This window comes from Desulfovibrio faecalis, assembly GCF_053570625.1.
Genome location: NZ_JBRBQR010000001.1, coordinates 57,672 through 286,340, shown reverse-complemented (window position 1 = coordinate 286,340; position 228,669 = coordinate 57,672). Strand labels below are relative to the sequence as shown.

The window sequence follows — 228,669 nt, the reverse complement described above, 5'->3', positions numbered from 1 at the left end:
CGCGTGGAAAAAGCTGACGGGCGCTGTAAAAAGGTTCATCCGTGTGCATTGGGGCTTCCTGCGCCGGAAAAAGGGCCGCCGGCAGAACATTGTTTCTGACGGCGGCCCGCAAGTATGTGTCAGGATGCTGCGAATGCGGTTAGCCCCCCCCCGGTGCTTGGGGCGACAGGCCTCTTACAGCAAGTCCCCTTCCCAGTTGAACAGGCTCTTGCGCCGCATTTCGGGCACGGAGGCTGGCGGATTTTCCTGCATGTGCGCAAAGAAACCGTATCCCGCCGAGAGCAGTTCCTGCCTTTTGGCGGTGATATCCAGCGGCCAGCCGGGATAAATCCAGATGTTGCCGCCGTACTGCCGCGCCCAGAAGGGTTCGCCCATGGGGCTGAGGAATGGCTCGTTGGGTTTGACGCCCAGCATGCCGAAACGGCTGATGCCAACGGGCCAGTAGCCGGAAAGCACCACGCCAAGCGGCAGGGGGCTTTGCGCGGGCAGGGCCAGCATGTCCTCCTGCGCCAGTTCAGGGCTTACAAACGCGCCCGAAAATCCCATATTGGCAAGTATGCCAAGGGCCGAGGCATTGGCCGCGTTGCAGAAAGGCCCGGCCAGCAGGTCGGCGTTTTCTTCAAGCTGCTCAGGGAACAATCCGCGTTGCCACGGAGCATTGCACACAAAATGCCGCGCGCCGTCACGCCACAGCCGCCCGATGGAGCGGCGGACGGTTTCTTCCTCATCTGGCCAGATAACCGGCGGGAGCCACCAGCACATGCGCGGGGCAACAGTGCGCGATAGTTCGGCGCTGCGCGCCGAAAGCCAGAGGGCCTGCAACTGGCTTCGGCCTGTGCGGGTCTCCTTGCCGTGGGGCACGCTTGAGCGCACATACATGTCGGGCCGGGTTTTGGCCTTGATGGGCCTGGGCAGACGCGGGTCGCTTTCCACAGCCTTGCTGGGGCGGGAGGGCATGGCCTCAAGGCGCGCCTGCCAGCTTTTGATGATGCGCATAAGTTCAGGTTCGCGCCGATCAATAAGAAAGACTGGCGTTCCGGCCTTGGGCGTCTTGTGCTTGGGCAGGCGCAGGGTAAGGCTGCCGCCCTTGGGAATGCGCCTGGTTACGGGCATGGTGGCATGCCAGCGCTCGTCTTCAACACCAACACGCAGGTAATCCTGTGGCAGCAGTTCAAAGAAGGGCTTGAGCGTCACGCCGCCTTCAGGCTCGATGCGAATCTTGCCCGCCAGCAGGCCGGAACTGGTCTGACCGTCCGGGGTGGTGGGGATGGTGTGGTCCTTCTGCGGCAAAAAGCGCGCGCGTGTGGAGGGCCGCCCCAGCGACATTTGCAAAATTTCTTCCGCCGCCTTGCGGGCCTGGGCATCGCCGGGGTTGTCGCGCAGCATGCGATAGGCCGTAACCACGTGGTACACGTAGTGCGGGCCTTTTTTGCGGCCTTCGATCTTCCACGACACAAGGTGGGGGATGTTCAGCAGGGTTTTTGCCAGCACGTCCAGCGAAAGGTCGAGGCAGGAGAACCAGCGTCCGTTGTGTTCCTTGCCGCGTATCTGTCCGCGCGAGGCGGGGCGGCGCGGCGCGTCAAAAGATTCGTTGCGGCGGTCGTCCGGCCTGCCGCGTCCGGCCCGTGGGTCACGCCCATCGCGTCCGGTGCGGTTTTTGCGGGCAATATCCATGCGGGACTGTTCCTGGCGCATGCGATCCTGTTCCTCGCGTTCCGCATTGCGCACAAGGGCAATGGCAGCGGGGCCGCCCTGACGGTACACGCGGCGGCAGGGCTGCACGCAGCGGCCCCGCAGGCCGCTTTTGCCGCCCATGTAGCTCGACCAGTAGCAACGGCCAGACACGCAGTAGCACAGCGCGCCGTGCACAAAACATTCAAGGTCAAGGCCTTCGGGGCAGGCCTCACCCATGGTGCGGATTTCATCAATGGAAAGCTCGCGCGGCAGGATAACGCGGTTGGCGCCGAGTTTTTTTGCCTGCAACAGGCTTTCCGGATGGGTGAGGTTGGCAAGGGTGGAAAGAAAAAGCCCGCCCTCAAAACCTGCCTGACGCGCCAGATCCAGCATTGCCAGATCCTGAACGATAAGCCCGTCCGGCCTGACCTGACGGGCAAGGCGCGCCGCCAGCCGGTATGCCTGAGCCGGTTCGTTGGGCTTGACCAGGGTATTCATGGCCACGTAAACGCGGGCGTTTTCCGCATGGGCAAGGTCTGTCAGGCGCGAAAGTTCCGTCAGGCCAAAGTTTTCTGCCTGCATGCGGGCAGAAAAATGTTTGAGGCCCAGATAGATGGCGTCTGCCCCGGCGGCAAGAGCGGCCAGGAATGAAGGCGCGTCGCCCGCCGGAGCCAGAATTTCCGGCCGGGCGGGCGTGGGGGCGGATATGTTCAGATGATCCGCAGAAGTGGAGAAAGTGTCGTTCATATTTTATAATACTCTTTGTACCAGGCCACAAAGCGGGCTATACCCTCGCTGAGAGGCGTGGAAGGGGCAAAGCCGGTGGCGGCGGTGAGGTCGTCAATATTGGCCCAGGTGGATTCAACATCGCCCGGTTGCATGGGCAGAAGCTCCTTGCGGGCTTTCATGCCAAGGGCGTCTTCAAGGGTGCTGATGAAATCGTTGAGTTCCACCGTATTGTTGTTGCCTATGTTGTAGATGCGCCAGGGCGCGGAGCTGCTGGCGGGGTTGGGATTTGCGGTGTCAAAGTCCGGGTCGGGCTGCGGGGCCAGGGGCAGCAGACGCACCACGCCTTCAATGATGTCGTCGATATAGGTAAAATCGCGGCGCATGCGTCCTTCGTTGAACACCTTGATGGGTTCGCCGCGCACAATGGCGGTGGTGAACAGGTGCAGGGCCATATCTGGTCTGCCCCATGGGCCGTATACGGTAAAAAAGCGTAGACCCGTGCAGGGCATGCGGAACAGATGGCTGTAGGAATGGGCCATCAGTTCGTTGCTTTTCTTGGTGGCGGCGTACAGGCTGACCGGGTGGTCAACATTATGGTGCACACTGTAGGGTCGTGCCGTGTTCATGCCATACACGGAAGAAGACGAGGCAAAAAGCAGATGCCCCACCTTGTTCTGGCGGCAGCCTTCAAGAATATGCCCAAAGCCCAGCAGGTTGGCATTGAGGTACGATTCCGGGTTCTGGAGGCTGTAGCGTACGCCAGCCTGCGCCGCAAGGTTGACCACATGGGTAAAGCCTTCGCGGGCAAACAGGGCGGCCATTGCAGGGCCATCGGCCATGTCCAGCAGTTCAAAGCGGAAGCGCTGCGCCTCCGGCATGGCGGCAAGTTGGGCCAGACGGTCTTTTTTTAGTTGCACATCGTAATAGTCGTTGCAATTATCAACGCCCACCACGCTGTGCCCATCGGCCAGAAGGCGTTGGGAAAGATGGTATCCAATAAAGCCCGCTGCGCCTGTTACCAGAACATGCATGAGAACCTCCCAGTGTGCATGCAGGCAAAGTATGCCAGATGCGCGTTCTGGGCAAGAGCGGCGCGCAACGGTGAAATCCTTGTTTCGGGGTATGGGGGCTTGCGGGAAAAAGCGCCGCAACGTATGTTTTGAGAACCGAGGTAACGAATGCAGAAAGCAGAGAATAAAGGATCCGAAACGCAAGGCAAGTCCGCATCTTCTGCGGATAAAGGCCGCCGTCAGGATCGCGCAGCCTGGTACGCTGGTCCGTACAAGGACGCGCTTATATATCTTATGGTCGCCATCTTTTTTGTAGAGATGATTGTTGGCGGCATTTCTTTTTTTTACGGCGTCATGCATGCAGCGCCGGATGTCCCCGGCGGCCCGCCGTTGGCGCGCTTTCCCTGGCTTGGCTGGGCCGTTGCCGCAGTGCTTGCCCCTGTGGGGCTGATGCTCATTGTACACCTTTCCGGCACCTGGGTTTCGCGCTATCTGGGGCGCGAGGACAGCATGCAGGGCGGGCAGGGAGCAGGGCCAGCGGCTGACGATGAGCAGGTTCCTGAACGGCTGCGCCGTTTCTATGCCATAATCCGCAACGCGCCCACGGTTGTTTTGCTGCTGGGCATCATGCTGCTGGGTGCCGGACTGTTTTTTGTGGACGGGGCATTTTCTGCCCTGATGCGCCTGGGCGGTGCGCTGGCAGAATATATCCCCTGGATTGCGGGCAGTCTGGCCGCTCTTATTGCCGTGTGCTATCTGGTGCACCGCTGGTTTGTGTACCGGCACCACCGCATGCAGCAGGAATATGAATACCGACGCGAAGTGCTGGAACGCACGGGCATTGTGCTGGTGGACAAGGGCTGCATACCCCTGCCGCAGAATGAGGTGCAGCGTCTGGCTCTTGGTGGGCATGTGGTGGAGGCGCAGGCCTTGCCCCCGGCCCTTGATGCCGAAGCTGCGTCGGGTGATGCCGCTGCTAACGGGAATGGAACGGCGGGGCATGATGACGATGTGACCGATGCGGAAATTATCAGCCCCGCCACGGCAAATCCGTCTGAAGATACGGCTGGCGCGACCCCTGCGGACAGCGCTGCCAGGCCCGCTGATGCGTCAAAGCCCGTGGATGCTTCCGCAGCCGATGAGGCTGAAAAGCCCCACAAGCAAGGTTAACTGCTGATATGGCACCATCATGAGCATACCCACACCAGGTAAACCTGTTCGAGGTTCGCGTAGCGGCGTGCCGCTCATGGCGCTGTTTGATCTGTTGGGCAAGCGGTGGGCCATGGGCGTCATCTGGCAACTGCGCAAGGGCCCGGCCACGTTCCGCGCCTTGCAGGATGCCTGCGAATCCATATCCCCGGCGGTGCTCAACAGCCGTTTGAAAGAACTGCGCGAGGCAAAGCTCGTGTGCACCACCAATGATGGCTATGCTCTGACAGACATGGGTGTGGAGTTGAGCCTTCTTCTGGAGCCATTTGGAGCCTGGGCCATTACCTGGGCTATGGAAGTGGCCCCGGAGGAAGCCGAACGCTGGAACGAACTGCTCAGCAAAAGGCTCACGTAGCCTCCTCCGGGGATTCCTGCGCAATCGGACCGCGACTATTGCTGCGCAGCCTTGATCGCCTTGAGCGTCCGGCCTCCCAGACCGATGGCATCGGTTGCATATTCCTCAACAAATACCACAAATTTTTCCTGCGGAACGGACGTTGCCGCCACTGCGGCTGCGGTCAGGCCTTCAATCAGGTTTTTCTTCACTTCTTCCGTTGTGCTGTGCATGGCTATGGTGATGACGGGCATGGTTTGCTCCTTGTCGTTTGATCTTGCTGCTTGCGCTCCGCATATTTTGCGAAGCTGCAAGCAAGGGTGGTGTTCTTGCGCGCGCTATGGAATGAATAGCGCGCTATGAAAAAAATAGCAAGAGATGCCCAAGGTCAAGTTTCAAAGACAGCAGGGTGTGCCCGCATGACTGATTTTTCAAGGTTTAGCCGCCAAAAGCTGATGGGCATTCCCTGAACGTGTTCATGTTCAGGGAATGCCCATTTTCAATAACCAGCCAGTATCAGGCTTTTACTGAAAAAAACTGCTACCTTGTGCCGTATCTAAAGAGCCGCAACCTGCGTGAGGCCGCGCCGCGCAAGGGCTATGTCAGCCAGTGCGTTGATGCAGGCCGCCGCCACAGCGGAGCCGCCCTTGCGGCCCAGCAAGGTAAAGTGGGGCCAGGGACTTTGCCGCAGAAGTTCCTTTGACTGCGCTGCGTTCACAAAGCCCACAGGCATGCCCACTATGAGGGCGGGTGGCTGCGCGCCTTGCGCAAGCACGTCCAGAAGCCCCAGCAGGGCAGTGGGTGCATTGCCGATGACCACAATGTTGCCGCCCATGTTCCGCGCAATGCTCTCAAGCCCGGCGCGGGAGCGCGTGGTGCCCCGGCTGGCGGCAAGCTCCGCAAGACCGGGCAGGGCCATGAGCGGGGTCACTGATACCCCTAGCGGTTCAAGGCGGCGCATGGGCAGGCCAGCGGCAGCCATGCGGGTGTCGGTATACACCGTGCAGCCCGCGAGCAGGGCGCTCACTCCAGCTTCAAGGCCCTGGGCGCTCAGCCGCAGGTCGCCCACGATATCCGTATCGCCGAGGGTGTGGACACAGCGGCGGGCCACTTGCCAGAGCGGGCCGCTAAAGGTTCGCGGCTCGGGAATTTCCGCATCTATGATGGCGAAAGAGCGGTTTTCTATGTCGGCTGGGGTGCAGGCCGGGTCAAGATCAACACTGATTTTGTCTGTGGGGTTGTAAACCATAAAATCCTCAGTGGCATGTGTCTGAAAGGTAGGCGGCGCAGGTGCGCAGCCATGCGCGCCAGAAGCGGCGGGAGCCTTCTGGATAGCAGTGCAGCCATGATCCGGCGACATGTCCGAGGCGGCAGCCTTCATCCCGCAAAAAACGGCCCTGACTGTCGTAAAGCTTCCACAGGGGACGGCATGGGGTGGGCAGGGGTATTTCTTCTTCCTGCGCATAATGAAATTCGTGCCCGCGCACCCACAAGGGGGGGGCGGCAGGCCGTTTAAGCGTGGGACATGTGGGCGCGGGCCAGTCAGGCGCGGCCTGCGCGCCCCGGTAGCCCAAAGCAGCCTTGCTTGCGCCAAGTACGCAGTTGCGCGGCAGGAGGCCGCTCATGGCGTGCCCTTGCCCTGCAATCTGCACGGACTGCATGAGATAGATATAGCCCCCGCACTCGCCGTACATGGGCATGCCCTGTGCAGCCAGCCTGTGCAGGGCATCGCGCATGTACGTGTTGGCGGCAAGGCTTGGGGCATGCAGTTCCGGGTAGCCGCCGGGAAAGTACAGGCCAGAACATTCGGCTGGCGGCGCGGCGTCCCGTAATGGGGAAAAGGTGACAATGTGCGCCCCAAGTTCGTGCAACACGGCGGGCAGATCCGCATAGCAAAAGCTGAAAGCCTCGTCCCAGGCCAGACCCACAACCGGCCTGCGCTTGCGGTGGGGATGAGGTGGGTGCTGCGTTTGTGCGTCTGAAAGGGGAAAGAATCTGTCTGACGGCGGTTCATGTGCCTCGGATAACCGTGCTTGCCGGGCAACTTCCGGCATTGACGCCCCGGACTTGTCTGCATCGATTGCCCTTCGTGGGGTCTGCACTCCCGCCAGTTTGAGCATGCGGTTTAGGTCGCAGTGCTGCTCAACCCATTGGGTCAGGGCTTGCCTGTCCACCGCTGGCAGGGCCTCGCGCGCTTCCACAAGCCCCAGATGGCGGGAGGGAAGTTCCGGCGCGCCATGGCGGGGCAGCAAGCCCAAGAGGGGCACGCCAGCGCTTTTTGCCAAGGGCGTCAATGACTGGCGCAGCAGGTCGGCGTGGCGGGTGCTGCCCACATGGGTGCACACCATGCCAAGAAAGCGAACAGGCAGGCCGCCAGCCCATGCGGGACGGTGATGCAGAAAGCCCTCTGCCAGAGCGGCAATGGACTGCCCCATACCGCCTGCGTTGAGTATCAGCAGCACGGGCAGACCCAGCAGGGAGGCCAGATGCGCAGTGCAGCCAGCTCCACGGTGCCCGCCGTCATAGAGGCCCATGGCCCCTTCCACCACCAGCAGGTCTGGCCTGGCGGAAGGACTTGTTACGGCCTTTGCGCCGTCCGCGTCCCCATGCTGGGAACAACCTGCTGACATGCGTTCAAAAAAGCGGCTCAACCCTTTGGGGATGCGCCCTGCGGGCAGTGGGCGTTCGGCAGGGGACGGCGCGGCTTCCCGGCACATCCAGGTATCCAGATTGGCTGCGGGCTGGCCTGTCAGCGCCGCATGAAAGGCTGCATCAATATAATCCGGCCCGGTCTTGGCCGCGCGGGCCATGAGCCCGCGAGCGTGCAGGGCGCAGAGCAGGGACAGGGTAAAGGTCGTTTTGCCCGCATTGCTGCCCGTGCCGCCTATGACAAGGCCGGGTATGCTCGGCTGCGGCTTGGGCATGCTTGCGCTCCGTAGGGTGTCGGCTGGGATTGCCTTGCGGCAGACGCTGTCAGCGTTGTCGCAGGGCCTCGGCAATGATGGCCGCGTCTGCCTCTGGCCGGGCTTTGAGCTGCAGCTCGGGGTTGCCGCCGGAGCAGGCAAAACCTTCTGCCCCCAGTTCCACAAAACCGGCGGAAACAACGCGGCTGTAGGGCAGCTGTTCGCGCATGTCGCTGTGGTCTACACGGCGCGGAAAGATGAAAGGCACTTCCTGACCAGAAAAGTCTTCAACGATGAGGTACTTCACAGGGGCCTCCTCAGCGCGCGTCGGGCGCGGCGGGCTTGGCATTGCGGCGGTTTTGCAGATACTGCCGCACGGCCTTGTTGTGGTCATTGAGGTTGGTGGAAAAAACATGCTCGCCACCATCGAATTTCGCCACAAAGTACAGATAGTTGTGCGCCTCAGGGCGGACAGCTGCGGCAAGGGCCGCAGCGCCGAACGAGCAGATGGGGCCTGGCGTCAGGCCGGGGCGCTGATACGTGTTGTAAAGATTGTTGGGATCGTCCAGATCGCGGCGGCGCAGGTTGCCGTCAAACTTGGGGCCAAGGCCGTAAATCACTGTGGGGTCGGCCTGGAGCAGCATGCCCTTGTTGATGCGGTTCTGGTAGACCCCGGCCACGCGGGCGCGTTCTGCGTCAATGCCTGTTTCCCTTTCCACAATGGAAGCAAGGATAACCCATGTTTTGAGCTGTTCTGTCTGGCTCGGCCCCGGTTTTTTGCCATCGGGCCACACGTTGGCGGTCTTGCGCCAGAAGTTGTCCACCATGCGTCCGGCAACGGCCTTTGCCTGCGCCAGATCGACAACGTCATTCTTTTTGAGCAGATATGTATCCGGCATCAAAAAGCCCTCAGCCGTGGCAAAGGGGATGCCGTAATGACGCAGAAAGTCCGGGTCGGTCACGACCTTGCGAAAGTCGTCAAAAACCACAAGTCCGGCCTCTTCAAGCACCTTGCCCGTCTGCCACCACGTGAGGCCTTCCGGCACGGTGACGCGGTACAGCACGGGGTGCCCGTTGACCAGCTCGTCCAGCACTTTTTCCGGCAGCCAGCCCGTATTGAGGGCGAATCTGCCAGCCTGGAGGCGGTTTTCCCATTTTTTATAGCGGGCCAGCAGGTCAAGCTTGCGGGCATCGGTAACAACACCCTGCTTGACCAGCCCTGCGCTTATCTGCGCCAGACGCGCCCCGGCTGGTACGTCAAAAAAGACATCGCGGCCTGGGGTTTCCGGTGCGGTGGTGAGGAATGTGTGAGCCTCATAAGCCACCCATCCTCCGCCTGCGAGGGCCAGCAAAAGCAGCAGGCCCAGCGCGCGCAACAGTGTTTTCATGCGGGTCTCCGGTCTTGGGGCGCAAGCGAAAGAAAGGAAGAAAGAATGCGCACGGCGGCCTGCTGGTCAAGCACGGCCTTGCGTTTGCGCATTTTCAGACCGGCCTCGCGCAGGTCGGCCCAGGCTTCCTCGGAACTCAGCGCCTCAATCATAAAGAAAAAAGGCAGCGGCACCCGGCGTTTGAGCCGCTCGGTCACGTTGCGTATCTGGCGGGTGGTCATGGTTTCTTCCCCATCAAGGGTCAGGGGCAAACCTACCACCACCGCTTCTGCCCCGGCCTCGGCAATGCGCTCGGCAAGGGCGGCCAGAAAGGCCTTGCGGTCGGTAAAATCCTCAAGCCGCAAGGTAGCCAGCGGAAAGGCCAGCCGTCCTTCAGGGTCGGATGCGGCAAGGCCCGTGCGGGCCAGACCGTAATCAACGGCAACGAATTTCACTGCAAGCCTCGTTGTGCGTGGCGCGTTTGCCAGCGGGTGCGGCCATACCTAAGAAAATGCATTCTCAAAGGCAAGGTTGCCTAAATGATGCCCAGCAGCGACAGCAGGCCAAGGGCGCTGCCGCTGACCAGCGGCCCAAGCACAAGCCCAAGCGCCCCGGTGAACAGCAACAACAAAAGAATGACAAATCCGTAACGCTCCACACTCAGGTAACGATATGCGGTGGTTGGAGGCAGAAAATAGGCCACAACCTTGCTGCCGTCCAGCGGAGGAATGGGCATCAGATTGAGCCAGCCCAGCCCGAAATTAATGATTACGCCAGTCTGGATGGTCTTGAGCGCAAAGACGTAACTTGTGCTGTCCATCCATTGTTGCGGCGGAAAAACATGCAGCACGGCCCACAGCAGAAGGCCAAAAAGCCCTGCCAGCAAAAAGTTTGTGAGCGGCCCGGCAAGGGCTACCAACATCATGTCTTTTGCGGGATTGCGGAAGTAACGGGGATTGATTGGCACTGGCTTGGCCCAGCCGAACACAAAGGCTCCAGAAAGGCTTGTCAGCACAAAGGCCAATAGGCCCATGGGGTCAATATGCGGCAGGGGGTTCAGGGTCAGCCGCCCCATAAATTTTGCGGTAGGGTCGCCGCAGCGAAAGGCCACCCATCCGTGGGCCACTTCGTGCAGAATGATGCCCAGGAGAGCGGGTACAGCGGCTACAGCCAGGGTGCTCAGCACCTGGGAAAGGTCTAGGTTCAGCATATGTTGCGGGTACCATTTTCCTCTTGGCGCGGCAAGGTCGGGCCTAGCCCGAGGAGGCTACCTTGCGCACCAGCAGATCGTCGTCAGGCCAGATGTGGCGGTCAGGCGTAAGCAGCTGGCCGTTGCGGGCCACAAGGGCGGTTTCTTCAGCAAGGCCAAGGGCTGCAAGCAGCTGGCGCGAGGTCTTGGGCCGGGGCAGGGAAAGGTATTTTTCTTCCGGCTGCACCAGTACGGTCACGCGTGCGCCCGTGTGTTCCGGCTTGACCACCTGAACATGTGCGGCGTGCACGGCGGGGGCGGCTGCGGCCTCGGTTGCCTGGGTATCGGTAGCCGGGGTGGCGGTGTCAGTCATGCAATACTCCTACAGATATTTTTCGAGCAGCGCGCAGGTATGGCAAACCAGCGGCGCACAGGTTTTGATAAAAAGGTTGTTCTGTTTAACCGCTGCCATGCCCTCGGGCGTGGTAAGGTCATGCCCCAGAACCCCCCGGCACTGCAAGCTGCCGTGAGCCTTGGCAAAAGCCTCGGTAAAGGCATCGCGCCGGGCGTAGAAAGCCTCTTTTTGCGGGCGCGGGCATGGGCCGTTGGGGCCGTGCATCATGCCTATGACCATGAGCGAGCCGGAAACGCAACCGCACACTTCGGCCTTGCCCATGCCGGAGCCGAAGGCCGAGGCTATGCGCAGGGCTGTGTCTTCCGTCAGGCCAAGCCTGTCTGCAAAGTGGGCCAATACCTGCTGCGCGCAGATAATGCCCATATTGAAGTCTTCTTGCACTTCTTCAAGCTCAGGAGGGGTTCTCATGCTTTGTCCTTATGTGCAGAAGTAGTAAACAAGGGTCACAACGGTCATACTGGCTGCGCGCAGCCCCTGATTGGCGAGGATAAGCCGTAGGGCCAGCGCCGGGCGGAAAAAGCCCGCATAGGATGGCAGCTGGTGCCGTATGGCCCGCATGGGTGTGGAAAGGATATTGCCCACCATGAGGGCCAGCACCACATCGCGCGGCGAAAGCCCGCCCGTTTGCAGCACGCTGCCCGCTGCGCCAAGTGCCGCGCCAAGCTCCGCCGCTAGGTGCAGCACAATGATACCCATGGCCTGCGGCTTCAAAAATGAGAGCCAGCCCATGTGATCGGCCAGCCATGCTTCTGCCAGCGCAAAATAGCCGTAGCGCTGCATGCAGAACATAAGCACGTAAATGGGCGCCGTGAAGTATACCAGCTTGGGAAGACGCCGCAAAAAGCGCCGCCAGGCCTTGTTCAGGGCTTCGCGCCAGGAGGTGCCCGCCTGCTTGATGTTCTGGCAGGCAATACAGCCCGGCGGTGGCGGCGGCAGCAGCCAGCGTGAAAGCACAACGGTAAAGCCCGTGCGCCCTGCGGCGGCAATAAATGTAAGCCCCACGTACACCAGGGCAGGAGTGCCCAGCACCGGCCATGTGAGCAGAAAAATGGTGGGCGTGTGCACAAGATAGGCTGGCAGGCTGTTGAAAAGGTTTGCCAGCATAAGCTCGTTGCTCGAAAGCTCGCCCAGGTTATGGCTGTCAGAAAGCAGGCCGTTGGCGGCGGCGGGGGACACAAAGGCCAGCGAAAAACTCGCGCCCGCAACTTCGCGCAGATGGGCGGCCTGGGCCAGAGGCGCGGCAAGCCGGGCAAGATGGCGCGTCCAGCGCAGGGCCTCCAGCAGGTTTGCCACAAGCAGGCCCACCGCCAGCCCCAGCAGCAGACGCAGCAAGGGCCAGCCCAGGGAATGCCAGAGGCTTGCGAGTGTGAGTGCGGTATCTGGGGAAGTTGCTGTCATGCTGATGGGCTTGGCGCTGCCGGAAGCTGAAATGCGGAACAGTCAAAGATTGGTGCGCCCCTGCGGTTACATCCGCAAGGGCAAAAACAGGGGTTCATCGTGGCTAGGGATTATAGCCCGTGTCTGGGGGCAGATCCCTGCGGCCAGCTTCTGCGCGGGCCAGAACGTCGCAACGTTCGTTTTCAGGGTGCCCGGCATGGCCTTTCAGCCAGCGCATGCGCACCTTGTGGGTGGAAAGCAGGGGAAGCAGGCGCTTCCACAGATCCACATTGAGGGCGGGTTTTTTGTCGCTCTTGATCCAGCCCTTTTTCTGCCAGCCCCAGACCCAACGCTTTTCAATGCTGTCGCACACGTATTTTGAGTCGGAGTAGAGCTCGACTTCGCAGGGGCTTTGCAACTGGCTCAGGGCTTCCACTACCGCCAGGATTTCCATGCGGTTGTTGGTGGTCAGCTTGTAGCCTCCGGCAAATTCCTTGCGGTAGTCCTGATCGTCAAGTTTGAGTACGGCGGCCCAGCCGCCGGGGCCGGGATTGCCCAGACATGAGCCGTCAGTATGAATGGTCACTTTCTGCATTGTAGTCCTTTACGCGGGTTCCTGCCGAAGTTGTTCGGCGAGCGGCAAGCATACACGGCAAAGTCTTGCTGGGCAATGCGCCTCTTGGGGCAGGGGGAGGTCGTTTCCATCCTGGCAGAAATATCCCTGGATGGCTTGCGGCAGAAATGAAAATGCGAGGGCGCAGGGGAGGAGAAAGACCCCTCCCCCGTAAAATTTTGTGGATTGAAATTGCCTTAGCCGGGCTCGTTGCCCGTGCGCATCAGGCAGTGCAGCAGCACGTCCGCGCCTGCTGCGCAGTCTTCCCATGAGGTATTTTCTACTTCGGCATGGCTGCGGCCCCCCATGCTGGGCACAAATATCATGGCTCCCGGCGCAACCTGGGCAATATAGATCATGTCGTGCGATGCTCCGGAGACCATGTCCAGGCATGGGAGGTTAAGGCTGGTCGCGGCCTCGCGCACCATCCCGCGCAGGCGCTGGTCAAAGGGCACGCGCGAAACCTGCCAGATGCGTTCTGGCGTTACCTGACACCCCGCCTGTTGGGCTGCCTCTGTCAGCGCGGCCTCAATGCGCTGGCACACGTCATCCGTGGCGGCTTCGTCCCAGCCGCGCACGTCGATGGTGAACTGCACATCCCCGGCAATGACGTTGCGTGAATTGGGGGAAGCATGCACTTCGCCCACTGTGGCCACCACCTGACCGGAGTCTCGGGCAATCTCGAAAATGCGCGCCGCCATGAGCGAAAAGGCGTATATGGCATCGTGCCTGCTGGTCATGGGCGTTGGCCCGGCATGGTTGGGCACGCCCTGCACGCGCACATTGTACCAGCGCAGGCACACAATGCCCTGTGGTATGCCGATGGGGATGCTTTTCTCTTCCAGCACAGGCCCTTGCTCTATGTGCAGTTCAAAGGCCGCATGCACAGGTCGGGGGAAGTAACTGGAATCACCCCGGAAGCCGATGCGTGTAAGCTCCCCGCCAAGGGTAAGGCCTTGCTGGTCTTTGAGGGCATACATATCTTTCTGCGCCAGCTTGTCAGCCCATACGCCGGAGCCAGAGCAGCCGGGGGTGAAGCGGGAACCTTCCTCATTTGTCCAGTCGGCTACCACCAGATCGCGCAGCAGGGTTACGCCCGCATCGCGCAGGGCGTTCACAACCTCCACGCCAGCCACAACGCCCAGCATGCCGTCAAAGCGTCCGCCGAGCGGCTGGGAATCGCCGTGAGAGCCTGTCATCACCGGGGGCAGGGTTCTGTCCTTGCCCGGCAGTACGGCAAAGATGTTGCCCATGCCGTCCACATGGATCTCACAGCCCAGCTCCTGCAGCCATGCGCTGAGTTGCTGCCGGGCATCTTTGTCTGCATCGGACAGGGCAAGCCGGGTGACGCCGCCGCCCTCAGTTGCCCCGAATGCAGATATTGCTTCCATGCGGTTTTGCAGCCGCGCTTTGTCTACACGCACAGAGTTCATGCCTTCTCCCTTGGTTCAGGCTCTATTCATTCGGCGGGGGCACGGGCCGTCATGCCGTGGCCCCAAGATACCCCCGCCAGCGGCGGATACCTATGACATGCCGAATTTGTCGCGGAACAGTTTACCGGTGCGCTCCATGTCCGACTCGGCCCAGGTGCGGCGCATGCGGTTGAGGGTGGGCATGCCCAGATTGAATTCGTTCAGCCAGTTGCGGGCAAAGATGCCTTTTTCCGTTTCTTCAAAAATCTGCTGGATGGCGTCTTCGTTGATGACGCGCGGGCCGGATGTGCGCACGGCAAATTCGCAGGTGCGGCTGGCCCGGCGCGTGAGGTATTCTTCCACGCCCACCTCATCAATATCGTCAATGATGGAACGGATGGAGCGCACAGCCTTGGCATAGGCGAAGGAAGCCGGATAGCCGTTATCGGTCATGACCTTGTAGATGGAGCGCATGAGCTGGATGGCACCGCCGTAAAGCACCTGTTCTTCAAAATTGTCGCCCTCGGTTTCGTGCTGGAACGAGAGCTTGATCGTGCCCACGCGGGTACTGCCCACGCCCTTGGCAATGGCAAGGGCCGTGGCGGCGGCATGACCGCTGGCGTCCTGATCAACTGCCACAGCGCCGTAGATGCCCGAGCCTTCCTTGAACTTGCGGCGCACCACCGGGCCGGGGCCGTTGGGTACAAACAGGATGACATCCACATCCTTGGGCGGTTTGATGGTGCCGTAGAGTATGGCAAAGCCGTGCGCAAAGCTGAGGGTCTGGCCGGGGCGCAGGTGGGCGTGGATGGAAGAATAGTACACGGCGGGCTGGGCCGGGTCTTGCAGCAGGATATGGACGATATCCGCCTTTTTTACGGCCTCCTCGATGTCGTACACGGCAAAGCCGTCGGCCTCGGCGTCCTTCCAGCTGTTGTGCACGGTTCTGTCGCCTACGCCCACAATCACGTTGATGCCGCTGTCGCGCAGGCTTTTGCCTTGTGCCTTGCCCTGGCTGCCGTAACCGATGATGGCAATGGTCTTGCCGTGCAGCACAGAAATATCAACGTCTTCGTCCCTGTAAATTTCGCCAAACTGTGACATGGTATATCCTTGTTGAAAAAGCGGGAGGCTAGAGGGCCACATCGCGGTTGCAGTCTTTGGAGTAGATGTACGTGAGCCGTCCCCTGCCAGTGGCGTATACGGCCTGTGGGGTATAGGGGCCAAAGAAAATGAAATCTTCCTTCTGCACCTGAATCCACTCGGCCCCCAGCAGATAGATGCCCTCGCCCTCCAGCAGATAGGCCCCGTGCTCCTGCACGTGGGTTTCCACAAAGGGATGGCAGCCTGCTGGGTCAAAACTGAGGGTGTGCATGTTCATGTCAAAACCAAGATGGGTGGGCAGCAGATCGCGGATAAACACGTTGGCCATGTCTTCGTAGATGCGCTCTTCCATTGTTGCGGTATTGCCGAATACTACTTCGGCCTCGTGGCCCGGCAGGGCGATGTAACGCTGCTTGTAGAGCAGAAAGCGCACCGGGGCATTGGTGGTGTTGGTAAATTCAAGGCTTTTGCCAGCGGGTGCAAACACGTAGCCGCCGGGGGCCAAGGTGTGCTTTTGCCCGCAGGTGGCTGCGGTCAGCGCGCCTTCGCCGTCCATGACATACAAAAAGGCCTCCACGCCCGGCTCTTGCGCAAAGGGGGCAACGGTACCCCCGCCGGGCAGGGCGGTTCCTACATACTGCACAAAACTCGCGCCCAGTTTGGGGGAGGCAATGATGGACATGTAGCATCCTTCAATGCCGGGTATGACGTTGCGCACCCGACCTTCCGGCGGAATGACCGCATATTCGCCGGGCCGGATGACCGCCCGTGTTTTCAGCAAACCCTCTGGATAAGCCATGTTTCCTCCTTGAGCAGATTTAGTTTTGTTTGCCCAGACCGGGCACAGCGCGCCGGTCTCCGCAACGGGCGTTCGCATGGGCGGACGCCGGAGCAATTTTTGATAAATTGCCCATAATGCTTAGTTCACCGTCTGGATGAACGAAGCCAGTTCTGGAGTGCCGGGCTTGGCAAAAAGCGCCTTGGGGGCCCCGGCCTCATGAACCTTACCCTGGTGCATGAATACCAGTTTATTGCCTACTTCACGGGCAAAGCGCATTTCGTGAGTGACCATGATCAGGGTCATGCCTTCTGCCGCAAGCTTGCGCACAACCTCAAGCACTTCGCCCACCAGCTCGGGATCAAGGGCGGAGGTTATTTCATCGCACAGCAACATCTTGGGGCGCATGGCAAGCGCCCGGGCAATGGCCACCCGCTGCTGCTGCCCGCCAGACAACTGATCGGGAAAGGCGTTGAATTTGTCGGCAAGGCCCACCCGCGCAAGCATTTCTGCGGCAAGCTTCCGCACTTCGGCTTCGGGCTCTTTTTTGACAATACGCGGGGCCAGCATGACGTTTTCCCCCGCTGTAAGGTGAGGAAAGAGGTTGAACTGCTGAAAGACCATGCCCACCTTGAGCCGCAGGGGGCGCAAGTCGTTTTCAAGCCCATGGACACGATCGCCGTCAATTTTCACAAAACCCGCATCAAAGGTTTCCAGCCCGTTGAGAATACGTAGAAACGTGCTCTTGCCAGATCCGCTACGGCCAATGACGGCCACAACGTCGCCTTCTTCCACCGTGAGGTTGACCCCACGCAGCACCTTGGTTTCACCGAACTGCTTGTGCAGTTCATCAACGACGACCAGCGACATGGAGCCTCCTTTCGATGCAGCGGGCAAAGGCCGAAAGCGGGTAGCACATGAGAAAATACCCCGCAGCCACAAGGCCGTAGACCAGCAGCGGCCTGAATGTTGCGTTGGCGATCATGGTTCCGGTTTTGGTTATTTCCACAAGGCCGATGATCGAGGCCACGGCAGTTCCTTTGACGACCTGTACTGAAAAGCCCACAGTCGGGGGGATGGCTATGCGCAAGGCCTGGGGCAGAATGACGTGACGCAGCTGCTCGTAACGGTTCATGGCAAGGCACGCCGATGCCTCCCACTGACCCTTGGGCAGCGCCTCAACGCATCCGCGCCAGATTTCAGCAAGGTACGCGCTGGTAAAGAACGTAAGGCCCAGCGTTGCGGCGGCCAGGGGCGAAATATCCACCCCAAACAGTGCCAGCCCGAAAAAGATGAGAAAAAACTGCATAAGCAGCGGCGTATCCTGAAAAAACTCAATATACGTCATGGCCAGAGCGCGCAGCTGGGCCTTGGGCGAAATGCGCACAAAAAGCACAATAAGGCCCATGACTCCGCCAAGAGCGAAAGCGATGGCAGACAGGGCAATTGTCCAGCCAGCGCCCGTAAGCAGATGGCGCAGCATGTCCCAGATAGAGAAGCTGATCATGCGCGCCCCCTGCGGATGCAGTGTTTGCCAAAGGCATGCAGGCTCTTGCGCACGGCGATGGCCAGAGCAAGATACATGAGCGTGCTGGCGAGGTAGACCTCAAAGGCGCGGAACGTGCGGCTCTGGATGAGGTTGGCCTCAAAGGTCAGCTCCTCGGCGGCTATCTGCGAACATACCGAAGACCCCAGCATGACAATGACAATCTGGCTGCACAGGGCGGGCCACACAGTTTTGAGCGCCGGGCGCAGAATCACGTGGAGCAGGCATTGCCAGCGGCTCATTGCCAGGGAGTCTGCGGCTTCAATCAGGCCCTTGGGCACAGCCGCCACGCCAGCCCGGATGATTTCTGTCGAATATGCGCCAAGGTTGACGACCATTGCCAGCACGGAGGCTTCCCATCCGTTCAGCCGTACCCCAAGGGCGGGCAGGCCGAAGTATATGAAGTACAATTGCACAATAAAGGGCGTGTTGCGGACGCATTCCACATAGGCGGTAAAAAACGGGTGCAAAAAGGGCAACCGCCACTCGCGTGAAACCGCTCCCAAAATGCCCACGGCAAGGCCCACCGTGGCGCTGACCGCCGTGAGGGCCAGCGTCAGGGCTGCCCCCTGAACCAGCAATGGCCAGTTTGCCGCAATGGGCTCAAAGGTAAACTGATAGGCCATGGCTGTTCCCCTAACGGGAGGTCGCTCTATGGGCGCCTCCTCCATACGTCCTGGCTGCTGCGGCAAAGTCGCTGTTTTGCAGCTTTGCGAGGTTGCCGCCGCCAAATCATGCCGTTATAACCTTGCGGTCTTACCGGTAAAGATTTGGCAACAATGTGTTCCTCGCGGTCCTTTTTTTGCAAGTCGCAGAAATTTTTAAAAATCCTGCGGCAGGGAGGTGTGCAGCCATGTTTGCGCAATGGCTTCAAGCTGCCCGTCCTTCTTTGCCTGGGTGATGATGTCGTCCACAGCCTTTTGCAGTTCCGGCTCGTTTTTGTTCAGCCCGATGTAGCAGGGCGAATTTTTGATGAGGAATTTGACTTCCAGATGCTTGGATGGATTTTGTCCGTTGATGGAGGCAGCCACAACGTTGCCCGTGGCAACCATCTGCACCTGGCCGGAAAGATAGGCGGCGATGGTTGAACTGTTGTCCTCAAAACGGCGAATTTCTGTGGATGCGGGCGCAATCTTGGTCAGTTCCATGTCCTCAACCGCACCACGGGTCACCGCGATTGTCTTGCCTGTCAGGTCTTCAGCTGTGGCGACCTTGAGATCGGCGGGGCCAAATACGCCGTTAAAAAAAGGCGCGTAGGCCACTGAAAAGTCGATGGCTTTTTCGCGCTCGGCATTTTTGCCCAGTGAAGAAATGACCAGATCAACCTTGCCTGTGGTAAGGTAGGGGATGCGGTTTGTGCTGGTTACCGGCACAAGCTTCACCTTGACGCCAAGGCTTTTTGCAATAAGCCGGGCAGTATCGATATCGTAACCCACAGGCTGCATGTCTGCGCCCACAGAACCAAAGGGGGGGAAGTCCTGCGGAACAGCAATGGAGATAACGCCTGACTTTTTTATTGATTCAAGCGTGTTGCCCGTTTGTTGGGCGTAAAGGGATTGCGGCAGGGCTGCGGTCAGCAGCATGACGGTCAGGATGAAACCAAGGCGGCTGAGAAAAAATTGCATGACGTCCCCCGAAGAAAATGTTTGAGTGAGTCCGGAATTATCCACGTTTTGGTCAATTTCTGGTAAGACCGGTAAAAAATGATTGCGCGTATTCTACAAATTTGTCAACATGGGTAAACGAAAAATATTACTTCTACAATTTGGTGGAAACTATGTGCCCTAAATTACAGGAAAAGTTTGAAGAAGCTACAAAAATGTGGAAGTCTAGCTCGGAAGAAGCCGCTGAAAGCATTTTGTCAATGATTTTAGATAATAACTGGCAAGAAGGGCATAAACTGCCCCCACAGCGCGCACTTGCGGAAACTCTGGGAGTCAGCCGTCCCACGGTACGCGAAGCTCTGGTTATTTTGGAGACCATGGGCAAGGTGAGCATTCAGCCCGGCAAGGGCGTGTTTCTGGTGACGCGTGCGCAGGAGAGCCTGCCTGGGGCGCCTGTCACGTGGTTTGACCGGTCATTTATTGCGGGTAAAGAAACGCAGATTTTTCAGTTCAGGCATGCCATAGAACCGGCCATTGCCGCCCTTGTGGCCCTGAACGCCACGCAGGCCCAAATTGACGACATGGCAGCCATGCTGGACGACATGAAGCAGGCCAGTGTGCGCGGTGACGTGCAGCTTTTTGCCCAACTGGATTTCGCCTTTCACACCCAGATGATTGAAGCGGCTAACAACCCCTTTTTCATTGAGGCCATGCGCCCGTTTTTTGATCTGTTTTCTGAAAGCCAGCGTTTGCCTTTTTCTAATCAGGAAGGGCTGGTGGAGACCATGCGCGAACATGCGGCACTGCTGGAGCATCTGCGGACACGGAACTCGCACGGGGCGCGTTTGGCCATGGAAGAGCACGTTGTCGCCACAGCCGCCAGAGCTGGGGTGCGTATTTCCTCTTGGTGAGGGAGGGCGAGCCTGGGCGGCGTAAACGGGGGTTGGGAAAATAGCGGGGTGCGACAGGGCCCAAAAAAGGCGGCCCTGCGTCTGCAAGGCCGCCCCGAGACTGCGTACAGCCAGAGTTAGGAATTCTTGAGCTGTGTTATGATGCGGGACAGGTTCTGGGCCTGCGCCGCCAGCTCGGAAACAGCCTTGCTGGCCTCGCCCATCGCCTGTGATGTTTCAGACGCAATGGTATTGACGTGCTCCACCGAGCGGGCGATCTCTTCAGAAGAAGCGGACTGCTCCTCGCTGGCGGTGGCGATGCTGCGCACCTGATCAGCGGTCTGCTCCGCAAGGCTGAGAATTTCCGCAAGCGCGGCACCGCATTTTTCCGCAAGATCGGCAGCAAGGTTTACCTTGCCCACGGCCTGATCCATGCGCCTCACGCCTTCATTGGAGCTTTCCTGAATGGCCTGAATGGCCTTGCCCACATCCTGGGTGGAGGACATGGTCTTTTCCGCCAGTTTGCGCACTTCGTCTGCCACAACGGCAAAACCACGGCCTGCCTCGCCAGCGCGCGCTGCTTCAATGGCTGCGTTGAGCGCCAGCAGGTTTGTCTGGTCGGCGATGTCCGAGATAACAGTCATAATTTCGTTAATGGCCTGTGCGTGGACAGAAAGAGTGTCCATGTTGGTTTTAAGGCCTATTGTTTCGGCCTGAACCTCGTCCATGGCTCGCCGACACTTTGTGGTTACATCATCGCCCTCCTTGGCCTTGCTTTGTGTGGAAGCGGACAGGTTTGCTCCGGCTCCGGCGTTCTTGGCAACTTCAATGACCGTGGCGTTCATTTCTTCCACTGCCGTGGCAGTGTCCGCAATGCGGTGTGCCTGTTGCTCTGCGCCGTGTGAAGACTGCTCGATCTGGGCGGAAAGTTCTTCAGAGGCTGATGCGATGACGTTGACCACGCCTTCAAGCTGGGTGGCGGCGTCAAGCAGGCCTTCCTTGCGGGCTGTTTCTGCGCGCGCAGTGGCTTCTTCGGCCACAATCTGGGCCTTGCGGGCCTGTTCCGCTGCTTCCTGAGCCTTGCGGGATTCTTCCTTGGCGTGGTCAATATGGTTCTTGAGTGCCGCAACCATGGCTACAATGGATTCGTATACGCCAGCCTTTGGGCTGCCATCGTCAATGTTGTAGTCGCCATCCACAACCCGCTGGGCGATAGTGTTCAGTTCGCCGGGGTCTTTACCGAGCTGTTTGTGGGTGCCACGCAGGATGACAACCGCAGTGGCGGTTCCCGCGAGAACAGAGGCCACCAGCAGGCAGATGACCAAAAGTTTGGACGAGGAATACAAGTCATCACAGCCTTTGCTGGCGGCCAGGCTGCCTTCCGTGTTTATGCGGACAAGATCTTCCAGGTATGCGGTGGATTTTTCAAAAATGGCCCGCGTTTTGCCACGTGTGAGGTCACGCGCTTCTTCCAGTTGCCCCTTGTTGGCAAGCATTACCACATCTTTGGAAATATCCATGTAGCTCTGCCACTCGTGCAGGAAGCCCTCGTATGCCTTCTTCTCTTGGGCTGAAGCAATGAGCGGGGCGTACTGCGACTTATTCTTCTCAATGTCTTTGAGTGTAGCTTCCATTCTGGCCTGATAGCGAGCCCTGTCTTGTGCTTCTGGACTGCTGGCAAGCTGCACCTGGGCAAGACGAAAATCTGATGTATTTACGTTGAGATTCAAGACATATCTGGTGGAGGGGAGCCAGTTCTGATTAATGTCTGCTGTGCCGTCATTGATCTTTGACATTTGCACAAGGCTAAAAAGCCCAAGGGCAATTGTCAGAGCCATTAAAAAACCTGCCATCAAGGATAACTTGACACTCAACTTCATGATGCTTCTCCACTGTGATAAGATCTGTTTAGGCGTTTCGCTCAATCTTTTGTTAAAATTTTAATTAAATGGAACGCAGGGTTGATTTTGTATAAATTTTCCTGCTACCATTTTAGTTTATCGGCTTAGTATCATTTTTACATAGGTATAGATTACTTAAGTGTAAAAATGTATAAATACATAAAAATAACATTGAATTAAATTATAAAATTAAATTACAAAATATTATAATAATAAAAAGAACCTAAGTTCTATTTTGTGTAAAATAATAAAGTAATAATTTTTTTTTGGTCAACATTATCTACAAAATAAAACAGCTACTATGAGAAGTAGTTAGGCTGTCTGTAAAGTAATTGCTTCCGTAGATAATAATTCAAGCCCCTATTTTGGGGGGTTATGAAACTAAAATTGAATTGCAGTAAAGAAATAATGTAGAGGGATTATGTGACCAAAAAGCACGAAACAGCACGGATACTTGCCCCTGATATAGATGGTAATATACTCCCATGTCTAGTCAAGAAAATTCCGTTATAGTAATAGGATGGAAAAATATCCTTATTTAAATGAAGCAGTTGCAAATATTCTGAAGGGCAGACGTGAAGCTCTTGGCATGAGCAAGCGTAAGTTGTCTGAGCTTGCGATGATAGAAAGGGCTTACATTACCGGATTGGAAAATGGTAAGTGGAATGTGTCATTGAATGTTTTGTTCTTTTTAAGTGAGGCGCTTGAAATAAAACCTGATGCGTTTATCCGGTTAGTTATAGATGAAGCTGAAAGCATTAAAAAAAGTAAGGATTTATGATGGTGATCTTCCCCTTTTCAGGACAGTACAACAAGAAAAAGCCGGAGCTTTGCTCCGGCTTTTTCTTTCTGGAATGTTCGCCTTGCTGGTCTAGTAGCGGTAATGGCTGGGCTTGTAGGGCCCTTCAACCTTCACGCCGATGTACTCGGCCTGCTCGGGGGTAAGCGTGGTAAGCTTGACGCCAAGGCGGGCAAGGTGCAGACGGGCCACTTCTTCGTCCAGTTCCTTGGGAAGAGTGTAAACCTTGTTTTCCAGCGGTTCGGAGGCGAGCTTGAGCTGGGCAAGGGTCTGGTTGGTGAAGCTGTTGGACATGACAAAGCTGGCGTGCCCGGTGGCGCAGCCAAGGTTAACCAGACGGCCCTCGGCCAGCACAATGATGCTGCGGCCGGACTTGAGCGTCCACTTGTCCACCTGCGGCTTGATGTTCAGGCAGGTAATGCCGGGAGTGTTTTCCAGGTAGGACATTTCAATTTCGCTGTCGAAGTGGCCGATGTTGCACACGATGGCCTCGTCCTTCATGGCTTCCATGTGGGCGCGGGTGATGACGTGGTAGTTGCCGGTGCAGGTCACATAGATATCGCCCTGGGGAAGGGCGTTTTCAACCGTGGTGACTTCAAAGCCTTCCATGGCAGCCTGAAGGGCGCAGATGGGGTCGATTTCCGTCACCAGAACGCGAGCGCCAAAACCGCGCATGGATTGGGCGCAGCCCTTGCCCACATCGCCGTAGCCCACGACCACAACAACCTTGCCTGCCACCATGATGTCGGTGGCGCGCTTGATGCCGTCAGCCAGGGATTCGCGGCAGCCGTACAGGTTGTCGAACTTGGACTTGGTGACCGAGTCGTTGACGTTGATGGCCGGGAACAGCAGGGTTCCGGCGGCTTCCAGCTGGTAGAGGCGGTGAACGCCGGTGGTGGTTTCTTCCGAAACGCCCTTAACCTTGGCGGCAACCTTGTGCCAGTGCTGGGGGGATTCCTTGAGTCGCAGCTTGAGTCGGTCAAGAATGCACTGAAATTCCTTGTTGTCGGTCTTCTGGTCAAGGATGGAGGGGTCGTTTTCCGCTTCATATCCCTTGTGGATCAGCAGGGTGGCGTCGCCGCCGTCGTCCACGATAAGGTCGGGGCCGCTGCCGTCAGGCCAGGTGAGGGCCATTTCCGTGCACCACCAGTAGTCTTCAAGGGTTTCGCCCTTCCATGCAAAGACCTTGGCCATGCCGCTTTCCGCAATGGCGGCGGCGGCGTGATCCTGGGTGGAAAAAATGTTGCACGAAGCCCAGCGGATGTCTGCGCCAAGGGCGTGCAGGGTCTTGATGAGCATGGCAGTCTGAATGGTCATGTGCAGGGAGCCGGTGACCTTGAGGCCCTTGAGGGGCTGGGTGGGGCCGTACTTCTTGATGCATTCCATGAGGCCGGGCGTTTCGCGCTCGGAAAGCTGCATTTCCTTTTTGCCAAAGTCTGCCAGGGAAATGTCGGCCACTTTGTAGTCAAGGGTAAGGTCAAGGGGCTTAATCATTGTTTTCTCCTATCCGCAATTTTGTTGTTGTCGGTAAAATCATGGGAAATATGAGCGCGCTGCGCCAGGTTATCAGCGGGCTTCGGCGCTGAGCAGAAGCATGGTCATGTTTCTGTTCACCTGCATGTGCTTGCAGTGCAAAACCGCAAAGCCAGCCGCAGCCAGATCAAGGCCAAGCTGCTGCTCGTCAAAGCCAAGCCAGCGGTCACCGTAGCGGGAGCGCATGGTTTCATCGGCATGGCGTTGAAAATCGGCCACAAAGAACCTGCCGCCCACCGCCATGATGCGCCGGATCTCGCGCAGGCCTTCAGCCGGGTCTGAAAGATGGTGCAGTACAAGGTTGATGCAGGCAAAGTCCGCCTCGTGGTCGCGCAGCGGCAGGTGGCTCAGTTCGCCGATGCGCAGTGAAACTCGGCCCTCGGCCAGATCCTCCGGTGTAAAGCGGCGGCGGCAGATTTCAAGCATGCGGGCGGAGCCGTCCACACCGATGACCCCTTGGGCCTTGGGCAGCATGCGCGCAAGCACCGCGCCCGTGCCGCAGCCGAGGTCTACAGCGGTGCCGCAGCCGTCAGGCATGGCATCGCAAACGGCCTCGGCCAGATCAAAGCTGCCAAGAACCTCGCGGTTCAGCTCGTCCCAGTCTTCCGCAATGGCGTTAAAGAACTGGCGGGTTTTAAGCGCGCGTTCTTCAAGAATCTGGGCGGCCATATTAAGGTCTGCCCGCATGGCTGCGTCCGGGTGGACAAAGGGTGTGATGGCGCGCAAAAAATCAAGTTCTTCGCCCGCGCGCGGCGTGGCATAAAAAACCCACAGGCCATCGCGGCGCGAGGTGAGCAGCCCTGCCTCGGTAAGAATCTTGAGGTGACGCGAAACACGCGATTGCCCCATATCAAGGATACTGACCAGCTCGTTGACCGAGAGTTCGTAATGCAGCAGAATATGAACCAGCCGCAGGCGGGTTTCATCCGACAGCGCTTTGAAAAATAAAAGTGCCATTATCTGTCCAGTTTCAGTAAATCAAATTTGATTGATGTAAGTATCAATATATCAGCATATAGTCAATATGTTCACAGCAGGCATAGGCAGTAGCTCGCGTCCAGCAACACCAAAATCCCGGCTAGGATCAGGGCCGCTGTCTGTTTTTAAGGAACGATAATGGCCGTATTCCGCAAACGACAGAAAGATTCGCAACCCGTACACGCCATGGAGGTCATGGCCTCTGTAATGGCGGGGCTTGGCGCTGCCCCCGGCCAGGGGGAAACGCGGGCGCGTTTGCAGCAGCTCTGGCTCAACTGGGGCATGGTCATGGGGCCTGATCTTGCGCCTCTGGCGCGGCCTATGGGGCATCATCGGGATGTTCTGCTTATAGGGGCAGAGGATGCCATGCTGGCGCAGGAGCTGCACCTTATGGCGGCCGAAATGCTGGAGAGGGTCAATGCCTTTATGGAACAGCCCTTTTTCAGCGCCATAAAGGTCAGCCTGCTCATGGGCAAGGCTGGGCTGGACAAGGCCGCAACGCGGAAAACGGCAAGTGCGCATAAGCCAGCCCCCCGGGCACGAGCACCAGAACCCCTGTGCGCTGATGGCGTGTATCTGGAGGCAATGGATCCTGCATCTCCGGTGGCGAGAGCCTATGCGCGCTTTATCCGGCGGCGCGCCCGCTAAGCTCAGGCGGTCAGGCCCGGCGAGGAGCCGCAACCGCAATGCGTGTTGAGAACAACGGGCGCTCCAGACAGAAAAAACAGCCTGTGAGCACCCTTGCCTTCCCCCTCCGGTTTTATTCATGTCAGGTACGGCTTTCCATTTTCTTTAGGGTAAACCGCAAAAGAAAACATATCTTTTTTAGATATATATATCGATATGTTATAAATTTTAAGTGCACTTTGCGCATGCGATTTTGTTGTTCGCTTGCTGCGCTTTATTGACAACGCTTCTGGTGCGGTGCTAGTTTTCCCCAACGTTAACTGGGGATTTTTGTGGCCATTGTTTGATGGTCTGAGCCTGCGGAGGGAATGAATGGACGTGCAGAAAACCATGGAAGACATTTGCCTGAAACAGGACAACGGCTGCGACTTTGCTTTTTGCGGTCGTCTTTTTTCGGAATGTTCCTGGTATGACGAATCGCTTGGCACACTTACCCGCCAAAAGCTGTATGTGACTGAAAGCAATGAACAGATCTATTACATTGTTCGTTCCAGCGGGCAGGAGCGCAGCCGTCATGCCTACAAGCTGTTCATGCGCGGCGATGTGTGCGTGATCCACAACGGCGTGACCGAAATGGCCCTCCAGTTTGACATGCTCATGTTGGCAGTGCGCGGCTTGTGCGGCCTTGATTCTGGCGCGACGCCTTCGCTCTCCATGGTTGAAGAGATGCTCAAGGCAGCCAATGCCTGATTTTTCCATATAGCCGCAGTCACCGCGTACGCGTTGGCGGCAGCAACCTCCACATGAAACGGCCCTCTTTGCGAGGGCTTTTTCATTTTCTGCTTTCCAGATGTCTTGGCCCACTCCCTAACCGTATGTTGCGGGAGGCTTGGCAATGACTTGCCCGGTCTTTGGGGGGGGCTGAAGCCTGGCTCCGCATTGGTGCCCGACCCCAAATCACGGATGGGCCGGGCACCGTGTTTCATCAATACAGGCCCAGCAGCTTGGGCATAAAGGTTGAGAGTTCCGGGAATGCGGTTATGACAGCCAGGGCAAGCAGGGCAGCGCCAATGAGCGGCAGGGCAGCCTTGCTGATCTGCTCCATGGTCAGGCCGCTGATCTTGGCCCCTACGTACAGATTAACCGCAACAGGCGGCGTAACCTGCCCCACGGCAAGGTTGGTTGTCATCATGATGCCAAACCATACAGGGTCCCACTGAAAATGCGTCATAATGGGCAGCATGAAGGGCAGAAAAACATAGTAGATGGAAATGGCGTCCAGCAGCATGCCCGCAAGCAGCAGGATGATGTTGATCATGAACAGGACAACCCAGGGATTTTCTGAAACGCCCAGCAGAACGCCAGAACATTTTTCTACAAGCCCCACGGTTGATCCCACCCAGGAGTACAGACCCGCGCATGTAACCACAATCATGACAACAGCTGTTGCCTTGACGGTTTCGGTGAGTATTTCGACCAGCATCGCAAGGCTGTTGATGGTGCGGTAAATGAAGACGCCCACAAAGAGGCCGTAGAAGATGGCAACCGCAGCGGCTTCGGTGGGGGTAAACACGCCGCCGTAAATGCCGCCCAGAATAACCACCGGGGTCATGATGCCCCAAAAAGCCTCGCGCAAGGCCTTGCTGACAGGCTGTTGCCGCTCCTTGCCCTTGTATCCGTGCTTGCGGGATATGAGCAGCACAGCGCCCATAATGAATATGGCAACCACAACGCCGGGGATAAAGCCCGCCGCAAAGAGTGCAGGCACAGAAACATCCGCAACACCGCCATAAACGATAAAGGCAATACTTGGCGGAATGACAATGGCAAGCCCGGATGTAACGGAAACCGTTGCGGTGGCAAAGGCTTTGTCATAGCCGGCTTTGGCCATGCCGGGAATAAGAATAAGGCCCAGCGCAGCAACCGTAGCAGGGCCGGAGCCGCTCACCGCGCCCCAGAAGGTGGCAACCGCAACCGTGGCGACTGCCAGCCCGCCTGTCATGGAGCCGACCAGCGCTTCCATGAGCGCCACAATGCGGGCGGCAATGCCTGCACGCTCCATTATGTAGCCCGCCAGAATAAAGAAGGGGATGGCCAGCAGGGGGAACTTGGCTATTCCTGCAAAAAAATTGTAGGAAAGCATGTTAAGCCCCATATCCCACTTCCACACCACAGCGAGGGCGGAAAAGCCCAGCGCCAGAGCAATGGGCACCCGCAACAACAGGGGGATGATAAAAAGCGCCAGCAGCCAGAATGCGGGATCGTGTAACAGGGAGTCCATAGTCCCGCCTCCTAAAAGTTGTTGGCGCGCTGGTCCTCAACGGCCCTTTGCGCAATGCGGAAAATGATCAGCAGGGAAAACGCGGGCGTGGCGATGGTGTACCACCACACCGGAATCCCCAATGCTTCGGAAGTAGCCTCAAGGTCGATTTCGTCCAGAACTTCGGTGAGTCCTGTCCAGAACAGAGCGCCAAAAAAGCATACCGCCAGCAGCACGGATCCCCAGTAGCAAACGCGGCGAAAACGCCGGGGCAGGGCATCGTACAGGGCGGTCATGCCGAGGTGTCCGCCTTCGCGGAATGCCCGGGCTGTTCCCAGCATGGTTATCCAGACAAAAAAATTGATGGTCAGTTCTTCTGTCCAGGCAAAAGAAAAAGAGGTGCAGTAACGCACTACCACGTTGATAAAAGCAATGGCCGCCATTGCAGCCAGCATGAACGATCCCAGGTAGTCCTCAAACCGTCTGTCCAGCAAACTCCACATGTTCTTGCCCATCCCTGAAAAAGCCCCCTCCTGAGCCTTAGGCTGCAAAAGGGGGCTGTTTAATGCTATTTCGCAGCAGCCATGTCCTGCTCTGCCGCTTTGACAAGATCGGGGCCGATCTTGGCTGTCCAGTCATCGCGCACGGCCTGTGTGGCCTTGAAAAACTGCGCGGTCTGCTCCGGGCTAAGACGTGTTACCGTCATGCCATGCTGCTCAAGGCAGGCATAAGGATCGGTAATTTCCGGGAGCTTGCCGATTTTTTCAAGGTAGGCCTTGGACTGCCCGTCATCCATGCCCAGGCGGGAGAGCGCCTTGCCGTACAGCTCCATTTCCTTGGCGCAAGCCAGCAGAATCTGCTGATCTTCAGGCGAAAAGCTCTTCCACACGCCGGGATTCGCGCCCAGCATCAGGGGGTCAATGACGTAGTGCCAATCGCAGAGGAATTTGTGATAGTCCCATATTTTCAGGGGAATGTTGATGCCGTTGGTGGGATTTTCCTGCCCGTCCACAACGCCCTGCTGAAAACCCGTGGTGGCTTCGGCCCAGTTCATGTTGACCGGGTTTGCGCCCATGGCACGAAACGTATCGATAAAGATCGGGCTGCCCACCACGCGAATTTTCAGGCCCTGCATATCTTCAGGTTGGGTGATGGGGCCTTTGCTGGTGGTCATTTCGCGGTAGCCGTTTTCGCCCCATCCGAGGATTTTGACGCCCTTGCTTTCAACGGCGGCGATCAGCATTGCACCAGACTTGCCGGAGGTAACGGCGTCTATGGCTTTGTAGCGGTCGGGCTGTACAGCCATGAGAAAGGGCAGGGCTGTGAGGTTCAGTTCCTTGATCTGCGGCGACCAGTTGATCGGGGACGCCAGAGCAAAGTCAATGGCGCCATTGCGCAGCATGAGAAATTCGGAAGTCTGCTTGCCTGCCAGCAACTGGCTGGAGGGGTAGACCTTGATATTGATGCGCCCGTTGGTGCGCTCGTGCACCAGTTCCGCAAAGCGGGCTGCCGTGAGACCCCACCCGGATGTTGCGCCGGGTACCACGCTGAGTTTGTATTCCGCCTTGTAGGCCGCCGCAGCTGCCTGTTGCGGCAATGCGGTCAACACGCCGCCCGCCAGCAGGCAGACGAACACAACGCCCCATGTCCAACGCAAAAAGCGCTTCATAAAACGGACTCCTCAAAAAAAGGTGAACGAAAAGGCCTTGCTCGCAAAGAGTTACGCGCAAAGAACAAGAAAGCCGCGCCGGTTGGAGCGCGGCAGCTTTGTCCTGAAAACGAGATCCTTAAGGCAGCCTTGTGGGCCGATGGACGCCGGCAGGTGTTGCAGTGGGGCTTGTGGCCGGGCGTTGCCGCTGCAATGTACCCTCGGTAAAAAAAGATCACGTGCAAGGTTTTGGTAATGATGCCAGAGTTATGCTTGGGGGTCGAGATTTTTTTAAGCGGCAGCATCATGCTCAATGGGCATATTCAGGGCGCGGGGCAATCGTGTTGAAAGAGGGCAGCAAGTCATCTATCATCCAATAAGAATAAAAATACGCATGGTAGTTGCCGTGAGCGCAACCCATGCGCAATGTTAAAAGCCAGCGAGGCAGGCATGAGCAATACTATTACGCCCGGCATGAACGGTACGGCAGAAACCACGGTTACCGAGGCCATGCTGGCAAGTACTGTGGGCAGCGGCAAAGTAAGTGTTTTTTCCACCGCCATGATGGTGGCCTGGATGGAAGGCACAGCCGTGGATGTGGTGCAGCCGCACCTCGAAGAAGGGCAAACGACCGTAGGAACCGGCATCAACGTCAGCCATGTGGCAGCGACGCCGCAGGGTATGAAGGTGCGTTTTACTGCGGAAGTAACCGCAGTTTCCTCCAACGGCAAAGGTCTGGGTTTCAAGGTTGCTGCCTATGACGAGACAGGGCTGATCGGCGAGGGTACGCACGAGCGCGTGGTTGTGAACAAAGATAAATTTGAGAGCAGAACCAGGGACAAGGCAAAAGCCTGATGAAGAATCTTCCGTGCGGAATTTCGGCGGCAAGGCATATGGGCTTTTGCGTAAAAACACAGTAAACTACTCGTGTCTATGCAACCCTTAAGGAGTAGTTATGGGCAACCTTACCTTTGTTGGCATATCGGGCAGTCTGCGCAAGGCTTCGCGCAATACCGGGCTTTTGCGGTGCTGCGCAGCGCATCTTCCTCAGAACGTACGCCTTGAAATTGCAGATATTTCCGCTTTGCCGTTCTACAACGCGGATATTGAAAAACCCGCAGTGGCGCAACGCCTCATTGATCAGGTGAGCGCAGCGGACGGGCTGGTTCTGGCCTGCCCCGAATACAATTATTCTCTTGCTCCCGCGCTGAAAAATGCGCTGGACTGGCTCTCGCGCGAAACCGACCTCGCCCCCCTTACAGGCAAAACCGCCTGCATCGTGGGTGCTGGCGGCGGCATGGGCACATCGCGGGCGCAGTACCATCTGCGTCAGGTATGCGTGTACCTGAACCTGCACGTACTGAACAAGCCAGAGCTTTTTTCCAACGCTTTCACTCCTGCCTTTGCCGATAACGGCGATGTGCAGGATGAAGCCCTTGCGAGTCAGGCAACGGCCCTCATGCAGGCCATGACCGATTGGACGTTGCGGCTGAAGTAGCCCCCTATCTGCCAGCCCCGTGGACAGACCGCTGCTTCGGCAGTGGTTTTCTGCGGGGCTGCACGTTGGCAAGGAGTGGGAAATGGCTGCCAGTCCGGGAAAAGACGCTCAGCGCTTCAGGTACAACAACCGCAGGTTTGAGCGCATGCCGGGCATGAGTCTGCTGCTGGACGCGTATGCCCTGGTGGATTGCGACGTAGCGGAATCCATCGCGCTCCAGAAGCAGCCGCCAGCCTGCGGGCCGGGGTGCTGTCAATGCTGTATCCAGCCCATCCCTGCAACCCCACTGGAAATTCTGGCCTTGCGCCTTTTTGCGGAGCTGGAGCTTCTCCCCTCCAGGCGGAACGCTCTCAAAGCAGCCTTTGTGCTGTTCCACGGGGCGCGGACAACTCTTGGGGGTGCCTGCCCTTTCCTGTTGGAGAGGAGCTGCGGCGCTTATCCTGTGCGTCCGATTGCGTGTAGGCGCTATGTAGTTTTCGGCCAGCCATGTAAAGCGGGCGAGGATGCCACTCAGACCCGGCCTGTTGATGTGCTGCATCCTCGTCAGGATGCCATGCAGGCAGCCTTGCGGCTCACATTGCCCTGGTACAGGGAGCGCTACTGCCTGCCGGAACACATTACAGCGGAGGAAACACAGGCTTTCTTTCGCGGCGTCACCACGGTTTTGCAGGCCGTGCCTTGGGCAAACTACGCCTGATCAAGCTGACCGCCAAACCACGCCAGCCTACCCCGGCCACCAGCTCAGGCCAGTTAGACCAGCCTTGATCGGCTCCTGCGCCTGCGTGCGTTTGCACCGTCCGGCTGGTCAGGGTTTTGACAATTCAAGCCGGAGCATGGGACCGTTGTCCAGGCTCACAAAAAGGCCCAGCGGCACATTGACAGCCGGACTCACCGGCACTGCCAGATACTCACCGACCTTCCAGCCTTCAGCCATGAAGTGGATTTGTTCACCTGCCAGCGCGTCCAGTATTTGCTGATAGGCGGAGCCTCCGGCGGCGCTGTCTGCAAGCATCTGCCGCTCCAGGAGATGTGATGCAGCAAGCCGTTGCAGGAATACGGGCATAAGCCTGCGCCAATCCGTTTTGTTGAGCCGCAAAACCGCAATGCGTTCAATCTTTGAAATATCCTGTCCGTGAAGCACCAGCCACAGATCGCTGAACGTGGTGGTAGTCGCTGTGAGGTGCGCGTTTGGCGGCGCGCCATTGGCGCGCACCAGCCATGCTGCGTCAATTCCCGCATCATGCAGGCCTTGCGGCAAGCCCAGCGTTACTGGCTTTTGCGCGGCCATGTCCGCAGGTGCCTCCAGCGCCGCCACGGCTGCGGCGGCCACGGGCGGTGCGCTGTATACGCCGCCGAGGCCAAACATCCAGGCTGCCCAGAGGTTGGGCCATGTTTCAGGCTGCGCGGGCAAGGCCTCATCCATTTGCACAGGAAAGACTGTCGCCGGAATACTGCGCTGCACCACAGGCAGGGGCAAATTCTTGTCTATGGCTCGCTTGCGTGCGCCGGGTCGGTAGATTTCGCCAAGCAGGCCGAAGCGCGGCGGCGCATCTTTTGGCTGGGCGGCATTGCCCACGGCCTGCAACGTGTCGTAGCGTTCCTGCAATTGCAGCCCAAGGTGGAGCATGCTGCCGTTGGCGGCATTGGTCATGGTGTTGCGCCAGTTGGAGCTGCTGGCAAGCAGAGCCAGCAGGGGAATAAGCAGCGCAGCCATGAGCGCCCGATGGGGCAGCCGCGCCAAGGCGCGTTCCACAGAAGGGGACGCGTTCAGCAAACCCCACAGGGCAAAGCCGCCGGCATAGGCTGAAAAAATGGTCAGACCTGCGGGCAGCTTGCCAGTGGAGCTGATGGTCACATCACTGAAGGCATGCACCACGGTGAGCAGGGCTGAAAGTCCCAGATACGCTGCCACGGCCAGAATCGCCATCAGCAGGCCGGAACGCGCAGTCCCCTTGCTCACGATGGGGCATTGCCCGCGCATGCCGCGCAGCACAAGCACCAGCAGCAGAACAGCCCACGGCCATAGCCCGTCAAAAAACCAAAAGGCCACCTGCCGCCATTCGTCAACAGCTGCGGCAAGCTGGCGTAGCTGTACGTCTGTGCCGATATGGCGGGCAGCCCTGCGTACCTGATTGCCCGGAGCAAGAAAGGAAAACAGCAAAGCCCCGAAAACCCATAACCACAGAACGCTTAAATGGCGCAGCCGGGTGCGGGCGTTTTGCGTGGCATCTGGTTCCGTTTCCCGTCTTGCAAAACGATCCGCAAGGGCAAGCAGAACTGCAACCGTACATGCCGCCAAAGACGCCAGCGCCGAATGCTCAAACACACCAACCGTCAGTAGGCCCACAATGATGGCCTGACGCCGCGCCTTGCGGGCCTCGGCTGCCGGGGCGGCCCACAGGCGGCAGAGCATCCACAGAAAGACAAGAGTCATGGCCTGCAAAAGGCCCATGGTGAGGGCATCTGTCAGCAGGTAGAAGTTGGGCAGGCTCTGGTGACCGGCAAACACCACAAGCACGCCCAGCAATCCACAAAAAGCAGCAGGGCCACGCCGTATGTGTACCACCCGCGCGAGGCCGAACAGGCCAAGGCCGAACAGCGACGCCACGCCCGCGCACACAAGCCCGTAAAGGGGGCGGATTTCCCCTGCCTTGCCCAGAAAAACCGCCAGGAAGTGGTAGGTGTAGCGCCCGCTCCAGGTCAGCCATTCGCGGGCAACTTCATACAGCCCGCCGGGCAGATCAAAGGGGAACATGGCCCTGGTGACTTCATCAAAGTCATCCCCGCGCGGAAACAGAAAGCCAAAGGCATAGGCAAAGGGAAGCAGCAAAGCCACAACCGCCACCCACCAGCCCCAACCGGGGGCAGGCAACGTAAAAGTATCCGCCTTAAATTCGGGGGCCGGGGATTTACCGCTGTGCGCGGGGCAGGAATCGGCAGGGTGCGCCATATGCTGACAGACCTTGTGTTTGCGCGGGAGGCCCCGGAACCGGAACCCCCCGCGCTGTATTTTGGGAATAATGCTGGCCTTGCCAGAGAAACAGGAGGTCGAGCCTGCATGCGCAGGCCGCCTGATAATAAGGCTGTTATTTTACGTCAATAATGCGCACTTCGCCGCGCATTTCGTTGACCTTTTTGCGGAAGGTCTGGCGGCGGTCCTCACCATCCACCTGACCTGCCAGCCATTCAACCACGTGCATGACAGGGCGTTTGTCGCGCATGTTGATGAGGCAGCGGCCAATACCAATCTTGCACGAGGGGCAGCCCACAATCACGGGGCCGTCGTTGCCCTGCTCAAATGCCTCGCCAAGGCGGATCTGTTTGCGTGAACGCAGCAGGTTGTAGATGTCGGGCGAGGTCATGGCGCCCATGCCCGATTCGCCGCAGCAGCCGGGGTTGAGCGTGATTTTGGCGCCGCTGAAGTCGCCCAGCGCCTTGATGATCTGCTTTTGTCCCTTGATCTTGTGTACATCGGCCCATTCGCAGTGGCACGCTCCGTGGTACAGAACCTTTGAGCCTTCCGGCAGGGGAGCCTTGAGCTTGTCCTTGTCCAGCAGGGGCAGGGTAAGCTGCCCCACATCGCGCAGGGTCAACTGCGGGAACTGCGTTTCCATGTGCAGGCGTTCAAGACCGTCACGGCACGAGCCGCAGGCTGTGACCATATGCTTGCAGTCAAAGCCCAGCTTGGCAAGATTGCGCAACATGGAGGCCAGATATTGTCGATTTTGGGCCATGTTGTCTTCAAAGGCCGTATCCATGCCCGCTGCCAGCAAGGGGAAGCCGCAGCACATGTGCCGGGGCGGCACGGCTACGGCAAAGCCGGCCTTGAGCAGAAGCATGACGGACGAAACGCCGATGCGGTCATAGAACAGCGCGCCGCCGCAACCGGGGAAGTACAAGACGCAGGGCATGCCCGGCGTTGGCTCGGCAGGCGCAAAAATGGAACCCCTGTGCAGCTTGAGGGCCTCATACAGATTAGTGTAGCCCATCTTGGGGCCGCGACCAGAAAAGAGCGGGCTTTTAAGGCGGCGTTTCCACATGTCTGGCACGAAACCGAGAAACTTGTTCTGCATTTTTTGTCCAAGGGAGGCCATTTTGGCCGCCTTGGGCACACGGTGCTGGATGTCGCGCGAGAGCCACTCAAGGGCGTGTCCCTTGATGGGGTGGCCGCCAGCGCCTTCGTGTTCCAGCAGGGCGCGCAGGGTAAGGGCCACCTCGCCCGAGGGAATCTTGACCGGACAGTTGGCCATGCAGCGCCCACAGGCGGTGCAGTGTTCCACAATATCGCGCAGGGCCTTGTGCAGGCTTTCCTCGATGCGGCCCTTGTTGACCTGACTGTAATACACGGCCTCCAGCAGCATGCCCAGCACCATGTTCTTGTTGCGGGGGTGGTACTGCATGGAGCGCTCGGGATAGCACATGGAGCAGACCTGCTTGCACTTGCCGCAGCGTGTGCAAACCTGAATGGAGGTGAGCAGGCTGATGAGTTTTTCCTTGTCGGGCAGGCCGCTTTCGCGAATATCACGGATCAGGCGGTTGAACGAGAAGGTAAAGGGGCGCACCGGCAGTTCGCGGAAAACGAGCTTGGCCGGGTTCATCACATCGCGGGGATCCACGCGCTCCTTGAAAGCGCGCAGGGCGTCCATCTTGTCTTTGCCGAAAAAGGCGATCTTGGTGATGCCGATGCCGTGCTCGCCCGAAACCTCGCCGCCCATTTCCTGGCATTCAGCCATGATGCGGGCTGCGGTTTCTTCCGCTTCTTCAAGCATGTGGGCATCGTTGGAGTTCACAGGGATGTTCACATGGCAGTTGCCGTCACCCGCGTGCATGTGACTGGCAACCACAATGCGGCTGGCATCCATGTATTCCCTGATCTTGTCGATCTTTTTGGCAAGATGGGGGTATTTTTCCTTGAGCTTGGCAAGAAAGTCTTCTGCGCGGGCGGCCAGTTCCATATCCGAAATTTCGGTGGCGGCAACATCGCCCGAGGCAGCCTTGGAGGCCTGCGAAAACTCGCGGTTAAAGTCCTTGTCTTCCATGGGGAAGCCCGGCAGACGCCCCACTTCCTGCAAGGCGTAACGGTAGGAGGCCGCCGTGCATTCCAGATTGATCTGCTCGAGGAATAGCGCAAAGTCGGGGATGCGGTCCATGGGGATGACCACGTCCTCGTTCATTTTAAAGCCGGAGGTGCGTTTGGCGATGGCCGAGAGCCTGTGGCGGTCTTCCCAGAAGCGTTCGCCTTCCTTGTCATCAGCGGCAACGATGATGTCCACGTTGTCCTGCTGTTCCACAACACTCACGATGTCGCCCACGCACTTGTCGAGCAGGTAGGGATCGTCGCCGTCCACCTGCAGGATGATGACCGAAATGGGCGAGCCTTCGTATTTCTCGGACTTGCGCTTGTATTCGATGGCCTGCACGTACTTGGCGTTGAATTCCTCCATGGCCGACAGGTGGGCGTAGTCGCCTTCCTGCCGGATGCGGTTGCGCAGGGCCACCAGCTCGCGCACGACGATGGCGGCGGGGTGCATGGAGCGGCCGAAGAATTCAAGCACCATGACGCGGCTGTACTTGGGCTTGGGGTGAACGATAAAGCAGGCTTCGGTAATGATGCCGTCCACGCCTTCTTTCTGCATGCCCGGCAGGCCGCCCAAAACTTTGTTGGTCACGTCCTTGCCAAGGCCCGGCAGGCGGATTTCATCGCCGCGCAGGTGTACCACGTTGCGTACGCCGCCGCTCACGTCCTTGACCACAAAGACGGCGGTTTCGTCAGGCAGAATCTTGTGGCGAGGGTGGTTTTCACGCTCAACGGTAATGATTTCACCCGTGGGCGTGACCATGCGCCACCACAGCAGGTTATCCAGCGTGGTGCCGTATTCAAAGGCGCTGGGTCCGCCTGCATTTTCAGAGATGTTGCCGCCGATGGTCGAGGCCTGCTTGGAAGCAGGGTCAACGGAAAACAGCGCGCCCTCGGTGTCCACCGCGTTGATGACGGCCTGGGTGATGGCCCCGGCCTGACAGGTGACTGTCATGGCTTCAAGGTCAACGGGCCCGATGCGCGTCAGCCGGGTGAGGCTGACAATAACCGTTCGCTTGCGCGCGGGGACTGCACCGCCGGTCATGCCGGAGCCGCCGCCGCGCGGAATGAGCGCAAACTTCATGTCGTTGGCAAGCTTCACAAGCTCGGCCACCTGCTCGGTATTGTCCGGCTCAACCACCAACAAGGGCAGTTCCATACGCAAGTCGGTGGCGTCTGTTGCCGATTCCACCATGGCTGCGGGATTGGTTAGAATGCATTCATCGGGCAAAACGCCGTGCAGGGCGTCCACCAGTTTGGCGCGGAAGGCGGTTTCGGCCTCATGGGCCGACCAGAACATGGTGAGGCCTTCGCTGATGGCCGTGGCGTAATAGTGCGCCAGGGAGACCGATTCTTTGTCATAGCTTTCGCGCACGCTGGTGCGCACGGTTTCCGCATTGATAAAGGGGTTGTAGGCCACCAGAAAAAGTTCTTCGGCTATGGCGATGGCCAGGTTGCGCACAGATTCGGGCCATTCTGCAAAGTCATCAATGTTGATGCGCAGAATTCTGTTCACCACATAGTCGGGAGAAATGGAGATATGCGGACCCTTGTGGGGCATGACGTTCTACCTCGTAAAGCTCGATGAAGCTCTTGCGGCGTTGCCGCCGGTCAAATCCGTGAAGACAGGCGGGGCATGCTCAATCCACCCCCTGTTTTCCCGCGCATCTGCGAGCAGCCCAATAGCCGACCATGCCGAACCGATGCCCGTAGTGATGCGGGGTCGGGCGGCATGGCAGTTTGGAAAAAACTCGCGCTCTCGGCAGGCCGCAGGCCGCCGACACTGTTCAAACCCATCGGACAAGCCGAAGGTCTGCAACGCGGGGGAAGCCTTTTCTCTACGTTCTATATTGATGGATGGCAAGTGCGCAGGCATTGGCCCAAGCCCGCCATACACCATCCTGTCTGCCATAACAGGATTAGTAGTCTTTGACATTTGGCAAGCTGTAGATATTCTTCTGCCAGACGGGGTGCCCTGGGCCTCCGGGTATTCATCTATGGAGCTATTTACATGCTTATCTTAAGTTTACAGCCAATTACGGATGTTTTTGACTGGCTTCACTCAGCCTGGGAGCGTGCCGCTACCCAGCGCCGCGTGGCCCTGTGCATCCTCTGGGTATATCTGCTCGCCCTGCTTGGGGTGGAACTCAAGCGCATGGGCATTCTGCCCCCGTGGCTGGCAGCGATCACGCCGTACAGCCATTTTTACGCCATCCATCTGGCCTTTACCCTGATTCTGGGGCTTGAGGTCATGAGCCTGATTCTGGTGATCCCAAGTTCCCTTTCGCAATCCATGGGCAAGCAGTTTGAGATACTTACCCTCATTTTGCTGCGCAATGCCTTTAAGGAACTGTCGCATCTGCCGGAACCAGTCAGCGTGGTTGACGACCTGCTGCCGGTTATCAGTATCGCGGTTTCCGGCGCTGGCGCTCTTGCCGTGTATCTGTGCCTTGGTCTGTACAAGCGCATAGCACGGCAGCATCTGCATTTTATCGCCACAGCTGATCTACGCATGCGCTATGTCATGAGCAAAAAAATGCTGGCCTTGGCCTTGTTTATCATTTTTTTGTTCATAGGCTCTCACGATTTCATGCATTTTGTGAAAACCGGCGAAGATCTCAAATTTTTTGAAACACTCTACACCGTGCTGATTTTTGCAGATATCGCCATGGTGCTCATTGCACAGCGCTATATGCCCGCCTTTCACGCGGTGTTCCGAAATTCGGGTTTTGTCATAGGCACCTTGCTCATGCGGCTGGCCCTTTCCGCAAGCCCCTTGTGGACCCCTGCCATTGGCCTTTTCGCAGCGCTCTTTGTGCTGGCCGTGACCTGGGGCACCAACTACTTCACGCCGCTGCGGCATCAGGGCTACTGCGTGCGTGAGGTGGAATCCACCGATTAACCAGTTGCCAGAAGCTTTTTTGTTCCAAAGGCGATTATCTCGCTCAGTAGTGGGAACGGAGTGATTATAAAGAAAGTGTTTGTGACAGGTATCAACAAAAAGTCCCGCGCTGTAGGCCAGCACGGGACTTTTTTAATTATTTATGGACAAGGCTAGTAGGCGTGTTCGTCCTTGAGGTCATCGTGCGTCACAGGGGCAGAGAACAGCCTGTACATCCAGAACTGGTACGCAAGCACGATGGGCACCATGACCAGGGCCACGCCCAGCATGATCTTGAGCGTCAGCTGGCTGGAAGCGCCGTTAAAGGCCGTGACCGTGGCGGCAGGATCAATGGAAGATATGATCATGCCGGGGAACATGCCCGCCACGCCAAAGAAGGTAACGCCAAGAATGAACACGGCGCTGCACGCCCAGGCCAGCCACAGCTTGCCCGCACCCAGCATGACGCGCGCGCCCACAAGGCCCGCCAGCGCCAGCAAGGGCAGAACAAACAGAACAGGCATGGCCAGAAAGTTTGCATACAGCTTGGTGTACATGGCAGTGAGAACCAGAAAGACCACCAGCAGCAACAGCATGACAGGCCACAGGAAGGTGGCCGATGCCACTGCGCGGGTTTGCAGGCTGCCTGTGCTCTTGATGGCCAGCCACAGGGAGCCGTGCAGCAGGAACATGCACAAAAAGAACACGCCGCCCGCAAGGCCGTAAATGTTCAGCAGACCAAGCAGGTTGCCGTGGTACACGCCCTTGACGTCAATGGGAATGCCCATGAACAGGTTGGCGAAAGCCACGCCAAGCAGCACGCAGGGGATCAGGTTGGCAAGAAAGTGCACACCGTCCCACAGGGCGCGCCAGCTGTCGTGTTCCACCTTGTTGCGGAACTCGAAGGAAACAGCCCTGAAAATAAGGGCGAAGAGCAGCAGAAGCAGCGGGGCGTACAATGCGCTGAACATGACCGCATAGGCCTTGGGAAAAGCCGCAAAGGTCACGCCGCCAGCGGAAATAAGCCACACTTCGTTGCCGTCCCAGAAGGGCCCGGCAGCGTTGTACATGATGCGGCGCTCAGATTCGTTTTTGCCCAAAAAGGGCAGCAACGCGCCAAGGCCCAGATCAAAACCGTCCAGAATAAAGTACACGGCCCACAACAATGCCCACAGCACAAACCAGATGGTTTCCAACATGGCTATACCTCCTGGGCGTCAGGGCCCTTGATGGCGTATTTACGCAGCAAGTAAATGTCCAGAAGGCCAAGCAGGGAATACACCACTATGAACGCACCCAGCGAAATGGCGACATTCTCGGCTGGAACTGGCGAAACCGCGTCGGAAGTGCGCATGAGACCATAAACGATCCAGGGCTGGCGGCCAATTTCGGCCACTGCCCAACCCAGCATGATGGCAACGTAGGGCAGGGGGATGTTCCATACCAGCGCCTTGAGCAGCAGGGGGCAGGGTTCGTCCTTTTTGCGTTGCAAAAAAGCGCCCACGGCCAGCAGCACAAACAGGCCAGCCATGGCGATCATGCCACGGAAGCTCAGGAAGGTAGGCATGACCGGGGGGCGGTCTTCCTTGGCAAAGTCCTTGAGACCCTTCACTTCGGCGTTGGCGTCACCATAGGCAATCCAGCTCAGCAGGCCGGGAATGCCAATGGCCTGAACCTTGTTGCCTTCATTGGCTTCGTCAGGCCATGCCAGCAGGTAGAAGGGCACGTTGCGCCCGGTTTCCCAGTGGGATTCCAGCGCGGCCAGCTTGGCAGGCTGCACCTGGGCCACCGTCTTGCCCTGCTGATCGCCAGAAAGGCCCAGCAGCAAAACAAGAATCAGGGTGAAAGGCGCGGCCATCTTGAAGGAGGCCCTGAAAAAGTCCACCTGGCTCTTGCGCAGCAAATGCCAGGCCGAAACGCCCAGCACAAAAAAGCCGCCCAGCGCCCACGATGCCAGCACCGTATGCGCGTACATGCCCCAGGCGTAGCCATTGGTCACTACCTGCCAGAAGTTGGCAAGCTCAGCGCGCCCGATGGTCTCATTGATGGTGTAGCCCACCGGGTGCTGCATAAAACCGTTGGCAAGAATGATCCACAGGGCGGAAAGGTTGCCCGCAAATGCCACAATGTAAATTGAGGCAAGATGCATTTTTTTGCCAACGCGGTTCCAGCCGAAGTGCCACACTGCAAGGAACGTGGATTCCAGAAAAAAGGCCACCGTGGCTTCAATAGCCAGCAGGGAGCCGAAAATATCGCCCACGTATTCCGAGTAGCGGGACCAGTTGGTGCCGAACTGGAACTCAAGCGTGATGCCCGTCACCACGCCCAGGGTAAAGTTGATGAGAAAAAGTTTTCCCCAAAATTTGGCTTGTTTTTTCCAGAATTCGTCTCCGGTGCGCACATAGCGGGTTTCCATCCAGGCGAGAATGACGGAAAGACCGAGCGTAAGCGGTACGAATATGAAATGGAAAAAAACGGCCACAGCGAATTGCAAACGCGAAAGCATTACAACGTCCATGTAGGCCCTCCTTGAATATCCTTCAGGCGAGATAGCTTTTTTCCCATCAAATGGCAAGTAGTTACGAATATCATTTTGCCCGTATGAGTATGAATCCTGCGGGCTTGATGTTTTATCCCCCTTTTAGATGAAATATTGGATTGGAATGTCCGTGCGTGCCTGTCTGCCTGATTTACAGGGTGCCGGACGCGCGGCTTTCCCTGCGTTGCCACCAGCCGCGCGGAAAAATGCCGTAAAATTTGGCAAATCCCCCTTGAAAATTCAGTGGGGGATATTATTTTCAACTATATCTTTTTTCAGGAGGTTTGTCATGGCAGAGGCTGGTAAGAATTCCCGCCAATTCCGCGCTGAGGTGCGCAAAGTCCTGCATATCCTCACCAATTCGCTCTATACAAATCGCGAAATTTTTTTGAGGGAACTTGTTTCCAACGCCTCGGACGCGTTGGATAAATTGCGCTATCGCATGAACAGGGGCGAAAGCCCGCGTCTTGCTGATATTCCCCTTGAAATCCGCATCAGCCTGGACAAGGACGCCAAGGTTCTGACCATTGCAGATACCGGCGTGGGTATGACCGCAGATGAACTGGCTGAAAACCTTGGCACCATTGCCAGATCTGGCTCCGAGCAGTTTTTGGCCGATATTGCGGCTGAAAATGCAGCCAGCGGCAGCGATGCGGCAAAGCCCGAAGTCGGGGAGGAGGGCGAAACCTCCGCTCCTGCGGATGCCGCCAATATTATCGGCCGTTTTGGCGTGGGCTTTTATTCCGTCTTTATGGTGGCCAGCAAGGTGGAAGTTACCTCGCGCCCGGCTTTTGGCGATGGTGCCGAAGCCAGCGTGTGGGTTAGCGACGGGCTTGGCACCTTTACCATTGAGCCCGCAACCGGGGACGAACCGGCGCGCGGTACGGTCATCAAGGCATGGCTCAAGGACGATGCCGCCGAATTTGCGGAGAAGTTCCGCGTTGAGTCGGTTATCCGCAAGCATTCGGCCTTTGTTCCCTTCCCTGTCCTGGTGGACGGCGAGCGGGTCAACACCCAGCCTGCGCTGTGGCGCGAGCCCAAGTTTTCGGTCACCAAGGAGCAGTACGATTCCTTTTACAAAGCCCTGACCTATGACGCCAAGGAGCCGCTGGACACCCTGCATCTTTCTGTGGATGCGCCCGTACAGTTTAATGCCCTCTTGTTCACGCCCGATTCGGCGCAGGATTTTTTTGGTGCCGACCGCGAATTCTGGGGGCTCGATCTCTATGCCCGCCGCGTACTTATCCAGCACCGCAACAAAGAGCTGGTGCCTGAATATCTGGCCTTCCTCAAAGGCGTGGTCGATACGGAAGATCTGCCCCTGAACATCTCGCGCGAGACGCTTCAGGAAAACGTGGTGCTGCGCAAGATCAATCAGGTGCTGGTCAAACAGGCCCTGGGCCACCTTGAAAAGCTGGCAAAGGACGATGCGGAAAAATACAGCCGCTTCTGGAAGCTGCACGGCAAGGTTTTCAAGCTGGGGTACCACGACTACGCCAACCGTGAACGCATCAGCGCCTTGCTGCGCTTCAATTCTTCGTCCCTCGCTGATGCGGAGGCGCTCACCAGCCTTGATGAATACATGGCCCGCGCTCCTGAGGGGCAAAAGACCATCTGGTATGTGGCTGCGCCCAGCCGGGAGGCTGCCCGCCTCAATCCGCACATGGAGCGCTTCCGCCGCAAGGGCATTGAAGTACTGTGGCTGTATGAGCCTGTGGACGAATTTGTCATGGACGGCCTTGCCAAGTACAAGGACTGGGAATTCAAATCGGTGGAAACAGCGGCGGACGATGCCCTGAAAGACTTTGCCGACAAGGAGCAGCCGGAACACGAGGCCGCCGCGCCACTTTCTGACGATGATTCGGCTAGCTTTGATGCCCTGCTTGCCAAGATGAAGGAAATCCTGGGCGACAAAGTAACGGAAGTGCGCGTTTCTCACCGTCTGGCTGACAGCCCCGCAGTGCTGGTTTCGCCCGATGGCGGATTGTCATCCTCCATGGAAAAGCTGCTCAAGGTCATGCAGAAGGATGACTCCATCCCTGTGAAGGTGCTGGAGGTCAACCGCGATCATCCCCTGCTGCGCAGCATGTTGCGCATGTTCAAGGCTGACGCGGACGACAGGATTCTGACCGACATGACGGGCTGCCTGTTTGACGCCAGCCTGCTGCTGGACGGCTACATCAAGGATCCTCAGGCCTTGGCGGCCCGCACGGGCAAGCTGCTTGAAGAGGCTGCCGCCTGGTACACGGAAGTACGTAAGATATAACTCTGGTCAGGATGCCGAAAGGCATCTATATGTCAGTGAAAAAAAGAAGCGGCCCTTGTGGATTGTCACAGGGGCCGCTTCTTTTACAATTTACTGGCAGAAAGGCGGGCTAGTAAACCACGCTGTACGACATGACCTCTGGCCGATGGAAGAAAAATTCCACCCGTCGGTTCATGGCGCGGCTCTGTTCGTCAATGCCCGGCTTGAGGGGGCGCGTATCGCCGTAGCTCACAGCGCGCATGCGTGTGGGTTTGATGCCCTTTTCAGCAAGAAAGTGCACCATAGCCGAGGCGCGCGCGCCGGAAAGCTCCCACGCGGAGGCAAACGGCGGCCTTGCCTCGGTGGAGTCAGCGTGCCCGCGCACCACAAGGTAAAGATTGTATTCGTTCATGAGTTTCAGCACCGCTTCCAGCACCTTGGTGCCTTCGGGCAGCAGGTCAACGCTGCCGGGGCGGAACATGACGTCCGAATTGACGCGCAACTGCACGCCCACGTCATCCGCGCTGATGCCCGAGGAATTTTGCGGCATGGCGTCTGCCATGAGCATCTGTTTGATTTTTTGCGCAATGGCGTAGTGCGACTTTTCGACCTCGTTGATTTTAAGGTCGCGCGCATCGATTTTATCCGTGTTTTGAATGAACGGATTGTTTGAAATGGGGGATGTGGAGCTGGAGTCAAAATTGCGCTCGCCGCTGAAGTACGCGGCAAGCCCCGCCTTGGTGTCGGGCGGCACCATGCTGAGGATCCACAGCAGAAGGAAGAAGGCCATCATGGCCGTAACAAAGTCGGCATACGCCACTTTCCATGCGCCGCCGCCCATAGGCTTTCTCCTTCGTAGTATTCTGCGCCGGGCTTCGCGCTCTTGCTGGCGGCATAAAAATCAGCCGCCAGCACCCTTGATGCACAAACCATAGCAGGTTTTTACAGAAGGGCAAAATATCTGCGCCTGCACCCCCCAGATTAGGGGGGCAGTCAGCCCGTTTGCCCTGGCTTAGCCGCTCTTGAGCCGTTCTTCCATTTCGGCAAACGAGGGACGGAAGGGGTAGGGTATGGCCCTGCGCCCATATTCCACGGCGATCAGCGGAGTTGATCCGCGAATGGCGGCAGCCACGGCTTCCTTGATAGCGTTAAAATAAAAATGTTCTTCGGCCACGTAGTTTTCAAGCTTTGCTCCCATGGGGCCAAAGAGGCCATAGCAGGCAAGAATACCAAAAAACGTGCCGACAAGTGCTGCCGCGATGTAGTGGCCAAGAACTTCCGGTGGCTCATTGATCTTGCCCATGGCCAAAACCACGCCCAGAACGCAGGCCACAATACCCATGCCCGGCAGTGATTCGGCCATGTGCGACACGGCGTGGGCGGGCAAAATACCTTCTTCGCGCATGGTTTCGATATCCACGTCCATGAGGCTGTCAATATCTGCGGGGTCGCCGGTGGTCAGGTATACTCGCAGCGTGTCGCCCACAAAGTTCACCAGCACGGTATCTTTGGAAATATTGGGATATTTGCTGAAAATTGGGCTGGATTCGGGTTTTTCAACGTCGCTTTCAATACTGATCACGCCCTCGCGGTGCATTTTGGAAAAGAGCGCGTACAGCAGGGCAAGGGTCTCAAGGTAATGATTTTTGCTGGAACCCGGGTCGGCAAACAGGTGTTTGAGACTTTTGACAACCAGGCCAAAGGTGTACTTGGTCTGCGAACCAAAAAACGCCCCAAGGCCGCAACCCAAAATAATGATGAACTCGGCGGGCTGAAAAAGGATGCCCCAGTCGCCGCGGGCCATGGTGTAGCCTGTGCCGACTGAAGCCGCAACAATGACCAGTCCTATAAGTAAGTACATACTGCCGCCTGTTCGCTCTATGCCTTACCGGGCAAAAAACCCGTAAAGCTCGTGTGTTGCCTGGCTGGCGGAATTTTGACCACTCCGCTCACCACTCGCGCCTTTAAAGCGCGTTCAGGCCTTCTTTAATGCTTAACGCCCGTGATGCTAATAGCTTTAGCCCATGACGCCGAAAAGGCAAGCCCCGGGAAAATACCTTTACCAGTGAACCGGGGCTGTTTGCCTTGCCCTTTGGCCCTGGCAAGTATTTTTGTCAGGCCGCAGCCATGCCTGTTAACGGCCCAGAATGCCGCGAACCAGCCCTTCAGCGCCCTTTGCCGCATCCTTGGTGGTGCTCCCGGCTTCCTTGCCGGTTTTCAGCAATGCGCCCGGCAAATTTTTTGCCATATCAAGGGCAAAACGCGGGTCAACACCATACGAAATGTCACTCAAAGGCCCCTTGGCCGTCACAGGAATTGTCAGCCCCATGGTTTTGATGTCCAGAGCCGCATCCATGTACTGTTTGGGCAGGCTGATGCGCGCCTTTCCCGTAGCGTTGAGGGTGGCGGAGGTGACAGTGATGGGGCTTGCGTTGATTTCGCCATCGCGGGCAGTAAAGGGCGCACGGGCCAGATCAAAGCGGTCGGGCAGCGGCCCCCCCTTGCCGGTGAGCGAGGGGATGCTCTTGGAAAGCTCTGCCATGGCCGGAACATGCAGGCGGCGTATTTCCAGCAGCCCGCGTCCGCCAAGGCTTTGGCGAATATCATTGGCGTCCGCGCACTTCATGGTCACATCCGCATCCAGCGAGGCTTGCCCATCGGCCAGCTGTCCCTTGCCAAGGGCAACCAGCAGCGGACCAACCTCCACATCGGCGGCCTGCGCCTTGAGAGCGCAAGTTTCAGTCGCCATATCCATGGTGCCGGTGGACTTGATAAGCCCGCCGCTGCCAAGGCTGGCGGTTAAGGATGTCAGGGCGTAGCGTCCTTTTTCTCCCTTGATGGCCAGCGCAATGTCTTTTACCTGTAACCCGTCCTTGGTAATGCCAGCCACTTTGGCGCGGATGTCCAGCCCCGGCATGCGCCGTGCGGCTTCCGCATCCGGCTTGGCGCGTTTGCCGCTGATTGCTGTGCCGTCGCGGCCCGCAGGCTTGGTTTCCGCCACATTTTTGCCGGATTCTGCCTGGGGCAGATAGGGATCAAGATTGAGCATGCCGGTCTGCACGTCAGCAGTCACAAGCATGGGAGCGTTTTCGGGCAGGTCAAGGCGCAGACCGCCGCGCATGGAAAGATCGTCGAGTTGCAGCAGCATCTGGCTGAGGTTCAGGGCATTGGCGGCATAGCGCACCATTGTTCTGAAGCGCAGATCGTCCTTGGCTGAGGGCGTCGCCAGTTTGTGACCTGCCAGCGCGGCAAGTTTGTGGGGCGAGCCTTCCATCTCAAGAGCGCCGTTGAACGCCAGAGGGGACAGCCCACCTTCGCCGGATGCGCTCACCCGCGCCTGGGGCGTATTGAGCAAGGCCTTGCTCAACTGGAGGTGCAGATCGCTCAGCCGTAACGACCCTTCACAGGTAAACTGCAACGGCCCAGCTTCCTTGGGCAGCGCTCCGGTGAGCGGGGTGACTGTCAGCGCGGTCTGCCGGAAAAGCAACTGAGGGGGCGCGTAGCGCAGGCGGGAAGAAAATGCCAGCGTCCCCGAGATGCTGCTTGCCCCAGTCTTGGCGGCGGGGGCAGATGGTTCGGCGGTGCTTTCACCAAAAACAAAGGCAAAATCGCACTGCACCACGGCTTCCTGTCCGGTGCGCAGATTCTCTACAGACAAGTTTACATCATCAACGCGCAGTGTTTTACCATTTGCGCTTGCGTAGGTCACAACACCCTGACGCAGTACAAGGCGTTTTAGCTCAATGGGAAGGGCTGGCGGAGTCGAAGCGGCGGGCTTGGCTTCAGCTGCGGGTTTTTCCGCGTCCGGCTTGGCAGCGGCAACGGCTTTGCCTTCGCGGACTTCAATCATGGGGCTGTTCAGCCGTACTTCACGCACGATAACATTGCCCGTAAGCAGGGGGCTCAACTCCAGTTGGGCCATACCGCTTTTGACGGAGATGACCACTCCCTGCCCATCGCTGGCGCTGCCCCAGTGCGCCTGTCCAAAATTGACGCCGGGGGGGAAAAAGGAAATTCCGGGCGGGCTGTCAAACGTTAATGGCTGCCCAGTGGCTTTGGCCGTGGCATCGGCGATCTGCCGCACCACAAAGCCAGCGTCGACCCTGCTGAGCAGAACAGCCGCCGCCACTGCCAGAACAGTGGCGCCACCCAGAATCCATAAAAGTACACGCTTCATTGAAACTCCGCAGGTATTTGCGGCCCTGGCGGCCGCGTAAACCGCCGTGCCCTTCAGGGCTGCGGCGGGTATTTGTATGACCACCATTTCTTTTATACGAAAAGCTGGCAAGCAGTGCAAGGCGAAGAACGCCCAGCGCAGCAGGTCAGCTTTGCACTTTGGCGGACTGCACAGGCGCATCGGTTGCGGTAGCTTCCCTCAATCCATATATTGCCGGAAAGATATCATAAAAGACACAGCACTGAACGGGCATTGCCGCAAGTGCAGGGAGGACTACCGCGATGGCGGCCAGACCGGTTCACACGGCACAATCGAAGCCGGGGCTTTTTTTGCCTCCGGCTCTCATGATTCAGGGAACATGCTCAAACGCGGGCAAAAGCCTGATTACGGCGGCTGTGTGCCGCTTGCTGGCGCGCAGGGGGCTGCGGGTTGCGCCCTTCAAGGCGCAGAACATGGCGCTTAATTCCTTTGTAACCAGCGACGGCAAGGAAATGGGCCGCGCTCAGGTCTTGCAGGCCGCCGCCTGCGGCCTTGCGTCAGACGTGCGCATGAACCCGGTGCTGCTCAAGCCCACGTCCAACGTGGGTTCCCAGATCATTGTACTGGGCGAAGCCGTGGGGCACATGCGCGTGGGCGAGTATCTCGCCTATAAGCCAGAAGCCTGGAAGGCAGTGCGCCGTGCCTACCGCAGTCTGGCCGCAGATATGGATGTTATGGTGCTTGAAGGGGCGGGCAGCCCGGCTGAGATCAACCTCAAGGCACATGATATTGTAAACATGCGCATGGCCCGTTATGCCGAGGCGCACGTGGCTCTGGTGGCGGATATTGACCGTGGCGGGGCCTTTGCGGCCCTGGCGGGCACCATGGCCCTGCTCACCCGCTCCGAAAGGGGGCGTGTAGGGGGCTTTATTCTCAATAAGTTCCGGGGCGACGCTAGTCTGCTGGATCCCGCCCTGTCCATGATCCAGAAGCGCACGGGTAAACCCTTTTGGGGTGTGGTGCCCATGCTGGAAAACCTGCGCCTGCCCGAAGAGGACTCCGTAAACTTCAAGGAAGGTCTGACCCCTGGCCTGCGCCTGGGGCAAACCTCTGGTGCCCCCGGCTTGCTGGATATCGTGGTGCCCGATCTGCCGCATTTGAGCAATGCCACGGATCTTGACGCCCTGCGGGACGAACCGGGGGTGCAGTTGCGTATTGTGCGCCAGGCGGATCAGTGGGGTGCGCCGCATGTTGTCATTCTGCCAGGCAGCCGCAATACCGTGGGGGATCTACGCTTTTTGCGGCGCACCGGACTGGCCGGGCTGGTTCAGGAATTTGCCCGTCAGTGCCTGACGCGCGGTACTGGGGCGCTGGTAGGCATCTGCGGGGGATTGCAGATGCTTGGAGTTGAAATAGTCGACCCTCTGCAGATTGAAGAAGGCGGATGCGAGCCGGGGCTTGGCCTGCTGCCACTCAGTACAAGGCTGCTGGCAGCCAAGCGCCTGTGTCGTGCCGCCGGATGGGCGGATGCCTGTGTGACCGGGGCAGAACGCCAGGCCGTGACAGGCTATGAGATCCATCACGGCGAGACCTCCTCCTTGCACGGAGAATTGTCGGATATAGCTGGTGAACCCGCTGCGGGCGATGCCGCGTCTGCCGTCATGCGGGTTGTGATGACCGACTCCGGGGGCCGCCCCGTGGGCTGGGGACGGTGCGATGCTCGCGGCTGTGCCCGTGTGTGGGGCAGTTATCTGCACGGTCTTTTTGACGAGGACGCCTTTCGCCATGCATTTTTGCGTCGTCTGCGGCATGAGGCGGGTTTGCCGTCAGCGCCGGAAACAGCCTACAGCCTCGGTCCTGAGCTGGACAGGCTGGCCGATGCTGTAGAAGCCGCGTTGGATATGCCGGCCATACTCAACGTGCTGCAACTGCCTTGAGCAGAAAAATCATACTGTCGGTTTTTGGGCCAGGGCGTTGCGGCTTATTCCGCGCCATTGGCTCAGCAGTACGCCAAGCACTATAAGCAAGGCTCCTCCATATTGGGCGGGCGGGAGCTTCTCGCCCAACAGGGCGACGCCGAAGAGCAGGGCAAAAACAGGTATGAGATTGGTGTAGGCGGCGGCGCGACCAGCAGAAAGGCGCTTTACGCCAAAATTATACAGACCGTAACCTGCAAAGGTCACAATGCCGCCCAGATAGAACACGCAGGCCCAGGGAACCCATGCGGGAAAATCCCTGCCAAGGCTGATGAGCGTGTCTGATTCCGGCACCACAAGCGCCAGCAGACAAAAAAAGATCATGCCCACAAAGGCCTGAACAGCCGTGATGCACAGGGCGCTGTATACGGTTGAAAGGTGGCGGGCCAGCACGGTATATCCGGCGGCGCAGCACATGGCGATACCCTCAAGAATATTGCCCAGCAGGGGATTGGCGGCTTTTTCGTCCGGCACAGCGGCAAGGGTGAGCCACGTGACGCCGCAAACAGCCAACAAAAAGCCAAGCCACATGCGCAGGCCCGCGTGTTCGCGCAGGGCGACAAAGGCTACTGCCGCCACCAACAGGGGCAGCAGGGATGTTATCATGCCCGCCTGCGAGGCCGTGGTCAGGCGCAGCGCGTGGGTTTCAAAGAGAAAAAAGAGGCAGGGCTCGCACAGTGCCATGAGCGTCAGCGTCCCCAGATTGCCGTGTTCCTTGAGTTCGCGCCAGAGGCGCGACCACAGGGGCAAAAAAACAATACAGGCCACCAGCATGCGCCCGGCCATGGTTTGCAGGGGGGTCAGGGCGGTCAGGGCGATGCGCAGCACAACAAAGGTGGAACCCCAAAAGGCCATGGCTGTCAGTAAGGCCGCGTGGGGCAATAAATTCCGGGCGGTGGGGGACATGGGGATTTTCAGTTTCTCCAGAATGGTCGCGGGTGATTTTTGCGGCAGCCTATGGTAAGAATGCCAATACTTCAAGGTATGAGGCCATCCGTCAGTCGTGCGGGGGTGTCTGCCTGTCCGGTTCAAGCTTGACGAAGGGCACTGTCCGCTGCCTGCGGGAGCAAGAAGCATGAGCATCAGAACCATTATCAAAACTTCCAACCTCGCGCAGTTGCTGCTTCTTCTGCTGCTTGGGCTTTGCCTTGTATCTCTGGGGCGCGGCCTGAATGAGGGCCGCAGGGTACTCGAAAACTACTACAGGCTTGATTCCCTCCTGGTGGATGTGGAAACCAATACCCGCCAGAGTTACGAAGAAGCCCACGCCTTTATTTTTACGGGCAATCCAGAGCGTTATGCCAAGTGGCAGATGCTGAATCAGGATCGCGTCCACGAGATGCAGGACGCCGCCGGTCACGAGGGAACCTTTGAACATATTGCCCGCACTCTCAATGTGACGGGAGGTCTGCAAGGGCAGGTTCAGGCGCTTCTTGCCCAGCGCAGGCACCTCGACAATCTGCTTGATACCGCCGTGAACATGGCTGTGGGCAATAGCGGGCCGCCCCTGTGGGACAGGGACGGGCTTGACCTGAAAGGCGCGCAGATCTGGGTAGACAGGGTCAATCTGGACAGTGAAGCGCAGCAGGTTCTTTTCAGCGCGCAGGCCCTGCGAGAAGTGCAGTACCGCAGCTTTCTGGAACAGGTGAGCAAACAGGAGTCGCCGCTTGCCCAGATGGTCTGGGCCATGTTTTTTGCCTTGTTGGCCCTGGGAGCAAGCGCGGTTGCCAATATTTATATCTTTCAGAAGAGGGTCGCCAAGCCGCTGGGCGAGGTCAGTCAATACGCTGAAGGCGTGGCGGCGGGCGAGGATCCCGAACCATTGAAGCTCAAGTACCGGGATGAGCTGGCTGTCATGTTCGCTTCCTTGCAACGCATGAAGGGAACGCTGTTTTCCCGTATCCGCGAATTGAAAGAGGCCGAAAGGCGTGCCCGCAAAAGCAAGCAGCAGGCCGTGCTTGCCCGTGCGCAGGCCTTGTCGTCACTGGAACTCGCCCAAAGGGCCTCACACGTGCAGGAAGATTTTTTGCGCCGTATGAGCCATGAAATCCGCACGCCCCTCAATGCCATCATCGGCATGAGCTATCTGAGCCTGCAAGCTGGCCTCAGCGGTGTGCAGCGCGACTATCTTTCCCAGATCAACAAATCCGGCAGCCTGCTGTTGGACATGGTCAACAGGATTCTTGATTTTTCAAGCATCAACGAGGGCTTGCTGCGCCGGGAAAACCGGGCATTTCAGGTGCCCCGCCTGCTGGAGCTGTTGCGACAGAGCGTGGCGGGCAGCGCCCTTGAAAAACAGTTGGAGCTGATTTTTACACTGGATCCGGCTGTGCCAGCAGTTGTGGAAGGTGATGAACGGCATCTGGAAGAAGTGTTGCGCATCCTGCTGGACAATGCGGTCAAGTACACCCGCACGGGCTCAGTGGAATGCAGTGTGCAGCTTGCCCACGGCGACCTGGAAGATGGCGGATGCCGTCTGCTTTTTGTGGTGGCCGACAGCGGCCCCGGCATGGATGCTGTTCTTAAGGACAAGCTTTTTGAACCCTTTGCCCTGGGTGATGAGTCGTTGACGCGATCAAACAGCGGCCTCGGCCTTGGGCTTGCGCTGGCGCGGCAACTGGTCAACCTCATGGGCGGGGAGCTTTCTGTGGCAAGCGCACCCGGCAAGGGAAGCCGTTTTTTCTTTGAACTGTCCTTCGGTTGGGTGCAACAGGGCGAAGCCATTACGGAGGCTACCTCCGCTCAGGAAGAAGCCGCCGCTGTTGTGGACAGTGCCCTTGGCGTTGCGACCACGGTGCACCGCACTGTACTTGTGGTGGAAGATAACGATATCAACGCCCAGATCGCCAGCGAGTTGCTGACCCAGGCCGGGCTTGACGTGCGTGTGGCCTCCAACGGTCTTGCGGCGGTTGAAGAGGTTCGCGGCGGCGGCGTTGACCTTGTGCTCATGGATGTGCAGATGCCTGTAATGGATGGCCTTCAGGCCACCATGCGCATCCGCGCGCTGGGTTTTTCACCTGCGGATCTGCCCATTCTTGCCATGACTGCCCATGCCGATGCCGCTTCCCGTCTGGAAGGCAAGAACGTGGGCATGAACGACTATCTCACCAAACCGGTTGATCCTGCCGCCCTATATGCCGCCCTTGAAACATGGCTTCCGGGCGGATTACAGTCCAATCCGCTGACCGCAGATGTTGCCCCGGATGTTTTTTCTGCCGCCGCAGACGCCGAAATCCGTGTTCAGGAGGGCGAGGAACGGCATTCTCTGGACGTTATGCGCGACCCGGCCACAGCCTCTTCAGTACCGGAGGGGCAGGCGGTCAATGTGGAGGCTGGCCTTGCAACCGTAGGCGGCAACCGCGAACTGTACAGGGAACTGCTGCTGCGTTTTGTGGATCACTACGGCGAGAGCGCCAGAGAGCTGCGCGGCCTGCTTGCCTGCGGTGATCTGCGTGGTGCGGCCCGTTTGGCGCATACGGTAAAGGGCGTTGCCGCCAACCTTGGCGTGGAGCGGGTATGCCGCCTCACGCGGCACATGGAAAACTCTTTGCCCCTTATTCCGCCGAGCGAAGAACTGATGGACGAGTTTGAAGCGTGCATGAACGAAGTGCTGCTGCGCGTACGCTGTCTTGAAGGCGATGGAAGCATGGTCACAGCCGGTACCATGCACCTTGAAGGCGAGCACCGGGACAACCTGCTGGCTCTGCTTGCCGAACTGCCCGAATTGATGGAAACGGACTGGGGAAATGCGGAAAGTGCCCTTGAGCGGTTTATGCCTCTTGTGAACGGCACCCCCTATGCAGAAGACCTGACCGCCATTCTTGCCTCGGTGAAGGACTTTGACAATGCGGCCCTGCAGGGGCAGGCGGCAGCCCTGCAAAGACGTCTGCGCGGAGAAAGCCTGTGAAGACCGTTTTTTGCCTTGACGACAAGATCAAGTACCTGACCCTGCTCAAGGTGGCGGTGCGGTCATTGCGTGCAGTGCAGGGCAAGGATGCCCCCTGCCTCTGCATCTATGCCGGAAGCGATGCGGCCTTGCTGGCAGAACTCGCTGCGGAAAATATTCCTGTTGCGCGCTATACGCCGCGCCTTGACCCAAGCGGTTTCACGCCTCTGGGGCAGTCCTGCGCCGGATGCTTTCTCAAACTTGAGCTGGCTCTTGTGCCCGAGCTTGCCCAGGACGACCGTGTGCTTTACTGCGATACGGATGTGCTTTTTTATCGCCCGCTGGACGAACTTTTTGCACAACATCCGGCTTACGTGGGTATGGCAAGGGAATACACAGCTCCATTTTATCATCAGCATCAGCAGCTTTTTTATGAATACAGGGGCGAACAATACACCGTTCCCATGCCTTTTCCCATCTGGACATATTCCAGCGGAGTGGCGCTGTTTAATCTTGAGCGGCTGCGCAAGCGCGATCTGATAGGGCATTTCATGGCTTTTTGCCAGGAAAATGAATCGCGCATCGGCAATCTTGATCAGTCGCTGGTGAATTATTTTTTTGGCAAGCGCATAACGCGGCTGGATGACTGCTGGAACAGCCCCCCCTATAGAGAGGAATGCAGGGATGAAGCACGGATAGTGCATTTTCACGGTCCCAAGCCCTGGGCATATAAACAAACCGACCTGCCTGAACTGTGCATCAATCACTATGACTACATGCGGGGAATCTGGATGGAATACCTGAATCCCCAGGAACGCGCGCTTGTGGAAAGCTGGGCGTAACCCGGCCCGAAAGGATTGTTTTTGTCACCCACTCTGAAGTATTCTCCGCTCTGTCCGATAAGGTTGAAACCGGGGCCTGAACGCTCCAGTTAGCGGGATCGATCCCGGCGCAGATTGCAGCGGATTGCATATGACGAATTGCCGCAAAAGCGGCGATTCATGGGCGGAAAACGCCCGCTTATACCATGGAGGCCATCCCATGACGGATACAATGGACGCGGCGCAAGCGACTGGGCAGGACATGCTGCAAGGTTCCGGACAGGAACATGAAGGCGATCTGCTCCAGCTGGTGACATTCCGCATTGGCGAAGAAGAGTTCGGGGTGGACATCCTTTCCGTTCAGGAAATCATCCGTCTCATGCAGATTACCATGGTGCCCCATGCCGCAGCATTTATTGAAGGCGTAATCAATCTGCGCGGCAAGGTTATTCCGGTCGTCAACATGCGTACGCGCTTCAGCATGCCCGCCCTGGAGCACGATGGCAACACGCGTATTGTCGTGATGGAATTTAACCAGAAAATAGTGGGTTTTCTGGTGGACGGAGTGTCCGAAGTGCTGCGCATTCCCGCCTCCACAGTGGAGCCTGCGCCACCGGTGGTTTGCGGCATTGGCTCCGAGTATATCCGGGGCGTGGGCAAGCTTGAAGACCGCCTGCTCATTCTGCTTGACCTCGACACGTTATTGAGCGACATGAACGCCGATGCGGGTTAGCATGGCGGCCAGGCGCGCACTACTGATTCCGTGCGGACGGCGGACTTTTTAAAGCCCGGCGTCCTGCGGTGTTTTGAGTGAACGACGCGCAGCCTGAAGCCTTCGCCAGCCGTAGCGGCACAGCCGCTAGGGTTATGCCGCCGCAGCAGGAGGCCTTATGTCCATGCGTCTTTCCCGCTCCATTGTGGGTGAAGCTGAAGCCCGCGCCGTAAGCCGTGTTATTACTGAAGACGGCTACCTCGGCATGGGCAACGAAGTGCGTCTTTTTGAAGAAGAAGTCGCCCGCTACCTCGGCGTCAAACCTAGTCAGGTTATTTCTGTAAATACAGGTACTGCGGCCCTGCATCTGGCTGTGGATGCCGTTGCCGCCCAGTGCCGCGTAGACGGAAAGCCGGAAGTTCTGGTACCTTCCCTTACTTTTGTGGCGTCTTTTCAGGCCATTACCGCCGCAGGCTGCCAGCCTGTGGCCTGCGATGTGCTGCCTGAAACCGGCACCATTGACCTTGCCGATGCCGAACGCCGTCTGACCCCCCGCACCATTGCCATCATGCCCGTGCACTATGCCAGTAATCCCTGGCATATTGACGCCATATATGATTTTGCCCGTGCAAAGGGCTTGCGCGTGGTGGAAGACGCCGCCCACGCCTTTGGCTGCAAAAGCAAGGGACGCATGATCGGCAGCTTTGGCGACATGGTCTGCTTCAGCTTTGACGGAATCAAAAATATTACCTGCGGTGAAGGCGGCTGCCTGGTGGCTTTTGATGAGGCCGCCGGAAATCTGGCTTCTGACGCCCGGCTGCTTTCTGTAGCCAACGATGCAAAGCAGCGTTTTGCCGGGGCGCGCTCGTGGGATCCCGATGTGACCCGTCAGGGCTGGCGCTATCACATGAGCAATATCATGGCCGCCATCGGGCGGGTGCAGCTTGGGCGGCTTGAATCGGAATTTATTCCCGCACGCCGCATGCTTACAGCCATTTATGAACAGCGCCTCGCCAATGTGGAGGGCCTTGCCCTGCTGGCCACTGACCCGCAGGACTTTGTGGTGCGCCATATCATGCCCGTGCGTGTCCTGGGTGGCCGCAAAGATGCCGTTAAGGAATTTATGGCGGCACGTGATATCCCCACCGGAGTGCATTACAAACCCAACCACCTGCTTAGCTGCTTTGGCGGGGGCGCGGAGTCGCTGCCCGTGACGGAACAGCTCTATGGTGAGCTTGTGACCCTGCCCCTGCACCCCGGCCTCAGCGCCGAAGATGTGGAGAGCGTGTGCGACGCGCTTGTTGCCGCACTCAAGTAGCGCTCGCCGGTGCGCAGGAGATTTGCCGTGGTTAGCGGCTGGCAGGCTGTGCCGGGTTTCAGATGGCTGGCGGATCTGGTGCGCGGGCTTTTGGCCCGGCGCTGGGTGCGCTTTGGCATTGTGGGCGGCGCGGCTTCCGTAAGCTATTTTCTACTGGGGCTGTTGTTCGTCAACATGGCAGGTTTGCCCACGCTTGTGGGCAACGCCCTTGCCTATGCGCTCAGTTTTATTGTTTCCTATCTTGGGCAATGCCTGTGGACGTTCCGCGCTGCGGATTCCGCCGCAGGCATTGCCAGCCACCGAACCATGTTGCCGCGCTTTGCGGCTACCCAAGCAGTGGGCCTGTGCTGCAATTCGATCATTGTCTGGCTGCTGGTGCGGCTTGGGGTCCCTTATGCCTGGGCAATGCCTGTTGCTGTCCTGACCGTGCCTGTCATGGTTTATGCGCTGTGCAAGGTCTGGGTATTCAGAACGCAGGCTTCATTCGCTCCCGCTGGCGCAGGGCAAAGCCCGGCCCAACAGACATCCACACCACCCACCGCGCGCAATGAGGATAAAGCATGAACGCCCCCGCAGTTTCGGTCATCATGAATTGCCTGAACAGTTCCCGCGATCTGCGCGAAGCCATGGACAGCCTCATGGCCCAGACATTCACGGATTTTGAGGTTGTTTTCTGGGACAACTGCTCAACGGACGAAAGCCCGGCCATTGCCAAAAGCTATGGCGAAAAGGTGCGCTACTTCCGGGGGGAGGGCATTGTTCCTCTGGGCGAGGGGCGCAATCTGGCCCTGGCTCAGGCCCGTGGGCGGTATCTGGCCTTTCTTGACTGCGATGACGTGTGGCGTCCTACCAAACTGGAACGCCAGGTGGCCCTGTTTGAAGGCAATCCGCGTGTGGGCCTGGTGTGCACGGATACGGAAATTTTTGACGGCAAGCGTGTGTTCAAGAGGCTTTTTGCCGAAACGTCCCCTGCGCGGGGCATGGCCTTTGCCGCATTGATGGAACGCCAGTGGATTTCCATGTCGTCCGCCATGGTCAGCCGCGAGGCTCTGGCAAGCCTTTCGCCCGATAAAACACCATCGGGTGAAGGGCGTAACGGAGGGTGGTTTGACCAGAGCCTCAACGTGTGCGAGGAGGCCGATGTTTTTTACCGCATCGCCCACGATTGGGAGCTGGACTATGTGGATGAGCCTTTGACCCTTTGGCGGGTGCACGGGGGCAACACAACCTTTCGCAAATTTGGTCAATTTGCTGATGAAACATTGCGTATCCTTGAGAAGCACCGGGTGTTGTACCCTGGCTATGATCAGGAATATTCAGGTCTTGTCACGATGATGACCCGCAGGGCGGGTTTTCAGAAAGCTGTTGCCCTGTGGCGCGAAGGGCACAACGCCGCCGCCCGGGAGGCCATAAAACCCTGGCGAAATAGCGGCCGCAAATTCAGAATTTTCTGGTGGGCAAGCTATCTGCCAGGAATTTTTTTTGACGTTGCCGCCCGCCTGTATTTCGCGCTGCCAGCCAATTTGCGACAATAGTAGTAAGTTTTGTCTCGACTTGGATAGGGAAACATATTGTATTTTTTGCTGAAAGATTATATTCGCACTCAAAGGTCTTAGTGGGGGGAAAGAGGTAGCATTTCTGGGTCGCACGGAAGGGACTCGCTCTGCTCAAGCCCCCTAGCAACACATAACAGTTGAGGGTCTGTTATATGGCTTGGACACAAGTGTATGATCCGGTTGGCGGAGCAGTAGTTTCCGCCCTGCTGGCAGGTATTCCCCTGATCAGCCTTTTTTACATGCTGGCCGTGCGTCGTGCTAAGGGGCATTACGCTGCGGTTCTCGCTGTGGCACTTTCTTTCATCCTGGCGGTTGCCGTGTGGGGCATGCCGGTCGGAACAGCGCTGGGCGCATTTAGCTACGGCGCAGCCTTTGGTCTCTTCCCCATCATCTGGATCGTTATTACGGCGGTCTGGGTGTACAACATGACTGTGGAATCGGGCGAATTTGAATACATCAAAGAATCGCTCGCGCGTCTGACAGACGACCGCCGTTTGCAGGCCATCTTTATCGCCTTTGCCTTTGGTTCCTTTATTGAAGGTACCGCTGGCTTCGGCACTCCTGTGGCGATCACCGCCGCCATGCTGGTGGGTCTGGGCTTCCGCCCCCTGTACGCCGCTGGTATCTGTCTGATTGCCAACACCGCGCCCGTGGCCTTTGGCGCCATTGGTATCCCGATCATCGTTGGCGCCCAGGTTTCCGGCATTCCGGAAATGCACGTGAGCCAGATCGTGGGCCGTCAGCTGCCCTTCCTGTCCATCCTGGTGCCCCTGTGGCTCTGCGTGGTCATGTGCGGCTTCAAGCGCGCCATGGAAGTGCTGCCCGCCATTATCGTGGCTGGCGTGAGCTTCGCCGGTTCGCAGTTCCTGTTCTCCAACTACCACGGCGCTACGCTGCCTGATATCATGTCGGCTCTTATCACCATCATCGCCATGGTGCTGTTGCTGCGCGTGTGGAAGCCCAAGACCGTGTGGCGCTTTGAGGGCGAAAAGGAAACCGTGCTGACCGGAGCTGCCCCTTCAACGGGTATCGTGCTCCGCGCTTGGCTGCCTTACATTGTTCTGGCCGTCATGGTGTTCTTGTGGGGTCTGCCTCAGTTCAAGAACATGCTGAACGCCGTGCCCGGTTCGGTGCTTAAGTTCTCCTGGCCTGCTCTTGACGGCATGGTGCACAAGGCTGCTCCCATCCTGGCCGCTGGCAAGGATCCCAACTACCCCGCAGTGTTCACGTTCAACTGGCTCTCCGCCGGTGGTACGGCCATTCTGCTGGCTGGTTTCTTCTCCGTGCCTTTCATGCCTGGTTATTCGTTTGGCAAGGCCGTCAGCTGCCTGTTCCGCACCGTTCATCAGCTGCGCTTCCCCATCCTGACCATCGCCATGATCCTGGGCCTGGCTTATCTCATGAACTTCTCCGGCATGAGCTCCACCCTGGGTATTGCCTTTACCCTGACTGGCCCGCTGTTCCCGCTCTTCTCGCCCGTCCTGGGCTGGCTGGGCGTGTTCCTGACCGGTTCGGACACTTCTTCCAATGCCCTGTTCTGCGGTATGCAGCGCTCCACGGCTGAAGTGGTGGGCATGGATCCGGCTCTGGCCGTTGCCGCCAACTCTTCCGGTGGTGTTACCGGTAAGATGATTTCGCCCCAGTCCATCAGTGTGGCAACCGCTGCCACCAACCTGGTCGGGCATGAAGGCGACCTCTTCCGGTTTACGCTTGGGCACAGCTTGGCCATGACGGCCTTTATCTGCGCGCTTACTTACTTGCAGTCCAACGTGCTGCATTGGATGCTGCCGTAAACTTGGTTTTCCTTCCGTAATATGGCGCCGCCCCGCAAGGGGCGGCGTTTTTGCGTTTATGGGGAGGGAAGCAAGCCGCTGCATGGGCAGAGCATAATCGCCCCCCGTCAGAGAACCAGCAAACCCTTATGTCCCGGGCATTTCAGGCTGTCTTGCCAGTAGCCCTAGTCTGCTTTATGGTGCGCTGCAATGCTTGGAGGACTACATGGATTCGCAGCAGATAACGTTTTCTTCAACCGTCAAATCGCTGGGCCTTGTGTTTGGCGATATCGGCACGAGCCCCATATATACGCTGGCAGTCATATTCATGCTGACCGAGCGCACAGAAGACCATTTTATCGGCATTCTTTCGCTGATTATCTGGACGTTGCTGCTGCTCGTAACCGTGGGCTATGCCTGGCTGGCCATGAGCCTGAGCAAGGGCGGCGAGGGCGGCACCATTGTGCTGCTTTCCATCCTGCGGCCATTGCTGCGTTCTGGCAGAAAAATCGGCTTTGCTTCGGTTATGGCCTTTGTGGGTGTTTCACTGCTCATTGGTGACGGGGTCATTACCCCGGCCATTTCCATCCTTTCAGCGGTGGAAGGCCTGACCCTTGTGCCGGGCCTTGAGGAAACCCCCAAGGTAGCGATAATTGGCGTTGCACTGGTATTTACAACCCTGCTTTTCGCCATACAGAAAAAAGGCAGTGGCGCAGTGTCTGGCGTGTTTGGCCCGATTATGGCGCTGTGGTTCGGCGTGCTGGCAGTTTCAGGCATAGCCTCCATTACGCAGGCACCTCAGGTGGTCAAGGCGCTGAACCCCATATATGCCATCGACTTTATGGTGCACAATGGAATTGCGAGCTTTTTTGTACTTTCTGAGGTTATTTTGTGCGCTACAGGCGGCGAGGCTCTCTATGCGGATATGGGGCACATGGGGCGTAAACCCATCATTGCAGCATGGGGCATTGTTTTTGTGGCTCTGGTAGCCAGTTATATGGGGCAGACCTCGTTTCTTATCCGCAATCCTGATGCCGGGAACGTGCTCTTTGAATTGATCAACAGCCAGGCCAGACATCTGTATATTCCGTTCTTGATACTCAGCCTCATGGCCACGGTCATTGCTTCACAGGCCCTCATAAGCGGCTTGTTTTCCATCATGTATCAGTGCATGGCAACGCACATCATGCCCTTGTTCAAGGTAGACTTTACCTCAAAAGAGCTGCACTCGCAGATATATATCAATTCAGTAAATTGGGCTTTGTATGTGGCAGTGGTGCTCGCCATCTGTGGATTTGGCGAATCCCACAAGCTTGCTGCGGCATACGGCCTTGCCGTTACCGGCACCATGTCCATAACCGGCGTATTTATGGTCTGGATTTTCCATTTGCAGGGGCGGCACTTCAATTCCGTCATTGCGGCCATAGTCTGTGTGCTTGATTTCATCTACCTCTTTGCGAATTTTTATAAATTTCCGCACGGCGGGTACTGGTCAATTCTTATTTCCCTTATTCCTCTTACTGTTATTCTTATCTATACCCGTGGGCAGAGGGCTGCGTATCAACGCATGCGCCCCATGGGCAAGGAGCAGTTTCTGGAAAAATTTGCCGAAGAAAGGGCCAGGGGCTGCGCCATACGCGGTACAGCCATCTTTTTTCTGCGCAGTCTGGACAAGGTTTCGCCCTACATAGTCAAGACCATGTTCAGCAATGGCATCATTTATGAGCAGAACATCATGCTTTGCATTGGCCGTACCAATGAACCCATTGGCGTGACATGGCATTTTGATGAAGATCCCGCTGAGGGTATTCGTGTATTTGAAGTTGCTGCGGGCTATATGGAGGTAGTTGATATCTACCACATACTGTCCGAAGCGGGCATCAAACCACGCGTAATATTTTATGGTGTGGAAGACATCCTCACCAGTTCGCCCGTGTGGCGCATTTACGCCATCATCAAAAAACTGGCGCCATCGTTCGTGCAATTTTACAAAATGCCTGTGCATGCCGTGCACGGGGTTATCAGCCGCATAGACATGTAGCTTGGGCGCTTTGACCAAGCATGCTTACAAGGAAGACTCGCCATGCAGAAAGATCCATTGGTTGGCAGCGGCTTGCTTATCCTGTGCCTGCTGGCAGGTTGCCTGGCATGCGGTTGCACCCCTAGGGAGCGGCCTCCCCTGACATTTGATGATCAGCAGGCCTTGGCAGCCAATCAGCAGTGCCGGGCAGAAGCCACACAGATGAACAATGAGTGGCGCGGCGATACCAGCTACTTCCCTTGGCGTGCCTATTACGACATGTGTATGAAGCGCTTTGAGATCAGTGATGCGGAAATGCGCAAGCTGCGCCTGCCGTAATCATGCCTGTTGCAAGCCAGCCATGACCACACAAGAAAGCCTGCGTCGCTGTATCGACCGTTTTGGTAAGAGACAAAAAGTGCGGCTCTGGTTCGCCCTGTGAGCCGGTTTTTTTAATTTTTGATAGATGGGTGTGTGCTGGCGTTGTCACGCCTGGAAGGGCCGTTTATGGCCCAATTGGGCCGTAGTGGCTGCGGGACATGCTGCGATGCAAAAAGAAGGGTGACTCAAGCGAGTCACCCTTCTTTTTGCATTTTCAAGTCTATTCGTCGCCCACTTTGAGGGCAGCGAGAAACGCTTCCTGCGGCAACTCGACGTTACCCATGCGCTTCATGCGTTTTTTGCCTTCCTTCTGCTTTTCAAGCAGCTTGCGCTTACGTGTAATGTCACCGCCATAGCACTTGGCGGTCACGTCCTTGCGGAAGGCTGACACGGTTTCGCGGGCAATGATCTTTTGCCCGATGGCTGCCTGAATGGCTACCTGGAAAAGCTGGCGGGGAATGCTGCGCTTGAGCTTGAGCGCCAACCCGCGTCCGTAGGTATATGCGCGGTCGCGGTGAACGATGACGGCAAGAGCGTCAACGGTTTCACCATTGAGCATGATGTCGAGGCGCACGAGGTCAGATTCTCGGTAGTCCAGCGGGTGGTAATCCATGGAGGCGTAGCCGCGCGTGGCAGACTTGAGCCGATCGAAAAAGTCGTAAACAATTTCTGCGAACGGCAACTCATAGGTGACTACCACGCGGTTGGTGGCCAGATAGTGCAGATTTCTCTGCATGCCGCGCTTTTCTTCGCACAGCTTCATGACGTTGCCCACGTAATCGTTGGGCACGTGGATATCCATGTTCACATACGGTTCGTAAAGTGCGCGTATCTTGGTGGGGTCTGGCAGGTGGCTTGGGTTGTCAATCTGCAAGGTCTTGCCATCGTTTGTGTCCACCTTGTAGACCACAGAAGGCGCGGTGGCGATGAGGCTGACCTCAAATTCGCGCTCCAACCGCTCCTGAATGATCTCCATGTGCAGCAGGCCAAGAAAGCCGCAGCGGAAGCCAAAACCCAGAGCCTGAGATGTTTCCGGCTCAAAGGAGAAGGCCGCGTCATTGAGTTGCAGCTTTTCAAGGGCGGTTTTCAGGTTTTCGTACTCGTCAGACTCTGTGGGGTACAGACCGCAGAAAACCATGGGCTTCACTTCTGTAAAGCCGGGAACAGGTGTTGTGGCAGGGTTTTCCGCCAGTGTGATGGTGTCGCCAACGCGCGCATCGCCCAGATCCTTGATGGAGCCGCACATGAAACCCACTTCACCTGCATGAAGCTCGTTCACATCTGTGGCTTCGGGGGAGAACACGCCAAGGCGCAGCACTTCATATTCCTTGCCGGTGCTCATCAGGCGTACCATGTCGTTACGCTTGATAGCGCCGTCCATAATGCGGAACAGGATAACTACGCCCTGATAGCTGTCGTACCACGAGTCGAAGATGAGCGCTTTGAGCGGGGCCGCCACATCGCCCTTTGGGGGGGGGAGCCGGTGCACAATGGCTTCAAGAACCGCGTCAACGCCCATGCCTGTTTTGGCGGAAACTGGCATGGCCTCGGAGCAGTCAAGGCCGATGCTCTCTTCGATTTCGGCCTTTACGCGATCAACTTCGGCGCTAGGCAGGTCGATTTTATTGAGCACCGGCACGATTTCGTGATCGTGATCAAGAGCAAGATAGACGTTGGCAAGCGTTTGCGCTTCAACGCCCTGAGTGGCATCAACAACCAGCAGCGCACCCTCGCAGGCAGCAAGGGAGCGCGAAACTTCATAGTTGAAGTCCACATGCCCAGGGGTATCAATGAGGTTCAGTTCGTACATTTGGCCGTTCTGGGCTTTGTACGGAATACGCACTGTCTGGGCCTTGATGGTGATGCCACGCTCCCGTTCCAGCTCCATTTTGTCCAGATACTGCTGGCGCGCCTCCCGCTTGCTGACAACCTGGGTCAGCTCAAGAATGCGGTCGGCCAGGGTGGATTTGCCGTGGTCGATGTGGGCGATAATGCAAAAATTGCGGATATTTTCCTGATTGGGCATGGTCATGTCCTGGGAAACTGGATGGGTTGGCGGCGAATTTTCCGCGTTTGAACCTCTATCAATATCCAAGATTCGTGCGGAAGTCTATTTTTTGTAGGGTGCGAATTCTTGGCAGAATGTCGATTTTAGCCTGAACACTGCATACCTTTAGGATGCCAGGTTGGGCAGATGGAAATGCCGAAGAGGGGGGAGGTGTAACAGGCCGGTCGCATGAAATTCAAGAAAAAAGCAAAGCCGCAACAGCGCGGAATTTTCCACGCTGCTGCGGCCCTACAAATCTGAAAATTGGTAGCTCAGCGGAGCTGGGCCAGTTGCAAGCGCACAACTGCGCGTTGCAGAGCGGCTTCAGCGCGGACAATGTCCACCTTTTCGTCATGGCTGGCAATGCGCTTTTCAGCGCGTTCCTTGGCTGCCATGGCGCGAGCGGTGTCAATGCTGTCCGCCAGCTCTGCCGATTCGGCCAGCACTGTGAGCACATCGTTGTTCACATCGGCGAAACCGCCAGAGATGAAAACGTGCCCATCTTTGCCGTCAGCGCGGTAGCGCAGGCCGCCGATCTTCAGGGCAGAAAGCAGGGAAACGTGCTTGGGCAGCACGCCGAATTCGCCCTCAATTCCAGGGCAGACGGCCATTTCCACTTCGCCGCTGACCACGGTTTTGTCCGGCGTAACCACTTCAAGTTGCAGCGTGCCCATAGGTACTCCTTCGCTCCTGATATACGCAGATGGCCGGGTTCGGGTCGCGCCTTTAGCAAGGCGCGACCCAGAACCTCAAAGCGTTGCGATTAACGCCTTACTTCTCTTCCTGCAGCTTGCGCTGTTCGTACTTGGCAACGGCCTGTTCAATACCGCCCAGCATGTAGAAGTCGCCTTCCGCCATGTGGTCGTATGCGCCGTCCAGAATGCCCTTGAAGCCCTTGATGGTGTCTTCAAGCTTCACATACTGGCCAGGGGTGCCGGTGAAGGTTTCGGCCACGTGGAAGGGCTGCGAGAGGAAGCGCTGAATGCGGCGCGCACGCGCAACGGTCAGCTTGTCTTCGTCAGACAGTTCGTCCATGCCGAGGATGGCGATGATGTCCTGAAGTTCTTTGTACTTCTGGAGCACCATCTGCACACGACGGGCCACCATGTAGTGATCTTCGCCCACAACGTTGGGGTCGAGGATGCGCGAGGTGGAGTCGAGCGGGTCCACGGCGGGGTAGATGCCAAGTTCTGCGATCTGGCGGGAAAGCACGAGCGTTCCGTCCAAGTGCGAGAACGTGGTGGCCGGGGCCGGGTCGGTCAAGTCGTCAGCAGGGACGTAAACGGCCTGCACCGACGTGATCGAACCGTTGTTGGTCGAGGTGATGCGTTCCTGCAAGGCACCAAGGTCAGTACCCAGGGTGGGCTGATAACCCACGGCCGAAGGCATGCGGCCAAGCAGAGCGGACACTTCGGAACCAGCCTGCGTGAAACGGAAGATGTTGTCGATGAAGAGCAACACGTCCTGATGTTCTTCGTCACGGAAGTATTCCGCGCAAGCAAGGGCCGTAAGGGCCACGCGGGCACGGGCTCCCGGAGGTTCGTTCATCTGACCGTACACAAGCGTGGCGCGTTCCAGAACGCCTGCGTCCTTGAGTTCGTGGTACAGGTCGTTGCCTTCACGGGTGCGTTCACCGACGCCCGCAAAAACCGACGAACCGCCGTGCTGCTTGGCGATGTTGTTGATCATCTCCATCAGAATAACGGTCTTGCCCACGCCGGCGCCGCCGAAGAGGCCCATCTTGCCACCCTTGGGGAAGGGAACAAGAAGGTCAACGACCTTGATGCCGGTTTCAAGCAATTCCACCTTGGTGTTCAGATCCGTAAATTGCGGAGCCGGACGGTGGATGGGATAGTGTTTTTCAGCATTGACCGGACCCAGTTCGTCAACGGGGCGGCCGATGACGTTCAGGATACGGCCAACGGCGGCCTTGCCAACGGGAACCATGATGGGGTTCCCGGTGTCGACCGCATCCATGCCGCGGACAAGGCCTTCAGTGGCGTCCATGGCGATGGTACGAACGACGTTGTCGCCCAGGTGCTGCGCAACCTCACAGATGAGGCTGGGAGCATCGCTATTGTTCGGGTTGGTTATCTCCAGGGCGGTGAAGATACTCGGCAGGTTGCCGTCGCTGAACTCTACGTCCACCACGGCGCCGATAACCTGAACGACTTTACCGATGTTTTTGCTCATGTTTGGCTCCTTAACCCTTCAGCGCTTCAGCGCCGCCGACGATGTCGATGAGGTCGCTGGTGATGGAAGCCTGCCGCGTCTTGTTGTAGAGCCGCGTCAGCATGTTGATCATCTCGTTGCAGTTACGGGTGGCGTTGTCCATGGCAGCCATGCGGGCGGCGTGCTCGCTGGCCGAGGTGTCCAACATGCCACGGTAAACCTGCACCTTGACGTAGCGGGGCAGAAGCTCCGCCAACAGCTTTTCTTCCTGCGGCTCGTACACGTATTCGCAACGGGGCGTTCCGGCCACTTCTGCCACTTCTTCAGCTTCCGGCGTTTGCAACGGCAGAAGGCGAAGGGTGCGGGGCGGCTGGCTGCCCATGGATACGAACTCGCCGTAGATCAGCCACACTTCGTCGAATGCGAAGGTTTCGTAGCCGTGAATGACTTCCTGCGCCACTGAGCTGGCAAGAGCGAAGTCTATGCTCCCCATGCGGTCGCCATAGGCTGTGAAGATCTTGTGACCGGCAGAACGAACGGCGTCGCGGCCCTTACGTCCCACACAGGCAAAGCTGATCTCCATTCCAGCCCCGGCTTTTTCGTTCGCCAGCCGCAAAGCGGTGGCGATGATATTGCCGTTAAAGCTGCCGCACAGGCCACGGTCGGATGTAACCAGCACAATGGCGCAGTGTTTCTTTTCCTCATGCTCTGCAAGCAGGGGGTGGGCATTGCCCTCCACCTTGCTCGACAGTTCGGCGAGCACGTCGCGGTATTTGGCCGCGTACGGCCTGAAGCGCTCGATGCGGGTCTGGGCGCCGCGCAGTTTCGCCGAGGCCACCATGTTCATGGCCTTGGTGATCTGCTTGGTCTTACCGACCCCCACGATCTTCATTTTTACGTCTTTGAGTGAAGGCATGCTTATCTCCCGTATGGAGGGGGCCCCTAGGCCTTCCAGCCCTGCTTGAAGGCGGTAATGGCCTCGGTGAGCGCTTTTTCCACAGCCTCGTCAATGACTTTCTTATCTTTAATGGCGTCAAGCACGTCCTTACGCGTATCACGCATAAAGGTGAGCATGTCGTCTTCAAACTTGCGGATCTGTTCCACCGGCACGTCATCCATGTGACCACGGGTAGCGGCGTAGATGGAGGCGACCTGCTCATGCGAGGGCATGGGCTTGTACTGGGGCTGCTTGAGCAGTTCCACCAGACGTGCGCCACGATCAAGCTTGGCCTTGGTGCCCTTGTCCAGATCAGAGCCGAACTGGGCAAAAGCCGCAAGTTCGCGATACTGGGCAAGGTCAAGACGCATGGTGCCAGCGACCTGCTTCATGGCCTTGATCTGCGCTGCGCCACCCACGCGGGAAACCGAAAGGCCCACGTTAATGGCCGGACGCACACCGGCGTTGAAGAGGTTGGGTTCCAGGTACACCTGACCGTCGGTGATGGAAATCACGTTGGTGGGGATGTACGCGGAAACGTCGCCAGCCTGGGTTTCAATGATGGGCAGAGCCGTCAAAGAACCGGCGCCAAGGCTGTCGTTCACCTTCGCAGCGCGTTCAAGCAAACGCGAGTGGAGGTAGAACACGTCGCCGGGGAAAGCTTCACGTCCCGGGGGGCGACGGAGCAGCAGCGACATCTGGCGATAAGCCACGGCCTGCTTGGAAAGGTCATCGTAAATGATGAGGGCGTGCTTGCCGTTGTTGCGGTAGAACTCGGCCATTGCGCAGCCGGTGTATGCCGCAATGTACTGCAAGGGCGCGGGATCGGACGCCGTGGCTGAAATGATGGTGGTGTATTCCATCGCGCCGTGACGGCGCAGGGTGTCGGCCACCAGAGCCACGGACGACTTCTTCTGGCCGATGGCCACGTAGAAGCAGTGAATGTCCGTTTCTTTCTGCGCCAGAATGGCATCAACGCAAACGGCGGTCTTACCGGTCTGGCGGTCGCCAATGATAAGTTCGCGCTGTCCGCGGCCAATGGGAGTCATGGCGTCAATGGCCTTAAGGCCAGTAGGCATGGGCTCATGCACGCTCTTACGCGCGATGATGCCGGGGGCCTTGATTTCCACCGGGCGCACTTCCGTGGCTTCGATGGGGCCAAGGCCGTCGATGGGCTCACCCAGGGGGTTGAGCACACGACCCATAACGCCGTCGCCCACAGGCACGGAGAAGATCTTGCCGGTACGCTTGACCGGGTCGCCTTCCTTGATGCCCACGTCCGAACCGAGCAGAGCCACGCCGACGTTGTCTTCTTCGAGGTTGAGCACCATACCCATGATGCCGCCGGGGAATTCCAGCAGTTCCATGGACATCGCGTTCTTGACCCCGTAGACACGGGCGATACCGTCACCGACATAGAGTACGGTGCCAGTTTCGCTCATTTCGACGCGCTGCTCGTAGTTTTGGATTTGATCCTCAATGATCTTGCTTATCTCTTCCGCTTTGATCTGCATGTGCTATTCACCCCTCTTGAATGTCTCCCGAAGGATTCCCAACTGCGCGCGCAGACTTGCGTCCAGCACCCGGTCACCCATTTTGAGCACCATACCCCCTAGTATGTCTTTGTCCACGGCAAAGGTCAGCTCAATATCGGTGCCCGCTTTCTGTTGCAAGGTATCCTTGAGCTTAGACTTTTTGTCTGCGGAAAGTTGTACTGCGGTTATGCATTGGCCACGGATGATACCCTTGGCCTCGTCCAGCAGTTTGCCGTACCACGCTGCAATCTCGCTCAGAAAGGCAAGCCTTTCCTTATCTGCAAGCAGAAAGCAGAAGTTGCGCATGGTTTCGTCAGCCTTGAGCTTGGTCAGCAGTTTGTCGAGAACTGCCTTCTTTTCGCTTACGCCGATAACAGGGCTTTTCAGGGTAAGGTCAAGCCCAGGCGCGGCGGCAAGCATTTCACCAAGAGACGCCAGGCAATCGCCACGCGAGCTCAGGGCTGCATCCCCATCCTTTTTGCCAAGCGCAAAAATTGCGTTGGCATACCTGCGTGCAACCACGGTGTTAATCAATGGAGCACCACCTTGTTAAGGGAGTTGGCGATAAGCTTGTCGTGTTCGGCCGCATTGAGCTTTGAGCTCAGAGCTTTCTCGGCGGCGTTCACGATCTCATCGGCAATGGAGGCGCGCACTTCAGCAAAGATCGCGCGGCCTTCATTTTCCGCCGTAAGGCGCGCCTGCTCCACAATCTGAGCGGCCTGGCGGTGAGCCTCTTCCACAATGCCCTGCTTGAGGGCTTCGGCCTGCTGGCGGCTCTCGGCCAAGATGGCCTCGCGTTCAGCATTAAGGTTGGCAATGCGGGTCTCTACCGAGGCCAGCTGCTCCTTGGCCGTCTTGCGACGTTCGTCAAGATCGTCCAGCGCATTCTTGATGCCTTCGCGGCGGTTCTTAAAGAAACGCTTGGCCAGCCCGCCAACGAAGTACCAGAGGATGCCGGCAAAAATTACGAAGTTGAGCACGCGCCAGCCGAAGTCGCCCCAACGCGGCGCTGCATGCCCTTCAGAAGCCATGGCTCCCGCAGGAATGACCACCAGCGCGGCAAAGGCAATAACGAGCGGCAGGATAAACCCCGCGTGTTTCCATCTGCTCAAAGCCCACCCCCTCTGTTCGATAATACCGATTCGAAAACAGTTCCCAATGAAACCGCAACGAGAGCGTTGCGGAACGGCCCGCAAAGGCCTGAGTCAGCGCCGCTTGCTAGCCCTTGATGAGGCGGTCAGCCAGACGGGTGGAAAATTCACCCACCTGCTTGCGCAACGCAGCAAGGGTTTCCGCAGCCTGTGCCTGCAGCGAGGCGCGGGTTTCAGCCAGAATATCGCGGGCGCTTTGCTGAGCTTCGCCCACCAGCTTCTGCTGTTCGGCCACGCCTGCGGCGCGGCCAGCCTCACGGTTGCTGCCTGCGTCCTGACGGGCGCGGGCCAGTTCGGCCTCATAGTTGGTGAGCCGTTCGCCAGCCTGGTACTCGAAAGAACCGGCTTCCTCGGCCATGTCATCCATGACGCCGTTGCGCTTTTTGATGATTTCGCGGATGGGGCGAATCAGGAGGATGTTAAGCACATAAATGGCGATAAAGAAATTCGCCAGCTGAAAAAGAAGAGTGACGTTTAGGTCCAGCATGCCGCATCCTCCATGTGAATTGCGGATTGAAGGAGTTGAAAATACATAAAGCCCTTGCAAGATATCTGCTCAGCCCTGTTATGTCAAAGGGTATTGGTGACAAATTTCGCAAACTCCGCAATTTTTTTTTCACAAGCCTTGTGCTCAAGGCTGCGGGAAGTGTAAAACAGTCTTTATAACGTTTGTTTTGCACTACTGCATCAACTCCGTGTTGTCTGTGCGTCAATATTGGCTGTTTAAACAAACAAATAAAGTGCTCGACTGGTTGTGGCAGCGCGTGAAGCAGAGTCTTGTGTAATAAAGTGTGCCGTAGTTGCAGTATTGCAGTGGGTAGCGCGCGCTACTGAGTGAAAAGAGCTTGCGCAGAAAGACACAAATGAATGTTAAACCAGATTTAACAGGTCTGCATTATTAAAAAAGGATACATCAAACCAGGAGCCACTCCTGCTGCTCATGCCCTGTTTGCGAAAGCCACAGGCCAGCCTCTTCAGCTGCGCCGTGGGCCGTAAGAGCATTGAGAATTAGGCAATGCCCGGGCTTGGGCAGCGCACTGCGTCCCAGAACAGGAACGCCGTTTACGCAGTTGCCGATCTTTCTGGGATCAATATCAATGTAAGCAGCTGGTCTTGGGCCCAACATCCACAAGGGGGCCAGGCGTTGCCGGGCTACACGCCCGCCGCCGATTACCCAAACATGAGGATGAAAGGGGTTGTGTTCTTCAATCCAACGGGCCAGCCACCGTGCCCGCAGCCTGTCGCAGGCGGTGCGCGCGTATCTGCTGTCTGCCCGGGTGGCACGGGTGGGGGCGTCATTCCACACCAGCATTTCGTGCGGCAGCTTTTCCATCACCGCGCCGTGGTGAAGCCAGCGCAGCCATAGCTCCCAGTCTTCGGCGAAGTCGCCGTCACGGTATGCGCCCCATTTGTCCACGCATTTCCTGCGAAACATGACCGAAGGATGGCACAAGGGCGTATCCCGAAAACGCGCGCAGCTGATCTGGTCATGTGTGAGCAGGCTGTTCTGCCAGTCCACAAAGTGGGCAAAGCCGTGTGCTGTTGCGCGGTCTCCGCCAAAAGCTACGCAGGTTGCCGAGACGTTGAGTTGCGGATTATTGAAAAGATGCGCCGCCTGCGTGGCAATGCGCAAGGGCTGCGCCGTGTCGTCCGCATCCATGCGCGCTATAAACGAACCGCGCGCCACGGCAAGGCCTGCATTAAGCGCTGCCACAATGCCGCCGTGTGGCAGGTGCAATACCCGTAATCTGTGACCGCAACGGGCGGAGTTGACCCAGTATTTCAGAAGCTCGCGGGTGTCGTCGGTTGAGCCATCATCAGCAACAATAATTTCGAATTCGGGCAAGGGTGCGTCAGGGGCGGGGTGCTGTTCGAGCAGGCTTTGCAGGGTTGCGCCCAGCGTGTGGGCCGCATTCCACGCTGGCAGGACCACAGATACAAGCGGGGCGGTCAACCGGGATGAAATGCGATCAGTAGCAGTCATTGAAGGCAATCATTGAAGACAGGGGGGGATGTGCGGTCATGCCTTCGCGTAATCCTGCGGTTTCCGCTCCTGCCAGAGCTGCTCTATGTGTCGGCAGACAGCGGGCATGGGCTGAGATGCGTCAACTATGTGGTGGGCGGCCTGTTCATAAAGATGCCGCCGCTCGTCCAGAATCTGGCCGATTTCCTCAATGAGTCCCTTGCCGGTCAGCGAAGGGCGCTGACTGTTGACAGGGTTGCGGCACAGCCTTTCGGCAAGGATTTGCACCGGGGCATCGAGAAAAATGACCATGCCGCGCTGTCGCATGAGGAGGCGATTTCCTTCCGCCAGCACCATGCCGCCCCCGGTGGAGACAACACAGCCAGCGGGGTGCGCGTCCGACACTTCCTGTAAGGCCAGACTTTCCCGGCTGCGGAAGCCGGGCCAGCCCTCTGCAGCCACAATCTGCTCCACAGTAAGGCCCGCCCGGTGCAGCAAATGCTGATCGGTGTCGGCAAAGGGCAGGCCGAGGCTTCTGGAAAGCGCCTTGCCTATGGTGGTTTTGCCCGAAGCTCGCGCACCCACCAGAAAGAGAATGCTCATGCCGCCTCCTTAGAGGATCCTGACGCCGTCTTCTTCGACCAGTACGGTGTATTCCCAGCGAATGCCGCCCCATTTGGGGTAGTAGAGGCCAGGTTCAACGGTCACAACCATGCCAGGTTCCAGAATACCCTCAGCGCGCGGCGAAAGGCTGGGGGCTTCGTGGGTTTCAAGGCCCACACCGTGCCCAAGGCCATGAGTAAAGGCATTGGCGACGCCAGCTTTGGCAAAAACATCATGTGCCAGCGCATAGGCTGCGCGCAAAGGCATACCGGGGCGCATGCCCTCAATGGCCGATGTCTGTGCCTGCCGGGTGAGGTCGAGCGCACGGCGGAACTCGTCAGTGGGTGCAGTGCCCACCCAGAAAGTGCGGGTCTGGTCAGAGCAGTAGTTCTCAACGCGGCAACCCACATCGACCAGAACCGGGCAGTTGTCTGTGACAGCATCCTGACCTGGGATGGCATGGGGCAGGGCGGCGTTTTTACCCACGGCCACAATGTTGGCAAAGGCAAGCTCCGAAGCGCCGTTTTCACGAAAAAAGCGCTCGATGAGCCAGCTTATGTGGGCCTCTGTGCGTCCCGGCTCCAGCTGGCTCTCAACCCATTGCATCAGCTTGTGGTTGAGCGCAAAGGATTTTTCCAGCGCGGCGATTTCGCAGGGTTCCTTGATGCGGCGCAGGCGCTCGACCATGCCGTCAGCCGCTTCGAAATACAGGCCGGAGGCAGCGCCATTCAGGTCGCGGGCAAAGGCCAGACTGACGCCGTTAGCCTCAATGCCTATGCGGCTGCCGCAGCGCCTGAGCAAACCGTGCAGTTCGCGCGCTGCGCTGCCGCCATATATGAAGATGCGTTCGCGATCCCAGATGCGCGAGGCGGCGTCCAGATAACGACCGTCTGTCGCCAGCCAGTCGTGCCCATCAGACGTGATGACAAGCCTGCCAGCGCTTTCGTTAAACTGGGGATCATGCAGTTCAAAACCGGAAAGATAAAACCTGTTGGCAGCCTGGCTGACGAGCATGGCGTCAAGCCCGCGCATGCGCATGGCACGCCGGAGGTTTTCACGGCGGGAAGCGAAGATGTCACTCATAAAATTCTCCTGCGCGTACTATACTCAGCGTGGGGCTGGCTGAAAAGGTTAAATTTAACGGGGTTGAACCGGTCGGATCATGGTGGGCTGAGGAGCCAGGAGAATGGACAATTGATACATTTCTTGTATACATTAGCAAAGAGGCTTGGAGTAACGCGGTCAGTTGACCTAGAACCTAACTAGGACTATAATTATAGACATGTCACAAACATCTTCTTGCGAGCTTGATGTTCTCGATCTTGTGCCTTTTGGGCAGACCGGCAACGAAAGCCGCTTTTTTGCGTTGCGCCTCTCCCGCCCCGAGTGGACTCGGTGGCGGCCAGGGCAGTTTGTCATGATCCGGCCCCGAAATTTCGGGCTGGATATCCCTTGGGCGCGTCCCCTTGGCATCTGCCATATGACCTCCCGGCATATGATCTGCTTTTTCCAGGTGCGCGGTAAAGGCACGCGGCGCATGTCCGAGCTGCGCTCCGGCGACAAGGTGCGCGTGTGGGGGCCGCTGGGCAACGGGTTTGCCGTTGAACCGGACACCCCGACCCTGCTGCTGGCAGGCGGCATGGGCATAGTGCCCTTTGTGGGCTATGTGAGCGAGCATCCCAAGCCGTGGAATGTGTCCATGTTGTTTGGCCACCGCGAGCACATCAGTTGCTATCCTGTGGACAGCATCAACGAGCATGTGCCGCTGGACAGCCTGCGCGAAGCGGAATCCGGCGATCTGGACGACTTTATTTTTACCATTCAGGAGCGCATGAGCGAATACGCCGAGCAGAAGGGTCTTGTGCTTGCCTGCGGGCCTACGCCCTTTATGCGCACCGTGCAGAAATTTGCCGCCGAGCTTGGCGTTCGCTGCCAGGTTTCGCTTGAAAACCGCATGGCCTGCGGCGTGGGCGCGTGCCTTGGCTGCGTGACCAAAACCACAGAAGCCTGGCCGGTTGAAGCAAAGCGCGAAGGGCTGGTGCAGGTGTGCAACCACGGCCCGGTATTCTGGTCGGATCAGGTAGAACTGTAGGTTTTGCCTGCGCTTCCTTGATTCCTGAAACGACGTTAACGCCCGCATGCGGCATCCCTTACGGCCATGGCGCGCCGCACCGGCGAACTGGCGGTCGCGTGGGGATGCGCGGGCCTGTCTTGCCGGGCGAAGCCACGCACAAAATGCCGGATGCCGGCAATCTGGAGAAAGCGGCATGGATCTTTCCGTCACACTCAAGGGGCAGACGCACGATCTGACCCTTAAGAACCCTGTGCTCACGGCTTCAGGCACCTTCGGCTACGGGCTGGAGTTTGCCTCTTACGGCGATCTTGCCTCGCTTGGCGGTCTGGTAGCCAAGGGTCTTTCCCTGTTGCCGCGCCAGGGCAACCCCACGCCGCGCATTGTGGAAACCACCGCAGGCATGCTCAATGCCGTTGGTCTGCAAAATGACGGAGTCGAGGTTTTCTGCCAAGACAAGCTGCCCCGCCTGCCCTGGCAGGAAACAGCCGTTATCGCCAATATTTACGCCGGTTCGGTGGATGAATTCGCCGAACTTGCCGCCCGTCTCAATGCTGAGGAAGGCGTTGCCGCCCTTGAGGTGAACGTCTCCTGCCCCAACGTCAAGGAAGGCGGCGTGCTGTTTGGACAGGATCCGGCGCTTGCCGCCCAGGTTACGGCTGCCGTGCGCCGCGCCGCGCCGGGCAAGCACGTTATGGTCAAGCTTTCGCCCAACGTAACGGATATCGCCCTTATGGCCCGCAGCGTCGAAGACGCGGGCGCGGACAGTATTTCGTGCATCAACACACTGCTCGGCATGTCTGTTGATCTGAACAGCCGTAAGCCCTCGCTGGCCAACGTGGTGGGCGGCCTTTCCGGCCCTGCCATCAAGCCCGTGGCCCTGCGCTGCGTGTGGCAGGTGGCCCGGGCCGTGAATATTCCCGTTATCGGTATTGGCGGTATTGTCACCGCCGAGGACGCGCTGGAATTTTTACTGGTGGGCGCGCGCGCCGTGCAGGTTGGCACGGGCAACTTCATGCGGCCCGACTGTGCCTTTGCCCTGGCAGAGGAACTCCCCGCCCTGTGTGAAAAGCTGGGCATTGAAGACCTGGGCGCTTATTGCGGCAGCCTGGATTTGGACTAAATCATGTCGCTTACCGTTATTCCCGCCCGCTCCAAGCAAGAGTTTGACCAGTTTATGGATTTGCCGTGGAGCTTGTACGAGCGTGGCTCCCTGTGGACACCTGGCCTCAAGAGTCAGGATCGTGAACTGCTCACGCCCGGCGAGCATCCCTTTTGGGAAAGCGCCCGCCGCGAGCTCTTTCTTGTGTTGCGTGATGGCCGCGCCATTGGTCGCATAGCCGCCATTGTGGACGAAAAGTACAATGCCTATGCCAATGAAAAGTGCGGAGCCTTCGGCTTTTTTGAGTGCGCCAATGATCCAGAGGCCGCCCACGCTCTGCTGGATGCGGCGCACGGCTGGCTGGCCAAGCAGGGCATGCGCTTTATGCGCGGGCCGCTGAATCCCTCGGCCAACTATACCTGCGGCCTGCTGGTGCACGGCTTTGACCTTGCGCCCACCATCATGATGCCCTGGAATCCGCCGTATTACGCAGAACTGCTCGAAACGTGGCATCTACGCAAGGAGCAGGACCTTTTCGCCTATCAGATTGAACGCTCGCGCCTTACGCCGCCGGAATGGCTCAGTGAGGAGGTGACGCGCCTCAAGGCCGAAGCGCGCTTTACCTGCCGCACCTCCAGCAAGGCCACACTGGCGGAGGATATCCGCGCCATGCTGGAGCTGTACAAGGTGTCCTGGGCCAAGAACTGGGGGTTTTCTCCTCTTTCTGACGGCGAGGCGGAGCAGCACGTCAAGGAACTCAAAAGCGTTCTTGATCCGGAATTTTTTGTGCTGTTCTTCCACAATAACCAGCCAGCCGCAGGCATGGTTGCCCTGCCGGACATGGCCCCGCTCTTGCGGCGGCTCAACGGCAAGCTGGGCATCTCGGCATTGTGGCACTGGTGGCAGTCCCGCGCGGAAATTCGCGGCGGCTACCGCATCATTCTTTTTGGTATTCGCGAAGAATTCCGTCTTATGGGTCTGCCCTTGCTGCTGCTCGACTTCATGCTGGAAAAGGCGCGTCAACACCCGTATTTTCAGTGGGTTGAGGGTTCCTGGGTGCTGGAAGACAACACGCCCGTCAATGATCTGCTCGAAGATTTTTCGGGCCAGCTTACCAAGCGTTACCGCATCTATCGCAGGGAGATTCAGTCGTGACCATGACTGAAAGCGCCGTATATACGCCGCATCTGGCGGGTAAAAAAGTGCTGCTTACGGGCGGCACTGGTTTTGTGGGGCGGCATCTGCTGCCGCAACTGCTGGAAGCCGGAGCGCAGGTCACCTGCCTCACTCGGGCTGCCTCGCGCACCGGGCATCTGCCTGCGGGCGTGGAAACAGTCCAGGCCGATCTGAGCACGGGGCAGGGGCTTGCAGAAGCCCTGCACGGCAAGGATGTGGTCATTCACATGGCGGCCCTGCTTTTTGGCCTTGGCTGGCAGGATTATCTGCGGGCCAACGCCCTTGCCGCCCGCAGCATGGCCGACGCCATTACAAGCCTTTCCCGAGAGGGAAAGCTGGGTGCGGACTTTCGTTTTGTGCTGGTTTCAAGCCTCGCGGCAACCGGCCCTTCCGGCACGGCCCCCGGTGTGGACGATGCCACGCCGCCTGCGCCGGTTTCCGCCTATGGCTGGTCAAAAATGCTGACAGAGCAGGTACTTGGGCGCGCTCTTGGGCAAAGCCTCGTAACACTGCGCCCCCCCATCATCTATGGCTCGGGCGACAAGGGGCTACTGCCAGTATTTCAGGGGGTTATGCGTGCCCATGTGGCCGTGAGTCCTGGCTCCGGGCGTGAATTTCCGGTCAGCGCCCTACATGCGGACGACATGGCCCAGGCCGTGCTGTGCGCTTGCAGGCCCGAAGCCAGCGGCGTGTATCATCTGAGTGACGGCGAGGCCTATACCATGTCCGGCTTTTGCCGGGTCATGGGCGCAGCGGTGGACAAGGCCCTTGGCCGCGCACCCCGCTGCGTGCGCATAGTTCGCATGCCTTTGCCTGTCATGGCTTGTACTGCCGGGCTGTCCACGGCCTTTGCCGTGGCTGCCGATGCCGTGTCCCGCCGCCTTTTGGGGCGTGGGCTGCGGCGCGCCCCGGCCTGGAATCTGGACAAATACCGTGAAGCCCGTCAGGCCGGGTGGCTGTGCGACAACAGCCGCATCTGCCGCGAACTGGGCTTTGCGCCGCGCGTGAGCCTTGAGGCAGGCATGACCGAAGCCATCGACGGCTACCGCCGCGAGGGCTGGTTGTGAAGATCACCATACAGGAACTTTCCAAGGCATTTGGCGGACGGGACATTCTCAGCAACTTCTCGCTGGAAGTGGATTCCGGCGTGCGGCTGTGCGTTTGCGGACCCAACGGTACAGGCAAATCCACCTTGCTGCGCCTTTTGGCCGGGGTGGAAAGCCCTGACGGCGGGCGGGTAATTCTGCCGCGTGGCTGCCGTCTGGGTTTTGTGGAGCAGGAGCTTTCAGAGGCATCCCTTGAAACGCCGCTGCTGACCTATGTGCTGGACGTGCTGCACGACTGGAGCGATTTTTGGGCCGAATGGGAAGAAGCCGCCGCCAGCAAGGACGAGTCTCGTCTGACCTCCCTGATGCACCGTCAGGGCGAGCTTGAGGCTCTTTACGGTTACAATCCCGAGCACCGGGCCAAGGCCGTCCTTTCCGGGCTGGGCTTTGCCGAAAACAAGTGGAACCGCACCTTGCGCGAACTCTCCGGCGGCTGGCGCGAGCGCGCCAAGCTGGCCCGCGTGCTTACCGCCGGCGCCGATGTGCTGCTGCTGGACGAACCCACCAACCATCTCGACGTGGAAGCCGTGGAGTGGCTGGAATCCTTTCTCATGGACTTCAGCGGCGCGCTGGTGTTTGTAGCCCATGACCGTGTGTTCATGGACAATGTCGGCACCCACGTTCTCTACCTCGGGCTGTCCAAGCCCGTGTTCCGCAAGGCCACCTACACGCAGTTTCTGACGCTTCAGGACGAATACAACGCCCAGCGTGAGCGTGAAGCCCGCGCCCTCAAGGAAGACCTTGACCGCAAGATGGCCTTTGTGGAGCGTTTTCGCGCCAAGGCCACCAAGGCCCGTCAGGCGGGTTCCCGGATGAAGATGGCTAAAAAGCTCGAAAAAGAGCTGGAAGACTACAGGCCGGAACCCAAGCGCAAAGAGCTGAATTTCAGCTGGCCCGAAGCTCCGCATTCAGAAAAGATTGTTCTGTCCGCCGCGGATCTGGAATTTCATTTTGGCGACGGCAAAACCATGTGGCCGCCCCTGACCCTGACCCTGTTCCGTGGGCAGCGGGTGGCGCTGGTGGGGCACAACGGCTGCGGCAAGTCCACCTTGCTCAAGCTGCTGGCCGGTACGCTGGAGCGGTGCGGCGGCAATGTGGTTACAGCATCGCAAATGCGCATGGGCTACTATACCCAGCATCAGATGGACACCTTGCGGGGCGATACCACGGTGCTTGGCGAGATCCGCCGTCTTTCAGATCCGCGCACCACTGAAGAAGAACTGATGAGCGTTCTCGGGCTCTTCATGCTGGGGCAGGATTATTTTGAACGGCAGGTGAGCGCCCTTTCAGGCGGCGAAAAAAGCCGCCTTGTGCTGGCAACGCTGTTTTTGAAGCGCTGCAATTTTCTGCTGCTGGACGAACCCACCAACCATCTTGACCTCGAAAGCCGCGAAGCCCTGGTGAGCGCGCTACAGAAGTTTAACGGCACCCTGCTCATGGTGGCGCATGACCGCTGGCTGCTTTCGCAGGTCGGGGCTGAAGCGTGGGAACTCAACGAAAACGGGCTGACCATATTCCCCGATTTTGCCTCGTACGACGAGAACCGCCGTGCCCGTCAGAACGGTTTGGGCGAAAACCCCCAGAGTGTCGCCAATGCATCGGGCAACAACGCCCGGCAGGCGGACGCGCCCGCCGCGCAGCCTTTGTCGCGCGATGAACAGAAGCGCATCAAACGCGAGCAGGCCGACAGGCGCAATGCTCTGCACAAGGAGCTGAAGCCCCTGCAAAGCCGTTACGAAGCACTGGAAACAGAGCTTGCCTCGGTGCTTGACCAGCAAGCCCTTGTGGAAGGCCAGCTGGCCGACCCGGATGTGTACGCCGACCACGCCCGTTCCAGCGATCTGCTCAAGACCTTTGAATCGTGCAAACAGCGTAGCGAAGCCATTCTGGAAGAAATGACCACACTTGAAGAAGGCATGACGGCTGTGCGGGAGAAGTGGAACGTGGAGCAGGATTGACCGACAGGTTTTGCTGGCACCCCCACAAAGGCGTTGCGTGACGTAACAGCTTGGTGCAATAGTATAAATACGTTTTCACCCAAAAACTGCTCCAGGGCCGCGCGCCCGGTGTGGAGAGTGGCATGCAACATATAGAAGTAGCTGCGGGCATCATCTGGCGGGGCAAGAGGTTTCTGGCCAGCCAGCGCCTCAGCGACAAGCCTCTTGAAGGGTACTGGGAGTTTCCCGGCGGCAAGCTCGAAGCCGGGGAAAGTCCCGAAGACGCCCTCAAACGCGAACTGGCTGAAGAGCTTGGCGTGGGCGTGCGTCAGGCCGTGTTCTGGAAAAGCCTTGACCATGAGTATGTGGAGCGCGGCTTTAGTGTTCGGCTGTATTTTTTTCATGTCACCGAATTTGTGGGCGAACCCTGTGGCGAAGAAGGGCAAAATCTACGGTGGGTCGAGCCGCAGGAAGCCTTTGCCCTCGGCTTTTTGCCTGCCGATGCCGTGGTGCTTGAAGAACTCATAGCGAGGCAACCGAGCATTCTTTGATAATTTTGTGATGTGCATCCACTGCGCAGTAAATATTTTTGGTTTCGGCCCGCCTATGGCGGGCTTTTTTTATGGGCAGGGAAATTAGGGTGCAACGGGCGGTGGAAAAGTTCTCCGCAAAAAGGTAGCCTGAGATCAGTATTTATCGAAACCGCCACTGCTCACTGCTTTTTCCAAAAAATTCGGGAGAGGCTATGCGAATGCTGACAGCGGAACGGCGGGCTACGCCCTGCAAGCCCGGCCGCATCATTTTATCCCTTCCCACACGCTGTTGGCGTGCAGCCTCGCATGTCGCTCAGGTGGCTTGCCTTGGCAGGCCCGCACACCGGGCAGGTGATCTATGCGTATAAAGCAGCTTTCCTTTATTGTGTGCGCCGCCATAGTCGGGCTGTTCGTGCTTATTTCCTATGTCACGTCCGAATTGGTGGTGGTGCGCGGCGTGGATGCCATTGAGAGCAACAGTTCCGCCGAAAAAATGAAACAACTGCGCAACCACATCCATGCGCAGGAAACACAGCTAAGCCATATCGCGGTGGACTGGGCATGTTGGGATGATGCCTACAGGTTCATACAAGACAATAATGATGAATTTGCCCGAACCAACCTGCGGCAGCAGATGCTGGCAAAGTTGAATCTGTCGTCCATTGCCTATGTCAGCAGAGATGCCGCAAATGTTCACATGGTTGAAGATGATGCGGACTGGCGCAAGCCTGATCTTGCAGACGAGGCGCAACGTCTTTACGCGCAACTGGTCAACAGGCTTGAGGGCAGTTCAGAAGAAGGCCTTGCAGGGATCATTATGCTTGGTTCTGTGCCACACATTATTGCGGCCCAGAAAATACGCGATACGGCCATGCTCCTGCCCGCCAACGGTGTGGTTTTCATGACCCGCGCCATTGATGCGGATTTTATAAAGGATGTGGAACACGATACCCTGCTGCGTTTTACCGTGCTGCCGGTGGAAGCGTTCAACAGCCTGCCCGTGGCTGCGGATGATATGAACGCCTTCAAAATAGTGCGCGAAGACGGCAGCATCAATTCATATTCAGTGGTGCGCGATGTTTTTGACTGTGCGGCCTTTTGTCTGCGGCTTGTGACAGGCCGGGAAATTGCCCAGCTTGGCAAGCGCATGTTTTTGCAGAATTTTATTCTGATTGTCGTCACAGGCATGGGCATGTTGATTGCATTTTTGGTGTTTACAGAAAAGCAGATACTCAGGCGCATTCTCTCCATGCAGCGGCAGGCGCAGCATATTGAGAAGAGCAGCGAACCGCTGAAAAAGATTGATATTCAGGGTGATGACGAAATATTTGACCTTTCCCTGAAGATCAACAGCATGATCGACGCCCTGCAATCCAACGAAAAGTTTTTGCAACAGACGCTCGATGCTCTTCAGGCTGGCGTAATCACTATTGAACCGGGCAGCCTGAAAGTACGCAGCATCAATGCGTTTGCGCAACAGTTCATCGGCTTGCCCGCTGATGAAATTGTGGGCAGGCCCTGCCATGAATTTATCTGCCCCGGAGGGGTGGACCTCTGCCCCATGAGCAAGGGCAATCCCAAAGGCGAGCTGCTCGCAGGCCAGCTGACGTCTGTGGACGGCACCATGAAGACCATCGTCAAATCCGTGCGCGCCATTGAGATGAAGGGCGAAGAGATTTTTCTGGAATCGTTTGTGGACATAACGGATCTGGAAACGACACGTAAGGAACTGCAACGTTCAGAAGAGCGGTACAAGACCCTGTTCATGAATACCGGCACGGCAACGGCTGTTATCAGCAGCACCGGGCTGATATTTTTGACAAATACGGAATTTTCCAACCTTGTGGGCATGCCACAGGACGAGATTGAAGGAAAGCTCTTCATAAGTAGATTTCTGGGAAAGGGCGAAGGGCATTCGCCGTTGTCGTTCGGCTCTTCTGCAACACGGGGCAGTGAAAAATATGAAGCAGAAATCCGGAGCGGCATGGGAAAAACCATCAATGTGCTGGTAACCCGTGCAAAAGTTCCAGAGAGCGGCCTGTCTGTCATTTCCCTGCTGGATATTTCAGAACGCTCGGCAATGGAGAGGGAACTGGCCTACAGGGCCAACCATGACCTGCTCACAGGGCTTGCCAACAAGGCTCTGGTGGCAACGCGGCTCATGGCCGCCATGCAGGAAGTGCATGAATCCGGGGGCATGGTAGGCGTGCTGCTCATCGACCTTGACCGCTTCAAGCAGGTGAACGACAGCTTCGGGCATTCGCTGGGCGACAAGCTCCTGCGGCAGGCTGCGGAGCGTCTGACGTATCTGGCCCGGCAGGATGACTGCGTGGCCCGTACTGGCGGCGATGAATTTGTCATTGTTGTGGGCAAGGCGCAGGGAAAGGTCCAGCTTGAGGCCCTGGCAAACAATGTGCTGCATTCGTTGAACCGCTGCTTTTACGTGGACGAATATTCCATCTATCTTAGCGCGAGCATTGGCATTGCCTGCTACCCCGGCGACGGCACCACCGTGGAGGCTCTGATGCAAAGCGCCGACCTTGCCATGTACAGAGCCAAGGCCAAGGGCAAGAACACGCACACGTTTTTTACAGAAGACCTCACGGTGGCGGCCAACGACCGCATGGCGCTGGAAACTGAGCTTTTCCGCGCCATGGACAGTGCCGCCTTTGAGGTGCACTACCAGCCCAAGATTGATATCGCCAACGGCGCAGTTGCAGGCTGTGAAGCTCTGGTGCGCTGGAAGCGCGCTGACGGCACGTGGATTCCTCCCTCTGTGTTTATCCCCCTGGCTGAAGAAACCGGGCTTGTGCGGCGGCTCGACATGTACGTACTGCGCAAGGCGTGTCGGCAGCAGAGGGAATGGAGGGAGCAGGGCCTGGGGAATGTCCATATGTCTGTGAACATGTCCGGGCGCAGCATCATTGCTGAAACATTTGTGGATGATGTGCTGGATGTGCTGGGCCGGGAAGACATGCGCCCCGAGCATCTGGGCATGGAAATAACCGAAACGGCCTTTATGTCCAATATGGCTGAAGCGTCGCGGGCCATAGCGGCGTTGAGCGAGCAGGGAATACAGATATATCTGGATGACTTTGGAACCGGGTATTCATCGTTGTACTACCTGCACACCATGCCCATCGCCAGCCTGAAAATCGACAAGTCATTCATTGACGGCATTAACGCACCGCTCAATGCCTCCAACGAACTTGTCAAAACCGTGCTGACTCTCGCCTCCGGTCTTGGCATGGCAACAGTAGCCGAAGGGGTTGAAACGAGGGAGCAGATTGATTTCTTGGCAGAAAATGGTTGCAGTCTCATTCAGGGGTATATCTTTTCGCAGGCGCTCAGCGGCAGCGATTTTGCAACCTATCTGAGAAGTTCCGCTGAAAGTATCGCGGAAGTAATGGCTTAGTTCCCCTTTTTTCAAGGCCGTAAAAAGCCCCGCAGGATTATCCAGCGGGGCTTTTGTCATTTTAGTTGCTATGCGCTTTCAGTCTCGGACTATCGTGCTCCCTTGGGGAAGAGCACAACGCCGACCGTCTTGAACACGATATTTATATCCAGGAGAATGGACATGTTCTTGATGTAATACAGGTCGTATTCCAGTTTGCGGCGGGCATCGTCTTCTGACGCGCCGTAGGGATAGCACACCTGCGCCCAGCCGGTGAGACCGGGTTTAACCGTATGCCGCAGGCTGTAGTAGGGGATGGTTTCCTTGAGCTTGGTCACAAAGGCCATACGCTCGGGGCGCGGGCCGATGAAGCTCATGTCGCCCTTCAGGATGTTCCATATCTGGGGCAGTTCGTCTATGCGCACCTTGCGGATGAACTTGCCGAACCTTGTCACGCGCGCATCATGGGCGCTGGCCCATACGGCTCCGTTCTTTTCAGCATCGGCGCGCATGGAGCGGAACTTGTAGACCGTAAATTCCTTTTCAAAAAGGCCCACGCGATCCTGTTTGTAAATGACCGGGCCGGGCGATTCCAGCCGTACCACAATGGCGGTCAGCAGCATGATGGGTGCTGCGGGAATGAGCAGGAGCAATGAAATCAGCACATCGAGGGCGCGCTTGAGCCTGCGCAACGAGCCGCGCGTGTTCAGCGAAAAGCCTTCGGTCTGCAACAGCCACTCATCGTTGATCTGCGAGAGTGGCAGGCGCTGCACCACGTGCTCGTAGAAACTGCGGATATCCACCACCATGCTGCCGCGCAACTTTGCTTCCAGCAGATCATGGGCGATGTCGTCGTCAATGGGCGCGTCAGGCAGCAACAGGATCATGGTCGCCTGTTTTTCTTTGGCAATGTCCAGTGCCATGAAGGGGGCACCAAGGCAGGGCCCGGCATCCGGCCCCTGATCGCGCTCGCCGACATAGCCAAGAATCTCGGCCTTGGGCAGGCCCTCTGCCAGCAACTGGCGCACCTTGCCCGCGCGGTCCACCCCTACCAGCAAAATGCGCAGCGGATGGGTGAGCCTTTCGGCATTGAGGTGGTAAATCCAGCGCCAGCCCAGTGAAAAGGCCAGAGAAAGGGCAAAAAGCATGGCCACGGTTTCGCGGTCAAAACGCCAGTGCTGAAAGGCATAGGATGCAGTAGCCGAAGAGACAATGCCTAGCAGGCAGGCTACCAGCACACGCCCCACGGTTTCCTTGAAGTCCTCGTTGCCAACGCTGTACGCATCAAGGATGTAAAAAAAGAGCATGTAAAAGAAGATGGTAAAGAGCGTAGCGCCCGTATAGTCGTGAAAAATGCTCAGATCGGATTCGACCGTCAGAAAGCCGGAAATGCTGAGAGCCAGCAAAATGCATATCAGATCCAGAACCTGCATCATGGCCATGCGGTATGTGCTTATCATAGGGTATCCTCAATGGCGGGCGCACGCATGTCTACAAGAATGCGCGCTGCCACTTTTTCTGCGTCAAATTCACTCAGGGCCAGTTCGCGCCCGGCCTGTCCCATGCGGGCAATGCTTTCAGGGTTGGTGATAAAGGATTCCATGGCGCCTGCCAGCGCCTGCGGGTTGCGTATCGGCACAAGATAGCCGTTGACGCCGTTGCGCACAACCTCGCGGCAGCCGGGGGCGTCAGTGACCACTGCGGGGCGGCCCATGCTCATTCCCTCCATAATAGAGGTCGGTGTTCCCTCGCGCCAAGAGGGCAGCACAAGCACATGGGCGGCAGCCACATAGGGGCGCACATCGCGTGTTTCACCAAGGTATTCTATGCAGCCCTGATTCTGCCATGCATCCATCTGTTCCATGCTCACGCTGCCAAGGCCTTTTTCCGGCGGGCCGAGCACCTGAAAGCGGGCATCAGGGTACCGGGCCTTGAGCAACCGTGCGGCTTCAGCATATTCCGGCAAACCCTTGGCTTCAAGCAGCCGCGCCACCAGCAGAAAAACGGGCGACCCGCTCAGATGGCCATCGGCGGAATAGTTGGGGAAAGGGCTGGGGGCAAAGCGCTTGGTATCCACTCCGGTGCCGCGCGCCGTAAGCACGCGCGCATTGCGCCCGAGGATGCCCGATTGGCGGAAAACCTGTATGTCGTCCTGATTCTGAAAAAAAACGCCTTCCGCGCCCGAAAGCGCCACGCGGTAGAGCAGGCGGCCCAGAAGGTTGACGCATTTCTTGAAGAAGGAATCAGCCTCAAAGGCATAACCAAGGCCGGTGATGGTGGCATAAACGTGGGGAACCCCAGCCGCTCTCGCCGCCATGCAGCCGTAGATCACAGGCTTGATGGTGGAGGCGAAAAGCAGGTCCGGCTTTTCGTCCCTGAAAAGGCGGAACAGCTCACGCGTGGTGCGCAGGTCGCTCAGGGGGTTCAACCCCTTTCTGTCCAGCGAATAGTGTCGCAGGCGCGCGCCCTGAGCGGCCAGTGCTGCTTCAGCATCGGCATCGCCTGGCGGGGCGCAGCAAACTACCTCGTGCCCGGCCTTGCGCATGTGCCGGATCAATACACTCCAGAAGTTGCTCATGGCTTTGGTCTGGTTGCCCAGAACAATGATCTTCATGCTCGGCGCTCTCCCTTGTTCGGCGCTTGCCCTGCGGGCTTGTGTCGCATGCGCAAGCCTATAGCACTACAACCGTGTTATGAAAAGGGCAGAAGCTTTTGCATATATAGGCGGCGCAGGCCGCTGCGGCTTTACAGTCGCGCTGCTACAGGGTAAAAGAGGGATGGTTCTGCTGCCCGGGAGTATGCCTTGGCGCAGGCCGGAAATCTGAAAACAGGACGCAAAAATGAGCGCGTATTCCGATCTTACCAAATCCATGACTGCCCAGCCTTCGCGTTGGCTTATCACCGGCGTTGCGGGCTTTATTGGCTCCAACCTGCTGGAACATCTGCTGAAACTTGGGCAGACCGTGGTTGGTCTGGACAACTTTCTTACCGGCTACCAGAAAAATCTGGACATGGTGCGCGACATCGTTGGCCCAGAAGCGTGGAGTCGGTTTAGCTTCATCGAAGGCGACATTCGCGATATCGACACCTGCCACGCCGCCTGCAAGGGCGTGCAGCATGTTCTGCACGAAGCGGCCCTTGGTTCTGTGCCGCGTTCCATTGACGACCCGTTGTTGTCCAACAGCTGCAATATCACCGGTTATCTGCACATGCTTGTGGCAGCGCGCGATGCGGGCGTGAAGAGCTTTGTGTACGCCGCGTCTTCCTCCACCTACGGTGATTCGCCCGAACTCCCCAAGGTGGAAGACAAGATCGGCAGCCCGCTTTCCCCTTATGCTGTCACCAAGTACGTGGACGAACTGTATGCAGACGTGTTCAACCGCTGCTATGGCTTTTCCAGTGTTGGCCTGCGGTATTTCAACGTGTTCGGCCAGCGTCAGGATCCTTACGGCGCGTATGCCGCTGTTATTCCCCAGTGGTTCGCCAGCCTTATCAAGAAGGAAACCGTTTTTGTGAACGGCGATGGCGAAACCAGCCGCGACTTCTGCTATATCGACAACGTTGTGCAGGCCAATCTGCTTGCCAGCTTTGCCCAGGGCGAAGCCACCAACAAGATTTACAACGTGGCCTTTGGCCAGCGCACCACCCTGAATGAGCTTTTTGACCTCATCAAGGAAGAAGTGGCCCGCCACAAGCCCGAAGTCATGACCGCCGAATGCGTGCATCGCGACTTCCGCGCTGGCGATGTGCGGCACTCCCTTGCCGATATCAGCCGCGCGGAAAAGCTGCTGGGCTACGGCCCCCAGTTTGACGTGCGCCAGGGCCTGCGCCTTGCTGGCGACTGGTACGCAGCCAACCTGTAGCAGCCAGCCACATTCCAGAAATATGAAACCCCGCGCAAGCGGGGTTTTTTGTTGTCCAAGACTAGAGTTAATTTGAAAGCTGCGCAGGAGCGGTTGCCGCAAAAATTGTTTAGGGACAATGTATAATTGATTTTTTTGTTCTCTGGCAAGGAAGATAAGCCTTTTTTACGAAGGAGTGTACATGAGAGTACTCGACCGGAGTAAAAAAGGCTTTCTGACGCAGCCAGAGGGCAAAAGAACAATTATACACTGTCCCTAATTGTCGCCCACTACAAAAGCGCCGGGATACATGGCGCGGAAAATATCAAGCTCTTGCTGCGCTCCGAAAGAATCGGGCCACGGCCCCACCTGCACATTCCACATGTTGTTGCTGCCGTATATGAGGCGTCCGCGTTTGCCGGTCTGGGAAAGGATATTGATGAGGTTGTCGGCGTTCACTCTGTCGGCAAATGCCCCAACCTGCACATAAAAAGCCCCGGTGAGGTCGCCGTCTTCTTTCATGCGTTCAACGCCGCCCATACTTTGAATGCGCACCCGCGCCGTTCCGGGGCCAAGGATATTCAGGCGGCTGGCCGCAGCGCGGGAGAGGTCAATGACTCGGTCGTCCACAAAAGGCCCACGGTCGTTGACGCGCACAATGATGGAGCGCCCGTTGCCCATATGGGTGACGCGTACCTTGGTGCCCAGCGGCAGCAGCTTGTGGGCCGCCGTCATGGCATACTGATTGTAGGTCTCGCCATTGGCAGTAGTTTTGCCGTGGAACCCGGGCCCGTACCATGAGGCCGTGCCTTCTTCCACAAAACCGTTGGCTGACTTGAGGGGATAGTAGGTCTTGCCGCGCACTGTATAAGGGCGGCTGCCGGGAACCCCGCCCTTACGCCAGGAGCGTGAACCGCAGCCACTCAAAAGCGCGGCGCAAAGCAGGGCAACAAGAAAAACAAGGAGCGGTCTGACCGTCATGCACATCCGCGCCCCTGACCGCTCAGATAGGGCAGGCAGGGGAGTGTGTTCTTTTTGCCGCAGGCGGCGCACAGGCCGGAACAGTCGGCCTCAGACGCGGCGGCGCATTCCAGTTCATGCAGCAGGGCAAGGCCTTCCTGCCCCAGACTGCCACGATCGCGTGCTCGGGCGAGCAGGGCCAGCGCAGGGTTGCGGCGGCCAGCATTGAGAAAATCCCTGGCAGCCAGAAGGTAGAGGCGCTCCCTGTCATTGCCGAAGAGCGAAGCCAGGAGGTGCTCGTAACCTGCGCCAAAGACCTGGCGGGCAAAGTCTTCCTCGGTGGCAAGCCAGCGCGCCAGATGGGCGTTGTGCCGTTCGACCGCCAGATAGCTCGTGAGAAGCCGCAGCCCGTGGGCCAGAACGTGCATGATGCGCGACAGTTCGCGTGAGGAGCTTTCAGAAGTTTGGCCGCCAAGGCCGCGCAAGGGGTTGTACATGTCTGCCGTGACCCCGGGCCTGCGCGAAATTTGTATAAGACGATTGGCGTAGTGTTGGCCCTGAAAGGCGTCTTCCTTCAGTTTGGCGCATTCGTGAAAGGCATAGCCGATGCACCAGTCAATGAGAGTTTCAAAAGCCTTCTGGGCATGAGCGCCACCGGGCAGCACATTGTCCGCATGGCGGCGCAGGGCAGTGATCTGCGCCATCTCTGCAGTATTGCCGTTGTCATCGGCGGGTTCTTCCGGCAACAGCAACTCCAGCGGCGGCATGCCGCCGGGGGCCATGGCCTCTATGCCGGGGCTGTTGCGGAAAAGGTGATGGGCCGTATCCTTGAGCCGCCAGAAAACGCCCTTGCGCATGGCCTCGCCCAAAAGGTCGCGCAAGGCCGTGTAAGAAACGGCTCCGTCCACGTCAAAACGGCGGCGTTGGTCGGCCAGCAGGCTGTAAACGGTGCAATAGTCGCGCACCAGATCGCGCACGAGAAAATCGCGGTTGGCCAGCAGCCAGCGTCCGTTCACGCTTCGTCCTCCTGGAGAAGGGCACGGGCCACGGCGATGTCGTACAGCAGCAGGGGGTCAGAGTCGGCATTGCGTTCTTGCTGATACATGCGCGCGGCACTGCGCACCACAGCCATGCTCAGCCATGGGTGACGTTCCCACACTTCGGGATGGTCGGCGCGCCAGAGGCGAAATTCAACCTCGCCGTCAGGCCCGCGGCGCACGTAGACGCGCGAGAGGGCATTGCCCGCCTGCGGGTGATAGTACAGTCCAAGTTCGTCTTTCATTATAATGATAACCCTTGCGGATATGGGCCATGCGAGGCCTTTGTTGGTGCGGCGCATCCGCACATTCCATTTTGATCATACGCGCAAGAAAGCACTTTGCCAAGGCTGTGCGGCATTGTTGTGAAAAATAGTACAATATTTAAGAAAAAAGTTGCTTTTTTACGTAAAAAAATGCCTGCGCGCCTCGCCTAAAGTAATGATTTTGGCATGCTGTGCTCACGTGCATTGTGTCGCAAAGCCTTGATCGCCGGGTATTCTTGCGCCTTTTGCGTATATCATGCCGCCCCGGTTGTCATTAAGTGGAAAATGGGCTAATCAGTGTTTTGACCGCGTTGCGGCCTGACGGTCGGTGGCCCTTGCACGTCCGTTATCCGCGATCCCTTGGGGCGTCCCGATTTTACGGGGCGGGCGCATGCAGGTTTTACCTTCATGCGTGTGCTGGGGGGAGTATCCCGCCATGCACGGGCAGCGATTTCGCGCCTGTACCCCGGATTGCCGCACCGGATCGCCGCAGTTGACCGGCACGTCACGCAAGCGCGTGATACAAACAAACCATGTGGAGGTATGGCAATGGCGAAACATGCAACCCCCTTGTTGGACCAGCTTGAAAGCGGCCCTTGGCCGAGCTTCGTGTCCGACATCAAACAGGAGGCGGCCTATCGGGCCCAGAATCCCAAGGGTCTTGATTATCAGATCCCTGTGGACTGCCCTGAAGACCTTCTGGGTGTGCTTGAGCTTTCCTACAACGAAATGGAAACACACTGGAAGCACGGCGGCATCGTGGGTGTGTTCGGTTACGGCGGCGGCGTTATCGGCCGTTACTGCGACCAGCCCGAAATGTTCCCCGGCGTGGCGCACTTCCACACCATGCGTGTGGCTCAGCCTTCCGGCAAGTACTACCACAGCAAGTTCCTGCGCGACCTGTGCGACATTTGGGATCTGCGTGGTTCCGGTCTGACCAACATGCACGGCTCCACCGGCGACATCGTGCTGCTCGGTACCCAGACCCCCCAGCTGGAAGAAATCTTCCACGAACTGACCCACAACATGAATGTTGACTTGGGTGGTTCCGGCTCCAACCTGCGTACGCCTGAAGCCTGCCTTGGCCAGTCGCGCTGCGAATATGCCTGCTACAACACGCAGGACATGTGCTACCAGCTGACCATGGACTATCAGGACGAACTGCACCGTCCCGCCTTCCCCTACAAGTTCAAGTTCAAGTTCGACGGTTGCCCCAACGGCTGCGTGTGCGCCATGGCGCGTTCCGACTTTGCCGTTGTCGGTACCTGGAAGGACGACATCAAGATCGACCAGGACGCCGTGAAGGGCTATGTGGGCGGCGAATTCGCCCCCAACGCCGGCGCTCACTCCGGTCGCGACTGGGGCAAGTTCGACATCCAGAAGGAAGTCGTGGACCTGTGCCCCTCCAAGTGCATGAAGTGGGACGGCTCCAAGCTTTCCATCAAGACCGCCGACTGCGTGCGCTGCATGCACTGCATCAACACCATGCCCCGCGCTCTGCACATCGGTGACGAACGCGGCGCGAGCATCCTCGTGGGCGCCAAGGCCCCCGTGGTGGACGGCGCCCAGATGGGTTCGCTGCTCGTGCCTTTCGTTTCCTGTGAAGCCCCTTACGATGACGTGAAAGAAGTCATCGAAAAGATTTGGGACTGGTGGATGGAAGAAGGCAAGAACCGCGAGCGCGTGGGTGAAACCATGAAGCGCCTGTCGTTCCAGAAGCTGCTGGAAGTCACCGACACTCCCGCCGCTGCCTACCATGTGAAGGAACCGCGTTCCAACCCGTACATCTTCTTCAAGGAAGAAGAAGTGCCTGGCGGCTGGACCCGTGACCTTGCTGCTTACCGCAAACGCCATCAACGCTAGTCAAAGGGGGAGAAGAACATGGCTTTTATTTCTTCCGGGTACAATCCCGCAAAACCGATGGAAGGCCGCATTACTGACATCGGACCCCATAAGTATAATGAATACTTCCCGCCGGTGATCAAGAACAACTTCGGCAAGTGGCTCTATCACGAAATTCTGGAGCCCGGCGTGCTCGTGCACGTGGCCGAAAGCGGCGACAAGTGCTACACCGTCCGCGTGGGCGGCACCCGTACCATGTCCATCACTCACATCCGTGAGCTGTGCGACATCGCCGACAAGCACTGTGGCGGCTACCTGCGCTGGACCACCCGTAACAACATTGAATTCATGGTGGACAGCGAAGCCGGCATGAAGGCCCTGCGCGACGACCTGAACAGCCGCAAGTTTGACGGTGGCTCGTTCAAGTTCCCCGTGGGCGGCACTGGCGCTGGCATCAGCAACATGGTGCACACCCAGGGTTGGGTGCACTGCCACACCCCCGCGACCGACGCCTCTGGCCCGGTTAAGGCCGTGATGGACGCCGTGTTTGAAGACTTCAAGTCCATGCGTCTGCCCGCCCCCGTGCGCATCGCGCTTGCCTGCTGCATCAACATGTGCGGCGCCGTGCACTGCTCGGACATCGGCCTTGTGGGTATCCACCGCAAGCCCCCGATGGTCGACCACGAATGGGCTGACCAGCTCTGCGAAATTCCCCTGGCCGTGTCTGCTTGCCCCACCGCCGCTGTGCGTCCCACCAAGGTGGAACACAACGGCAACAAGGTGAACTCCATCGCCATTAAGGAAGACCGCTGCATGTACTGCGGTAACTGCTACACCATGTGCCCCGCGCTGCCCATCTCGGACGGCGAAGGCGACGGCGTTGCCATCATGGTTGGCGGCAAGGTTTCCAACCGTATCAGCATGCCCAAGTTCTCCAAGGTCGTTGTGGGTTACATCCCCAACGAACCGCCCCGTTGGCCTTCGTTGACCAAGACCGTGAAGCACATCGTTGAAGTGTACGCGGCCAACGCCAACAAGTACGAACGTCTGGGCGACTGGGCTGAACGCATCGGCTGGGAAACCTTCTTCAAGATGACCGGCCTTGAATTCACCCACCACCTCATCGACGACTTCCGTGATCCCGCCTACTACACGTGGCGCCAGAGCACGCAGTTCAAGTTCTAGGTATAGCTTGTTTATCAACCCCGGCGGCGCTTTTTGCGCCGCCGGGACAGGAGACTCACCATGGCTGACGACAAAGACATTGTTGTTGAATTCCTGAATAGCAAATCTGGATCCAAGTCCAAGTTCTACTTCAAGGACTTCCTTGATTTGTTCCCCGACAAGGGACCCCGCGACGTGAAGAAAATCCTCACCAAGCTGGTGAACGAAGAAGTGCTGGAATTCTGGTCTTCCGGTTCCACCACCATGTACGGCATGAAGGGCGCGGGCAAGCAGTCTGCCGCTGAAGGCGAAGATTAGCAGCAGACCGCATTGGCCCAGTGTCTTTGCTTTCGGCTGCGCCAAAACGCGCTTTTTATTACGGATGAGCACCACGTGTACGCTCCCTGCATAAAAAGCGCGTCTTTGTTGCCGACTGCCCTCTGCTGCTGGCCGATGTCGTCTGGCAGATTTCGCCAGAATGCCTCAGGTTTATTTGTCGGGATTCTTATCTCGAACGGCAAGGACATGCCTTGAAGCATGCGCCTTCGCAAGGTGCGTCAGCCTTTGCGTGTAAGCCTCAGCAAGTTATGCCGCAACGTGAGTTGTGGCATTTCTTGCTTACCGAGGGAGACTCCTATGCTCCTCCGGCTTCGGCTTTGCTTAAAGCGCAACGGCAGGCTGGCCTACAGACGCTTAGCTGAAAGTCACAAGGCATACGTGGCAGCAGCCACTCTCCCTCTTGATCACAAAGGCTTGCTCTGCGCGGGTATTCCCCGCAATCTGTGCTGAACGGGTAAACCTGTATGCTGGGTCTGCCCTGTTTCGCTTTCACGCCCTGTTTGTTACGCGGGAGGCAGAATGAGTATTGCATTTTCCCTGTCTGACACTGAAAAGCAATTTTTGTCGCATCAGGCCCGCATGTCCATAGAAGCCGGATTGGCAGGAAAAAGCGTGACGGATGCTCCGCAACCTTCTGCCGGACAATTTGCACCAGAAAGTGCCCTGTGGCGAACGCTTGGGGCTTTTGTAACCCTGAATATGGGTGAGAGGCTTCGCGGTTGTATTGGCAATATTGTGGGGCGTGAGCCGTTGTATGCGACTGTGTGGCATATGGCGCAGGCTGCGGCTTTTGCAGACCCCCGTTTCCCCGCGTTAACGCTTGCCGAATGGCCGCATGTCGCCCTCGATATTTCCGTTCTGGACGAGCTCAGTCCTTGCCCCGGCCCGGACGCAGTGGAGGTGGGGCGGCACGGCCTTGTGCTGGTCTACGAGGGGCGCAGCGGCGTGTTCCTGCCGCAGGTGCCCGTGGAGCAGGGGTGGGATAGACTGGCGTATCTGGACAATCTGTGTCTTAAGGCTGGTGTGGCTCCTGGCTCATGGAAGCTGCCGGGGGCGCAATTGTTCTGGTACGAGGCCACTGTCTTTGCGGCCTGAGTGCTGTCTGCATAATCACGCGGGGGCAGCGACAGCTGAACCTGATGCTTGCACATGCCTCTTCCGGGGTGTAAGCTGTACAAGATTTCTCAGGGCGGGGTGAAAGTCCCCACCGGCGGTGATGCGGCGGCCAGCAGGCTTCCGCCAGCCCGCGAGCGCCCAGTGTTTGGGGTCAGCAGATTCGGTGAGAATCCGAAGCCGACGGTTATAGTCCGGATGGAAGAGAACGGTTTTTTGCCGCTCACAGCAGCGGTGCGTCCTTTATTGGAAGGCGCACTTTGTGTTGCGGCCCGTCCACGCCCTGATGCACCATCTCCCGGCAAACAAAGCCGGAAACAGGAGAACGGAATGCATCAGTCCTCATTATCCCTTGCTTCTTTCGGCACCTCTGAAGAACGTGTTCGCGCTGCTCTTGCCTCATTGCGCAAAGGCGGCGGCGTTTGCGTTGTGGATGACGAAAACCGCGAAAACGAAGGCGACCTCATTTTCAGCGCGCAGCATATTACGGTGCCGCAGATGGCTATGCTGATCCGGCATTGCAGCGGCATTGTCTGCCTGTGCCTCACGGACGATCATGTGCAGCATCTTGACCTGCCCATGATGACCGACCACAACACCAACACGCAGGGAACTGCCTTTACCGTCACCATTGAGGCAGCCACGGGCGTTACCACGGGTGTTTCCGCCGCTGACCGCGTCGCCACCATCAAGGCCGCCGCAGCGCCCGATGCCAAGCCAGCCCATCTGCGCCGCCCCGGCCATGTGTTCCCCTTGCGGGCACGCCCCGGCGGCGTGCTTGAACGGCGCGGGCACACGGAAGCCACAGTTGACCTCATGCGTATGGCAGGCCTTGAGCCCTGCGGCGTACTTTGCGAGCTGACCATGGATGACGGCGAAATGGCCCGCCTGCCCGAAGTTGCGTGCTTTGCCCGCGCCCACAACATGCCTTTGTGCAGTGTGGAAGATATTGCTGCGTGGAGGTTGGCTATGGGTGATCTGCATCTTGCCGCCAGTGCCTAGCTCCGCGCGCGTCTTTTGCCCGCTGACAGCGTCAAGCAGGGCTTTTTGCTCCGGTCGAGTACCATTAAAGTACACTCCCTGCGCAAAAAGCCCTGCTTTCCTTGTCAGCGAACAAAATCCATCGCGCGGGAAGTCAAGAAGCACATTGCCAGAGAACAAGGTGCATCATGCAGCGCGCCCATCAATGGTCAGCTAGCAAAGTCCATCGCGCGGCAAAGCATAAGAAAAAGACTCCCTGCGCATACTAAGCAGCTCACTCGCGCATAGCGCAGGCAAGTCTGACCTCATGGAAAAAAAGATAGCCCGGTTCATGGAATGAGCCGGGCTATCTTTTTTACTGGCGCTGTCGCGATCAGCTGAAATATTCGTGGGGGGATTCGATGATTTGTGTAAAGAGCTTATAAAACTCAGCCAGATGTATTCCGTCAATAAAGCTGTGGAGCGCTTCAATGGAAATGGTGACATTCCCTGCGTCATCTTTTTTGCCAAAAAGAATTCTGGGCACGCTGTCGATCCACGGATCACCCCAAGGATTTGTTGCTGAAAGTATGGGAATGTCTGGCACGCAGCTAAAGTAGATCAAGCTTTGCACGTCGCCGCCCTCGGGGCAAAGCGTTGGATTCTGGTCGGCAATAGCCCGCGCAGCACTGATATTGCTGCTGAAGACGGAAAATTGGGGGTCAAATTTCGCAACGCAGTTGCAATGCAGTTTTCTGCCCTTGGGGATGTAGGTAAACGCCGCATCAATGCGTTCAAATTCCGCAGGGCGCAAATTGACTATGCGCTGTCTAAATCCTGCAACACCATGAACGGCGAGCATGGCGGCAAAATAGATACAATCCGTAAGCCGAAAGCCATTCTGAGCTTTTACTTCACACAGCCTTGCAATATTTGCTGAAAAAGAAACACTGAAGCATGGGTTTCTGCGCGATTGGAAAAAACTGAAATGCTCGTTTCTTTCCCATGAGTCATCAAGGTATTTCATAATGAATCCTGGTCGGCACTGTTTCTTTAAAATCCGCAGTACAAACGGGCTGGAGTTTCAGAACGACAATTTGTGCCCCCATGCTACTCCACAGGCGCGAGGCGCTGGGCCAGCCGGGTGAAGCGCTTACGGGTCTTGTTGTTTTTGACCGCCATGTGCAGGGCGCGGGATTCGCCCACCAGAATGACCAGTTTTTTGCCGCGCGTTACACCCGTGTAAATAAGGTTGCGCTGCAAAAGCACATAGTGCTGCATCATGACGGGAATGACCACGGCGGGGTATTCCGAGCCTTGCGACTTGTGGATGGAAATGGCATAGGCAGGCGCGATTTCATCCAGTTCATCAAATTCGTAGGGCACAACGCGCTCGTCAAAGGTGATGCTGAGGGTGCGTTCGCGCACGTCCATAAAGCTGATGCGTCCCATGTCGCCGTTAAAAACGTCCTTGTCGTAGTTGTTGCGTATCTGCATGACCTTGTCGTGCAGGCGGAAGCAGCGGTCGCCACGGCGCACTTCCACGCCGTGGGGGTTCAGGGCTTCCTGAAGGCAGGCGTTCATGCGGCCAGCACCCACTGCGCCCTTGTGCATGGGCGTGAGCACCTGGATGTCGTCCACCGGGTCGAGGTTGAAACGCCGGGGAATGTGGTTGCGCACCAGATCCACAATGAGCTCCGCAGCTTTTTCTGCATCGTTCTGATGGATAAAATAGAAGTCCGAGAGCCGCTCCTTGCTCGATTCAAGCGAGGGAATTTCGCCACGGTTGATGAGGTGGGCATTGCAGATGATTTCGCTCTCCGCAGACTGACGGAAAATTTCGGTCAGTTCCACAACAGGCACAACGCCGGAGCGGATAATATCTGCAAGCACGTTGCCCGGGCCTACCGAGGGCAACTGGTGCACATCGCCTACCAGCACAAGGGTTGCGCCCAGCGGCACAGCCTTGAGCAGGTGGTAGAAGAGCAGGGTGTCCATCATGGAGGCTTCATCCACCACAAGGAGACCACAGGCGAGGGGATTGTCCTCATTGCGTGCAAAGCCGTCTTCCTTGGGGCTGTATTCCAGCAGACGGTGGATGGTGCGCGATTCGCGGCCAGACGTTTCAGACATGCGCTTGGCGGCGCGGCCTGTGGGGGCTGCCAGCAGTATGCGGGCGCGCACCTCGCCAAAGAGCTTGATAATGGCGTTGATGATGGTGGTTTTGCCAGTGCCGGGGCCGCCGGTGAGCACCATCATCTTGCTGCGGGCGGCGGTGCGCACGGCCTCAAGCTGCTCTGCCGCGAGGGAAATGTTCAGTTCGCCCACAACCTTGTCCACCAGCGCATCCGGCTTTTCAAAACGCACGGATTTGGGCGAGCGTAAGAGGCGCTGAATGTAGAAGGCGGTTTTTGACTCGCAGTGGTGGTAGCGCCGCATGTACACGCCGATTTCGCCGGGGGCGTCGGGCATATCCAGCTCTTCGCGCACAATGCGCTCATCGGCTTCGAGCGCGGCGAGGGCATCCTCCACAAGGCCTTCGTCAACGCCGATCTGGGCGCAAACCGCCTCGGTCAGCTCCGCCTGCGGCAAATAGACGTTGCCATCGTCCGTGGCTTTTTGCAGCACATAGAGGGTCCCCGCCTGTACACGCAGGGGGTTGTCGTGCTCAAAGCCCAGCTTGCTTGCGGCGGCGTCAGCGGTAACAAAGCCGATGCCGTGGATATCCATGGCAAGGCGATAGGGATTCTCGCGCACAATGGCGAGCGCCTCAGCGCCGTAAGCGCGGTAGATGCGTACAGCGTAGGCCGGTGTAATACCGTGGGGCTGCAAAAAGAGCAGCAGGTCGCGCATACCCCGGTGCTCGGCCCAGGAGGTGCGGATGCGGTCAAGGCTCTTGCTGCCCACGCCGCGCACCTTGAGCAGGCGCTCTGGCTCTTCGTCAAGAATACGGATGGTATCCGTGCCAAAGGCTTCGACTATGCGCCCGGCCATTTCTTCGCCAACGCCCTTGATAAGGCCCGAGGCGAGATAGAGGCGGATGCCCTCGCTGGTGGCGGGCAGCATTTCATCGGCGTTCTGAAACTCGATCTGGCGGCCAAAACGGGGGTTGTTGACCCAGCGCCCCGATACCTTGAGCTGCACGCCCGCTTGCGGGTTGACCATGTGCCCGATGCACGAAACAGGGTCGCGTGGTCGGGTGAGGCCAGCGTTGCCGTTGCCGCTGTTCACACTGGCGGGCAACAAACGCAGCACAGTGTAGCCGTTTTCTTCATTGTGGAAGACAACGCGCTCCACCGTGCCGGTGAGTTCAACGGAATCGGGATCTTGTAAAAGGGGCAGGTTGCTCATGCACTCGCCTTGTCAGCAATCCTTGGGCTTGTTGCAGCCTTGCGCTGCCGCGACCACCAGAACCAGTTGCGCTGTTCATCGGAAAGTTCCGGGTTCTTTGCCTGGGCAACAGCGCAATTGAAAACATCAAGACAGCAGATATCAATTTTCTGGCCTTTGATGCGGCACAGTTCATCATACAGGGCCTGAGGGTCGCACCCCGCCAGGTCGGAAATATCCGCAACGCCAAGCAGGCACAGGTCTTCAATGGTTGCCGGGCCAACAGAACGCAGGGCGTTCAGAGTGCGAGCATCGGCCTTTTTGTTCACAGGCCCAGCCCCATGCGCTGCTGGAGCAGCAGGGCATCGGCAAGGGCCAAAGCTGTCATGGCTTCCATAACCGGCACTACGCGCGGGATGGCGGCAAGGTCGTGTCGTCCGCCAATGAGCACGGAGGCGGCGTTGCCTTCCTTGTCCACGGTCTGCTGGGTAACAGCTATGGATGCGATGGGCTTGACCGCAGCGTGCATCACAATGGTCTGTCCGCTGGAAATGCCGCCCAATATGCCCCCTGCGTGGTTGGAAGCAAAGCGGGCCTTGCCGGGCTGCGCCGGGTCGGCAGGGAGCAGAGGGTCATTGTTCTGCGAGCCATGCAACTTGGCCGCGCCAAAACCTTCGCCCACAGAAAAGCCTTTGACCGCGCCAATGCTCATGATGGCGTGGGCCAGCACAGCCTCCAGCTTGTCAAAAACGGGCTCGCCAAGACCTGCGGGCACATTGCGCGCCTCAATGCGCACAATGCCACCCAATGTGTCGCCCGCTTTGCGGGCGGTCAGCACAACCTGATCCCACAGGGAGGGCATGGCCTCGGTGGCGGCGCAGTAGGGGCGGTTGCGGGCATTGTCCAGGTCAAGGGTTGCCCAGTCCTGCACGGCGGTTCCGCCCAGTTCCACGCAGGCGGCCATGATTTTTACGCCACGTCGTTCAAGAATCTTGCGGGCAATGACGCCGCCAGCCACGCGGGCTGCGGTCTCGCGCCCAGAGGAGCGCCCGCCGCCTCGATGGTCGCGTATGCCGTTGTACTTCTGAAAATATCCCCAGTCCGCATGGCCGGGGCGGAAAACTTCGGCCAGATTGCCGTAGTCGTGCGAGCGCTGGTCTTCGTTGGCGATGTAGAAGGCAATGGACGTGCCGGTGGTCATGCCCTCGTACACGCCGGAGAGCAGGCGAACCGTGTCCGATTCCTTGCGCTTGGTGGCGGTGGGGCCCTGACCGGGTTTGCGGCGGTCAAGCTCGGCCTGAATGTCGGCCTCTGTCAGGGCCAGGCCAGCCGGGCAGCCGTCAATGACGCCGCCAAGGCCCACGCCGTGGGATTCGCCGAATGTTGTCAGCCGGAGGGCCTGTCCGAATGTATTGCCAGCCATGTGCTACCTCGCCTTCACTACAGCATTTTTAGTCGCTCACAAGGGGCATTGCCAGCGTAATGCATCGCGGCTGGCCCTTTGTGGCGGGTGTCTGCTCGCGCAGACTACGGGCAGTTCTAGGGTGAATCTGCTCAGAATAGCGCCGGAGCGGCGCGGTCAAGTGAACCAGTATAGGCAAGGGAGGGGCGGCTTGCAACTCGTGCGGATGAAAGGGATATTTAGCCGGAATTTAAGGCGATCAAAAGCATGTAGCCGGAATATGCGAGCAAAAAAAATGGATAAAATAAGGTGCAGAAAACCCAGCAAGGAGTTTCCTGCACCTCAAAAGGGTAAATATGCAGGCTCGCGCTACACCTTGGCGGCGGTACGCAGGTCGGCTACGGCGTCAGTTTTTTCCCAGGTGAATTCCGGCAGTTCGCGGCCAAAGTGACCATAGCAGGAAGACTTCTGGTAGATGGGGCGCTTGAGATCAAGGCGCTTGCTGATGAAGTAGGGGCGCAGGTCAAAGACTTCGCGCACGGCCTTGGTCAGCAGTTCGTCCGGCAGGTCGCTGGTGCCCTGCGAGGAGACAAGCACGCTGACGGGCTGGGCCACGCCGATGCAATAGGCAATCTGCACTTCGCATATGGGGGCGAGGCCAGCGGCAACCACATTTTTGGCGATGTAGCGGCCCATGTACGCGCCGGAACGGTCAACCTTGGAGGGATCCTTGCCGGAGAACGCGCCGCCGCCGTGGTGACCGCTGCCGCCGTAGGTGTCCTGAATGATCTTGCGGCCTGTGAGGCCGCAGTCGCCCATGGGGCCACCCACCACAAAACGGCCCGTGGTGTTGATGAAGATTTCGCAGGCCTTTTCGTCAAAATAGCCGGAGGGTTCCAGGATGGGGCGAATGACGTGTTTTTTCACGGCTTCGGCCACATCAGCCTGGCTGGCGGTGGCGCTGTGCTGGGTGGAGACCACCACGTTGTTGATACGCACAGGCTTTCCGTCCTGATATTCAAAGGAAACCTGGGTCTTGCCGTCGGGACGGAAAATATCCACCGTGCCGTCCTTGCGCACTTTCGCCAGCTGCTGCGAAAGCTGGTGCGCCCAGTAAATGGGGGCGGGCATAAGGGTGGAAGTCTCGTTGCAGGCAAAGCCAAACATCATGCCCTGGTCGCCAGCGCCCTGATCTTCGGGCTTTTCGCGCAGCACGCCCTGGGCAATGTCGGGCGACTGGCGGCCAATGGCGTTGATAACAGCGCAGGTCTGCCAGTCAAAACCCATTTCTGAGCTATTGTAGCCAATACCCTTGATGGTTTCGCGCACCACATGGGGCAGGTCGGCGTAGCCGCTGGTGGTAATTTCGCCAGCGATAACAGCCATGCCTGTGGTCACCAGGGTTTCGCAGGCCACGTGGGCGTTGGCGTCCTGTGCCAGCAGGGTATCAAGAATGGCATCGGAAATCTGGTCGGCGACCTTGTCGGGGTGGCCTTCAGTTACAGATTCTGAAGTGAAAAAGTATTTGCCCTTGGTGTGCATATGAATCTCCTTGGGCGCTCGCGTCAGTGCGGCGCGGGTTTTAGGGTCGCAACAGAATATTGTCGATAAGCCGGGCCTTGCCTATGCGCACGGCACAGGCCATGAGCGCCGGACCGGTGACTTCGGTGAGCGGAGTCATGGATTCCGGGTGAACAATACTGAGGTAGTCAAGGCGTCCCATGGGCAGAAATTCCGCCCAGCGGCGCAGCACCGCCTCGCGCAGCAGCTTGACGCTGGTTTCACCGCTCTGGGCCAGTTTTTGGGCGTAGAGCAGGGCCTTGCGGATCTCTGGAGCATGGGCGCGTTCGTCCGGGCTGAGATAGACGTTGCGCGAGGAAAGGGCCAGGCCGTCAGCTTCGCGCACGGTTTCGCGCGTTTCAATGCGCACAGGCACATCAAGGTCGCGCACCATGCGGCGCAAGATCGCCTGCTGCTGCCAGTCCTTCTGTCCAAAAACGGCGACATCCGCGCCGGTCAGCATAAAGAGCTTGAGCACCACGGTGCATACGCCGCGAAAGTGCACAGGCCGGGTGAGGCCGCACAGGCCACGGGAAAGTTCGGGAACTTCCACCCATGTGGCGTGGTCTGGCGCGTACATGGTTTCGGGCTGCGGCATGAACAGCGCGTCCGCCCCATGACTGCGGGCTATGTCCGCGTCGCGCTCGGCATTGCGGGGATATGCTTCCAGATCCTCGCCAGGGCCAAACTGGGCAGGGTTGACAAAAAGGCTCACCACCAGGCGTTTCGCCTGCGTGCGGGCAAAGGCCATGAGGTCTTCGTGCCCCTGATGGTAGTAGCCCATGGTGGGCACCAGAGCGATATCGTCTCCGGCGCGGTGCCAGGCCTTGCATTGGGCCGCCAACTCTTGGGGATTTGTAAATATCTGCATATCAAGGTATTGTGATATTGTTTGTGAAGGCTCTTTTATACACGTGAGGCAGCAGCTTGTAAAGAAAGACCTTTGCAAAAGCAAAAATGCTGGCGGGGTGGAAGGCTTGACCCTGGGTGTTGCTGTGGGCATAACAACCAACGGGGGTATTCATGCTGAAACCGTTTTATCAGGGCAAACTGGACACTTTTTGCGCAATTTATGCAGTGCTCAACGGCTTGCGGCTGACCCACTCCATCAGGGTTCTCAAGGCGCGCGACATTCTTAACGAAACCCTGATGGGCCTGGCGGCCTCGCCTGAGGCCTTCCGTGCCGTTCTGGAGCAGGAAACTGACTATTGCGGGCTGGTTGACGGCATGCTGCGCATCCAGAGCCGTTCCTTCCCGCTGGAAGTGCGCCAGCCCTTTACAGATGAGGACGACCCCTCTGTGGATCAGGTATGGGAATGCTGTCGCACATGGCTTGCGCCGGGCAGCGGCAGGGCTGTGATTTTTCGTTTTCTGCGTCACATCACCCCGGATGGCCCGCCTGTGAACCGACACTGGACAACCGCCGACTCGCTGACCGGTGACGTGCTGCATCTTTTTGACTGCAGCCACGAGGCAGAAGCCATCCTGAACGTGAACAAGGACAGCTTTGTGACCCGTGCGGACGACATTTGCGAAGGCAAGCTGCTGTATATCCAGCCGCATACCATCCGCCTGCTGCGTCTGCCGCTGTAACCGGGGCAAGCCCGCCACGTTGAGGCAGCATGTGCAGCGACAGTTCTGCCGCTATCTGACGGCTTGGGATGTATTGCTGAGGCTTGGGCGAGAAGGCGGGGCGAAAAGAATCAGTATTCCTTGATGGGAGCTTCCGTGCTTATGGGCAGTCCCAGACGGATGGCGTCTTCCTTCAGTTGCGGATGCACCCAGAAGGCCTTTTCCTGCACAAAGCTGAGCACTTCAAACTCCGCCGTATCCACTGGCCGGGAATAGTAGAAGCCCTGAGCGCAGTTGCAGCCGCTGTTGAGCAAGAAACGGGCGTGTTCCTTGGTTTCCACACCTTCGGCCACAATGGACATATCAAGGTCGCGCGCCAGAGCTATGGTGTTGCGGGCCACAATCTGACCGCGTTTGTTGGTGGTGCCGTCGCTGATAAAGGCCCGGTCAAGCTTGACCACGTTAAAGGGCAGGTCGCGCAAGGTACTCAGCGATGAGTAGCCCGTGCCGAAATCGTCCATGGAAAAAACAAATCCTGCGGCCCGTAGTTCGTTCATAAGGCGTTTCAGCCTTGGCTCATTGGCAAAAAAGGCACTCTCGGTCAGTTCCAGCTCAAGCATGTGGCGGGGCAGATTGTACTTGTTCAGGAGGCTGACGAGCTTGTTGGGCAGGTCGTCATCGTTAAAATGCAGACGCGACATGTTCACAGAGATGGGCATGGGTTCGTAGTGCTTATCGATCCATGTGCGCAGGGTCTGGCAGGTCTGATCCCAGATGTACGAGTCCAGCCGCACAATAAAGCCGTTGCGTTCAAAAAGGGGTACAAAACGTCCGGGCAGGATAAGCCCGTCTGTGGGGTGCTGCCAGCGCACCAGCGCTTCTGCTCCCACAATGCGCCCGCTGGAAATCTGCACCTTGGGTTGCAGAAAAAGTCTGAACTGGTGTTTTTCCAGCGCTTCGTACATCTGGTCAGTGATGTAGCTTTCATCATGCAGGCGTTTGCGCAGGGCATCATCGTAAAAGGCAAAGTTGACAATGTCGCTGCCCTTGACCGTCTTCTGCGCCAGATAGGCCCAGTCGCACAGAATGTGGGCCGGGGTGCGTGAGTTTTCCACAGGGCAGATACCAAAGAACAGCTTGACCCGAAAGGTGTCGGAATAGTGATCCAGACGCAGAGAAAGGTTTTGGATGAACTGTAGCGTCCGCTCGTTGCCGCCTGTGAGGCAGACGGCAAAAACATCGGCGGTGAGCCGGGCAAAGATTTCCTTTTCAGGAATGAGGCGCTGGCGGATCAGCCGGGCAATGCCCCTTAGTAGACGGTTGCCCTCTTCAAGCCCAAAAGATTCGTTGATGGCCTTGAACCCGGCCACGTCAAACCGCAATACGCAGTACTGCTCGTTGGGCCGGTTTTTGATGAGCTTGTCTATTTTTTCAAAAAATGTCTGGGTGTTGAACGCACCTGTGAGAGGGTCGTGCTCTGCGCGCAGGCGCAGGGCCTGCTCGGTGCGCGTAGCTGCATCCACGTCGTTGAGAGTGCCGATGTAACGCTCTTCCGACTCCCCGTCGTCAAGCTTGGTGTAGGTGATCTTGCACCAGATGTACTGGCCGTCGCGGCGGCGCAGGCGAATGGTCGTTTCGCCAGAGCGGATACCCAGGGCAAGGCGCGCCAGACAGGTGTCAAAGGGTTCCATGTCGCCCGCGTAGAGGACATCGTCTTCACGCCACACGTCAAAGGGATTGCGCCCGTCATATTCGCCCGCCAGCAGTTCGGGAATCCTGTGGCTCAGATATGTCAGATCTGTGCCGCTCCATTCAAAAACCAGGGTGCGGGTGTGATCCACCACTGCCTTATAACGCAGGGCATCCAGCTTTTGCCGGCGCAGCATTTCGTTCTCATGGGCAATGTCGGCCGCAATCTTGTGGTTTTCAATGTCTTCCGTGCAGACAATATAGGTCTGTTCCCCACCGTATTGGGGTGCAGGAAAGGCAATAATGCGCACCCATCGGTACAAACCGTTGAGGGCCTTCTTGCGAATGTCTTCCGCAGCAAAAAGAGGCGTTTGAACCAGCATCTGCCGCAGGCTGCCCTGAGAAAAAAACGCCGCAAAACGCTGTGCATCGTCGGGATGAACTCTCTCGGCAAGTTCGCGTCTGAGCGTTTCGGCAAGGGGCTGGTCCAGGGGCATGCGCGCAAAGTGACCTTCCCCGTGGTACAGTTCGCGGCAGGTATCCCTCTCAAAATCTATAAGCAATATGTCACCGTAGACGCTCTGCAAGGCGTGGGAAAGGCAAATTTCCTGGGGAGATTCCGCAGGCGGCTTTTCCCCGGATTGGGTAGCCGATATGCTGAGGTTTGCAGGGTCCGCGTTTTTCATTTTTATGTTCCGCCGTGCGGCATTACATTTGTGTATTAGCCTGTTAGACAACGGATTAGATCTAGCATCTGTGTTATCGTTTTGCAAATTGCCGGGCTGGGCACGCCCGGTTTGAAGAATGGGGACTGGCCTCAATGATGACAAGCGCCCCGCCCCTCTGTATTGTGCCTCCATGACACGAGCTATTATTCCTCATTCCCTGAAAGTTTGGTCGCTGAGCCTTGGCTGCCCCAAAAACCGCGTGGACAGTGAGCGTCTGCTCGGTTCGCTTGGGGTCGCCGTGCAGCATGTGGAACACATGGGCAAGGCGCGTCTGGTTTTCATCAATACCTGCGGATTCATCGACCCTGCCGTGCGTGAATCCGTTCGCGCGGTTGTGGACGCCATCCAGAGGCTTGAAAAGTGCAAGGTCAAGCCCCTGCTGGCTGTAGGCGGCTGTATGGTGGGGCGTTATGGCGCTGCCGACCTGGCAGCGGAACTGCCGGAAGTGGACGTGTGGCTACCCACGGGTGATCTGCCGCGCTGGCCAGCCATGCTGGCAGCAGCCCTAAACCTGCCCGAGCCTCCTGCCCGTATCCCCGGCGGCGGCAGATTGCTTTCTACCGGCCCTTCGTACGCATGGCTCAAGGTGGGCGAGGGGTGCAGGCACAAGTGCGCGTTCTGCACCATTCCTACCATCAGGGGCGGCCTTAAATCGCTGACCGCCGATGATATTGCCGATGAAGCCAGGGCTCTGCTGGCTCAGGGCGTACGCGAGCTTGATCTTGTGGCGCAGGATCTGACCTCCTGGGGTGTTGATCTTGGGCTCAAGCACGGCCTGCCCAGCCTGCTTGAAAAGCTGGTGGGGCTTGAGGGCCTCGCCTGGCTGCGCCTGCTCTACCTGTACCCTACAGGCGTGACGCCGGAGCTTTTGCGTTTTATCAGAGATTGTGGCGCGCCTTTGCTGCCCTATCTGGATATTCCCTTGCAATACGCTCACCCTGATGTGCTGTCGCGCATGGGTCGGCCTTTTGCGGGGGACCCCCGGCGTGTACTGGATACGGTGCGCTCCGTGCTGCCCCATGCGGCTTTGCGCACGACCTTTATTGTTGGCTATCCTGGCGAAACGGAAGAGCATTTTGAAAGTTTGTGCCGTTTTGTAGAAGAAAGTCGCTTTCAGCATGTGGGCGTGTTTGCCTATCAGGCAGAAGATGGCACCGTGGCGGCAACATTGCCCGATCAGGTGCCAGATGAAGTTAAGCAGTGGCGTAGGGATTCTCTTATGGAAATTCAGGCCGACATCAGCAACGAGCTGCTCTCCGCGCAGGTGGGCGGGCGCATGCAGGTGCTGGTAGATGCCCCGCATCCCGACTGGCCGGGGCTGCACAGCGGGCGCGTGTGGTTTCAGGCGCCGGAGGTGGACGGCATCACTTACGTGAGCGGGCCGGGCGTTGCGCCCGGAGCGCTCGTGGAATGCGATATAGTGGAAAATACGGACTATGATCTGACCGCACTGGCCTGAACCAGCGCGAGCGCGCTCATCTGGCCTCCGGAAGAAACGTCTCCGCAGCAAAATATCCCCGAAGGGCGAACCCTTCGGGGATATTTTGGGATACGTGCTAAAGCACGCCCTCAACCAGCGTTAACCCTGGATAAGCTGCATGGCCATCTTGGGCATGCTGTTGGCCTGCGAGAGCATGGCCACAGACGACTGGGTGAGGATCTGATTGCGGACAAACTGCGTCATTTCCGTGGCCACGTCCACGTCGGAAATGCGGGATTCTGCCGCTTGCAAGTTTTCAGCCTGAGTGGTGAGGTTGGAAACGGTGTTCTCCAGGCGGTTCTGCAACGCGCCCAGATGTGCCCGGATCTTGTCCTTGGAAACCACCGCGTTGGTGATGGCCACAAGGGCCTTCTGCGCCGCTTCCTGGGTGGAGATGGTTGCACCGGCCCGTCCGGCGGTCGTCTCATTGCCTACACCGAGGGCAGAAGCTGTGCTCGTGCCGATCTGGATGTAGTAATAGTCTTCCGCCGAGTCGTTGGCAGTACCAAAGTGGACCTTCATCTTGCCGGTGGCGGTCATCGTGGAGCCATCGTGCGTTGCACCGGACAGATTGCCGTCCAGCAGGTGGATGCCGTTGAAGTCCGTGGCGTTGGCGATTCGGGTAATTTCCGATGCCATTGCCTGGTACTCCGATTCGATCATCAAACGCTGGGTGGAGTCATAGGTACCGGTGGAAGCCTGTTCTGCCAGTTCCTTCATACGGGTCAGCTTTTCGTCGATGATGCCCAGGGCGCCGTCGGCGGTCTGAATGAGGGAAATGGCGTCGTTGGCATTACGCACGCCCTGTTGCAACGCCTTGATATCCGTACGCATCAATTCGCGAATGGCGAGGCCGGCGGCATCGTCGGCAGCGGAGTTCACGCGCAGGCCTGTGGACAGACGCTGGGTCGAAGTCGCCAGGTCGCTGTAGTGCGAGGTCAAGTTGTTGGCAACATTGGAAGCCATTGAGTTGTTATTGATATACATGACATTCCTCCATGAATGTTCTGTCTGCCCGGCGGCGCACTATGCTCGCCCGCGTCCATGCGGACTGCCGCCGTTCATCCCGCAAGGAGCGGGGAAAGAGTTACCAAAGGCCAGACTGTTATCGGCAGAGCCGAACCGGACTGGCAGCCTTAAACGACAGGCGCTGTTGCCTTTCTGATTCGTGGCTTCAGAGAGGCAATATTTGCCTGAAAACCTGCACTCCGTTTATAGCAGTATTCATGCCAGAGATCGCAGCGTTACGCGTCAATAAGCTGGCGGCTGGTGCGCCAATGGCAGAATGCTGCGGCCTCGCAGCAAAAAAATATACAAATATCTATATGATGCGAATTTTGGGGGTATGCTGCTGCGGCAAATATTTTTTGCTTGCCCACGGCTATCCTGCGTAAGGAAAGCCGTGGCAGAACAGGTGGGACATCGCATCGTTTTTTGAACGAGCGCAGCAATGTTGACGGGGCATGCGCGCAAGAGGCTGTCGCGCAAGAGTGGGAATGGGGAAAAGGAAGGACTGTGCATGCTGAAAAAACTGCTGCGCCAATTGTGCCGATGCAGAATTTGCCGAAGCTCAGCAGATAGCAGGGTGCAAAAAAGCCGGGTCGCGAACGACCCGGCTTTCATCAGAAACTTGTTGGTTGTGGCCTTAAAGCTCTCCCCAGCCTCTTGGCCGGTCCTGGGCTATTGCCCTCCACCACCTGGTTTTGCCGCTAACCGGAAATCAGGTTCAAGGCCAGCTTAGGCATGCTGTTGGCTTGCGAGAGCATGGCCACAGACGACTGGGTGAGGATCTGATTGCGGACAAACTGCGTCATTTCCGTGGCAACGTCCACGTCAGAAATGCGGGATTCAGCCGCCTGCAGGTTCTCGGCCTGAGTGCTCAGGTTGGAGATTGTGTTCTCCAGCCGGTTTTGCAGCGCGCCCAGATGCGCCCGGATCTTGTCCTTGGAGACCACGGCGTTGGTGATGGCCACAAGTGCCTTCTGCGCCGCCTCCTGAGTTGATACCGATCTGCCAGCGGAAGTGGTGGCGGCCTGATTGCCTACACCAAGGGCCGAGGCGGTGCTCGTGCCGATCTGGATGTAGTAGTAGTCTTCCGCCGAATCGTTGGCTGTGCCAAAGTGTACCTTCAGCTTGCCAGTGCTGGACATGGTGCTGCCTGTGTGCGTGTCGCTCGACAGGTTGCCGTTCAGCAGGTGGATGCCGTTGAAGTCCGTGGCCGTGGCGATTCGGGTAATTTCCGAAGCCATGGCCTGGTACTCCGATTCAATCATCAGGCGCTGGGTGGAGTCATAGGTACCGGTGGCAGCCTGTTCTGCCAGTTCCTTCATACGGGTCAGCTTTTCGTCGATGATGCCCAAGGCTCCGTCGGCGGTCTGAATGAGGGAAATGGCGTCATTGGCGTTACGCACGCCCTGTTGCAGGGCGGCGATATCGGTACGCATGAGTTCGCGAATGGCCAGACCGGCGGCATCGTCCGCAGCGGAATTGATGCGCAGGCCGGATGACAGCCGCGAGGTAGAGGTTTTCAGGTCGTTGTAGTGCGAGGTCAGATTGTTGCCTACTTGCGAGGCCATGGTATTATGATTGATATACATACATTCCTCCATGAATGCTGTATGTCACAGGCGGCGCGAAATGCCGACGCGTCCTTGCGTGCTACCACCTTTTGTCCACTTAATCGGCGCAACGGCAAAAAGTATTAGGGCTCGGCGCAAATGACGCGTTCAGGCGAGATGCCTGCAAAGCCATGCGTAGAGCCAGTTTTGTTGGGTAATGCGTAAAACGCGGCAAAGAAAAGAGGAAAAATTTTCCCATACTGGCGAGTGGTGAGCAGAATTTTCCTGGGGCTGCGCACTCAAATCTGGGGTTGAGAAAGGCCCAAAAGAGGCAGAGTGAAGCATGCGCCGGGACAGGGGCTGTCAAAACGGGCGAACAAATGCAGAACGCGGCGGGTATTGCAACCCGCCGCGCTCGTAATTCATGCCCATCCCTGCCAGGCAGGGCAAGGCGCGATCTTTATCAGCAGTCCTTGCCCACCATGCGCAGCAGGCGCAGCAACTGGTTGGTGAAGCCGGATTCGTTGTCGTACCAGATGAGCAGTTTGACCATGGTGCCGTCAAGCACCTGGGTGGAGAGTGCATCCACCACGCCGCCGAAGGTGCTGCCCTTGTAGTCTATGGACACCAGCGGCTCTTCGGAATAGCCCATATTTTCGGCCAGAGCGCCCTTGTTGGCAGCCTGAAGGGCCGCGTTGACAGCGGCGGCATCACAGGCTTTTTCCACTTCACAGGTCAGGTCGACCAGCGAGCAGTCAAAGGTGGGAATACGCACCGACATACCGTTGAGCTTGCCTTCCAGTTCCGGCATGACCTGCCCCACAGCCTTGGCGGCGCCCGTGCTTGAAGGCACCATGGACACGGCTGCGGCGCGGCCGCGACGCCAGTCCTTGTGGGTGCCGTCCAGAATACGCTGGCTCATGGTGTAGGAGTGGATAGTGGTCATGAGGCCATGGCGGAAGCCAAAGGTCTCGTGCAGTACCTTGACCGCAGGAGCCAGGCAGTTGGTGGTGCAGGATGCGGCAGAAATGACGCTGTGTTTTGCGCCGTCATAGACATCATGGTTGACGCCCATAACAATCATGGCGTCCACGTCCTTGCCGGGGGCGGAGATCACAACCTTTTTTGCGCCGCAGGCCAGATGCTGGGCCAGGCCTTCCCGATCCTTGATGGTGCCCGTGGTTTCCACGGCCAGGGTTACGCCAAGGCGTTCCCATTCCCATTCGCCCGCCTTGCAGCGGGTAACGGCGATATGGCGGCCATTGACGATGATGCCGTTTTCATCGTGATCAACAGTGCCCTGAAAGGTTCCGTAAGTGGAATCATACTTGAAAAGATAGGCCAGCGCGGCGTTGTCCGCACGGGCGTTGATGGCGGCGATCTGAATTTCTTTGTCGTCGGCCATAAGACGCAGCAGATACCGACCGATGCGGCCAAAGCCGTTCATTCCAACTTTCACGGGCATGATTCGCGCTCCTTGGGGCGTAGGGATTAGGCTTTATTTGAAGATCCCATGACATTGCGGATCTTGTGGGCCACCATGTTCTTGACGGCATCACGCGCGGGGGTGAGGTAGGCGCGCGGGTCAAACTGGTCGGGGTGTTCGGCAAGATACTGACGGATGGATGCGGTGACAGCCAGGCGAATGTCCGTATCCACATTGATTTTGCACACATTCATGCCCGCAGCCTGGCGCAGCATGTCTTCGGGCACGCCCTTGGCTCCGCCAACCTGGCCGCCATACTGGTTGCACTGGCTCACAAATTCCTGCGGCACGCTGGAAGCGCCGTGCAGCACCAGGGGGTAATTCGGCAGCTTGTCGCCAATGCGGGCCAGACGGTCAAAATCAAGCTTGGCTTCGCCCTTGAACTTGTACGCGCCGTGGCTTGTGCCGATGGCAACGGCCAGCGAATCGCAGCCCGTGCGGTTTACAAATTCCACGGCTTCATCGGGGTCGGTGTAGACGTGTTCAGCAGATTGCACATGTTCTTCAATGCCAGCCAGCTTGCCCAGCTCGGCCTCAACCCATACGCCACGGGGGTGGGCATAGTCCACCACCTGTTTGGTCAGGGCGATGTTCTCTTCAAATGAAAGGTGCGAACCATCGATCATCACCGATGTGAAGCCGCCGTCAATGCAATCGCGGCACATCTCAAAGCTGGGGCCGTGGTCGAGGTGCACAACCACGGGGATGGAAGGGTCAAGCGCAAGGGCCGCTTCCACAAGCTTCATGATGTATATCTGCCCGGCATACTTGCGGGCGCCCGAAGACACCTGAAGGATGACCGGCGACTTTTCCTCGGAGGCCGCGCTCATGATGCCCTGGATGATTTCCATATTGTTGACGTTGAACGCGCCAATGGCGTACCCGCCAGTATAGGCGGCAGCGAACATTTCTTTGGGATTGATAAGAGGCATGATTTCCTCCAGAGGGGTCTGGCATTAAGGACGGTCAAAAAAGCATAAGTCGCCCGGAAATGACAAGTCTGCACATACACCAATTCCCCGTAAAGGGGAATGCCTGCAGCGCGGGAAACGGGCTTACTTTGCAGTTCTTCGGGCGGGGCAGTGCCCGGGCAAACGCAAAACATATTTTGTATGCCCGAGCGCGCCTGTAGCCCACATGTAGCGGCGGCGTCAAGAGGGTTCGCCTGATCCCTTATGTTTCCGGCAGGTTGCCGAAGGCCTTGGCACAGTATGAACGCTAGGCGAGTTTCATACCTGCCAGCGCGTTCAGGCCAGCCGTATCAGTAAAATCAAAACGCAGTGGGGTAAGGGTAATGTATCCCCGGTTGAGCATGTCTTTGTCCGAATCCGGCTCAATGGTTTCTGCCGGAATTTCGCCCTCAAGCCACCAGTAGGGCGCGCCGCGCGGGTCCAGGCGTTCCGAGTAGGTGTTTACCCACACGGCGCTGGTCTGCGGGCAGACGCGCAGGCCTTTGACCTCGTCCAGCGGGCAGGCAGGATAGTTGACGTTGACAACCCTGCGGCGGCCCAGCTTCGACCAGTCGATGCGCTCGGCCAGCGCCACCAGATGCCGGGCCTGGGGCAGCAGATCGCCGTTTTTGACCTTGTAGCAGTCGTGCGAAACAGCGATGCTCGGCAGATTTTCGTGGGCCGCCTCCGTGGCCGCGCCCACCGTGCCGGAATACAGAATGTCCGGGCCAACGTTGGGTCCTGCGTTGATGCCTGAAATGACCATGTCGGGCTTTTGGGGCAGGAGTTGCCCGAGGGCCAGTTTGACGCAGTCCGTGGGTGTGCCGTAAATACCCAGGCCCTTGAAGTCGGGTTCCTCAAAATCCATGGCGCGTACAGGTTCAAATACGGTCAGCGAGTGGCCCACGCCGGATTGTTGGGTCATGGGGGCCACCACATGCACTGTATGCCCTGCTTCAAGCAGGGCGGCGTAAAGCGCGCGCAGGCCGCGCGCGCGGATGCCGTCATCGTTGGTCAGAAGAACGTCCATTTGACAATACCTCGGAAAGAAGGGAAATTCGGCCTAAGGCCCGCGTGGTTCCAGTGTTTTTGCGCGGCCCTGCCAATTTGGAAGTTCCGCGTCAGGGGCCATGCCCGCGTGGAAAACAGCACATGCCCGGCGCAGATACGCGCCGCTGGAACGATATATGGAAAAAGGTTGTTACGTCAAAGATATTGGCCCCGCCTCGGAGGCGCGCGGCATATTCGTGGTTACGCAGGCTGCGCAGGGCCAGTCGCGCAATGGCCCGTACTGGCGGCTTACCCTTGCTGACGCCAGCGGCAGCCTTGAAGCCAAGATATGGCATCCGCTGAGCGCGGAGTTCAGCGAAATCGCGGCGGGAACGCTTGTGTGGGCCGAAGGGCGCGCGGGGCTGTATCGGGATCAGGTGCAGCTCACGGTGGAGCAGATGCGCTTTCTTTCCGATGAGGAATGCGCCGCTGTGGACCATGCGGCCCTTATGCCCGCCAGTCCCTTTTCGCTGGATGAAATGCTGGATGAACTGCTTGACCTCATCAAGAAGGAATTTGTCCACGCGCCATGGCGCAAGCTGGTGCAGGGATTTTTTAATAACGACGAGATGCGCGCCGCCTTTCGAGTCTGCCCGGCGGCCAAGGGGGTGCACCACGCCTATGTGGGCGGGCTGCTTGAACATACCCTGAGCGTATTCAAGCTCTGTCGGCGCATTGCCGACCATTATCCGGAACTTGACCGGCAGACCTTTCTTGCGGGAGCGCTGTTTCACGACATTGGTAAACTGCGCGAATTCTCTGGCGGTATCGCCAATGATTACACTGATGAGGGCCGCCTGCTGGGGCACCTCATGCTGGGCATTGAAATGCTGGAGCCGTATCTGGCTAAATCCGGTCTGGAAGAGCCGTTGCAGCGGCATCTGAAACACCTGATCTTGAGCCACCATGGCGAGCTGGAGTTCGGTGCGGTGCGCGTGCCGCATACGCCGGAAGCCATGGCCCTGCACTATGCCGACAACCTGGACGCCAAGATGGCCCAGTGCCGTGGCCTGTTTGCCCAGATAGAGGGCGAAGGCGAGGCCTGGACACCCTGGCAGGCTACGCTGGGGCGACCCGTGCACCGGGCCGCGCGTACGCCGGACAAAGCCGCCCCCGCAACCCGCAAAAAAGCGGTGAAAGAAGAATGTTTATCTCTTTTGAAGGTATAGAAGGCGCGGGCAAGTCCACGGCCATCAACTATCTTGCGGGTTTTTTGCAGGAAAATGGCCACGACCCCCTGTGTACGCGTGAGCCGGGGGGCTGTGCGCTTGGGCGCAGCCTGCGCTCCATACTGCTTGATGCCCGCACGCGCGAACTCTCCAGCCGGGCGGAGCTTTTTCTGTTTCTTGCCGACAGGGCGCAGCACGTGGCGGAGGTCATCCGGCCTGCGCTGGAAGCAGGGCAGACCGTGCTGTGCGACCGTTACACCGATTCCACACTGGCCTATCAGGGGCACGGACGCGGGCTTGATACGGAATATCTGCAAAGGCTCAATCAGGCGGCCACGGGCGGCCTGCAACCGGAGCTGACCCTGTTGCTGGATCTGCCGGTGCGTTGCGGCCTCATGCGCGCTGGCGAGCGCAACCGTCAGGAAGGTCTGGTAGTTTCAGAAGGCCGTTTTGACGCCGAGAGCCTTGATTTTCACGAGCGGGTGCGCCAGGGCTACAGGGTCCTGGCCGAGGAAGAACCCGAGCGCTTCGCCATTATTGACGCCTCGCAGCCGCCCGAAGACGTGGTTTTGCAGTGCCGTTCCGCCATTGAATCCCATTTGCGTCAGCGCGGTTGGGGATTGGAATAGTTTTTTGCGGCGGGAGCCGCTTTCCGGGCCTTTGCAATTTTGCCGATTCAGCCTGCCATGCAGGCTTTTGGCGCGAGCCATGCGCCACCAAGGAGAATATATGTACGAATGTTATACAGTTGAAGTTGAAGGCGCGGGCGTGCGCTTTGCCCCCCGTGAAGGCAAGGAACTGGCTTATCTGCCGGGGCAGCCGCCCAAGGGCTACACCCTCATCAACGTCATCGGCGATCCCGGTTTGCTGCACTGCGCCGTTTTTCGCAAGGATGGCGGTGCGGGCGGCTTTTTTGCCCTGCACGATACTGAAGGCGTGCTTTTCATGGCCGTGGCCGAAAGTAACCTGGCCTACGGCATGGGCCTTGCGCACATGGGCCGTATGGTGACCTATGCCCGTTACGGGGCAGATATTTTTGAAGAACTTGGCGAAGGTGATGACTGAAAAAACATTGCCGCCTCTGGTGGCGGCCCGCAGTCTTGGTGTGGTGTTTTTTCCTGCCTTTGACTGGGCCATTTCTGCGACACACCCGGAGCGGGAAGAGCGCCTGCTCTACACACGCGACCAGCTGCTAGAAGAAGGGCTGTTCGACATTCCCGGCATTACGGAGTACCGCCCCGCCTTTGCCACACATGCCCAGCTTGAGCGTGCGCACTTCTGTTTGCCCTCGGCTGCGGCGGTGAGTACGGATTCGCATCTGGCTTCGGCGGGCGGGGCTATCCGCGCGGCCCGGCTGGTGCTTGAGGGACGCGAACAGCGCGCCTTTGCCCTGGTGCGGCCTCCAGGCCATCACGCCATGCGAGTGGTGCACGGCAACCGTGGCTTCTGTAATATCAATAACGAAGCCGTCATGGTGGAGTATATCCGCGACCACTACCCCCGTCCCGATGGCCGCCCCCTGCGCATTGCCATTGTGGATACGGACGTGCACCACGGCGACGGCAGTCAGGACATCTTCTGGAACGACCCGCATACCCTGTTCATCTCCCTGCATCAGGACGGGCGCACCCTGTACCCCGGATCGGGTTTCCCGCAGGAATGCGGCGGCCCCGGCGCGCTTGGGCGCACCATCAACATCCCCCTGCCGCCCGAAACCTCGGACGAGGGCTATCTGTACGCCATAGAGCATGCGGTGCTGCCCATTCTGGAAGATTTCAAGCCTGACCTGATCATCAATTCCGCCGGGCAGGACAATCACTTCACCGATCCCCTTGCCAACATGAGGCTTTCGGCACAGGGCTATGCGGCACTCAACGCTGCCCTGCAGCCGCATATCGCCGTGCTTGAAGGCGGCTACTCCATACGAGGGGCTTTGCCCTACGTGAACCTGGGGATCTGCCTTGCGCTGGCAGGGCTGGACGCTTCGGATATTCGCGAGCCGGGCTGGACGCCAGAAGCCACGCGGCAGCGCCCGCAAGTTGCGGAATACATTGCCAGATTGTGCGGGCAGATCCGCGATGTGTATTTTCATCCTCCGGCGCAGCCCACGGAAGGCGAGGAAGAAAACGGCTGGTGGGTGCGTCGCAAGCATATCTTTTACGATACGGACAACCTGCGCGAAGGGCAGACAGAAGCCTGGCGGCTGTGCAGCGATTGCTCGGGGCTGGGGCGCATTGAGACCGCATCGGAACGGGTGCCCCGCTCCCTGTGCGTGCTGGTGCCACGCCACGCCTGCCCGCAGTGCAGGAGCCAGGGGCTGGAGCTTGCAGAGCAGGCGCGCAAAAGCGGGCGTTACGCCCATGTGCGCCTGCTGGATGGCGATGCGGCTGATCCGGGCCCTGCGGCCAAAAGTGAGAAATAAGACAGAGTTGACGGTTTTTGCTCCGAGAGCTGTTGACGCCGGAACTTTCCTGGGCCATAAGGCCCATTCCGCGCGTGGCGTAACGGCTCTGTCACGCCGTGCGGGCATCATGTTTTCCGGCCCGGGTCATGCGACCCGGCAACCCTGCGCCCACGGGCGCGATATATGAAAATGGCGGCGCGGCCATGCCGCGCAGTGGTATACCTCTTCCACCACGGAGAAGGAACATGTCTCATATTCTGATTATTGGCGCGGGCGGCGTAGGCAGCGTTGTGGTGCACAAGTGTGCGCAGGTACTCAAGGAAGGCGGATTTTCAAAGGTAACGCTGGCAAGCCGCACCCTTTCCCGCTGCGATGCCATTGTGCAGAGCGTCAAGACGCGTCTTGGCGTCGAAGTTGCGACCGCTCAGGTGGACGCGGATAACGTGCCCGAGCTGTGCTCCCTCATCCGGCAGGTCAAGCCCGATGTGGTCTGCAACGTGGCCCTGCCGTATCAGGATCTGCACATTATGGATGCCTGCCTTGAATGCGGCGTGCATTATGTGGACACCGCCAACTACGAGCCGCTGGACACAGCCAAATTTGAATACAAGTGGCAGTGGGCCTATCAGGATCGCTTCCGCGAGGCGGGGCTGACGGCCCTGCTCGGTTCCGGCTTTGACCCCGGAGTCACCAACGTGTACGCGGCCTGGGCGCTCAAGCACCAGCTGGACGAAGTGCACGTGCTCGACATCATCGACTGCAATGCTGGTGATCACGGCCAGCCCTTTGCCACCAACTTCAATCCTGAAATCAACATCCGCGAGGTCACGGCGCGAGGGCGGTATTGGGAACGCGGCGAGTGGGTGGAAACTGACCCCCTGTCCTGGTCCATGAATTTTGATTTCCCTGACGGCATCGGCTCTAAAAAATGTTTCCTCATGTATCATGAAGAACTGGAATCGCTGGTGCAGAACCTCAAGGGGATCCGTCGCGCTCGCTTCTGGATGACGTTTTCAGAGAATTATCTCAACCACCTCAAGGTGCTTGGCAACGTGGGCATGACCCGCATCGACCCTGTGAAGTTTCAGGGGCAGGACATTGTGCCCATCCAGTTCCTTGCCAAGCTGCTGCCCGACCCGGCCTCCCTCGGCCCCCTGACCAAGGGCAAGACCTGCATTGGCGATCTCATGCGCGGCGTCAAGGACGGCAAAGAAAAAACCGTCTACGTGTACAACATCTGCGATCACGAAGAATGTTATGCGGAGGTGGGCTCCCAGGCCATTTCGTACACCACGGGCGTACCGGCCATGATCGGTACGAAGATGGTGGCTCAGGGCTTGTGGCGCAAGCCCGGCGTGTGGAACATGGAACAGTTTGATCCTGATCCCTTCATGAAGGCTCTCAACGTCTACGGCCTGCCCTGGCAGTGCCTGGACGTGACAGGCAAATTCTAGTCAATACGTTGGTTTGATTGTTGCAAAGACTCCGGTGTCTGCTCAGGCAGGCCCGGAGTTTTTGTTTGCTGTCGGGGAAGCACCGCTTGCCAGCTCGTGGGGATACAGATAAAAAATATCGGACCTTCAAAATTGCGCGCGAGCGCGGGCTGTGTTTTTCCGCCTCCGCAGGGTATTTTGAATGCCCAGCTGCGCCCGCAAGGCCAGTTGCAGCTGGCACGCTCACAGGGTGAATAGTATAAGGCATATTCAGTGATAATAAGAGCTGCCTGTATTCTTTTTCTGAGTATATCGTGCGCGGGCATGCTCTATGCTGTTTGCTATTCGTCCAGAATAGCGCGCTCAAACGGGTATGCGGCCTTTTTGTTTTTGTTCATGTCTATTTTCATGTACACGGTCGGGTACATTTTCGAACTTGCATCAAGCACGCCTGAAACAATCTATCTTTCCTTAAAAATTGAGTATCTTGGAGCACCGCTTATTGCAGTGTTCTGGTTCCTTTTTGCCATTTATTACAATAACTATTCAATAAAGAGCAAGACTGTGCTGGCCCTGCTGTTTGTGGTGCCATTGACGACTATTGTGATGCTCTACACCAATGAGTATCACCATTTCCATTATAAAACATTTGCAGTGGATGCCAGCGGTCCTTTCCCTGTGGCGGTAACACAGAAGGGCTGGTGGTATTATGTAGATTTTGTTTACAAGATGTTGGTTGCCTTTGCGGGGCTGACTTTGTTTGCCTTCTCCTACGGCAAAGCAACGGGCTATCGCAGACGGCAGGCAAAAACTATCTTTGTTGGCGCGTTGAGCCTCTGGATAGGCAATTTTTTGCAGACTCTTGGCTTTGCGCCCTACGGCATTGACATTGAGCCATTCATTCTCTCGGCGGCCCTGCCGCTGAGCGGCTTTGCCATGGCCCGCCTGCGCATGTTCGACCTTGTGCCCATAGCGCGTGACAAGGTTTTCAAGACCATGAGCGCCAGCGTGCTGGTGCTGGACGACAAACTGCGGATAGTGGATTTCAACGACAGCGCTGTGTCCATTCTTCCGGCTCTGTCAGAGAATGCCGTGGGGCTGGCGGTCAGGGATGTGTTTCCTGAACAGAGTTCCCTTGATGTGGCGGCGCTTGTGCAGAATGAGGAAAGGGAGATTGCTTTGCCGGTGGCGGGTGGGTTGCGTTTTTACAAGGTCTCCTGCGCCAGGGTTGGGGAGTCAGAAAAAGATTCCGGCCTCATTGTATCCTTGTACGACATGACCGAGAGTAAGGAACTGCTTGAAAAAATGCAGCGAATCGCGTCACAGGACGCGCTGACCCAGGTGTTCAGCCGCTGGTTTTTTATGGAGGCTTTTCAGCGCGAGATCGACCGCTGCCAGGAGGCTGGAGGCAAGCTCGGCTTTATGCTGCTGGACATCGACCATTTCAAACGAGTCAATGATGAGTACGGGCATTTGGCGGGAGACAAGGTACTGCGGGGCGTCACGGCCGCCCTGAAAGACTCGCTTGGTCATAAAGCCCTGCTTGGGCGCTATGGCGGCGAGGAATTTTCTGTGCTGCTGCCTGGTATAGGGCAGGATGAGGCCGTGGCTCTCGCCGAGCGGCTGCGGCAGGTTGCCGCCATGATAGACGTGGCTTTCAACGGTACTGCCATAAATGTGACCATTAGTGTTGGCGTTGCCGCCGCAGTATTTGAACCGGGCGCTCCACAGGGCATGGAAAGCACGCAAATCTGCGATGCCCTTATTCTGGCGGCAGATACAGCCCTGTACCGCGCCAAGCAGGAGGGACGCAACAGGGTGCGCTCTGTTGGCCTTGAGTACGGTGCAGACGAGTCCGTGTAATCAATCCGCCTGTCGCTTTGCAGCGTCAGCGCAACATCTGGCAATAACAAACGCCCGCAAGCTCAGCATGCGGGCGTTTGTCGGTCTTTTCAGCGCACGGTTCGTGCCTGTACCGTGGGTTCTTATGGCGAATCAAAGCATGGACAAAGTACGGTGCAAGCGTCGGCCCTGCTGCCAGGGCTAGTACGCTAGGCGTACTTGCGGCTGATTTCTTCCCCGGCTTTTTCCACTTCTTCGCGCATCTTGGCGCGGGCTTCGGCAATGCGTTCGTTGAGCGCGGGGTCGGACACGGCCAGAATCTGGGCGGCCAGCCATGCGGCATTGCGCGCGCCAGCCTTGTCGGTGGCAACGGTGGCGACCGGGAATCCGGGAGGCATCTGCACAGTGGCAAAAAGCGCGTCCATGCCGCACAGAGCGGCGCTGGAAACGGGAATGCCAATTACAGGGCGCGTAGTGCGGGCGGCAACGGCTCCAGCCAGATGCGCGGCCATGCCTGCGGCACAAATGAACACGCGGGTGCCTTCGGCTTCGTACTGGCTCACCAATCTTTCGGTGCGTTCCGGGGTGCGATGCGCGGAACTGACGGTGATGGTGCAGCTTACGCCAAGGCTTTTCAGCACGTCTACGCAGGGGCTGACCTTTTCTTCGTCAGACTTTGACCCCATCAAAATGACTACTTGCGGCATGGTCTTACCTTCCTGTGGTGCGGCGCAAAGCGCCGGAATATTCTGTAAAATCGGTTTGTTATTTCCCGTTCAGACGGCGGATGCCTTTTTCGCCAATATCGGTGCGATGAAAACCATCCTGCATGCGCACCTTGGCCACTCCGGCATAGGCGGCCTTTTGCGCGGCGGCCAGGCTATCGCCCAGTGCGGTGACGCACAAAACACGCCCGCCGTTGGAAACGAGCGCTCCGTCCTTAACGGCAGTGCCGCTGTGAAAAACCTTTACACCGGGTACGCTGTCCGCGTCTTCAATCCCCTCGATGGACAGACCCTTGGCGTAGGAGCCGGGATACCCTTTGGCGGTGATCACCACTCCAAGAGCGGTCTGGCTGGTCTGACCGAGACTTTCCGGGTCAAGCTTGCCGCGCACGGCGTCGAGCATGATGGCTGGCAGGTCGCCGTCAAGGCGCATGAGCAGGGGCTGACATTCGGGGTCGCCAAAGCGCACGTTGTATTCCAGCACCTTGGGGCCGTCGGCGGTCATCATCAGGCCCGCGTACAGCACGCCCACAAAGGGGTGTCCGTCCTTGGCAAGCTCGCGCAGGATGGGCCGCACAGTGAGGTCTGCCATTTCTTCAAGCATGCTGTCGGGCAGCACCGGGGCGGGGCTGTAAGCGCCCATGCCGCCGGTATTGGGGCCTTCATCGTTATCGAACACACGCTTGTGATCCTGCGCCGAAGGCAGGGGAACCGCGCGTGTGCCATCGCATACGCAGAGGAAGGAGGCTTCCTCGCCCACAAGGCATTCTTCCACCACCACAAGGTTGCCAGCATCGCCAAAGGCGCGTTCGGTCATGATTTCGTCAATGGCGTCCAGCGCTTCCTGCACGGTCTGGGCAATGATGACGCCCTTGCCTGCGGCGAGGCCGTCCGCCTTGATGACCAGGGGAGCGCCCACTTTGTTGATGTGGTCGCGGGCCGCCTGCGCATCGCTGAACACTTCGCAATGGGCGGTGGGAACCTTGGCGCGGTTCATGATTTCCTTGGCAAAAGCCTTGCTGCCCTCAAGGCGCGCGCCATAGGCATCCGGCCCGAAGCTGGGAATGCCCGCTTCGCGCATGCGGTCAACAATGCCCAACGTCAGGGGCAGTTCGGGGCCTGGAATCACCAGGTCGATGTGCTCCTTGCGCGCAAAGGCCAGCAATCCGTCCAGGTCGTCCACAGCCACAGGCACGTTGACGGCCCCTTCGCTGCTGGTGCCGCCGTTGCCGGGCGCGACAAAAATGGCGCTGACTTCGGGGCTTTGCAGGATTTTCCAAACCAGGGCGTGTTCGCGGCCACCGGAGCCGATCACAAGGATGCGCATGCTGTCTCCTTACTCCAAAAACTTTTCCGTTTCAGTAAACTGGTTATAAAGCGGTAAAACCCATGTGGGTTTTACCGCTTTATATTGGCTATTGCCAGAGCTGAGGCAAGGCCGTTGCTCCATATCCGCAGCTCTGCGCCGCAGATAAAAACGGCCCCTCGCGCTGGCGAAGGGCCGTTTCCCCCGCTAGTTGGGGTTTACTTCAAAGTCGCTCAAGTCCGCAGGCACGTTGGGATTAGTAGCCGAAACGTCCAGAGGATAGGCGGTAATCATGCACTGGCGGCTGCCGATGCCGAGATCGGGCGAGGTGTTCAGGCCCACCACCAGATCAAGGATGCCATCGTTGTTCACGTCAGCCAGGTCGATTTCTGCCACAGAGCCACGGATGCGGCGGGTCTTCCACTTGAGGCCAAGGCCCACGCCGTCCCAGTACAGGGCATGAACTTCGCCTTGGGGGAAGAAACGGTAACGGTCAAAGAACTGAGCCGCAGTGGAAATGGGCTTGTTGACCAGCAGCGTGTAGTCGCCGGTATTGCCGATGTCGGCAGCGATGAGGCGCATGGGGGCATAGTACTTGCTGGGCAGCTGATAGTTCTTGTCAACGCCAAGACCCGGCATGCCCTTGTAGTGGTCCATGCCCGTGGCAGAACCGGAATAACGTTCCATGGTGGTGTGAATCAGAGTGTTGCTGTGTCCCTGGAAGAGCTTGATGCGCTCATCATCGGTCAGCATGACAAGCTGCTCACCCTTGCCGTTCTTGCCGGCGGGCAGCCACACGCAGTTGAACACGGTGGCGCCGGAGGGCAGATCAAGACGGGTGCCAAGGGTATATTTGCCGTCCTGCTTGGTCATGATGCGCACGCCGGGGGCAAAGAGCTTGAGCGAATCCCATCCCTGGCCCACAAGAGTGGGGCTGTAGGTGGGGGGCACACGCATGACGCTCACATAGTAAGGAATGCGGTCGGCCATGGTGGTGAATTTGTTGCCCTTAAAGCTGTAAATATAGGAGTAAGGGCGATTGCTCGATTCTTCGGTGGTGGTCACAACAAGGGCCATGCTGCGGTCGCGGTTGAGGTCGATGGCGCGCATGGAGAAGTTGTTGTTGGAACGCGAAACTGTGGTTTCGCCAATCAGCTTGAGCTGACCATTGGCAGGCCAGCTGTAGATGCGCAGATCGTGGTCGCTCAGGATGGCGATTTCATTCTTGCCATCGCCGTTGAAATCGCCCACGGCCATGTCGACCATGTTGTAACCCAGGCGCTGGGTGCGCAGGCGGGAGCCATCTTCAGCGCCAGCGCCCTGATAGCGGAACTGCGGGTTCAGGTACACCTGCTGCTGGCCGGTTTCGTTGGTGACGATGTCGCCATTGGCGGTTGCGCCACGCGGGGAACCTGCGGCGGTGGAGCCGGGGCTGCGCATTGCGGAGGAAATACCAAACACTTCCTGGCTCATGGCCGAGGTAAGGTTCTGCACAGAAGTGGTCAGTTCGCTCACAGGAGCCTGTGCGGTTTTGCTCCAGGCTTTGCCAGCCTTGTCCACGCTGTTCATAACAATGGTGCAGTCGTTGCCCATGACGCTCACGGAGCCCCAGATGGCGTTGTCCGCACCAGAAGAGCGGAGCGCCTGCTGGGCTTCTGCCTGGCTGGCGGCCTTGTTCTGTCCCGCACGGGCTTCAAGCACGCCAGGGCGGTCAAGGCGTCCCTGGATGGTAGCCTGAACAGCCTTGGAAAGGTAAGCGTAGCTCTGGGGGGCATTGACCACAAAGGGCAATACCACAGCGCTTTTAGCGGCGGCGCTGGCAGCGCCCGCAGCAACGGCGACGAGCATCAGGCAGACCGAAAAAGTCAGTCGCATGGCGAATTTCATTCCATTCTCCTTGAGTATTCACGCAAATACCCGGTAAAGTACGGCCACGGGCCGTTGTGGCGGTCAACCGGTGCCGACTGTCAAAAGCAGCCCGGCACTTCCGCACTGGCGCACTATACGCACACTTGCAGCGCCGTGCAAGACGCAAGGAGCCTGTGGAGCGCGCCGCAACAGATAAATTCCTTGCGGGAAGGCCGTACTGTCAATAATATGCCGCCATGCCGAAAACTCTTATCCGTTCCTTCCGCCTGGTATGCGCCCCGGAGCAGGTGCCCGCAGTGGAGGCCCTGCTGCGCGCCCAGGGGTATGATTTTGAGCCGGAACCTTTTTCTCCCCTGTGTCGCCGCCTTGTGGCCGAGCCGCGCCCGCTTGGTGGTTCGCTGGCTGCATTTTTCGGCTACATTTATATACAGGACCGTTCATCCATGTTGCCGCCGCTGGCGCTGGCTCCCTCTGCTGGCAGCGCCGTGCTCGACATGTGCGCAAGCCCCGGCAGCAAGACGGGCTTTCTGGCCCAGCTTGTGGGGCGCAATGGTTTTGTGCTCGGCAACGAGCCGTCGCCCACGCGCCTTGGCACCCTGCGGGCCAACCTGCACCAGCTTAATCTGATACAGGCCGCCACCTGCTCCTACAGCGGGGATGCCCTGCCTTTGCGGCCCGGCTCATGGGACGCCATCCTGCTTGATCCTCCCTGTTCCGGATGGGGAACCGCAGAAAAACACCCGCAGGTGCTCAAGCTCTGGCAGGGCGACAAGCTCGACAGCCTCACCGGGCTGCAACGCCGTCTGCTGCGCCATGCAGCCTCGCTGCTGCGCCCCGGCGGGCGGCTGGTGTATTCCACCTGCACGACCAATGTGGATGAAAACGAGGCGCAGGTGCGCTTTGCCGAGCAGGAACTGGGGCTGGAGCGCGAACATCTTGATCCCATCCCCGGTTTCGTGTGGGAGGAGCTGCCCGGCGGCGAAGGCACCTTGCGCGTGGACGGCGCGCGCTCGCAGGCTCAGGGATTTTATGTGGCCCTTTTTCGCAAACCGGGCCATGCGAATACGGTGGCTCTGCCCTTTGAAAGCAACGTGTCTGAGCCGCAAGAAACCGTTTTTGAAGCCTCTGCGAACGTTCCCTCCGGGATGCAGAGCGCTGGTCAGCGCAATGGGCGGCGTATCGGGCGTAATCGCGGTGATGGCCCAGCGGGAAAGCCCGTTGAACGTCCTTCAGGCAGTCCGTTGCCGCCGGAAAGCCTGGTGGGCGTCACCTGCAACCCTGATCTGCTGCCCTCAGGGCGGGCGGTGCTGTACGGTGAGCACGTCCGTTTTGTGCCGCCGCAGGCCACAGCTCTTTTGCCCCCCGGTTGTGTATGGCAGGGGGCATTGCTGGGCAAGCTCTGCGGCGGAACGCTGGATGCTGCGCCGCGCCTGCGCGTGCTCATGCAGTCGCCGCCGGATGCCGCCTCCAGCCTGGTGCTGGACGATGTGGGCGATATCACGGCCCTGTTGAGCGGGCAAAGCCGCCAGACAGGGCTGAACGGGCGCGAGGCTGGCCTGTGGTGGCGCGATCTGCCTTTGGGGCGCATTGTCCTCAAGCAGGGCAGGGCCATAGCCGGATTCAAATAGGCGCGGATACTGTCAGCCGATAGCTTTCTGCGTTTCCCGCCTTGTTTGTAATCAGAGTTTCGCCCTTGCCAGCATCCTTCTGCCCCACACGGCCTGACCGAGGGAAAGCCCGCCATCACCTGGCGGCAATTCATGGTGGGTGAGGGCTGTGAGTCCCTGCTCTGCCAACGCCAGCGGCAGCAGCCGCGCCAGCGTGGCATTCTGCAATACGCCGCCGGTGAGGCCCACACAATTCACGCCCAGTTTGCGGGCTGCACGGCCCGCCATGCATGCCAGCGCCCGCGCAAGGCTGAGGTGAAAACGTGCCGCAGCTTCTGTGGCGTCCATTCCCTGCGCCTGCGCCTGCGCAACGAGGGCAAACAGGCCCGCGCTGTCCATTTCGAGCAAATTGTGGTGAAGCGCAACACCAACGGGCCAGATCAGCGCGGCCACGTCCTTGTCGCACGCCTTGCCCTCAAGCGCAGTTCGGATGCGTTCTTGGGCACGGTTTGCGGCATCTTCAAGGCGGATGGCGGCCTGACCTTCATAACTTGTATCTAGGCACAGCCCCAATTGTGCGGCCACCGCATCAAAGAGGCGTCCGCAACTGGACGTGGCCGGGCAGTTGATGCCGCGCCGCAGCATTTCTGTCACCGCAGCGGTGGCCTGCTCTTGTTCCGGCAGCCAGGGGGTGTGCAGTGATGGAAGAGGAATTTCCGCCTGCTCGCACAGATTGCGCAGGGCCAGCGCAATGCGCCAGGGTTGGCGCACCGCCGCATCTCCGCCAGGCAAGGCAAAGGGGGCCAGACGGCCCACCCTGCGCCACTGGGCCTGTTCAAGCTCCATGAACAGCAGCTCTCCGCCCCAGACTGTGCCGTCATCGCCAAGGCCGGTGCCGTCAAGGCAGAGGGCCAGCGCCGGGGCGTAGTGACTGTTTTCGGCCAGCACCGCAGCGGCGTGAGCGGCGTGGTGCTGCAAGCGCCACAGGGGCAGGCCCTCGCGTTCTGCGCGGGCCTCGGCATAGCGGGTGGAAAGAAAATCGGGGTGCGCATCGCACACCAGAGCTTCGGGCCGCACTTCCAGCAGCTTTTCCAGATGCGAGGCCACCTCCTCATAAAAACTCAGGGTGGCGGGATTCTCCAGATCGCCGATGTGCTGGCCCACAAAGGCCTCGGCTCCGCGCGTCAGGCAGATGGTGGCCTTGAGCTCTGCTCCGGTTCCCAACACGGAGGGGGCGTTTTGCTCCGCCTTGGGCAAAAAAACCGGGCGCGGCACATAGCCTCGGGCGCGGCGGTAGAACAGCGGCTCGGCAAGCTGGGGCGCGGGCGCAGATGCGCCGTGCGCATTCGTACCGGACAAGCTCGGCTGGAGCGTCACCACGCTGTCGTCCACACGCACCAGAATATCCCGGTCGTGCAGCAGCCATGCGTCCGTGAGATGGGCAAGCCGGGCCAGAGCCTCGCGGTTGCCAAGGCAAATGGGTTCGCCCCCGGCGTTGGCCGAGGTCATGACCAGCACGGGCGGCAAGGGCGCGCATTCCGCAAGGCGGCTGAAAAGTACGGCATGCAGGGGCGTGTATGCCAGCATGATACCAATTTTGCCAGTATCAGGGGCTACCTCGTGCGGCAAATAGGCGGCATCATTCCGTGTGGTTGCGCTGTTCTGCGTCGCACTGCGGCGGGGGCAGAGAACAACGGGCTTTTCCGGGCTTTGCAGCAGGGCCTCGTGTTCCGGCGTGAGCTCGCACAGGGCGCGGGCTGTTGCCAGATCGCCAACCATGAGGGCCAGCGGCTTGTGCGGGCGTGTTTTGCGCCGCCGCAGCTCCTGCAGACTTTGGGCATTACGCGCGTCGCAGGCCAGTTGGAAGCCCCCCAGGCCTTTGAGCGCCAGAATTCCGCCGTGGAGCAGGGTCTGTACGGCCTGTTCCAAAGCCTGTTGCTGATTTTCTGCGGTCGGCGCAGTTTGTCCTTTGCTGGCCGCAGCCGCATCCACAAACCACAAACGCGGGCCGCACGTTGGGCAGGCCACGGGCTGGGCATGAAAACGCCTGTCTGCCGGGTCGGCGTATTCCGCGCTGCACCGGGGGCAAAGCGGAAAACAGCTCATGGACGTAACGGCGCGGTCATAGGGAATGGAGCGCGTGATGGTGTAGCGCGGCCCGCAGTTGGTGCAGTTGGTAAAGGCGTACTGGTAGCGCGGATTGTCCGGATCGCGCATGTCGGCAAGGCAGTCGGCGCATACGCCCATATCCGGGCTTACAAGCACGCTGTGCGCTGCCTGCCCTGAGCTGGAAACAATGCGGAAGGCTGTTTCGTCCCCTACAACAGGCAAGTCGTGTTCGTCCACGTTGGTCAGCCGTGCCAGCGGCGGCAGTTCGGCGCGCAGGCGGCGGCCAAAGCGCTGCACTTCTGCCTCTGCGCCCTGCAGTTCCATACGCACGCCTTGAGAGGTATTGCCCACAGTGCCTGTAAGCCCGCCCTCGGCGGCCAGGCGGTAGACAAAGGGGCGAAAACCCACGCCCTGCACTTGCCCGGAGGCCACAAAGGCCCTTCTGACCATCGGTTGTTTGCTCATGCCTTTGAGCATAGCGCAAAGAGCAAAATGTGTCAGCAGGGGTATTGTATGACCGCTCAACAGCGCATGTTTGCTTGCGAGCGCACGGGCTTTTCGGTATTTAGTGGGTTGCTTGCCGCCACGTCATCCTGCCAGAGCGGCATCCAACCCGGCATATCCGGCAATCAGGAGCGTCTATGCCCCCCGTGCGTACCATTGGTTCCCGCATCCGTGGATTTCGCGAAGAACGCGAAGTTGACCTGCAAACTCTCTCCCAGAATACGGGCCTTACGGAAGACTATCTTGAAAAGCTGGAGTCAGACGCCATCTATCCCTGCATCGGCCCCCTGCAAAAGGTGGCCCGCGCCCTTGGCGTGCGCCTTGGCACTTTTCTGGACGACCAGTTTTCGCGCGACCCGGTGGTGAGCAGCATCAATGGCGAGGCCGAGGCCGATGAAGCCCTGCACACAGGGCGCGTCCCCCGCCCCAGCTATACCTATCATGCGCTGGCCAAGGGCAAGAATGACCGCAACATGGAACCCTTCCATATCCGCATTTTCCCCGAGAGCGGTGAACGCAAGACCACCTCGCACCAGGGCGAGGAATTTATCTGCGTGCTCAAGGGCGAACTGCTTGTGGTCTATGGGCGCGAAACCCGCGTGCTCAAGCCTGGCGAAACAATTTACTACAATTCCATTGTGCCGCATTACGTGGGCGCAGCTGGCGACGAGCCTGTGGAATTTCTGGCTGTGACATACAATCCCTAGGGCATGTTTACTTTCTGTTGGCCTGCTTCGGGGCGCGATCCAAAGCCCTTCAGGCCGCACACCGCGTAACAGCGGCGCACCAGCCGCAACACGCCTTTGGGAGGATGCATGGAAGAAAAAGTTCGTGAGCGTCAGGCGCAGTTTGAACTGCGCGAATGGACGTTGGGGCAGGTGCTTGACCACACGGTGGCGCGCTTTCCCGATAATGAAGCATTGGTATACCCTGACCGCAACTATCGCCAGACCTGGAGCGAATTTGGCGCTCTGGTGGACGATTTTGCCAAGGGGTTGATGGCTCTTGGCGTGCAGAAGGGTGAAAAGGTCGCGGTATGGGCCACCAACGTGCCTTACTGGGTGGCTTTGCAATTCGCCACGGCAAAAATTGGCGCCATACTGATTACGGTAAACACCAATTATCGTGAACACGAATTGCGCTACCTGCTCACCCACTCCGAGTGCGAAAATATTTTTCTTATCGACAGTGTGCGCGACCACGACTATCTGGACACCCTTTACCGCATCGCGCCCGAGCTGCGTTTGCAGTCGCGCGACAGGTTTGTGTGCAAGAGCCTGCCCCACCTCAAGCGCGTGTGCTTTTTGGGGGCGGAAAAGCACCGGGGCATGTACTCCGTGCCGGAAATACTCTCCCTTTCCGTCATGGTGGACGAGGCGGAATACGCTGCTCGTCAGGCCCTGCTCCAGCCGTGGGATGTCATCAACATGCAGTACACCTCGGGCACCACGGGCTTTCCGCGCGGGGTCATGCTGACCCATGTGGGCGTGGGGCTGAACGGGTACTGGATTGGTCGCCACCAGAATTTCGGCCCGGAAGACAGGGTGTGCCTGCCCGTGCCGCTGTTCCACTGCTTCGGCTGCGTGCTTGGCGTCTCCGCCGCAGTGAACCACGGCGCGACCATGGTTATTCTTGAGTCGTTCAACGCGCTCAAGGTGCTGGCTGCGCTCGACAGCGAACGTTGCACTGCCGTATACGGCGTGCCCACCATGTTTCTGGCAGAGCTGGAGCATCCGCTTTTCAAGCGTTTTGACCTTTCGCACATGCGCACCGGCATCATGGCCGGTTCTGTCTGCCCCGAGCCGCTCATGCGCCGCGTGGTGGACGACATGAACATGACGGAAATCACCATTTGCTACGGCCTTACGGAAGCCTCGCCGGTGATGACCCAGTCAGATATTCATGATCCCCTGTCGCTGCGCTGCGAAACCGTGGGTTGCGCCATGCCCGGCATTGAAGTGCGCGTGGGCGACCCCGACACCTGCGAGGAACTGCCGCGCGGCGAGGTGGGCGAAATCCTTTGTCGTGGCTACAATGTCATGAAGGGCTACTACAATATGCCCGATGACACGGCCAAGGCCATCAGCCCCGAAGGCTGGTTGCATTCCGGCGATCTGGGCGTTATGGACGAAAACGGCTACCTGCGCGTGACGGGCCGCATCAAGGATATGATTATCCGTGGCGGCGAAAATATCTATCCGCGTGAGGTTGAAGAGTTCCTTATGGGCATGCCCGGCATTCTGGACGTGCAGGTTGTGGCTGTTCCCAGCCGCAAGTACGGCGAAGAGGTCGCGGCCTTCATCATCCCCCGTCCTGGCGTGGAAATTCTGCCGGAAGACGTGCGCGATTTTTGTCGCGGCAAGGTGTCGTGGTACAAGATACCCAAGTACATCAAAACAATAACAGGGTTCCCGCTCACCGCCAGCGGCAAGATCCAGAAATTCAAACTGCGCGAAATGGCCGCAGAATTCTGGCCTGAACCCATGCAACGCTAAATATAAAAGGCGCGCCCTGCACTTGCGGGGCGCGCCAATGCAACAAAAAGTCAGGATGTGTCTAAAAAGTATAGGCTCCCCTGGGCAAACAATGCGCGCCATGAACCAGACAAACAGCCTGCCACAGTCGCATGAACCTGCGTGAACAATCCCGCTCCGCGCCAGTCTCCGGCCTCTGCCGTCAGCCCAACCGTGCGCCCAGCCCCTTGCCATAAAAATTTCCAAGCCATTGAACAGGCCATGCGGCCATCTCCGCCGATAGTGTAGCCAGCCTGCGGATTTTTCCACCATCGGGCCACGGCCCATCACAACTACAATCAGGTCAAAGAGCGTTATGAGCAATCAGGAATTTTCATTGAATACAGAGTCTCCGCTTTCCATGTCCGCCATGCCCGATGGCGGCCTGGTCGAACCTGCACCATCTGCGGCGTCCTCAGCAGCGCCTGCCCCCTCGGCTGGGCAGTCCTGCGCCTGCCCGCTGGCCCAGGTTCCGGCAAACGTGTGGAAGGATCTGCTGCGTCGCCCATTCCGCAAGCGGCATCCGGTCATCTTTTGGGGGCTTATACTGCTTTTGCTGGCAGGTGTCGGTGTGTTTGGCGCTGCTCTTGGCAGCAACGGCCTCATGGGCGGCCAGCGCATAGCCCTTGTGTCTGTTTCCGGCCCCATTATGGATCCGGAACCTGCCCTTGAATGGATACGCAAGGTGGAGCGCGACCCCATGATAGCGGGCGTACTGTTGCGTGTGGATTCGCCTGGCGGGGGCGCTGCGGCATCGCAGGAAATTTATAGCGCCGTGCGAGAACTGGCCCGCAAAAAGCCCGTGGCTGTAAGCATGGGGTCTTTGGCCGCATCGGGCGGGCTGATGGTCAGCATGGCGGGGTCGCGCGTGTTTGCCAATGCCTCCACCGTGACAGGTTCCATTGGCGTTCGCATGGATATTCCGCAGTTGCAGGGCCTTATGGGCAAAATCGGGGTGGGGCAGGAGACAATAACCACCGCTCCCTACAAAGACGCCGGTTCCTACATGCGCCCGCTGAGCACCGAGCAGCGCGACTATTTTAAAAAAGTGCTGGATGACATGCACCAGCAGTTTGTGGATATCGTGGCCGATGGGCGGCATATGGAGCATGCCCGCGCCGCCGCGCTTGCCAGCGGCAAGATTTTTACTGGGCGGGAGGCCGTGCAGCTTGGACTGGTGGACGAACTGGGCGGGCAGCAAACGGCTTTGGCCTGGCTTGCGGAACAGTGCGGCGTACCAGCAGAGCGCAAGCTTGTGACCCGGCCCAAGGAAGGCGGTTGGCTGCCGCGCAGCCTCAAAACCATGCTCGGGGTTGATCTGAGCGCACTGGGCAGCCTTTCTTCCAGCAGCCCTGTGTTTCTTTACCAGTTTTAGGGGCAGCGCTATCTGTAGTGCGGCTAATGTGCTCTGACAATAATAGGTAATAAAATTCTTGTATTATGAGTATTGCGGGCGGCTGTTCTAGACAGCCGCCCTTGCTTGTGCGATACTTCCGCCCGAAAAAATACCGCGCACTGCGCGGACATTTCAAGGAGCTTGTCCATGAAATATGCGCTGTTGGGTTCATTGATGGCCTGTGTGCTGTTGGCGGGCCTGTGCGGGGCGGCTGCCGCTGCGGAAAAAAAATTTAACCATTTCAGCATAGATTTGCCCGCCAAGTGCTCGGCAACAGAAAAAGAAAGCATTGTAACCGTTTCCTGCGGGCAAGATTCATTTTTTTCCATTGGTATTTTTACCAAGGTGGAAACCGGCAATCTGACGCCCAAGCAGTTTGCCGAAAAGCAGTCGGCCAGGCTTAAAGGCACGGCGCCTTCAAAGGCTGACGATGGAGGCGGCTGGACGTTCCAGGCCATGTCCGGCAGGGTCATGACCCATGCGGACGTGTCCACTGAGGGTGACCTGACCTTGCTGTTTATCAGCGATGTGAGTGATGCGGACTGGCCCGATGCCCTGCAAAAGGCCTATGATTCCCTGCGTGGGGCCGATGACCGTGCTGATGCCCTGATCCAGAAATCACTTTTTGAGCGGGAATAAGTTCGCGCCAGTCGCGCCTTTACTCAAGCTTGCCTTAACCGCAAAGCCCCGCCGGATAAACCAGCGGGGCTTTGTTTTGCGCTGTTAATCGCTCTCGGCAATGCTGCACGCGGCTGAGGCGACCTTGTTGCGACCACTGTTCTTAGCGGCGTACAGGGCTTTGTCCGCTACTCTGATGAGTTTTTCGCAGGCAGTATGCCCTGACAGGGCGCATGCCGAGCTAAGCGCCGCAACCCCGATGCTGATGGTCACACGCCCAAGGGCGCTTTGGCAGTGGGGGATGCGCAGGGCGCTGATGGCTTCGCGCACGCGTTCGGCAACCATTGTGGCGCTTTCCTTCCCTGTATGGGGCATGATGATGGCGAATTCCTCGCCGCCGTAGCGGAACAGTTCGTCACCGGGTCTGAAAAGAGCGGCGCTCATGGCCTTTGCCGCACGGGCAAGGCAGTCATCCCCGGCAAGGTGCCCATAGGCATCGTTGTACAGCTTGAACTTGTCCACATCGACCATGGCAACACACATGTCGCCGCCTTCCCGCGCAAGGCGCGCAACTTCCCTTTGCAGGGATTCATCAAAATGACGGCGGTTGAACACGCCTGTCAGGTAATCCTTGAGATTCATTGCTTCCAGTTGCCGATTGGCGGCCTCCAGCCGGCGCTCCAGCCCCTTGCGCAGGCTTATGTCGCGCAGCGACACACAGATGGAGTGAAGCTCGCCGCAGGCATTGGGCAGGGCGTAGATGGACATGACGTAGTCCTTGCCGTCCCAGATGATCTCCTGTTCGGGAATGACTTCTCCAGATGGGAGTACCCTGAAAGCCTCGTCCACCACGTCAACGGAAGGGATGCCCGCTTCAAGGATATGGGCACGCACCAGGGCGTTGGCGGGCTTGTTCGCAATAATGGCATACTGTGCGTTGACCGCCAGCAGTTGTCCATCCCTGTTGACGATGCAGAGCGCCATGAAATCGTGCGCAAATACTTCCTCAAAGATTGGTGCAAAATCTCCGCGCATGTCCACAGAGCCGATACTGCGCTCCTCGCCTTCAAAGCCGAGAAATGCACCGCTGGCACTGTGCACGGGCCTTATGCTCAGGCTGGTAACCGTGTGTGTACCTCTTGGGCACACATAGCGCACGGTGCAGTCTGTGAGCGCCCTGGGTTTGGCAGGAGCAAGGGCGTGGCGCAGCATGGCGGCATCGTCCGGGTGCATGCAATGAACCAGTGATTTGCCCGCGAGTGATCCCACTGGCAATTCCAGCAACAGCTCCTTTGCCGCATCCACATGGCGGTAGACCAGATCATGGTCAACGCCCCAGCAAAATGATTCCTTGGCGTTTTTTTGTATCGACACGGTTCCCCCTCCTTTGCCGCCCGGACTGGTTCAGGGCATTGCCCCTGCTGCGCGTACCTGCGGCAAAGACTCTGTCGATTTCAACGCCAGAATATACATAAGGGAACCCTTTCGCCAGAGATTTCGGGCAGAAAGGCCAGTGCTCAAGAAATATCGAAGATGCCAAATACCTGGCGGGCACAAAGTTTGTGATTATGGGAGCAAAGGGAGGCCGCGAACAAAAAAACATGAAAGCCATAATTTTTTGCGCGGAAACTCGCGAGCAAAATGTGATTAAATCACATTCTGACGTAGCGGCATAAGCGCGGATTGCCTCGGTGAAATATGCCGTAATTCAGGCAGGAAGGACAAAGAGTCGAAAAATTAATGGCCGGAGTAATCCAGAACGTTGTTCAGCGGAGCGCTGTGGCTTTCAATACGCCCGCAGTTGAAGGCGTGGCGATTAAGCCGCCAGCCCTCCATATCAAGCACGTCAAGCTTTCCCTTATGCTCCGGGCAGATATGCTCCCCAAGTACCGCCAGTACTTCATCCACGGGAAAGTACATGCCTTCAAAGGAGATGCGGGCCATATCGCCGTCACGCTCAAGAACAGGCACGTCATCTTCATCCGGCATGGCATCGGCGCAGGACTGTTCCAGAGCTGCGTAAAAATCATCGTTCACAGGATACACATGCCCGTAAACTTTAAGCAGAGGGGCTCGGCTCATGGTTTTGCCGCCGTGTCGCCAGCCCTGGCGGGTGGTTGAGGCGTGACGGCATCCGCAGCGGGCGGGGCGCCCTCCTGCCTTGAAGATGTAAGGCACATCTGTTGCCCTCGGGCGGCGGCAAGCCCTTCGCAGTCGCCCAGAGCACAGGCGGCGGCCAGATCATCGCACATGCCGGGTTCGTTGCTGCGCAGCATGCGCAACGCGCCACGCGCCCGCAAAAGCCGGACTTTGTCTGAGGTGTGGGGAAAAGCATCAGTTGTGGCTTCCAGCACCGCGCTCAGGTCATCTTCGGCAAGGGCAAGCTGCTGCAAGCGCCAGTGGGCCAGTGCGCGGATGTACCGTGCGCGGCCAAGGCCGGGGGCAAGTTCCAGCGCGGCAGTGCAGGAAGCGATGCTGCGCTGCGGCATGCCCGCCTGCAAAAGTGCCTCGCCCAGAAGTAGCTGGGTAGCGGCGCTCTGCGGCAGACTGACGGCAGCTTTCTCAAGGATTGCCAGAGACTCTGCCGAGGTCAGCCAACCCTCGGGCGAAAGGCGCAGTGTATCCAGAGCCGCAATGGCGGCGGCAAAAGTGTCTGCCAGGGCATCAGCGTTCAGCTGCGCTTTCTGTTGCGCCGCCTCCTTTGCGATGTTTTCGGGAGTAGGCATTGGCGGGTGCTGGGTCAACTGCCCCGGCGGCGTCGCCTTGGCAATATACCATGTACCGCCAGAACCGGGGGACGCATCGCCGGAGCCGCCAGATCCAGGCAGGGCATCGGCGGCGGCGAGCTCCTGAGCGACATGCCGGGCATTTGCCGTTGCGGTCATCAGGTCGGCCAGCAGCAAACGCCGCACTTTCAGGGCGTCAGGATTGCGCAGTAGCCGCAGCAGTGTTTCCGCCGCATCGGGCCGGGCCAGCAAGGTAACTGTCATGCTTTGCGCGCCGGAATCCCCGCCAGCGGCAGCATGGTCAACCTCTGTCAGCGGGGTGTACAGTTCTGCGGCCAGCGCTGTGTATTCGTTGAAATCGGTGATGCCCATGCGGATGTCGCGCCTGTTGGGCAGAGCTGCTGCGGCAGTCTGCAAGGCCTCAAGAAGGGCGGCGGCTTCCGCGCACAGGCGTTGGGCGTGCGGGGGCAGTGGCGCGGCGGGGCAGTGCGCGCTGCGAAGAACGGGCGATGGCAGGGGGAGGGGGCCTGGTCTGGAAGCAGAGGGGCCATTTTCTAGAGGCGAGAGCTGATCAGCAGGAGTTGGGCTGGCACTTTCGGCTGGGGTATTGTCAGCCGTATTGCCCTGTGAGTCCTTGCCCTTCGGTGCTGGTTTGTCAGCGGCAGAGACTGCCGCCGGTGGGCCGGGCGTGTGTTCTGCTGCGTATGCCGCACCGCCGGTCAACAAGACCGGCGGCAGGGCAAAAGCTCCCAGCAGAACCGCCATGGGCAAGCTGGAAAACAATGTACGCAAGGCCCGCATGGGCTTATTTTTTTGCCTCGATGGTCTGGACAATCTTGTGCGCCATGGGTTTGACCAGGTCGCGCAGAGTTTCCAGCATCAGGTTGTCGGCAGCGCTGCCTGAGGGCAGGCCGGTGCGCGACTGTGACGCGTTGAGCGATTCACGCAGGATGCGCGCCTGCCGATTGGCAAGCACGTAGTTTGCGCGCAGTGATGTGGACATGTCGGTGGTGGACGTTTCGCGGATGTTGGCTTCATCGACCTGGCCAGTGACCATAAAGTCGGGGTTGCCCTTGCGCGCTTCGTTCACGCTGATGGAATAGGAAACCTGCATGCCGTTGCGCGCAAGTTCATCGGCCAGAGCCTTGCTGATCCACTGGGCGACATTGTCGGTGGTGACAAACGCGCTGTTGTCGCGGCGGGTGCCGATGACGGTCTGATCCATGCGTTTGTCTTCAAACATCACAACGGTCACACGGGGTGCGTTGGGAGAAGGAAGCACCGAAGCGTCCAGAGCGGGCGGCGGCAAGAGTCGAACATTGTTGCTCGGCCCGCAGGCTGCAAGCAACGCCAGCAGGGATACACAAAGAACAATGCGTAAATGTTTCATGACGGCCTCACGTAACTTGTATAGAAAATCTCCAGAATACTTGTTACTACGTATACGCAAAATTTGCCTTTTGCAAGGTTTGCAGGTCTGCCTGCGCCAGATTGTCAGGTACAGGCCGCATGCAGCCGCCTTGCAGGCAGCGGCCCAACATGCTACAGCCTCTCTGTTGCGCTCCCCATCCTCATGTGGAGCAGATTTTGCTATATCCCGCGCGGTGCGCGTTTTTTTCAGGAGCGGCTATGATTGACCTCAAACTGGTGCAAAAGCAGCCCGAAGTGCTGATCAAGGCTTTGACCGACAGGCATTCGGATCTGGATGTTAATGAATTCCTGGCGCTGGACGCCCGCCGCCGCGCCCTGCTGACCGAGGTGGAAACCCTCAAGAGTCGCCGCAACGTGGCCTCTGCCGAAGTGGCCGCAAAAAAACGCGCGGGCGAAGATGCCACGGCTCTGCTGGCCGAAATGAGCGGCGTTTCCGAACGCATCAAGGAACTGGACGTTGAAACCGCCCAAGCCAAGGCCGATGTGGAAACCTGGCTCATGCGCGTACCCAACCTGCCTGACGCCGCCGTGCCCGTGGGCAAGGATGAATCGGAAAACGTGGAGGTGCGCCGTTGGGGCACGCCGCGCGAATTTGATTTTGAGCCGCGCGAGCATGGCGATCTGGGCGTGGCCCTTGGCGGGCTTGATTTTGAGCGCGCCGCGCGCCTGACTGGCAGCCGCTTTGTGGTGTCCCTGAACTGGGGCGCGCGCCTTGAACGCGCACTGGTGAACTTTTTTCTTGATCAGCACACAGTGGCTGAAGACTATATTGAAGTCTGCCCGCCCTACATGGTCAACCGCACCAGCATGACAGGCACGGGCCAGTTGCCCAAGTTTGAGGAAGACCTGTTCAAGTTGCGCGAGTGGGAATACTACCTGATTCCCACTGCCGAAGTGCCGCTGACCAACCTGCACGCTGGCGAAGTACTGGACGAGGCCGACCTGCCCCGCGCCTACTGCGCGGCCACACCCTGCTTCCGCTCCGAGGCGGGCAGCGCGGGCAAGGATACGCGCGGCCTTATCCGCATGCACCAGTTTACCAAGGTAGAGATGGTGCGTTTCGCCCATCCTGACGACAGCTTCAACCAGCTTGAGATCATGCGCGGTCATGCCTGCAACCTACTGGAAATGCTCGAACTGCCCTACCGCGTCATCACGCTCTGCACGGGTGACATGGGCTTCAGCTCTGCCAAAACCTATGATGTTGAAGTGTGGCTGCCCACGCAAAAAACTTTCCGCGAAATTTCGTCCTGCTCCAATTGCACGGACTTTCAGGCCCGCCGGGCCGATATCCGCTTCAAGCCCAAGGGCGGCAAGGCCACGTTCCTGCACACGCTCAACGGCTCCGGCCTGCCCACGGGCCGCACCATTGCCGCCATCCTTGAAAACTGCCAGCAAAAGGACGGCAGCCTTGTGTTGCCCAAGGTGCTGGTTCCCTACATGGGCGGCAGGGAAGTTATCGAACCGAAATAAACGTTCATTGCTGATGTAAAAACGGGTGCTTCCTTCAGGAGGCACCCGTTTTTTTTGGTCAAAAACAGTTTTGAACCATTATACCGTAAGTTTTTTTCTGCGGCGCATCACGGCAGCCGCCAGCGCCATGTTGGCAATCAGGCTCAGGCCCAGCAGAATGCGCAAGGGCATGGCAAAGCCGCCTGGCCCCGCATCGTGCCCGCTGTCTGCGGCTACGGCCCCCTGAGCGGCGCTGATTTCCACCGGGTGTTCAACCCTATGCCCCATGTTGTCAGCCATGATGATACGCCAGCGGCCCGGCGCATCAGGCATGAAGGCAAAGCGCCCCTGCGCGTCCGTGCGGCCATTCTGAAATTCAACCTTGTCGTCTGCGGGACTGTAAACCTCCACCTTTGCATAGGTGGGCTGCTCGCCGCTGGAGTAGGCAAACTGCACAAGCACCACGCCGTCATGCCGGGTGTCTGCCGCATACAGGGCATGGGCCGAAACCTGGGCAACGGTGCCTGTCAGAAGCAGCGCAACCGCAAGGCAGATGGCGGCGCAGCGCCCCAAAAGGAAAATGCGCATATAACTATCCTTGCCTCAAGCAGGTGTGGGAATGCGATCAGGCGGGAGAAAGCTAACCTTCCCCCGCCTGCCTACGTGTGGATATGGGGCTACTTTACGGGGAACACATAGGTGGCGCGCAGATGGTGCTCATCCGCGTCCGTGCCGGGGGTCTTTTCCACCACCGTGGTGCGCAGCATCCACAGTGCGGGCTTGTCCACGGTAAAGGATGCCTTGCCCTGCGCATCAGTCTGCACCTTGGATTTGTAGGTGTCCTGTTCCTTGCTGAAGGCATCGTGGGTCAGGCCCACAGTCGCGTTGGCCACGGGCTTGCCGCGCAGCAGTACCTGTACGTTCAGGGGGGCGCCGGGCTTGAGGTCTGCGGGATTTGTCAGCAGTACAAGTTCCAGATCCTGACCAAGGGCCTTGCCGAACAGGGTGTCGTTGCTGGCGGGATTGAGCAGGGTTTTAGCGAATTTTTCATACTTGCCGGAAGATTTGACCTTCATGCCCTTGGCTTCAAGGGCAGAGCGGCTGCCTTCCATTTCACCCTGGGTTGTTTCGCACCATATCTGGGGCAGGCGGTGGCCCACCAGCATGGCGGGGCCGTTCTGCGCGAGGGTGAAGTCGCCCACCAGCGAAACAAGCGCCTTGTCTTCCGCAAGGGCGATGTCGGTTTTTTTGTCGCCCTGCAAGAGGTACAAGCGCACGTTGGCGGGGTTTTCGGCTTCTTCGCTGACCATGAACACATGGGCCGCCTGCGCCTGCAGGCGGGTTTTCTGCCCGGCGGCAGGGGTTGCCGTGTCGGGCTTGAGGATGAATTCGTGGGCCAGGGCGGCAGTGCTGGAAATCATGAGACCCATAAGGGCCAGAGCGGCGCAGAGGTGCGAACGGATATGCATGTTGGAGGGCTCCTTTGAGTTCGTGTTACGAAAATATAGCGTATGCTACAACTGTACATATGTTTTTGCAAGTTGTAACACTGAACGAACAAAAAAGCCCGCAAAATGCGGGCTGTAAGAAAAAGGTGGCAATGCCTGCGTTAAACCGTGGCAAGTATCTGTAGCGCGGCCAGATGTTCCAGCTCTTCAGCCAGACACAGGGCATCGGCCAAGGTGCGCCCAAGACAGCACAGGCCATGCCCTGCCATCCACACGGCATCCTTGCCGCTGGCAGCCAGAGCTACGGCCTCTGCCAGCTCGGTGGTGCCGGGGGGGAGTGCCGGGGCAAAGCCCAGCTTGGCCCGCCACACCTCGGCTTCAAAAAGGGGCAGGCGCAAAAAGTCCTCTTGCCTGCCCGCCAGCCGCAGGCTCAAGGCAAGCAGGCGGCGAGGGTGTGTGTGCAGAATGGCGTTGCAGTCCGGGCGGGCGCGATAGATGGCAAGGTGCATGCCCGATTCAGTGGACGCTGGCCCGCCTGACACGGTTGCGCCTGTGGCGATGTCCATAAGGCAACAGTCGGCGGCGGTCAGCCTGCCCTTGGCAGCGCCGCTGCGCGTGACACAGACAAGCCCTGGCGCGTTGCTGCCGAGCCTGCGGCTGGTGTTGCCGTTGCAGCCGGACAGCAGGCCCTGCTTCCATGCATCGCGGCAAATTGCGCGAAATTCTTCAACCGTCTCAGAAGGGATGGATGGTTGATCGTCTGAAAGCGGCGCGGATGCTGATCGCTGCGAGGTGTTGCTCATGCGGGATTTCCTTTGTTTTGCCATGCGTGCATGTCAGGCTTTCTGCCTTTTGTGCTCAAAGTGGTCAAAGCCGCGCATGTCCGCCAGAGTGTCCAGCGGTTCGTTGTTGCACACAATACCGCCGCCAGCGGTGACAACGCCGATGCTTGTAAGCCGCGGTATGGCCGCATGCAGGGGGGGCAGCATGTCGGGCGCGCACGAACCAAGCAGGGCGTAATCCTCGCCGCCAAGCAGGGCCTCGTGTACGGGATTTTTGCCATGGGCTTCGGCATAGCTCACTACTTCCGGGTGCAGCTGCCCACGGGCCAGCATAATTTCCGCCCCCAAGCTGCCGCGCGAGACCTGACCCGCCGCGCTCAATTCGCCCGTAAGGCCAAGCAAACGGGGCAGATCACGCATGATGCCGTCAGAAACATCCATGAGCGCAGGCGGCCGGGCGTTGAATCCTGCCCGCGCCAGCATGAGGCCAGCGTCCACCTGCGGCTCGGGGTGCAGGTGCGCCGCGCAGGCGGCGGGCCATTGCTCCAGAGCCGCGCGGCCCTGAGCTTCAAGGGCTTTGAGCCCCACCCGGGCAAGGCCCAGACGCCCCACCACAAAGAGCACATCGCCGGGCATGCTGCCGCCGCGCACAAGAAAGGTGCCGGGGTCGGCGGGTTCGCCCCACACGGTCACAGAAATATGCAGGCGCTCGCAGCCGGAAAGATCGCCTCCGGCCAGCACCATGTTGTGTTGCTTGGCAAGCCCGGCCATGCCGGAGAAAAACGCGTCCAGCCACGGCTCGTCCACCCAGCCGGGCAGGCCGAGGCAGAGGGTAAAGGCGGCGGGCCGCGCCCCGCAGGCCGCAAGATCGCTCACATTGACGGCCAGCGCCTTGTAGCCTGTTTCTTCAGGGGTAAAATACGAGCGGCGAAAATGCACGTCTTCCAGAAAAAGGTCACTGCTCACGGCAAGGGGCTTGCCGCCGCGCAGCACGGCGCAGTCATCGCCCCTGCCCAGCAGCAGGGAAGGCCCGGTCTGCGGAAAATGCCTGCCAAGACAGGCTAGAATGCCGTCTTCAGAAAGAGAGCCATGAGAAACAGGGGATGCGTGGGGCGGAACCATATCAGCTCTCCAGAATCAGATATTCGCTCAGGATGACCTTGAGGCCGAAGCCGGGGAAATTTACCTGCACCTTGTCCGGCGGCAGATGGCGTACGATCTTGCCGCGCCCGAAAATACGGTGGCGGCAGTAGCACAGTTCGCCATCGCCTGCGGCCTGCGTCCCTGAACTCCCATGAACCGCCGCAGGGGCGGACGTGGGGGTCGCAAAGGGAAAAGTCTGCTTGCCCGAGCCGCTTGCTGGCGCATTCACCGGCGCTTCGTCTGGCGCAAGCTGGCAATCGTCATAGGCATCGTGGCTCGGCGGGCGCTGCGGACGCGGCAAAAGCCCGCCCGAGAAGCCCTGCGCGCCACCAGGCCCGCCAGCAGAAGGCATGGCGGTTTTACGCCCAAAACCCACGCCGCCAACGCTACGGCGCGAAAGCACGCCGCCGAAGCCTTCAATCCATTCTTCAACCATGCCGGGTGCAAGCTCGCGCACAAAGGGACTCTGGCTCACGTGCTGACTGCCGCGCTCCGCCCTGTTGTAAAGCGAAGCCGGGGCGTAAAGGTCAAGGCACTGGCGCGCGCGGGTGCAGGCCACGTACATGAGGCGGCGCTCTTCTTCAAAATCTTCTGGCCGGGCCAGAGCGTGGCGCGAAGGAAAGCGGTCTTCCACCAGATCAATGATCAGAACGGCATTCCACTCCAGCCCCTTGGCCGAATGCACGGTGGAAAGGGTGATCTTGCCCTCGTTGCTGTCGGCGTCATCGTCTTCCGGCGCTTCAAGGGCAAGATCTGCCACAAAAAGATCCAGTTCGCTGTAGCCGGAGGCCATCTGGATGATTTCTTCCAGCCCCTGCTGGCGGCGGGGCCAGTCTTCCGGGTAGAGGGCCTCGAGGCGAGGGCGGTAATGCTCAAGAACGGACGACAGTGTGCCCGAGGGCGGCATGGGCCGGGCGCGCAGGTCGTCCACAAAGCGCATGTCTTCCAGAAATCCCGGATACTTGGCAAAGGCTTTTTCTGTGGATTTCTGGTCGCCGCTGCGGGCCACGGCATAGAGTTTTTCTACCGTCTTGGGGCCAATGCCACTGTGCTGGGCCGCCACGCGGGCAAAGGCGGGCAGGTCGAGCGGGTTAAGCAGCAGGCGGGCGTAGGCGATAACATCCTTGACGTGGGCAGCCTCGGTATAGCGCAGCCCCCCGTATTTGCGAAAAGCAATGCCTGCCTGATTGAGGGCCATCTCCAGATTATAGGAATGGAAGCCCGCGCGGAACAGCACCGCGATTTCGTGCGGCAGATGGGTCGCCAGCAGTTCTTCAACCCGGCGCACCACCAGCTTGGCCTGACTCATGTCGCTGAGCGGGGTCACAAGGCGTACCGGGTCGCCGCCTTCCTTGCGCGTGAACAGATTTTTGCGGAAAGACTCCGCAGCGTGGGAGAGCAGGTTGTTGGCCACATCCAGCACGGGCTTGGTGGAGCGATAGTTTTCCTCCAGCCGTACAACGCGCGCGCCGGGAAAAAGCGAGGGGAAGTCCAATATGTTGCGCACATTGGCGCCGCGAAAGGCATAGATGGACTGGGCTTCGTCGCCCACAGCCATGACGTTGCCTGGGGGGCCGTCCAAGGGCCCTGCCAGCAGGCGCACAATGCGGGCCTGAACCAGGTTGGTATCCTGATATTCGTCCACAAGAATATGGCTGAACCTCTGCCGCAGCGAGGCGGCCGCCAGCGGATTTTCACGCAGCAGGGCCTCAAGCTCGAACAGCAGATCATCGTAATCCAGCAGGCCCTTGTCGCGGCGGTAGGCATTGTAGGCATCACCCAGCCGTGCCAGACCATCGGCATGGGGCAGCAGGTGAAAGGCTTCGCGCCGCAGCACTTCGTCCAGCGGCAGTTCCTTGTTGCGGGCCTTGCTCAGCAGCCCCACAATGCTCTGGGTTTTGGGAAACGACCTGTCCCCCTTGCCCAGCTTGAGCTGATCCTTGCAGTGTTTGACCGCCTCGTTGATGTCGGCGGAATCCATGACTGTGAAGGGTCTGTCGCCAAGCCATTCGGGTTTCCAGCGCCTGAGCGCCCCAAAGCCAAAGGCGTGGAAGGTGCCGCCCTGCACGCCCGCAAGCCCCTGATTGAGCAACAGCCCCGCGCGGTGCAGCATTTCCTGCGCGGCCTTGCGGGTGAAGGTGAGCAGGAGCATGGCATCAGGTTCCACGCCGTGCTCTGCCAGCCATGCCAGACGGTAGACGATGGTGCGGGTTTTGCCGCTGCCTGCGCCTGCCACAACCAGCACAGGGCCGTCGCCGCAGGTGGCTGCCTCGTACTGGGCTTCGTTAAGGGCTTGAGCGTAATCAATCATGGGCGCAGGGTAGCATAAGGCGGCAGCGCATACCAGAGCCGCGCAGGGGCATTCCCCGCCCTTGACTTTGCCCGCGCTCGTCCCGAATATCGCGCAAAGAAAAGAAAAAGGACAAACATGCGCATTACGGAAAATGATTATATTGTGGGTGCCGGCGCAAGGCTGCCCCGCCGCCGCAGGCTGTTTCTGGCGCTCTTGCTGGGTATGATGGCTGCCTTTGGCCCGCTGTGTACCGATACCTATCTGCCAAGCCTGCCCGCGCTGGCGGCAGATCTTAATATCTCCACGGCAACAACCCAGTTGACCATCACGGCCTGTCTGCTGGGCATGGCCCTCGGTCAATTGTTTGTGGGGCCCATTTCAGACTCCACCGGGCGGCGCAAGCCACTGTTCATGGCGCTGATCTTCTTTACGCTGGCTTCCATCTGTTGCGCAGCGGCCAAAACGGGCAACAGCTTTATTGCTCTGCGCTTTGCGCAGGGGCTTGGCGGGGCGGGGGGGATTGTGCTGGCCCGCGCCATGGCCTGCGACCTGTTTCGCGGGCCGGAGCTGACCAACTTCATGAGCCTGCTTATGGCGGTCAACGGCATTGCCCCCATTACCGGGCCGCTTCTGGGCGGGTGGCTGGCATCCCTGAGCGGTTGGCCCCTGATTTTTTATTTTCTGACGGGCTTTGGGGTGTTGCTCATCGTGCTGAGCGCTGCGGGCCTGCCCGAAACACTGCCGGAAACCATGCGCCGCGAGGGTGGTTTGCGCGCCTCGTGGAAGGCCATGGGCGAGCTTTTGCGGCAAAAACCCTTCATGTGTTATGTGGGCGTGCAGGGTTTCACCATGGGCGGATTTTTTGGTTACGTGGCGGCCTCGCCCTTTGTGCTGCAGGGCATGTACGGCATTTCGCCGCAGGGCTACAGCGTCATTTTTGGCTGCAACGCCTTGAGCGTCATGTTTGTCGCCCTTGCCACGGCCCGGCTGTCGCGCCGTTTTGGCGAAGCCCGTTTGCTGCAAATCGGCAACACGCTGCGCTGTGCGGCCTGCCTTGGCGTACTGGCCGTGACGGTGCTCGCGCCAGCTTCGCCTTTGCCGCTGCTCGTGGGGCTGTTTTTCATGATCGCCCTCCAGGGCATGACGCTCCCCACCAGCTTTACCCTTGGCATCAGCGCGCAAAATGTTGGCGCGGGAACGGCCTCGGGCATTCTGGGCGTGGCGGTCTTTATTTTTGGCGCGTGCACCTCCCCCCTTGTGGGGCTGGCCGGGGGCGATACCGCTGTGCCGCTGGGTCTGGTGAGCGCCTGCACGGGGCTTGCCGCCGCAGTACTTGGACAAGTTGGCAACAGCGAAATGCAAAAGCGCGCCGTGCGGGAAAAGCAGGCCTGAGCCTGCTCGTTTCTGGCGGGGACTGGGCGGCATTGTTGCTGCAAATCAGCCCGCCGCATTGACGCGCTGTAGTCTGATGTTTACAACAAGTGGCGCTTGCGCTTTTTTTCGCCGCGCAGGGAGAACCGGATTCATGGATTGGGATGCACGTCTTTATGACCAGAGCCACGACTTTGTGGCAGCCTACGGTGAAAACCTGCTGGGGCTGTTGCCCGATGGTCTGGGCTTTGTTGTTGACGTAGGCTGCGGCACAGGCACACTGACAGAAGCCTTGACCGCCAGAGCCGCCCGCGTGGTGGGCATCGACGCCTCGCCCGACATGATCGTGCAGGCCAGGATGCGCCTGCCGCAAGTGGAATTTCTGGTAATGGACGCCTGCGACATGGCGTGGAACGGCTGCGTGGACGCGCTGTTTTCCAACGCCGCGCTGCACTGGATAGAAGATCAGGAGCGCCTGACCGCCGCCATGGCGAGGGCGCTGCGCCCCGGCGGCCTTCTGGTGTGCGAATTTGGCGCGCAGGGCAATATCGGGCGTATCCGCGCTGTCTTTGGGGCGGCCTTTCAGGCCGTGCTGGCAGGGGAAGGCATTGGCCCGGCGCATCTGAACAGCGAGCGTTTTTATTTTCCCTCGGCGCAGGAATACGCGGGCCTGCTGAGCCGTCACGGATTTTCCGTGCGGCTTGCGGAAGAGTACGACAGGCCTACCCCTCTCAAAGGAGGGGAAGAAGGCCTTGCCCGCTGGATGGCCCAGTTTTTTGCCCAGGATCTGGATTGCGTGGCCCCAGAGGCTCAGGAAAAGGTTTTTGCCGCCGTGGCGGATGCCCTGCGCGCATCCATGTGGAATAACGGCGGTTGGATTGCTGATTATCGGCGGCTGCGGGTCGTGGCCGTAAAACATTAAGGGAGTCCCCATGCCCGAAGCTCAAGAACAATTTCAGAATGGCGTTGCCAAGGTTCTGGAAGCCGTCATGTTCGAGAACTGGCTGCGTTTTTATTTCATCTCTGAAAAGCCCGATGCCCCTGCCGCTACGGACGGCCAGCCCGCTCTGTTCATCGCCGTGCCAGTCAAGGCCATGGAGCGCATCAGCGAGCTGTTCCCCCGTCTGCTGCCTCTGGCAGAAGACATGAACGGTCAGGAAGTGACCTTTGAAACCTCCCGCCGCGCGGTCTGTAATTTTGTTCTGGCCCATGTGGACGGTCAGGTCATGCCCCGCGATACTGCGGCCATGATTTTTGAGAGCGCCACCTTCCAGGTGCAGATGCAGCTTTTCAACGCCTGGGTGCAGATGCACGAAGCGCAGCTTGACCGCAACTTTGTGGATTTTGGCGGCTGGCAGAAACTCTTTGACGAATGGCGCAATACGCCCGCCGCGCGCGAACTGGCCGAAAAGCTTTCCCTTTCTTTGCAGGGTGCGGCTGTTGCGCCGGGCAAGGACACTGTGCAGTAGGCTGTGCAAGAAAATATTTTGTACAGTTTTGCGCCTTCCAGGCAGGGCGCAGGCACGTGGGGTTAAACATTTTTAACGCGCCCAGTGAGGGGCTGAAAAAAATTACCAATAAAAAGCAGCGTGTTATATGATTATTCGTATGCTGCTTTTTGTGGCACGGCCATTGCAGCTTGGAAAGTACCTTCCTTTCTTTTGCTGACAGTCTCCTCCAACCGAAACGGCCTGCCTCCCCAAGCGGGCCGTTTTTTTTTATGTCAAATCACGGCAGGATCACATGCAAGACAAGTTTCTGGCTTCTGAATATCCCCAGTCTGCGCCGGAGCAGGCAGGGTTTCACATTATCCCCGTTCCTCTGGAGCAGAGCGTTTCTTATGGCGGCGGCACGGTCAAAGGCCCGCAAGCCCTGCTTGCCGCATCCCACCAGCTTGAAGCCTGGGAATGCGGATTCGCACCTGGCGAGTCAGGTTTTTTTACCGCTCAGGCCGTGGACTGCGCTGGCCCCATAACCGACACGCTTGACCGCATAGAGGCCGCTGTGGCCCATGCCATTGCCTGCGAGGCAGTGCCTGTGGTGTTGGGCGGAGAGCATACCGTGACGCTCGGGGCCTTACGTGCGCTGGCCCAGCAGGCGGAAAAAACGGGCGAACCCTTTGGTGTTGTGCAGTTTGACGCCCACGCTGACCTGCGGCCCCAGTATGAGGGCAGCCCCTTTTCACACGCCAGCGTCATGTACCGTGCCGTGGCCGACCTCGGCCTGCCGCTCACGCAGTTTGCCGTGCGCGATTTCTGCCGGGAAGAAGCCGAGATCCGCAAGAAGTTCAACGTCACCCATTACGATGCCTACTTCCTCGCCCGCGTGGGCCTGCCGGAGCTGCCCCTGCCCGAGGATTTCCCCAAAAATATTTACATCACCTTCGATGTGGACGGGCTTGATTCGTCCATCATGCCAGCAACAGGAACGCCCTCGCCCGGCGGCATCAACTGGCGCGAGGCCCAGTACATGCTGGAACGCTGCGTGGCGGGCCGCCGCGTGGTGGGGCTGGACGTGGTGGAACTGGCCCCCATTGAGGGCCTGCACCATGCGGACTTTACGGCTGCCAAACTTACCCACCTCATCATGGGGCTGGCCCACGATGCCAATCAGAAGGAGGCTCAGTCATGAAGAATACCATAGTTACCTTCCGCGAGGGCAAAGGGCAGGAAAAGCTCGTCATGCTGACGGCTTATGATTACAGCACCGCACGGGTCATGGACATGGCCGGGGTGGATGCCCTGCTTGTGGGCGATTCGCTGGGTATGGTCATGCTGGGCTATCCCGACACGCTTTCCGTCACGGTGGACGACATGGTGCGCCACTGCGCCGCCGTGGCACGCGGTGCGCAAAAGGCCCTTGTGGTCTGCGACATGCCCTTTATGAGCTACCACGTTTCTGTGGAAGATACCGTGCGCAACGCCGGGCGGCTCATGACTGAAGGCCGCGCCCAGGCGGTCAAGCTTGAAGGCGGTGCGGAATTTGCCGCAGAAGTGCGGGCGCTGACGCGGGCCTCCATTCCCGTCATGGGGCATCTTGGCCTTACGCCGCAATCAGTGAACGCTTTTGGCGGGTTCAAGGTGCAGGGCAAAAGCATGGCTGCGGCCCAGAAACTGCTGGACGATGCCCGCGCCCTGCAAGAAGCCGGGGCTTTCGCCCTGGTGCTGGAATGCGTGCCCGCGCCCCTGGCCGAGCGCGTGACCCAGGCCCTGTCCATCCCGGTTATCGGCATCGGCGCTGGCGCTGGCTGCGATGGGCAGGTTCTTGTGTGGCAGGATATGACGGGCATGACCTTGAGCCACCTGCCGCGCTTCGTCAAACGCTTTGGCGAAGTGGGCGCAAGCCTGCGCTCGGCGGTGGAGGCCTATGCGCGTGAAGTGCGCGCGGGCGCGTTCCCCGGTGAGGATCACGTCTACCCCCTGCCGGAAGGTATGGAAAAGACACTGAAAAAATTGAAGTAACTCTGTCTTTCCACAGAGATCTGAAAGCAAGACGCCCGCGATCACGGGCGTCTTGCTTTTTCCGGCTGGTAGTTTCAGCGCCGGTGAAAATCCACAGGAACACGCACGCGGGAGCCTGCCTTGTTGCTGAACAGCAAGAAGCCCTGCTCCAGACCGTGCAGATAGAGGCGGCGGGTGATGTCCACATCCTTGCGGCAATACGTGGCGATATCTTCCAGCCTTCCCTCCTTCCACCATTGCAGGGCTTGCAGACCGTCGGCGCTCTTGGGTTCGCCCAGGGTGGCCTGCCCCAGATTGTCCAGTGGAAGGCGGTAGTTCAGGCGTTCGTACACGCGCTGTAAAAGATCAAGGCTGGGCAGGGTGCGCAGATCAAAGGGCGCAAAGGGCGAGAGCACGGCGTAGTCAAAGCGCAGGCTGTTGAAGCCGACCACAAGGTCGCTCGCGTGCAGGCGCTCGAACAATGCGGGCAGCTCCTCCTGCTGGTAGGAGAAATAGTCGTCCGCCTTGCTGTCGTAGGCCACGGCAACGCTCACGCCCATGCGGTCGGCCCTGTTCCAGCCGCCCACCTCGGCGGCGGAACGCCGGGTTTCCACGTCAAAGACCACAAAATTTTTTGGCGGCGGCACGGGAATGTGCGTCAACAGGCCTGCGGCGTCAAAGGTCTTTGTCCCTTGAGCGTCCGGCGCGCTGCTGGCCTCCCTCTGAGGCGTGGGGGCGCTGCCGCTGGAGCCGGACTGTGCAAGACCATTAGCGCCGAACAGGCTGTTCTGGTTGTCCGGCGCGGAGTGCTTTTTGCTCATGGATTCTTCCTCCATTGCAGTGTGCGCGGCTTCGGGCTGGCTGCCTTCATTGATGAAATCCAGGGCCGAAACCGCAGGCCGGGGCGCTGCCGCCAGGGCAGAGGCTGCGTCCAGAGATTCCATATCCAGCCTCTCTGGGGCGGGGCTGATGCGCAGATCGCGGCACAGGGCCTCGCCTTCTGAGCCGGGGGCCAGCATTTCGCGCAGCAGTTCCAGCGCGCCGATTTTGCTGATGGGCCTGTTGCCGGAGCCGCACTTAGGCGAATGCACGCAGGAGGGGCAGCCGTCCTCGCAGGGGCAGGCGGCAACAGCCTTGAAGGTCGCTTCCAGCAGGCCCCGCGCATCGGGAAAGGCCTGACGCGTCAGGCCCGCCCCACCCGGGAGGCCGTCATAAATGAACACTCCCGACAGCCCGGTCTGGGCATGCAGCGGGGTGGAAATGCCACCAAAGTCGTTGCGGTCGGCCATGATGAGCAGGGGCAGCAGGCCGATGGCAGCATGCTCAAGGGCGTGGATGGAGCCCATGTAGTGCAGAAAACGTTCTTCCAGCGAGGCACGGATGCTGTCTGGTATGATGTACCACAGGCCCTCGGTTTCAAAAACCTGCGGCGGCGCGGCAAGCGGCGTGATGGTGAGCAGGCGGTTGCCCGAGGTGGAGCGCTTTTCATAGCCGGTCACGGTGTCGGTGATGCGCAGGCGCCCACGGCAGACAAGCACGCGGCCCAAGGATACGCGCTCGACTTCTTCAAGGATATCCGTGCTTTTTTGGCCGCGCGTGCGCGTAAACCATGAGACCTTGGCGGCCTTGGCCACAATGCGGGCGCGGGCCGGGTCCATCTCTTCAATCACATAGCTGCGGCCCCGGTGCAGGTAAACAGCGCCGGGGTGCGTCTCCTGCCATGCGCGAAAGCCATCCACCGAGCCGATGATCTGGCCGTCCTGATCTTCAATGCTGAAGGTCTGGCCTGTGCCGCGCAAATCCACATGCCGCTGGGGCCGCTTGCGGGCGGCCAGCAGTTGGGTGCCGTCCGCCGATTGCAGCAATAGTCCCTTGGCGTTGAGCGCGCGGGCGGCGGCGCGGGCAGCAGGGCTTGCCAGCATGGCTTCACCGGGGGTGAGGGGCATTTCTGCCGCCGCACACTCCAAATGACGGGTCAAAATGACCTCGTTGTCCGGGTTGACCACGGCTTTTTCCGCAGGGCGGCTGAAAAAATCTTCGGGATTGCGGGCAAAATACTGATCCAGCGCATCCTCGCCCGCCACCACGATAACGGCGGATTCCTGTTGGGCGCGGCCTACGCGCCCGCCGCGTTGCAGGGTGGCCATGACCGTGCCGGGGTAGCCCACAAGGATGCACACGTCCAGCCCGCCAATGTCTATGCCCAGTTCCAGCGCGCTGGTGCTGACCACGGCCAGCAACTCGCCCGAGGCCATGCGGGCCTCGATGCCCCGTCTTTCCTCTGGCAGAAAGCCAGCGCGATAGGCGGAGATTCGCTCGGAAAATACGCCAGATTGTCCGGCCCACAGGCTGATAAGTTCTGTCATGCGCCGTGAGCGGCAGTAAACTATGGTGCGCAGGTTGCGGGCCAGCGCCGCCTTGAGCAGGTCGATGGCGGCTGTGGCAGGGCTTTGCTCCGGATTGAGAAAAACAAAGTGCCGTGGCCCCTGCGGCGCGCCGGACTGGTCAATAACCACTGGCGCATCCGCTCTGCGGGCGGCAGGAGCGGAGGACGGGGCCTGCGCCGGAGAATCCAGGCCTGTGGCAAGGGCAGGCGCGGCGGGAGCCTCCGTGCCGGTCAGCGCAGCCGCCAGCTCGCCGGGATTGCCCACGGTGGCCGTGCACAGCACATAGACGGGCCGCGCGCCGTAGCGTCCGGCAATGCGGTTGAGCCGCCGGAACACCTGGGCCATGTGCGCCCCGAACACGCCCCGGTAGGTGTGGGCTTCGTCCACAACCACATGGCTCAGGCCAGCCAGAAATTCCGCCCACTGTTCGTGGTGGGGCAGAATGCCGAGGTGCAGCATCTCCGGATTGCTGATAAGTACCGTGGGCGGATTGCGCCGGATTTTGCGGCGAAAATGGTCGGTGGTGTCGCCGTCATACAGGGCGGCTGTGGGACGGGCCTCCTTGGGCCAGCCTTCCACCAGGGCGTTGAACGCGCCAAGCTGATCCTGCGCCAGAGCCTTGAGGGGGAAGAGATACAGGGCGCGGGCGTCACGGTCGCGCAGGTAGCGGTCGAGCACAGGCAGGTTGTAGATAAGGCTTTTGCCGCTGGCCGTGGGCGTGGCCGCAACAATGGAATGCCCGGCGCGGATGTGGTCTGTGGCAAGCGCCTGATGGCTGTAAAGCTCGTGGATGCCGCGCTGCTCCAGGGCACGGCTGATGGCAGCGGGCCAGGGCAGGCGCGTGGGCGCGTGGCATGGCTCCACTGGCGGAAAGAGCTTGTGGCACGTGACCTGCGCACCCAGCTTTTCCGACGCCAGCAGCGCCGTAATATATTCCCCCACCGACACCGTGCAGCGACCTATTCCGCAGTGACGGGCTGCTGCGCGCTTTCGCCGGGCTTAAGGCAGCGCAGCACGCGGGCGGGCGAGCCAGCGGCAAGGCAGAAGGGCGGCACGTCGCGCGTGACCACGCTGCCAGCGCCGATGATGGCACCCTCGCCAATGGTTACGCCCTTGAGGATAAGGCAGTTCATGCCAATCCACACGTAGTCGCCAATGGTTACCGGGCGGTCGCCTTCCATGCCGGGTTCTGTGGCGCGGGCTTCCGGTGGCCAGTGGGCGTGAAAGTCGGAATCCACCACAATACAGTTGGGGCCTACCATGACCTGACGCCCAAGGCGTATGACCTTGGAGCGCGCGGTGATGGACGTGCCGCTCAACTGGCAGCCGGGGCCGATTTCAATGCTGGCTCCGGGGCCAAAGGTGCGCAGACGCACGGGATGGGCCAGCGCGGCCGCCGTGCCCCGCCGCCAGGAAGAAATGAGGCTTGCACCAGCGCCAATGCTCATGCGGCTGCCCGGCCAGCGCAACAAGCCCACAGGCCCGTGTGCCGACACGCCAGCGCCCACCTCCACGCCCAATGCAAACGCTTTGAGCCGCAGGCGCAGGGTTCCCCAGAACGCGCCGTTTACGCGCATGATCTGCAAACACAAATAGCTTATGACGTTGGAGGGGGTGAGGCCCCGTTCCAGAACTTTTTTCAGGATGCTCATGGCTTGTCCGTTGTTGACGTGTGCCGGAAAGGGCGTGGAGGCAAGCGGCCCTCCCGCTGCAAGGCATCATGCCAGAGTCGGGCCATATGGTCGAGTGGAGCGCTGGAGCGTTCTGCGCCGAATTGGGGTGTGGCGCGCTCACCGCGATTGCGGAGGCCTATTTTCTTGACGGCAGGGGGAATGATCGATAAATTGAAATTGAATGTTATTTTTAAATAAGCAGGTTTTTTAAAAGGTCTCCCGGAGGCGCAATGGATTCAGTCATTCCTCTCACGTCCCTCAAAGTGGGCGAGGTGGCGCGTATTGTCAGCATCAATGCCAGGGGCGAGCTTGCGCGGCGCATCCGCGATATGGGGCTGGGTTCGGGCATGCCTGTTTCTGTGGTGGGCTATGCGCCCCTGCGCGACCCATTGGCCTTGCGCTGCGCAGAAGTAACCATTGCCCTGCGCCGCAGGGAGGCCGGGGCCATCATGGTGCAGCCCGCTGTTTCTGGTGCTGACGGAATGTCAGCCGCACAAGGATAGGCTGCACAGGCATATGCTGACATGTGACAGTCTTCAATTTTTATGGGGCCAAGAAAGATGGAACAACCTCAGCTCCAAAATAGTCATGAAGCCTGCCCGTAAACGCAGGTGCGGTTGCGGCCTGCGGCCTTGGCGGCATAGAGGGCGGAATCTGTCTGCCGCACCAGCATCTGGCTTTCTTCCTTCTGCTCCTCCAACGGCCTAAGGCTGCTCACTCCCAGGCTGACAGTCACCAAGTCACCCACGGGCGAGCTGGGGTGGGGCAACTGCTCCCGTTCTACCTCAGCATGCACGCGGGCGGCCACGGCCTGCGCTGTCGCAACATCCGCACCGGGCAGCAGCAGGGCAAACTCCTCCCCGCCATATCGCGCGCAAACATCCGTGGAGCGCGCCGCCCGGCTCATGGCGGCGGCAATGCGGCGCAGGCATTCATCCCCGGCCTGATGCCCCAGGCTGTCATTGTAGCGTTTGAAGGTATCCACATCCAGCATGATAAGCGCCAGCGGCGTGCCGCTTTGCAGGGCATGCAGCCACAGGGAATGCAGCTTGTCGTCAAAGGCGCGGCGGTTGCCCACGCCGGTGAGGCCGTCCACCAGCGACATTTTTTGAAAATGGTCGTGCTCCGAGGCAAGTTTTTGCGAGCGCACAGTGGCGAGCGACAGGTAGGTTCCAAGATTTTCTAGCGCTGCCGATATGTTGTGCAGTTCGGTGATAAAGCTGTGTTTGGGCGGCTGGCTGGCGGAACCTGTGCCCAACTGGTTGAGAAAAACCATGATACTTTGCAGCGGGCGCGCAAGATGCAGGCGCAACAGGCCGAAGAGCAGGACCAGCCCCGCGCCCAGCAGCAGAAAGCCCATGAGCAGGCGGTTTTCAAATTCGTGCGCCAGCGTGACCGTGCGGCGCAGTTGCAGCAGCATGTCGTCAGTTACTGGCTGTGCCGTTGCCAGTTCCGCTATGGCGGCTGAGAGTTCCGCCAGAGCGGCGCTGGCCTCCGGCTCCGCTGGCTTCGCGGTCAGTGAGGGCAAGGTAGCCAGTGCGGCCTTTGCGCCTCGCAGGCGCGCCATGTTGCGGCTGTCGGTCAGTTTGTCGCTCTCGGCCAGGGTCATGAAAAGCCCGTAGGTTCGGGTTCCGGACACGCTGACCTCGCGCGCCATGCTCATAAAATAGAAAAAACTGGCGGTAAAAAGCAGGGCCATCACCGTGAGCCCCAAGGCAATATATGCGCGTATGCCCATGCCATGTGCGCGCCCTGTACGTTTGATCATCATGCGTCCATCCAGAAAAAGCGGTACGTCTGGTACACGCCCACGGCCATGCCAAAGGCCAGCAGCGTGTTGAAGGCAATGCTGAAGGCCACCCACTTCCAGCTTCCCGACTCCTGCCGGATGACAACCAGAGTGACAAAGCAGGGGGCGTAGAGCATGACAAAAACGAGCAGAGCCAGGGCCGTGCCCTGATTCCACGTTGGGTCTGCGCGCAGCAGTTCCGCCAGCGAGGCCGGATCTTCAGGGTCTTGCTCCCCAAGGGCGTATGCCGTGCCCAGTGTGGAAATGATAGCTTCCTTGGCGGCGATGCCGCCGATAAGGGCCACATCGGTGCGCCAGCTGAAACCCGCGTAGGATGTTGCGCCTTCAAGCCATGTGCCAAGGCTCCCGGCAAGGGTGTGGCGCAGGCGTTCGGCATCCAGTTCTTCCTGCACTTTTGCAAGGGCTTCTTCCTGACTGGCGCGTGCTCCCGCAGGCAGGTCTTCGCGTTCAAGTCCTGCGCTCAGGCGGGCTATTTCGTTTTCAAAGGGCAGGGCCGTTTGCGGATCAAGAGCCGGAAATGTCATGGCCGCCCAGATCAGCATGGACAGCGGCACAAGCACCGTGCCCGCCTTTTTGAGGTACATCCAGGTGCGCTCCCAGCAATGGATGCAGATGCCGCGCACGGTGGGCATGCGGTAGGGCGGCATTTCCATGACCAGAGGAGTCGCTTCGCCGCGCAAGACGGTTCTGCGCAGCAGCAGAGCCACGCAAAAGGCCAGCACCCACGAGAGCATGATGATGGCAAACATCATGTTGGCGGCATTGTGCGGAAAAAACGTGCCCACCAGCAGCAGATATACGGGCAGTTTGGCCCCGCAGGCCATATAGGGCAGGGTGAGCATGGTGGCCAGTTTTTCCTTGGGGCTGCGCATGGTGCGGGTAGCCATGACGCCGGGAATGGCGCAGCCGCCCGCAATGCCGCCGGAGATAATATAGGGCATCACCGAGGCGCCGTGCAGGCCGAAAAACTGGAACACGCGGTCGGCAATATAGGCCATGCGCGCCATGTAGCCGCTGTCTTCCACAATGGCGATGAGCGCAAACATGATAAGCACCAGCGGCACAAAACTGAGCACCCCGCCCACGCCTGCGATCACGCCGTCAACCAGCAGGGAGGAGAGCAGGCCTTCTGGCAGTGTGCCCCGCACAGCGCCAGCCAGCGCGCTGAACGCACCCTCCAGCCAGCCCTGCGGGTAGGAGCCAAGAACAATGGTGATCTGAAACATGGTGTAGAGTACGCCAAGCATGATCAGCGCGCCCCACACCGCATGGGCCAGTACGCGGTCGAGCCTGTCGGAGAGGCTGAGGCGGTGGCGATCGCCGGTTTTGACAACGCAGGCGGCGGCAATCTTGCGTACAAAGGCGCTGTGCCCATCTGCGATCAGGCCTTCGGCATCGTGACCAATGCTGCTCAGTTCGCCCTGCACAAATCGGCAGACCTGGGCCATGTCTGCGGCAAGGTCTGCATCCTCCGCCTGCAAGGCCGCAACGGCTTCCGCATCATTTTGAAGCAGGCTCAGTGCCAGCCAGCGCGGTGCGCAGTGGGCATATGGAAAGGATGTCATACCTTTGCTTGCCGCAATGCGTTTTTCCATGGTTTCCAGTATGGGGTCGAGCAGCGGGCCGTAGCTTATGCGCAGGGCAGGGCCATAACTCTCGCTGGGCGAAGCTGCGGTAATGCCATGCTGCTGGCGGCTGTTTTCTGCATCAAGGGCAACCTGGCGCGCCGCAGAAAGGGCCTCGCGCAGGCCATTGCCAGAGGTGCCGACCGTGGGCACGGCGATGGCTCCCATGCATTCCGACAGTCGCAAAAAATCAATGCTGATGCCAGCTGCCCGCGCCTCGTCCATCATGTTGCAGGCAATGACCACGGGCAGGCCCATCTCGCGCAACTGGGCCGTAAGCAGCAGCCCGCGCTCCAGAATGCCCGCGTCCACAACGTTGATGACCGCCTGCACCGCTCCGCCCAGCAGCACGTTGCGCGCCACCACCTCCTCCTGCGAATAGGCGGAAAGCGAATACGCGCCGGGCAGATCCACAAGTATGATCTCCTGCCCTTCGTGGCGAATGAAGCCTTCTTTCTTTTCAACGGTTACGCCGCTGTAGTTGCCCACATGCTGGTGCGCGCCTGTGAGGGCATTGAAAACTGTGGTCTTGCCGCAGTTGGGATTGCCCGCGATGGCAAGCCGCAGGGAATAGGCCAGGCCGCCGATGAGCGTACGGGCATTGCCGCCACGCGCCCCGACAGTTGCGGAAAGGGATTCCGGCATGCTGTGCGCTCCTGTCATCGCCGCACCGGAACAGCCGGGGTGGCTCAAGTTGAATGGAATTGAAATCTATTTTCAAATTATAGCGAAGTCAAGCGTCGCGCCCAGTATTGACATGCGCCATGCATCGAATAATATATGTATATACATGAAAGTGCGGAGTACCCATGCAACTGCCTTGTCTCTTTCTCCAAATCCGAAAGGCGGATCGGCAACTCAATCAGCTTTACGGCAATTATCTGGCGCGCAAGGGAATGCGTATGACTCAGTATGGTTTGCTGCGGGCTATTGCTGGTCTGGAGGAGCCTTCGATAACGGAGATTGGTCGGGTTTTGGGCATTGACCAGACAACTGTGACCAGAAATGTGGAAAAGCTGGAAAAAATGGGGCTTGTTGCGAGTGCCCCAGGCCCGGCGGATTCACGCAAAAAGATCATGCAGTTGACGACCCTTGGTACAGACCGCCTCAAAGAAGCCCATCCTCATTGGGAAGAGGCGCAGCAGCTTATGATTTCAGAATTGGGGGACGATGATGTCCAGGAGTTGCTGCGACTGTTGCTCAAGGTTTCCCGTATTGCAGAGAAAGACAGCGCCTAGCGCATGCTGCAATTCGTGCGAGTATTTGGGCTTTGTGCATCTATATTCATGTATATACATATAAATTAACAGGCCAGGAGACGCCATGCGTAAAGTAGTTGTAACAGGCTTTGGGGTCATATCTTCTTCAGGAAACGACCCTGAAACCATGTGGAAGAACATCAGTTCCGGAAAATCCGGCATCAGGTATATGGACGACTCTGCGTTTGATGAATCCCCGGTGAGAATCGCCGGAAAGGTGGACGGGTTTTCGGCAGAAACATATTTTTGCGCAAAAGACGCAAAAAAATACGACAAATATATCCAGTTTGCCGTTGCTGCGGCCGTGCAGGCAGTGGAGATGTCCGGGCTTGAAGGTGCTGATTGGGATCCGGAACGTGCCGGGGTTTATGTGGGGTCTGGTATTGGCGGCATAGAAACGATCATGAAAAATCATGAAGCCTTTCTGAACAAGGGCGCACGGCGGGTTTCGCCTTTCATGATTCCCATGATGATCGTCAACATGGCTTCGGGCGTGATCGCCATCAGGACGGGCTTCAAAGGGGCGAACTATGCGCCTGTGTCCGCTTGCGCCACGGCCAACAATGCCATCGGCGAGGCTTTTTTAAGCATTGCGTACGGTCAGGCGGATGTCATGCTGGCAGGTGGGAGTGATGCGGGCATTCAGCCGTTTTTGCTGGCGGGTTTTTCCAGCATGAAGGCTCTTTCAACCCGTAACGATGAGCCGGAACAGGCCAGCCGCCCTTTTGACAGCGGGCGTGACGGCTTTGTCATGGCAGAGGGCGCGGCTGTGCTGCTGCTGGAAGAAGAGGAACATGCGCGCCGCCGTGAGGCGACAATCCTTGGCGAAGTAGTTGGATACGGTGCAACGTGCGATGCAGGGCATATCACGTCGCCAGACTTTCAGGGCGGAGCGCGGGCCATGGAAATCGCCATCAAACAGTCCGGCGTTCCTGTGGCCGAAATTGGCTACATCAATGCTCACGCCACAGGGACAAAGGAAGGCGACCGATCTGAAGCCGCAGCAATCAGGAGCGTTTTTGGCGACAGCCTGGAAACGCTCAAGGTCAGTGCCACCAAGTCCATGACGGGGCATCTGTTTGGGGCGGCTGGCGGCATAGAAGCCATCATTACTCTTGAGGCTCTGCGGCATGGGCTGCTGCCGCCGACAACAAATCTGGATGTACCGGATGCGGAGTGTGATATTCCGCACGTCTGCAACAAGGCCGAGCAGACGTCCACCCGTTACGCGCTCTCCAACTCTTTTGGTTTTGGCGGGCATAACGCTTCGCTCGTCTTTAGGAAATATGAAAGATAGACGGTTGGAAACGCACGAAACGGCCCGGCAGTTGCCGGGCCGTTTCGTGCAAAGTGATGTCCCCTCTAGCCCTCGTCAAGCAGTGCGGAGCGGATGCGGCACACGCCGCAACGGTCGCCGGAAGATGTGGGGTAGCCGCATTCCGTGCACGGGGCCAGCTCCAGGCCTTCCTCCGCCTCTCGGCGGGCAAAGACGGGCCGCCCGCGCGAAAGAAAACCCTGATAGAAATCCAGCTTGCGGCCCGGCATGGCGGCCTCGAGGTTCTGCATCAGCCCCTTGAGCGTGGTGAAGCTCGCGCCGGGGCTGTACGGGCAGGGGGCGTAGTGGTTTTCTATGCCCATAAGAAAGGCGTAGTTGGCCGTTTCAAATTCCGAAAGCCGCCACAGGGGCTTAACCTTGCGCGAAAAGCCGTGTTCGCTCTCCAGCCGTGGCCCCTGATCTGAAAGATAGGAGGTATCCCAGCGCAGGGTGTTGCTGAAAAGACGGGCCACTTCGTCGTCCAGGTTGTGCCCGGTGGCGAGGGCGTCAAAGCCTTCGTCCAGGGCGACCTTGTTGAAGAAATGGCGTTTGATCTTGCCGCAGGCCGAGCAGATGGGGCGGTGCAGCCTTTCCTTGACCAGCGGGATGGACAGGCCTTCTGCGGCCATTTCCTTGACCATCAGCTTGAGGCCGTGCTTGGTGCAGAAGCGTTCAACCACGCCGCGCGCAGCAGCGGAAGAAACCGGAATGTCCAGATCAATGTGCAGACCGGTCACGTTATAGCCCTGGCGGGAGAGTTCGAGCATGAGCGCCAGGGAATCCTTGCCGCCAGAAAGGGCCACCAGCACCCTTTCATCACGGGTGAACAGCTTTTGGCCTTCAATGCCGCGTTCTACCTGGCGGGCAAAAAAATCCTTGTAACAGTCAGGGCAAAAGGCGGCGTTGTGGCTGCGCAGGGCCACCACGGCCTCGGCTTTGCAGATTTTACATTTCATACGGTTCCTGTATGTGTTTGCGGTATTGTCCCACGTTCAGGCGGCATGCTGCTGCCACTGGCGCGGAGCGCGCTGATGATCGCTGGTTGTTTATTACTGTTGCGGGGCTTGCGGCTGCCCGCTTTTTTCGAGCCAGCCAAGCTGGCTGCACCAGCTTTCGTGCCGGGTGCAGGTTGCAAGGGCAAAGGATTCATGGCTCAGGCCGGGGCGCAATGCGTTGCCCGCTTCCACAATACGGCGGCGCTGGGCTGCATCTGTCATGACGTTTATCATGCATTCGGCCAGCGACTGCGGATTGTTTTCTTCAAACATGCAGGCGGCATCGGGGGCGGCGGCAAGCCGCTGCTCGTGCAGGGCGCTCTGTCCGCAGATGACGGGCGTTTGGGACGCCAGCCCAGCCCCGAGTGTTTCCGGCAGTTCGTCCGGCGCGGAGCCGGGCGCTATCCAGGCATGGCAGGTGCGCAGCAGGTGCGGCAGGCTCTGCTCGTTGAGCAGGCACAAGCGCGACTGAACGCCCAGTGATTCCGCCTCGTCCAGTACTTCCTGAAAGCGGGGGCCCCCCCCGGCGGCGCGTACTTCCCATGCGGGCAAATCACGGCGCTGCCAGATGGCGGCCATGGCCCGGATGACAATATGCGCGCCCGAGCGGGGCGTGAGGGCTTCGCCCATGCAAAAAACAAAATGCTGGCCCTCTGCTGGCTCTTCGGGCCATTCGGGCGCAGGTTCAAAGCCTTCAATGTTCATGCCCGGCGCTGCCAGCGTGAGCGTATCGTCCGTCAGGGGCAGCGCGCGGTTTTTGGGGCCGCGCCAGGGCGTTTCGCCCTCGGTGATGCCGCTGGCTTTGGCGATGCGGTCGCGTACATAGGTGGAGCCGCAGAGTATTTTGTGGGCTGCCAGCATTCCCTTGCCAAAGCAGACTTCCGGGCGCGGCGCGCGCAGCAGAAATGCATGGCTCAAAAGGGTGGAGGACGGGGGACGCATGGTCAGCACCCGGCGGCCAAGGGGCATGCCGCTTTCGCCAAAGGTCTGCACCAGCAGGTGCTTGTGCTTACGCTGCCAGAGCCACAGGCGCATGAAATCCATTGGCCCGCCTGCCGTGAGTATGGGCAGGTTCAGCGCGGCGGCGCGGCGGTGCAGTCGTGAATTTTTCTGACACAGCAGCATGGGGGCCAGCCTGCCGCCGTCACGCATGGCGCAGGCCAAGGCCAGCGCGTGGTCTTCTTCCAGCCGGGCAAGGCGCATGGGTGCGCCCTGTTCTGTCCAGTGGCGCTGCTCTTCAGGTGAGGCGGGTCCGTCAGTGGTCTGTTGCAGGGCAATAAGCAGAACACGCATCAGAGGGGTGCGCCTTTTTTCAGCATATAGTCCAAAAGAACATCCTTGAGCCACAGGGCCACAGGGCCGGGCTTGCCAGCATGCGCGCCGTGCCCCACGGGCTTGCCGTCAAAATGGGTGATGCCCACGCAAAGGGTGGAGCTGGTGAACAACAGCATTTCACTGGCGCTGTCTATGGCTGCGCGGGGAATGGGCATCTGCACGACAGGCATGCGTTCTGCGGCGACTTCCATGGCGGCCAGCAGGGTGGTGCCCGGCAGAATACGTCTGATTTCAGGGCAGAGTAGGCGGCCCTGCGCGTCCACAAGGCCCACGTTGGCCACGGCCGCCTCGCCCATGATGCCGTTCTCGTCAAAGGTTACGGCCACGTCCATGCCCTTCTGGCGGGCTTCCATGGCCATGAACACATTGGGCAGATAGTTGGTATTCTTGATGCGGGCCAGATATTCCTGCTTGGGCGGGATGGCGCTGGCAAAGGCTGTGAGGCCTTTTTCATAGAAGGCCGCCGTGGGCAGGGCCTTTTTGAGGGCCACAATGTACAGGCCAGCCTGAGGGCATTCGGCGGGTGAAATGCCGAATCCGCCGGGGCCTCGGCTCAGAAAAACGCGCAAGTCGCCATTGTCCACGCCTGCGGCAAGGGCCACATCAAGTATGTGTTGGCGCAGGGCTTCCCATGTGCAGGGCGGCGTGATGGAAAGGGCCGCAGCGCCGTCCACCAGACGGGCCAGATGCGCGTCCAGCCCGAAAATTGTGCGCTGGCGAAAACTGATGCTTTCAAAAAGGCCGTCGCCGCGATGGCAGATATGGTCATCAAGGGGCAGCAGCAGAAGACGTGGGTCAGTGCAGATATGCCCCACCCGGTGGTCATAAAAAGCGAGAACCTGCTCCGACCCTGGCCGGGGCGCGGAAAGCAGGGCCTTGAGATATGTTTCAGCGTCTACAGCTTGCACCGCAAAGGCCTCCAAAGCGCATGGGCGCGCGGGTCTGCGAAACCCGCGCGCCCGCAGGCAATTACTTCAGGAACACGTTTTTGTCGGTCACGCGCAGCAGGTCGCGCTTGATCAGTTCTTCACCAATCTGCACGGCGTTGAGGGCTGCGCCCTTGCGCACGTTATCGGCCACAATCCAGAGGTTCAGGCCATTTTCAATGGTTTCGTCCTCGCGGATGCGGCCCACGTAGGTTTCATCCTCGCCCACGCAGTAGGAGGGCATGGGGTACATGAGTTCGCGGGGATTATCGACCACGCGCACGCCGGGAGCCTGCGAAAGCATGACGCGGGCATCCTTGGCTGTGAGTTTCTTTTCGGTTTCAATGTTCACCGATTCGGCGTGGCAGTAGAACACCGGCACGCGTACACAGGTGGCCGTAACCTTGACCGAAGGATCTTCAAATATTTTGACGGTTTCATGAACCATCTTCATTTCTTCCTTGGTGTAGTCGTTATCAAGGAAGACATCGATATGCGGCAGTGCGTTGAAGGCAATGCGGTAGGGATAGGTATTGCATTCCGGGTCGCGTCCGTTGAAAAGGTCGCGCACCTGGCGTTCCAGTTCTTCAATACCCTTCTGCCCGGTACCGGAAACCGCCTGATAGGTGGAAACCACAACGCGCTTGATTTTGACGGCGTCGTGCAGGGGTTTGAGCACCACCAGCATCTGGATGGTGGAGCAGTTGGGGTTGGCAATGATGCCGTTGTGCCCCTCAAGGGCGTGGGCGTTGACTTCCGGCACCACCAGGGGGCAGCGGTAGTCCATGCGCCATGCAGCGGAATTGTCCACCACCACGCAGCCAGCCTTGGCCGCATGCGGGGCAAATTTTTGCGAAGTGCTGCCGCCGGCGGAAAAAATGGCCAAATCAATGCCCTCAAAGACATCTTCTTTAAGCTCTTGCACGGTCAGCTCTTTGTCGCCATACGGCACCTTGGTGCCCGCAGAACGGGCGGACGCAAAGGCGCGTATTTCAGTGGCGGGAAAGTCCCTTTCGTGCAGGGTCTTGAGCATTTCACGGCCTACGGCGCCTGTGGCGCCTACAACGGCTACAGTCAGCTTCTTGCTCATGGTATTTCGCTCTCCTTGGGCGATGGGCGGTGGCTCGATGCCTCCAAAAAGGTGAGCGCGTACTATACGCGGCAAAAAGGCAAATGTGAAGGGCATGACGGCCCCGCTACGGCGCTGTCTCGGGCTTTTTTGCGCTTTTTGCGGTTGGCGGTACTGGAGGGTTAAAAAAGCCAGCCCGCTGCTATCGCAACAGGCTGGCTGAAAGGGATGCAGCCGAAATCGCTCTAAAATTCCAGATTGCCCGGTGTACGCGGGAAGGCAATGACGTCGCGGATGTTGGTGATGCCGGTCAGCATCATAAGCAAACGCTCAAAGCCAAGGCCAAACCCGGCATGGGGCGCTGTGCCGAAACGGCGCAGATCCATGTACCACCAGTAATCTTCCGGATTCTGGCCGAGTTCCTTGATGCGGGCGGTCAGGCGGTCAAGGCGCTCCTCGCGCTGCGAACCGCCGATGAGTTCGCCGATACGCGGCACCAGCATGTCCATGGCGGCAACGGTCTTGCCGTCTTCGTTTTGGCGCATATAGAAGGCTTTGATTTCCTTGGGGTAATCATACACAGCCACAGGCTTTTTAAAATGCTCTTCAGCCAGGTAGCGTTCGTGCTCGGTTTGAAGGTCCGTGCCAAATGAAACAGGGAAGGCAAATTCCTTGCCGCATTTTTGCAAAATTTCCACGGCTTCCGTGTACGAAACGCGGGCAAAGGGCGCAGCCACCATGCCCTTGAGGCGTTCAATAAGGCCCTTGTCCACAAAGCTGTCAAAGAGCTTGAGGTCGGATTCGCAGTGGGCGAGGGCGTGCTCGATCACGTGCCGGGTAAGGCTTTCGCCCAGTTCCATGAGGTCTTGCAGGTCGGCAAAGGCCATTTCCGGCTCGATCATCCAGAACTCGGCGGCGTGGCGCGGCGTGTTGGAATTTTCGGCGCGGAAGGTGGGGCCGAAAGTGTACACGCGCCCAAGGCCCATGGCGAGGGCCTCGGCCTCAAGCTGGCCGGAAACAGTCAGATTGCACTGGCGGCCAAAAAAGTCGGCGGCTACATCCTTGTCGCCGGGTTCAAGACTGGTGACGCGGAACATTTCGCCCGCACCCTCGCAATCCGCTCCGGTGAGCACCGGCGTATGCACCCATGAAAAACGGCGGCTCTGGAAAAACTGATGCACAGCCTGACCCGCTTCGGAACGGATGCGAAAGGCAGCGCCGTACTTGTTGGTGCGGGAGCGCAGGTGCGCAATTGTGCGCAAAAATTCGTCAGAATGGCGTTTTTTCTGCAAAGGGAAAGTTTCGGGATCCGCCAGGCCGAAAACAGTAACGCTCTGCGCCCTGATTTCCCACAGCTGCCCCTTGCCGGGCGAGGCCACAAGTTCGCCCGTAACGCTGATGGCGGCACCCGTGGCGGCCTGATCAAGTTGCTCGTGGGCGGTGGTGCCCGCGTCAACAATGCACTGCATGTTGCCGAGGCAGGAGCCGTCGTTGACCTCCACAAAGGAAAATTCCTTGGCGTCGCGGCGGGTGCGGATCCAGCCGCAAATGGTGATGGAGGCTTGAGACGCGGTCGCTGCCAGGGCGTCTATGATAAGGGTTCGTTGCATGGCATGTTCCTTGTGATGCGGCAATTTGCAGATACTGTAGCCCTTAGTGCGGCACAGCTCAAGATGGCGCGCGCAGTGAAAGCCCCGTGCTGGGTTCTGCTTGCGTTAAAATACCCGCACGAGCCATGCGCCCGCAAAAAGCAGGGCAATGCCCGCTAGGCGTAGTGGTGAAACGGGGTGTTCTGGAAAGCCCACAAGGGCATAATGGTCAAGCAGCACAGAGGCCACCAGCTGGCCCGACAACATGACGGCGGTCATGGTGGCAGCGCCCAGCCGGGGCGCAAGAAAGATTGTGCAACTTACAAAAATTGCGCCAAGCACGCCTCCTGTCCACATCCACCACGGAACAGCGGAAAGCTGAGAAATGGAAGGCCATGTGTGGCGTGCCGCCAGGCTGTATACCCACAGCGCCAGCGTACCCACGGCAAATGAAACAAGTGCGGCTTGCATGGGTTCGCCCAGAAAGCGCCGCAACAAGGTGTTTATTCCCGCCTGCACCGGGAGGCAGCAACCGGCGCCAAATGCCAGCAGTAAAAGAATGTGCTTCATAAAAAAATCCTTTGATCGGTGTCATTACCCCGATGGGCTTGAGTGCGGCAATATGGCGGCAGGCAAGGCAAACCGGGGCAGGGCGCGGACTATATACATCTTTGCCAGTTTGCGCATGAAAAAATACCTGCTTCACCTTTTTCTAAAGATTATATAGAATGGATCAAGGTCAAGAACAAATCAGTTTCCTGCGGGCCTTCCGGTGGCCTTGCCCCGGCATTCGCTGACAGCGGGTATATTCTGAAATTGAGGGATAGGCATGAAAAAATTTTTTGGCGTTTTTACCCTGATATGCATTCTGGCGCTCACGGGCGCGGCCTTTGCGGCTACCCCACAGGCTGGCAAACCCGTACAGGACAAGCCAGAAAAAACCGTTGACCGCGTGACCACGGTCAGCGTGTCGCTGGAAGGCACAGACAGCATTGGCGCGCGCCTCGGCACCAAGCTCAAGGAGCGCTTCAACCAGAGCAGCCTGTTCACCCTCAATGATGATGAAGAAAAAGACATTCCCAAGCTCTACGTCATGGTGAGCACTCAGCCTGAATTTGCCGGTCGCCCCGCTGTGGGGTCCGTGTATTCGGTATGCTGGGTGTTCAAGCAGGGCCGTGGTTACCTTGGCTATCTGCTGGCCCGGGATCTTGGCACGGCGAGCGTGGAAGATGTGGACGGTCTGGTGGACAAACTGGTGGAACGTACTGACGGCATAGCCGCCAAGTACAGCAGTCTGTGGAAGTAACAAAAGTCCATGCTTGGAGCTTGCAGCAACATGCTGACGAGCGTTGAGAATGGTGAATTTTATCGGCTGACCTGACGGCTCGAACCAGAGCCGGGAGTGTAGGCTGAATCGAACAAGCTTCCTTCCAACCCCGCGCGCGCCGAAATTTGTGGCGCAAATAAAAAGGCTTCCCACGTGGCGGGAAGCCTTTTTATTTTATGGTGAAAAAAAGATGCAGCCCAAAAGTCCATTGCAGAAATTATATCGTCAGCCTTAGCTGCTTTGCTTGGACGTGTCCGTTTCGTCAGTCCAGGCTTCTGCGGTTTCATCATAAAAGCGGTAGCAGTTCTTGCCAGCCTGTTTTGCCAGATACTGCGCATTGTCCGCGCGGTGCAAGGCTACGTCGTATGACGCTTCGGTGCCGTCAAAGAGATAGATGCCTATGCTGGTGGTGATCTCTACACTCTGTCCATCATGCTCAATAAATTTGTGCAGTTCTAAAAGCAGGGCCTCGGCCCGCTCCTTAAGTGCCGCGCGTGTGATGTCCCTGACAAAAACGCAGAATTCATCGCCCCCAAAACGGCCCACAGCATCAGCGTTGCGAAAGATGCGTTTGAGGGCATCGCTGGCTTCAAGCAGGGCGGCATCGCCCCTGACATGCCCAAAGGTGTCGTTGATCAGCTTGAAATTATCCAGGTCAAGGAACAGGAGCGCATCAGTTCTGTCTTGCTGCGGTTTTGCAGGCATGGCTGCGCAGATTTTGTCGCGGAAGGCGGTCTTGTTCAGCAGGTCAGTCAAACTGTCTCGCTGGGTGCGGCGCTCAAGCTCGGCGCGGCGCCTCACTTCTTCATCAATATCAACAATTTTACCCACAAGGCGCAAGGGGGCGTCTTGTTTGCTGATGCGTGTGGCCTGCACGCGGCACCAGATGTAGCGCCCCTCGGCAGTAGGGATGCGCATGACTGCAAAAGCGGTGGGGTTGCCGCTGCGGATGCGCCGCCGCAGTTCGTTGAGGGCGGGCAGGTCTTCAGGATGGATGATATGCCTGTTGGTTGGGCGGCCGGTTTCGTTAAAGAGGGGCGTGGCCTCCCTGCCGAATTTCAGCAAAAAGTTGGGCGAACAGCGGAACTGGCGTTTTTCTGTATCCACATCGAAAAAAATGTCCTGCGACTGCTCAAGCAGAATCCGGTAGCGCTCCTTTTCCTGCTCAAGTTCTTCCTGCATGCGTTTTTGCTCGGTGATGTCCACCACTACGCAATCAATGGAGCGGTGAGACTTCTCATCGCCGGAAAATGTGCCGCGCAACAGCAGGGGCAGCCATTGACCATCCTTGTGGCGAAGCCTCAGTTCCATGGTGTTTGTCACAGGGCCGCTTTTTTTGTCTGCAAGCATGTCCATCAGTTTTTTTGTGTCGTCAGCGTGCAACAAATCAATAAACGCGGTAGTCTGCGGTTTGTCGGCCTCGTAGCCGAGCAACTGCCAGAATCCGTTGTTGGCATCAAGAATCTGTAATGGAAGCTGTGTAGATATGCTGATGACGCCGCCGTTGATGTTGTCGGCGATGTGGGCAAGGCGCTGCTCGCTGGCGATCTGGTTGGACAGGCTTTTGCGGCGAAGGTGCAGGGCGTAGGCAACAAGAGCCGAAACAAAGAGCATCAGCTCGGCTACAACCATCAGCAGCGAGCGGTTTTCATACACAATATCCGCCAGTGTCGGCGGAGTCGCTGCCGCTGCGATATTGCTGGAAATAATCTGGGTTCGGCTCTTTTCGTCAATGGTCAGCAAGAGGTTGTTCAAAATGCCCAGCAACATATCGGGCAACCCCGGCCGGATGGTCAGGCGCGCTTCTTCAATATCGCTGTAGCTGGTGACAGGATTGAATTCGCTGAAACGCGGAGAACTCGTAAGGTTGTTGAGCACCATGGAGTTGCCCAGAACAGCGTGGGCTTCGCGGCGGCCCGTGGCTGTCAGGCACGCTTCCTCATCAGAAAAAAGCTTGATTACCGCATTGGGAAACATGCGGGAGGCATACTCTGTCGCATTATAGACATTCGCGGGTACAGCCAGTGTGAATAATGACTGTTGCTCCAGTTTGACATCTGGCTTGGCGTATAGATACAGGCTGCTGCGCGTCAGCGGCGCGGTCAGGCGAAAATCCTTGTGCGATTGAAGGGCTGAAGAGGTAAACGAACCAAAGGCCATATCCAGCTTGTTCTGGGTATAGGCATCGGTAAAATTTGCGGGGCGTACAGCATAAGGCTCAAAAGTAACCTGCAAACCGCTGCGCGCCGCTGCATCCCGCAGGATATCGGGGAGGATGCCACGTGCGTTTCCGGTCATAGGATCCTGCCACGAATAGGGTTTGCGGTCAGGATCATAGCCCACGCGCAGGGGCGGCTGCTGGGCAATGTAGGTCAGCTCCGCCCGTGAAAGCGGCGTCTGAAACATGCGCGGAAGGTACGTGCGGCCCAGGCGATACTCCAGATCGGGCTGCTCCATCTTGAGCTGCACCATCGCCTGCTCAAGTTCCTGTATAAGTTTTGGGTTTTTGTGCGAACCTATGTAGAAAAAAGGCGTGAGCTTGCACTTTGCCAGAATTTTTTCGTCATTCCTCAACGAGAGTACAGTTTCAAGAATGGCGTCCACCTGGCCGGAGTGCATGGCTTCCCGCAGTTCTTCCCTGCCGGGGTACTCCACAATGGTGGGCATTGTGCCGCCGCGCTGCCTGATAAAGTCGGTAAAGTCCTTAAGCCATATGGGATTGCCCAGGCTCCCCACGCGTAATTGCGCGAGGCTTTCCAGATCATCGTAAATAACCGGTGAATCAGTGGGGGCCAGAATGGCCGTATAGGAAGTGCCGCCAGCGTATGCGCAGTAGAGATACTGCCGGGCGCGTTCAGCCGAATACCGGGCGGGCGTGCAGATGTCGACCTCGCCATTGTCCAGCGCGGCCAGGCAGGCGGCCCAGTCTTTTTCAACAACGTAAACTATGTTCCATCCCGTATAGCGGGAGAGCTGGGTCAGATAGTCGGGAATGTACCCCACAACCTGCCCATCTTCTACGCGGTTGAACTGCGAAATGGGGGGGAGCGCCACACGCACGGTGCGCTGCTGATCAGCTAAAGCTGGATGAACAGTGATCTGCAACGGGCACAATAAGGCAAAGCAGAACAGGAGCGTAAGAAGGAAAAAATGCCTGTTGCCCATATGCCTTAACCCAGTGGCGCAGAACGCCTGTTACGATTGACCCGCCATACGCCGCAAGGCAAAAAGCCGGGCCGCCAGCGCCTCAAGAATTCTGGCCGGAGTAACGCCGTAGTTCAGGGCATCCTGAGCTTCAGCAAACCATTGGCAGGCTACCGCGCGGGCCTTGCCGCGCAGGCCAGCCAGAGCCGTATCCAGCGGGCGCGCCGGGTCTTGCCTGTCTGACAGTATCCTGCTCATGGCCTTTTGGCAGCACAGCAGCAAACGGGTTGCCCCTGCTGGGTCGATGGCTCCCTTGGCAGCAACACGGTCAAAAAAACCTTGCCCCTGAACAAGAAATTGCGCAAGGGCGTCTTCCCAGGGGCGCATGTCTTCATCATCGGCGCGGCTGTCAGGCCACGGCAGCGTGAGGCAGAATGAGCGGGAAACCAGGGTGGGCAAGAGCTGTTCGCGCTGGGGCGCAAGCAGCACGAAGACAGTGGTGCTTGAGGGTTCTTCCAGGGCCTTGAGCAGGGCGTTGGAAGCTTCGTCGCGGGTGAGGCTGAGCCCCATAAGTATAACAACCCTGCGTCCCTGTCCGTGCGGAGCATCCCGCAGGCGAACCTTGAGTTCGCGCACGCGTTCCATGTTGAACGCACGGACAGGGCCAGGGTTTTCTTCATCTTCACGGTTGCTTATGCGACCGTCATATGCTGCCAGATCCAGATGCTCGCCAGCGGCAATCTGCATGCACACGGGGCAAGTCAGACAGGGCGCGCCCGAGGTTTCCGCCTGCGGGCAGTTGACGCGTGCCGCCCAGTAACGAGCCGTATCAAGGCGCTGGGCCTCGCTGCCGCCCTCAAGGAGCAATACCTGCGGCGGAGTCGCACCCAGATTGTCGAGTACGCTCTTCAGCCGGTCAAAGGCGGCATCAGTTATGGCGGGCAGCAGGGTGTTCATGACCTGTAAGGCCGCTCCGCCTCCTAGCGCACGATGGTCTGACGGCGGTCAGCGCCCACCGAAACCAGCGAAACCTTGACGCCCGTCAGCTCTTCAATGCGGGCAATGTAGGCGCGCACAGTGGCGGGCAGCTCTTCATAGCTGGCGCACTGGGTGATGTCTTCTTCAAAGCCGGGCATTTCTTCGTAGATGGGCGTTACGTCGCCAAGGGAGCATTCTTCCTGCGGCAGGTAGCTCAGGCGTTTGCCCTTGTATTCGTAGGCAACGCAGATTTTCAGCACCGGCAGGTTCTGCAACACGTCAAGCTTGGTCAGGGCAATATCCGTAAGCCCGTTCAGGCGAACGCTTTCGCGCAGCACCACGGCATCAAGCCAGCCGCAACGGCGGGGACGGCCCGTGGTGGCGCCGAATTCATGACCCTGCGTGCGCAGGTAGCTGCCAGTGTCGTCCAGCAGTTCAGTGGGGAAGGGGCCGGAACCCACGCGCGTGGTGTAGGCCTTGACGATGCCCACAATGCGGTTCAGGGCCGAGGGCGCAATGCCGCAGCCAGCCGAGGCATTGCCCGCCACCGTATTGGACGAGGTCACAAAGGGGTATGTGCCGTGGTCGATATCAAGGTGGATGCCCTGAGCACCTTCAAAAAGGATATCGCCGCCTTCGGCCTGCACTTCCTGCATGCGTCCTTCCACCTCGGTGAGGTAGGGAACAAGGCGGGGCGCAAGAGCCAGCAGCTCTTCACTCACGGTATTTTCATCGAGAGGTTCAAATTTGTAGAGGTCGCGCAGCAGAACGTTTTTTTCCTGCAGGGCGTGGGCCACCTTGGCGCGAACAAGGTCAGGGTCGGTCAGATCGCCTGCGCGCAGGCCCACCCGGGCGGCCTTGTCTTCGTAGCAGGGACCGATGCCCCGGCCAGTGGTGCCGATCTTGTGTCCGGCGCGTTTGGCTTCACGGGCCTGATCCAGGCTTTTGTGATACGGCATGATCAGATGGGTCTTCTTGCTGATGCCAAGACGCGCGGGCGAAACGTCAATGCCCCTGGCGGCAAGGTGATCCACTTCTTCCAGGAACACATGCGGGTCGAGCACAACGCCGTTGCCAATGAGGCAAATTTTGTTTTCGTGCAGTATGCCGGAAGGGATCAGGTGGAGAATGGTTTCTTCGCCCTGCACCTTGATGGTGTGCCCTGCGTTGTTGCCGCCCTGAAAGCGGACGATAACGCGGCTCTGGGCGCTCAGCATATCAACAATTTTGCCCTTGCCCTCGTCGCCCCACTGAGCGCCGATGATGACCGTATTCGCCATGGTGTTACCTGCCTGCAATGCCGCCGCGCAACGGCGGGTGATGTAAGGCGCGTTCATACGCCGGACGCGACAGATCAACCGAAGGGAGTCTACCCTACGGCCCCACTGCCGCTAAAGCGGGACGCAAAGCCTTTGATGGTACGTATCCCGTATGCAACTGCAAGTCAAATGGCCATCCAGAGCCATCTAACCTGCATGCGCGTTAGTTTTCGGGCTTGGGGTCAGTCTGTTCCCTATCGCTCGATCTGGAGGGCTTAAACTCAAGCACTCTGCACTTGCTGGCCGCCGGAGCGGCCTCCGGCCCTTCTAGCTCAAATTCCGGCATGGGATTGACCGCGCCTTCAGGCTCCTTGCCAAGCGGCTGCGCCTGCCTGGCCCAGTGGTAGTTGAAAAGCTGGTTTTTCCAGCGTTTGGCCTGAATCAGCGAAAATACGAGCGTAGCTTCCTCCCACCTCTTGGTGGGTTCAAACCGACTGGCCGTCGTAGCATACTTGCTCCACAACGACATAAGCGAGGCTTCGTCAATGGCGTCCAGTTGCTGGGCCAGCCTGACAAGCAGCTTTTCCATATTACCTCCCATGTAACGTGCTACTGTAGAGTGCGCATGAAATTTCGTCAACGCGGGCGAGGGCCGGGCAGGTTTGCTGTCAGGCGGCGTCAGGCTGCGGCTGCGGCGGGTCGAGTACCATAAGAGTACACTCCCCTTACAGCCGTGCGCCTTCCTTGCCTGACAACAAACGTGCTCCGGCCCTGTCATTGTAATCCGGGCAGGTTTGCTGTCAGGCGGCGTCAGGCTGCGGCTGCCGCAGGTCGAGCACCATAAGAGTACACTAAGAGTACACCCCCCTTGCACCCGTGCGCCTTCCTTGTCTGATGGAATTTTTGCCCCCTTGCAGTACGAACTTTGCCGCAAAGCAACCTCCAGGCCGCCCCAACCGCCGCCAGCAGCGAATCGGGGCTGGTTGTCCGGCGTGTTTTGTGGTATGCGAAGGCCTCACTTGATCGGCGAACATCTGGAGGCAAGCATGTCGGATCTCAAGTCCATGTACAGCACCGTCCACAAGGACGCTTTCCCTGACACCATGACCATCATTCTGGGCGATGAAAAACTCGTCTACCAAAAGCGCACCTGGACGCTGGACAACGAGGAAAAGGGCCTGCGCTACGGCGAAAATCCCGACCAGCCCGCAGCCCTCTACGCGCTTAAGGAAGGCTCCATTACGTGCGGCGGTCTGAACTGGCGCGGCCCCGGCAACGGCATTGTTTCCGCGCTTACCGAAAGCCAGATGATTCAGGCCGGCAAACACCCCGGCAAGACCAACCTCACGGACGTGGACAACGGGGCCAATATTTTGCAGTACCTCACCGAGCGCCCTGCGGCGGTGATTCTGAAGCACAACAATCCCAGCGGCGCGGCCTGGAGCAATGACGGCATTGCTGCGGCTCTTGAAAAGGCCTTCTGGTGCGACCGCATCGCCGCCTTTGGCGGGGCCGTGGTTGTTAACCGCCCCTTTACCCGTGAAGCTGCGGAAATTGTCGCCGCCAACTATTTTGAAGTGGTTGCTGCTCCCGCTTTTGAAGATGGCGTGGTGGATATCCTCAAGGGCCGCAAAAATCTGCGCATCATGGAACTGCCCGGCCTTGGGCGGCTTGAAGAACTGACCAGCTCGGCCTTTCTTGACATCAAGAGCCTCGCTGACGGCGGTATTATTGTGCAGAAGTCCTTTGTGAACCGCATTCTTGAAGCCAAGGACTTTTTGCCCGCCACCGCCACCACCAAGGAAGGTGTTTCTGTGGCCGCCCGCGCTCCCAGCAAGCAGGAACTGGACGACCTGCGTTTTGCCTGGGCTGTGGAAGCCGGGGTTACGTCCAATTCCGTCATTTTTGTGCGCGACGGGGCCACCCTTGCCATCGGCACGGGCGAACAGGATCGCGTGGGCTGCGTGGAACTCGCCATCCACAAGGCGCATACCAAGTATGCGGATACGCTTGCCTTCCGCGAACTTGGCCTGTCGCTTTACGAACTCAAGGAAAAAGCCGCCACTGATGCTGCTATGGCCGCCAAGCTTGCGGATATTCAAAGCCGCACCGAAGCCTCCCACGGCGGGTTGGCCGGGTCTGCCCTTGTTTCGGACGGGTTCTTCCCCTTCCGCGACGGGGTGGATGTGGCTGTGGCCCAGGGCGTTGCGGCCATTGCCCAGCCTGGCGGCTCCATGCGCGATGCCGAAGTGATAATGGCCTGCAACGAAGCCAAGCCGCAGGTTGCCATGGTGTTTACTGGGCAGCGCTCCTTCAAACACTAGGGCAGCGAGCAGGCGGTGCTCCAAACTGCGCTGTGATGAATGGCTTTTGTCCCTGATTCTGTCTGGTACGCGGCCCGGTCTGGTTAACGTGGATTTTCGCGTTCCGGTCGGGCCGCAAGCCTTTGAGACCAAGAACTGCGCCATATCTGTGCAAACTGATGGGCGCAATACCATTGAGAGCACTGCTCCACAGGGCCGCCGCATGCAGCACTCCTTGCCACAATCCGACCTCTCTCGCACCGTCTGCGGTTCAGCGGCTGTATCCATGCCCCGGCTGTGTGTATCGGCTCTTTCTGGCGGCGGCGGCAAAACGCTGCTCTCTCTGGGGCTTACGCGCGCCTTTGCTGCGCAGGGGCATACGGTCAAACCCTTCAAAAAAGGGCCGGACTACATTGACGCCGCGTGGCTGACCATGGCCGCTGGAAGGCCCGCCACCAATCTTGATCCCTATATGCTCCAGCCGGAACGTCTCAAGGCTCTGTTTGCGCACGCCATGCGCAAAACACAGGCGCAAAGCGGCGCAGCAGAAGTGCTCGGCATGATTGAAGGCAACCGGGGGCTTTTTGACGGCATGGACGTGGCTGGCTCATGTTCCACAGCGGAGCTGGCGCGTATGCTTGGCTGCCCCATCATCCTCAGCATCAACTGCACAAAGATGACGCGCACGGCAGCGGCACTAGTGCATGGCATGACAACCTTTGAGCCGGGGCTGCAGTTTGCGGGCGTGGTGCTCAATCAGGTGGGCACGGCACGGCACGAGGCCCTGCTGCGCAAGGTTATTGAGGAATATACGGATGTGTCCGTGCTTGGGGCCCTGCCGCGCCTGAAAGATAACCCGCTGCCCGAGCGCCATATGGGCATTGCCTCCTGCGGCGATGAACTTTCGCCCGAGGCCCGCGCAGTGCTCGACAAGCTTGGCACTTTTCTGGCCGAACACATCAATCTTGATGTCCTGATAACTGCTGCCCGCGCTGCGGCCATAGCCGATCCCTGGCCTGAGCAGGCGGAGTCGTTTTGGACTGCCAATGGAGCGACAGAGGTAGAAGCGGGTACTGCGACGGAATATTTCACTTCTCTGGAAGCGCCGCAACCGGCCCCCCCCTCCTCGGCTGAAAATCCGGGAGGCACGTTGCCTGATGCGCAGGCCGTCAAATCAGCCCGCTCGCCGCGCATTGCCTATGTGCGCGACAGCGCCTTGTGGTTTTATTATGAGGAAAATCTTGAGGCCCTGGAGCGTGCTGGTGCGGAACTGGTGCGGCTCGAGATCGTGGGGCCGCATTCCGGCGTCTGGCCCGTACTGCGCGGCGATAAACCGCAGCAAGCCGAGGTCGGAACCATTGACGGTCTCTATCTGGGCGGGGGCTTCCCTGAAGATTGCGCGGCTGACCTCAGCGCTTCGCCCCACCTGCGCACCCTGGCCGCCTGGGCTGGGGCGGGCCTGCCAATCTACGCCGAATGCGGTGGCTTTATGCTCTTGTCTCAGGGCATAGAACGCGAGGGCGTGCTCTGGCCCATGAGTAATATCTTCCCCGTTATTGCCCAGTTTTGCGGCAAACCGCAGGGCCTCGGCTACGTACACGGAACAGTGGTGGAAGAAAATCCATTTTTCCCCAAAGGGCTGGAAATTCTGGGTCACGAATTTCATTATTCGCGCTGCTGCTGGCAGGGCGCGGCGCCGCGACACGGCCTGCGCCTGCGAAAAGGGCAGGGCATGGGGCGCGAGGCAGAGCCGGACGGGCAGGAAAAGGGCAATGCTGCCAATCTGACCAGCGCGCCCGCTCTGGACGGGCTGTTGCGGCAGAATGTCTGGGCTTCGTACACGCATATTTTCGCCCCGGCAGTTCCCTGCTGGGCCCCCAATTTCGTGGCGGCTGCCGCCCGTTTTGCTCAGGGGCGCTGATGCCCGGAGGGTGCTGAAATGTCGGAAACAAGCCGTGTTTCTGTGGTCATTCCGGTCTGGAACCTCTGGGACATGACAGAGCCTTGCCTGCGTTCGCTGGCCGAGCATTCCGCAGGCGAGAACATGGAAGTGGTGGTTGTGGACAATCACTCCACAGACGCCACGGCTTCTGAACTTGAACCATTGGGCGAGGCTCTGTTTGGTGCGGCGTTCAAGGCTGTGCGGATGGCTGAAAATGTGGGTTTCGCTAGAGGCTGCAATGCCGGGGCTCAGGCGGCGGGTGGCGATCTGCTGTTTTTTCTCAACAACGACACCACGCTCACTCCAGGCTGGCTGCCGCCCTTGCGCGCGGTCATGGCTGATCCCCGGATTGGCGCGGTAGGGCCGTTGTTGCTGTATCCTGACGGCACTGTGCAGCACTGCGGCATCTATGTGAATCCCTTCAATGCGGTGGGGCACCTTTACGAGCACCTGCCCGGCAGCTTTGCCGCAGCTCGTAACCACCATCCCTTGCAGGCCATCACCGGCGCGGCCATCATGCTGCGCAAGACGCAGTTTGAAGCCTGCGGCGGCTTTTATGAAGGGTTTCGCAACGGATTTGAGGACATTGACCTCTGCTTTGCCCTGCGTGCGCAGGGGCTGAAACTGCGGGTGGAGAGCCGCAGCGTCATTTACCATCATACAAGCCGCACGCCTGGCCGCTTTGCCCATGACAGAGAAAATTGTACCCTGCTCATGCAGCGTAAAGGGGGGGCAGTGCGCCCCGATGAACACGTGCTGGCAAAACTGGATGGATACGACCTGTGTATTGGTGAAAACCTCGATACCTGGATGGTGCTGCCCGAGAAAAAGCAGCAGCGCATAGGTGCGGAGTTCTGCGGCAAGCCCTTTAACCGCGAAGCCTGCAATGCTTTGTTGCGTGTCGAACCTCTTTGGCTTGAGGGCTGGCTCTTGCTGGCAGGGCATCAGGAACAGGCGGGCGATCTTGCTGCCGCAACTGGTACGCTTATGGACTGCCTGCGGCTCATGCCCGACCCCAGGGTGTGCAAGGCGCTGGCCCAGCTTGATCCTCAGGCCGTATTCGAGGGCGGCACGTGCGACCCTGCAACGGCAAAGGCCCGTGTGCAGCAGGCGCGCCGTGCGGCTTATGCCAACGGCGATACTGCTCTTGCACAGTTGCTCGGCCAGTGGCTTGTGCAGCATGCTGGCTGAACAGGGCACGCTCTGAAAATATAAAAAATCGCGGTAGAGGCAAGCTCTCCCGCGATTTTTTGTCATCTGTCCTGACAATAATGACCTAGAATCGTGCAACGATCAGGTCTTCAAGGTTCCGCTTCGGCACATAATGGACGCCTTCGGCATCGCGCCAGTAGGCAGTTGCTCCACCCTCGGGCATGGGGGCCACAACGCGCTTTTCCTTGGCAACGCCAAGGCCCAGCACCAGAGCGATTTTCATGTCATCCTGTACGTTCAGCAGGGAGGGAGCGGCCTGATGATCAAAGGACTGGATCATGCAGCAACCCCAGTCTCGGCTGGAGGCGGCAAGCTGGATGGTCTGGGCCGCAATGCCCACATCCATGCAGGTCAGTTCCTTGCCGGTCTTGGGCATAAGAATGACCACAAAAGCTGTAGGGCGATCACCGGGGTGCGGGCCGCCCCAGTCTTTCAGCGCGCCTGCCCAACGGGTGAGAGCGAACAGCTTCTGGCAGGTTTCGCCGTTGCCCACAAGCATGAAACGCAGTTCCTGCCCGTTTTTGGCGCAGGGGGCGAGGCGTGCGCAGTCCACAAGCCATTCCAGGTCGGCCATGCCAAGCGGCTGGTCTTCATAAAAGCGGCGGCAGGTGCGGGCCGCTTCCGCAAGCGCTTTAAAATCCATAGCTGGCTCCTTGGTTTTTCCGGGGTAAACCCGGTCGGTTACGTCAGTCAGACGCAGCTTACACTGTTACCAACAGGAACCACAACTGGCTCCACTGGATACACGCGCCAAGAAAATCTCCTGAAACTCCGCCGTGTTCCCGTGTTGTGTCGATCAAACTGTGGATCAGCAGAAATTGTCCAAAGGCCAGCAGGGGCAAGCGCCAGAATGGGCAATTGCCCAACAGCAGAACCAGTACAAGCATGCCTGTTGCCAGCACGACTTGCCAGCGGGCCAGTTGTGGGCTTGACCCAGCGCATGCCAGACCGCCGAGAGAGCGTTCATCATGCGGCACTGTATATGCCGCCAGCCAGATGCAGGCTGCCCGGCCCCAGGCCGGCGCGAGCAGAGGAGCAATCCACTGGCCGTTGGCAAGCTGCCATGTGAGGGCGAGCCATAAACCGCTGAAGGCCACAAGAAGATGCAGCGCTCCAAAAGCTCCTAGGCGGCTATCCCGCAGCACAGCCCAGAAGCGCTCGCCGCTGGCTCCGCTGCTCGTGGCATCGCCAAGGTCTGATAATCCGTCCCAGTGCAGGCCTCGCGTTGCCCATATTTCGCAAAGCATCCAGGCCCAGGCGGCAAGGGCGGCGACAATGCAGCGGCCCGCAAAGCCCGTGTCTGGTGCTTCAAATAGCCAAAAGCAAAGAAAGGCGGCTGCCGTGCAAAGTGCGCCGAGCACCAGACCCACCGGTGCAAAAAATGGCATGGCCGCACTGAGTGAATCTGCTGTGCAGCAGGGGCGGGGCGGTACAAGGCGGGTCAAAAAAGCCAGGGCGTCATGAAAGCGCCCTGGCCAGGATGTCACAGAAGTGAGTGCCACGTTTGATTACCGCGTCTGGGGATGGTTGAACGCCAGCGCATAGAGGTGGTGGAAAAAGTCCACGTACTCCACGTTGATTCTGTCTGGTACCTTGATGCGCGAGGGGGCAAAGTTCAGAATGGAGGTAATGCCGGCGTCCATCAAGTGCTGCGCTGCCCTTTGCGCCCGCTCCGGCGGAGTGGTGATGATACCGATCTCAATATTCAGATCAGTCACCATGTCCTTGAGGTCGCGTGTGCAATGCACTTCAAGACCGTGGACAATTTCGCCGATTTTAAAGGGGTCGCAGTCAAAAATGCCCACGATGTTGAATCCACGGGAGCGAAATTCTCCGTGGTTCAGGATGGCCTTGCCGAGGTTGCCGACGCCGATCAGCGCCATGCGCCATTCGCGGTCAACACCCAGGGATGAGGTAATGGCGGCAATGAGCGATTTGACATGATAGCCAACGCCACGGATGCCGAATTCCCCGAAGTAAGCAAGGTCTTTGCGCACCTGCGAGCCGTTGACGCCGCAAGCTTCTGCAAGGGGGTTTGATGAAATGACTTCGACACTGTCACGTGCGAAATTTTCCAGCACCTGAACATATGTGGCAAGGCGCTGGATAGTCGCGCGGGGGATGTGTTTGCTTTTGGGTGGGTTGACCATGATGTACCTTCTGGGATGCCAAGCGTGTCTTGTTGTTACAAACTTTGTGAATTTGATATTATAGCAGAAATACACACAGGCGCAAGCTTTGTGAATACATGGCGCGCATGGCAGGCAACTTCGCTAAATAGCAGGGAATGAAGAATATTATGCCTGCAAAGTTCAGCTGGAATCAAGGGCGGTGAAACGTTGCCTTGGCTTTTTCCTGCTGACTTTTTTGATAAAATTTATTTCACCACTTAGCAAGTTGCAGCTAACACAGCGGCGAACGTTCGCCATCTGTTATTTCAGTATGTTATGCACAAAAGACGATGTAGGACATAATCAATACCATAAAAGTTAACAAAGGTTAAGCCTCTTATATTGCTTGCTGAATGCTGACTAGGTGAAAGGTATTTGCTGCACTGTAGTTGAAGACCGTACTCTATTTAACAATCTTGTTCATGTGGATGAGCGTGCTCAGCAATGCTTGTTTTTTTTGCCAGAAGCGCGGTACGGGCAACACTTTATCGTCGCTGTCTTTGCTGTTGCTCACAGGTGGGTAGTGAAATTTTGTTGCATGAGGTCTTGCTTGTAGCGCACCTGCAACTTCTGACGCTGGCATGTACACGTGCGTGACAAATAAAAAAGGCGGCCCAAAGCCGCCTTTTTTACAAATCAATGTGATCCGGACTTACGCGTAGGGGTTGGCGTACAGCAGAATGAAGCTGATAACCAGGGCGTAAATGGCCAGCGATTCGATGAAGGCGAAGGCCAGAATCATGGTACCGGTGATCTTGCCGCTCACGTCAGGGTTGCGGGCAACGCCTTCGCAGGCGCCCTTCAGACCAAGACCCATGCCGATGCCGCAACCGAAAGCGGCAATGCCGATGCCAAGGGCGGCGGCCAGGCAGGTGTAGCCCAGAGCCGAGGCGTCGAGCTGGTTGGCAGCAAAAGCCATGGTGGCCATGCCGAGAAGGGCCACGGTGTTCAGGGCGATCATCAGAAACTTACGCATGAGACACTCCTTGCACTGTTGTATTGTTGGGTCGTTATCGACCATTCCCCACTATGTGTCGTGTGTAACGTCCCGCAATTTGCCGATGTTTATTCGGCGGGCCGCAGGCAGCCCGTGGCCATCGGCCTAATGCTCGGGAGCTTCAAGCGCGCCCTTGATGTAGAACATGGTCAGCATGAAGAACACGAAAGCCTGCATGGTCTTGCCCAAAAGGAAGAGAGCGTAGATGGGCAGGGTGCCGAGTATGGGAGCCATTACGAAGAACAGCACCATAACGATTTCTTCACCGCGGATGTTGCCGAAAAGACGGAGAGAAAGCGAAACCGGGCGCGAAAGGTGCGAAACCACTTCAAGAGGAAACATGAGCGGAATGAGCACCTTGGAAGGGCCGGTAAAGTGGTGGATGTAGTGCGCCTTCCAGCGGATCAGACCTACGGCGTTGTAGAACACAAGCACAAACACCGCCATGCACACGGTGGTGTTGAGGTTGGCTGTAGGAGCGTCAAAGCCGGGCACAAGACCCATGAGGTTCATGCCGAAGATGTAGATGAACATGCCAGCCAGGAGGCCAACGAACTTGCGTCCATGCTCACCCATGGTGGCTAGGATGAAGTTCTCGATGGTATCCACCAAGGCTTCAAAAAAGTTTTGCAAACCTCCGGGAACCATGGTCAGCCGACGGCGCATGATCAACGCTACGGTGAACAGAATGGCCATACAGACCCAGGAGTAGAACACATGTTTGAATTCCACCATCGTTCCACCGATGGCGATCTCGTCCATGCCCATAAATGTGGAGAGCAATACCGGATGCGGCAAACCACCTGCCATGAGCCATGCCTCCTGGTGAGTACGCGCCAAAGCGCGGCGTTAATGTTAGACCCGTGCGGGCCATTCCCCAAAATTTGCGGCCTTGGGCCTTTGCCCTGCCGTGCTGCGGCTGATTGCCCCGGTCAGGCAGCCAGGCCCTTGGTTTAGTCTGCCCGGCGTCGCGGTCCACGCGCTGCCATGGCATAACTTGCCAGAGCGCAAGCTCCGGCTGCGGCCATGCCGCCTACTATGGCGAAAACAGGGGCTTGATAGACAATCAGCGAAACATAAAGAAGCGCGCCGATTATAACCATCCGGCCCATCCAGCGCACCAGTACTATGCGCAAAAAGGCCGTGCTGTAATCCCCAAGGCCTTTGCGCAAAAAAAAGCGCGCCAATCCCCAAAAAGTCCAGGCCATGATGGTCAGGCCCACTCCAAACCAGAAAAACCAGGGTGTGACCGTAAAGGCCAGCCCGCCGATCAAAAGACTGCACACGGCGAGCAAAATTTCGTTACGCAGCAAAACACGGATGGCCGGGTGATCTATGCCGCGCCGCCAAAGCCAGGCGTCAAGGCTGTGTATCATCTGTTTCAGTCTGCGCACGGCTGTTTGTTTTGCCTTGCCCCGTTGGGGGCGTTTCGTTTTGCTGTTCCGGCATAAGGCCTTTCCGGCGGGCGTCCTGCGCCGCCATTTTGCGCAGCAGAGCCTGAGTGTCGCGATACACGTTCAAAAAACCCGCCGCAATGCCGATGAACAGAAAAACCAGCTTGCCCCAGGGGCTGGTGCCAAGCCAGTGGTCAATGCCATAACCTATGGCAAAACCCACTGCGGGGCCACTTACCAGATGCAGACCGATGACCCCTGTGTTGGCCATGGCTTCCATACCGGTTTGCTGTTGCTTAAGAAAATCCTTGAACGACATAAGGCCTCCGCGCACGTGGCTGGAACCTGTAAGCGTCATGGTCCCCTTAACGCTGTTCAAATTATCACAGGCGACCCGACGCGTCAATGACTTTGGGCGGAAACTTGTGATTACGCTGCATTCCTTAGAGGCCACAGGCGCGGAAAACTGGCTGTTGATACCAAAAATCGGCTCTTGCAAATATGCAAAAAATGTCTGCCAACTGCTCAGTCGAGTCTGCGCCAGAGGCTCAGGCACTCAAGGTGCGGCGTGTGGGGAAAAAGATCAACGGCTTCAAGCCGCTCCAGGGAATATTTGTGGCGTAGCTGTGCGGCGTCTCGTGCAAGCGTAGCAGGGTTGCATGATATATAAAGGATTCTGTCTGGCGCGATCTGCATGAGCGCATCCAGTGCACGCGGCGAAAGCCCGGCCCTGGGCGGATCTGCGAGAGCGTCTGTTGCCTGCGGAATGCGGGCTGACTCGTCAAAACCGGCTGCCAGCCAGCGGCTTGCAGGTTCCAGAGGCGCAAGGTGCTCAAGGCGGTACGCCGCATCCCCTGCCTCATACTGGCAGTAATTGATGTCATTGGCCCTGGCATTTATGGCGGCAAGCTTCACGGCCCGACTGTCCTGCTCCAGTCCCAGCAGGGCGCAATAGTTGCGCGCCAGCAACAGGCCCGGAGCGCCAACGCCGCAATAAAGATCGAGCAGACCTCTGGGGCGGGCGTCCTGATGACTCTCCGCCGGGCTGTCAGCCAAAAGAATGCGCTGTGCCGCCTGCGCAAGCGCCTGCGCCCCGCCGGTATTCACCTGAAAGAATGAAGCCGCATCAAGGGTAAAGCTCATGCCAGCGAGGGGCAGAAACAACCGTGCGGCCGAGGGATTTTCCCGGCCAGTATCGTCCAGAGTCTGCACGCGTTTTTCGCCAAAAGCAAAGGCATCGGCGGTGGCGCGTTCTTCATGGATAAAGGCCGCCAACTGGGGGGATGCCGCCAGAACCTCCCTGGCGAGCATTCTCACGGCAGCGCGCTGCGGGGCGTCGCCAGGGCTTGTGATGCACAAGGCCCACCAGCGTGGTGTACGCATGTCCGCTGCAAGGCCGCGCCGCAGCACAAAAAAACGCCAGAAGCCATTGTCTGCGATATCGTGAACCGGGACCGCATGGTCGCGCGGGGCGCGCCGAGCAAAGCCGCCACGGCGCCCCTGCTTTTGCTGGCTGTGCGTGGGGCGAATGGGGGGGCATTGCCTGGAATCGGGCGCTGCGTAGGCGGCAAAGCCGCTTTCAGCCGCCAGCTTGCTCACCAGGCTTACTATTTGCAGCGCCTCGGGCGGCATGAGGGCGCAGTGCGGCACGGCCACAACATCGCGGCCATTGCGGCGGCGCAGGCCAAGTTTCAGATCGGCCTTGTTGTTCGTGTCGTGCCCGAAGGCGAATTCCATTTTATTGCGAAACCGCGTCAGTGCGGGGGAGCCTGTGGCGGGCGGGAACATTGCTTCAATCATATCCCGGTCAAACTTGCCAATGCGCGTGAGGGCGTCCACCGCCAGAGTGCGCTTCCAGTATAGCTGTTGGTCATAGGGCATGGTTTGCAGCGGGCAGCCGCCGCACTCGGCATGGTGGGGGCAGATGGGATCAATGGCGTCCGGCGACTGGCTGAGCAGGGTCGCAGCGTTGGCTTCTATAAAGGAAGGCTTGCGCCGCAGCACTCGTGCGTTCACCCGCTGGCCTGGCAAGGCATTTGCCACAAATACAACAGTGCCCTTGCTGGATCGGTCGTCCTCTGGGGCAAGGCGTGCAATGCCGCGCCCATCGTGCGAAAGGGCGGTGATGTCAAGCGTGAGGTGTGTGGGGGCTGTGTTCATGCGGCTCAGAGATAGCAGCAGGCTTGCGGCTGCGCAAGAGCCGCAGCATGAAGGAAGAGGGCAGACGGCGCGTGGCTGGGTGCAGAAAGGCATTGCTCCCCGCTATGAAGTTGTGTATTCTCGCCACTCGCGCAAGTCGCGGACTGTTGCAGCGAGTTTTGCAAAAAATTCTGCAAAACGCGCTTGACATTTGTCGGCCTGTGGGGCAAATATGCCTTTCTCTTTTTGGAGGTTGATATGTACGCGATTATCGAGACCGGCGGAAAACAGTACCGCGTCGAAGAAGGTTCTAAAGTAGTTGTGGAAAAGCTTGCGGTTCAGGCCGGAAGCGAAATTTCCCTGGACAAGGTGCTGATGGTCGGCGGCGCTGAATGCAAAGTCGGCGCTCCCTATCTTGCCGGGGCCGCCGTTATGGCGGAAGTGGTGGATCACGGGCGCGGACCCAAGATCAAGGTGTTCAAGCGCTGGCGTCGCAATGACTCGCGCAAGCTGCGCGGTCACCGCCAGGATTACACCACCATTCGCGTTAAGAGCATCAACGCCTAGAACCCGGCTTTAGCTGAGGTTCGGCAGGCCGCGGGCATGGTCTGCCAATAGCTCTGCACACGTGCAGGGCGCGTTGAAAGATATTTATTTTGCCCCGCCGGTCCACAGGGTCGGCGCCCCAGGGAGGCTACCATGGCACATAAGAAAGCAGGCGGCTCTTCGCGCAACGGTCGCGACAGTGAAGGCCAACGCCGCGGCGTAAAGCGTTTTGGCGGTCAGAGCGTTCTGGCTGGCAATATTCTGGTGCGTCAGCTCGGCACTACCGTTTACCCCGGTGTGAACGTGGGCATGGGCAGGGATTTTACCCTGTTCGCCAAAGTGGCCGGCGTTGTGCGCTTTGAGAAGTATATCCGCAAACGTCGCGTTCACACGCGCGTGCATGTGGAGGCGGCCGCCGACTAAGCGGCCGCGTGGAATTTGCCGATGAGGGAAGGGGCCGCGAGGCTTCTTCCCTCTCGGTGTTTGTGCTGGGGTATGTGTGGCGCAAGGCCACAGACCGAAAAGCAGGCAGCGTAGGGCAAGCAGGTGTTTGCCGCATGGCGCTGACCTGCATTGCTGCAAAATTTGCGCGGTTTTTCGGAACGGCAGCCCCTTATACATTACGGCGAGCGCCAGCATTGCAGGCGCAGCCGCGCGGACTGACCGCAAGGATATCCCATGCGATTTGTAGATGAAGCTCGAATTCAGGTGCGCGCCGGTAAGGGCGGGCACGGTTGTTTGTCTTTTCGGCGCGAAAAATTTGTGCCGCGCGGCGGCCCGGACGGCGGCAACGGTGGTGACGGCGGTTCTGTGCTGCTGAAAGCCGATGGCCGTTTGCTGTCTTTGTACGATTTTCGCCTCAAGCGCCTTTATGAGGCCCGCAATGGTCGCCCCGGCGAGGGCAGCCAGTGCGACGGCAAAAAAGGTGAAGACATGGTGCTGCACCTGCCGGTGGGCACGCTTGTTTTTGTTGAAGGCCCGGATGGTGAAGAGCTGTTGGCCGACCTCAGCGATCCTGAAGCGGAAGTGATGGTTGCGCGCGGAGGACGCGGTGGCAAGGGCAACGAACATTTCAAGTCTTCCACCATGCGCGCCCCGCGTTTTTGCCAGCCCGGCGAACCAGGCGAAGAAAAAAATCTGCGCCTTGAACTGAAGATTCTGGCCGATGCCGGTCTGTTGGGCTTGCCCAATGCGGGCAAATCCACCTTTATTTCGCAGGTTTCGGCGGCGCGTCCCAAGATCGCGGCCTATCCCTTCACCACGCTCACGCCCAACCTCGGCGTGATGATTGACGAAGTGGATCCCGACAGGCGCATGGTCATTGCCGACATCCCCGGCCTCATTGAAGGCGCGCACGAAGGCCAGGGCCTTGGACTGCGTTTTCTCAAGCATGTGGAGCGCACACGTTTTCTTGTGCATATTCTCAGCGTGGAGGATGTGGGCGAGGATGATCCCTGGGCGGGCTTTAACCTCATCAATGAAGAACTGCGCCGCTTTGACGAAGAATTGGGCGAGAGGCAGCAGATCGAGGTGGTCAACAAGATCGACCTCATCAGCCCTGAACGCCTGGAAGAACTGAAAAGCAGAGCCAAGGCCGATGGCCGCAATATCTTCTTTATTTCCGCGAGGGACAATATCGACGTTGAGCCCTTGGTGGAAGAGCTTTGGCGCATGCGTGACGAAACCGCCAGCCACGCGCCTATTCTGCATTTTGCCGATACAGACGGCGATGAGGAAGAGGACTTCCCTGAAATTGAAGTGATCTATACCCGCGAGTAGCGGTCTGTGGAGCATATATGACAGCGCCGACGGAAGACTGGCGGCAGGAACGCGCACGGGTGCTTGCCCAGGCGCGGGTGGTGGTCGTCAAGGTAGGCAGCGCCGTACTCACCGATGCCCAGGGCCTGAGCATGCCCGTACTGGAAAATCTGGCTGGGCAGCTGGCGCGCCTGCGCAATCTGCTGCCAGCGGCTGATGCCGCATCCGGTAGCGCAGGGGGAGCGGAGCCGCGCCGTCTGGTGCTGGTTTCTTCCGGTGCTGTGGCCGCTGGGCGGGCGGCGCTTGCCACGCGTGGGCATGTGGTTGAGACCACGGGCCTCGCGGCGCGCCAGGCTGCGGCAGCAGTAGGGCAGGGACAGCTTATGCAGAGCTGGGACAAGGTTTTTCTGGCCCACCGCATGCCCACCGCCCAGGTTCTGCTGACCCGCGATGACCTGCGCGCGCGTCAGCGCTTCCTCAATGCCCGCAATACCTTTGCCGAACTGTTGGAATGGGGCGTGCTGCCCATTGTCAACGAAAACGACACGGTGTCCATCAGCGAACTGAAGTTCGGCGATAACGACTGCCTTGCAAGCCTTTTGGTCAATCTGACCGGGGCGGATCTGTTTATCAATCTCACGTCCGCCTCGGGCGTTCTGGCTGCAGATCCGCAAAAGGACCCCAACGCCCCCATCATGGATCATATCGATGACGTGGCGGCCCTTGATCTGGGTCAGCTTTGCGGCGGCAAGACTTCCGTAGGCACCGGCGGCATGTATTCCAAGCTGCTGGCGGCCCGCCGCGCCGCGCAGATTGGTGTGCCCACGCTGATTTTGCCTGGGCGCGAGCCGGAGATCATCACGCGGGCCTTTGCCGCCAGCGGTATTTGTCCGGCTCCGCAGGGGCTTGAACCCTTTGCGGGCGGCACATGGGTTTGCCCTGCGCGGCATGCCATACCGCGCCGTAAATTCTGGCTGGCCTATCAGTCAGACCCGGCGGGCAGCGTGCATGTGGACGCAGGCGCGGCCAAGGCCCTGCTGCACAAGGGCGGCAGCCTTTTGCCCGGCGGCGTGTTTCGCGTTGAGGGCAACTTTCAGCAGGGCGGGCTGGTGCGTGTGCTGCACGAAGGGCAAAGCCTCGGCGTGGGGCTCTCCAACTACAGCACTTCAGACCTGAAAAAAATTATGGGCCTGAAAAGGCACGAGGTCGCAGCCATTCTGGGCGATGCGCACTACCCCGAGGTGATCCATAGGGACAATCTGCTGCTTGATGCGGCAGTGTAAAGTCCGGGGCTGGATTTTGTGCCCCATTCTGAGTAGCTCGCGCTATAAAGGGACCCACGCTGCGCTGCAATGCTCCCCATCATATAGACAACATAAAAAAGCGTCACAGGCGGAACATGTGCAAGAGCCGCTTGTGACGCCTTTCAATAAGGTGTCAGTGGTTATTGCGCGGGGAGAAATGCAAAAAAAACGGAAAGTTGACGAATTGGGAGCATTGCCGGGATATAAGCCGATGCATGGCCCAGGGAGATTTGCGCAGCGACAGTACTCAGGATGTTGTGGAAATAATACTGCCAATATCCCGCAAAAGAGGGTCTTCCTCACTCGGCATCGCATCCTCCGCGGCCTTTTTCAGAATGTCTGCTTGTTCCACCAGGACATTCGCCTCGCTTTTGTAAGACCCTGACAGCGAATTATTCTTGCTATATATCACATCAACTGTATTTATTTGTGTTGAAAGATCACTGATAAGCGCATCTATATTGAGTGATCCGCTGCTTAAATCAACACTCTTCAGGTAATTAAGATACGACAAATCGTTTAGAGTAAAGGTTGAGCTGCCGTATCCCAGCTGTAGTTTGAAGGTCGAGGACTTTCCATCGCCGCTGATTGTAAGACGACTGTCATTCGTCCAGCCAGTTTTGTCTAACAAAGAAATATTATTGTATTTTGTGCCAGAAGCAACTGACGAGGTAGTGTCCAGAATTTTTCGCACATTTTGTAGCTGTCAGTCAGTGTGAGTTTTGGCGGTGTCTTGAGGAGCCGGCGCGGAGCCTTGCGAGCGATACCCCACAAAGATATCGCGGCTGCAAGGGGCGTGACGGCTCCGGTTCTATATCAACACTTCTTGCTTCATATTCATGTACCGTTGTGTTCCCCACTTTTGACCCGCCATATACCGCAGGCGAGCCGATACCAGCATGAGCGCTGCATGACCATCCGGAAAGCTGCCTACCACACGTGTCCGTCGGCGGATTTCCCGATTCAGGCGTTCAAGCGGGTTATTTGTCCGGATATGCCGCCAATGCGTTGAGGGAAAGGCATAATAGGAAAGTGTTTCATCGCATCCGGATTCCAAAATCCTGGCTGCTTTATCAAGGCGTAATGCCTGGAGTTTTTTCACCACCTCAATCGCTTTCTGGCGGGCGGCTTCTTTGTCTTCTTGCGCGTGGATAGCCTTGAGCATCAAGGCGACCTCCTTGGCTTTGCCGCGAGGCGTTGCGTGCAATACGTTACGGTAGAAGTGCACCACGCAACGTTGCCATTTCGCATCGGGATAAAATTCTCCAAGCGCATCCAGAAACCCAAGACTTTTGTCTGATATCATCAGGTCGACCCGCTCAAGACCGCGCTCGCGCAAATAGCGCAGGAATTGCCGCCAGCTCTCGCTGTCCTCTCGGGAGCCTTCAGCTACACCAAGAATTTCACGAAAACCGCTTGTATTCACACCGATAGCCACAAGAACAGACACGTTCTGCACTTCCCCGCCCCAGGAGCGCTTCAGCCAGATGCCGTCCACGAAAACATAAGGGTACCTTGGTTCAAGCGGACGATTGCGCCATTCTTCTACACGTTCAAAAATTTTCTGATTCAAGTCACTTATGGTACTTGGACTGACACGGCTGCCCCACAGCGCTTCTGTGATGTCTTCCACACGACGTACGGAGACGCCCGCCAGATACATTTCCACCAGCGCTTCTTCCACGGAACTTTCACGACGACGATACCGCTCGATTATCGCGGTTTCAAACGGTACATGCCGCAGCTTGGGGACCTTAAGCTGAACCGTTCCGGCTTTGGTCTGCAAATCCCGTTCATAGTGACCTGCTCGGGTGCTGGCACGTTGCGCATTACGTTCATAACGCCTGGCCTGGCATAAAGCATCCGCTTCTGCATCAAGTAGGCCGTTTAGTGTTTCCTCAACGCTCTGGCGCACTACCTCGGACACATGCGACCGCAATTCTTGCTCATCAACCTCAATAACCGGAACTTTCCTTTTCTCACGCTCACTGATAATTTTCATCTGTAGCCTTCCTTGATGGAGTGTTTTGATGGTGGTTCACCAAAACATAACCAACTTGGCGGGCTACTTCCATTTTTTAAATGTGCGAAAAATACCGTACGTTATCACTGACGAGAGCTCTCCGGCAAGGGCTGTAAACGCAGCGCCGTTGACGCTGCCCTTGGTGGGATCGGCCTTTACCTCTTGGGCAAGGGTTAACATCTGGTTCAGGTTGTCGCGCACCGTGGATGTGGACGTTGCGATCAGCGTGGCTATATTTGCCCCTTCCGTTGCATTTTTCGCCCCTTGCCGCAGCATGGATGCATCAGTCCTGATTCGCCCGGTCAATGCTGCGGCAAGCATTTCTTTACCGGATGTGTAAGTTGGGGGCACTGACTGCGGCAAATTATCCAGCAGAAGGCTCAAGCTGGCCTTCTTTAAATATGTGGCTGTCAAAATATCATCAAAAAAGTCCATTCCGACACCTCACTTGCGCACAGTTTGGTACTCCTCATCTCCCTAACGACATTTTTTTAAAAAAGTTTACCTGAATTTTGCCGCTTCTTGCAATGTGGAAGCCATGAAATGTGAAGCCTGAAAACAGCTTACTTCTGTATTACTTTATTTTTAGTGCACTTACCAAACGCAAGAAACACCCCATAGCAACCGTCGCCAATGGGTAGGACTTTAAACCTGCATGAAGCAGGCCCTACCAGACGGCAAAGATTAAACCATACAAATTGCTACCATAGCCATCTGTCCCACAAAAACTAACCGAAGCGGTGACAGGGAAGAGGTGTGCAGCTAGCAGAAAACCGTCGTTCTGCTAGAAGAACACATACGTTTTTATACTACGAAGAGATTTCAAAAAAGGCTCGGCCAGCGCTCTCCAATGGAATTTTGGAAAAAGCTGGCCGTTTGATTATTCGTCCTGGCCTTTTGGGCCTGCACACTTGACGGGGAGCAGGCCTCAGTCCGGCCTTTCTATTTAGTCGGTCGGGGTGTTAGCCGTGTGACCTGGATTTGCTGAACCGGATGAATACTTCGCGCAATTCCTGCCGTGAAAAACCCATGACCGCAGGCATGCTCAGGCAGAGCAGGCCGATAGCCGCAGTGTAGATGACGCCGGAAACAAGAAAACGCGGCAGGGAATCCACATCGCCAATGCCAAGATAGAGCGTAAGCTGGCGGCAGCCAAAGGCCAGCAGCAGCAGAACTGCTAGGCTCCATATCTGGTGGGCCACGTTGCGCCAAAACTTGAGGGGTATAAAGCGCGAGGCCAGCCAAAGATAGACGTTGACGGTGATGACCTGTACGCACACGGTTTTGATCGCCAGCCCCACGGCACCGAGGCCAAGCCCGAAATATTCGGGCGGCGCAAGCAGAAACCACGCCGTGCTGAAACCGTAAATGCATTCCAGCGCCGCCATATTGCGCAACACCTTGGTACGGCCCGTGGCGTGAAAAACCGATCCCGCAAGCTGCCCATAGGCCTGATGCAGGGGGTAGAGCGCCATGATCTGTACAGGAAGGGTCGCAGCGGCAAACTGCGCGCCACCGAAAAAATTCACCAGGGCGGAACCTTCGGCCAGCGTAAAGCACGAAAAATAGGCAGCCACCACGTAGAGCAGCGGGGCAAAACGCGTGAGCAGGCGGCCCATGGCCTCACGGTCATTGTTGCCCCAGGCGATGGAAAGCTCGCGCATGACCAGAGGCGTCATGGCTGAAACAAAAAGAAAGCAGGCCATGCTGACTTTTTGGGAAAGGGCAAAAAAGCCCTGCTCCACGCTGCCGTCAAACCATTGCAGCAGCCAGCGCTCGGCTGTGAGGAGCAAAAAGGAAAGCAGGGCCTGCACAAACAGCGGGTGGCTATAATTGAAAAACTCCCGCCCATAGGCGCGCGTCTGCTCAGGCGTGAGCCGGAAGTGCAGAGGAATGCCCGCCTGCCGCCAGTAGGTGCGCGTAACCAGCCAGTAGCCAAGGGCCGTTGCCCCCAGCATGAGGTATTGCTGGGCAAAGAGCGTGTGGATGTTCAGCCAATCGGCCCAGAACATGAGCCCCAGCAAGCCCACCGTAAACAGCGAAACAACGGTGCGCACCATTTCGGAAGAAACAGTCGCGCCCACGGCATCGTTCATGGAGCGCAAAACACGGCCCCACCATGTCAGAAAAGCCCACAGGGCTGCCAGCGGCGCGAGCCAGAGGGGTACATCAGGCATGAGCAACTCGCCAGCTGCAGGAATCTGCAGCAGGCCTGCGGCCAGCAAAATAATGGCGAATACCGCCGCTGTGGCGCGCATGTAAAAGCCAATGAGGCCGGTCTCTGCCTGACGGCGCGAGAGGGAATTGTAAAAGCAGGTGGAGGTTCCCATATCCAGAAAGCCGGAAAGCTGCTGGAACAGGTTGGTGGCAAAGCTGTAATTGCCGTACATCTGCGGCCCGAGAGCGCGGGGCAGAATGGCCTCCATGACAAGGTAGACCGGGACGGAGGCGATGTTGGCCACGAGCTTGAATATGTAGCGGCGGGCCAAGGTTGGGGTAGAGCTTTGCATGCCGGGAAATTAGCTCACTTCGGCGGCGCGCTCAAGTGGCTGAGGGCAGTGCAGAAAAAATACCTGTTCAGCGTGGGATTATACAACGTCCGGTTGCGGCGCGCCACTCAGGCAGGAGCGGCTATGGCGTGTTTACGGGCGTAAAAAATTACCGTACCATTCTCATTCCGATTGCGGGCGCAAGAGGAATGTTTGTTGTTCATACCATAAGGATACCGTCATGGATGATGAAGCACGCAGCAAAAAAATGAAGTCCGGGCTGGAAAAAGCCCCCCACCGCTCCCTGCTCTATGCTCTGGGCCTTACCAGAGAAGAAATGGAACGCCCCTTGGTAGGCATTGTGAACGCCGCCAGCGAGGTCGTTCCCGGGCATATGCACCTGAATAGCCTGGCCGACGCGGTCAAGGCCGGTGTACGTATGTCGGGCGGTACGCCGCTGCAGTTCCCGGCTATTGCCGTGTGCGACGGTCTGGCCATGAACCATGAAGGCATGCGTTTTTCTCTGCCCTCGCGTGAATTCATCGCGGATTCCATTGAAATTATGGCGCGCGGTCACGCCTTTGACGCTCTGGTGTTCATTCCCAACTGCGACAAGTGCGTTCCCGGTATGCTCATGGCCATGATGCGCCTGAACATTCCCTCGGTGCTGGTTTCCGGCGGCCCCATGCTGCCCGGGGACATAGGCCCCGGCAAGCGCGGCGATCTCATCACCGTGTTTGAAGCTGTGGGCAAGGTGCGCAGCGGCGCTATGACCGAAGAAGAACTGGAATACATGGCAGAACGCGCCTGTCCCGGCTGCGGCGCTTGCGCGGGCATGTTCACGGCCAATTCCATGAACTGTCTGTCTGAAACCATCGGCGTGGCCCTGCCCGGCAACGGCACCATCCCCGCTGTGAGCGGCGCGCGCATCCGCCTTGCCAAAACGGCGGGCATGCGGGTTATGGATCTGCTGCGCAAGAACATCCGCCCGCTGGACATCGTAACGCCCAAGTCCGTTGCTAACGCCGTTGCCGTGGATATGGCCCTTGGCTGCTCCACCAACACCGTACTGCACCTGCCCGCCGTGTTCGGCGAGGCCGGATTGAAGCTTGGCCTGGAAATTTTTGACGAAGTCAGCAAAAAGAGCCCCAATCTGTGCAAGCTTTCCCCGGCGGGCAAGCATTACATGGTTGATCTGGACAACGCGGGCGGCATCCCTGCCGTCATGACCGAGCTGGATAAGCTGGGCCTCATCAACAAGGACTGCATGACCGCCACGGGCAAGACCGTGGGCGAAAACCTCAAGGACATGAACGCCCGCGTCATGAACCCTGAAGTGATCCGCAGTGTTGAGAATCCCTATTCCAAGCAGGGCGGCATTGCCATCCTGCGTGGCAGCCTGGCCCCCGAGGGCGCTGTGGTCAAGCAGTCTGCGGTTGCCCCGGAAATGATGTGCCGCGACGTCACGGCCCGCGTGTTTGAGTCGGAAGAAGACGCCATGAAGGCCATTCTTGACGGCAAGATCAAGGCCGGGGACGGCGTTGTGATCCGCTACGAAGGCCCGCGCGGCGGCCCCGGCATGCGCGAAATGCTCTCGCCCACAGCGGCCATCACAGGCATGGGCCTTGGCAAGGATGTTGCCCTGCTGACGGACGGCCGTTTCTCCGGCGGCACCAATGGCGCGGCCATAGGGCACATTTCGCCCGAAGCGGCGGACGGTGGTGTTATCGCTCTTGTGCACGAAGGCGATACCATCCATATCGACATTCCCAACCGCAAGCTGGACCTGCTTGTGGACGAGGCCGAGCTTGCCAAGCGGCGCGCCGCCCTTGTGGTGCCCAAGAAGGATTGCCCTTACCCGGTGCTGCGGCGTTATGCCTATCTGGTCAGCTCTGCTGCCAATGGCGGGCGTTACAAGGAAATCTAAGTAACTTGTCGAAATGATTCAAAACCCCCACGAGCCGAATTTGTTTTTGGCACGTGGGGGTTTTCTGGCCCCTGGGCCAATATTGCGAAATGGTTATTTGAAAGGATAAAGAGACATGGCGTTTTTGCATGCGCTGGGCGGTGTATTCGGGCTGATGCTGCTTGGTTTTGTGGGGTTCATGCTGGCGGCGCGCAACTGGTTTGGCGCGGAAACCCGTATTGTTCTGCCGCGTCTGATCACCCAGATCGCCCTGCCGCCCTTTCTCATGTACACCATCATGCACTCGTTCCATCGGGACGATCTGATCATGCTGGCAAAGGGGGCGCTGCTGCCGTTGGGCTCTGTGACCCTCACCTTTGCGTTGGCCACTGCGCTTGCCAAACTGGCTCGCGTCAAAAGGCAGCATTTTGGCCTGTTCTGCGCCAGCGTGGCCAATTCAAACACAATTTTTATTGGTATTCCTGTTAATCTGGCCCTGTTCGGCGAAAGTTCCATTCCCTATGTGTTGCTGTACTATGCCGCCAGCACTGTTTTTTTCTGGACTGTGGGGGTCTACTCCATCACATGCGATATTACTGAAAACAGAGGAAAAATCCCCCTGTTCACCAGGGTCAGGCAAGTGTTTTCCCCTCCGTTCATGGGATTTATCACGGGATTGATTCTGACAATGCTGGGCGTTGAACTGCCCGAATTTTTGCAAAACGTTGCCCGTTCACTGGGCAATCTCACTACGCCGCTGGCCATGATTTTTATTGGCATTTCCATCTACGACATGGGATTGCGCAGCATCAAGATTGGCAAGGATATGGTCCTGCTGGCGCTGGGGCGCATGATGCTTGGCCCGCTGGTGATGACTGGCCTGCTCTATTTCTTCCCGGTGCCTGCGCTTATGGGCAAGGTTTTTATCATCCAGGCTTCCCTGCCGGTGATGGCCCAGGCGGCTATTTTGAGCGCTCACTACCATACAGACCCGGAATTTGGGGCGCAGGCCGTCAGCCTGACGACGTTGCTTTCCATGATCACCATTCCGCTCTACATGGTTATTTTTTAGAGCAGTCTTGGCATTGTGCCGCCTTCATGCGGAGGTAACGTTTCAAATCAACATGCTCTGTACTTGCCTGTTCTCAAGTGCAAAGGCCGCAGATTTTGCAATCTGCGGCCTTCAAATTTTTGTGGCGGGATTGGGCTACTTGGCGCTTTCAGCCAATACGTCCAGCATGAGGGAATCAGGTTTTTTGCTGCAAGCGTCAAGGTAGGCTTTGAGCGCGTCATCGTTGACAAGCACGGAAGCGGGCTTGCCGCTCTTGCCCCGGTTGTAGCCGTCAAGCCAGATTACAAAGCCGCTGCCGTCATCGGGGTTGGCGGTGTAATCCTTGCACAGGGTCTTGTCTGCGCGCCATGTGCTCGCTGTATCAACAGGAAAAGTCTTGCGGGCTTCCTGCCAAACGGCTGCGACCTTCTTGGTGGGGTCAACCTGGCAGGCGCCGTAAGCCTGGCCCAGCATGGGGGCGAGGGTCTCCGGGTCTGCAATGGGGTTGCCCATCGTGGCACTCACATAGCCATCAATCTGCAGGCCTTCAAATATGGGCGGCTGACCTCCATCAGTCATGGGCTGAGTGATGAATTCGGCGCAGATATAGGTGGAAGGATCAATCTTGTCGTTGCTGGCCTGAGCAGCCACGGGCAGCCCAAGCATCAGACAACAGAGAATCAGCGTTTTTTTCATGAATACTCCCTTGAAGAAAGCGTTGTACTTCCTTGACCCACTGCGCCCGTCCTGTCAACTGCCGCTGAATGCACGTGCAATGGCAAAATCGGCATGGTTCAGTGGTATGCGCGAGTGTGCAGGCCGAACTGCGCTGGGGCAAAAAAAGGAGGCTCCGTTATGGCTGCCCAGGGGCAATCACAAGGGAACCTCCCGCAAACAGACGTATGCTGAATGCCGTGGAATTTTACAGTTCCGGCGGCAGATCCTGCAGCTCCTGCCAGGTGAACACGGGGCCGTCCACGCAGACGTAGCGGCCGCCGATGTTGCAGCGGCCACAGATGCCAACGCCGCACTTCATGCGTTTTTCAAGCGTGGTCACGATGTTTTCAGGCGCAAAGTTGAGCTTTTGCAGGGCCTGCACCGTAAACTTGATCATGATGGGCGGGCCGCAGAGCACGGCCACGCAGTTTTTGGGGTCGGGGTTCAGTTCCAGCAGCACGTTGGGGATCAGGCCCACCTTGTGCGGCCAGCCGTCAAAGGGGGCGTCGATGCACAGGGTGCAGTCCAGATCGTCACGGCGCAGCCAGTCTTCTGTTTCATAGCTGAAGGCCATGTCGCGCGGGGAGCGTGCGCCGTAGAGCAGGCTCACCTTGCCGAAATCGGCGCGGTGTTCCAGCACGTGCAGCATGATGGTACGGATGGGCGCCATGCCGATGCCGCCGCCCACAAAGAAGATGTCCTTGCCCTTCCAGTCGGCGTAGGGAAAGTAATTGCCCAGAGGAGCGCGCACGCCCACTTTGTCGCCGGGCGAGAGCCTGTGGATGGCCGAGGTCACTTCGCCAGCCTGCATGACGGAGAACTGAAGGTAGTTCTTCTGCGACGGCGGCGAATTGATGACAAAGGTGGATTCGCCAGCGCCGAATACGGAGAGCTGGCCCACCTGACCGGGTTCGTAGGTAAAGGACTTCATGGCCGCATCATCGTCCAGCACCACGCGCAGGGTCTTGATGTTGCCGGTTTCCTGTATGACTTCGGCCACAGTGGCGGGCATGGGCAGGTAGGGGTTGCCCTGCATCATGGGACGGGCCGTGATTTCGCGCAGCATGCCGCCGTCGGGCGCGGGCTTGAGGCCCGGCTTGGCGGCTGGCTTGGCGGCGGCAGTTGGCTTGGTATCCACAGCGGGTTCTGCCTTTGCAGCGGCCTTTTCAGGCGCGGCGGTATTTTGGGGCTCAGTCTTGGGAGTGGTGGCTTTGCCGGTAGTTTTCTTGGTTGCCATGTCTGCTCCTACTTGTCCGTGGACTTCTTGTCATCGTTGCCGTCTTCAATGGCGGCCAGCACGATGGAGCGGATGTCCAGGCAGACGGGGCAATTGCTGATGCAGCGACCACAGCCGCTGCACGAGAACGAACCCCAGTTTTCAGGATAGGTGGAGTACTTGTGCGAAACGCGGTTGCGCATGCGGAATGCCTTGAGCATGCGCGGGTTGTGACCGCTGGCCTCGCGGGTGAACAGCGAGGACATGCAGTTGTCCCAGCTGCGCAGACGGCGGCCACCTTTTTCGCTCAGTCCTTCGCCCTCATCGGTGATGGTGAAGCAGTAGCAGGTGGGGCAAAAGTAGGTGCAGGCCCCGCAGGAGAGGCAGCGGTCGGTCTGATCCTGCCAGAACTGCGTGTCGTTAAAGCGGGCAGCCACTTTTTCGGGCGCGTTCTTGATATTGGGGGCAGGTACAAGGCTGGCCCAGGCTTCCTTGCGGGCGGCTTCCGCCTTGGGGAAGAGATCGGCACCTTCCGAGAGGGAAGACGCAGCCAGCAGTTCCTCGCCCTTGGGCGTGATGCCTTGCAGCACATAGCCGCCCTCGATCTCGGTCATGAGCACGTCCGAGCCTTCGGGGGAGGTGGGGCCGCCGCCAACCCAGTGGCAGAAGCAGGTGTTGCAGCCGCTGCCGCAGGTGAGCGTAACCACCGTGAGCTGGTCGCGCCGCGCCTTGTAGTAAGGATCGGCGTAAGGCCCTTTAAGGTAGGGGCGGTCAAGCACCGCATAACCACGCGCATCGCAGGGGCGGCAGGCAAAAACCACGGTGGGCTGAGCCTCGGGCTTGTCGTCCAGGCTCATGGTGACGCGCTCGAGGTTTTCCGGATCCTTGGTTTTTTTGTAGCGCACCAGGGTTTCGCACTGGGGCAGCACGGCCTCCTTGGCGGGCACGGTGGCCTTTTCCAGGGTAAACGGCTTGCCTTCCTGCCACGGCTCAAAGACCACAGAGCGCTTGTTGGCGGGCTTTTCTACCGGCACCAGCACACGGCGGCCATTCTGCGAGAGGTAGGCGAGAAACGCGGGCAAGCCGTCAGGGGTAACAAAGCGGATCATGCTCATTTCCAGTCCCTCTCATGAATGTTCTTTTCAACCACTTCATAGCCCAGCAGGGGCGGCACTTCGTCCGGATTGAGGCCGGGCTGGTAGCCGTCAAAAAGCTGGGCCACAGCGCGGGCAATCTGTTGGCGCAGGGCCAGGATGGGAATGCCCACGGGGCAGGCGCGCTGGCATTCGCCGCAGCCTGTGCAGCGGCCAGCCAGATGCATGGCGTGGATGGTCTGGAAGAAGAGTTTTTCCTTGGCGCTGTCTTCCTGCGTCATCCAGTGCGGGTCGCGGCTGTCGGAGACGCAGTAGTCGCGGCACACGCACATGGGACAGGCATTGCGGCAGGCGTAGCAGCGCAGGCAGCGGTCCATCTGGCCGCGCCAGAAGGCGAGCCGCTCGTCCAGAGTCATGGAATCGAGCAGGGCCAGTTCCGGCGGGGTATTGGGCGCGCCGTCCACCTTGACGGGCTGGCCAAGCAGGGTGTCGGCGAGGACTGCCGAAGGAGTGGTGCAGCCGTAGCATTTGCCCTGGGCGTAGTCCGTCATGCAGAAGCGGTGATCCTTGCCGTCGGCGGTGATGGTCACGCCGGCCTCGTCATAGGTCACGCCGTCGATCTTGGTGTAGCGGCCCAGATCCTGATTGACGCGGGCCATGTCGAGCGTGCCTTCGCAGGGCAAGGCGAAGATGGTCACATCTTCGCGGCGGATCAGGTTTTCCTGCAGCAATTCAACCACTGAGCGGGAATCGCAGCCCTTGACCACAATGCCCACCTTCTTGCCCTTGAACGAGGGCAGGTACACGGCGGGATTGTTGACGTTAAAGGGCCCCCACACCAGCTTGTCCACGTCCTCGGGGGTCTTCATGAACAGGGGCACGGTGTGCGCGGCGTCATAGCCCTGCTGCCAGCCGAGCACGCAGTCCAGCTCGGGCAGCTTGGCCTTGATGGCTTCTTTCAGGTCGGCAAGGGCGGCGTTCTGCCCTGTGCCGAGGGAGCGCAGGGAGGTCAGGGCCATGTCGGCTATTTTGAGCAGCGGTTCGGGATCTTCCAGCTTGGGCGCGGGGCCGAGCTTGTGGATGCGGTCGGTAAAGACCGTGACCACCTGCTGCCAGCGCTGGCCTTCGGAGGCCGAAACCCAGGTGTATTCAAAGCGGCGTTCGTCAATGCCCAGCACGGGCAGGAACTGCTTGAGCACCTCGAGGCGGCGGCGGGCATAAAAGTTGCCTGCGGCGTAGTGGCAATCGCGCGGGTGGCAGCCGGAAACCAGCACGCCGTCCGCGCCGTTGAGCAGCGCCTTGACGATGAACAGCGGGTCAATGCGGCCCGAGCAGGGAACACGGATGACGCGCAGGTCTGTTGGCTGGGTGGCGCGGGCCACACCGGCCGTATCCGCACCGCCATACGAACACCAGTTGCAGAGAAAACCTACAATTCTCAGTTCTTTGCCGTTTAGCACTGGCATAAGGCGTTTACCTCCGCAAGGATCTGGTTGTCAGTAGCGTGTGAAAGCTGGATGGCCCCCTGCGGACAGGTGGACGTACACAGGCCGCAGCCCTGGCACACGGTCTCGATGACCTGAGCCTTGCCCTCGCCCCGGATTTCCACTTCCTTGATGGCTCCAAAGGGGCAGCAGCGGATGCACTTGCCGCAGTTGACGCAACGGCGGATGTCCACCTGGGCGATCTGCGGGTCGCTTTCAAGCTTGTCCTTGGAGAAGAGCGCCAGCACCTTGGCCGCTGCGGCGGAACCCTGGGCCACAGAGGCGGGAATGTCCTTGACCCCCTGGCACACGCCCGCCAGATACACGCCGGCGGTATTGGTTTCCACAGGCTTGAGCTTGACGTGGCTTTCCATGAAGAAGCCGTAGCTGTCGTAGGAGATACGCAGCTTTTCCGCCAGCTGGGGCGAGCCCTTGCTGGCCTCGACGCCCACGGCAAGCACCACCAGGTCGGCCTTGATTTCCACGGGCTGGCCCAGCAGGGTATCCACGCCCATGACCGTCATCTGGCCGTTGCCGTCGGGGTAAATCTGCGACACGCGGCCACGGATGTATTCCGTGCCGTATTCTTCCATGGCCCGGCGGGTAAACTCGTCGTACATCTTCCCTGGAGCGCGGATGTCCATGTAGAAGACAAAGGACTTGGAATCGGGGATGTGATCCTTGGTCAGGATGGCCTGCTTGGCCGTGTACATGCAGCAGAAGCCGGAGCAGTAGGGACGGCCCACGGATTTGTCGCGCGAGCCGACGCACTGCACAAAGACGATGTTCTTGGGTTCCCTGCCGTCAGAGGGGCGCTTCACATGCCCGCCCGTGGGGCCGGATGCGGAGAGCAGGCGCTCGTACTGCAAGGAGGTGATGACGTCGGGGTACGCACCGCCGCCGTATTCCTTGTACACGGTCCAGTCCATGAGGTCATAACCGGTGGCGGCAACAATGCTGCCCACTTCTTCGGTGATGACTTCATCTTCCATGTCGTACTTGATGGCCCCGGTGGGGCACACCTTGGCGCACACGCCGCACTTGCCCTTGAGAAGCTGGCGGCAGAACTGCGGATTGATGACGGCCTTCTTGGGGATGGCCTGCGGAAAGGCAATGGTGATGGCCGTGGTGTTGCCCGTCAGTTCATTGAAGGTGTCGGGCGTTTTCTTGGCCGGGCATTTTTCGGTGCAGGCGCCGCAGCCCGTGCACAGGCTCCAGTCCACATAGGTGGTGCGCTTGCGGATTTTAACTGTAAAGTTGCCCACATAGCCCGAAATGTCTTCCACTTCGGAATAGGCGTAGAGCGTAATGTTGGAGTGCTGGGCCACGTCCACCATCTTGGGGCCGAGAATACAGGCCGAGCAGTCAACGGTGGGGAAGGTTTTGTCCAGCTTTGCCATCTTGCCGCCGATGGTCGCATCGCGTTCCACCAGCACCACCTGAATGCCGCCGTCGGCGCAGTCAAGCGCGGCCTGAATGCCAGCCACGCCGCCGCCGATGACAAGCACGCGCTTGTTGACGTCAAAGCTCTTGGCCAGCAGGGGCTTGTTGTTGCGCAGTTTTTCCACCGCAAGCTGCACCAGTTCGGCAGCCTTGTTGGTGTTGGCTTCCATGTCTTTGCCGATCCACGAAACATGCTCGCGGATGTTGGCCATTTCAAGCATGTAGCGGTTCAGCCCCGCGCGTTCCACTGTGCGGCGGAAGGTGGGTTCGTGCATGCGCGGCGAGCAGGAGGCAACGACCACGCCGTCAAGCTTGTGCTCGTGGATGGCAGCCTCAATGGCCGCCTGCCCTGGTTCGGCGCAGGTGTACATGGGGTCGTCGGCATAGACCACGTCCGGATAGGTGCGGGCAATGGCCGCCACCTGGGCGCAGTCGACGGTTCCGGCGATGTTGCTGCCGCAGTGGCAGATAAAGACGCCTATTCTCATTACCTGCCTCCTTCAGCGGCCTTGGCCTTCTGCTCTGCGGGTTTGGCCGCTTCTTCGCGGCGCAGCTCGCCCAGTTTGCGGATAAGGCCGTTGGCGCTGACGCACAGCTTGTTCAGGCCCAGTTCTTCTTCCGGCAGATCAAAGGCAATGCCCATCATCTGGGTGAAGTAGAGCACCGGCATACGGAACTTGGTGTCCATGGCCGCGCTGGCCTGATCCTGGCGCAGGTCAAGGTTCATCTGGCAGAGAGGACAGGCCACTACGATGGCGTCCGCGCCGAGGCGGGTTGCCAGCTCAAGGATGCGCCCCGAGTTTTTGGCTGTCATGGGGCGCTCGGGAATACCGAAGGACGCGCCGCAGCAGGCTGTCTTGAGCGGAAAATCAAGCATCTCCGCGCCGCAGGCAGACATCATTTCTTCCATGAGCGTGGGATTTTCGGGGTCGCCAAAGTTCATCACTTCCGCCGGGCGGCTCATGAGGCAGCCGTAGTAGGCCACGAGCTTGAGCCCCTTGAGGCTCTGGCGCACGCGGGCGGCGATGGCGTCCATGTCCATCTGTCCGGCAATGCCCTGCATGACAGAGGTGACCGGCGGAAACTGCTTGGCGGAGGGGCCGTCCAGCAGCTCGTCAACGCGGCTGCGGAAGGCGGGATTTTCCATGCGCTTGGCAGCCATGCGCAGGTTGGAAAGGCAGCTGGGGCATGGGGTAAGCAGAACTTCAGCTTTTTGCTGGGCGGCAATATCAAGATTGCGCACGCACAGGGCGGCGGAAAGTTCCGTATCCACGGCATGGGCCGGGGTGGAGCCGCAGCAGTTCCAGTCGGGAATATCCACAAGTCTCATGTCCAGGGCTTTGCACACAGCCTGAGTGGACATTTCGTAATCTTTTGAAGAACCCCTGGCGGAGCAGCCGGGGTAGTAGGCAAAATTCATGGGCGCACCCCCTCGCGCTTGGCGCGTTCCTTGTAGCGCGTAAAGATACGGGTAACCGGCCCTGCCCCGCCCGGCAGAATGTGGGGCTTGAGTCCCAGCTTGCCCTTTTTGAGGGCTTCGGGCGCAAGGTCAACATCGGTAAACACGCGGAGCGAGCGCATCATGTAGAGTGCCATGGTGCCGATTTCGTGGGTGCGGCCAAAGGTGCGCACCGTATCCAGGAAGGAAAACCAGAATTTCTCCACCTTGGGAACGGCCACGCGGCCTTCCTTGCGGGCCATGTGGCGCAGGGTCTCCATGACTCCGGCCACATCGATGTTGTTGGGACACCGTTGGCTACAGGTGGAACAGGACAGGCACATCCAGATGGAGCGCGAATCAAGAACCGCGTCCTTCAAGCCCAACTGTACCGCCCGCATGATCTGGTTGACCTGCATGTCGTAAACGAACCCTGCGGGACAGCCGGCAGTACAATTGCCGCACTGATAGCAGGTGGACACTTTTTGCCCGCTGTGCGCATCCACTTCCTCCGTAAAGGCGGGGTCGCGCAGGCGGTTCAGGTTAATGGCTTCGTTCATGGGAACTCTCTGGTTAGAAGCTGATGGGGTGCCGCTGTGACAAGACTATCTACAACGCTACAGCAGAAAAAGTCAAAAATCTAGGCTCACACCCCAGCAAATTATATACTGCGTCTTTACTACGCTTTGGCTGCGGCTTTAGCCGCCAGCGATTGCGCGGCTCGCAGCCCGAGAAGATAACTCTCAACGCCGAATCCGCATACGCTGCCCGCGCACACTGGCGACAGCACAGAATGGTGCCGGAACGCCTCGCGCGCGTGAACATTGGACATGTGAACCTCCACTACGGGCACAGGCAGAATGGCCAGGGAGTCAGCAATGGCATAACTGTAGTGCGTCCATGCGCCCGCATTGATGACCACTGCGTCAACACCCTCACCAAGCGCCTGGTGGATGCGCTCCACCATCAGGCCCTCGTGGTTGGTCTGAAAGCATTCCACGGTTGCGCCCAATTCCTGAGCAAGCGATTGCAGCGCTGCGTCAATGTCCGCCAGGGTGGCCGTGCCATACTGTGAGGGGTCGCGCTTGCCAAACATGTTCAAATTGACGCCGTGCAGCACCAGAATTCGCATGGAAGCCTCGCTTTTCATGTCGGTTTATTGGGGCTGTTGCCCAAGGGCGTCCTCAAGGGCGCGGCGTGATTCGGGCGGCAGCCCCTGCCCCGTCCAGAGGCGGAACTGCGCGTCGCCCTGACCAAAAAACATTTCAAGGCCCGATATGCAGCAACGCCCAGCAGCGCGGGCCTCGCGCAGAAAACGGGTTTCGAGGGGGTTGTACACAATATCGTAGGCAAGGGGTGTTGCCTTGGCAGCACCGTTGGCGGGAAGTGACCCCGCCAGCGAGAAATCGTAGGGGGTATCATCTTCCGCCTTGCCGCGCATGCCAAGGGGGGTGGTGTTGACCACCAGCATGGTCGGAGGCTCGTGACGGTCTTTCCACAGCAGGGGCGTAAGGCCGAATTCTTCGGCCAGCGGCAGGTGCGATTTATCGGAAGGCGTGGCCACAAAGATTCTGGCAGGGCGCTTTGCATTGTCCGGCGCGGCAAGGCCTGCGGCAACGGCCCGGGCAGCGCCGCCCGCACCAAGCAGCAGCACGTCCGCCCCGCCAAGAGGCATATCTGCGAGCGGAGCCATGAATCCGGCCACATCGGTGTTTTCGCCGCAAAGGCGGTCACCCTTCCAGTAGATGGTATTGGCTGCGCCCACCTGCCGTGCAAGGGGGCTGACTTCGTCCAGCAGGGGCAAAAGACCAACCTTATGCGGGATGGTTACGGAGCAGCCGCGAATATCAAGCAGGCGAACACTTTCCACAAAGGCGGGCAGTTTTTCGGGTGGCACTTCCCATTTCTGGTACAGTGCGTTGATGCCCAGGGTCTGGAAGCCCGTGTTGTGCAACAGGGGCGAAAGGGTCTGGGCCAGCGGCCAACCGGTGACGCCATAGAGAGCGGTACCATTGGTGGGGGATGCTGCGACGCTCATGCGGGGTGCTCTCCTGCGGGAAAATGCGAAAAAAGTGTTTCTTTACAGGGTGATCTACATCAGGAAGCAACACTGTACCCTATGGGGAGGTACGGAGCAATGCTCCGGAGCAAGGATTGCCCGGATAGTCCAAGTGTTTGAGTATGGTTTGCGTTTGCCAGTTTTGCAGCGGTATCTTGCCAGAAATACAAAAGGCCCCGGTTATGCCGGGGCCGGAATATCATGACACCAAGGAAGGGTCTGCGCCCATGCAATGACTACCGTTTGAGTTCCATGGCCTTTTGCAACATCTGATCTGCCGTGGTCACAACCTTGCTGTTGGACTGAAAGCCGCGCTGGTTGACAATCATGTTGACCATTTCCTGGGACATGTCCACATTGGAATGTTCAATGTTGTACGCGTTTATCTTGCCGTAGTTTTCCGTACCCGCAACGCCCATTTCCATACTGCCGGAATCTTCTGTGGCGGAAAAGAGGTTGTTGCCCTCGCGGCGCAGGCCGTCTTCGCTGGTGAAACGGCATACAGGAATCTGCCAGAGATTCATGCTTTCGCTGTTGGAATACTTGCCCACCACCGTACCATCGGCGTTGATGCTGATGCTGTTCAGTGAGCCTTCGGCGTAGCCATCCTGGGTGCGTGTGCGCGTCACAGGAGAGGAAGATGTGTAGTTGGTTGTGGCATCCGCAGCGCGGGTATAGGCGTTGCCCATACTCGCCAGTGCCGTGGGGTCTGTACCCACGCTGGCAGCATTTCCAGGACTGTTTTGCCAGCCGCTCTTGGCGGTGATGCCAAGATTCACCGTGACAGGCGCACCGTCGACAGTCATCTGGGGTATGCCGTCCTTGGAAAGTGCGGCCGCGTTCCAGTCCGCAAGGTTTGTACTGCCCGCAGTGGATGGGGTGTAGGCCGACATTCCGGTAACTTCGCCCTTGGCATTGAAGCTGAGGGTGCCCGCCATCAGGGGCTGGGCCTTGCCGCCATTGGCATCGGCATCCGATGCAATGAGATACTCCACAGTGGTTCCGGAGCCTGTGGATGGTGCGCCGTCAAAATAGATGGTGGCCGAGTGGGCCGTGCCGTCGGTGCCGTACAGGGTAATGCTCTGCCCGTATCCGTAGCTGGAACTGGCCAACGGTGGATCATTGGCGGCATTATACTGACCGACAAGGCTGAAATAGGGATTTGCAGGGTCACTGGAAGTGTCTTTGGACTGTCCCACATTAAAGCGCATATCAACAGCCGTGGTGGCCTTGGCGGGCATCTTGGCGAATTTGTCAATGGTGACCTGCGCCAGACCGCCCTTGGTGCCGTCCTCCGCGTACTTGTATCCCATGAGGGCCATGCCCGCCGGTGTGCGCAGAACACCCTGATTGTCGGGGCGGAAGTCGCCCGCGCGGGTGTAATACTGTTCGCCGGTTTTGTCCGTTACCTGAAAGAAGCCTTTGCCGCTGATGGCCATATCCGTAACGGTATTGGAAGACTCAAGAGCCCCCTGGTTGTACCGTGTGAGCACTGCGTCCAGCTGTACGCCCTGACCTACCTGTCCAAGGGCAACCTTGGAGTCTGTCTGCGCATCCCACCAGTCGCCTATGCCCCCCTGCTGCGCGTAAAAAACGTCAGAAAACAGAGCTGTTTGCTGCTTGTACCCGATGGTGCTCACATTGGCGATGTTGTTTGAGATAACGTTCATGCCGCTACTCAACGTTTTCATGCCCGTGGCGCCGATAAACAATGACGAGTTCATGCTCTGCCTCCTGTCGGGGGGAATAATTTTCCCGTGCCCGGAAACGATACCCCAAACGGCAAGACGTTTCTGTTGTGAAAACGTATGCTGTTGCGCCGCCCGTGTGCGCGGCGCGCCTTGCCTGCGGCGCGTACGTCGCGCATCCGGCTAGGCAAAGAAAAAGGGCGGGGAGGAAAAATCTTCCTCTCCGCCCTGAATAGAAGCAGAATCCGTGCCAGCCGTAATGCTGCTTGCGCTACAGCAGCGCGCTATTTTTGCAGCGGCAGGCCTTGTTTCTGCCAGCCCGTGATGCCTTCATTCATGTGAAGGATATTGGTTATCCCTTCTTTTTCCATGGCGTCGTAGGCTCCGGCAGAGCGGTTGCCCGTGCGGCAATAGAGCAGCACCGGCTTGTCCTTGGGCAGGCCAAGTATCTGCGAATCAAAGGATGCGCCGAAAAAGTCCATGTTGACAGCGCCTGCAAGGTGCCCCTCGCGGAATTCCGCCGGGGTGCGCACATCAACAATGGTCAGCCCCTGTGGAGGATTCTGCAACAGGCTTGCGGCGTCCTTCACGCTGATATCCTTGGCGGAAACCTGAACGGCAGCCAGCAGGAGGAAGCATGCGAGCGTCGACATCAGGCCGTAAAGCCTGCCGCGCGGTGGCGTTGCGGAGAGGGGGTGCGTCATTTCTGCTACCTGTGGTGGTTTGAGATCGGTCTGTAGGCCTGCCTGCGATGCTATTTTACGGAGGCGCGGGCCTTGGCAAAGCCGTCGGCAGCCTTGCGGATCACTTCTTCGCCCACGCAGAATGCCAGGCGGAAGTAGCCGGGGCAGCCAAAGCCGGAGCCGGGAACCGCCAGCACGCGTTCTTCGACCAGCCTGTTCACAAAGGCCACATCGTCCCCGCCGGGAGCCTTGGGGAAGAAATAGAACGCGCCTGCAGGCATCTGGAATTCGTATCCGGCGTTTTTGAGCACCTCGGCCATGGCCTTGCGACGGGCGGCGTAGACGTCCAGGTCAACCTGGCTGCCCAAGGCGGCGGCCATGATGTGTTGGCCTACAACGGGCGGGTTCACAAAGCCGAGAATTCGGTTGGTGAGCGTGAGAGCGGCCATGAGCTCGGCCTTTTCGTGCAACAGAGGTGAAACGGCGGCAAAGCCCACGCGTTCGCCGGGCAGCGAAAGATTTTTGGAGAAAGAGCTGATGACCACGGCGTAAGGATAAAGCGGCAGCACCGAAGGCACTTCCGCACCGTCATAGGCAAGGAAGCGGTACGGTTCATCGGCCACAAGCCAGATGGGCTTGCCGTATTCCTGACTCTTGTTTTCCAGCAGCTCGGTCAGTGCCTTGAGGTCTTTGCGGCTGTAAATCACACCGGTGGGATTGTTGGGCGAGTTGATGAGCACCACGCGCGTTTTGGGGCTGATGGCTTCTTCAAGCGCGGCAAGGTCGGGCGCAAAGGTGTCAGCCTTGCTCATGACAGTGCGGAATGTGCCGCCGTGGTTGGCTACATAGAAGCCGTATTCCACAAAGTAGGGCGCAAAGCCCAGCATTTCTTCGCCGGGATTGATGACCGCGCGCAAAAAGGCGTTGAGTACGCCGGCAGCGCCGCAGCCCAGCAGCACATCATTGGCGGTGAGCGCCACGCCTTGTTCCTTGCTGAGGTGGGCGGCCAGTTTTTCCCGCGCCCATACAAAGCCGCCGTTGGGCATGTAGCCAAAGGCAAAAGGTTCGCCAGCGTGTTCTGTAAAGGAACGCAAACCGTCCACAACGGCGGGGGGTGCTGGCAGGTCGGGGTTGCCCAGGCTGAAGTCATACACGTTATCCGCTCCAAAACGGGCCTTGAGCTGGCCTCCGGCCTCGAACATGCGGCGGATCCACGAAGAGTGTTCCAGATACCCCGTAACGCTGTCTGCAAGAATGGACATATACTGCTCCCACTGGTTGTTGTATTCGACCTGACTATTGGTTATGCTTCCAAAAGCCGCATAAAGCAATTGTCATTTGGAGGCCCTGATGCGTTTTGAAATTTTAGGCAAAGCCCGGCGTGCGCTCTTCCCTGTGCTGTTCGCGGCAGTCCTGCTGCCCGCTTGCGCCTCCAAGGAGACGCAGGAAATTCCAGACGGCATGGCCGTTACCGTTACCTTGCGCGAAGTTCACCGCTGTTCCCGGATATCGCCTGAAATTCAGGTGGCACAGATCCCCGGCAGCACAGATTATTATGACGTGCGCCTGGTGGAATTTACCAATGATGGCCAGGACCTGTTCCTTGGCGGTGGCGAGTGGAACAACGACGGCAGCGGCATTATCCCCGAGGGCGGCTTGACGCGTCACTATCGTGGCCCCTGCCCGCCTGCAGGGCAATCCCGAAACTATGCCTTTATTGTTTCAGCCATGAGTCGGCAGAACATGCAGCCCCTTTCCGTGCGGCTGTTCCGCTTTACTCAGGAATAATCTTCGCAGCCGCGTTTTTTTTGTCCGCTATTGCGGAGTGGGCATGGCGGCCCAAACGGAATTTCCGTCCCGTTGCAGATATGCTGCGCGGGGCGGATTTTTTTGCCGCTGCGCCAGACTTTGGCTGAGGAAAAATTTCTGCCCCACGGTCGCCTGTGGCCCGCGTAGCATTGCAAGAGTGCTGGGTAGAGGCTCGCCGGTGTGGCTCCTGCCCCATGTAATGCCTTTATGTCTGCACTTGCCTTGTAAACGCCAACAGGCGCTGGGGACGATATCTCGCCGCCAGCGCCTGTTGTGCATTTTTTTCTAGTAGTCGTCTTCGTCTTTCAGTTCCGGCGGCACAGCCACTGCGCCGGTGATAATGCGGCGTCTGGGAGCGGCAGCTGGAGCTTCCGGCGCGGCCGAACGGCGCACTGCCGGTTCGGGCAGGGTATTGTACAGCGCCCAGAAGGGCGGGTACAGCCCGGTCATGATGCCGGGGTTGCCCAGCTTCTGGTGGGGGCTTGCACAAGCAGTCAGTGCAAGGGCCATTGCCCAGACAGGATCAGGGGCATTCCAGCCCGTGCGCGGGCCAGTTTGTTCTTTTTTGCACAATCTGCCGTTTTCATCCAAATCCAGACCCACAGCAGAAAGAAAACTTTCTACCGTAGTGCGGTCTGTACCAGAGGGCAGGACAGGCAGAACGGCCTTGTCGCCGCGCAGGGCTGCACAGGCGGCCAGAGCCACCGGCAGCGGAGCCCAGGCGGCGGGGAATCCGGCAGGCAGATCACCCTTAGCATACTGTTTCAGGGGCGCAGCAGCGCGTGCGCAGACTTCGCCGCCGTTTTTGCCCGCTTCAAAGCGCAGGTCAAGGCCGAGCTGCTGCAAAAGATCCCAGCCGGCTTCGGCTGCGGGCAGGGCGGGCCACTGGCCGCCAAGCAGGGCTTCGCCGCCCAGAGCCAGGGGCAGAGCCAGAAGAAAGAGCGCCAGCTCCGGCTCCATGCCAGCCTGAGGCTGGGCAGGCAGGCTGAGCGGGCCAGGATTGACGCGTACTTTTGCGCCCTCCACCTGTACGTCTGCGCCAGCTGCGCGCAGTATGGGCAGTATGCGGGCAACAATGAGCCTGTGCTCGGGATGCGAGCCAAGATCAAGGGTGATCGCCCTTTCGTAGCCGGGAGCCGCCAGCAGGATGCCCTCGGCCAGTTCGGCGGGCACATCGGCAGGCAGTTTGACGGAATCAGGCAGAATGCCGGAGCACTCAAGGCGCGCAGGCAGGCCGTCGCTCTTGGGCACCACATGCACAAGGCGCGCTCCCAGGGTGGGCAGGAAGTGGCGCACAGAAGAAAAATCAGCCAGTTTCAGGCTGGCATCGCCAGTAAACTTTGCGCGCGAGGGGCGGCCAAGGTAGTGCCCCAGCAGCATGAAGAAGTTCCAGGCGCTGTCGCCCGTGTGGATTACCTTGTCAGATGCGCCAAGCGGGGCCGCCGGGCGGGCGGAAACGCCTTCATCCTCGCGGGTCATCGAGGCGCCTGCCTGATTGAGCATTTTGACGCAGTCAACAATGGGATCATTCATGAGGCAGGGTGCGATATGCAGGGGCTGGCCCGTGGCTGCGGCCAGCATCAGCCATGCGCGCGTGGCCCGGCAGGCCAGGGGGGCAGGCATGTTCAGGCGCACGTGCTTGGCGGGCGGTGCAAGGTTAAAGGCCGTGCGCGGCGGTTCCTGCATCGCTGCACCGCCGAGTTCGCCGCCTTCATCCGCGCCGTCAGCGCGGGCAGAGGCGGGACGGGGCTGAAATTCCACTTCCTGCATGAGCGAAAAAAAGTGGCCCGAAAGGCGCGCGTCGCGGCTGATGCGGGAAACGGAGGCTTCCCACGATTCACGGATGGTTTTTTCTTCCGTGGAATCGAGCCGGGGTTTGTCGCCGCGCATGCGGACAAGAATATTATTGCGGCGAAGCAGCAGCCGCAGAATGTCGCGGTCGATCTCGCAAACCACTTCGCGCAGCGGCTTGCGGGCGCGCGCATCGCCGGTTTCGTGCCCGTTACGGGGGCCGCGCGGGGCGCGCTGGCCCCGTGCTTCGCGCGCATCGCGGGGAGCGCGGGAATCGTTGGAATTGTCGGTCATGCCTTGTCCTGTACTGATAATGAAATTTGGATAGGAGGGGTCCGCCCGTGGCGCAGCATTGAAAAAACAACAGGTTGCCGACTCATGGCTCGTTTTGCCGCGGGGGCTTCCCTTATCTGCCCAAGCGTGTTAGCTTGAAATGGCTTCTCTTGCAAGGGTTGCGCATCAGGCAGTCCTGCGTGGCATGATCCGTTAGCTTTTGAAATGGTTGTGACGCAAGAGGGGCGGAAAAGCGAAATAGATTTTTTTTCACAAGGCAGTTAACATTTTGAATTTGCTGTAAATCCACATGACGGCTCTGTGAAGTTTCCACGAATTTTTGCAGAGGGGGGTTGACTCAAAGGCTAAGTGCTTGTTACTAATTGCGCAATCCATACGCCCAACCTTCGTTGTGGAGGCGCTCGGCTAACCCCGGCGTGACGGATTTGCCGCGCGCCTCGCCGAACCCGGCGGGTTTTTCTGAAACACTTTTAAAAGAGTTGGAGGATACGTATGCCGACGTTTGTCGATCCGTCCAAGTGCGACGGCTGCAAGGGTGGCGAAAAGACGGCCTGCATGTACATTTGCCCCAATGACCTCATGATTCTTGATTCTGAGGAAATGAAGGCATACAACCAGGAACCCGATGCCTGCTGGGAATGCTATTCCTGCGTTAAGATCTGCCCCCAGGGCGCCATTACGGCCCGTCCCTATGCAGACTTTGCCCCCATGGGCGGGACCTGTATCCCCATGCGTTCGGCTGACTCCATCATGTGGACCGTCAAGTTCCGCAATGGCAACGTGAAACGCTTCAAGTTCCCCATCCGCACTACGCCGGAAGGTTCCATCAAGCCCTTTGAAGGCCATCCCGAAGGCGCCAACATCGAAGATGAACTGCTGTTCACCGAATCTGCCCTGGCCGTCCCGAAGACCGCCCTTGGCAAGAAGTTCGATGTTAAGGACGCTGACAAGACCTTCACCTGCATGGAACACGGCCGCTAGGCTATTGCAACCGCTAGTGCGATAAGGAGAAACAATTATGCCAATGATTCCCGTCAAGGAAGCGACGAAGGGTGTGGCCATTGCCGAGCCTGAAGTTAAGGAACATGCGGTTGACCTGCTGATCGTGGGCGGCGGCATGGGCTCCTGCGGCACCGCTTTTGAAGCAGTGCGCTGGGGCGACAAGCACGGCCTGAAGATCATGCTGGTTGACAAAGCCACCCTCGAGCGCTCCGGCGCCGTGGCCCAGGGTCTTTCCGCCATCAACACCTACCTGGGTGAAAACGACGCCGACGACTACGTCCGCATGGTCCGCACCGACCTTATGGGCCTGGTTCGCGAAGACCTTATCTTCGACGTAGGCCGTCACGTTGACGACTCCGTGCATCTGTTTGAAGATTGGGGCCTTCCCTGCTGGATCAAGGGCGACGATGGCCACAACCTGAACGGCGCTGCCGCCAAGGCTGCTGGCAAGAGCCTGCGCAAGGGCGATGCCCCTGTGCGTTCCGGCCGCTGGCAGATCATGATCAACGGTGAATCCTACAAGTGCATCGTGGCCGAAGCTGCCAAGAATGCCCTGGGTGAAGACCGCATCATGGAACGTATCTTCATCGTGAAGCTGCTTCTCGATAAGAACACCCCCAACCGCATCGCCGGCGCCGTGGGCTTCAACCTGCGCGCTAACGAAGTGCACATCTTCAAAGCCAACACCATCATGGTGGCCGCTGGCGGTGCCGTTAACGTGTACCGTCCCCGCTCCACCGGTGAAGGCATGGGCCGCGCCTGGTATCCTGTGTGGAACGCCGGTTCGACCTACACCATGTGCGCTCAGGTTGGCGCTGAAATGACCATGATGGAAAACCGCTTCGTGCCCGCCCGCTTCAAGGACGGTTACGGCCCCGTGGGTGCGTGGTTCCTCCTGTTCAAGGCCAAAGCCACCAACTCCAAGGGTGAAGATTACTGCGCCACCAACCGCGCCATGCTGAAGCCTTACGAAGATCGCGGCTACGCCAAGGGCCATGTCATCCCGACCTGCCTGCGTAACCACATGATGCTTCGTGAAATGCGCGAAGGCCGCGGCCCCATCTACATGGACACCAAGAGCGCCCTGCAGAACACCTTCGCGACCCTGAACGAAGAACAGCAGAAGGATCTTGAATCCGAAGCTTGGGAAGACTTCCTCGACATGTGCGTTGGCCAGGCCAACCTTTGGGCCTGCACCAACACCGCGCCTGAAGAACGTGGTTCCGAAATCATGCCCACCGAACCCTACCTGCTCGGCTCCCACTCCGGTTGCTGCGGCATCTGGGTTTCCGGTCCCGACGAAGCTTGGGTGCCCGAAGACTACAAAGTGAAGGCTTCCAACGGTAAGGTCTACAACCGCATGACCACCGTTGAAGGCCTCTTCACCTGCGCCGACGGCGTGGGCGCTTCCGGCCACAAGTTCTCCTCCGGTTCGCATGCTGAAGGCCGCATGGCTGGCAAGCAGATGGTCCGCTGGTGCCTTGATCACAAGGACTTCAAGCCTGAGTTCGCTGAAACCGCCGAAGAACTGAAGAAGGCCGTTTACCGTCCCTTCTACAACTTCGAAGAAGGCAAGGCCGCTTCGACCGACCCCGTGGTGAACCCGAACTACATCACGCCCAAGAACTTCATGATGCGTCTCGTGAAGTGCACCGACGAATACGGCGGTGGCGTGAGCACGTACTACACCACCTCCAAGGCGCTGCTTGACACCGGCTTCAACCTGCTCGCCATGATGGAAGAAGACTCCTTCAAGCTGGCCGCTCGTGACCTGCACGAACTGCTGCGCTGCTGGGAAAACTACCATCGTCTGTGGACGGTGCGCCTGCACATGCAGCACATCGCCTTCCGTGAAGAATCCCGCTACCCCGGCTTCTACTACCGTGCGGACTTCATGGGCCTGGACGACGACACTTGGAAGTGCTTCGTGAACTCGAAGTACAATCCCGCCACCGGCGAGACCAAGATCTTCAAGAAGCCCTACTACCAGATCATCCCCGACTAGTCGGCGGCACTGATGCCAAATGGGGGCGGCCGCAAGGCCGCCCCCTCTGCTGCAAGCTCTGGCTTTGCCAGGCTCGCGGCGGCGAAAAACGCGTGCCGGCGGCGGCCCAGGCCCTGCCGGAAAAAGAGCGGTTTTCGTGCCAGCCTGTTGGTGTGCCGATTGTTTGGGCATAGGTGCGCAGCACAAGGCAAATGTTCGGCAAGGGGATGACCGGCAGCAGGCCCCCCTTTGTCGGCGGGCGTGGTGCGGGCAGTTTTGTGCGCTGGCGCTCGCAGAGGTCGGCCACGGGGCCGCTCCTTTTTTTTCGCGGCGGGAGTCCTTTTCCTTCTTCAGCCGCTATGCAACAACGCAGGAGGATATCCAGGATGTCCAATGCCATTCTCGTCGTGGGCGGCGGCTTTGCAGGCCTCACAGCCGCCATTGAAGCGGCGGAACTGGGCCACGACGTCTTTATCGTCGAAAAGTCGCCCTGGCTTGGTGGGCGCGTGGCTCAGCTCAATAAGTATTTTCCCAAACTTTGTCCCCCCTCCTGCGGCTTGGAAATTCAGTTCCAGCGCATCAGGAACAACCCGCGCATAAAATTTTTCACCCAGGCCGAAGTGGTCGGGTTTATGGGCGTAAAGGGCGATTACAAGGTGAAGGTGCGCATCAGCCCCCGTCACACCGCCCCGCACAATATTGATTTCAGCCTGCTGGCCTCCAGCCTGACCGGCGAAGTGGAAAGCGAATTCGAGCTTGGTCTTGCCACGCGCAAGGCCCTGCACAAGGATATGCCTTTCGCCTTCCCCAGCCGTTACACGCTTGACCTTGATGCGCTTTCCAAGTCTGACAGCGCACGGGTTGCCGGGGCCAAGTTCCTTGATGTGAATGAACCGCAGCGCGATATTGATCTCAATGTCGGCGCGGTGGTCGTTGCCACAGGCTGGAAGCCCTATGATGTTACCCAGCTGACCAATCTTGGTGCGGGCAACGTGAAAAACTGCGTGTCCAACATGCAGCTTGAACGCCTTGCTTCACCCTTTGGCCCCACCGGTGGCCGCATTGTCCGTCCTTCTGACGGCCGTGCTCCCCACCAGGTCGCCTTTGTGCAGTGCGCTGGTTCCCGCGACCAGAACCACCTGAACTACTGCTCCTACATCTGCTGTATGGCCACGCTCAAGCAGTGCCTGTACATTGCAGAGCAGAATCCCGATACGCAGATCACGGTGTACTACATCGACCTGCGCGCCCCGGGCCGCTATGTGAAGGTGCTGGAAAAGGTCAAGGCGCTGCCCAACGTGAAGTTCGTCAAGGGCAAGGTTGCCGACGCCGTGCAGGCCGAAGGCAACAGGGTGCGCATTACGGCTGAAGACGCCGTGCGCGGTGAAAAGATGACCCTTGATTATGATCTTGTTGTGCTGGCTACTGGCATGCAGCCCTCGCTGGCTGGCGAAAATGCGCCCCTGCCCCTGCCGCTGGACGAAGACGGCTTTATTGCGGGCGGAGAAGAGGCCGGCATTTTCGCCGCTGGTTGCGCGCGCATGCCCCTTGATGTGATGCGCTCGGCGCAGTCCGGCACAGCCGCCGCCCTGAAGGCGGTACAAACGGTGAAAGGGAGGTAGGCGGCATGTCGGGTAAAATTGGCGTCTATTTTGACCAGCAGAACATTGGCGGCGGGCTTGATCTGACCGCTCTGGCCGAACAGACGAGCCAGAAGTGGGGCAGTCTTGTTCCCGTAGTCAAGGTCGTTCCTGTGCTGGCCCTGGCCGTGAGCGAAATCAAGGCCGACATCGAAGCGCAGGGGCTGGACGGCGTGCTGCTGTGCGGCGCTTCCCCCCGCGTGGATGCGGACATCTACCGCCTGCCCGTGCAGGTGGAACACGTAAACCTGCGCGAACAGTGCGTGCAGGCCTATAAAAATCCTGATCACACCCCCGTGGACACGGCCAACGGCGCGCCCGAACTGCTGGCGCTCATGGCCCGCGACTATGTGAACATGGGCGTGGTCAAGCTGCAAAAGAGCGAAGTGCCCGATTCTGCCGCCATCACCGGCGTGCCGAGGGTGCTCGTTATCGGCGGCGGCTGGACGGGTCTTACCGCAGCTGCTGAGGCTGCTGAAACCGGGTATGAAGTTGTGCTCGTTGAAAAAGCCGAAAAGCTCGGCGGCGCTGCCAACAACATCCCCATGGGTTCGCCCCTGGCCTCCCCGTGGACGGACAAGCAGCCCACCAACGTGGCCGACAAGATCAGCAAGGTGCTTGGCAACAGCAAGATCACCGTGCACATGAACACCCGCATGGAAAAGCTGGAAGGCCAGCCCGGCGAGTTCAAGGCCACCTTTGCCACTCCTTCCGGCTCGCAGACCATCGAAGTGGGCGCTGTGGTGTTGGCTACCGGCTGGGTGCCGCTTGATCAGAAATACCTTGCCTCCATGGGCCTTGGGCAGAGCACCAAGGTTGTGGACGCCGCCACCTTTGGCAAAATGTTGGTGGCCGATCAGGTGAACGCCCGCCGCATCGCCTTTGTTCTTGACACCACCATGGCTGAAGAAGCCGTGCGCAAGGCCGCTGAAGAAGCCGAAGCCGCTCCTGAAGCCGCCAAGCCTGCGGAAGGTGAAGAAGAAAAAGGCTTTGTAAAAGCCAACCTCGAAAGCTTCCGCCATGTTGCGTATTCCAACGCGGTCAACAGCGTGGGCATGCTCCGCCTTGCCAATACGGTCTGCGAAAAGACCAACGACACCTGTCAGACCTTTATCCTTTATAAGGACATGACCGTTCCCGGCATTCTTGAACGCTTCTACAAGAAGATGCAGGATCGTCTGGGCGTCATGATGACCAAGGCCGACGTGACCGACATCCGCGAAGCTGGCGACCACATGGTTGTGAGCTGCAAAAATACCCTGCTGGGTATGGATTTCGATCTGGATGTGGATCTGGTTGTGCTGCCCACGGGCCTCGTGCCCACCACGGCCAAGGACGTGACCGTCTGCTTTGACTATCGCCAGGGTCCGGACTTCCCGGATCTGAACCTGTTCGATGGTTTTGCGGATTCCAACTACATCTGCTTCCCCTACGAAACGCGCCGCACCGGCGTGTACGCTGCGGGTTGCGTGCGTCAGCCCCTGACCATGGATGCCTGCGAAGAAGACGCCAAGGGCGCTGTGCTCAAGGCCATGCAGTGCATTGAAGCTGCCAGCCACGGCGTGGCTGTACATCCCCGTTCGGGCGACCTTTCCTACCCCGTGTTCAACTTTGTGCGTTGCACCCAGTGCAAGCGCTGCACGGAAGAATGCCCCTTCGGCGCTCTGGATGACGATGAAAAGGGAACGCCCAAGCCCAATCCGGCACGTTGCCGCCGTTGCGGCACCTGCTTTGGCGCTTGCCCGGAACGCGTTATCTCCTTTGCCAACTACAATATCGACCAGATCGGCTCCATGATCCGCGAAGTGCAGGTGCCCAAGGACTTCAAGGCCGACGGCCCCCGCGTGCTGATTCTGGCCTGCGAAAACGACGCCTACCCGGCGCTCGATATGGCCGGTGCCCGCAACAAGCCCTGGAGTCCCTACTGCCGCATCATTCCGGTGCGCTGCCTTGGCTCTGTCAACGCCATCTGGGTGTCTGACGCCATGAGCAAGGGCTACGACGGCGTCATGCTGCTGGGCTGCAAATATGGCGATGACTACCAGTGCCACTTTGTGAAGGGCTCTGAAATCTGCTCCCGCCGCAAGGAAAACATTGCCGAGACGCTTAACCGCCTTGGCGTGCAGCCCGAACGCGTGGAACAGCTTGAAGTGGCCATTGACGAATACGACAAGGTACCCGACCTGATCGACGGCTTTGTTGACCGCATCATGGCCATGGGCCCCAACCCGTTCAAGGGCATGTAGGAGGATGGCAGCAATGGCACAATGTACAATCAAACCTGATATGGAGTTTGTCAGGGCGCTGGAAGAATCTGGGGGAGAATCCCTCAAGAAGTGCTACCAGTGCGCCACCTGCTCCGTGGCCTGCCCTCTCGCTCCGGCCAATGCGCCTTATCCGCGCAAAGAAATGGTCTGGGCGTCCTGGGGCCTTAAAGACAAGCTGCGCGCCGATGTTGACCTGTGGCTCTGCCACAACTGCGGCAACTGCTCCGACCTTTGCCCGCGCGGCGCCAAGCCTGCGGACCTCATGGGCGCAGCGCGCAACGTCATTTACCGCGAACTGACCGAACCCACCTGCGTGGGCAAGCTCATGAGCAAGCCTGCTGGCCTGCCTGTGCTCTTCGCCATCCCGGCTGTACTGTGGCTCTTTGTGTGGTGGATTCGCGCCGGTTTCAACGGCGGTCAGTGGTTCCCCCGCGCAGCCGATGGCCGCATTGTTTTTGGTCAGATTTTTTACGGCGACTACACCATCGACCCCATCTTCATGCTCACCTTCTTTGGCGCGGCCTTGATCATCGCGCGGGGCGTCATGAAACTTTGGGGCATGTTCAAGCCTGAAGGCTCACTGGCCGTCATTGGCAAGAAAAAGTGCTGGATCTGGCATTTGTGGGACGTGCTGTGGGATGAAGTCATCACCCACCGCAAGTTTGACGACTGCGAAGACGGCCCCGTCACCGGCAAGGAAACCCCCAACCGTAAGTTTGGCCACATGCTGCTGGTTTACAGCTTTGCCATCCTGGCCTTTGTTACGGCGGTTGTGGCTGTTGGTCACTGGGGCGGCAAGGTTATTCCGCTCATCCACATTGAAACGCCCATGCCGCTGCTCTTCCCGGTGAAGATTCTGGCCAACCTGGGCGCGCTCATGCTGCTGGCCGGTCTTGCCATCCTGACCATCCGCCGCGTGATGCTGAATCCCAAGTTCCAGGGTTCCAGCTGGTACGACTGGTATCTGCTGGGCATCATCTGGCTGGTGGCCGTCACCGGTGTGCTGTCGCAGTGCTTCCGCCTTGCGGACGCCCTTGTGCCTGCCTTCCTGGTGTACTACCTGCACCTGGTATTTGTGTGGATGCTTTTCGCTTACCTGCCCTGGTCTAAGCTTGGCCACTTCGTGTACCGCACGGCGGCCCTGGTTTACGCCCGCATGTACGGCAGAAGCTAACGGCATTGGCCCCTGGCCTTGCGCTGGGGGCCACCCTTGAGGATGCGCACAGTTCCCCGTGAGCTTTTCTGAAAAAAATACGATCTCCGAGGAGGAGGCCGCCATGTCCGATACATCTCGTAAGGTTTTTCCCGTGGAGTCCGTGCTTGCCCTGGTTGTGGGCAAGGAGGGCGTAGACGTCAAGGAAATCGCCGGTTTTGTTGCCGGTCGTTCCGTTGCCTGTGATACCTGCGCCAAGGCCGTAGGCCCCTTTGCCGCCGCATGGCTGGCCCGCTGGTACCCCAAGTTTGCCGACCTGAACTGGGTTGAAGGCCAGTCCTGGGACGCCTTTGTCAACACTGGGCGCAGCGCCCTTGGCGACAATGTTTCCCTCACCTGCATGGACGGCCTGACCAAGGCCCTGTGCGACAAGGTGCTGAACTACCTTGGCGAAACCTACGCCAGCATGGCCGCTCAGACCGCCGCCGCCGTGGCCCTTGAAGACCGTGTGCGCGCTTTGGAACCCGCTGAAGCCCGCGCTGCCGCTCTTTCCAAAAAGGTTGATGAGCTTGAAGCTAAAATCAAGACCATGAACACCGATATGGGCGGGCTGCGCAAGCAGGTTGCCGAATTCCAGGGCAAGGTTGCCATCAACCATGACGAACTGATGATGAACATCAAGGACGCCATCAAGGACGGCCTGAAAGGCATGGTTGTGGGCGGCGCCGCCGCTGGTGCTGCCGCCGCTGCCGGTGATGAAGCTGCTCCTGCTGCTGAAGAAAACGCCGTGCCGGACGATTTCGGCTTTGGTGCTTCCGGCGCCAACAACGACGGCTTCGGCTTCTAAAGCAAAGACTGCCTGTGAGAGGGTTCGGAGCAAGGCCCCGAACCCTCAGACAAATAAAAAACCCGCCATCTGGCGGGTTTTTTATTTGCGGCAGTACTTATACCACACTGAGTTTGTGAGCTTTCTGGAGGCGGTGTGCGCCTGACGCCCTCGGTTGCGATAACAGCCGCATGGCAGCCCTTGGCGCGCATTCTTCATATCCTGCGTGGGCGCTCTGCTACCAGCGCTCGGGCATGGAGTGGGGCGGCAGCGAATTTTCCGGCTGGTCGCCAAGCTTTTCGCGCAACAGACGGATCACGGATGTGGCATCGGAAAAATCCTGCTCCAGTTTGTCCAGTTGCAACTGTTGGGCGGTAAGCGCCGCATCAAGAGCCTTGATGCGTTCCTCCTGAAAAAAAGTCAGTTCTTCCAGACGGGTCAGCCGATCATCTTCTGAAGTCAGTGGGCGGGACATGGTTGCCTCCTTGTGAAACACCTGTTGGCACAGCTACGCGCGGCTTCCGCCGCGCCGTCCGTCGCCTCGTTTGCTGTTGCGTTCAGCGCCTCGATCCTCAGAACCGAAGCGTGAATCCTTGCCCCTTTGCGGGTTATCACCCCTGGCCGGTCTGCCTTTTGCTGCACCACGATCATTGTCTTCCCACCGTACAGGCCTGTCATTCCGCTGCCCTTGCGGGCCACGGGAAGGCCTTGCCCTGTCCTCTGGCTTGCCAGCTCTGCCGGGCCGTGTGCTGTCAGACTTGCGAGCGTCTCCATGCGCGCCGGGCCGGGTGTTGGGCCTGTCACCGGGCCGCGAACCGGGCCGCCGTGGGGCGTCACCATCCTCCGCAGCGGGCATCAGAATATAGTGCTGGCGCATGCGCTGGGCATCCGTGCGGGCGACATAAATCTGCTCGCCAAGCTCATCGCGCCCGCAATAAAACATGGCCGTGGCAATTGTGCCGGGGGTGGGAATAAAACACTGCGTCTGCTGCGGATTCCAGTGCCGTTGCCGCAACCAGTGCGACAGGGTGCGCATGTCTTCATCCGTACAGCCGGGGAAACCGCTCATGAGATACGGCACCACGTATTGTTCCCGCCCAGCGGCGCGGCTTTGGCGCACAAAGCTCTCCAGAAAAGCTTCAAACACGTCCAGCGAGGGTTTGCGCATGAGCTCAAGCACTGAGGGCGCGCAATGTTCCGGCGCAACCTTGAGCTGGCCGCCCGTAAATTCGCCAGTGTAAGCGGCGAGGGCCTCGGCGTCACGCAGGGCAAGGTCGGCGCGAACGCCGCTAGCCACGCGGGCCTGCTTGACTTCCGGCAGGGCGGCAACCTTGCGCAGCAGCTCCACATGTTTGCGCTGCGGCGTGATGAAGGATTTGCACACGCTCGGGAAACAGCAACTGGTGCGGCGGCAGGCGCTTTTAACTCGTGGCTTGGCCGAGTCATCGTTCTGCGCATTGCGGCTGTCCAGCGCGCAGTGCCCCTGCCACATGTTGGCTGTGGGGCCGCCCACGTCAGAAATAGCCACTGGGCCTTTGCCTCGTGCCACATTTTGCTGCCCCAGCAGGCGCGCCTCGGCAAGAATGGATTGCTCGGAGCGCGAACTGATGCGCCTGCCCTGATGCAGAGCCAGCGAACAGAACGAGCAACCCCCGCCGCAACCCCTGTGACTTGTGATGCTGGTACGCATCATTTCCGCCGCAGGGATGGCCTCCCTGTAGCGCGGGTGCGCCATCCGGGTGAAAGGCAGAGTGTAGAGGTCGTCCATTTCTTCGGTGGTCAGCGGCTGGGCGGGGCGGGCCAGCACTACGGCGCGGTCGCCCACAGGCTCAAAGGCCCAGGCGTCAAGGCGGTGTACCTGCCGTTCCAGTTCCTGCGTCAGTTTGAGCAACTGAAAGGAGTCCGCCAGAATTTCATCATGCGAGGGCAGGGCAACCCACGGTTCGCCTTCAAGGGCAGGTGGCAGATTGGCCGGATGCCCGGAAGCGTCCAGCTTGTTCATCCAGGCTGTGCCGGGGATGCCGCGAATATCTTCCCCCTTGTCCAGGCGTTGGGCGCATTCAATGATGGCCTTTTCGCCCATGCCCCAGATGAGCAGGTCAGCCTTGGCATCCATAAGAATGGGTTTGCGCAGGGAGTCTGTCCAGAAATCGTAGTGGGAAACGCGGCGCAGGCTGGCCTCAATGCCGCCAAGAATGATGGGCAGGCCGGGAAACGCCCGCCGGGCAAGGTTGGCATAGACCAGACACGCCCGGTTGGGGCGCGCCCCGGCTTTGCCGCCGGGCGTGTAGGCATCGTCGTGGCGTTTTTTGCGAAAGGCCGTGTAGTGCGCCAGCAGGGAATCAAGCGCTCCGGCGCTCACCCCGGCAAACAGGCGCGGGCGGCCCATGACGAGCAGATCGTCAGTATTTTCCCAGCCGGGCTGGGCCACAATGCCGGTACGGAAGCCGTGGTGGATCAGCCAGCGGGCCAGCAGTACGTTACCGAACGAAGGGTGGTCAACGTAGGCGTCGCCGTTGATCAGCAGCACATCAAGCTGATCCCAGCCAAGGGCGCGCATTTCTTCCGCGCTCATGGGCACGAAACGCGGCTGACGCAAACGCCCCATCGGCTGTGCTCCGTCTGTGCCTGCCTGCGGTGTGTCCGCCCACAGAGATTCTGGGGCAACAGCCTTGCGTTGCTGCGCGTTCTCGCGCAGCAGATCGGGAAAGGGCGGCTTGCGCGTGGGTGCGGGCTTGTTATCTGCATGCGCGGAAGCTCTGGCACCCTGTCGGCGCGGCGCACCCTTGGGCGCGTCAGCAGAAAGCGGAACGGCAGCCGTTTTTGATCTTTCGGGCTGCCGCTCAGGAGCAGCGCAGCCCTGGTCGCCGTGCTGACGCCAGGGCTGCGGAAATGGCGCGGGACGTTTATTTGCCATTGGGGGGCGTCACCAGGGGCATGTCTGCACTGCCGGGAGTGGGCATCATGGCGTTGCCGGGCATGCCATTCTGGCCGCCCATCATGTTGCCCATGCTGCCACCCATGTGGCCGGAGGAATGGTTGGATACAAACTCGTCCCATTCAGCGCGGTCAATAACTTTATCGCCGTTTTTGTCAATAACGGCAAAGGCTTCTTCGCGCATATTGGGGAAGTAAGCCTTGAATTCCTCGTAGGACACCTTGTCGTCCTTGTTAGTATCCATCATGGCAAATTTATCAACCTTGGCCGTATCGGTTGCGGCGGGGTTGGCCTGGGCAGATGCGGCCCAAAGGCAGAGCACGGCAGCGAGGGCTATGTGCAGAAGCTTCATGGGGGATCTCCTTGTGGGGGGTTGAGCCGTCAGCGCTTGGGTTCTGCCTGCGGCGTTGCTGTATTCCAAGATAAAGCCTTGCCAGCTATCGGCAAGGTCAAAATTTCAAGTCCGGCTTATTCTGTTCTGAAATCAAGGCCCAGTTTTTCCATGCGGTCAATGCACAGAGTAAGATTGTCGGGCTGTCCCGGCTTGTGATTATCGGGGTAGAGCAGGGCTGACATATAAAAAATTGAGTTCAGACGCAAAGACATTCTGGCACTTGCCGAAAAGCCTTCCAGAGCGAGAGCGTAATTGAAGCGCGTTTCGCCCGACAGCGGTTCAAGCAGGGGCTTGGCGTCTTCGGCCATGGCTGCAAGCAGTTCGGCCTTGAGGCGCATATGTTCATTATGGCCGGGGGTATCCCCGGCGTCAAGGCGGGCAAGGGCCTGCGCCTCTGCCGCCATAACTTCGGCATGGCGGTTGCGCAGCCATTTGATAAGGCTTGTCAGGGCCTGTTCGCTGGTGTTAGCGCTCACGGGATTCTCCTTGCTGGGGTTCGGCGCGGCCTGCTGTGCAGCCGTGCATGATTTTTAAAATGATACAGTTCAGGCAAGAAGGCAACGCCGGGCATGCATTTTGCGGCGTTGACCATAATTGCCGTTGACTAGTGCGGTGTATTGGTAGGATGATCAAAATAGATCCCCCCTCACGATTTATCCGCGTAGTGGAGGACACTATGGGCATGTCGCTTCGGGTTAAACTGGCAAGCGGTTTTGGCGTGATCCTGCTGATTTTTGCCATATCCGGCAGTCTGGCAATGCTGGCCTTGCGCGCGCAGCGCGAAACGCTGGGCATGCTGGGCAGGCATGAACTGCCCAGCATCAATCTGCTGCATGAAGCATCCCTGGATATGCAGCTTTACCGCAAGGCTGAAAAAGACATCCTGCTGAACATGGGCGACAGCAAGGCGCTCAAAGGGTATCTGGGCAAGCTGAATGAAATTGCGGCTGAACTGGACGAGACCCTGCGAAAGCTGGAGGCCGCCCTGCGGGGCAATCCCCAGGCCGGAGCCAAAGCCGAGGCTCTGGCGCAGGAGGCGACACAGGCATTTGCGGCTTACGATGCCGTGGTGCGCCGCACTTCATCAGATATAGCATCCGGCTCTGGCAGCATGAGCGCCGCACAGGCCAATGCCTACTACACAACCTACAAGAATCACGTTCATACTACCGAAAAAAATCTGGAAGCGCTGGAAACCCAGTTCATGGAACGCGTGGTATCCAGCCAGCGAGAACTGGCAGAGCAAACGCGCGGCACAGAACGCCTGCTGCTGATTTCCATTTGCGGCAGCGTTGTGTGCGGCGCGGGTATTGCCCTGCTGGTGCTGCTGTCTGTAACCCGGCCTCTGGGGCGGGTGATCAGCTTTGCGCGCGCCGTGGCTGGCGGAGACCTCGAGGCCCGGGCCAGCGGCAGTTACAGTGCGGAAATGGCCGCGCTGCGCGACAGCATTGAGGGCATGGTGGGCACGCTCAAGGGCAAGATAGCCGAAACCGAGCACAAAAGCGCCGAGGCTGCGGAAGAAGGCCGCCGCGCCCGCCAGGCAGCGGATGAAGCTCAGGCCGCCAAGGCCGCAGCAGAACGCGCCAGGGCGGAGGGCATGATGGAAGCCGCCGCGCAGCTTGAGCGCGCGGTGGAGGGGATTTCGTCCGTTTCCGGGGATATATCTGCGCAGGTGCGCCAGGCCAGCCTTGGTGCGGAGCGCCAGTCCGCCCGCGTGGGCGAGGCCGCCACAGCCATTGAGCAGATGAACGCCACCGTGCTTGAGGTTGCCAAAAATGCCGCCAGTACCGCGCAAAGCACGGATGCCGCGCACAGCAGGGCCAATGAAGGTTCCGGCGTCATGCATCAGGTGGTGGACGGCATGGGCGAGGTGCGGCGCGTCTCCGCCGAGCTGAAAAATTCCATGGATACGCTGGGCGGCATGGTGGGCAACATCGGGCAGATCATGTCTGTCATTTCAGATATTGCGGATCAGACCAACCTGCTGGCCCTCAATGCTGCCATTGAGGCGGCGCGGGCCGGCGATGCCGGGCGCGGTTTTGCCGTGGTGGCGGACGAGGTGCGCAAACTGGCGGAAAAAACCATGGGAGCCACCCGCGAGGTGGGCGAGGCTGTCAGCGGCATCCAGAGCGGCACCAGCGCTAACATTGAAAATATGGAGCGCGCCCTTGCCGCTGTGGAGCGTACAACGGAACTGGCCGGGCGTTGCGGCGAGGTGCTGCGGGAGATTGTAACCATGGTTGACGGCGCGAGCGATCAGGTGCGCGCCATTGCCACCGCCAGCGAAGAACAGTCTGCCACATCAGAAGAAATCACCCGCAGTATTGATGAAATTAACGGTATTTCGCGCGATACAGCTTCGATTATGAACAAGTCCGCCCAGGCTGTGGAGCAGTTGGCGGGGCAGACGCGCGATTTGCAGGGCCTGGTGCAAAAGATGAAGTCTGGCGCGTAGCAACTGCCCTGAATGCCTCGCCTATGGCGGAGGGCAAGGCCCATCTTTACCAGATGCTTCATACCGGGCCTTGTTGCTGGCCTACGCGGATAAAGCTTCTGCTTGTAAATTGAGCAGATTCACGAGCGATTCATGCGCGGCAAAAAGTGATGTCTTAAAAAAGGCATCACTTTTTATTTTACAAAAAATTGTATTATATTAGAGAGTTGTAAGTTTTATGAAGTAAAAAAATGCAAAATTTAATCATTTTTTTATTAAATAAAATCATATAGTTATAAATGAAGTGAAAATTTGCAACTTTCTTTGCCCTCATGTGTCGCTATTTAACTAACTGAAATATCACATATTATTAGTGTTGCATGTGCCAAAAACTTACCTCCAGTTTACTGAAATGTTTCAGTCTTACAGAATAAAATTTTTGTGGCATTTATTTTGTTCGGACCCCGACTTGAAGTGTGGTGACCAATCTAGCAGCCCGCAGATTTGGAAATCCATGCGTGAAATTCTTGGAATGAACAAAAAATCAAAGAGGTTCTTATGCGTGACGCGCAAGTGGTGAGAAGACAAAATGGCCTGGCAATCCAGTATCAGTATGATGTGGATGGACGCATTGCCCGCAAAACAGAGCAGTTTAACGGGGCCTCAAATGTGCTGGAGTATGCCTACGATGCCGAGGGCAGGCTGACCGAGGTAAAAAACAACGCTGCCATTGCGGAAACATATAAATACAGTGCTTCTGGCCAGCGCGTGCGCAGCAAGGTCTGGTATGAGGGCTGCCCTTCCGCATCAACAAGCGCAATGGAAAAATCGCGCTACAGCTATAATGACAAAGGCCAGTTGGAAAGCGACGGGCAAAATCGCTATGCCTATGACAAATACGGTTCGGTAAGCAGCATCACAGGCAGGCGCGGACTTCGGCTTGCCTACGGCAGCAGTACCATGCTGGGCAGGGCCGAGCTCAATGATGGTTGCGAACTGCGCTACGCCTACAAGGGCACAAGGCTTTACAGGCGGTACCGCCACAACGACATTACGGGCGAATACCGCTGGAACGATCAGGCAAGGCTCGCAGGCTTCCGCGACCATGAACTTCGGCTGGAGTATGGCTATGCCTATGATGCGGACGGCACCCTGAGCAGGATAGTCATTCGCCCCTTGGGCAAAACGGTTCTGGCTGCTGATGCCGCTCCGGAAAATGAACGCAACGGCTCGGACGGTTGGTTGCACTGGTTTGGCGCAGCAAATCGTAAGAAAAGAGTGTGCCAATGCCTCTCTGCATACCAACAGCTCCGCAACCCTTCTGATGCTGGCAAGCCAGAAAAGTCGGCTCTGGGAGGGGCAATGACCGACAGCGCCCCTGCCAGGGCGGCATCGGCGCTGTCGTCACTCGTGCTGGCGTGCTGCTGCGATCATCTGGGTACGCCACGCCTGTTTGTGGGGCCAGACGGCAAGGTGGTCAAGGAGGTGGTGCGCAGCAGTTTTGGCAAAATTGTTTATGATTCCTTACCCTGCCTCTATGTTCCCATAGGGTTTTGCGCCGGGCTGGAAGACAGGGACACCCACCTCATACGGTTTAACTGGCGCGACTATGATCCGCGCATTGGCAGATTTATGTCGCTTGACCCTGCAAACGACACGCGCGGCGATGGCGACCTGTACGACTATTGCGTGGATGACCCGGTCAACAGGCACGATGCCAGCGGGCTGGCCTGGGATGAGAGCAAGCATCCACGCGATGCAGTCGGTCAGTTTACCAACGCGGGGGGCGGCGCAGCGGGCTTATCAACTACTGGGCCGGAACTGCGGGCGCCAGTATCCCGAGAGGTTATGCACCGGGCAAATGTTGGTCGCAATGCCATGAGCGAGAGGGAAGAGCTTAAACGGTCTGCCATATCGCGCAACGGCATGATGCGGAGGGAGGAGGTTTTGCCGAATGACAAGCCATTGCCCAGGTGGGATCTCGATGCGGCCATCGCTCGCTTGCATTCTCAGGTACTCCCCGGCTCTGACAGTCGGTGCGGTGAATTTGTCCACAAGGCCATTGATGCAGGCGGAATCATACTCAACACATCATACAATCCTCATGGGGTCAGTGCTAGTGGGTATGGCCCCATTCTGCGCCACGCAGGGTTTAGAACGGTGACTCCAGGCGAGAAGCTACAAAAGGGGGATGTCGTGGTTTTTCAAGCTATTAAAGGTCATAAGGATGGCCATGTTGCCATGTTTGACGGAAAACAATGGATATCAGACTTTAAGCAAGACAGCATATACGCGGCCACAGATTATCAAAAGGTTGACGCGCCTTATGTTATTTACCGGAGGCCATAAATATGCTAAATGATATAGGCAACTAACTCATATTCAGGGATGAGTTAGTAAATTAGGTTCTTCCGGGTTTTCCGTGGGTAACCCCTGTCAGGAACTGGCCGGGTAGAGGTTTAGACCGCCACAGAAGAAGTAGATGGCTGTCTTGAAATGCTCCCGGTTCCTATAACCGCAAGCCTTCCTCTTGATGGCCATGATCTTGCTGTTGAGGCCCTCGGCCACGCCGTTGGTGATCCTGTGGCGGCAGAAGGTCAGGATGTTCTCAAGATGTCTCTGAATCAGTCCGCCCACTTTGCGCATTGGGGCAAGATCTGACCTGTTCACCCAGACCAGCCATCGCTTCACAAAACGTCTGGCCCATCCCGTGCTCAGGTACTTCCAGACGTCGTTCAGGCTTTCCTTCATGGCCCAGGCCTTGGCCACCTTGAGGTTCGCTGTCTTCAAGGCCTCCAGGGCTGGCCGGTGTTTGTCCGGCAGATTCTCCTCCCGGTATAGCCAGAGGAATTTCGTGCCCTTGAGTCGATGGTCATCCTGACTTGTGAGTTCGCGGTGCTCTTGCTTGCGTACCCGGTCCACAGCCTCGCCTACGTGTTTCATGACGTGGAACCGATCGTGAACGATTTTCCCCGCCGCGTCCGGCACATGTTTGAGCGTAGCTTTAAAATAGGG

At 58.7% G+C, this 228,669-nt stretch carries 195 protein-coding genes, 1 pseudogene and 1 riboswitch (2 of these 197 running past the window's edge); of the genes and pseudogenes, 75 read left to right on the top strand and 121 right to left on the bottom strand.

Annotated features, from left to right (window positions below):
* The 3 genes from ACUZ79_RS01200 to ACUZ79_RS01190 form a co-directional block, all read right to left on the bottom strand.
* A protein-coding gene (locus tag ACUZ79_RS01200; RefSeq protein ID WP_449250448.1) for a tRNA1(Val) (adenine(37)-N6)-methyltransferase crosses the window boundary here: on the bottom strand, nt 1-49 show its 5' end (the start). Its footprint begins 806 nt before the window's first position; the window shows 49 of its 855 coding nt (coding positions 1-49); its start codon is at nt 47-49; its stop codon lies off the left edge, out of view.
* A gap of 125 nt (nt 50-174) precedes the next feature.
* A complete protein-coding gene (locus ACUZ79_RS01195) occupies nt 175-2,421 on the bottom strand; it encodes a peptidase U32 family protein (RefSeq protein ID WP_240823255.1) in 2,247 nt (748 codons plus the stop codon).
* Nucleotides 2,418-3,434, bottom strand: a complete 1,017-nt coding sequence (locus ACUZ79_RS01190) for an NAD-dependent epimerase (protein WP_449250447.1) — start codon at nt 3,432-3,434, stop codon at nt 2,418-2,420. Before ACUZ79_RS01190 ends, ACUZ79_RS01195 begins: the two co-directional genes overlap by 4 nt.
* A gap of 147 nt (nt 3,435-3,581) precedes the next feature.
* On the opposite strand from ACUZ79_RS01190, the gene ACUZ79_RS01185 reads away from it, so the two are divergent.
* Nucleotides 3,582-4,583: a hypothetical protein gene (locus ACUZ79_RS01185; RefSeq protein WP_449250446.1), complete on the top strand. Its 1,002-nt coding sequence runs from the start codon at nt 3,582-3,584 to the stop codon at nt 4,581-4,583.
* 19 nt (nt 4,584-4,602) lie between these two features.
* Nucleotides 4,603-4,977 carry a winged helix-turn-helix transcriptional regulator gene (locus ACUZ79_RS01180; RefSeq protein ID WP_240823252.1) on the top strand — a complete coding sequence of 125 codons (375 nt, stop codon included), beginning with the start codon at nt 4,603-4,605 and terminating at the stop codon, nt 4,975-4,977.
* A gap of 35 nt (nt 4,978-5,012) precedes the next feature.
* Here ACUZ79_RS01180 and ACUZ79_RS01175 read toward each other — a convergent pair whose 3' ends face one another.
* The 18 genes from ACUZ79_RS01175 to ACUZ79_RS01090 form a co-directional block, all read right to left on the bottom strand.
* Nucleotides 5,013-5,210 (bottom strand): tautomerase family protein, encoded by a 198-nt coding sequence (locus ACUZ79_RS01175; RefSeq protein WP_227118795.1) that lies wholly within the window; start codon nt 5,208-5,210, stop codon nt 5,013-5,015.
* A gap of 302 nt (nt 5,211-5,512) precedes the next feature.
* The gene (locus ACUZ79_RS01170; RefSeq protein WP_240823251.1) at nt 5,513-6,205 is read right to left on the bottom strand and encodes a precorrin-8X methylmutase; all 693 of its coding nucleotides are present in this window, start codon (nt 6,203-6,205) and stop codon (nt 5,513-5,515) included.
* Nucleotides 6,206-6,212: 7 nt separating this feature from the next.
* Entirely contained in the window at nt 6,213-7,880 is a 1,668-nt protein-coding gene (locus tag ACUZ79_RS01165) for a cobyrinate a,c-diamide synthase (RefSeq protein ID WP_449250445.1), read from the bottom strand.
* A 49-nt stretch (nt 7,881-7,929) separates the two neighbouring features.
* Complete coding sequence (locus tag ACUZ79_RS01160; protein WP_449250444.1) at nt 7,930-8,166, bottom strand: hypothetical protein; 237 nt, start codon at nt 8,164-8,166, stop codon at nt 7,930-7,932.
* A gap of 10 nt (nt 8,167-8,176) precedes the next feature.
* The gene (mltG, locus tag ACUZ79_RS01155) at nt 8,177-9,247 is read right to left on the bottom strand and encodes an endolytic transglycosylase MltG (RefSeq protein ID WP_449250443.1); all 1,071 of its coding nucleotides are present in this window, start codon (nt 9,245-9,247) and stop codon (nt 8,177-8,179) included.
* On the bottom strand, nt 9,244-9,681 hold the full coding sequence (gene ruvX, locus ACUZ79_RS01150) for a Holliday junction resolvase RuvX (protein WP_022659004.1): 438 nt from the start codon (nt 9,679-9,681) through the stop codon (nt 9,244-9,246). Before ruvX ends, mltG begins: the two co-directional genes overlap by 4 nt.
* An 80-nt stretch (nt 9,682-9,761) precedes the next feature.
* A complete protein-coding gene (locus tag ACUZ79_RS01145; RefSeq protein WP_449250442.1) occupies nt 9,762-10,436 on the bottom strand; it encodes a site-2 protease family protein in 675 nt (224 codons plus the stop codon).
* A 43-nt stretch (nt 10,437-10,479) separates the two neighbouring features.
* Nucleotides 10,480-10,788 (bottom strand): hypothetical protein, encoded by a 309-nt coding sequence (locus tag ACUZ79_RS01140; protein ID WP_240823246.1) that lies wholly within the window; start codon nt 10,786-10,788, stop codon nt 10,480-10,482.
* Nucleotides 10,789-10,797: 9 nt separating this feature from the next.
* The gene (locus tag ACUZ79_RS01135) at nt 10,798-11,238 is read right to left on the bottom strand and encodes a C-GCAxxG-C-C family protein (protein ID WP_240823245.1); all 441 of its coding nucleotides are present in this window, start codon (nt 11,236-11,238) and stop codon (nt 10,798-10,800) included.
* A 9-nt stretch (nt 11,239-11,247) separates the two neighbouring features.
* Nucleotides 11,248-12,228 (bottom strand): hypothetical protein, encoded by a 981-nt coding sequence (locus ACUZ79_RS01130; RefSeq protein WP_449250441.1) that lies wholly within the window; start codon nt 12,226-12,228, stop codon nt 11,248-11,250.
* Nucleotides 12,229-12,331: 103 nt separating this feature from the next.
* Nucleotides 12,332-12,802, bottom strand: a complete 471-nt coding sequence (rnhA, locus tag ACUZ79_RS01125) for a ribonuclease HI (protein ID WP_192113110.1) — start codon at nt 12,800-12,802, stop codon at nt 12,332-12,334.
* 215 nt (nt 12,803-13,017) lie between these two features.
* Nucleotides 13,018-14,253: a M20 family metallo-hydrolase gene (locus ACUZ79_RS01120; protein ID WP_449250440.1), complete on the bottom strand. Its 1,236-nt coding sequence runs from the start codon at nt 14,251-14,253 to the stop codon at nt 13,018-13,020.
* A gap of 90 nt (nt 14,254-14,343) precedes the next feature.
* Nucleotides 14,344-15,336: a ketol-acid reductoisomerase gene (gene ilvC / locus ACUZ79_RS01115; protein ID WP_449250439.1), complete on the bottom strand. Its 993-nt coding sequence runs from the start codon at nt 15,334-15,336 to the stop codon at nt 14,344-14,346.
* A gap of 28 nt (nt 15,337-15,364) precedes the next feature.
* Nucleotides 15,365-16,135, bottom strand: coding sequence for a (S)-ureidoglycine aminohydrolase (gene allE / locus ACUZ79_RS01110; RefSeq protein ID WP_240823241.1), 771 nt, complete (start codon nt 16,133-16,135; stop codon nt 15,365-15,367).
* A 120-nt stretch (nt 16,136-16,255) separates the two neighbouring features.
* Nucleotides 16,256-16,984 (bottom strand): amino acid ABC transporter ATP-binding protein, encoded by a 729-nt coding sequence (locus tag ACUZ79_RS01105; RefSeq protein WP_240823240.1) that lies wholly within the window; start codon nt 16,982-16,984, stop codon nt 16,256-16,258.
* Complete coding sequence (locus ACUZ79_RS01100) at nt 16,965-17,621, bottom strand: amino acid ABC transporter permease (protein WP_240823239.1); 657 nt, start codon at nt 17,619-17,621, stop codon at nt 16,965-16,967. The genes ACUZ79_RS01105 and ACUZ79_RS01100 overlap by 20 nt, the downstream gene beginning before the upstream one ends.
* Complete coding sequence (locus ACUZ79_RS01095; RefSeq protein WP_449250438.1) at nt 17,618-18,286, bottom strand: amino acid ABC transporter permease; 669 nt, start codon at nt 18,284-18,286, stop codon at nt 17,618-17,620. The genes ACUZ79_RS01100 and ACUZ79_RS01095 overlap by 4 nt, the downstream gene beginning before the upstream one ends.
* Before the next feature lie 195 nt (nt 18,287-18,481).
* On the bottom strand, nt 18,482-19,285 hold the full coding sequence (locus tag ACUZ79_RS01090; RefSeq protein WP_449250437.1) for a transporter substrate-binding domain-containing protein: 804 nt from the start codon (nt 19,283-19,285) through the stop codon (nt 18,482-18,484).
* A gap of 152 nt (nt 19,286-19,437) precedes the next feature.
* Here ACUZ79_RS01090 and ACUZ79_RS01085 point away from each other — a divergent pair, with 152 nt between their 5' ends.
* Entirely contained in the window at nt 19,438-20,175 is a 738-nt protein-coding gene (locus ACUZ79_RS01085; protein WP_449250436.1) for a FadR/GntR family transcriptional regulator, read from the top strand.
* Nucleotides 20,176-20,291: 116 nt separating this feature from the next.
* On the opposite strand, the gene ACUZ79_RS01080 is transcribed toward ACUZ79_RS01085, so the two are convergent.
* Nucleotides 20,292-22,034, bottom strand: coding sequence for a HAMP domain-containing methyl-accepting chemotaxis protein (locus ACUZ79_RS01080; protein WP_449250435.1), 1,743 nt, complete (start codon nt 22,032-22,034; stop codon nt 20,292-20,294).
* A gap of 541 nt (nt 22,035-22,575) precedes the next feature.
* Here ACUZ79_RS01080 and ACUZ79_RS01075 point away from each other — a divergent pair.
* Complete coding sequence (locus ACUZ79_RS01075) at nt 22,576-22,836, top strand: helix-turn-helix domain-containing protein (RefSeq protein ID WP_240823234.1); 261 nt, start codon at nt 22,576-22,578, stop codon at nt 22,834-22,836.
* Nucleotides 22,837-22,926: 90 nt separating this feature from the next.
* Here the strand turns inward: ACUZ79_RS01075 and ahcY are convergent, their stop codons facing one another.
* Nucleotides 22,927-24,348: an adenosylhomocysteinase gene (gene ahcY, locus ACUZ79_RS01070; protein ID WP_449250434.1), complete on the bottom strand. Its 1,422-nt coding sequence runs from the start codon at nt 24,346-24,348 to the stop codon at nt 22,927-22,929.
* Nucleotides 24,349-24,420: 72 nt separating this feature from the next.
* Nucleotides 24,421-25,344, bottom strand: a complete 924-nt coding sequence (locus ACUZ79_RS01065) for an ArsR/SmtB family transcription factor (RefSeq protein WP_192113100.1) — start codon at nt 25,342-25,344, stop codon at nt 24,421-24,423.
* A gap of 159 nt (nt 25,345-25,503) precedes the next feature.
* On the opposite strand from ACUZ79_RS01065, the gene ACUZ79_RS01060 reads away from it, so the two are divergent.
* Together ACUZ79_RS01060 and ACUZ79_RS01055 are read left to right on the top strand one after the other, a co-directional pair.
* Complete coding sequence (locus tag ACUZ79_RS01060; RefSeq protein ID WP_449250433.1) at nt 25,504-26,013, top strand: DUF721 domain-containing protein; 510 nt, start codon at nt 25,504-25,506, stop codon at nt 26,011-26,013.
* Between the two features lie 351 nt (nt 26,014-26,364).
* Nucleotides 26,365-26,742 (top strand): hypothetical protein, encoded by a 378-nt coding sequence (locus tag ACUZ79_RS01055; RefSeq protein ID WP_022658986.1) that lies wholly within the window; start codon nt 26,365-26,367, stop codon nt 26,740-26,742.
* Between the two features lie 235 nt (nt 26,743-26,977).
* On the opposite strand, the gene ACUZ79_RS01050 is transcribed toward ACUZ79_RS01055, so the two are convergent.
* The 3 genes from ACUZ79_RS01050 to ACUZ79_RS01040 are packed head-to-tail and all read right to left on the bottom strand — an operon-like array spanning nt 26,978 to nt 29,921.
* Entirely contained in the window at nt 26,978-28,273 is a 1,296-nt protein-coding gene (locus ACUZ79_RS01050; RefSeq protein WP_240823231.1) for a TRAP transporter large permease, read from the bottom strand.
* A gap of 11 nt (nt 28,274-28,284) precedes the next feature.
* Complete coding sequence (locus tag ACUZ79_RS01045) at nt 28,285-28,767, bottom strand: TRAP transporter small permease (RefSeq protein ID WP_225530006.1); 483 nt, start codon at nt 28,765-28,767, stop codon at nt 28,285-28,287.
* A gap of 53 nt (nt 28,768-28,820) precedes the next feature.
* On the bottom strand, nt 28,821-29,921 hold the full coding sequence (locus ACUZ79_RS01040) for a DctP family TRAP transporter solute-binding subunit (protein ID WP_449250432.1): 1,101 nt from the start codon (nt 29,919-29,921) through the stop codon (nt 28,821-28,823).
* A 429-nt stretch (nt 29,922-30,350) separates the two neighbouring features.
* On the opposite strand from ACUZ79_RS01040, the gene ACUZ79_RS01035 reads away from it, so the two are divergent.
* The 3 genes from ACUZ79_RS01035 to ACUZ79_RS01025 all read left to right on the top strand — a co-directional run bounded on the left by ACUZ79_RS01035 (nt 30,351) and on the right by ACUZ79_RS01025 (nt 32,095).
* Nucleotides 30,351-30,755 (top strand): thioesterase family protein, encoded by a 405-nt coding sequence (locus tag ACUZ79_RS01035; RefSeq protein ID WP_240823229.1) that lies wholly within the window; start codon nt 30,351-30,353, stop codon nt 30,753-30,755.
* A gap of 100 nt (nt 30,756-30,855) precedes the next feature.
* Nucleotides 30,856-31,398, top strand: coding sequence for an NADPH-dependent FMN reductase (locus ACUZ79_RS01030; protein WP_449250431.1), 543 nt, complete (start codon nt 30,856-30,858; stop codon nt 31,396-31,398).
* 82 nt (nt 31,399-31,480) lie between these two features.
* On the top strand, nt 31,481-32,095 hold the full coding sequence (locus tag ACUZ79_RS01025; RefSeq protein WP_449250430.1) for a YkgJ family cysteine cluster protein: 615 nt from the start codon (nt 31,481-31,483) through the stop codon (nt 32,093-32,095).
* A gap of 108 nt (nt 32,096-32,203) precedes the next feature.
* Here the strand turns inward: ACUZ79_RS01025 and ACUZ79_RS01020 are convergent, their stop codons facing one another.
* Nucleotides 32,204-34,348, bottom strand: coding sequence for a hypothetical protein (locus tag ACUZ79_RS01020; protein ID WP_449250429.1), 2,145 nt, complete (start codon nt 34,346-34,348; stop codon nt 32,204-32,206).
* A 136-nt stretch (nt 34,349-34,484) separates the two neighbouring features.
* Nucleotides 34,485-38,036, bottom strand: a complete 3,552-nt coding sequence (locus tag ACUZ79_RS01015) for an FAD-binding and (Fe-S)-binding domain-containing protein (protein ID WP_449250428.1) — start codon at nt 38,034-38,036, stop codon at nt 34,485-34,487.
* A 450-nt stretch (nt 38,037-38,486) separates the two neighbouring features.
* Here ACUZ79_RS01015 and ACUZ79_RS01010 point away from each other — a divergent pair, with 450 nt between their 5' ends.
* Entirely contained in the window at nt 38,487-39,377 is an 891-nt protein-coding gene (locus ACUZ79_RS01010; protein ID WP_449250427.1) for a hypothetical protein, read from the top strand.
* Between the two features lie 152 nt (nt 39,378-39,529).
* Here ACUZ79_RS01010 and cydB read toward each other — a convergent pair whose 3' ends face one another.
* Both cydB and ACUZ79_RS01000 read right to left on the bottom strand, forming a co-directional pair.
* Nucleotides 39,530-40,555 (bottom strand): cytochrome d ubiquinol oxidase subunit II, encoded by a 1,026-nt coding sequence (cydB, locus tag ACUZ79_RS01005; RefSeq protein ID WP_449250426.1) that lies wholly within the window; start codon nt 40,553-40,555, stop codon nt 39,530-39,532.
* 2 nt (nt 40,556-40,557) lie between these two features.
* The gene (locus ACUZ79_RS01000; protein ID WP_240823220.1) at nt 40,558-41,874 is read right to left on the bottom strand and encodes a cytochrome ubiquinol oxidase subunit I; all 1,317 of its coding nucleotides are present in this window, start codon (nt 41,872-41,874) and stop codon (nt 40,558-40,560) included.
* A gap of 310 nt (nt 41,875-42,184) precedes the next feature.
* Here ACUZ79_RS01000 and htpG point away from each other — a divergent pair, with 310 nt between their 5' ends.
* Nucleotides 42,185-44,161 (top strand): molecular chaperone HtpG, encoded by a 1,977-nt coding sequence (gene htpG / locus ACUZ79_RS00995; protein ID WP_449250425.1) that lies wholly within the window; start codon nt 42,185-42,187, stop codon nt 44,159-44,161.
* A gap of 109 nt (nt 44,162-44,270) precedes the next feature.
* On the opposite strand, the gene ACUZ79_RS00990 is transcribed toward htpG, so the two are convergent.
* The 3 genes from ACUZ79_RS00990 to ACUZ79_RS00980 form a co-directional block, all read right to left on the bottom strand.
* On the bottom strand, nt 44,271-44,981 hold the full coding sequence (locus tag ACUZ79_RS00990; protein WP_449250424.1) for an OmpA/MotB family protein: 711 nt from the start codon (nt 44,979-44,981) through the stop codon (nt 44,271-44,273).
* Between the two features lie 171 nt (nt 44,982-45,152).
* Nucleotides 45,153-46,001, bottom strand: coding sequence for a flagellar motor stator protein MotA (gene motA, locus ACUZ79_RS00985; protein WP_449250423.1), 849 nt, complete (start codon nt 45,999-46,001; stop codon nt 45,153-45,155).
* A 273-nt stretch (nt 46,002-46,274) separates the two neighbouring features.
* The gene (locus ACUZ79_RS00980; RefSeq protein WP_449250422.1) at nt 46,275-48,317 is read right to left on the bottom strand and encodes an AsmA family protein; all 2,043 of its coding nucleotides are present in this window, start codon (nt 48,315-48,317) and stop codon (nt 46,275-46,277) included.
* A gap of 281 nt (nt 48,318-48,598) precedes the next feature.
* Here ACUZ79_RS00980 and ACUZ79_RS00975 point away from each other — a divergent pair, with 281 nt between their 5' ends.
* Complete coding sequence (locus tag ACUZ79_RS00975; protein ID WP_449250421.1) at nt 48,599-50,233, top strand: cobyric acid synthase; 1,635 nt, start codon at nt 48,599-48,601, stop codon at nt 50,231-50,233.
* A gap of 9 nt (nt 50,234-50,242) precedes the next feature.
* On the opposite strand, the gene ACUZ79_RS00970 is transcribed toward ACUZ79_RS00975, so the two are convergent.
* Complete coding sequence (locus ACUZ79_RS00970; protein WP_449250420.1) at nt 50,243-51,178, bottom strand: DMT family transporter; 936 nt, start codon at nt 51,176-51,178, stop codon at nt 50,243-50,245.
* Nucleotides 51,179-51,347: 169 nt separating this feature from the next.
* Here ACUZ79_RS00970 and ACUZ79_RS00965 point away from each other — a divergent pair, with 169 nt between their 5' ends.
* The 9 genes from ACUZ79_RS00965 (at nt 51,348) to ACUZ79_RS00925 (ending at nt 62,696) form a co-directional block, all read left to right on the top strand.
* On the top strand, nt 51,348-54,179 hold the full coding sequence (locus tag ACUZ79_RS00965; protein WP_449250419.1) for a response regulator: 2,832 nt from the start codon (nt 51,348-51,350) through the stop codon (nt 54,177-54,179).
* Nucleotides 54,176-55,000 carry a glycosyltransferase family 8 protein gene (locus tag ACUZ79_RS00960; protein WP_240823212.1) on the top strand — a complete coding sequence of 275 codons (825 nt, stop codon included), beginning with the start codon at nt 54,176-54,178 and terminating at the stop codon, nt 54,998-55,000. Before ACUZ79_RS00965 ends, ACUZ79_RS00960 begins: the two co-directional genes overlap by 4 nt.
* A gap of 244 nt (nt 55,001-55,244) precedes the next feature.
* On the top strand, nt 55,245-55,712 hold the full coding sequence (locus ACUZ79_RS00955) for a chemotaxis protein CheW (RefSeq protein ID WP_027180850.1): 468 nt from the start codon (nt 55,245-55,247) through the stop codon (nt 55,710-55,712).
* A 157-nt stretch (nt 55,713-55,869) separates the two neighbouring features.
* Nucleotides 55,870-57,009 (top strand): DegT/DnrJ/EryC1/StrS family aminotransferase, encoded by a 1,140-nt coding sequence (locus ACUZ79_RS00950; protein WP_240823211.1) that lies wholly within the window; start codon nt 55,870-55,872, stop codon nt 57,007-57,009.
* A gap of 27 nt (nt 57,010-57,036) precedes the next feature.
* Nucleotides 57,037-57,573, top strand: a complete 537-nt coding sequence (locus ACUZ79_RS00945; RefSeq protein ID WP_449250418.1) for a GtrA family protein — start codon at nt 57,037-57,039, stop codon at nt 57,571-57,573.
* On the top strand, nt 57,570-58,544 hold the full coding sequence (locus ACUZ79_RS00940) for a glycosyltransferase family 2 protein (protein WP_449250417.1): 975 nt from the start codon (nt 57,570-57,572) through the stop codon (nt 58,542-58,544). The genes ACUZ79_RS00945 and ACUZ79_RS00940 overlap by 4 nt, the downstream gene beginning before the upstream one ends.
* Nucleotides 58,545-58,717: 173 nt before the next feature.
* Nucleotides 58,718-60,358: an L-lactate permease gene (locus ACUZ79_RS00935; protein WP_449250416.1), complete on the top strand. Its 1,641-nt coding sequence runs from the start codon at nt 58,718-58,720 to the stop codon at nt 60,356-60,358.
* A gap of 205 nt (nt 60,359-60,563) precedes the next feature.
* Entirely contained in the window at nt 60,564-62,378 is a 1,815-nt protein-coding gene (locus ACUZ79_RS00930; protein ID WP_449250415.1) for a KUP/HAK/KT family potassium transporter, read from the top strand.
* A 42-nt stretch (nt 62,379-62,420) separates the two neighbouring features.
* Complete coding sequence (locus tag ACUZ79_RS00925; RefSeq protein WP_449250414.1) at nt 62,421-62,696, top strand: hypothetical protein; 276 nt, start codon at nt 62,421-62,423, stop codon at nt 62,694-62,696.
* A gap of 262 nt (nt 62,697-62,958) precedes the next feature.
* Here ACUZ79_RS00925 and lepA read toward each other — a convergent pair whose 3' ends face one another.
* The 11 genes from lepA to ACUZ79_RS00870 form a co-directional block, all read right to left on the bottom strand.
* Nucleotides 62,959-64,764, bottom strand: a complete 1,806-nt coding sequence (gene lepA, locus ACUZ79_RS00920; protein ID WP_449250413.1) for a translation elongation factor 4 — start codon at nt 64,762-64,764, stop codon at nt 62,959-62,961.
* Nucleotides 64,765-65,057: 293 nt separating this feature from the next.
* Nucleotides 65,058-65,459: a F0F1 ATP synthase subunit epsilon gene (locus tag ACUZ79_RS00915; protein ID WP_022658958.1), complete on the bottom strand. Its 402-nt coding sequence runs from the start codon at nt 65,457-65,459 to the stop codon at nt 65,058-65,060.
* A 97-nt stretch (nt 65,460-65,556) separates the two neighbouring features.
* Nucleotides 65,557-66,978: a F0F1 ATP synthase subunit beta gene (atpD, locus tag ACUZ79_RS00910; RefSeq protein WP_240823205.1), complete on the bottom strand. Its 1,422-nt coding sequence runs from the start codon at nt 66,976-66,978 to the stop codon at nt 65,557-65,559.
* A 10-nt stretch (nt 66,979-66,988) separates the two neighbouring features.
* Nucleotides 66,989-67,873, bottom strand: coding sequence for a F0F1 ATP synthase subunit gamma (locus ACUZ79_RS00905; RefSeq protein WP_240823204.1), 885 nt, complete (start codon nt 67,871-67,873; stop codon nt 66,989-66,991).
* Nucleotides 67,874-67,899: 26 nt separating this feature from the next.
* The gene (gene atpA / locus ACUZ79_RS00900) at nt 67,900-69,408 is read right to left on the bottom strand and encodes a F0F1 ATP synthase subunit alpha (protein ID WP_240823203.1); all 1,509 of its coding nucleotides are present in this window, start codon (nt 69,406-69,408) and stop codon (nt 67,900-67,902) included.
* 3 nt (nt 69,409-69,411) lie between these two features.
* Complete coding sequence (gene atpH, locus ACUZ79_RS00895; RefSeq protein WP_192113070.1) at nt 69,412-69,963, bottom strand: ATP synthase F1 subunit delta; 552 nt, start codon at nt 69,961-69,963, stop codon at nt 69,412-69,414.
* On the bottom strand, nt 69,960-70,541 hold the full coding sequence (locus ACUZ79_RS00890) for an ATP synthase F0 subunit B (RefSeq protein ID WP_192113069.1): 582 nt from the start codon (nt 70,539-70,541) through the stop codon (nt 69,960-69,962). Before ACUZ79_RS00890 ends, atpH begins: the two co-directional genes overlap by 4 nt.
* A 106-nt stretch (nt 70,542-70,647) precedes the next feature.
* On the bottom strand, nt 70,648-71,067 hold the full coding sequence (locus ACUZ79_RS00885) for an ATP synthase F0 subunit B (protein WP_192113068.1): 420 nt from the start codon (nt 71,065-71,067) through the stop codon (nt 70,648-70,650).
* A 426-nt stretch (nt 71,068-71,493) separates the two neighbouring features.
* Nucleotides 71,494-72,564, bottom strand: coding sequence for a glycosyltransferase (locus ACUZ79_RS00880; protein WP_449250412.1), 1,071 nt, complete (start codon nt 72,562-72,564; stop codon nt 71,494-71,496).
* Between the two features lie 36 nt (nt 72,565-72,600).
* Nucleotides 72,601-73,146: a shikimate kinase AroL gene (gene aroL, locus ACUZ79_RS00875; protein WP_449250411.1), complete on the bottom strand. Its 546-nt coding sequence runs from the start codon at nt 73,144-73,146 to the stop codon at nt 72,601-72,603.
* Nucleotides 73,147-73,155: 9 nt separating this feature from the next.
* On the bottom strand, nt 73,156-74,229 hold the full coding sequence (locus ACUZ79_RS00870) for a M24 family metallopeptidase (protein WP_240823200.1): 1,074 nt from the start codon (nt 74,227-74,229) through the stop codon (nt 73,156-73,158).
* A gap of 199 nt (nt 74,230-74,428) precedes the next feature.
* Here ACUZ79_RS00870 and ACUZ79_RS00865 point away from each other — a divergent pair, with 199 nt between their 5' ends.
* From ACUZ79_RS00865 to ACUZ79_RS00835, 7 genes are all read left to right on the top strand, one after another.
* Nucleotides 74,429-75,238 (top strand): iron-sulfur cluster-binding protein, encoded by an 810-nt coding sequence (locus ACUZ79_RS00865; protein WP_192113064.1) that lies wholly within the window; start codon nt 74,429-74,431, stop codon nt 75,236-75,238.
* 175 nt (nt 75,239-75,413) lie between these two features.
* Nucleotides 75,414-76,340: a dihydroorotate dehydrogenase gene (locus ACUZ79_RS00860; RefSeq protein WP_240823199.1), complete on the top strand. Its 927-nt coding sequence runs from the start codon at nt 75,414-75,416 to the stop codon at nt 76,338-76,340.
* 3 nt (nt 76,341-76,343) lie between these two features.
* Nucleotides 76,344-77,474 carry a hypothetical protein gene (locus ACUZ79_RS00855; protein ID WP_449250410.1) on the top strand — a complete coding sequence of 377 codons (1,131 nt, stop codon included), beginning with the start codon at nt 76,344-76,346 and terminating at the stop codon, nt 77,472-77,474.
* Between the two features lie 2 nt (nt 77,475-77,476).
* Nucleotides 77,477-78,562, top strand: a complete 1,086-nt coding sequence (locus ACUZ79_RS00850) for an NAD-dependent epimerase/dehydratase family protein (RefSeq protein ID WP_449252152.1) — start codon at nt 77,477-77,479, stop codon at nt 78,560-78,562.
* Nucleotides 78,559-80,559 carry an ATP-binding cassette domain-containing protein gene (locus ACUZ79_RS00845; protein ID WP_449250409.1) on the top strand — a complete coding sequence of 667 codons (2,001 nt, stop codon included), beginning with the start codon at nt 78,559-78,561 and terminating at the stop codon, nt 80,557-80,559. The genes ACUZ79_RS00850 and ACUZ79_RS00845 overlap by 4 nt, the downstream gene beginning before the upstream one ends.
* Nucleotides 80,560-80,681: 122 nt before the next feature.
* Nucleotides 80,682-81,089: a (deoxy)nucleoside triphosphate pyrophosphohydrolase gene (locus ACUZ79_RS00840; RefSeq protein ID WP_209818312.1), complete on the top strand. Its 408-nt coding sequence runs from the start codon at nt 80,682-80,684 to the stop codon at nt 81,087-81,089.
* 340 nt (nt 81,090-81,429) lie between these two features.
* Complete coding sequence (locus tag ACUZ79_RS00835; RefSeq protein WP_449250408.1) at nt 81,430-84,486, top strand: EAL domain-containing protein; 3,057 nt, start codon at nt 81,430-81,432, stop codon at nt 84,484-84,486.
* Nucleotides 84,487-84,575: 89 nt separating this feature from the next.
* Here the strand turns inward: ACUZ79_RS00835 and ACUZ79_RS00830 are convergent, their stop codons facing one another.
* Both ACUZ79_RS00830 and ACUZ79_RS00825 read right to left on the bottom strand, forming a co-directional pair.
* Entirely contained in the window at nt 84,576-85,925 is a 1,350-nt protein-coding gene (locus tag ACUZ79_RS00830; protein WP_240823195.1) for a sugar transferase, read from the bottom strand.
* A complete protein-coding gene (locus ACUZ79_RS00825) occupies nt 85,922-87,079 on the bottom strand; it encodes a glycosyltransferase family 4 protein (protein WP_449250407.1) in 1,158 nt (385 codons plus the stop codon). The genes ACUZ79_RS00830 and ACUZ79_RS00825 overlap by 4 nt, the downstream gene beginning before the upstream one ends.
* Before the next feature lie 226 nt (nt 87,080-87,305).
* Between ACUZ79_RS00825 and ACUZ79_RS00820 the strand changes: the two genes are divergently transcribed.
* A complete protein-coding gene (locus tag ACUZ79_RS00820) occupies nt 87,306-88,328 on the top strand; it encodes an NAD-dependent epimerase/dehydratase family protein (protein ID WP_449250406.1) in 1,023 nt (340 codons plus the stop codon).
* A 255-nt stretch (nt 88,329-88,583) separates the two neighbouring features.
* Here ACUZ79_RS00820 and ACUZ79_RS00815 read toward each other — a convergent pair whose 3' ends face one another.
* Genes ACUZ79_RS00815 through ACUZ79_RS00805 form a run of 3 tightly spaced genes read right to left on the bottom strand, consistent with a single transcriptional unit; the run spans nt 88,584 to nt 90,549 of the window.
* Nucleotides 88,584-89,294: a septal ring lytic transglycosylase RlpA family protein gene (locus ACUZ79_RS00815; protein ID WP_291444418.1), complete on the bottom strand. Its 711-nt coding sequence runs from the start codon at nt 89,292-89,294 to the stop codon at nt 88,584-88,586.
* Nucleotides 89,285-90,283 carry a hypothetical protein gene (locus tag ACUZ79_RS00810; RefSeq protein ID WP_240823191.1) on the bottom strand — a complete coding sequence of 333 codons (999 nt, stop codon included), beginning with the start codon at nt 90,281-90,283 and terminating at the stop codon, nt 89,285-89,287. Before ACUZ79_RS00810 ends, ACUZ79_RS00815 begins: the two co-directional genes overlap by 10 nt.
* Nucleotides 90,280-90,549, bottom strand: a complete 270-nt coding sequence (locus ACUZ79_RS00805) for a hypothetical protein (protein WP_240823190.1) — start codon at nt 90,547-90,549, stop codon at nt 90,280-90,282. Before ACUZ79_RS00805 ends, ACUZ79_RS00810 begins: the two co-directional genes overlap by 4 nt.
* A 570-nt stretch (nt 90,550-91,119) precedes the next feature.
* On the opposite strand from ACUZ79_RS00805, the gene dsrA reads away from it, so the two are divergent.
* From dsrA to ribB, 5 genes are all read left to right on the top strand, one after another.
* Nucleotides 91,120-92,433 (top strand): dissimilatory-type sulfite reductase subunit alpha, encoded by a 1,314-nt coding sequence (gene dsrA, locus ACUZ79_RS00800; RefSeq protein ID WP_449250405.1) that lies wholly within the window; start codon nt 91,120-91,122, stop codon nt 92,431-92,433.
* Between the two features lie 18 nt (nt 92,434-92,451).
* On the top strand, nt 92,452-93,597 hold the full coding sequence (gene dsrB, locus ACUZ79_RS00795) for a dissimilatory-type sulfite reductase subunit beta (RefSeq protein WP_192112559.1): 1,146 nt from the start codon (nt 92,452-92,454) through the stop codon (nt 93,595-93,597).
* A gap of 60 nt (nt 93,598-93,657) precedes the next feature.
* On the top strand, nt 93,658-93,894 hold the full coding sequence (locus ACUZ79_RS00790) for a dissimilatory sulfite reductase D family protein (RefSeq protein WP_240825370.1): 237 nt from the start codon (nt 93,658-93,660) through the stop codon (nt 93,892-93,894).
* A 540-nt stretch (nt 93,895-94,434) separates the two neighbouring features.
* Nucleotides 94,435-95,010 (top strand): AmmeMemoRadiSam system protein A, encoded by a 576-nt coding sequence (amrA, locus tag ACUZ79_RS00785; RefSeq protein ID WP_449250404.1) that lies wholly within the window; start codon nt 94,435-94,437, stop codon nt 95,008-95,010.
* 81 nt (nt 95,011-95,091) lie between these two features.
* Nucleotides 95,092-95,242, top strand: a riboswitch (FMN riboswitch).
* A gap of 116 nt (nt 95,243-95,358) precedes the next feature.
* Nucleotides 95,359-96,030 carry a 3,4-dihydroxy-2-butanone-4-phosphate synthase gene (gene ribB / locus ACUZ79_RS00780; RefSeq protein ID WP_449250403.1) on the top strand — a complete coding sequence of 224 codons (672 nt, stop codon included), beginning with the start codon at nt 95,359-95,361 and terminating at the stop codon, nt 96,028-96,030.
* 352 nt (nt 96,031-96,382) lie between these two features.
* On the opposite strand, the gene ACUZ79_RS00775 is transcribed toward ribB, so the two are convergent.
* The 6 genes from ACUZ79_RS00775 to panC all read right to left on the bottom strand — a co-directional run bounded on the left by ACUZ79_RS00775 (nt 96,383) and on the right by panC (nt 103,151).
* Entirely contained in the window at nt 96,383-97,015 is a 633-nt protein-coding gene (locus tag ACUZ79_RS00775) for a CatA-like O-acetyltransferase (protein WP_449250402.1), read from the bottom strand.
* Nucleotides 97,016-97,098: 83 nt separating this feature from the next.
* Complete coding sequence (gene recD2 / locus ACUZ79_RS00770; RefSeq protein WP_240825365.1) at nt 97,099-99,339, bottom strand: SF1B family DNA helicase RecD2; 2,241 nt, start codon at nt 99,337-99,339, stop codon at nt 97,099-97,101.
* Entirely contained in the window at nt 99,336-99,647 is a 312-nt protein-coding gene (locus tag ACUZ79_RS00765; protein WP_449250401.1) for a helix-hairpin-helix domain-containing protein, read from the bottom strand. Before ACUZ79_RS00765 ends, recD2 begins: the two co-directional genes overlap by 4 nt.
* On the bottom strand, nt 99,644-100,741 hold the full coding sequence (aroC, locus tag ACUZ79_RS00760) for a chorismate synthase (protein WP_449250400.1): 1,098 nt from the start codon (nt 100,739-100,741) through the stop codon (nt 99,644-99,646). Before aroC ends, ACUZ79_RS00765 begins: the two co-directional genes overlap by 4 nt.
* Before the next feature lie 348 nt (nt 100,742-101,089).
* Nucleotides 101,090-102,262 (bottom strand): methionine adenosyltransferase, encoded by a 1,173-nt coding sequence (gene metK, locus ACUZ79_RS00755; protein WP_240825362.1) that lies wholly within the window; start codon nt 102,260-102,262, stop codon nt 101,090-101,092.
* Between the two features lie 40 nt (nt 102,263-102,302).
* Nucleotides 102,303-103,151 (bottom strand): pantoate--beta-alanine ligase, encoded by an 849-nt coding sequence (gene panC / locus ACUZ79_RS00750; RefSeq protein ID WP_449250399.1) that lies wholly within the window; start codon nt 103,149-103,151, stop codon nt 102,303-102,305.
* 152 nt (nt 103,152-103,303) lie between these two features.
* On the opposite strand from panC, the gene ACUZ79_RS00745 reads away from it, so the two are divergent.
* Entirely contained in the window at nt 103,304-103,873 is a 570-nt protein-coding gene (locus tag ACUZ79_RS00745; RefSeq protein ID WP_449250398.1) for a hypothetical protein, read from the top strand.
* A 110-nt stretch (nt 103,874-103,983) separates the two neighbouring features.
* Here ACUZ79_RS00745 and ACUZ79_RS00740 read toward each other — a convergent pair whose 3' ends face one another.
* Nucleotides 103,984-106,227 carry a putative bifunctional diguanylate cyclase/phosphodiesterase gene (locus tag ACUZ79_RS00740; RefSeq protein ID WP_449250397.1) on the bottom strand — a complete coding sequence of 748 codons (2,244 nt, stop codon included), beginning with the start codon at nt 106,225-106,227 and terminating at the stop codon, nt 103,984-103,986.
* A gap of 172 nt (nt 106,228-106,399) precedes the next feature.
* On the opposite strand from ACUZ79_RS00740, the gene rimO reads away from it, so the two are divergent.
* A complete protein-coding gene (rimO, locus tag ACUZ79_RS00735; protein ID WP_449250396.1) occupies nt 106,400-107,728 on the top strand; it encodes a 30S ribosomal protein S12 methylthiotransferase RimO in 1,329 nt (442 codons plus the stop codon).
* Nucleotides 107,729-107,848: 120 nt separating this feature from the next.
* On the opposite strand, the gene ACUZ79_RS00730 is transcribed toward rimO, so the two are convergent.
* From ACUZ79_RS00730 to surE, 5 genes are all read right to left on the bottom strand, one after another.
* The gene (locus ACUZ79_RS00730; RefSeq protein WP_449250395.1) at nt 107,849-108,736 is read right to left on the bottom strand and encodes a flagellin N-terminal helical domain-containing protein; all 888 of its coding nucleotides are present in this window, start codon (nt 108,734-108,736) and stop codon (nt 107,849-107,851) included.
* Nucleotides 108,737-109,458: 722 nt separating this feature from the next.
* Entirely contained in the window at nt 109,459-110,346 is an 888-nt protein-coding gene (locus tag ACUZ79_RS00725) for a flagellin N-terminal helical domain-containing protein (protein ID WP_240825355.1), read from the bottom strand.
* A 424-nt stretch (nt 110,347-110,770) separates the two neighbouring features.
* A complete protein-coding gene (gene gap / locus ACUZ79_RS00720; protein WP_449250394.1) occupies nt 110,771-111,772 on the bottom strand; it encodes a type I glyceraldehyde-3-phosphate dehydrogenase in 1,002 nt (333 codons plus the stop codon).
* Between the two features lie 26 nt (nt 111,773-111,798).
* Nucleotides 111,799-112,725: a class II fructose-1,6-bisphosphate aldolase gene (fba, locus tag ACUZ79_RS00715; RefSeq protein WP_240825353.1), complete on the bottom strand. Its 927-nt coding sequence runs from the start codon at nt 112,723-112,725 to the stop codon at nt 111,799-111,801.
* 286 nt (nt 112,726-113,011) lie between these two features.
* The gene (surE, locus tag ACUZ79_RS00710; RefSeq protein WP_449250393.1) at nt 113,012-113,773 is read right to left on the bottom strand and encodes a 5'/3'-nucleotidase SurE; all 762 of its coding nucleotides are present in this window, start codon (nt 113,771-113,773) and stop codon (nt 113,012-113,014) included.
* A 157-nt stretch (nt 113,774-113,930) separates the two neighbouring features.
* Here surE and ACUZ79_RS00705 point away from each other — a divergent pair, with 157 nt between their 5' ends.
* From ACUZ79_RS00705 to ACUZ79_RS00680, 6 genes are all read left to right on the top strand, one after another.
* On the top strand, nt 113,931-114,962 hold the full coding sequence (locus tag ACUZ79_RS00705; protein WP_291446154.1) for a 3'-5' exoribonuclease YhaM family protein: 1,032 nt from the start codon (nt 113,931-113,933) through the stop codon (nt 114,960-114,962).
* Nucleotides 114,938-115,591, top strand: coding sequence for a dTMP kinase (gene tmk / locus ACUZ79_RS00700; RefSeq protein WP_291446153.1), 654 nt, complete (start codon nt 114,938-114,940; stop codon nt 115,589-115,591). The genes ACUZ79_RS00705 and tmk overlap by 25 nt, the downstream gene beginning before the upstream one ends.
* A 100-nt stretch (nt 115,592-115,691) precedes the next feature.
* Nucleotides 115,692-116,027 carry a hypothetical protein gene (locus tag ACUZ79_RS00695; RefSeq protein ID WP_240825349.1) on the top strand — a complete coding sequence of 112 codons (336 nt, stop codon included), beginning with the start codon at nt 115,692-115,694 and terminating at the stop codon, nt 116,025-116,027.
* Complete coding sequence (locus ACUZ79_RS00690) at nt 116,020-117,384, top strand: histone deacetylase family protein (protein WP_449250392.1); 1,365 nt, start codon at nt 116,020-116,022, stop codon at nt 117,382-117,384. The genes ACUZ79_RS00695 and ACUZ79_RS00690 overlap by 8 nt, the downstream gene beginning before the upstream one ends.
* Before the next feature lie 227 nt (nt 117,385-117,611).
* A complete protein-coding gene (locus ACUZ79_RS00685) occupies nt 117,612-118,820 on the top strand; it encodes a saccharopine dehydrogenase family protein (RefSeq protein ID WP_449250391.1) in 1,209 nt (402 codons plus the stop codon).
* Between the two features lie 252 nt (nt 118,821-119,072).
* Nucleotides 119,073-120,662, top strand: coding sequence for a histidine kinase N-terminal 7TM domain-containing diguanylate cyclase (locus ACUZ79_RS00680; RefSeq protein WP_449250390.1), 1,590 nt, complete (start codon nt 119,073-119,075; stop codon nt 120,660-120,662).
* A 188-nt stretch (nt 120,663-120,850) separates the two neighbouring features.
* Here ACUZ79_RS00680 and purE read toward each other — a convergent pair whose 3' ends face one another.
* From purE to ACUZ79_RS00665, 3 genes are all read right to left on the bottom strand, one after another.
* Nucleotides 120,851-121,348 carry a 5-(carboxyamino)imidazole ribonucleotide mutase gene (gene purE, locus ACUZ79_RS00675; RefSeq protein ID WP_449250389.1) on the bottom strand — a complete coding sequence of 166 codons (498 nt, stop codon included), beginning with the start codon at nt 121,346-121,348 and terminating at the stop codon, nt 120,851-120,853.
* Nucleotides 121,349-121,406: 58 nt separating this feature from the next.
* The gene (purD, locus tag ACUZ79_RS00670; protein ID WP_449250388.1) at nt 121,407-122,693 is read right to left on the bottom strand and encodes a phosphoribosylamine--glycine ligase; all 1,287 of its coding nucleotides are present in this window, start codon (nt 122,691-122,693) and stop codon (nt 121,407-121,409) included.
* A gap of 186 nt (nt 122,694-122,879) precedes the next feature.
* Nucleotides 122,880-124,559 (bottom strand): FG-GAP repeat domain-containing protein, encoded by a 1,680-nt coding sequence (locus ACUZ79_RS00665; RefSeq protein WP_449250387.1) that lies wholly within the window; start codon nt 124,557-124,559, stop codon nt 122,880-122,882.
* A gap of 218 nt (nt 124,560-124,777) precedes the next feature.
* Here ACUZ79_RS00665 and ACUZ79_RS00660 point away from each other — a divergent pair, with 218 nt between their 5' ends.
* The gene (locus tag ACUZ79_RS00660; protein ID WP_449250386.1) at nt 124,778-126,169 is read left to right on the top strand and encodes an RsmB/NOP family class I SAM-dependent RNA methyltransferase; all 1,392 of its coding nucleotides are present in this window, start codon (nt 124,778-124,780) and stop codon (nt 126,167-126,169) included.
* A 51-nt stretch (nt 126,170-126,220) separates the two neighbouring features.
* On the opposite strand, the gene hypF is transcribed toward ACUZ79_RS00660, so the two are convergent.
* Nucleotides 126,221-128,722 carry a carbamoyltransferase HypF gene (gene hypF, locus ACUZ79_RS00655; RefSeq protein ID WP_449250385.1) on the bottom strand — a complete coding sequence of 834 codons (2,502 nt, stop codon included), beginning with the start codon at nt 128,720-128,722 and terminating at the stop codon, nt 126,221-126,223.
* Between the two features lie 176 nt (nt 128,723-128,898).
* On the opposite strand from hypF, the gene ACUZ79_RS00650 reads away from it, so the two are divergent.
* From ACUZ79_RS00650 to ACUZ79_RS00635, 4 genes are all read left to right on the top strand, one after another.
* Nucleotides 128,899-129,468, top strand: a complete 570-nt coding sequence (locus ACUZ79_RS00650; protein WP_240825337.1) for a helix-turn-helix domain-containing protein — start codon at nt 128,899-128,901, stop codon at nt 129,466-129,468.
* Between the two features lie 108 nt (nt 129,469-129,576).
* Nucleotides 129,577-131,256, top strand: a complete 1,680-nt coding sequence (locus ACUZ79_RS00645; RefSeq protein WP_449250384.1) for an AMP-binding protein — start codon at nt 129,577-129,579, stop codon at nt 131,254-131,256.
* 355 nt (nt 131,257-131,611) lie between these two features.
* Nucleotides 131,612-132,649 carry a signal peptide peptidase SppA gene (sppA, locus tag ACUZ79_RS00640; RefSeq protein ID WP_449250383.1) on the top strand — a complete coding sequence of 346 codons (1,038 nt, stop codon included), beginning with the start codon at nt 131,612-131,614 and terminating at the stop codon, nt 132,647-132,649.
* 168 nt (nt 132,650-132,817) lie between these two features.
* Nucleotides 132,818-133,309: a hypothetical protein gene (locus ACUZ79_RS00635; RefSeq protein ID WP_240825333.1), complete on the top strand. Its 492-nt coding sequence runs from the start codon at nt 132,818-132,820 to the stop codon at nt 133,307-133,309.
* A gap of 84 nt (nt 133,310-133,393) precedes the next feature.
* Here the strand turns inward: ACUZ79_RS00635 and ACUZ79_RS00630 are convergent, their stop codons facing one another.
* From ACUZ79_RS00630 to ACUZ79_RS00615, 4 genes are all read right to left on the bottom strand, one after another.
* A complete protein-coding gene (locus ACUZ79_RS00630) occupies nt 133,394-134,662 on the bottom strand; it encodes a diguanylate cyclase (RefSeq protein ID WP_449250382.1) in 1,269 nt (422 codons plus the stop codon).
* 363 nt (nt 134,663-135,025) lie between these two features.
* The gene (locus tag ACUZ79_RS00625) at nt 135,026-135,370 is read right to left on the bottom strand and encodes a hypothetical protein (protein ID WP_240825332.1); all 345 of its coding nucleotides are present in this window, start codon (nt 135,368-135,370) and stop codon (nt 135,026-135,028) included.
* Nucleotides 135,367-136,779 (bottom strand): translation initiation factor IF-2, encoded by a 1,413-nt coding sequence (locus ACUZ79_RS00620; protein WP_449250381.1) that lies wholly within the window; start codon nt 136,777-136,779, stop codon nt 135,367-135,369. The genes ACUZ79_RS00625 and ACUZ79_RS00620 overlap by 4 nt, the downstream gene beginning before the upstream one ends.
* A 40-nt stretch (nt 136,780-136,819) precedes the next feature.
* Nucleotides 136,820-137,404, bottom strand: coding sequence for a hypothetical protein (locus ACUZ79_RS00615; RefSeq protein ID WP_449250380.1), 585 nt, complete (start codon nt 137,402-137,404; stop codon nt 136,820-136,822).
* A gap of 239 nt (nt 137,405-137,643) precedes the next feature.
* Between ACUZ79_RS00615 and serS the strand changes: the two genes are divergently transcribed.
* Complete coding sequence (gene serS / locus ACUZ79_RS00610) at nt 137,644-138,918, top strand: serine--tRNA ligase (RefSeq protein WP_449250379.1); 1,275 nt, start codon at nt 137,644-137,646, stop codon at nt 138,916-138,918.
* A gap of 78 nt (nt 138,919-138,996) precedes the next feature.
* Here serS and ACUZ79_RS00605 read toward each other — a convergent pair whose 3' ends face one another.
* The 5 genes from ACUZ79_RS00605 to ACUZ79_RS00585 form a co-directional block, all read right to left on the bottom strand.
* On the bottom strand, nt 138,997-139,485 hold the full coding sequence (locus ACUZ79_RS00605; protein ID WP_449250378.1) for a hypothetical protein: 489 nt from the start codon (nt 139,483-139,485) through the stop codon (nt 138,997-138,999).
* 89 nt (nt 139,486-139,574) lie between these two features.
* Nucleotides 139,575-140,366: a DUF4198 domain-containing protein gene (locus ACUZ79_RS00600; protein ID WP_449250377.1), complete on the bottom strand. Its 792-nt coding sequence runs from the start codon at nt 140,364-140,366 to the stop codon at nt 139,575-139,577.
* Between the two features lie 140 nt (nt 140,367-140,506).
* Nucleotides 140,507-141,148 (bottom strand): class II aldolase/adducin family protein, encoded by a 642-nt coding sequence (locus ACUZ79_RS00595; RefSeq protein ID WP_449250376.1) that lies wholly within the window; start codon nt 141,146-141,148, stop codon nt 140,507-140,509.
* Nucleotides 141,149-141,181: 33 nt separating this feature from the next.
* Nucleotides 141,182-142,249, bottom strand: a complete 1,068-nt coding sequence (gene thiL / locus ACUZ79_RS00590; RefSeq protein WP_449250375.1) for a thiamine-phosphate kinase — start codon at nt 142,247-142,249, stop codon at nt 141,182-141,184.
* A gap of 1 nt (nt 142,250) precedes the next feature.
* Complete coding sequence (locus tag ACUZ79_RS00585) at nt 142,251-144,581, bottom strand: ATP-dependent helicase (RefSeq protein WP_449250374.1); 2,331 nt, start codon at nt 144,579-144,581, stop codon at nt 142,251-142,253.
* A 117-nt stretch (nt 144,582-144,698) separates the two neighbouring features.
* Here ACUZ79_RS00585 and ACUZ79_RS00580 point away from each other — a divergent pair, with 117 nt between their 5' ends.
* The 5 genes from ACUZ79_RS00580 to panB all read left to right on the top strand — a co-directional run bounded on the left by ACUZ79_RS00580 (nt 144,699) and on the right by panB (nt 149,395).
* On the top strand, nt 144,699-145,955 hold the full coding sequence (locus ACUZ79_RS00580; RefSeq protein WP_240825320.1) for a multidrug effflux MFS transporter: 1,257 nt from the start codon (nt 144,699-144,701) through the stop codon (nt 145,953-145,955).
* A gap of 133 nt (nt 145,956-146,088) precedes the next feature.
* Nucleotides 146,089-146,856 carry a class I SAM-dependent methyltransferase gene (locus ACUZ79_RS00575; protein WP_449250373.1) on the top strand — a complete coding sequence of 256 codons (768 nt, stop codon included), beginning with the start codon at nt 146,089-146,091 and terminating at the stop codon, nt 146,854-146,856.
* 10 nt (nt 146,857-146,866) lie between these two features.
* On the top strand, nt 146,867-147,403 hold the full coding sequence (locus tag ACUZ79_RS00570; RefSeq protein ID WP_240825316.1) for a hypothetical protein: 537 nt from the start codon (nt 146,867-146,869) through the stop codon (nt 147,401-147,403).
* Nucleotides 147,404-147,677: 274 nt separating this feature from the next.
* A complete protein-coding gene (speB, locus tag ACUZ79_RS00565) occupies nt 147,678-148,565 on the top strand; it encodes an agmatinase (RefSeq protein ID WP_449250372.1) in 888 nt (295 codons plus the stop codon).
* Nucleotides 148,562-149,395: a 3-methyl-2-oxobutanoate hydroxymethyltransferase gene (gene panB, locus ACUZ79_RS00560; protein ID WP_449250371.1), complete on the top strand. Its 834-nt coding sequence runs from the start codon at nt 148,562-148,564 to the stop codon at nt 149,393-149,395. Before speB ends, panB begins: the two co-directional genes overlap by 4 nt.
* 74 nt (nt 149,396-149,469) lie before the next feature.
* On the opposite strand, the gene ACUZ79_RS00555 is transcribed toward panB, so the two are convergent.
* Together ACUZ79_RS00555 and ACUZ79_RS00550 are read right to left on the bottom strand one after the other, a co-directional pair.
* Complete coding sequence (locus ACUZ79_RS00555) at nt 149,470-152,709, bottom strand: DEAD/DEAH box helicase (RefSeq protein WP_449250370.1); 3,240 nt, start codon at nt 152,707-152,709, stop codon at nt 149,470-149,472.
* Between the two features lie 11 nt (nt 152,710-152,720).
* Complete coding sequence (locus ACUZ79_RS00550; RefSeq protein ID WP_449250369.1) at nt 152,721-153,413, bottom strand: acyltransferase; 693 nt, start codon at nt 153,411-153,413, stop codon at nt 152,721-152,723.
* Between the two features lie 251 nt (nt 153,414-153,664).
* Between ACUZ79_RS00550 and ACUZ79_RS00545 the strand changes: the two genes are divergently transcribed.
* Complete coding sequence (locus ACUZ79_RS00545; RefSeq protein WP_449250368.1) at nt 153,665-153,937, top strand: FeoA family protein; 273 nt, start codon at nt 153,665-153,667, stop codon at nt 153,935-153,937.
* An 83-nt stretch (nt 153,938-154,020) separates the two neighbouring features.
* Here the strand turns inward: ACUZ79_RS00545 and ACUZ79_RS00540 are convergent, their stop codons facing one another.
* Together ACUZ79_RS00540 and feoB are read right to left on the bottom strand one after the other, a co-directional pair.
* A complete protein-coding gene (locus ACUZ79_RS00540) occupies nt 154,021-155,205 on the bottom strand; it encodes a diguanylate cyclase (protein ID WP_449250367.1) in 1,185 nt (394 codons plus the stop codon).
* Nucleotides 155,202-157,514: a ferrous iron transport protein B gene (feoB, locus tag ACUZ79_RS00535; protein WP_449250366.1), complete on the bottom strand. Its 2,313-nt coding sequence runs from the start codon at nt 157,512-157,514 to the stop codon at nt 155,202-155,204. The genes ACUZ79_RS00540 and feoB overlap by 4 nt, the downstream gene beginning before the upstream one ends.
* 164 nt (nt 157,515-157,678) lie before the next feature.
* Between feoB and ACUZ79_RS00530 the strand changes: the two genes are divergently transcribed.
* Together ACUZ79_RS00530 and fabF are read left to right on the top strand one after the other, a co-directional pair.
* Nucleotides 157,679-158,107 carry a MarR family winged helix-turn-helix transcriptional regulator gene (locus ACUZ79_RS00530; RefSeq protein WP_240825307.1) on the top strand — a complete coding sequence of 143 codons (429 nt, stop codon included), beginning with the start codon at nt 157,679-157,681 and terminating at the stop codon, nt 158,105-158,107.
* Nucleotides 158,108-158,192: 85 nt separating this feature from the next.
* Entirely contained in the window at nt 158,193-159,425 is a 1,233-nt protein-coding gene (gene fabF / locus ACUZ79_RS00525) for a beta-ketoacyl-ACP synthase II (RefSeq protein WP_240825305.1), read from the top strand.
* 65 nt (nt 159,426-159,490) lie between these two features.
* Here the strand turns inward: fabF and ACUZ79_RS00520 are convergent, their stop codons facing one another.
* From ACUZ79_RS00520 to ACUZ79_RS00495, 6 genes are all read right to left on the bottom strand, one after another.
* Complete coding sequence (locus ACUZ79_RS00520; RefSeq protein ID WP_240825303.1) at nt 159,491-160,399, bottom strand: adenine nucleotide alpha hydrolase family protein; 909 nt, start codon at nt 160,397-160,399, stop codon at nt 159,491-159,493.
* 93 nt (nt 160,400-160,492) lie between these two features.
* Nucleotides 160,493-161,731 (bottom strand): glycosyltransferase, encoded by a 1,239-nt coding sequence (locus tag ACUZ79_RS00515; RefSeq protein WP_449250365.1) that lies wholly within the window; start codon nt 161,729-161,731, stop codon nt 160,493-160,495.
* A complete protein-coding gene (locus ACUZ79_RS00510; protein WP_192112614.1) occupies nt 161,731-162,681 on the bottom strand; it encodes an aminotransferase class IV in 951 nt (316 codons plus the stop codon). The genes ACUZ79_RS00515 and ACUZ79_RS00510 overlap by 1 nt, the downstream gene beginning before the upstream one ends.
* 61 nt (nt 162,682-162,742) lie before the next feature.
* On the bottom strand, nt 162,743-163,789 hold the full coding sequence (locus tag ACUZ79_RS00505; RefSeq protein ID WP_449250364.1) for an aspartate-semialdehyde dehydrogenase: 1,047 nt from the start codon (nt 163,787-163,789) through the stop codon (nt 162,743-162,745).
* A 224-nt stretch (nt 163,790-164,013) separates the two neighbouring features.
* Nucleotides 164,014-165,378: an asparagine--tRNA ligase gene (gene asnS / locus ACUZ79_RS00500; protein WP_449250363.1), complete on the bottom strand. Its 1,365-nt coding sequence runs from the start codon at nt 165,376-165,378 to the stop codon at nt 164,014-164,016.
* 105 nt (nt 165,379-165,483) lie between these two features.
* The gene (locus tag ACUZ79_RS00495) at nt 165,484-165,927 is read right to left on the bottom strand and encodes a DMT family transporter (protein WP_192112617.1); all 444 of its coding nucleotides are present in this window, start codon (nt 165,925-165,927) and stop codon (nt 165,484-165,486) included.
* Between the two features lie 259 nt (nt 165,928-166,186).
* Here ACUZ79_RS00495 and ACUZ79_RS00490 point away from each other — a divergent pair, with 259 nt between their 5' ends.
* Nucleotides 166,187-166,663, top strand: coding sequence for a hypothetical protein (locus tag ACUZ79_RS00490; protein ID WP_192112618.1), 477 nt, complete (start codon nt 166,187-166,189; stop codon nt 166,661-166,663).
* A gap of 252 nt (nt 166,664-166,915) precedes the next feature.
* Here ACUZ79_RS00490 and ACUZ79_RS00485 read toward each other — a convergent pair whose 3' ends face one another.
* From ACUZ79_RS00485 to ACUZ79_RS00470, 4 genes are all read right to left on the bottom strand, one after another.
* Nucleotides 166,916-169,744 carry a transporter substrate-binding domain-containing diguanylate cyclase gene (locus tag ACUZ79_RS00485; protein WP_449250362.1) on the bottom strand — a complete coding sequence of 943 codons (2,829 nt, stop codon included), beginning with the start codon at nt 169,742-169,744 and terminating at the stop codon, nt 166,916-166,918.
* 135 nt (nt 169,745-169,879) lie between these two features.
* Complete coding sequence (locus ACUZ79_RS00480; RefSeq protein ID WP_449250361.1) at nt 169,880-170,785, bottom strand: DNA polymerase III subunit delta'; 906 nt, start codon at nt 170,783-170,785, stop codon at nt 169,880-169,882.
* Nucleotides 170,786-170,808: 23 nt separating this feature from the next.
* On the bottom strand, nt 170,809-172,086 hold the full coding sequence (locus tag ACUZ79_RS00475; protein WP_240825376.1) for an adenylosuccinate synthase: 1,278 nt from the start codon (nt 172,084-172,086) through the stop codon (nt 170,809-170,811).
* Nucleotides 172,087-172,288: 202 nt separating this feature from the next.
* A complete protein-coding gene (locus ACUZ79_RS00470; protein ID WP_240825293.1) occupies nt 172,289-172,654 on the bottom strand; it encodes a hypothetical protein in 366 nt (121 codons plus the stop codon).
* A 457-nt stretch (nt 172,655-173,111) separates the two neighbouring features.
* Here ACUZ79_RS00470 and ACUZ79_RS00465 point away from each other — a divergent pair, with 457 nt between their 5' ends.
* From ACUZ79_RS00465 to ACUZ79_RS00455, 3 genes are read left to right on the top strand one after another with little or no spacing between them, the layout of a single operon-like run.
* Complete coding sequence (locus tag ACUZ79_RS00465; RefSeq protein ID WP_240825292.1) at nt 173,112-174,389, top strand: IMP cyclohydrolase; 1,278 nt, start codon at nt 173,112-173,114, stop codon at nt 174,387-174,389.
* Nucleotides 174,390-174,435: 46 nt separating this feature from the next.
* The gene (locus ACUZ79_RS00460) at nt 174,436-176,289 is read left to right on the top strand and encodes a cobyrinate a,c-diamide synthase (RefSeq protein ID WP_449250360.1); all 1,854 of its coding nucleotides are present in this window, start codon (nt 174,436-174,438) and stop codon (nt 176,287-176,289) included.
* 18 nt (nt 176,290-176,307) lie between these two features.
* Nucleotides 176,308-177,501: a glycosyltransferase family 2 protein gene (locus ACUZ79_RS00455; RefSeq protein WP_449250359.1), complete on the top strand. Its 1,194-nt coding sequence runs from the start codon at nt 176,308-176,310 to the stop codon at nt 177,499-177,501.
* A gap of 274 nt (nt 177,502-177,775) precedes the next feature.
* On the opposite strand, the pseudogene ACUZ79_RS00450 reads toward ACUZ79_RS00455, so the two are convergent.
* From ACUZ79_RS00450 to ACUZ79_RS00410, 9 genes and pseudogenes are all read right to left on the bottom strand, one after another.
* A pseudogene (locus ACUZ79_RS00450) lies at nt 177,776-178,096 on the bottom strand (nitroreductase family protein); the annotation flags it as partial.
* A gap of 127 nt (nt 178,097-178,223) precedes the next feature.
* Complete coding sequence (locus ACUZ79_RS00445) at nt 178,224-179,009, bottom strand: adenosylcobinamide-GDP ribazoletransferase (protein WP_449252151.1); 786 nt, start codon at nt 179,007-179,009, stop codon at nt 178,224-178,226.
* Nucleotides 179,010-179,030: 21 nt separating this feature from the next.
* Nucleotides 179,031-179,672, bottom strand: a complete 642-nt coding sequence (locus ACUZ79_RS00440; protein ID WP_022658857.1) for a redox-sensing transcriptional repressor Rex — start codon at nt 179,670-179,672, stop codon at nt 179,031-179,033.
* Between the two features lie 424 nt (nt 179,673-180,096).
* Nucleotides 180,097-180,276 (bottom strand): hypothetical protein, encoded by a 180-nt coding sequence (locus ACUZ79_RS00435; protein ID WP_449250358.1) that lies wholly within the window; start codon nt 180,274-180,276, stop codon nt 180,097-180,099.
* 69 nt (nt 180,277-180,345) lie between these two features.
* Entirely contained in the window at nt 180,346-180,669 is a 324-nt protein-coding gene (gene atpE / locus ACUZ79_RS00430; protein WP_022658856.1) for an ATP synthase F0 subunit C, read from the bottom strand.
* A gap of 126 nt (nt 180,670-180,795) precedes the next feature.
* Nucleotides 180,796-181,500 carry a F0F1 ATP synthase subunit A gene (atpB, locus tag ACUZ79_RS00425; protein ID WP_022658855.1) on the bottom strand — a complete coding sequence of 235 codons (705 nt, stop codon included), beginning with the start codon at nt 181,498-181,500 and terminating at the stop codon, nt 180,796-180,798.
* A 143-nt stretch (nt 181,501-181,643) separates the two neighbouring features.
* Nucleotides 181,644-182,066, bottom strand: coding sequence for a hypothetical protein (locus ACUZ79_RS00420; RefSeq protein WP_240825288.1), 423 nt, complete (start codon nt 182,064-182,066; stop codon nt 181,644-181,646).
* Entirely contained in the window at nt 182,050-182,442 is a 393-nt protein-coding gene (locus tag ACUZ79_RS00415; protein WP_449250357.1) for an AtpZ/AtpI family protein, read from the bottom strand. Before ACUZ79_RS00415 ends, ACUZ79_RS00420 begins: the two co-directional genes overlap by 17 nt.
* Before the next feature lie 167 nt (nt 182,443-182,609).
* Nucleotides 182,610-184,244 (bottom strand): class I SAM-dependent RNA methyltransferase, encoded by a 1,635-nt coding sequence (locus ACUZ79_RS00410; protein ID WP_449250356.1) that lies wholly within the window; start codon nt 184,242-184,244, stop codon nt 182,610-182,612.
* A 237-nt stretch (nt 184,245-184,481) separates the two neighbouring features.
* Here ACUZ79_RS00410 and rplU point away from each other — a divergent pair, with 237 nt between their 5' ends.
* From rplU to proB, 4 genes are all read left to right on the top strand, one after another.
* Complete coding sequence (gene rplU / locus ACUZ79_RS00405) at nt 184,482-184,790, top strand: 50S ribosomal protein L21 (protein ID WP_192112630.1); 309 nt, start codon at nt 184,482-184,484, stop codon at nt 184,788-184,790.
* A 132-nt stretch (nt 184,791-184,922) separates the two neighbouring features.
* Nucleotides 184,923-185,192, top strand: a complete 270-nt coding sequence (gene rpmA / locus ACUZ79_RS00400; RefSeq protein WP_192112631.1) for a 50S ribosomal protein L27 — start codon at nt 184,923-184,925, stop codon at nt 185,190-185,192.
* A gap of 255 nt (nt 185,193-185,447) precedes the next feature.
* Complete coding sequence (obgE, locus tag ACUZ79_RS00395; protein ID WP_240825284.1) at nt 185,448-186,548, top strand: GTPase ObgE; 1,101 nt, start codon at nt 185,448-185,450, stop codon at nt 186,546-186,548.
* Nucleotides 186,549-186,565: 17 nt separating this feature from the next.
* Nucleotides 186,566-187,810: a glutamate 5-kinase gene (gene proB, locus ACUZ79_RS00390; protein ID WP_449250355.1), complete on the top strand. Its 1,245-nt coding sequence runs from the start codon at nt 186,566-186,568 to the stop codon at nt 187,808-187,810.
* A gap of 268 nt (nt 187,811-188,078) precedes the next feature.
* On the opposite strand, the gene ACUZ79_RS00385 is transcribed toward proB, so the two are convergent.
* The 4 genes from ACUZ79_RS00385 to ACUZ79_RS00370 all read right to left on the bottom strand — a co-directional run bounded on the left by ACUZ79_RS00385 (nt 188,079) and on the right by ACUZ79_RS00370 (nt 192,364).
* Nucleotides 188,079-188,525 (bottom strand): hypothetical protein, encoded by a 447-nt coding sequence (locus tag ACUZ79_RS00385; RefSeq protein ID WP_449250353.1) that lies wholly within the window; start codon nt 188,523-188,525, stop codon nt 188,079-188,081.
* Nucleotides 188,526-188,642: 117 nt separating this feature from the next.
* A complete protein-coding gene (locus ACUZ79_RS00380) occupies nt 188,643-189,833 on the bottom strand; it encodes an IS256 family transposase (protein ID WP_449250312.1) in 1,191 nt (396 codons plus the stop codon).
* A gap of 63 nt (nt 189,834-189,896) precedes the next feature.
* Entirely contained in the window at nt 189,897-190,289 is a 393-nt protein-coding gene (locus ACUZ79_RS00375) for a hypothetical protein (protein ID WP_449250352.1), read from the bottom strand.
* Nucleotides 190,290-190,816: 527 nt separating this feature from the next.
* Nucleotides 190,817-192,364, bottom strand: a complete 1,548-nt coding sequence (locus tag ACUZ79_RS00370) for a lipopolysaccharide biosynthesis protein (protein ID WP_240825281.1) — start codon at nt 192,362-192,364, stop codon at nt 190,817-190,819.
* A gap of 220 nt (nt 192,365-192,584) precedes the next feature.
* Between ACUZ79_RS00370 and ilvD the strand changes: the two genes are divergently transcribed.
* Together ilvD and ACUZ79_RS00360 are read left to right on the top strand one after the other, a co-directional pair.
* Nucleotides 192,585-194,270 (top strand): dihydroxy-acid dehydratase, encoded by a 1,686-nt coding sequence (gene ilvD / locus ACUZ79_RS00365; protein WP_240825280.1) that lies wholly within the window; start codon nt 192,585-192,587, stop codon nt 194,268-194,270.
* Nucleotides 194,271-194,385: 115 nt separating this feature from the next.
* Nucleotides 194,386-195,321, top strand: coding sequence for an AEC family transporter (locus ACUZ79_RS00360; protein WP_449250351.1), 936 nt, complete (start codon nt 194,386-194,388; stop codon nt 195,319-195,321).
* Nucleotides 195,322-195,456: 135 nt separating this feature from the next.
* On the opposite strand, the gene ACUZ79_RS00355 is transcribed toward ACUZ79_RS00360, so the two are convergent.
* The 12 genes from ACUZ79_RS00355 to ACUZ79_RS00300 all read right to left on the bottom strand — a co-directional run bounded on the left by ACUZ79_RS00355 (nt 195,457) and on the right by ACUZ79_RS00300 (nt 208,384).
* The gene (locus ACUZ79_RS00355) at nt 195,457-195,996 is read right to left on the bottom strand and encodes a hypothetical protein (RefSeq protein ID WP_449250350.1); all 540 of its coding nucleotides are present in this window, start codon (nt 195,994-195,996) and stop codon (nt 195,457-195,459) included.
* Between the two features lie 226 nt (nt 195,997-196,222).
* Nucleotides 196,223-197,083 (bottom strand): FAD/NAD(P)-binding protein, encoded by an 861-nt coding sequence (locus ACUZ79_RS00350; protein WP_051135423.1) that lies wholly within the window; start codon nt 197,081-197,083, stop codon nt 196,223-196,225.
* A gap of 179 nt (nt 197,084-197,262) precedes the next feature.
* Nucleotides 197,263-198,348: a 4Fe-4S dicluster domain-containing protein gene (locus ACUZ79_RS00345; protein WP_449250349.1), complete on the bottom strand. Its 1,086-nt coding sequence runs from the start codon at nt 198,346-198,348 to the stop codon at nt 197,263-197,265.
* On the bottom strand, nt 198,345-199,793 hold the full coding sequence (locus ACUZ79_RS00340; RefSeq protein WP_240825275.1) for a hydrogenase iron-sulfur subunit: 1,449 nt from the start codon (nt 199,791-199,793) through the stop codon (nt 198,345-198,347). Before ACUZ79_RS00340 ends, ACUZ79_RS00345 begins: the two co-directional genes overlap by 4 nt.
* Nucleotides 199,781-201,742, bottom strand: coding sequence for a CoB--CoM heterodisulfide reductase iron-sulfur subunit A family protein (locus tag ACUZ79_RS00335; protein WP_227118709.1), 1,962 nt, complete (start codon nt 201,740-201,742; stop codon nt 199,781-199,783). Before ACUZ79_RS00335 ends, ACUZ79_RS00340 begins: the two co-directional genes overlap by 13 nt.
* The gene (locus ACUZ79_RS00330; RefSeq protein ID WP_449250348.1) at nt 201,742-202,674 is read right to left on the bottom strand and encodes a CoB--CoM heterodisulfide reductase iron-sulfur subunit B family protein; all 933 of its coding nucleotides are present in this window, start codon (nt 202,672-202,674) and stop codon (nt 201,742-201,744) included. Before ACUZ79_RS00330 ends, ACUZ79_RS00335 begins: the two co-directional genes overlap by 1 nt.
* On the bottom strand, nt 202,671-203,252 hold the full coding sequence (locus ACUZ79_RS00325) for a 4Fe-4S dicluster domain-containing protein (protein ID WP_022658838.1): 582 nt from the start codon (nt 203,250-203,252) through the stop codon (nt 202,671-202,673). Before ACUZ79_RS00325 ends, ACUZ79_RS00330 begins: the two co-directional genes overlap by 4 nt.
* 119 nt (nt 203,253-203,371) lie before the next feature.
* Nucleotides 203,372-203,824, bottom strand: a complete 453-nt coding sequence (gene aroQ / locus ACUZ79_RS00320; RefSeq protein ID WP_449250347.1) for a type II 3-dehydroquinate dehydratase — start codon at nt 203,822-203,824, stop codon at nt 203,372-203,374.
* A gap of 24 nt (nt 203,825-203,848) precedes the next feature.
* A complete protein-coding gene (locus tag ACUZ79_RS00315) occupies nt 203,849-204,730 on the bottom strand; it encodes a shikimate dehydrogenase family protein (protein WP_240825269.1) in 882 nt (293 codons plus the stop codon).
* 257 nt (nt 204,731-204,987) lie between these two features.
* Nucleotides 204,988-206,475, bottom strand: coding sequence for a flagellar hook protein FlgE (locus ACUZ79_RS00310; protein ID WP_449250346.1), 1,488 nt, complete (start codon nt 206,473-206,475; stop codon nt 204,988-204,990).
* A gap of 248 nt (nt 206,476-206,723) precedes the next feature.
* Nucleotides 206,724-207,143, bottom strand: a complete 420-nt coding sequence (locus ACUZ79_RS00305; RefSeq protein WP_449250345.1) for a rhodanese-like domain-containing protein — start codon at nt 207,141-207,143, stop codon at nt 206,724-206,726.
* Nucleotides 207,144-207,193: 50 nt separating this feature from the next.
* Nucleotides 207,194-208,384, bottom strand: coding sequence for a pyridoxal phosphate-dependent aminotransferase (locus tag ACUZ79_RS00300; protein ID WP_449250344.1), 1,191 nt, complete (start codon nt 208,382-208,384; stop codon nt 207,194-207,196).
* A gap of 88 nt (nt 208,385-208,472) precedes the next feature.
* Here ACUZ79_RS00300 and ACUZ79_RS00295 point away from each other — a divergent pair, with 88 nt between their 5' ends.
* The gene (locus tag ACUZ79_RS00295) at nt 208,473-208,910 is read left to right on the top strand and encodes an MbtF (RefSeq protein ID WP_240825261.1); all 438 of its coding nucleotides are present in this window, start codon (nt 208,473-208,475) and stop codon (nt 208,908-208,910) included.
* Nucleotides 208,911-209,216: 306 nt separating this feature from the next.
* Here ACUZ79_RS00295 and ACUZ79_RS00290 read toward each other — a convergent pair whose 3' ends face one another.
* Nucleotides 209,217-211,016, bottom strand: a complete 1,800-nt coding sequence (locus ACUZ79_RS00290; RefSeq protein WP_449250343.1) for a 3-phosphoshikimate 1-carboxyvinyltransferase — start codon at nt 211,014-211,016, stop codon at nt 209,217-209,219.
* 492 nt (nt 211,017-211,508) lie between these two features.
* On the opposite strand from ACUZ79_RS00290, the gene aprB reads away from it, so the two are divergent.
* The 6 genes from aprB (at nt 211,509) to ACUZ79_RS00260 (ending at nt 219,909) form a co-directional block, all read left to right on the top strand.
* Nucleotides 211,509-211,997, top strand: coding sequence for an adenylyl-sulfate reductase subunit beta (gene aprB / locus ACUZ79_RS00285; RefSeq protein ID WP_240825259.1), 489 nt, complete (start codon nt 211,509-211,511; stop codon nt 211,995-211,997).
* A 37-nt stretch (nt 211,998-212,034) separates the two neighbouring features.
* Nucleotides 212,035-214,023, top strand: a complete 1,989-nt coding sequence (gene aprA / locus ACUZ79_RS00280) for an adenylyl-sulfate reductase subunit alpha (protein WP_240825258.1) — start codon at nt 212,035-212,037, stop codon at nt 214,021-214,023.
* Between the two features lie 365 nt (nt 214,024-214,388).
* Nucleotides 214,389-215,624: a CoB--CoM heterodisulfide reductase iron-sulfur subunit A family protein gene (locus tag ACUZ79_RS00275; RefSeq protein ID WP_240825256.1), complete on the top strand. Its 1,236-nt coding sequence runs from the start codon at nt 214,389-214,391 to the stop codon at nt 215,622-215,624.
* 5 nt (nt 215,625-215,629) lie between these two features.
* Entirely contained in the window at nt 215,630-217,888 is a 2,259-nt protein-coding gene (locus tag ACUZ79_RS00270; protein ID WP_240825253.1) for an FAD-dependent oxidoreductase, read from the top strand.
* A gap of 13 nt (nt 217,889-217,901) precedes the next feature.
* The gene (gene qmoC / locus ACUZ79_RS00265; protein ID WP_449250342.1) at nt 217,902-219,083 is read left to right on the top strand and encodes a quinone-interacting membrane-bound oxidoreductase complex subunit QmoC; all 1,182 of its coding nucleotides are present in this window, start codon (nt 217,902-217,904) and stop codon (nt 219,081-219,083) included.
* A 103-nt stretch (nt 219,084-219,186) separates the two neighbouring features.
* Nucleotides 219,187-219,909 carry a hypothetical protein gene (locus tag ACUZ79_RS00260; protein WP_240825251.1) on the top strand — a complete coding sequence of 241 codons (723 nt, stop codon included), beginning with the start codon at nt 219,187-219,189 and terminating at the stop codon, nt 219,907-219,909.
* A gap of 217 nt (nt 219,910-220,126) precedes the next feature.
* Here the strand turns inward: ACUZ79_RS00260 and ACUZ79_RS00255 are convergent, their stop codons facing one another.
* From ACUZ79_RS00255 to ACUZ79_RS00240, 4 genes are all read right to left on the bottom strand, one after another.
* Complete coding sequence (locus tag ACUZ79_RS00255; RefSeq protein ID WP_022657521.1) at nt 220,127-220,363, bottom strand: SlyX family protein; 237 nt, start codon at nt 220,361-220,363, stop codon at nt 220,127-220,129.
* A gap of 33 nt (nt 220,364-220,396) precedes the next feature.
* Nucleotides 220,397-222,496, bottom strand: a complete 2,100-nt coding sequence (locus tag ACUZ79_RS00250) for a YgiQ family radical SAM protein (protein WP_449252150.1) — start codon at nt 222,494-222,496, stop codon at nt 220,397-220,399.
* A 298-nt stretch (nt 222,497-222,794) separates the two neighbouring features.
* Nucleotides 222,795-223,178 carry an EF-hand domain-containing protein gene (locus ACUZ79_RS00245; RefSeq protein WP_192112653.1) on the bottom strand — a complete coding sequence of 128 codons (384 nt, stop codon included), beginning with the start codon at nt 223,176-223,178 and terminating at the stop codon, nt 222,795-222,797.
* Nucleotides 223,179-223,294: 116 nt separating this feature from the next.
* On the bottom strand, nt 223,295-223,696 hold the full coding sequence (locus ACUZ79_RS00240) for a hypothetical protein (RefSeq protein ID WP_449250341.1): 402 nt from the start codon (nt 223,694-223,696) through the stop codon (nt 223,295-223,297).
* A gap of 200 nt (nt 223,697-223,896) precedes the next feature.
* On the opposite strand from ACUZ79_RS00240, the gene ACUZ79_RS00235 reads away from it, so the two are divergent.
* Both ACUZ79_RS00235 and ACUZ79_RS00230 read left to right on the top strand, forming a co-directional pair.
* Nucleotides 223,897-225,675, top strand: a complete 1,779-nt coding sequence (locus ACUZ79_RS00235; protein WP_449250340.1) for a methyl-accepting chemotaxis protein — start codon at nt 223,897-223,899, stop codon at nt 225,673-225,675.
* Nucleotides 225,676-226,212: 537 nt separating this feature from the next.
* Nucleotides 226,213-228,003 (top strand): RHS repeat domain-containing protein, encoded by a 1,791-nt coding sequence (locus ACUZ79_RS00230; RefSeq protein ID WP_449250339.1) that lies wholly within the window; start codon nt 226,213-226,215, stop codon nt 228,001-228,003.
* 87 nt (nt 228,004-228,090) lie between these two features.
* Here ACUZ79_RS00230 and ACUZ79_RS00225 read toward each other — a convergent pair whose 3' ends face one another.
* On the bottom strand, nt 228,091-228,669 hold the 3' end of the coding sequence (locus ACUZ79_RS00225) for an ISL3 family transposase (RefSeq protein ID WP_096152604.1). The gene runs 657 nt beyond the window's last position; only the last 579 of its 1,236 coding nucleotides appear in the window; the start codon falls outside the window, past its right edge; it ends in the stop codon at nt 228,091-228,093.

What these genes read in the sequence shown, in the direction of transcription:
- ACUZ79_RS01195 (WP_240823255.1), bottom strand. Translation starts at nt 2,421, where the DNA reads ATGAACGACACTTTCTCCACTTCTGCGGATCATCTGAACATATCCGCC.
- ACUZ79_RS01190 (WP_449250447.1), bottom strand. Translation starts at nt 3,434, where the DNA reads ATGCATGTTCTGGTAACAGGCGCAGCGGGCTTTATTGGATACCATCTT.
- ACUZ79_RS01185 (WP_449250446.1), top strand. Translation starts at nt 3,582, where the DNA reads ATGCAGAAAGCAGAGAATAAAGGATCCGAAACGCAAGGCAAGTCCGCA.
- ACUZ79_RS01180 (WP_240823252.1), top strand. Translation starts at nt 4,603, where the DNA reads ATGAGCATACCCACACCAGGTAAACCTGTTCGAGGTTCGCGTAGCGGC.
- ACUZ79_RS01175 (WP_227118795.1), bottom strand. Translation starts at nt 5,210, where the DNA reads ATGCCCGTCATCACCATAGCCATGCACAGCACAACGGAAGAAGTGAAG.
- ACUZ79_RS01170 (WP_240823251.1), bottom strand. Translation starts at nt 6,205, where the DNA reads ATGGTTTACAACCCCACAGACAAAATCAGTGTTGATCTTGACCCGGCC.
- ACUZ79_RS01165 (WP_449250445.1), bottom strand. Translation starts at nt 7,880, where the DNA reads ATGCCCAAGCCGCAGCCGAGCATACCCGGCCTTGTCATAGGCGGCACG.
- mltG (WP_449250443.1), bottom strand. Translation starts at nt 9,247, where the DNA reads ATGAAAACACTGTTGCGCGCGCTGGGCCTGCTGCTTTTGCTGGCCCTC.
- ACUZ79_RS01145 (WP_449250442.1), bottom strand. Translation starts at nt 10,436, where the DNA reads ATGCTGAACCTAGACCTTTCCCAGGTGCTGAGCACCCTGGCTGTAGCC.
- ACUZ79_RS01140 (WP_240823246.1), bottom strand. Translation starts at nt 10,788, where the DNA reads ATGACTGACACCGCCACCCCGGCTACCGATACCCAGGCAACCGAGGCC.
- ACUZ79_RS01135 (WP_240823245.1), bottom strand. Translation starts at nt 11,238, where the DNA reads ATGAGAACCCCTCCTGAGCTTGAAGAAGTGCAAGAAGACTTCAATATG.
- ACUZ79_RS01130 (WP_449250441.1), bottom strand. Translation starts at nt 12,228, where the DNA reads ATGACAGCAACTTCCCCAGATACCGCACTCACACTCGCAAGCCTCTGG.
- rnhA (WP_192113110.1), bottom strand. Translation starts at nt 12,802, where the DNA reads ATGCAGAAAGTGACCATTCATACTGACGGCTCATGTCTGGGCAATCCC.
- ACUZ79_RS01120 (WP_449250440.1), bottom strand. Translation starts at nt 14,253, where the DNA reads ATGAACTCTGTGCGTGTAGACAAAGCGCGGCTGCAAAACCGCATGGAA.
- ilvC (WP_449250439.1), bottom strand. Translation starts at nt 15,336, where the DNA reads ATGTCACAGTTTGGCGAAATTTACAGGGACGAAGACGTTGATATTTCT.
- allE (WP_240823241.1), bottom strand. Translation starts at nt 16,135, where the DNA reads ATGGCTTATCCAGAGGGTTTGCTGAAAACACGGGCGGTCATCCGGCCC.
- ACUZ79_RS01105 (WP_240823240.1), bottom strand. Translation starts at nt 16,984, where the DNA reads ATGTCGCTGGTCGTCGTTGATGAACTGCACAAGCAGTTCGGTGAAACC.
- ACUZ79_RS01100 (WP_240823239.1), bottom strand. Translation starts at nt 17,621, where the DNA reads ATGATCAGCTTCTCTATCTGGGACATGCTGCGCCATCTGCTTACGGGC.
- ACUZ79_RS01095 (WP_449250438.1), bottom strand. Translation starts at nt 18,286, where the DNA reads ATGGCCTATCAGTTTACCTTTGAGCCCATTGCGGCAAACTGGCCATTG.
- ACUZ79_RS01090 (WP_449250437.1), bottom strand. Translation starts at nt 19,285, where the DNA reads ATGCAATTTTTTCTCAGCCGCCTTGGTTTCATCCTGACCGTCATGCTG.
- ACUZ79_RS01085 (WP_449250436.1), top strand. Translation starts at nt 19,438, where the DNA reads ATGTGCCCTAAATTACAGGAAAAGTTTGAAGAAGCTACAAAAATGTGG.
- ACUZ79_RS01080 (WP_449250435.1), bottom strand. Translation starts at nt 22,034, where the DNA reads ATGAAGTTGAGTGTCAAGTTATCCTTGATGGCAGGTTTTTTAATGGCT.
- ACUZ79_RS01075 (WP_240823234.1), top strand. Translation starts at nt 22,576, where the DNA reads ATGGAAAAATATCCTTATTTAAATGAAGCAGTTGCAAATATTCTGAAG.
- ahcY (WP_449250434.1), bottom strand. Translation starts at nt 24,348, where the DNA reads ATGATTAAGCCCCTTGACCTTACCCTTGACTACAAAGTGGCCGACATT.
- ACUZ79_RS01065 (WP_192113100.1), bottom strand. Translation starts at nt 25,344, where the DNA reads ATGGCACTTTTATTTTTCAAAGCGCTGTCGGATGAAACCCGCCTGCGG.
- ACUZ79_RS01060 (WP_449250433.1), top strand. Translation starts at nt 25,504, where the DNA reads ATGGCCGTATTCCGCAAACGACAGAAAGATTCGCAACCCGTACACGCC.
- ACUZ79_RS01055 (WP_022658986.1), top strand. Translation starts at nt 26,365, where the DNA reads ATGGACGTGCAGAAAACCATGGAAGACATTTGCCTGAAACAGGACAAC.
- ACUZ79_RS01050 (WP_240823231.1), bottom strand. Translation starts at nt 28,273, where the DNA reads ATGGACTCCCTGTTACACGATCCCGCATTCTGGCTGCTGGCGCTTTTT.
- ACUZ79_RS01045 (WP_225530006.1), bottom strand. Translation starts at nt 28,767, where the DNA reads ATGGGCAAGAACATGTGGAGTTTGCTGGACAGACGGTTTGAGGACTAC.
- ACUZ79_RS01040 (WP_449250432.1), bottom strand. Translation starts at nt 29,921, where the DNA reads ATGAAGCGCTTTTTGCGTTGGACATGGGGCGTTGTGTTCGTCTGCCTG.
- ACUZ79_RS01035 (WP_240823229.1), top strand. Translation starts at nt 30,351, where the DNA reads ATGAGCAATACTATTACGCCCGGCATGAACGGTACGGCAGAAACCACG.
- ACUZ79_RS01030 (WP_449250431.1), top strand. Translation starts at nt 30,856, where the DNA reads ATGGGCAACCTTACCTTTGTTGGCATATCGGGCAGTCTGCGCAAGGCT.
- ACUZ79_RS01025 (WP_449250430.1), top strand. Translation starts at nt 31,481, where the DNA reads ATGGCTGCCAGTCCGGGAAAAGACGCTCAGCGCTTCAGGTACAACAAC.
- ACUZ79_RS01020 (WP_449250429.1), bottom strand. Translation starts at nt 34,348, where the DNA reads ATGGCGCACCCTGCCGATTCCTGCCCCGCGCACAGCGGTAAATCCCCG.
- ACUZ79_RS01015 (WP_449250428.1), bottom strand. Translation starts at nt 38,036, where the DNA reads ATGCCCCACAAGGGTCCGCATATCTCCATTTCTCCCGACTATGTGGTG.
- ACUZ79_RS01010 (WP_449250427.1), top strand. Translation starts at nt 38,487, where the DNA reads ATGCTTATCTTAAGTTTACAGCCAATTACGGATGTTTTTGACTGGCTT.
- cydB (WP_449250426.1), bottom strand. Translation starts at nt 40,555, where the DNA reads ATGTTGGAAACCATCTGGTTTGTGCTGTGGGCATTGTTGTGGGCCGTG.
- ACUZ79_RS01000 (WP_240823220.1), bottom strand. Translation starts at nt 41,874, where the DNA reads ATGGACGTTGTAATGCTTTCGCGTTTGCAATTCGCTGTGGCCGTTTTT.
- htpG (WP_449250425.1), top strand. Translation starts at nt 42,185, where the DNA reads ATGGCAGAGGCTGGTAAGAATTCCCGCCAATTCCGCGCTGAGGTGCGC.
- ACUZ79_RS00990 (WP_449250424.1), bottom strand. Translation starts at nt 44,981, where the DNA reads ATGGGCGGCGGCGCATGGAAAGTGGCGTATGCCGACTTTGTTACGGCC.
- motA (WP_449250423.1), bottom strand. Translation starts at nt 46,001, where the DNA reads ATGTACTTACTTATAGGACTGGTCATTGTTGCGGCTTCAGTCGGCACA.
- ACUZ79_RS00980 (WP_449250422.1), bottom strand. Translation starts at nt 48,317, where the DNA reads ATGAAGCGTGTACTTTTATGGATTCTGGGTGGCGCCACTGTTCTGGCA.
- ACUZ79_RS00975 (WP_449250421.1), top strand. Translation starts at nt 48,599, where the DNA reads ATGGCGGCCAGACCGGTTCACACGGCACAATCGAAGCCGGGGCTTTTT.
- ACUZ79_RS00970 (WP_449250420.1), bottom strand. Translation starts at nt 51,178, where the DNA reads ATGTCCCCCACCGCCCGGAATTTATTGCCCCACGCGGCCTTACTGACA.
- ACUZ79_RS00965 (WP_449250419.1), top strand. Translation starts at nt 51,348, where the DNA reads ATGAGCATCAGAACCATTATCAAAACTTCCAACCTCGCGCAGTTGCTG.
- ACUZ79_RS00950 (WP_240823211.1), top strand. Translation starts at nt 55,870, where the DNA reads ATGTCCATGCGTCTTTCCCGCTCCATTGTGGGTGAAGCTGAAGCCCGC.
- ACUZ79_RS00940 (WP_449250417.1), top strand. Translation starts at nt 57,570, where the DNA reads ATGAACGCCCCCGCAGTTTCGGTCATCATGAATTGCCTGAACAGTTCC.
- ACUZ79_RS00935 (WP_449250416.1), top strand. Translation starts at nt 58,718, where the DNA reads ATGGCTTGGACACAAGTGTATGATCCGGTTGGCGGAGCAGTAGTTTCC.
- ACUZ79_RS00930 (WP_449250415.1), top strand. Translation starts at nt 60,564, where the DNA reads ATGGATTCGCAGCAGATAACGTTTTCTTCAACCGTCAAATCGCTGGGC.
- ACUZ79_RS00925 (WP_449250414.1), top strand. Translation starts at nt 62,421, where the DNA reads ATGCAGAAAGATCCATTGGTTGGCAGCGGCTTGCTTATCCTGTGCCTG.
- lepA (WP_449250413.1), bottom strand. Translation starts at nt 64,764, where the DNA reads ATGCCCAATCAGGAAAATATCCGCAATTTTTGCATTATCGCCCACATC.
- ACUZ79_RS00915 (WP_022658958.1), bottom strand. Translation starts at nt 65,459, where the DNA reads ATGGGCACGCTGCAACTTGAAGTGGTTACGCCGGACAAAACCGTGGTC.
- atpD (WP_240823205.1), bottom strand. Translation starts at nt 66,978, where the DNA reads ATGAGCAAAAACATCGGTAAAGTCGTTCAGGTTATCGGCGCCGTGGTG.
- ACUZ79_RS00905 (WP_240823204.1), bottom strand. Translation starts at nt 67,873, where the DNA reads ATGCCTTCACTCAAAGACGTAAAAATGAAGATCGTGGGGGTCGGTAAG.
- atpA (WP_240823203.1), bottom strand. Translation starts at nt 69,408, where the DNA reads ATGCAGATCAAAGCGGAAGAGATAAGCAAGATCATTGAGGATCAAATC.
- ACUZ79_RS00885 (WP_192113068.1), bottom strand. Translation starts at nt 71,067, where the DNA reads ATGCTGGACCTAAACGTCACTCTTCTTTTTCAGCTGGCGAATTTCTTT.
- ACUZ79_RS00880 (WP_449250412.1), bottom strand. Translation starts at nt 72,564, where the DNA reads ATGACTGCTACTGATCGCATTTCATCCCGGTTGACCGCCCCGCTTGTA.
- aroL (WP_449250411.1), bottom strand. Translation starts at nt 73,146, where the DNA reads ATGAGCATTCTCTTTCTGGTGGGTGCGCGAGCTTCGGGCAAAACCACC.
- ACUZ79_RS00870 (WP_240823200.1), bottom strand. Translation starts at nt 74,229, where the DNA reads ATGAGTGACATCTTCGCTTCCCGCCGTGAAAACCTCCGGCGTGCCATG.
- ACUZ79_RS00865 (WP_192113064.1), top strand. Translation starts at nt 74,429, where the DNA reads ATGTCACAAACATCTTCTTGCGAGCTTGATGTTCTCGATCTTGTGCCT.
- ACUZ79_RS00860 (WP_240823199.1), top strand. Translation starts at nt 75,414, where the DNA reads ATGGATCTTTCCGTCACACTCAAGGGGCAGACGCACGATCTGACCCTT.
- ACUZ79_RS00855 (WP_449250410.1), top strand. Translation starts at nt 76,344, where the DNA reads ATGTCGCTTACCGTTATTCCCGCCCGCTCCAAGCAAGAGTTTGACCAG.
- ACUZ79_RS00850 (WP_449252152.1), top strand. Translation starts at nt 77,477, where the DNA reads ATGACTGAAAGCGCCGTATATACGCCGCATCTGGCGGGTAAAAAAGTG.
- ACUZ79_RS00840 (WP_209818312.1), top strand. Translation starts at nt 80,682, where the DNA reads ATGCAACATATAGAAGTAGCTGCGGGCATCATCTGGCGGGGCAAGAGG.
- ACUZ79_RS00835 (WP_449250408.1), top strand. Translation starts at nt 81,430, where the DNA reads ATGCGTATAAAGCAGCTTTCCTTTATTGTGTGCGCCGCCATAGTCGGG.
- ACUZ79_RS00830 (WP_240823195.1), bottom strand. Translation starts at nt 85,925, where the DNA reads ATGATAAGCACATACCGCATGGCCATGATGCAGGTTCTGGATCTGATA.
- ACUZ79_RS00825 (WP_449250407.1), bottom strand. Translation starts at nt 87,079, where the DNA reads ATGAAGATCATTGTTCTGGGCAACCAGACCAAAGCCATGAGCAACTTC.
- ACUZ79_RS00820 (WP_449250406.1), top strand. Translation starts at nt 87,306, where the DNA reads ATGAGCGCGTATTCCGATCTTACCAAATCCATGACTGCCCAGCCTTCG.
- ACUZ79_RS00815 (WP_291444418.1), bottom strand. Translation starts at nt 89,294, where the DNA reads ATGTGCATGACGGTCAGACCGCTCCTTGTTTTTCTTGTTGCCCTGCTT.
- ACUZ79_RS00805 (WP_240823190.1), bottom strand. Translation starts at nt 90,549, where the DNA reads ATGAAAGACGAACTTGGACTGTACTATCACCCGCAGGCGGGCAATGCC.
- dsrA (WP_449250405.1), top strand. Translation starts at nt 91,120, where the DNA reads ATGGCGAAACATGCAACCCCCTTGTTGGACCAGCTTGAAAGCGGCCCT.
- dsrB (WP_192112559.1), top strand. Translation starts at nt 92,452, where the DNA reads ATGGCTTTTATTTCTTCCGGGTACAATCCCGCAAAACCGATGGAAGGC.
- ACUZ79_RS00790 (WP_240825370.1), top strand. Translation starts at nt 93,658, where the DNA reads ATGGCTGACGACAAAGACATTGTTGTTGAATTCCTGAATAGCAAATCT.
- amrA (WP_449250404.1), top strand. Translation starts at nt 94,435, where the DNA reads ATGAGTATTGCATTTTCCCTGTCTGACACTGAAAAGCAATTTTTGTCG.
- ribB (WP_449250403.1), top strand. Translation starts at nt 95,359, where the DNA reads ATGCATCAGTCCTCATTATCCCTTGCTTCTTTCGGCACCTCTGAAGAA.
- ACUZ79_RS00775 (WP_449250402.1), bottom strand. Translation starts at nt 97,015, where the DNA reads ATGAAATACCTTGATGACTCATGGGAAAGAAACGAGCATTTCAGTTTT.
- recD2 (WP_240825365.1), bottom strand. Translation starts at nt 99,339, where the DNA reads ATGAGCAACCTGCCCCTTTTACAAGATCCCGATTCCGTTGAACTCACC.
- aroC (WP_449250400.1), bottom strand. Translation starts at nt 100,741, where the DNA reads ATGGCTGGCAATACATTCGGACAGGCCCTCCGGCTGACAACATTCGGC.
- metK (WP_240825362.1), bottom strand. Translation starts at nt 102,262, where the DNA reads ATGCACACCAAGGGCAAATACTTTTTCACTTCAGAATCTGTAACTGAA.
- panC (WP_449250399.1), bottom strand. Translation starts at nt 103,151, where the DNA reads ATGCAGATATTTACAAATCCCCAAGAGTTGGCGGCCCAATGCAAGGCC.
- ACUZ79_RS00745 (WP_449250398.1), top strand. Translation starts at nt 103,304, where the DNA reads ATGCTGAAACCGTTTTATCAGGGCAAACTGGACACTTTTTGCGCAATT.
- ACUZ79_RS00740 (WP_449250397.1), bottom strand. Translation starts at nt 106,227, where the DNA reads ATGAAAAACGCGGACCCTGCAAACCTCAGCATATCGGCTACCCAATCC.
- rimO (WP_449250396.1), top strand. Translation starts at nt 106,400, where the DNA reads ATGACACGAGCTATTATTCCTCATTCCCTGAAAGTTTGGTCGCTGAGC.
- ACUZ79_RS00730 (WP_449250395.1), bottom strand. Translation starts at nt 108,736, where the DNA reads ATGTATATCAATAACAACTCAATGGCTTCCAATGTTGCCAACAACTTG.
- ACUZ79_RS00725 (WP_240825355.1), bottom strand. Translation starts at nt 110,346, where the DNA reads ATGTATATCAATCATAATACCATGGCCTCGCAAGTAGGCAACAATCTG.
- gap (WP_449250394.1), bottom strand. Translation starts at nt 111,772, where the DNA reads ATGCCCGTGAAAGTTGGAATGAACGGCTTTGGCCGCATCGGTCGGTAT.
- fba (WP_240825353.1), bottom strand. Translation starts at nt 112,725, where the DNA reads ATGCCTCTTATCAATCCCAAAGAAATGTTCGCTGCCGCCTATACTGGC.
- surE (WP_449250393.1), bottom strand. Translation starts at nt 113,773, where the DNA reads ATGGACGTTCTTCTGACCAACGATGACGGCATCCGCGCGCGCGGCCTG.
- ACUZ79_RS00705 (WP_291446154.1), top strand. Translation starts at nt 113,931, where the DNA reads ATGGAAAAAGGTTGTTACGTCAAAGATATTGGCCCCGCCTCGGAGGCG.
- tmk (WP_291446153.1), top strand. Translation starts at nt 114,938, where the DNA reads ATGTTTATCTCTTTTGAAGGTATAGAAGGCGCGGGCAAGTCCACGGCC.
- ACUZ79_RS00695 (WP_240825349.1), top strand. Translation starts at nt 115,692, where the DNA reads ATGTACGAATGTTATACAGTTGAAGTTGAAGGCGCGGGCGTGCGCTTT.
- ACUZ79_RS00690 (WP_449250392.1), top strand. Translation starts at nt 116,020, where the DNA reads ATGACTGAAAAAACATTGCCGCCTCTGGTGGCGGCCCGCAGTCTTGGT.
- ACUZ79_RS00685 (WP_449250391.1), top strand. Translation starts at nt 117,612, where the DNA reads ATGTCTCATATTCTGATTATTGGCGCGGGCGGCGTAGGCAGCGTTGTG.
- purE (WP_449250389.1), bottom strand. Translation starts at nt 121,348, where the DNA reads ATGCCGCAAGTAGTCATTTTGATGGGGTCAAAGTCTGACGAAGAAAAG.
- purD (WP_449250388.1), bottom strand. Translation starts at nt 122,693, where the DNA reads ATGCGCATCCTTGTGATCGGCTCCGGTGGCCGCGAACACGCCCTGGTT.
- ACUZ79_RS00665 (WP_449250387.1), bottom strand. Translation starts at nt 124,559, where the DNA reads ATGAAATTCGCCATGCGACTGACTTTTTCGGTCTGCCTGATGCTCGTC.
- ACUZ79_RS00660 (WP_449250386.1), top strand. Translation starts at nt 124,778, where the DNA reads ATGCCGAAAACTCTTATCCGTTCCTTCCGCCTGGTATGCGCCCCGGAG.
- hypF (WP_449250385.1), bottom strand. Translation starts at nt 128,722, where the DNA reads ATGAGCAAACAACCGATGGTCAGAAGGGCCTTTGTGGCCTCCGGGCAA.
- ACUZ79_RS00650 (WP_240825337.1), top strand. Translation starts at nt 128,899, where the DNA reads ATGCCCCCCGTGCGTACCATTGGTTCCCGCATCCGTGGATTTCGCGAA.
- ACUZ79_RS00645 (WP_449250384.1), top strand. Translation starts at nt 129,577, where the DNA reads ATGGAAGAAAAAGTTCGTGAGCGTCAGGCGCAGTTTGAACTGCGCGAA.
- ACUZ79_RS00635 (WP_240825333.1), top strand. Translation starts at nt 132,818, where the DNA reads ATGAAATATGCGCTGTTGGGTTCATTGATGGCCTGTGTGCTGTTGGCG.
- ACUZ79_RS00625 (WP_240825332.1), bottom strand. Translation starts at nt 135,370, where the DNA reads ATGAGCCGAGCCCCTCTGCTTAAAGTTTACGGGCATGTGTATCCTGTG.
- ACUZ79_RS00620 (WP_449250381.1), bottom strand. Translation starts at nt 136,779, where the DNA reads ATGGCGGTTCTGCTGGGAGCTTTTGCCCTGCCGCCGGTCTTGTTGACC.
- ACUZ79_RS00615 (WP_449250380.1), bottom strand. Translation starts at nt 137,404, where the DNA reads ATGAAACATTTACGCATTGTTCTTTGTGTATCCCTGCTGGCGTTGCTT.
- serS (WP_449250379.1), top strand. Translation starts at nt 137,644, where the DNA reads ATGATTGACCTCAAACTGGTGCAAAAGCAGCCCGAAGTGCTGATCAAG.
- ACUZ79_RS00605 (WP_449250378.1), bottom strand. Translation starts at nt 139,485, where the DNA reads ATGCGCATTTTCCTTTTGGGGCGCTGCGCCGCCATCTGCCTTGCGGTT.
- ACUZ79_RS00600 (WP_449250377.1), bottom strand. Translation starts at nt 140,366, where the DNA reads ATGCATATCCGTTCGCACCTCTGCGCCGCTCTGGCCCTTATGGGTCTC.
- ACUZ79_RS00595 (WP_449250376.1), bottom strand. Translation starts at nt 141,148, where the DNA reads ATGAGCAACACCTCGCAGCGATCAGCATCCGCGCCGCTTTCAGACGAT.
- thiL (WP_449250375.1), bottom strand. Translation starts at nt 142,249, where the DNA reads ATGGTTCCGCCCCACGCATCCCCTGTTTCTCATGGCTCTCTTTCTGAA.
- ACUZ79_RS00585 (WP_449250374.1), bottom strand. Translation starts at nt 144,581, where the DNA reads ATGATTGATTACGCTCAAGCCCTTAACGAAGCCCAGTACGAGGCAGCC.
- ACUZ79_RS00580 (WP_240825320.1), top strand. Translation starts at nt 144,699, where the DNA reads ATGCGCATTACGGAAAATGATTATATTGTGGGTGCCGGCGCAAGGCTG.
- ACUZ79_RS00575 (WP_449250373.1), top strand. Translation starts at nt 146,089, where the DNA reads ATGGATTGGGATGCACGTCTTTATGACCAGAGCCACGACTTTGTGGCA.
- ACUZ79_RS00570 (WP_240825316.1), top strand. Translation starts at nt 146,867, where the DNA reads ATGCCCGAAGCTCAAGAACAATTTCAGAATGGCGTTGCCAAGGTTCTG.
- speB (WP_449250372.1), top strand. Translation starts at nt 147,678, where the DNA reads ATGCAAGACAAGTTTCTGGCTTCTGAATATCCCCAGTCTGCGCCGGAG.
- panB (WP_449250371.1), top strand. Translation starts at nt 148,562, where the DNA reads ATGAAGAATACCATAGTTACCTTCCGCGAGGGCAAAGGGCAGGAAAAG.
- ACUZ79_RS00550 (WP_449250369.1), bottom strand. Translation starts at nt 153,413, where the DNA reads ATGAGCATCCTGAAAAAAGTTCTGGAACGGGGCCTCACCCCCTCCAAC.
- ACUZ79_RS00545 (WP_449250368.1), top strand. Translation starts at nt 153,665, where the DNA reads ATGGATTCAGTCATTCCTCTCACGTCCCTCAAAGTGGGCGAGGTGGCG.
- ACUZ79_RS00540 (WP_449250367.1), bottom strand. Translation starts at nt 155,205, where the DNA reads ATGATGATCAAACGTACAGGGCGCGCACATGGCATGGGCATACGCGCA.
- feoB (WP_449250366.1), bottom strand. Translation starts at nt 157,514, where the DNA reads ATGCCGGAATCCCTTTCCGCAACTGTCGGGGCGCGTGGCGGCAATGCC.
- ACUZ79_RS00530 (WP_240825307.1), top strand. Translation starts at nt 157,679, where the DNA reads ATGCAACTGCCTTGTCTCTTTCTCCAAATCCGAAAGGCGGATCGGCAA.
- fabF (WP_240825305.1), top strand. Translation starts at nt 158,193, where the DNA reads ATGCGTAAAGTAGTTGTAACAGGCTTTGGGGTCATATCTTCTTCAGGA.
- ACUZ79_RS00520 (WP_240825303.1), bottom strand. Translation starts at nt 160,399, where the DNA reads ATGAAATGTAAAATCTGCAAAGCCGAGGCCGTGGTGGCCCTGCGCAGC.
- ACUZ79_RS00515 (WP_449250365.1), bottom strand. Translation starts at nt 161,731, where the DNA reads ATGCGTGTTCTGCTTATTGCCCTGCAACAGACCACTGACGGACCCGCC.
- ACUZ79_RS00505 (WP_449250364.1), bottom strand. Translation starts at nt 163,789, where the DNA reads ATGAGCAAGAAGCTGACTGTAGCCGTTGTAGGCGCCACAGGCGCCGTA.
- asnS (WP_449250363.1), bottom strand. Translation starts at nt 165,378, where the DNA reads ATGCAACGAACCCTTATCATAGACGCCCTGGCAGCGACCGCGTCTCAA.
- ACUZ79_RS00495 (WP_192112617.1), bottom strand. Translation starts at nt 165,927, where the DNA reads ATGAAGCACATTCTTTTACTGCTGGCATTTGGCGCCGGTTGCTGCCTC.
- ACUZ79_RS00490 (WP_192112618.1), top strand. Translation starts at nt 166,187, where the DNA reads ATGAAAAAATTTTTTGGCGTTTTTACCCTGATATGCATTCTGGCGCTC.
- ACUZ79_RS00480 (WP_449250361.1), bottom strand. Translation starts at nt 170,785, where the DNA reads ATGAACACCCTGCTGCCCGCCATAACTGATGCCGCCTTTGACCGGCTG.
- ACUZ79_RS00475 (WP_240825376.1), bottom strand. Translation starts at nt 172,086, where the DNA reads ATGGCGAATACGGTCATCATCGGCGCTCAGTGGGGCGACGAGGGCAAG.
- ACUZ79_RS00470 (WP_240825293.1), bottom strand. Translation starts at nt 172,654, where the DNA reads ATGGAAAAGCTGCTTGTCAGGCTGGCCCAGCAACTGGACGCCATTGAC.
- ACUZ79_RS00465 (WP_240825292.1), top strand. Translation starts at nt 173,112, where the DNA reads ATGTCGGATCTCAAGTCCATGTACAGCACCGTCCACAAGGACGCTTTC.
- ACUZ79_RS00455 (WP_449250359.1), top strand. Translation starts at nt 176,308, where the DNA reads ATGTCGGAAACAAGCCGTGTTTCTGTGGTCATTCCGGTCTGGAACCTC.
- ACUZ79_RS00440 (WP_022658857.1), bottom strand. Translation starts at nt 179,672, where the DNA reads ATGGTCAACCCACCCAAAAGCAAACACATCCCCCGCGCGACTATCCAG.
- ACUZ79_RS00435 (WP_449250358.1), bottom strand. Translation starts at nt 180,276, where the DNA reads ATGCCAGCGTCAGAAGTTGCAGGTGCGCTACAAGCAAGACCTCATGCA.
- atpE (WP_022658856.1), bottom strand. Translation starts at nt 180,669, where the DNA reads ATGCGTAAGTTTCTGATGATCGCCCTGAACACCGTGGCCCTTCTCGGC.
- atpB (WP_022658855.1), bottom strand. Translation starts at nt 181,500, where the DNA reads ATGGCAGGTGGTTTGCCGCATCCGGTATTGCTCTCCACATTTATGGGC.
- ACUZ79_RS00420 (WP_240825288.1), bottom strand. Translation starts at nt 182,066, where the DNA reads ATGATACACAGCCTTGACGCCTGGCTTTGGCGGCGCGGCATAGATCAC.
- ACUZ79_RS00415 (WP_449250357.1), bottom strand. Translation starts at nt 182,442, where the DNA reads ATGACGCTTACAGGTTCCAGCCACGTGCGCGGAGGCCTTATGTCGTTC.
- ACUZ79_RS00410 (WP_449250356.1), bottom strand. Translation starts at nt 184,244, where the DNA reads ATGAACACAGCCCCCACACACCTCACGCTTGACATCACCGCCCTTTCG.
- rplU (WP_192112630.1), top strand. Translation starts at nt 184,482, where the DNA reads ATGTACGCGATTATCGAGACCGGCGGAAAACAGTACCGCGTCGAAGAA.
- rpmA (WP_192112631.1), top strand. Translation starts at nt 184,923, where the DNA reads ATGGCACATAAGAAAGCAGGCGGCTCTTCGCGCAACGGTCGCGACAGT.
- obgE (WP_240825284.1), top strand. Translation starts at nt 185,448, where the DNA reads ATGCGATTTGTAGATGAAGCTCGAATTCAGGTGCGCGCCGGTAAGGGC.
- proB (WP_449250355.1), top strand. Translation starts at nt 186,566, where the DNA reads ATGACAGCGCCGACGGAAGACTGGCGGCAGGAACGCGCACGGGTGCTT.
- ACUZ79_RS00380 (WP_449250312.1), bottom strand. Translation starts at nt 189,833, where the DNA reads ATGAAAATTATCAGTGAGCGTGAGAAAAGGAAAGTTCCGGTTATTGAG.
- ACUZ79_RS00375 (WP_449250352.1), bottom strand. Translation starts at nt 190,289, where the DNA reads ATGGACTTTTTTGATGATATTTTGACAGCCACATATTTAAAGAAGGCC.
- ACUZ79_RS00370 (WP_240825281.1), bottom strand. Translation starts at nt 192,364, where the DNA reads ATGCAAAGCTCTACCCCAACCTTGGCCCGCCGCTACATATTCAAGCTC.
- ilvD (WP_240825280.1), top strand. Translation starts at nt 192,585, where the DNA reads ATGGATGATGAAGCACGCAGCAAAAAAATGAAGTCCGGGCTGGAAAAA.
- ACUZ79_RS00360 (WP_449250351.1), top strand. Translation starts at nt 194,386, where the DNA reads ATGGCGTTTTTGCATGCGCTGGGCGGTGTATTCGGGCTGATGCTGCTT.
- ACUZ79_RS00355 (WP_449250350.1), bottom strand. Translation starts at nt 195,996, where the DNA reads ATGAAAAAAACGCTGATTCTCTGTTGTCTGATGCTTGGGCTGCCCGTG.
- ACUZ79_RS00350 (WP_051135423.1), bottom strand. Translation starts at nt 197,083, where the DNA reads ATGCTGCGCGAAATCACGGCCCGTCCCATGATGCAGGGCAACCCCTAC.
- ACUZ79_RS00345 (WP_449250349.1), bottom strand. Translation starts at nt 198,348, where the DNA reads ATGAGCATGATCCGCTTTGTTACCCCTGACGGCTTGCCCGCGTTTCTC.
- ACUZ79_RS00340 (WP_240825275.1), bottom strand. Translation starts at nt 199,793, where the DNA reads ATGCCAGTGCTAAACGGCAAAGAACTGAGAATTGTAGGTTTTCTCTGC.
- ACUZ79_RS00335 (WP_227118709.1), bottom strand. Translation starts at nt 201,742, where the DNA reads ATGAGAATAGGCGTCTTTATCTGCCACTGCGGCAGCAACATCGCCGGA.
- ACUZ79_RS00330 (WP_449250348.1), bottom strand. Translation starts at nt 202,674, where the DNA reads ATGAATTTTGCCTACTACCCCGGCTGCTCCGCCAGGGGTTCTTCAAAA.
- ACUZ79_RS00325 (WP_022658838.1), bottom strand. Translation starts at nt 203,252, where the DNA reads ATGAACGAAGCCATTAACCTGAACCGCCTGCGCGACCCCGCCTTTACG.
- aroQ (WP_449250347.1), bottom strand. Translation starts at nt 203,824, where the DNA reads ATGCGAATTCTGGTGCTGCACGGCGTCAATTTGAACATGTTTGGCAAG.
- ACUZ79_RS00315 (WP_240825269.1), bottom strand. Translation starts at nt 204,730, where the DNA reads ATGAGCGTCGCAGCATCCCCCACCAATGGTACCGCTCTCTATGGCGTC.
- ACUZ79_RS00310 (WP_449250346.1), bottom strand. Translation starts at nt 206,475, where the DNA reads ATGAACTCGTCATTGTTTATCGGCGCCACGGGCATGAAAACGTTGAGT.
- ACUZ79_RS00305 (WP_449250345.1), bottom strand. Translation starts at nt 207,143, where the DNA reads ATGACGCACCCCCTCTCCGCAACGCCACCGCGCGGCAGGCTTTACGGC.
- ACUZ79_RS00300 (WP_449250344.1), bottom strand. Translation starts at nt 208,384, where the DNA reads ATGTCCATTCTTGCAGACAGCGTTACGGGGTATCTGGAACACTCTTCG.
- ACUZ79_RS00295 (WP_240825261.1), top strand. Translation starts at nt 208,473, where the DNA reads ATGCGTTTTGAAATTTTAGGCAAAGCCCGGCGTGCGCTCTTCCCTGTG.
- ACUZ79_RS00290 (WP_449250343.1), bottom strand. Translation starts at nt 211,016, where the DNA reads ATGACCGACAATTCCAACGATTCCCGCGCTCCCCGCGATGCGCGCGAA.
- aprB (WP_240825259.1), top strand. Translation starts at nt 211,509, where the DNA reads ATGCCGACGTTTGTCGATCCGTCCAAGTGCGACGGCTGCAAGGGTGGC.
- aprA (WP_240825258.1), top strand. Translation starts at nt 212,035, where the DNA reads ATGCCAATGATTCCCGTCAAGGAAGCGACGAAGGGTGTGGCCATTGCC.
- ACUZ79_RS00275 (WP_240825256.1), top strand. Translation starts at nt 214,389, where the DNA reads ATGTCCAATGCCATTCTCGTCGTGGGCGGCGGCTTTGCAGGCCTCACA.
- ACUZ79_RS00270 (WP_240825253.1), top strand. Translation starts at nt 215,630, where the DNA reads ATGTCGGGTAAAATTGGCGTCTATTTTGACCAGCAGAACATTGGCGGC.
- qmoC (WP_449250342.1), top strand. Translation starts at nt 217,902, where the DNA reads ATGGCACAATGTACAATCAAACCTGATATGGAGTTTGTCAGGGCGCTG.
- ACUZ79_RS00260 (WP_240825251.1), top strand. Translation starts at nt 219,187, where the DNA reads ATGTCCGATACATCTCGTAAGGTTTTTCCCGTGGAGTCCGTGCTTGCC.
- ACUZ79_RS00255 (WP_022657521.1), bottom strand. Translation starts at nt 220,363, where the DNA reads ATGTCCCGCCCACTGACTTCAGAAGATGATCGGCTGACCCGTCTGGAA.
- ACUZ79_RS00250 (WP_449252150.1), bottom strand. Translation starts at nt 222,496, where the DNA reads ATGGGGCGTTTGCGTCAGCCGCGTTTCGTGCCCATGAGCGCGGAAGAA.
- ACUZ79_RS00245 (WP_192112653.1), bottom strand. Translation starts at nt 223,178, where the DNA reads ATGAAGCTTCTGCACATAGCCCTCGCTGCCGTGCTCTGCCTTTGGGCC.
- ACUZ79_RS00235 (WP_449250340.1), top strand. Translation starts at nt 223,897, where the DNA reads ATGGGCATGTCGCTTCGGGTTAAACTGGCAAGCGGTTTTGGCGTGATC.
- ACUZ79_RS00230 (WP_449250339.1), top strand. Translation starts at nt 226,213, where the DNA reads ATGCGTGACGCGCAAGTGGTGAGAAGACAAAATGGCCTGGCAATCCAG.